The sequence below is a fragment of the Xanthomonas sp. LMC-A-07 genome (genome assembly GCF_030208825.1).
GTDB lineage: Bacteria > Pseudomonadota > Gammaproteobacteria > Xanthomonadales > Xanthomonadaceae > Xanthomonas > Xanthomonas campestris.
Genome location: NZ_JARVTF010000008.1, coordinates 115,344 through 346,029, shown reverse-complemented (window position 1 = coordinate 346,029; position 230,686 = coordinate 115,344). Strand labels below are relative to the sequence as shown.

The window sequence follows — 230,686 nt, the reverse complement described above, 5'->3', positions numbered from 1 at the left end:
TGGCCGAATCCTATGCCTTCGTGCTGGACCAGCTGGGCGTCAAGTAGTTGAGGGGCCGGGATTTGGGAGTCGGGATTTGGGATTCGTAAAAGCAGACCGCGAGGGCTTTTAGCGATTAGCTATTTGCCTGGATGTCAGGGGGCGGTGGATGCGGGAGGCTGGTGTTGCCTCCGCCTCCACTTCCCACTTCCCACTTCCCACTTCCCATTTCCCATTTCCCATTTCCCATTTCCCGTCTTCCGTCTCCTTCTTCCCCCTTTTCACCTCTGCTCCGGCTTCCGCTTCCTGCTTCGCTTCCTGCTTCGCTTCCCGCCGTACCACCTAGCGTTTTTCCTCACCGTTTTTCGTTTTTGTCTCCTGCTCCTGCTTTTGCTGACGCTCTCGCTCCACCAGCGTCGCCTTAAAGCGAGCCGAGCACCGCAGCTGCGCGGGGCCGAAGAGGCGCCCTTGTCTGAGCGTAGCGAGTTTGGGCGCCGTGCCACGCGTGGCGAGGAGCGCAGGGCACCGGTGCGGCTTCACCGCACCGGATCGCGTCGGCGACAGCGGTTTTGGTTCCTTTTGCCAAGACAAAAGGAACTCGCGCCGCAGGCGCGAAAGCTCTGCACTTGCTCATGGCTTCGCGCCACCCTGATCAACCATCAGAAGCAAGTCCAAACATCAACCGCCAGTGCGATCAACCCACCCCTTCGTGCGCTCTCCGGGCAAAGCATCCGGCTGAAAGAACGCCGCCGCACAAGCGAAGCGAGCCTGAGCGCACACACATGGCACGCACCCCAACACAAAGCTGCTCCCAATCGCACCCGACGCCCACCTCCAACAAAAACCGTCCACCCACCAACCCCCACCACTGGCCGTATCATTCCCCCATGACGCGACCGAACCGATTCCGCTGGGCGTGGTGGCTGCTGGCCTATGCCAGCTTGGCCACCGGCATTGTCGGCATCTTCGTCCCAGGCCTGCCCACCACCGTATTCGTGCTGATCTCCGCCTGGGCCGCCTCGCGCGGCTCCGAACGCCTGCACCGCTGGCTGCTGGCGCACCCGCGCTTTGGCCCGGCCATCGTCGAATGGCAGACCTATCGCGCGGTGAGCCGCAAGGCCAAATGGATGGCGACCCTGACCATGACCATCTGCGCGGCCATCATGCTGTGGTGCGTGCCGGTGCTGTGGGTCAAATGCCTGTCCATCGGCAGCATGGCGGTGGTGGCCATCTGGCTGTGGCTGCGCCCGGAGCCGCCGCCGCGCGCACTGCAAACGCCCGCCCCGCACTGAGCGCACGGCAGTCAGGGTGTTCTGGCTATACTTCGGTGCATGAGCATTATGTCCCGACCGTCTGTTCGTCTCGCACTGGTGGGTGCGACCCTCGTCCTGCTCGCCGCCTGCGGCAACAAGGGCCCACTGGTGATGCCGCAGAAGCCAGTGCCGGTGGAAGCCCAGCCCGTGCTGCAGCCGCCGGATGCACCGCAACTGCTGGACGAATCGCAGACGCCTGCGCCCGCGCCGACCGACGGCACCACCCAGCCCGCGCCGGCCACGGATCAGCCCGCCAGCAGCGGCAATGAGCGCTGACGTCCACACCGGGCGCTTGCGTTTCACCAAGATGCACGGCGCCGGCAACGATTTCGTGGTGCTGGATCTGCGCGATGGCACACCGCCGCCCGACGCCAGCCTGGCCGCGCGGTTGGCGGATCGTCATTTCGGTGTGGGCTGCGACCAGATCCTGACCATCGAAGCGCCACGCAGCGCCGAGGCGGTGGCCGCCTACCGCATCTGGAATTCCGACGGATCACACTCGCAGCAGTGCGGCAATGGCGCGCGCTGTGTGGCCGCGTGGCTGGTGCGCGAGGGCACCGCGCAGAGCGATGTCTTCACCATCGACAGCCCCTTCACCGCGCACCGCGTCGAGCGATTGGATGCGGGCACATATTCGGTGGCGATGGGCGTACCGCAGTTCGAGCCTACGCAGATTCCGCTGGCCGGCTTTGCCCATGCGCGCGACGAATACGCGCTGCCCGTGCACGGAGAAACCGTGCGCTTTGGCGCGGTGTCGATGGGTAACCCGCACGCGGTGGTGGAAGTTGGCCGGGTCGATGCGGCGCCGGTGGAGCGGGTGGGTGCGTTGCTGCAACAGAACGCGGCGTTTCCCGAATCGGTCAATGTCGGGTTTGCACAAGTGGTGGACCCGGCGCATGTGCGGTTGCGCGTGTACGAGCGCGGCGTTGGCGAAACGCTCGCCTGCGGCAGCGGTGCGTGCGCGGCCGCGGTGGTGCTGATGCATCGGGGCCGTGTCGAGCGCGATGTGCGCGTGTCCTTGCCGGGTGGCGAATTGCGGATCCGCTGGGCCGGCGAGCAGGCGCAGGTGGTGATGTCCGGGCCAGCCGTGTTCGTCTTCGATGGAGAGTGGAACCAATGAGCGAGATCGACAAACTCGGCGCGCATGACGTCGCCAACTGGCTGCGCCGCCATCCGACCTTCCTCAAGCAGTTCCCGGATCTGGCGCTGAGCCTGCTGGTGCCGCGCGATGACGGCCCCACTGCCTCCCTGGCCACGTACCAGCTGGAAGTGCTGCGCGACAAGAACCGCGAGTTGTCGCGGCGCCTGCACGAACTGGGCAGCAATGCGCAGGTCAACGAACGGCTGGCGGTGCGCACGCATCAACTGACGTTGGCGCTGATGCGCCAGGCCACCCCGGCCGACACGCTCAAGGCGATGGCCGCGTCGTTGGCGGAAGATTTCAATGGCGAACTGGTCCGGCTGGTGTTGCTGCAACCGGTCGCCGGGCTGGAGGCAGACTGGTTGCAGGTGATGGCGGCCGATGACGCGCGCCTGGCGCCATTTCGCGATTGCCTCACCGATGGCGAGCCGATCTGCGGCCGCCTGCAAGCCGAAAAACATGCGCTGTTGTACGGCGCGCATGCCGGCGAGATGCAATCCACCGCGTTGCTGCCATTGCCGGGTATCGGCCTGATTGCAGTGGGCAGCAGCGATGCCAATCGGTTCTACCCGGGCATGGGCACGTTGTTCTTGCGCATGATGGGCGAGTCGCTGGTGGTGGCACTGCAGCGCTTCGATGCCTGAGACAGCGCCGCCTGTTGCGGATGCGCGGGGTTCCTCGCCGACAGCGACGACCGGCCCCGGCGCAGATGCAACGTTGTCTGCGGTAGAGCCCTTCCTGGCGCATCTGCAGATCGAACGGCAAGTCTCGGCACATACGCTGGATGCCTACCGGCGCGATCTTGCTGCGTTGATCGGTTGGGCAAGTGCGCAAGGCAGCGACGATGTCGCGCAGCTCGACAGCGCGCAGCTGCGGCAATTCGTCACCGCTGAACACCGGCGCGGGTTGTCGCCGAAGAGCCTGCAGCGTCGCCTGTCGGCTTGCCGCAGTTATTACGCGTGGTTGCTCAAGCATGGCCGCATCGCGACCAGCCCTGCGGCGGCGTTGCGTGCGCCCAAGGCGCCGCGCAAATTGCCGCAGGTGCTGGATGCCGATGAAGCTGTGCGGCTTGTAGAAGTTCCGACCGACGCGCCGCTGGGCCTGCGCGACCGCGCCTTGCTGGAGCTGTTCTATTCCTCCGGGCTGCGTCTGAGCGAGCTGTGCGCCTTGCGCTGGCGTGATCTGGATCTGGACAGCGGCCTGGTCACGGTGCTTGGCAAAGGCGGCAAGCAACGCATGGTGCCGGTGGGGTCGCATGCGGTGACGGCCTTGCGCGCCTGGCAGCGCGACAGCGGCGGCAGCGCGCAAACGCATGTATTCCCTGGGCGTGCGGGCGGTGCGATCTCGCAGCGCGCGGTGCAGATCCGCATCAAGCAACTGGCGGTACGCCAGGGCATGTTCAAGCACGTGCATCCGCACATGCTGCGCCACAGTTTTGCCAGCCACATCCTGGAATCCTCCGGCGACCTGCGCGGTGTGCAGGAGTTGCTGGGACATTCGGATATCGCCACCACACAGATCTATACCCATCTGGATTTCCAGCATCTGGCCAAGGTCTACGACGCCGCGCATCCGCGTGCCAAGCGCAAGAAGGCGACGGAATGAGTGCGCGCCTCTGCGCGTGAGTGTGAGAGATGTCATCAGCCTGCCGGCCAGCTATTATGATCGAGACACTGGTGCTGGCCCGGTCCAGCATAGGTGCCGTTGATAGAGCCGATGCAGCTGTTAAAGCCAGTAGTTGGCAAAATAAGTGCCGCTGGTAAAGCCACCACCGTTGATAACGCAGTCCAGCTAGCGGCCCAGTCCAGCTGATTGGGCCATCACAGCGGTAAAGCCGTCACAGCGGTAAAGCAGTGCTTGGATAGCTGGCAGCTCATGAAGTGTGCTCCGCTCTAGCCCCTCTCCCCTCGGGAGAGGGGTTGGGGTGAGGGTCCCTGTGCAGACGCTGCTTGGCGTCTTGGGAAAGTTGGAGAACCTCAGAGTTCTCTGTGTCCCATTGAAGTTCAAATGCCGCGCGCAAGGCAACCGCTGTTAAACAGCGCGACGTTTCAATGATGGGTGCGAGAAGCGCAGCTGTTTTCCAGACATCTCTGCAAGTCGCCAATAGAGCGTGTTGACTCACTGGGCATGCAATCAATTGAAGCGGCCGTACCCTCACCCCAACCCCTCTCCCGACGGGAGAGGGGCTATACGGATGGCATGCGGTCACCTGCTTGGGTGGCGGTCGGTGCGCTCCGCCAGCGTGTGCGCACTTCGCGCCTGTCCATTCTCCAACTCCAACTCTATTCGCCCAATGGCCCAATGGCCACCCGCTACTTGTTACCTGCACCACCGGCATCACTCTCTTCCTTCGTTGCATCCCGCTTGAACCCGGCAGGGGCGTCCCCACCTCTTTGGAAACCCCCGGAGGACCCATGGATCCCAGCCAGAACCCCAACGTCGTTCACGCCACCACCATCATTTCGGTCCGACGTGGCGGGCATGTCGCCGTCGCCGGCGATGGTCAGGTCACCCTCGGCCATACGGTCATGAAAGGCAATGCGCGCAAGGTGCGCCGGCTAGGCCGCGACGGCCAGGTACTGGCCGGTTTTGCCGGTGCAGCCGCCGATGCGTTCACCCTGTTTGAACTGTTCGAAGCCAAGCTGGACAAGCACGGCCAACTGACCCGCGCCGCCGTGGAGCTGGCCAAGGATTGGCGCACCGAGCGCCGCCTGGGCAAGCTCGAAGCATTGCTGGCCGTGGCCGACAAGGAAACCTCGCTGATCATCAGCGGTACCGGCGATGTGATCGAGCCGGAAGACGGCATCATCGCGATCGGCTCCGGCGGCTCGTACGCCCTGTCTGCCGCACGCGCGTTGCTGGCGCACACCGAACTGGACGCCAAGACCATTGCCACCGAGGCGATCAACATCGCCGGCGATATCTGCATCTATACCAATCGCAATGTGGTGGTTGAAGAGCTATGAATCGGGAGTGGGGAATCGTGAATCGCAACAGCGGTTCCTTCCCTATTTCACCGGTGCCGCCTTCTGCGTTTCCCCTTTTCCCATTCCCGATTCCCGACCATGACCGATACCCATAGCACCATGACTCCGCGCGAAATCGTGCAGGAGCTCGACCGCCATATCGTCGGCCAGCACGATGCCAAGCGTGCGGTGGCCATTGCGCTGCGTAACCGCTGGCGGCGCATGCAGTTGCCGGAAGAATTGCGCAACGAAGTGATGCCCAAGAACATCCTGATGATCGGCCCCACCGGCGTGGGCAAGACCGAGATCGCGCGGCGTCTGGCGACGCTGGCCAATGCGCCGTTCGTCAAGGTGGAAGCCACGCGTTTCACCGAAGTGGGCTACGTCGGCAAGGATGTGGAGCAGATCATTCGTGACCTGGCCGATACCTCGGTCAAGTTGTACCGCGAGCAGGCCAAGGTGCGCGTGCGCAACCAGGCCGAAGAACGCGCCGAAGATCGCATCCTGGATGCCTTGTTGCCGCGGCGCTCGGCCGGCATCGGCTTCGACCCGGAGGCGGCGCGTCATGAGCCGTCGGCGCAGGACAACGAAACCCGCATCAAGTTCCGCCGCATGTTGCGCAACGGCGAGCTGGACGAGCGCGAGATCGAACTGGAAGTGGCGGTCAACGCCAGCATGGACATCATGACCCCGCCGGGCATGGAGGAAATGGGCCAGCAGCTGCGGCAGATGTTCTCCAACCTGGGTGGCGGCAAGTCGCAGAAGCGCAAGCTCACCATCAAGGCCGCGCGCCCGCTGTTGATCGAGGAAGAAGCCGGCAAGCTGGTCAACGAAGACGACATTCGCACCGCTGCGATCGAGGCCTGCGAGCAGCACGGCATCGTGTTCATCGACGAGATCGACAAGGTGGCCAAGCGTGGTGAAGCCGGTTCGTCCGGTGGCGATGTCAGCCGCGAGGGCGTGCAGCGCGATCTGCTGCCGTTGGTGGAAGGCTCCAACGTCTCAACCAAGTACGGCACGGTCAAGACCGACCACATCCTGTTCATTGCCTCGGGCGCGTTCCATCTGGCCAAGCCCAGCGATCTGATTCCGGAATTGCAGGGCCGCTTCCCGATCCGCGTGGAACTTACCGCGCTGACCAAGGCCGATTTCGTGCGCATCCTCACCGAGCCCAAGGCGGCGTTGATCAAGCAGTACGAAGCCTTGCTGCAGACCGAAGGTGTGGCCTTGACCTTCGGCGCCGATGCGGTGGACCGCCTGGCCGAGATTGCCGCGCAGGTGAACGAGCGGCAGGAAAACATCGGTGCGCGGCGTCTGCATACGGTGCTGGAGCGTTTGCTCGATGTGCTGAGCTACGAGGCACCCGACCGCGATGGCCAGAGCGTCACTGTGGATGCGGCCTACGTGGATGCGCAGTTGGGCGAGCTGGTCCAGGATCCGGATCTGAGCCGTTACATCCTGTGACTCTGTGCGGCCTGCTTGCGGTAACGCATGCAGACCGGCAGTTGTAAGAAGACCCGCCGATGGCGGGTCTTTTTTGTAGATGCGATCAGGTTTTTAGCGCAGCGAAAATTTGTAGGAATCGCCCAGACGCGATCGCTGTGTCAGCGGCATCGCTCGCGCATTTCACTGCGGCTCACCGCGCTCGCACATTGATCTGCTCACGGCCGGCTTCATCAGCGCCGTTCGCTGCCGTCAGTCGGCTCCCGCGGTGAAACACTCAGCGCAGGCTGTCTCTGTAGCGCTGGATCAGCAGTGCGCCCAGCTGCACACGCGCGTGCAGTGCGCGATCGCCAACTGCGTGCGGCAGCGTGTTCTCAACCCCGCGCGCGGTCTGCGCGGCAGCGTCGTCCTCTGTCAGGTCAGCTGCTTCCAGTGCCGGCAAGGCGTCTTTCGCCAGCGGCACGTCGTGCGCCCGCCCGCCGTCCACTGCGGCCAGATGCCGCATTGCCGGCGCCCGCTCCAACGCAAACGGCTGCGCCGCAGCGCCATTCGCCACCACCACATCCACTGCTGCCATCGACGCCTTCCCCCTGTGTGAAGCGCGAGCGTAGCGCTGGGCATGTCAACGCGCGTTGACATGCCGGGGCAGGGCATTGGCGAGCTTCACCTGCTGCGAAGATCCTGACCGGCCAGACGTTTTTACACAGGAGTTGCTGGCCGCCTGGCACATCCAGTTACGGCGCAAACGCACCATGGCGCTGCAACGACAACCGCCAGCGCCACTACAGCACGTACTCAGTCTTCGCCAATATCCTCGTTCCACACATCCGGATTGGCGGCGATATAACAACCGAGCAGGTCCATGCACTCCTGGCTTTGCATGTCGATGACGGTGACACCATGCTCGCGCAGCCAGTCGATGCCGCCCTGGAAGGTGACCGATTCGCCCACCACCACAGTGCCGATATTGAACTGCCGCACCAGCCCGCTGCAGTACCAGCACGGCGCCAGCGTGGTGACCATGATGGTGTCCTGATAGCGGCGTTGGCGGCCAGCCTTGCGGAACGCATCGGTCTCGCCGTGCACGGAAGGGTCGTTTTCCTGCACGCGGCGGTTATGGCCGCAGCCAAGCAAACGTCCGTCGCTGTGGTACAGCGCGGCCCCGATCGGGATGCCGCCTTCGGCCAGACCCTGGCGGGCTTCGGCGATGGCGGTGTCGAGCAGCGCGCGGTAGTCGGGTGTGGTGATCATGCAAGCTCCTGAGTGGCCGCGTCGGCGCGACGCAGCATGTCGATATGCGGAATGCCGTCTTCGAGATACGGCGCAGAGATGGGCGCAAAGCCATGCGCGGCGTAGACGTGTTGCAGGTGCGTTTGCGCACCCAGTTGCACGGCACGGCCGGGCCACTGTGCCTGCACCAAGCGCAGGCCTTCGCGCAGCAAGACGTGGGCCAGCCCATGGCCGCGGTGTGCGGCAGCGATGACGACGCGGCCGATGCTGGGTTCGGGATAGCTCAGCCCGGGCGGCAGCACGCGCAGGTATGCGGCCAGCGCGCCGTCATCCGTGGTGCCGAGCAGGTGCAGCACCTCGGCGTGGGTGTCCTTGCCGTCCAGCTCCGGGTACGCGCAGTGCTGCTCGACCACGAACACATCGGTGCGTAGCCGCAGCACTGCGTAGAGCTGGGGCGTGTCCAGCTCGGCAAAGCGCAGTGCGCGCCAGTGCACAGGAAAGGGGGCCAAAACAGTCATCGCCGCATCATAACGGCTGCGTTGCTTACTCGGCGCGCTGGGCGGTGTCGATGGCCACCACCACCGACATGCCCGGACGCAGCCGCGCGGCCTGCGGCTGGCCCGGATCGACGCTGATACGCAGCGGAATGCGCTGGGCAATCTTGACGAAGTTGCCGGTGGCGTTATCTGCGGGTAATACGCTGAATTCGGAGCCGGCCGCTGGCGAGATCTCCTGCACGCGGCCCTGCAGGCGCGCATTGGCCAGCGCATCCACAGTGAAGCTGGCCCGCTGGCCCACACGCACGTTGGCCATTTGGGTTTCCTTGAAGTTGGCCACTACCCACAAGGTGTCCGGCACCAAGGCCATCAACTGCGTGCCGTTGGTGACGTAGGCGCCCTGGCGCACGCCGAGCTGACCCAGCTGGCCGTCGCGCGGCGCCAGGATGCGCGTGTTGTCCAGGTTGATCTGAGCCAGCTGCACGGCTGCCTGCGCATTGGCCACCGCCGCTTCCAGCGCTGCACGATTGACGGTGACGCTGCGCGCGTTCTCTTCGGCGGCCTGCACTGCGGCGCGCGCCTGGGCCACGCCGGCGTCGGCCTGTGCGCGCGCGGCAAATGCGGTGTCGCGGTCCTGCTCGGACACCAGTTTCTGGTTGGCCAGTTGCTGCGCGCGTGCATACGCTGAGCGCGTGCGATCGCGTTGGGCCTGGTTGCTGCTCAGGGTGGCGCGTTGCTCGGCGATAGTGGCCTCGGCGCTGTGGCGCTGCTGTTCCCAGTTGGCCAGGTTGGCCTGCGCGGTCTGCAGTTGCGCCTTGGCCTGTTCCAGCTGCTGCGTATAGATACGGTCGTCGATCTTTGCCAGCAGCTGGCCGCGCCGCACATGCGCGAAATCCTGCACCGGTACCTGCGTGACATAGCCGCTGACCTGTGGCGCGATCACCGTGACCTGGCCATGCACCATCGCGTTTTCGGTGCGCTCCACCGCGCTGGTGAACGGCGGCAGCCGCCATGCATACAGCACCAACGCCACGCCGATCAGCGCAAGCCCGCCGAAACCGAGCACGCCATACAGGCGGCGGCGACGGCGGCGCCGTCTCTGTTCGGCGGTTGGAGCGGTGTCGGCAGGTGTATTCATGGGCGCGCAGTCGGAACAGAAGGAGAGGGGGCAATCGGCGGCCGCAGATAACGGCGCCACACCAGCACCGAGAGAATCCACAACCCGGTGGCAATGGCAATGCAGCCGATCAGCAGGAACACATCGTTATAGGCCAGTACGTTGGCCTCGCGGGTGGCCACCGTGCCCAGTGCACGCACGCCTTGCGCCTGGCGCAGGGCCGGGTCGCCGATCGCACGCCCGTACACGCTGGCATAGGCCTGCACGCGCGCGGCCACCTGTGGGTCGGTGAGTACCAGGTGCTCGACCAATTGGCTGGAGTGATATTTCTCGCGCACCACCTGCAGCGTGCCCAGCAGCGCGCTGCCGAGCAGGCCGCCCATGTTCTGCGCCATCCCGAACAACACGATGAAACTGATCAGGTTGCGTGGCTGGGTGACCACGCGGCCGATGCCGGCCACCATCGCCGGGCCCACGAAGAACGTGCTGCCGAATGCGAGCAGAAACTGGCTGACATACATCTGTTCCGGCCGGGTCAGGCTGGTGGCGCGCGCATCCATGAAGCAGCCGATGTAGATCGCCGCCACCGCGATGATCAGGTGTTCGGCAATGCGCGCCGGATTGATCAGCAAGGCACTGGCCACCACGCCCACCACCGCGCCCAGCAACATCAGCGCGAACAAGGTCTGCAATTGCGTGTTCGCCAACCCCAGCGTCTGGAAGAAGCCAATCGCGCCGGTGCTCTGTTCGGACAGCACCAGGCGGATCAACAGGATTGCCAGGCCCAGGCGCAGCATGTCGGCACTGGCCAGCCAGCGCGTGTTGATCATCGGATTGCGGCGGTTGTGTTCGATCCACGCAGCTGCACACAGCAGCACGATGGAGGCCGCCAGCACCACGCCCAGCCACGGCGTGCTAGTCCACCACAGCAGCCGGCCCAGCGAGAGCACCGCGGCCAACCCCGCCGCGCCGGCAGCGAACAGGCTGAAGGTGAGGAAGTCCAACGGCTCGAACACGCGGTACCGGTCGCTCGGCGGCAGCTTGAGCGCCAGCACGCAAGCCAGCGCAAACACCGCCAGGCCGAATTCGAACAGATACAGCCCCTGCCATTCGCCAAATTCCAGCAGGTCGGTGGAAAACACCCGCGCCAGCGGCAGTGCCAGCTGGGTGAGCCCCAGCCCGGTCACCACCGCCTTGAGCCGGTATTTGGCCGGGAACGCCTGGATCACGTAGTACAGCCCCAGCGAGCTGAGCGCCGCGCCCACCAGCCCGTGGGCAGCGCGCACGGTGATGGCCGAACTCAGGCTGTGCACGAACAGGTGCGCGAAGGCGATCACCGCATACAGCGCCAGGAAGATCTCGGTGAACCGCCGCAGCCCGAACTGCTGGCGGAACTTCACCAGCAGCAGATTGGCCGACATGTTGGTCATGACGTAGGCGGCCGGCAGCCAGGCCATTTCGGTGGCGTACGCCCCCAGCGTGCCTTGCAGATAGGGCAGGTTGGCGGTGACCAGCGCATTGCTCAGCCCACCGGTCAGCGCCACCACTACGCCGACCAGGCCGTACTGGATGCGTCGCCGGGTCGGGTGCAGCGGCGTGGAGGCCGACCCGGGCAGGGTGGGCTTCTCATGGGGCTGCCAGTCGCGCTGGACGTACTTGTCGCGCACCAAGTGCTCGCTGGGGCCGTCGCAGGAAGAGCCGCGATTGTGGTCCCGTTGCGGTCATGGTGGCGTCAGCAGTGCGATAATCCGCCCATGAGCGAATCTCCCTACACCTCCGGTACCACCCATTTCGGCTTCCGCGACGTCGCAGCAAAGGACAAGCAGAAGCTGGTCGGCGAAGTGTTTACCTCGGTCGCGCGCAACTACGACCTGATGAACGATCTGATGAGCCTGGGCATCCACCGTGCGTGGAAGCGCTACTTCGTGGCCACCGCGCAGGTGAAGCCGGGCGACCGCGTGCTGGATCTTGCCGGCGGTACCGGCGATATCGCCGTGCTGCTCAAGGAGCGCGTGGGCAACGAAGGCGCGGTGGTGCTGGGCGACATCAACGCCGGCATGCTCTCGGTGGGCCGCGACCGTCTGACCAACCGCGGCCTGGTGGCCGGTTTCGATTACGTGCAATGCAATGCCGAAGCACTGCCGTTCCCGGATCAGAGCTTCGACCTGGTGACCATCTCCTTTGGCCTGCGCAACGTCACCGACAAGGACGCCGCGCTGCGCGAGATGTACCGCGTGTTGAAGGTGGGTGGGCAGGCACGCGTGCTCGAATTTTCCGAAGTCACCGCCGACTGGTTCAAGCCGATCTACGACTTCCATTCGTTCAAGATCCTGCCCAAGCTGGGCCAGCTGTTCGCGCGCGATGCCGACAGTTACCAGTACCTGGCCGAGAGCATCCGCAAGCACCCGCCGCAGGATTCGCTCAAGGGCATGATGGGCGAAGCCGGCTTCGCGCGGTGCCACTACAAGAATCTCACCGGTGGCATCGTGGCCATCCACTCCGGCTACAAGATCTGATGCACCGACCGGCGCGTGCCAGCGCGCCGGTGTCGCTCCACTGCACTCCTCGCTGCATGCACGCTTGGGTTCGCTTGCGCGCGTGAATCGACGCAGTTGCGCGCGCTCACCGACGGAATTTTGAGACACCCGTCGCGTTGGCTCCACAAACCGTCGGCGACACTAGGCGTTCTTTTTGCCGGAGACATGGATGCGCTTGTACGCCGGGCTGTCGCGCCTGTTTCCCCGCTCCTTCAGCGCCAAGCTGTTGGCGGTGACGTTCGTCGGCATCCATCTGCCTCTGTTGTTGCTGATCGCTTGGCTCGCCGCGCAAAGCGAGCTGGACGGGCGGCCGCTATGGTCGGTGGTGATCGTGGCCTTGCTGGCCACGCTGGCCGGCACTGCATTGACGCTCTCGGCGCTGTATCGCCTGCTGGCGCCGTTGCGCATCGCCGCCGATGCGCTGGATGCGTACTACGCTGACCAACGCCTGCCCACGCTGCCCGAGCATGGCGATGACGAACTGGGCCGCCTGTTGCGCGGCATCAACCGCAGCCTGCGCGGCATCGACGCGGGCATGCGCGATCTCAAACGGCACGCGCTGTTCGACCCGCTTACCGAAGCCTTGAACCGCCGCGGCTGCGAGCAGGCCATGCGCGATTCGGTGACCGCCGCGCAACGCGAAGGCTGGCCGTTCGTGCTGTTCGTGCTGGACATGGACAACCTCAAGCCGATCAACGACCGCTTCGGCCACCTGGCCGGCGACCGCGTGCTGGTGCGCCTGGTCGAATCGGCCTACGGCTGGCTGGGCGCGCAGGACTGGATCGGCCGCTGGGGCGGCGATGAATTCCTGATCGGCGTGCATGCCTCCGAAGACGAGGCCACGCTCAAGCTCAATCAGTGGCTGTCGATGCTGGAGCGCGAAGATGCCGAAGAGGCGCCGCTGCACGTGAGCGCCGGCAGTGCGGTGTGCGAGGTGGGGATCGACGCCACCGAGCTGTATCGGCGTGCGGATGCGGCGATGTACCGCGCCAAGTTCTCCGGTGGCCGGCGGCTGGTGCGCGATGGTCACGACGCCCCGCGCAGCCATCCGGTGGCGTGATCGGCCCACGGCAGCACGGGCAGCGGCCGTGCGAGGGCGCTAAAATGACCAATTCCTTTGCTGCGGTGCCGTCGATGCGCTTCCCGTTCCTGTCGCTGTCCCTGGCCGTGTCCATTGCATTGGCCGGCTGTTCCAACGAATCCACGCCGCCGGCGTCCACTACTGCCGCCCCGGCCGCTACTGCCAAGGCTCCCGTGAAAGCAGACGCCCGCAACCACGACGAAAGCTCCTACGCCCAGCCGCAGCTGGTGGTCATCAAGGACCTGGCGCTGGACCTGAAGCTGGATTTCGACGCCAAGCAGATCGGCGGCACCGCCACCTACACGCTGGACTGGAAGGACAAGGCCGCCAAGCAGCTGGTGCTGGATACGCGCGAGCTCAGCATCGCCCAGGTGCAGGCCGACGATGGCAAGGGCACGCTGTCGCCACTGCAGTTCGTGCTGGCGCCGGCCGACAAGACCTTCGGCAGCAAGCTCACCATCGAAACCCCCAACCAGCCGGCCAAGGTCGTCATCACCTACCACACCGCGCCCACCGCATCGGGCCTGCAGTGGTTGGAGCCGGCGATGACCGAAGGCAAGCAACTGCCTTTCATGTTCAGCCAGTCGCAGGCGATCCATGCGCGCAGTTGGGTGCCGCTGCAGGACACCCCGAGCGTGCGCTTCACCTATAGCGCGCATGTGACCTCGCGCCCGGACGTGATGGTGCTGATGAGCGCCGACAATGACCCCAAGGCCGCGCGCGACGGCGATTACAGCTTCAAGATGCCCGAGCCGATTCCGTCGTATCTGCTGGCGATCGCTGCCGGTGATGTGGTGTTCAAGCCGATCTCCGCGCGCTCGGGCGTGTGGGCCGAGCCGAGCATGGCCGACAAGGCTGCGAAGGAATTCGAAGACACCGAGAAGATGATCGGTGCCGCCGAAAAACTCTACGGCCCGTATCGCTGGGGCCGTTACGACATGCTGGTGCTGCCACCGTCGTTCCCGTTCGGTGGCATGGAGAACCCGCGCCTGACCTTCGCCACGCCGACGGTGATCGTGGGCGACAAGTCGCTGGTGTCGCTGGTGGCCCACGAGTTGGCGCATAGCTGGTCGGGCAACCTGGTGACCAATGCGAGCTGGAAGGACATCTGGCTCAACGAAGGGTTCACCACCTACGTGCAGGGCCGCATCACCGAAGCGCTGTACGGCAACGAGATGGCCGAGATGGAGCGCGAGATCGACCAGGGCGACCTGCTGGCCGAAGTGAAGGGCATGGCGCCTGCCGACCAGGCCCTGGCGCTGCCGCCGCTGGCCGAGCGCGACCCGGATGAAGCGCTGAGCCAGGTGGCCTACGTCAAGGGCGCGTGGTTCCTGCAGTTCCTGGAACAGCGCTTCGGGCGCGAGGTGTTCGACCCGTTCCTGCGTGGCTGGTTCGATGACCATGCGTTCCAGAGCGCGACCACCGACCAGTTCGTCGACTATCTCAACAAGAACCTGCTGGCCAAGCATCCCAACACGGTGAGCGCCGCCGAAGTGGACGCCTGGTTGAAGCAGCCGGGCATCCCGGCGTTTGCGGCCAAGGCGCGCTCGCGCAGTTTCTCGATCGTGGATACCGCGCGCATCGCCTGGAGCGGCAGCGGCACCTTGCCCAGCAAGCAGGTCACCGGCGAGTGGGGCACGCAGGAATGGGTGCATTTCCTCAGCGGCATGGGCGCCACCTTGAAGCCGGAACAGCTCAAGCAGCTGGACGATGCCTACCACTTCACCGGCACGCCCAACGGCGAGATCGCAATGCGCTGGTATCCGCTGGCGATCCGCAGCGGCTACACCGATGCACGTCCGGCCGCGGGTGAGTTCATCGAACGCGTGGGCCGTCGCAAGCTGGTGCTGCCGATCTACACCGAATTGCTGAAGACCCCGGACGGCATCGCCTTCGCCGAGCAGGCCTTCGAAAAGGCCAAGCCGAGCTACCACCCGATCACCACCGCGTCGGTGGCCGAGATGATCGCCAAGGCCAAGGCTGCGCCGCCAGCGCAGCCGTAATGGCCGGGGAGGGCGTTGCCTACGCCCTCCCGTTGTTTCATCGGTCTCGCGCGTGCGCAATCGCCATCGTAGGAGCGCGCTCGCGCGCGATGAGGCATTCCCGGTAAAGCCCATCGCGCAGAAGTGCGCTCCTACGAGAGCGTTGGCCGTCTGTGGAGGCAATACCGCCCCCTCAAACGCTCCACGCCCCGTAGGAGCGCGCTCGCGCGCGATGAGGCTTTCCCAGTAAAGCCCATCGCGCACAAGTGCGCTCCTACCGTGCTTGGTCGCCCCGTGTGATCGCGGGTGCTGCGGTCACCGCGATACGCCCATGCCCTTGATCAATTCCATCGGGGCAGGCTGGTATCGTTGCCATTGAATTTGCCCTGGAGTCGACGATGAAATATCTGTTGAGTGCGGCCCTGTGCGTCGCGGCGCTGAGTGGCTGCACCGATCGCGAGGCGCAACGCCAGGCGCAGGCGGCCGCGCAGGCGCAGGCCAAGGCACACGAGGCCGATGCATTGGCCAAGCAGTACGACGCAGCGGTGCAGGCACAGAACTGGGACATGGCGCGCGCGCATGGCGCGGCCCTGCTGGAAGGCTACGCCGGCACGCCGGCCGCCACCCGCGTGGAAGCTGGCTATGCCGAGATCAAGGCCAAGGGCGAGCAGGCGTGCGAGCTGCGCCGCATGCAGGCGCTGTGGCAGTACTCGCAGGTGCCGGCCAAGGGCGGCACGCAGCGCTCGGCGATGATCGATGCCAAGGAGCGCGTGGACGTGGATGGCAGCGGCCCCAAGCCGGTGAGCCTGGTGTTCCGCGACCATCCGCAGTGGAAGCGCCACAGTTATCTCGTGCTCAAGGCCGGGGATTTCAATTGCTACCGCGGTTGCAAGGTGCAGGTGTCGGTGGACGGTGGCGCGGCGCGCCCGATGGCCGCACATCGCCCTGACACCGACGAGGCGATCGCCATGTTTATCGACGACGACAAGGCGCTATGGAAACTGGTGCGCGGCGCCAAGCGCATCAGCATCGCGTTCCCGGTCAAGGCCGGCGGCACACGCACTGCCGAGTTCGAGGTGGGCGGGCTGGATACCACCCAACTGCCGGGCTGGAAATAGCGCATGGATGGCACCGTTCCGGCAGGGGCTGCACCGGCCTTGCGCAACTGCCGGCATTGGGTGTTCGACATGGACGGCACGCTGACCGAGGCCGTGCACGATTTCGCGTTGATCCGCAAAGAACTGCAGATCCCGCCCGAGGCGGACATCCTGCATCACCTGGCCGCGTTGCCTGCGGCGCAGTCGCAGGCCAAGCACGCCTGGCTGCTGGAGCACGAGCGCGCGCTGGCCGAAGGCGCGCGTGCTGCGCCGGGCGCGGTGGCGCTGGTGCGTGCGCTGCAGGCAAGCGGCTGCCGGCTGGGCCTGCTGACGCGCAATGCCCGCACGCTGGCGCAGGTGACCTTGCAGGCGATCGGGCTGGGTGATGCCTTTGCCTGGGACGACATCGTGGGCCGCGACGAGGCCACACCCAAGCCCGCACCGGACGGTCTGCAGTACTTCGCATGCCGCTGGGCGGTGGAAGGCAGCGCGCTGGTGATGGTGGGCGACCACTGCAATGACCTGGCCTGCGGCCGCGCGGTGGGTGCCTGCACCGTCCTGGTCAACACGCCGGGCGACCCGTGGCCAGGCCTGGCCGATTGGCGCCTGCGCGACTGCGCGCAGCTGCTGGCGCAGTGGCAGGGTTAGCCTCCCGTCTTGCGGATCAGGCGTGGCAGTTGATGCTCATTCAACGCCTGGACGTCCCGGGCTTCGCTGACTAATTCCTAGGGCGACTTTCGGCAAAGAGCTCGTTAGAGATAGATCGTTGCAGTGTCTTCGCCGGCCGGGTCCGGCAGGCGCATGCCCAGGCGATGGCGCAGGAACTGCCGGCCGGGTCGGCGAACAGGCCGCGAAAGTCGTCGATCGATACACTGGCCGGCAATGCGCAGGCGTCGGTTGGCAACGCACCGGCCACCCACATCGCCAGCGGCTGGCGTTGCCCGGCCAGGCTGTCCGTGATGCACCTAAGGCGAAGCCCGCCTCGCCGCCGCACCGCTGGCATCGATGCAGCTGTACGGCGAGAAGGCGCACCTGGCCGACGTTTGGGCGATTGGCTGCAGGATGTCGGCGATGCGCCTGGATGTGATCCCGCGCCCGAATGGCAGGCCCACACCGTGGAGTGCTTCCAATCCTGCTACGGGCGAGCTCAGTGATCGCAGGAGATGGCAGAAATGGCCGGCACCATGCCCCGCCATAACAGCCGTCGGGAAGCCTCCTATAACCAACTGCTCCATCCGTGTCACAGCACGCACGGCGCAAACTGTGCCATATCCGTGACACCTGCCATGGACCAGCCCGCGTCACCAACGTGAAAGCCGCGTCAGCGCGACGTGGTGCAGCGCACCAGTGCGCTGGCATGGGCTTTGCTCTATCTCCCTCGACGTTTCCGACGTCTGCGATGCGATCGGCCGCTGTCACGCCGGCGCCTCGGGATGCTTCAACCAACGGGTTGTTCAATCGAGAGGGGTAGACGCAATGCACCAATCTTCCTGTCGCAGCGCGCGTGGCGGCGTGTTGCTCATGCTTGCACTGAGCGCTGTGCTGGCCGGCTGCAAGAAAGACACGCCGGCCGAACCTGCCGCTCCTGCGCAAACGGCGGCACCTGCCGCAGCGGCGCCGGCGGCCGCAGTGGTCGATACCGATGGCGAATTCACCACCAACGCCAGCAACCCGGATAACTGGGGCGGCGTCGGTCGCGATTTCGCCTTGACCCGCCACAGCCCGTTGGCGGAGATCAATCGCGACAACGTCAAGAACCTCAAGATGTCGTGGGAAATGAAGACCGACGCTACGCGCGGCCACGAAGGCCAACCGCTGGTGATCGGCAGCATCATGTACATGGTCAGCGCGTATCCGAACAACGTGTACGCGATCGATCTGGCATCGCAGGACGACGGCGGCAAGGTGTTGTGGAAATACACCCCGCAGCAGGACGAACGCTCGGTGGCAGTGGCCTGCTGCGACACGGTCAACCGCGGCGCGTCGTATGCCGATGGCAAACTGGTGTTCGGCAGCCTGAGTGGCGATGTGATCGCGCTTGATGCCAAGACCGGCAAGGAAGTGTGGAAGCAGAAACTCGGCCACCCCGACAAGGGCGAAACCATCACCATGGCGCCGATCATTGCCGACGGCAAAGTGATCGCCGGCATCAGCGGCAACGAGTTCGGCGTGCTCGGGCGCGTGGCCGCCTACAACCTAGCCGATGGTAAGCAGGCGTGGTCCTGCGATGCGGCCGGCACCGACAAATCCATCTGCCTGGGCGCTGACTTCAACAAGGCCAACCCGCAACATGGGCAGCTCGGCGATCTGGGCGTCAAGACCTTTCCCAACGACGAATGGAAGCGCGGCGGCGGTGCGGCCTGGGGCTGGTACAGCTACGACCCGAAGCTGAAGTTGCTCTACTACGGCACCGGCAACCCGGGGCTGTGGAGCCCGTCGTACCGCTGCGGCAAGACCTCGCACGAGGAATGCAACAACGGCGAGCATGACAACAAGTGGTCGATGACCTTGTTCGCACGCAAGATCGACACCGGCGAAGCAGTGTGGGGCTACCAGAAAACCCCGTTCGACCAGTGGGATTACGACGGTATCAACGAGCCGATCCTGGTCGACCTGACCATCGACGGCAAGGAAGTTCCCTCGGTGGTGCAGTTCGATCGCAACGGCTTTGCCTACGTGCTCGATCGCCGCGACGGCACGCTGCTGCGCGCGCACAAGTTCGTGCCGGCCAATTGGGCCGAACGCATCGACATGAAGACCGGCCGCCCGGTGAAGGTGGCTGCGCATTCGCCACTGGAACGCGGCAAGAAAGTGCAGGCGTTCCCGTCGGCAATGGGCGGCAAGGACCAGCAGCCGTGCTCGGTGGATCCGGCCAATTCGGCGGTGTTCTTCTGCGGCACCAACAACTGGCACATGGAGCTTGAGCCGCAGGAACGCGGCAACACCATGATGGGCCTGCCGTATGTGTTCGCCAACGTGATGATGAAGCCCAACGAGCCCGGCGCACTGGGCATTGTCAAGGCGTTCGACGTGGTGGAAGGCAAGTCCAAGTGGGAGATCAAGGAGAAGTTCCCGGTGTGGAGCGGCACCCTGGTCACCGATGGCGGGCTGGTGTTCTACGGCACGCTGGATGGCTGGTTCCGCGCAGTGGACAAGGACACCGGCAAGAAGCTGTGGGAGATGAAGTTGCCCTCCGGCATCATCGGCAACCCGATCGCCTACAAGGCCAATGGCCACCAGTACGTGGCGGTGTTCTCCGGCATCGGCGGCTGGATTGGTTTGCCGGTGGCGGCAGGTCTGGATCCGGCTGATCCGTACGGCGCGCTGGGTGCTGCCGGGCTGGCGTTTGGCGCCGGCTTCGACAAGATCCCGCTTGGCGGCATGGTGCATACCTTCCGCATTGATGGTGCAGGCAAGACCGTGACCGCCACTGCGACCGCCACGGCGGCCGCAGGTGGCGGCACCGCCAACGCAGCAGCGAAGACCGCACGATGATGCATCTGCAAGGCGTTCGGCACGCACACCGGCAGGTCACTGCCGGCGTGCGTGGCCTCACCCGGCACCTGTGCATGGTGCTGGTGGGGTGCAGCCTCGGACTCGTCGCCGCAGGTTGCACACGCGAGCCGTCCTCACCGACGGCTCGCGCTTCTCATTCCGATGCTGCGCCGGCCACGCCCACTGCGTCGCCGGCGCCAGCGTCCACGCCGCCGCCGCCCGCCGCCGATCCGTCGGTGCTGCGCGTATGCGCGGACCCGGGCAACATGCCGTTGTCCAATAAGGCTGGCGAAGGCTTCCAGAACAAGATTGCGCAAGTCGTAGCCGAGGCCATGGGCCGCCGGCTGGAATACGAATGGCGCACCTATTACCAGCGCGGTCTGGCACGCAGCACCATCAATGCCGGCCGCTGCGATGTGTTGATGGACCTCAACAGCGATTTCGAAATGGGCCTGACCACACGGCCGCTGTATCGCTCGCCCTATGTGTTGGTCACGCGCAAGGGCCTGGACCTGGTGCCCACCTCGCTCGACGACCCGGCCCTGAAAAAACTGCGGCTGGGCGTGTTCCAGAGTTCGCCCGCACGTCAGGCCTTGTACGAACACGGCGTGTCGGGCGAGGTGCAATACCTGTTCTATGACTCGGCGACCGCGCCGGAAGAACATCCCGGCAAGCTGGTCGAGCGCGTTGCCGCCGGTGAGCTGGATGCGGCTGAATCCTGGGGCCCGGTGGCCGGGTACTACGCCGCACGCAACAACCTTGGCGTGGTGCCGCTCAACACCATCGACGATGCGGTGCTGGAGTATTCGATGGCCTGGGCAGTGGCGCGCAAGAACGCGGCACTGCGCGATGCGCTGAACACCGCCCTGCAGCAGAGCGCCGGAAAGATCGATGAAATTCTGCGCAGTTATCACGTGCCGCTGGTGCGGTGTGCGGACTGCATTGTGGCCGGCGATCTGGCGTCGCATGGGCCGTATGTCACACCCACGTCCGCACCGAAGAGCACCAATGCCGCGACGTCCTCGCAGGAGCTGGCCCAACTGCAGCTGCGCATCGCCGATGGCGCAGACCCGAACCAGGAACTGGCCCACGCGCTGGATGCCGGTGATGCGCTGCGTGCAGCGTGGTTGCTACGCCATGGCGCCGATGCCAACCAGCCCAACCTGCTGGGCGAGCCACCGTTGCACCAGGCCATCCGCAATCAGGAACCGGACCTGGTTGGCCTGCTGATCGACGCCGGCGCACGCCTGGACGCGCGTGATGGCAACGGCTGGACCGCCTTGATGAAGGCCGCCTGGGGCAACGATGCGGACAGCGTGCAACGGCTAGTCGCCCGCCGCGCGCCACTGGACACCGTGTCCAGCGATGGCTGGAACGCGCTGGAGCTGGCGGTGTCGTACGCCGACGTCGGAGTGGTGGAGGCCTTGCTGAAAGCCGGCGCCAAGGCACGTGGCGCCAACCGCACCGGATTTACGCCGGTGATGTTTGCAGTACCGCGCGAGGACCCGGCCATTCTGGATGCATTGCTGAAGCACGGCGCCGATGCACGTGGCGCCAACCAGGCCGGCGTCACCGCCTTGATGCTGGCGGCTGCCTCCGGCCGCGAAGCGACGGCCAAGCGCTTGCTGGCCGCCGGTGCCGACCCGGCTGCGCGCAATCGCGACGGTAAGACCGCTGCGACCTTGGCGCAGGAGCGCGGCGATGCGGCATTGGCCGCGCTGCTGGCACCTGGCAAGCGCAGCACCACCCAATAAGTGCGTCATCCACCGCGTGCAAGGGGTGCGCGGTGTTCCCTCCGATTGTCAGAAAGGTTCGTTCATGCGCAAGGTTACTGCCCGTCGTTTCGATCGTTCCCTGCGCGCACCGCTGTGCGCGTTGTTGGTCAGTGTGCTGCTGGCCGCCTGCGGCAAGGACGCACCGCCAGCACCTGCCGCCGACGCACCGCCTGCGGCCGGCACATCCGCACCGGCTGCCGATGCCGCAGCGCCCGCACCGGGCACGCCGGCCGCTGCACCAGCCGCCGGGCCTGCGCCGGACCCGGCTACGCCGCCCGCGCCGCCTGCCGCAGTGGTGCCGATCCCGAAGGGGCCCGAGGTCAAGGTCACGCCCGAGCTCATCGCCGAAGGCAAGAAGATCTATTTCTCCGCCGGCTGCAACGCCTGCCATGGCGGCACCGGTGGCGGTGGCATGTGTCCGCCGCTGACCAACGACATCTGGGTGTACGGCAGCGATGACGACACCTTGCGTGCACTGATCAGCGAAGGCACCGCGGCGATGATCACCCACGGCAAGACCCGCATCGGCCATGAAAAGGTGGTGGGGCAGATGCCGCCGTTCGCACCGGTGCTCAAGCCGGGTGATACCGAAAAACTGCTGGCCTTCATCCACTCCATCAACAAGACCGCGGGCAAGGCGCAATGACGGCAGCGGCCGCGCGGCAACGTTGGAGAATCACCGCAGGCGTGTTGTGCGCGCTGCTGGCGTTGGCAGGTTGCCAACGTGACAGCGCAGCGCCCGCTGCCACGCCTGCCGCTGCCGCCAGCACCAGCGCGCCGCCCAAGACGACTGCGCCGGTGCTGGCCTTCGTGCCCAACCAGCGCAGCGGCACGGTGTCGGTGATCGACACCGCCAGCGATACGGTGGTGCGCACGCTCAGTGCGCAGGGCGCGCTCGGCAAACGGCTGCAGCAGGTATTGCCTGGCCCGCAAGGGCAGCTGTATCTGATCGATGCCGAGCATCACCGCCTGATCGAACTGGACACCACGCAGGACCGCGTGCTGCGCAGCGTGGAGATCGGCGAGAACGCCGAGGGCATCGCGCTGTCGCCGGACGGCACGCAATTCGCCATCTGCGTGGAAGGCCAGAACCAGGTGATGCTGATCGATGTCGGCCAGTTCAAGGTGCAGCAGGTGATCGCCACGCGCGGCCAGGCACCGGAGCACTGCGCCTACACACCGGACGGGAAGTGGGTGCTCACCAGCAATGAGGGCTCCAACGACATGGACATGATCGACCTCGCCACGCACAGTTCGCGCGGCGTGGTTGCCACCAGTGGCCATCCGCGTGGCATGGCCTTCGCGCCCGATGGCCATAGCGTGTACATCGCGCAGGAAACCGCCAACGTGGTGGATGTGATCGACCTGCAGACACGCACGCGCCGGGCCAGCATTCCGGCCGGCGTGCGCACCGCCGGGGTGACCTTGTCGGCCGATGGCACGCGCCTGTATGCCTCCAATGGCGGCGCTGGCAGCGTGAGTGTGCTCGACACCCGCACCGGTGCCGGCATTGCCGAAATCCCGGTCGGCCTGCGCCCGTGGAATCCGGCGCTGACCCCGGCCGGTGACAAGCTGTACGTGGCCAACGGGCGCTCCAACTCGGTGAGCGTGATCGACACCGCCACGTTGCGTGAGATCAAACAGATCCCCGTCGGCGAATTGCCGTGGGGCGTGGTGATCGCGCGCTGAGCGGCAGCATGCCGATGCGCGCCCGGGAGGCTGGATGAAGACACGCGCCGCGGTGGCCTGGGGCCCGCACCAGCCGCTGAGCATCGAAGAAGTGGACCTGCAGCCGCCACGTCCGGGCGAGGTGCTGGTGCGCCTGGTGGCCACCGGCATCTGCCACGGCGATGCGCATGCGTTGGCGCATGCCCCGGCCAGTAGTTTTCCGGCGATCCTGGGCCAGGAAGGCAGCGGGGTTGTCGAGGAAGTGGGTATCGGCGTGACCAGCGTGCGCGTGGGCGACAACGTGATTCCGCTGTACATGCCCGAATGCGGCGTCTGCAAGTTCTGCCGCTCCGGCCGCACCAATCTGTGCCAGGCGATTCGCAGCAGCCAGGAGCGTGGGCTGATGCCCGATGGCAGCAGCCGCTTCTCGCTGGATGGCCGGCCGATCCTGCATCACATGGGCACCAGCACGTTTTCCGAATACACGGTGCTGCCGGAAATCGCGGTGGCGCGGATCCATCCGGATGCGCCGCTGGATCAGGTCTGCCTGCTCGGCTGCACGGTCACCACCGGCGTGGGCGCGGTGCTCAACAGCATCCACGTGCGCCCTGGCGATTGCGTGGCGGTATTCGGCCTGGGCGGCATCGGTTTGTCGGTGATCCAGGGCGCGGTGCTGGCGCAGGCCGGGCGCATCATCGTGGTGGATATCGACCCAGGGAAATTCGCCTTGGCACGCGCGCTGGGCGCCACCGACTGCCTGGACCCACGCGACTACGGCGCGCCGATCCAGCAGGTGATCGTAGACCTCACCGACGGCGGCGCCGACCACAGTTTCGAATGCATTGGCGATGTCGGTGCAATGCGCGCGGCGCTGGAGTGCTGCCACAAGGGCTGGGGCGAGAGCGTCATCCTCGGCGTCGCCGATGGCGCGCAGGAAATCAGCACGCGGCCGTTTCAGCTGGTCACCGGGCGGGTGTGGCGCGGCAGCGCCTTTGGCGGGGTCAAGGGCCGCAGCGAACTGCCCGGTTATGTGGAGCGGTATCTGCGTGGCGATCTGCAGCTTGCACCGCTGATCACGCGCACGCTGGCATTGGACGATATCAATCAGGCGCTGGCGGATCTGCGTGCGGCGCGCGGCATCAAATCGATCGTGCTTTATTGAGGAGACCAGCATGGCAGCAGGCAAGCGCAGGGCAGCGGGAGTGCAGCGGAAGAGGTTGGCGGGTGCATGCGCGATGGCGCTGCTGGCGGGGCCGGCGATGGGCATCGCGGCCGAGGCGCCGCAGGTGACCTGGCTGGATCGCATCGAAGTGACCGCCACACCGATCCCCGGCACCACCATCGATGCCGCGCAGCTGCCCTACATGGTGCAATCGGCCAACCGCGCCGAGCTCGCGCGCGGGCGCAGCAACAACCTGGGCGATCTGCTGCAGCGGCGTTTCGTCGGCGTGGATGGCAATGACGTGCAGGGCAGTGCGTTCCAGAACGATCTCACCTTCCACGGCTTCCGCGCTTCCGCGTTGCCGGGTGCCTCGCAGGGCGTGTCGGTGTATCTGGATGGCGTGCGCTTCAATGAACCCTTCGCGGACATCGTCAGCTGGGACATGCTGCCTGAAGCGGCGATCAATGCGGTCACGCTGATGCCCGGTTCCAATCCGTTGTTTGGCCCCAACACGCTTGGTGGTGCGGTGGTGCTCACTACCGCCTCGGGGCTGACCGCGCCCGGCGCACAAGGGGAGCTCAGCATCGGCAGCGGCGCGCGCAAGCGCCTGGATGCCAGCTACGGCATTGCCGGCAACGACGGCTGGCATGGGTTTGTTGCGGTCACCGGCTTCGATGAAAACGGCTGGCGCGATGCGTCCGAAGGCCGGCTGGGAACGGTGTTCGGCAAGGTCGGCAAGCAGGGCGAGCAGACCGACTGGAGCCTGTCGGTGCTGCAGGGGCGCAGCCGCCTGATCGGCAACGGCTTGCTGCCGGACACAAGCTACACCGACGACGGCCGCAGGCCGGGCCTGTACCGTGCCGACCGCCGTGCGGTCTACACCTCGCCCGACCTCACCCGCAACCGCAATACCTTGTTCACCGCGCAGCTGGATCACCGCTTCGATGCGGACACCGCGCTGCATGCATTGGCCTACTCGCGGGTGGGCCGGCGTGACACCGTCAATGGCGACATCGGCGAAGACTACGAGGAGTTCGTCGAAGAGTGCGCCTCCGGCTATGCCGCCGACGGCACTGCGCTGGATGCCGATTGCGACGTCGCGCGCGCCGATGCCGATACCTTGCCCACCGGCGCGCTCAACACCACCCAGATGCGCCAGGAAGCGCAGGGCGTGGCGGTGAATGTGAGCAAGCAATGGGGCGCCCATGCGCTCAGCACCGGCGCCACCTTCGATCGCGGCCATGTGCGTTACCAGCAATTCGCCCGCGAGGGCTGGGTGCAGCCAGACCGCTCGGTCGCCGCCGATCCGGATGCCGAACGCGCGTTCTTCTCCGGCGTGCGCGGCAGCACCAAGACGCTGGGCGTGTTCGTCGCCGACACCTGGGCGCTGGATGCGGCCACCCATCTCACTGCCGCGGTGCGCTGGAACCACGTCACCGTGGACAACATTCTTTCCACCGCCGAAGACGGCGACCGCCCGCGCGAGCGCTTCGTGTACGCCAAGGCCAATCCATCGCTGGGCGTGACCCACCGCCTGCATGAGGGGCTCACCGTGTATGGCTCGGTCGCGCAGAACAGCCGCGCACCCACTGCCATCGAGCTGGGTTGCGCGGACCCCACCCAACCGTGCCGTCTGCCAACCGGGCTGCAGGCCGACCCGCGGCTGGAGCAGATCATCTCGCGCACCTACGAGTTGGGCGCGCGCTGGGCGCCTTCGCAAGACAGCAATGTCACCTTGTCGGTGTACCGTGCCGACAACCGCGACGACATCCTGTTTCTGCGCGCACCGGACACCCAACTGGGCTATTTCGACAATGTGGGGCGCACCCGCTACCAGGGCGCCGATGCGGCAATGCGGTTTCAGGCCGGCGCCTGGCAGTGGTCGGCCGGCTACAGCTATCTGGATGCGACCTACCGCAGCGACGGTGAGCTGCTCTCCGGCGAACGCGTGATCACCTTGCGCCCGGGGCTGCGCATTGCCGCACTGCCGCGGCACAACCTCAAGCTCGGGGTCGAATGGCAGGGCGATGCACTGACGCTGGGTGCGGGGTTGCGCGCGGTGTCGGGGCGTGTGGCCAGCGGCAACGAAGACGGCCAGGTCGATAACACTGAAGACGGCGAGCCCGCACCCGAACGTATCGACATCGGCACCGCCGGTTATGCCTTGGTGGATCTGCAGGCGCGCTGGCAACTCAGCGAACGGCTCTCGCTGTTCGCGCGGATCGACAATGTATTTGACCGGCATTACGCCACGTATGCCGCCGTGGCTGAAGACGTGTTCCCCGATGGCGAACTGGCGCGCCCGCAGGACGCGCCAGTAGAAACCGGCCCGGCCCGGTTTCTCGCACCCGGTGTGCCGCGGCAGTATCTGATCGGGGTGCGTTGGGCGTTGTGAGTTTGGGGCGGGGATTCGGGATTGGAGATTAGGGATTCATCAGGCGTCAGCACCAGCCGCGCCCGGCGGTCTCTGGAGGGCCGCGTGTCGCGCTGGTCGGGGGTGCGGTGCCCTCGCCGCTCGCGGGACACGCCGTGAACCCGTCCCTGGGGGCTCGGTGGTGGCATCCATGCCGCCACACGGTCCCGCAAGCGGCGAGGACACAGCACCAGCGAGTTGGTCGGTTGTTTTCTTGAAATCTTGTCCGTTGCTCGGCTTTCATTGAGAAGACGATCGGACGCGCCGTTATCTAAGCAACCCATGTCAAGCATTGCTTGCACCATGCACACCGACCATTTCGACTGGTCCTTGCCCGCTCACCGTCGCGGGACCTTACGCGGCATGGATGCCGCGTAAGCGCTTACAAGGACGTACTTGCAGCGTGTCCCGCGATGGTGGGCGGGCAAGGGCCCTGCAGTTGAGCCCAGATCATCCGCTCCGCAATCGCGACATGCGCGTGTGACACACGCCGCACCAGGCAACAGCACCCTCAGTCTGATGGCCAAGAAATAATTGTGTTGATCGCTCTAAATGTCAGCGCAAAGCCAATGCCTTGGCTTTGACGAATCCCCAATCACCAATCACCAATCCCCGCCCCTCAATCACCCCGTATCCAACCCATGCTTGCGCAGCTTGCGGTATAGCGTATTGCGGCTGATGCCCAGCGCGTCGGCGGTGCGGCTCACATTCCAACGGTGTCGTTCGAGTTGCTGCTGCAGGACCAGGCGCTCGGCTTGGTCCAGCGCCACCCGCCCGGGCATGTCGTCGGCGGCCACGGCGCGGCCATCGACCAGGCACGGCGCACTGCCGGCATCGACGATTTCCTGCGGCAGGTTGGGCAGGCGGATCACCGCGTCGCTGCAGAGCACCGCGGCGGTGCGCAGTACGTTGCGCAGCTGGCGCAGATTGCCCGGCCACGCGTAGCTGAGCAGTTTATGCATGGCCTCTTCGCTGATGCGCACACCGCGCTCGTTGTTCTCTTCGCGCAGCAGGGTGCGGATCAACTCGGCCTTGTCGCTGCGCTCGCGCAAGGGCGGCAGATGCAGCACCACGCCGTTGAGCCGGTAATACAGGTCTTCGCGAAACTCGCCCGCGGAGACGCGCTGGGCCAGGTCACGGTGGCTGGCGCTGATCACGTGCAACTCCAGCGGCACCGCACGCTCGCTGCCGAGCGGGGTGACGCATTGTTCTTCCAGCACACGCAGCAGGCGGCTTTGCAACGGCAGCGGCATGTCGCCGATTTCATCCAGAAACAAGGTGCCGCCGCTGGCCTGCAGCAACTTGCCGTGGCGGCCTTCGCGCGCGGCGTCGGTAAACGCGCCGCGCGCATAGCCGAACAATTCGCTTTCGATCAGCGCCTCGGGAATGGCCGCGCAGTTGATCGCCACAAACGCGCCGCTTGCCCAGGGCGAACCGCGATGCACGGCCTTGGCGAACTCCTCCTTGCCGGTACCGGTGTCGCCGCGCAGCAGGATGGAGACGCGGTGCGCCGCCAGCTTCAGCGCATTGGCCAGGTTGTGGCGCATGCGCGGGTCCGAGCCGACATGCTCGCCAGGGTTCAATTCTGTTTCCGGTGCCGGCTGTGCCGGCCCGCCCACCGCCGGCAGCGCCGGGCGCGCACGCGGCGGCCGCACCAGCGCATAGAAGCGGCGGCCGTGGCAGGCGCAGCGGATCGACCACAAGGTGCCGGCATCGCTGCCGGCGCGGTGCTCGATGGTGTCGAAGTCCAGCTGCATCACCTGCGAGATGTCGCGGCCCACCAGCTGGCTGCGGTCCAGCTTGCCCAGCTGCTCCAGCACCGCCTCGTTGACGGCCAGCACGCGGCCATCGGCACCGATGGCGATCAGTGCTTCATGCAGCAGGCCGGCGAACTCCGGGCGGCTGTGGAAGCGCAGGATGAAGGCGTGACCGAACTGGTTGAGGAAGTGCGAGCGCGAGATCTGCGCCGCCGACATGCTCACCAGCGCCACAGTATGGCGCTGGATCTGCTTGCCGTCCTGGGCATTGGGGGTGGAGGCATCCAGCACCGCCAGCAGCCCGCCGTGCGCGTCCAGGATCGGCGCGCTGCAGCACGACAGCGGCAGGTGCCGGGTCAGGTAATGCTCGCCGCGGTGCACGCTCACCGCTGTGCGCTCGGCCGCGCAGGTGCCCAGCCCGTTGGTGCCCTGATGGCGCTCGGCCCAGCTGGCGCCGGCAAACAGGCCGACCTGGCGGAATTCGCGCAGCAGGGTGGGGTCGTGCACGCTGTGCAGCACGGTGGCATCGGCGTCGGCAAAGATCACCGCATAGCCGCTGCCGGCGATCTGCTCGTAGAGATTTTCCATCTCCACCCGGGCGATCCGTAACACATCGCCCAGCCGTTGCTGGCGCTCGCGCACATGCAGGGCGTCATGCACCATCGGGTCCGGCAGCGCCTCCGGCAACAAGGCGTAGTCCTCCAGGCAGCGACGCCAGGAGCGCGACAGCGGCGCCGCCAACGGAGCGATATCGCGCAGCCGGCGGATCTGCTGGAGCAGTTCCGGCTCGATCTCCGGCAGGACGATGGAGGTGCTGGCCACAACGCTCGGCTCGGACATGGGCCAGCGTTCCTCGAAGGGCGCGAGGCGCCAGTAGAGACACAAACCGGGCCCATGCTCAAACCGCATCGCAGCAAAGCGCGACGGCGGTGACGCAATGCCTGCTGCGGTATGGCGGGCCGGACCACGCTGGCGCGCTGTGACGACGCGCGCAGCGGCGGTTTGCGCAGATAGGGCGACCACGGCAGGCGGTTATCACTCGGCGAAGTCGGCACTCAGTTATTGCTGAGTTCGCTGCATTGCACTGCAAGCTTGCGCGGGCTTTACGCAGGACGGCGGCGTTTTCGCCGAACTGCTGTTTCGCGGCCTTGGACACCTGGTGCGCATGACTTGATGCCGGCGCTGTGCCATTGCCACTGCCCGCCGTAGCAGATCGGCAGCCGCAGGCAGCGGCTCGCCGCCGCGCTGAGTTTTTACACAACTGTCCAGATCGCTTCGGATGGGAAGAAGAGGACGAGGCGAGCGGGGGAGATGCACACCCGCGCCATCGCCACGGGCGAACCCGCTATCGGCCAAACGTATTTGACCGGGACATCGGTGCATGAGCTACCAGTGCGCCTGGCAGCAACCATCACACCCACTGCCGGCTCCGGCACCACGGCGCGCGGCGCCAGGTCATTCGCTTACAGCATCAGCACCCTGCGGCGCCGCTGCCGTGCTTACAGCGCGTAACCGAACTGTTGCTTGAACTGGTCGTTGAACTCGGTGAAGTCGAAGCGCTGGTTCTGGGTGCCCGGGTGCTCCACCTTCAGCGCGCCCATCAGGTTGCCCATGCGGCCGATGGTCAGCCAGTCGTAGTTGTGCTGGATGCCGTAGATCAGCCCGGCGCGGAAGGCGTCGCCGCAGCCGGTGGGGTCCACCACGCGGCGCTCGTGCGCCGGCGGGATGTCGTAGGTCTTTTCCGGCGTGTGCACCAGCGCGCCCTTCGGGCCCTGCGTGGTGATGTAGGCCTGCACGCGCGACACGATGTCCTGCTCGTTCCAGCCGGTGCGTTCCTGCAGCAGGTTGGACTCGTAGTCGTTGACCACCACGTAGTCGGCCTGCTCGATGAACTCGCGCAGCTCCGGGCCGTTGAACAACGGCATGGCCTGGCCGGGATCGAAGATAAAGGGGATGCCGCCGGCAGCGAACTCTTCCGCGTTCTGGATCATGCCTTCGCGCCCGTCCGGGCCCACCAGGCCCAGGGTCACGCCCGGCACGTCGCGCACGTGGTTCTCGTAGCTGCGCATCATCGCGCCCGGATGGAAGGCGGTGATCTGGTTGTTGTCGTGGTCGGTGGTGATGAACGCCTGCGGGGTGAACAGGTCATCGATGATCTTCACGCGCGACAGATCGATGCCCAGCGTCTCGAAATGCTCGCGGTAGGGGCCGAAATCCTGGCCCACCGTGCCCATCGGGATCGGCGCGCCGCCCAGCAGATGCAGGTTGTAGGCGATGTTGCCGGCGCAACCGCCGAACTCACGGCGCATGCGCGGCACCAGGAACGACACATTCAGGATGTGCACCTTGTCCGGCAGGATGTGGTTCTTGAACTGGTCCGGGAACACCATGATGGTGTCGTAGGCGAGGGAACCACAGATCAGTGCGGACATCGAGTCAGGCCTTTGCGTAGGGAAATAGCCGCCAATTGCCGGGCATGGCAGCGGGACGGCGCGGGCGCCGCGGCGCAAAGGTTAACGGCTGCGGCCGGCCAGGGCCAGACGCGCTTGCCATGTTCAGGGTGACCGCCGCATGAAAATGCGCGCGTGACGGCGCATTTTTCCTTGCTCGCACCTAGGCGGATTGCTAGGCTAGTTGACTTCGTTTTCTGCCCATTTTTGCGCCAATCGGCCGCCGGGCACGCGACTCCTTCAGGAACGACTCCCTCGATGTTCAAGAAACTCCGCGGCATGTTCTCCAACGACCTGTCCATCGACCTGGGCACGGCCAATACGCTGATCTACGTGCGCGGACAAGGCATCGTACTGAACGAACCCTCGGTGGTGGCGGTGCGTCAGGACCGTGCCATCGGCGGAACGCGTTCGGTGGCTGCGGTCGGTGCGGAGGCCAAGCAGATGCTGGGCCGCACCCCCGGCCACATCACCACGATCCGCCCGATGAAGGACGGCGTCATCGCCGACTTCACCTACACCGAGGCAATGCTGAAGCACTTCATCAAGAAGGTGCACAAGTCGCGCTTCCTGCGTCCCAGCCCGCGCGTGCTGGTGTGCGTGCCGGCCGGTTCCACCCAGGTGGAGCGCCGCGCGATCAAGGAATCGGCGGAAGAGGCCGGTGCGCGCGATGTCTACCTGATCGAAGAACCGATGGCCGCGGCGATCGGCGCCGGCATGCCGGTGACCGAAGCGCGTGGCTCGATGGTCATCGACATCGGTGGCGGCACCACCGAAGTGGCGGTGATCTCGCTCAACGGCATCGTCTACTCGCAGTCGGTACGCGTGGGCGGCGACCGCTTCGACGAGTCGATCACCAACTACGTACGCCGCAACCACGGCATGCTGATCGGTGAAGCCACCGCCGAGCGTATCAAGCTGCAGATCGGCTGCGCCTACCCGCAGGACGAGGTGCAGGAGATGGAAATCTCCGGCCGCAACCTCGCCGAGGGCGTGCCGAAGATGATCAAGATCAACTCCAACGAAGTGCTCGAAGCGCTGCACGAGCCGCTGTCGGGCATCGTGTCGGCGGTGAAGCTGGCGCTGGAGCAGACCCCGCCGGAACTGTGCGCCGACGTCGCCGAGCGCGGCATCGTGCTCACCGGTGGCGGCGCGCTGTTGCGCGACCTGGACCGCCTGATCTCCGAAGAAACCGGCCTGCACGTGCAGGTAGCCGACGACCCGCTCACCTGCGTGGCCCGCGGCGGTGGCCGCGCGCTGGAGCTGGTGGACATGCATGGCAACGAGTTCTTCGCGCCGGAGTGAAGCGTTCGGGATTGGGGAGTCGGCATTCGGGATTCGCAACGCGTGTCCCGGCCTTCGGCCTTGACCGATTGCGGTACAGCCCTGTTTGTCTAACGCTTAGTCGTATCGGGGGCAGCCGACCGCTCCTCGAATCCCCAATCCCGACTCTCAAATCCCGGCCCTGAAAGTGCCCTCCTACGCCGGTCCTCCTGTCGCCTCCCGTCCGGGCGAAGTCACCTCCACGCTGCGGCTGCTGGTCTATCTGGTGCTGGCGGTCGTGCTGATTGCGCTCGACAGCCGCGGTGGCTGGCTGAGCCAGCTGCGCCTGCAGGCCAACCTGCTGATCCAGCCGGTGTGGGCGGTGGCGGGGCTGCCGGGCCGGATCGGCTCGCAGGTGCGCGACAACGCCGCGACCCACGCCCAACTGGTGGAAGAGACCCGCGCGCTGCGCAACCAGTTGCTGGTGGCCAATGCGCGCCTCACCCGCCTGCAGACCGCTGCGCTGGACAACGCCCAGCTGCGGGAACTGCTCAACGTGGCCGAGCGCCGCGGCCTGGACGTGCAGCTGGCGCCCATCCTGGATATCGACCTGGACCCCACCCGACAACGCCTGCTGCTGGATGCCGGCAGCCGCGACGGCGTGCTGATGGGCCAGGCGGTGATCGACGCCGGTGGGCTGATGGGGCAGGTGATCGAAGTGACGCCGCTGCATTCCACCGTGCTGCTACTCACCGACCCGGACCATGCGGTGCCGGTCAGCGTGGCGCGCAACGGCGTGCGCCTGATCGTCTACGGCCGCGGCGACCGCCTCGAACTGCGCGACATCCCGCTCAGCGCCGGCGTGCAGGTGGGCGATGAGATCGTCACCTCCGGCCTGGGCGGGCGGTTCCCGGCCGGCTTCCCGGTCGGCAAGGTGTCCGAACTGCATCCGGACGACACCCACGCCTTCCTGGTCGGCGAACTCACCCCCGCCGCCAAGCTCGACCGCGGCCGCGATGTGCTGTTGCTGCGTGCCGGCAAGCCGCTGCGGGTGGCGGTGGGGGCTGGGAATGGGGAGTCGGGAATTGGGAATGGCAACGGCAACGGCAGTGTCGCGCCAGACACCACTGCGCCAGCGAACATGCCGGTGACTGCAGCCCCGCGCACGCCGGCGGCTGGCGGTTCCAGTGCGGCGGCCGATCCGGCACGCCCGACGGCGGGCGCGGCATCTGGTGCCACAACCGCCACCGCCACCAATACCGGCGCCGCGCGGCGCGCCCAGTCCGCGCCGACACCAGCCACGCCTGGCGCACAGCCGGCCAGCGCGCCGACGCCCAGCCGCCCGACAAGTCTGCCTGCCCGTCCTCCTGCATCGAACGAATCCAGCATCCAGAATCCCGATTCCCGCCCGGCGTCACCGCAGGGCTCACGGGCATCAGGGAATGCAGCATCGGGAACGGGCAACCGCAGCGCCTCACCGCCGCAGAGCACTGCTCCTATCGATTCCCGACTCCCGACTCCCAATTCCCGTCCGGCTCCGCAGGAGACGGACCAATGAGCCGCATGCGCAACAGCTGGATCCTGCCGGTCAGCATCGTGGTCGCGCTGGTGCTGGGGCTGCTGCCGCTGCCGGCCGTGGTGCAGCCGCTGCGCCCGTACTGGTTGGCGTTGGTGCTGGCCTATTGGGTGATCGAGGAGCCGGACCGGGTCGGGCTTGGCGCGGCATTCGTGGCCGGGGTGCTGGCCGACCTGCTGTACGGCGGGCTGCTTGGCGAACAGGCGCTGCGGCTGGTGATCATGACCTTCATCCTGCAGCGCTTCCGCGCGCGGATGCGCTTCTTCCCGATCTCGCAGCAGGCGCTGGCGATCGGCGGGCTATTGCTCAACGACCGCATCGTCTCCTCGGCGGTGCATCTGGCGGTGGGTGAGCCCACCCTGCCATGGAGCTACTGGTGGGCGCCGCTGCTCGGCATGGCGCTGTGGCCGCCGGTGTTCGTGTTGCTGGATGCAGTGCGGCTGGGCAAGCGGAGCAAGAAGTAACCCATGCACGGGCGTCGCCACCCCAAGAATCCGCACGCCGAGGCCGAGCAGTTCCGCCGCCGCGCGGTGCTGGGCTTTGTGATGGTGGTGCTGTGCCTGGTCGGGCTGGGCGGCTGGTACTTCAAGCTGCAGGTGCTCGACCACGAGGTCTATGCCACCCGATCGGAGGCCAACCGTATCAAGCCGCGTCCGGTGGTCCCTGGGCGCGGCATGATCTACGACCGCAGCGGCCGGCTGCTGGCCGAGAACGTGCCGGCGTTCCGCCTGGACGTGACCCCGGACAAGGTCGAGGACATGGAGACCATGCTGGCCGCGCTCGGCAAGGTGATCCCGATCGCGCCCGAAGACCTGGAGCGCTTCAACCGCGAGCGCAAGGCCCGCCGCAGCTTCTTGCCGGTGACCCTGAAGCTGCGCATGAGCGATGAGGAGATGGCGCGCTTCGCGGTGGAGCGCTGGCGCTTCCCCGGCGTGGAGCTGGAGCCGTACCTGACCCGGCGCTACCCGTACGGTCCGCTGTTTGCGCACATCATTGGCTACGTCGGGCGTATCGACGAAAAAGACCTGGCGGTGCTGGGCGAGGGCAATGCCGCGCTCACCCACATGGGCAAGTCCGGGCTGGAGCGCTATTACGAACAGGACCTGCGCGGCCAGGTGGGCTACGAGCAGGTGGAAACCAACGTGCAGGGCCGGGCGATCCGCACGGTGGGCAGGGTGGCGCCGCAATCGGGCGCAGACCTGCGCCTGTCGGTCGATGCCGACCTGCAGCGCGCCATGGTGGCCGCGTTCGGCGAACACGAAGGTGCGGCGATCGCGATGGACCCGCGCACCGGCGAGATCCTGGGCATGGTCAGCCTGCCCAGCTACGACCCCAACCTGTTCGTCAACGGCATCTCGCATACCGACTTCAAGGCGCTCAACGACAACCCCTCGCGGCCGCAGTTCAACCGGCTGGTGCTCGGTGGTGTGGCGCCGGGCTCCACGCTCAAGCCGTTGATCGCCCTGGCCGGCCTGGACAGCGGGCTGCGCCGCCCGGAAGACCGCGTGCTCTCCACCGGCATGTTCTACCTGCCGGGCGTCAGCCGTGGCTGGGGCGATTCGCACCGTGGCGGGCATGGCTGGACCGATCTGCGCAAGTCGATCGCCCAGTCGGTCAATACCTATTACTACCGCCTGGCGGTGGACATGGGCATCGACCGCTTCGACCACTACATGGGCGAATACGGCTTCGGCCAGCCCACCGGGGTGGATCTGCTGGGCGAAATCGGCGGCATCCTGCCGTCGCCCGCCTACAAGTACAAGACCCGCAAGGAGCGCTGGTACCCGGGCGATACGGTCAACATCGCCATCGGCCAGGGCGACTGGAAAGTGACGCCGCTGCAGCTGGTGCGCGGGGTCTCGGCCATTGCTGGCGGCCTGCTGCTGCGCCCGCACCTGGTGCTGGAAGAACGCACCGGGTTCGACCACCCCTGGCAGCCGATGATCCAGCCGCCGGGCAAGCCGATCAGCGCCAACGCCGCCCATCTGCAGGTGGTGCGCGAGGGCATGATGGACACCATGCGCCCGGGCGGCACCGGCTATGCGATCACCCCCGGCGCGCCGTACCAGATGGCCGGCAAGACCGGCACCGCGCAGGTGGTCAGCCGCCGCGGCGTGGCCGCCGTGGACCCGCGCAGCCTGCCCTTGCATCTGCGCCACCGCGGCCTGTTTGTGGGCTTCGCCCCTGCCGACAACCCGGTCATCGCCGTTGCGGTGGCGGTGGAAGGTGGCGGTTTCGGCACCAGTTCGGCCGCGCCGATCGCGCGCAAGATCTTCGATGCCTGGCTGCTCGGCAAGTTGCCCGACGGCCTGGAGCCGCTGGATAGCGAGCTGGGCATGACCGCGGTCGGCGTGAACCAGTTCGAGGCCGGCGCCACCGATGCGCGCCAACAAGGCGATACCGCCGCTGCGGCGCTGGACGAATTGCCGGTGGTGATCGGCCAGGTGGCCGTGGCCCTGGATCCCAACCGCCCCGCGCAACCGGTGATTCCGGACGTGCCGGACACTGTCTCGGAGACCGACCGGTGAGCGACATCCTGCGCTGGCTGGTGGACCTGGCCGCACGCTTCGCCCGCAGCCTGGACTGGGTGCTGTGCCTGGCGCTGGCCGCGCTGATGGTCATCGGCCTGTCGGTGCTCAAAAGCGCTGGCGGCACCGCAAACGGCGATCACCTGGTGATGGCGCAGGGCGTGCGCTTTGCCATCGGCGCGGCGGCAATGTGGGGCATCTCGCGCATGTCGGTGCTGCGCCTGCGCGCCTGGACACCGTGGGTGTATGGCTTGTCGATGCTGCCGCTGCTGGCGGTGTTCGCGCTGGGTACCGGCAAATACGGCCGCCAGTGGCTGGATCTCAAGCTGTTCTACCTGCAGCCGGCCGAGCTGCTCAAGATCAGCCTGCCGATGATGGCGGCCTGGTATCTGCACCGCATGCCCTTGCCGCCGCGCATTTCCACCGTGCTGGTCACCTGCGTGATCATCGGCGTGCCCACCGCCTTGATCATGTTGCAGCCGGACTTCGGCACCGGCGTGCTGATCGCCGCCAGCGGCGTGTTCGTGCTGCTGCTGGCCGGCCTGCCGTGGTGGTGGGTGGCGGTGGGCGTCGGCGGCGTGTCGGCGGCGGCGCCGGTGGCCTGGTTCTGGCTGCTGCGGCCATACCAGAAGGACCGCATCATGATGTTCCTCAACCCGGAAAACGATGCGCTCGGCGCCGGCTGGAACATCATCCAGTCCAAGATCGCGATTGGCTCTGGTGGATTGAACGGCAAGGGCTGGGGCCTGGGCTCGCAGTCGCACCTGAATTTCATCCCCGAACAGACCACCGACTTTGCGTTTTCGGTGCTCAGCGAGGAATTCGGCTGGATCGGCGTGGCCACGGTGCTGACGCTCTACCTGGTGGTGATCGGCCGCTGCCTGTGGATCGCCTCGCAGGCACGCGACACCTATTCGCGCTTGATCGCCGGCGCCACCGGCCTGGCGTTCTTCGTCTACGTGCTGGTCAACGGCGGCATGATCTCCGGCCTGCTGCCGGTGGTCGGCGTGCCGATGCCGCTGATGAGCTACGGCGGCACCTCGGCCGTCTCGCTGCTGGCAGGGCTGGGCCTGGTGATGGCGGTGAAGGCGCACCGACCGGTGCACGGGTACTGAGGCTGTCGGCAGCTGTGCCCGGATAGCCAATTTTCGCAAGGCCGGCCTTTGCAAATGAGCGCTGTGGACTCGTCAAGAGAGGCGGGTCAGTACAGTAACTGGCACCTTAATCCTCATGCCTTCAAAGGCAGACCGGGCAGAAAGTCTTGTATGGCTGGTAGAGCTTCCTGACAGTCAGCGGGTGCCGATCCTGTAATCTGGAAGACGGCTTACGGGGGTAGACGAGTCAAGGACCGATGAAAGGAATCGCACGGTGAGCAGTAATCTCAGAATAGTCGCTGCATTCGGCCTGTTGCTGCTCGCAGCAACAGCGGGAATTTTCTTCTCCGGTCAGTTGATCTTGATGCTGTTGAAGGTGGCTGCGCCGCTCAGCGTCGACACCTACTGGTCTTACGTCAAAGCGCTCGACCTCCCGCAGTTCGCTCCCTATGCCACCAAGATCAAGCTGGCCGGCGCCCTCGGCTTTGGCGTGCCGCTGCTGGCCTGGATCGCGCTGCTGATCCCGCTGTTCAAGCCAAAGGCGACCGCATTGCATGGCGACGCGCGCTTTGCCTCCGGCAGTGATCTGGCCAAGAAGGACATGCTCAAACCGTCGCCAACCGGCATTGTGGTTGGCAAGCACGGCGGCAAGTTGGTGCGCTTGCCTGGTCAGCAGTTTGTGATCCTGGCCGCGCCCACGCGTTCGGGCAAGGGGGTGGGCATCGTCATTCCCAATTTGCTCGACTACCAAGGATCGGTGGTCGTTCTGGACATCAAGCAGGAGAATTTTGACCTGACCTCGGGTTGGCGCAAGAGCCAAGGCCAGGAAGTCTTTTTGTTTAACCCGTTCGCGGAAGACGGGCGCACCCACCGTTGGAACCCGCTCAGCTATATCTCACCGGATCCGGCGTTTCGCGTGTCGGATCTGATGAGTGTCGCGGCGATGCTCTACCCGGATGGCTCGGACGCCCAGAAGTTCTGGGTGAGCCAAGCCCGCAACGCCTTCATGGCGTTTACGCTCTATCTGTTCGATAGCCTCGATGATCAGATCAAGCGCAAGCACCCCAAAGACACCTGGATGTTTCCAACCCTTGGAATGCTCTATCGCGTGTCGTCGGGAGATGGCAGCGACTTGAAGGGCTACATCAAAAAGCTCTCGCAGCGCGACTTCCTGGGCCGTGACGCCAAGACAGCCTTCGACAACTTGCTCTCGCAAGCCGAAGAGACCTTCGCCTCGATCATGGGCACGTTCAAAGAGCCGCTCAACCAGTTCATCAATCCGATCCTGGATGCATCAACCAGCGATAACGACTTTTTGCTAACCGATGTGCGCAAGAAGAAGATGAGCATCTACATCGGCATCCAGCCGAACAAGCTGGCCGAAAGCCGCTTGTTGATCAACTTGCTGTTTAGTCAGCTTATCAATCTCAACACCAAAGAGCTGCCGCAGAACAACCCAGCGCTCAAACACCAGTGTTTGTTGCTGATGGACGAGTTCACGTCCATCGGCCGGGTCGACATCATCGCAAGCGCGGTGAGCTACATGGCCGGCTACAACATTCGCTTGCTACCGATCATCCAGAGCATGGCGCAGCTGGACGCGACCTATGGCAAGGATGTCTCGCGCACCATCATCACCAACCACGCCTTGCAAATCGTCTACGCCCCACGCGAGCAGCAAGACGCCAACGACTACTCGGACATGCTCGGCTACACCACGGTGCGCAAGAAGAACAAGTCGCACACCAGTGGCAAGCAAAGCAGCGTGTCCTACTCCGAGACCGAGCAACGCCGCGCATTGATGCTGCCGCAGGAGTTGAAGGCGATGGGCTTTGACAAGGAGGTCTTTCTCTATGAAGGCATCCCAAGCCCGGTGCTTTGCGAGAAAATCAAGTATTACGAAGATGCCTACTTCACCAAGCGGCTATTAGCAAAAGTAGAAGTTAAGGGGTTGAGGTCGCTAGTTGAATGAGCAAAGGTGTGTGTCAGAACGATTGCAATGATGACGTGCGTTGGTAGTTAATTTTTTATTCCAAATCACTGATGTGAGGAGGTGGGATGTCAGTGCATGAAAATGAAAATCGGCAGTATGAATTGAAATGTCCAATTCCACAGGAGTTGGACAATATTTTAAAAAGTCATCCTGCGTATCTATCGCGACTGCAGAATGCGCTTGATCAATTCTCGGAAAATTTGCCGGGCGGTGAGTTCTCGACGGAAAAATACGGTCCCGCCTACAAAAGGATGATGGATATGGTGTGCGCCACGCTGAATGAATTTCATCGTGAGGCATCCCAAGATCTTGACGCTGCAATTGTAAGCGTGAGGCTTGCTGAATCAGTCTGTGGCAAAACGAAAAATGATTTTTTTCGAGAAGTCGCCGAAAAAAGATACAGGGATTTTTCGGCATTCCCCGTGTATCGCGACTACTTTTCCGATCTTTCGCCTGTAGTTGAATACCTTGCGTCGCGCGGAAAATGATTTCTCGGTAGCCTAGCTGATTCTTGATTTGTTTTTTCTTAAAACGGTGTCGGTATGCATTTTTCAAGCCTGTTCATGAAATCATTGAAGGTTGGGATATCAGCATGGCATTCGTGAGCGAGTTTATTTCCCCTGGCGATATTGCTAGATATGATATTTTGTCGATTGACAGTAAATTTTTGGTTGGAGGGACCGGGGCAAGGGATTGGGTCATCGATCGCGATCGTGAAATCTATTTGCGAAACGTGGCACATGGCGGTGGCGGTGAATATGAAGTTCGCAATCGAACACAATGTAATTTTTATTGGCTTGGTGAATTGTTGACGTTGCGAATTGATATGCTTGAAAGCGGTGGAGAAAGAAATGGGACCGATTGGTCTCGTTGGATGCTAATTTGGATCAATGGCGGGAAAGGCCTGCCGGCTCATCTGAAGTCAGATACGCCACAATTTATCGAAGACTTAGGTTTGGCATTGACTGCGCACAAGGGATTTGGAGGAGTTCACTCAAAATATACCCGTTACGACGCCCAGATTGAGATAGCGAAAGGCTGTGATATGAAAAGCATTGAGTTCGGAAGAAGCCATTACCTCACCGAGGGGGCGGCCGGATGCATATCGCTTAGGCGAAGATCTGAGCGCACTCGTAGCACAGGGCCGACTCAAGTTCCAATTGCAACATACTTTTAGAAAGTGTGGTGTGGCCATAACTTGGCGGAGCTGTGGCACCAATCAAGCGCAAGCTCAATGTTCCAGGTCCAATTCAACACCTCGATCAGGATGCTGTCATGACCCAAAATAACGATTCTTCTCCTGATTTGATCGGCGCATGGCCGCCAGTTCCACAGGGGTTGCAGGAGATTTTCAAGGATTATCCGGATTACCTCGCTCGTTTGCAGGAGGCTCTCAAAAAAGCCGTCGATAACCCGTCACTTATTACTCCTCCCCTGGAATTTTCGATATGGGCTCTGGAGGACTGTTTAGATGCATTATTAGACGAGGTCGATCGCGAGATCGATCTGGCCCAGGAAAGCGGCGATCAGGAAGAAATTATGAGAGCGGAGGAAAAGCGAAAAAAGGTTGGCCCATCTAATTTTAAGCACAACTGGAAATCTGGAAACCTACTTTCTTATTTCAATCCGACTAAGGAATAAGCGGAATGAGCAGTGATCAGGATGAGTTAAATAAAAATGTTCACGATAGGATATTTAGGGGTCGGATACTGCTCGAGAATGGTTTCAATTCACTATCAAGCCAGGAACATCCCAAGGCTGTAATTTTGGCCGGACAGCCTGGGGCTGGTAAGGGTGGTTTGGCGAAAGCTTCCCTGGATGAACTAAACGATGACGCCGTAACGATTGATCCTGACGATCTACGTCGTTATCACCCTGGCGCAAAGGATTTTCGTCGTGAAGATCCCTACTCGTGGTCCAGTCGAACCCATTCCGATGCAAGTCAATGGGCTGATGAGCTGTTGTCAAAAGCTACCTTGTCAAAGAAAAATGTAATCTTCGATACGACGCTGGGAAATGGGGAATGGGCATCGAGGACACTCATTAAAGGTCTTCAGGAAAATGGTTATGAAGTTGAGGTGCGTGCGGTTGCTTCACCTAAGCTAGAAAGCGAGCATGGTGTTGACAGTCGATTTACAGTGAGTATCGATAGGAAGGGCTACGGTCGTTATGTCCCCGAAGAAGCCCGCGATGGGATCTACAGCAAACTTCCCAGAAGTTTAGACACGATCCATGCCGTCAATAATGTGCCTATCCGCATCTTTAATCGCGAGGGTGTCGAGCTTTACGACAGTCGCACTGATGCACGTATGCCTGGCCAAGCGATGGAAGAAGCGCGTAATGCGCGGCTTAAAGATCCTGCTTTCACCCAACATCTTCGAGAGGCTTGGCAAAAACAAGTCGATTGGCACCGTGACTTGCCGAACCATGTTCAAGAGATCCCGAAATCCGATCCTGCTGTCCGAGCAAAACTGCTTGAGGAGCATGCCAAGCTCCGGGTGAGCGACGTGGTTGCTAGTCGCATGGAAGGCATTGCCACCATCGACGAACTCGTGCGACCAGGGGCTCCACCTGCACGCGTGCCTGTGCCGGAACCTGAAATCCCAGGCCTGCGTCGCGCGGGGATGACAGCGGGTCTCGCGGGTTTGGGCGTTGCCGCCACTGCCTACGATGCGTCGCAAACCGGAGAGCGTGTTGGCACGCTGTTGGCGCAAGACAACCTTACCGCTGCGCGGTCAGAAGCGCTGCACTTTAGTGCCCGAGGCATAGGCGGCTGGGCGGGAGGCACCGCCGCCGCTGCCGTGGTTGGCACAACCGGCGCCGGGCCCGTCGCGCTGGTGGTGGCCGATGGTTATCTGTTCAGTGCTGCCGCCGACAAGGCCGTGACGCTCTGGGACAACCGCCAGATCTATACACAAACTGACAAGCAGGGCGTGAGCTGGGAGTTCAACGACAGCCAGTGGCTGCGCCAAGAAAAGGCCGATCTGCCCAACGATGGCGTCGATGCACCGCAGAAGCAGGCCATGTTCGCACTGCCCGAGAAAGCGCGCGAGCTGAACTATCACGCCAGTAGCGAAGCGACCGAGCAGGCGCTTGGCAAAGTGCAACCCAGTAACCCCTATGTGCAGCCATCCAGTGAGGCAGATGCTGCGCATCTTTACGCACGTGATTGGCGACACGATCCGGCGAGTGGCCAGTGGTCACGGATGATCGCCGACGACGTCGACCGGAACGATCGGCCCATCTGGACGGTGGATCCAGCAAGCCCTGAGCGCAATGCCGCGTTGGACCAACAAGCAGCTCAGGTAGTGGACGCCAACATCGCCCGAGGTCCGGCCGCGATTGCAGCGACTTATCAAGCCGCTTATCAGCGCAATGGCTGGGAGGACTTCGGCCCTGTGCCAGCGGCCGTGCAAGCCGCCTTAAACCCAGACTCACTGCAAGCATCGGACGGCAAGCAGTATCAGCGCGATACGCAAGGCCAGTGGCGGCATGACGGCGTTGCGGCCGAAGGCAATGTCCCGTTAGAACTCAATGCCACGCGCGAACGCTTGCAACCGGCCTTGGAGCAGCACGCGCAGGCGTTGGCACAGATGCCGGCAAGGCAAACGCCAACGCCACAGCAACAAGATCAGGCCAACACCGAGGCGACCTATGCCGCCTATGGGGTTGCGCCCAATGCCCAGACTGCAGGCGCGATCCAGCTTGCGGTGCAAAAGACACGTGAGGCAAACGGGATTGATGCCGCGACCAGCTCTTTGGCATTGGAGCGTGATGCAACCGGCCAATACTCGGTAGACAGCCCAATCCAGCATTTGAGCCGGGACGCCGATGGTGTGGTGCGCGTTGCGGCAACCACCAGCACTGATGAGATCCATCAGGCACTTGGGCAGGTGCAATCACTTCGACAGGAGCAACCACCTTCAGCCGGTGCACCCGAGCTGCGCATTGACGCGCAGTCGCCCCAAGAACGCGATGCCTACGAGCAAGCGTTGCGGGAGGCCAATCGGCAGGGTGTTTCCACGCAAGAGGCGCAACAGGTCGCAAGCTTCGCAGCAACGAGCGTTACCGCCCCGCATGTGGATGAAACCCAAGCGCCTCAGGCAGCCATTGATGCGCAGCGAGATCGAGACGTTGCACGTACACCCGATGCGCCTGCTGCTGCGGAGGCGGCAACGCCTGCTCCTGTCGCGGTGGCTACATCCGTCAACGCGCCTCTGCAGGAAGACGTGCGCCCGGTCGCCAAGCCTGCCGAACCGAAGCCCGAACCTGTCCCGCAACGAGAACCCCAAGAGACCCAAGCACCTGAGGTTGGGGCACCCCCGACAGCCGGCGCAGTCCAGCCGAGGGCAGAGGCAGTGGGCCCAGCCTTGGCGGGCGCATCTGCGCCGAACCTTGGATCAACATCATCCGCTTTGAACGTCCCCAATCAAGCGCCTACTCAGGCAGCTGCCGCAACACCGCGCTCATCGCATGACGTGGAGGGGCTGCGCCTCGGCGACCGGGGGCAAGAAGTCGAGTTCTTGCAATATCGCTTGCAGCAAGTAGATGCGCGTGGTCCAAACGGGCAGGCCGTGCCGCAAGACGGGCACTACGGTCCGGAGACCGAACATGCTGTGAGGCAGTTCCAGCAAGACCAAGGTTTGCCGGCAACGGGCGTTGCCGGACAAGAGCTGGATGAAGCGTTGTCCCAGGCACAACACGCGCGGCGAGAAGCTTTGAAACCCATAGCGCCGGCATCGGCAAATGGGCCGGTGGAGCAGGGCAGCGAGCAGCAAGCCCGAGTAGGCACGCCACAGAACGATGCGCCATCGGCTGTTCCATTGCAGGCAGAGCAGCAAGAGGCGATGCAGGCAACATTGCCGCCAACGCCAACGCCAACGCCAACGCCAACGCCAACGCAGGGCGAAGTGCCGGCACAGATCGTCTTGCCTGAGCGCACGTCTTCCTCCTACGCGTCATCGCCTAGCTTTGGTGGGACTGGCGGGCGTTCAAACGCAGGCGTGAACGATGAGGATCGGGTTGAGCAAATCATGCCATCCCAAGATGTCGCTCAGCAGGCGTTTCCCTCTGATCATCGGGATTACGCATTGTTCTCCGCCATCCAGGCACAGCTCCCCAGGGGCACATCTGATGAGAAAACGGCCGAAGTGCTTCAAGCCGTCAAAGAATCGGGGATTGAGCGCGCGGATGAACTCCGGAAAGTGACCATCCAAGATGATGTGGCTTTTGTCTTTGGCAAAACGCCTGGGTTTCACTCGGAAACCTCGCTCAATACGCCATCGCCTGGCATCAATGAAACCTTGCAGAAGACAGAAGCATTGGATCAGCAACGGGCGCAGGAGATGGTGCAGTTCCAGCGCGAGCGCGAGGAGATCGACAAGGAGCCTACGGGCCCGGTGATGACGCTTGCTGCGCGCTCTCAGCAGCAGACGATGTCAGAAGCGCCTGCCAGTGATGGCAGTGGTTGACCTTACTTTGAAGCGACGCGCCGCCTGTGTTGGATGGCCCTCTGCGAGGCAGGGTAATGTCGGCGGCATGCCTTGCGGAAGTTCCGCTCAGCCGGGCATGCGCCGCAACTAGCCGCAGTGGATCGTTTCATTGCCAAGTAACGCCACGCACTAACTTGCTGACCACGCGGATCTGCGCACTTGGTAGCAACAAGGAAGCGCGGTGGCATGCTGCTTCGTTTGCACGGCAGCCGGTTCGCGCGCTGTCATCGCCCCCGGTCGACGCGCCGTAGAGTGCACCATTAACCGTGTTGGTTCCCTGGGTGCTGCGTCGCCCCCGAACGGCACGCGTCTCTTCTTCTTCGGGTGACTACGTCATGAAACTGCTCGCTGCCGCCATCGGCGGTCTTTGTCTTTCGCTTGCCTCACAGGCGAGCGCCATCACCCAGGCAACCGGCGATAGCCGTGCGGTCTCCGAGCCTGGTATTCCGGCGACCTGCCAGGCGGTAAAGGCTGAGCACACGGCTAGCACGCGCCAGTTCGCGGCGGCATTGGAAAGTGCGCCGCCCGATACCAAAAATATCCAGGCCGCACTGACCGCGTGTGCGGGAAAGAACGTCAGCGTGCTGCTGACGGCGGGCGCGGGCAACGCGTTCCTGACCGGGCCCCTGTCGATTCCCACTGGCGTGACGTTGGTGGTCGATCAGGGCGTCACCGTGTACGGCTCGCGTAACCCCGCCGATTACGGCAGTGGCTGCGGCACGGCCGGTTCCAAGAGTGGCGGATGCCTGCCGTTGATCAGCGTCAAGGGCGCCAGGTCTGGTGTGATGGGTGTGCGCATCGGCGGGCGTCAGGGCACCATCGATGGCCGTGGTGATCTGACCATGCTCGGCAAGAGCACCACCTGGTGGGAGTTCGGCGAGAACGCCAAGAAGGCCAACCAGGTGCAGAACAGCCCGGACCTGATCAAGGTGCAGAATTCCAGCGCATTTACGCTCTACAACGTCAATCTGATCAATGCGGCGTACTTCCATTTCTTCGCGCATATCGTCGATGGCCTGACCATCTGGGGCACGCGGGTGAAGTCGCCGGCGACCAGCCCCAACACCGATGGCCTTGACCTGGATAGCGTGGTCAACGCCACTGTGTTCGATAACGATGTGATGGGCGGCGACGATTGCGTGGCGATCAAGACCATCGCCTCCAAGTCCGGCAACATCACCTTGCGCAACAATCGTTGCTACGGCACGCACGGCATCTCGATCGGCAGCGAGGTGATGTCGGGCGTCAGCAATGTGTTGGTCGATTCCACTGCCATCACCGCCAGCGACGATGCCGGCAACCGCAGCACTGACAACAACGGTCTGCGCATCAAGACCAGCATCGCCAAGGGCGGCCCGGTCAGTCTGATTACCTATCGCAATACCTGCCTCTACGGCGTCACCAGCCCACTGGTGATCAACCCGTTCTATTCCAGCGGCGGCAGCGGCACCGCGCCCACCTTCAACCAGATCGTCGTCAATGGCTTGCGGACCACCGGCGATGCGGGCCTCAAGGGCAAGGGCTGGATCCTGGAAGGCTATAACGCGCAGACACCGCTGGACCTGGTGCTTGCCAATGTGGCGACAGGCAACAAGGCCGTTACCGCCAGCAATGCGCGCATCGGGCTGAGCAGCAGCGAGCTCGTGCCGACCGGCACCAATGTCACCACCAGCGCCGTGCAGCTTGCCGGCAGCATCCCGACCTGCTCGAGCGCACCGCACTTTCCTGCGTTGTAATCGGACAAGCTGCGGCCGGGTCACGCAGATTGTGCAACCGGCCGGCAGCACGCCGACCTGCCTGGACGTCCTGCTTTCAGACGACGTAGCCCAGCCAGGTACGGCCGGAAGCTGGCCGCACCTGGTGATGTACGGGGAGGGGTGATGCCAGAGGCGGCACGCGGCAGCCGCGACCGGCAGTCGCAGCAACCAGGCCCAGCTGTTCGCTTTCGCAGTTCTTCCATGCCCATGGCCGCTCGCCGGCATTCTCAGCGAGGGCCGGCCAGTGCTGCGCCCTGCCTTGACAAGACCTAAAGTTCTTGCGTTTCATGGCCTTATTGCCAGAAGTTCATCTGGTCTCTGTTACCCTCGGCCGATGATTCGACGCACACTGACCTGCCTGCTCACCCTCGGCCTAGTCGCTTGCGCGACCCAGCCCAGCCCTCCACCTGCGCCTCCGGCCACCAGTGCGCCGCCGGCCAAGCCGCCGCTTGCTCCCGCTGCGCCCGCTGCGCCCGCCAGTGCGGCGGCCGAAGCGCCGGCCTTGCCGCCGGTGGACCTGACCCCGGTGCCGTTCGAGATCGCACGCGCCAACTTCGTGCGTGACACCGCGGCCAAGTACGGCATCGACGCGGCGCAGATCGAAGCGGTGCTGGCACAAGCCCAGTTCAAGGATGCGATCGTCACCGCGATGTCGCGCCCGGCCGAGCGGGTCAAGCCGTGGAACGAATACCGGCCGATGTTCATCACCCAGGCGCGCATCGACGGTGGTCGCAAGTTCCTGGCCGAGCACCGCGCCGAGCTGAGCAAGGTGGAAGCCGCCACCGGTGTTCCGGCGCAGGTGATCGTGGCCATCATCGGGGTGGAAACCAGCTACGGCAGCAACGCCGGCAAATACCGTGTGCTGGACGCGCTGTACACGCTGGCCTTCCGCTACCCGCGCAGCGGCGACCCGGCCAAGCTCGAACGTGAAGTGCGCCGCGAGCTATTCTTCCGCGATGAACTCGGTCAGCTGTTCGCACTGGGCAAGGAAGAGCAACTCGACGTCACCAGCCTGATCGGCAGCTATGCCGGCGCCATGGGCATGGGCCAGTTCATGCCGTCCAGCTACCGCCAGTTCGCGGTCGACGGCGATGCTGACGGCAAGCGCAATCTGTTCACCGATCACAACGACGTCTTCGCCTCGATCGCCAATTACTTCGTCAAGAAGGGCGGCTGGGTGCGCGATGGTCAGGTCGCCGTGCCAGCTACGCTGGCTGCAGGGCGCGAGGAGTTCAACCCCACCGACTGGTCGCCGGTGTACACGCTGGCCGATCTGTCTGCACGCGGCTACCAGCCCAACGCGCCGGTGGTTGCCGGCAGCACCGCCACGCCGATCACGCTGGATGATGCCAACGGCAAGCAGTACTGGTTGGGCTTCCAGAACTTCTACGCGATCACCCGATACAACATTTCCAAGATGTATGCGATGGCCGTGTTCCAGCTGTCCGAGGCCATCGCCGGTAAGGAGTTACCCCCGGCATGAACAGCAGCACAGGTCCCAAGTGGCTGATCCCGATGGCATTGATGCTCGGGCTGGCGGCCTGTAGCAGTGCACCGAAGAAAACCGCCGGCAACGGCGGCAAGGGCGCGATCAATGGCGTCAAGGTAGAGGGCAAGGGGCCGGCGCATGTCGCCACCGGCTGCCCGTCCACCTCGCCGTACGCCGCCGCCAAGGAAGACCCCTCCACGCGCGGCGACTACACCGCCGGCGGCCTGTACAAACCCGGCGTCAAGGACTCCACCCCGGACCACGTGCCCAACGTGGCCTGCATTCCCGAGCCGCTGGTCAGCAACGAGCCGCGCTCGGCGGTGGGAAATCGCTCGCCGTATGAAGTGCTGGGCAAGCGCTACGTGGTGATGGACAACCCCGGCGACTATGTCGAACGCGGCACCGCCTCGTACTACGGCAGCAAGTTCCACGGCCGGCTGACCTCCAACAAGGAGGTGTACGACATGTACGCCTTCACCGCTGCGCACAAGACCTTGCCGCTGCCCAGCTTCGCGCTGGTGACCAATACCGACAACGGGCAATCGGTGGTGGTGCGCGTCAATGACCGCGGCCCGTTCCACGATGGCCGGGTCATCGACCTGAGCTACGCCGCCGCGGTGAAGCTGGGCATCACCGGCAAGGGCACCGGTAATGTCGAGGTACGCGGCCTGACCGAGGCCGATAACGCCAATCTGCTGGCCAAGCGCCGCAGCGGCATCGCGCCGGTCGCCACCGTGGCCGCGGCCAAACCGGCTGCCAGCAGCCAGATCGACAGCCTGGTGCAACAGCTGCCCGCCCGCGGCACCACTGCCCGCCCGCCAGCCACCGGCACGGCCGCAGCGCCAGTGCCGATGGGCGAGCGCTGGCGTTACCGGGTGGCCGATTCGCGGCAGCCGGGCAATGCCGACAATTTCGATGCGTGGATGAAGTCGCAGGGCGTGCGCGTGGCTACGGGCAAACCGACAGCGGCCACGCCGCGCCTGGCCGCTGCCGCCGCCGTGGCAACCACGGTGGCGGTGGCCAGGACGCCGGATGCTCCGCCAGCGCCGCGCCCCGCCGCTCCGGTCGTCGTTGCCAAGCCGCCGACCGCCGCCGAAGCCACGCTGGGCGACATCCTGTTGCAGGTCGCCAGCTTCGCCAGCCGCGAGAACGCCAACCGCGCGCTGTCGCAGCTGGCCTCGGCCGGCATTGCCGGTGCCAGCGTCAGCGACATCGTCAGCGGCGGGCGCACCCTGTGGCGCCTGCGCGTGAATGCACGCGACCACGCCAATGCCTCGGAAATCGCGCAGCGCATTGCCGGGCTGGGCTTCGGCCGCCCGCAGATCGTGGCCAACTGAGCGCCCTGCGCGCCTGATCGGGGCTGAACTTCGGTCAGGCGCGGCGCCGGTGCGCATCGCCCTGATCGCTGTGGCGCCTTACAATTTCGTATTACCCAGCCTTCGGGCCCGTCAGGAGTCGTTCTTCAATGAAATTCCGCTTCGCCGCCGCTGCCGTGGCCACGTTCGCGTTCGGCCTGGTCTGCGCACAGACCCCTGCGCCGCAGCCGACCCCCGCCGCTGCCGCGCCGACCGCTCCGGCGGCATTGCCGGTTCCGCCGGCACCGGCACCGGCCGTGTCCAAGTCCTGGATCCTGATGGACTACGCCACCGGGCAGGTGCTCGCCGGTGAGAACATCCACCAGGAACTGGCGCCGGCCAGCATCACCAAGGTGATGACCTCCTACGTGGTGGCGGCCGAGATCAAGAACGGCAAGATCAGCCGCGACGACCAGGTCATGATGAGCGAGCGCGCCTGGCGCGAGGGCGGTGCCGGCACCGACGGCAGCTACAGCGGCTTCCCGGTCAACCAGACTGCGCGTCTGGAAGACATGGAAAAGGGCATGGCGATCCAGTCCGGCAACGATGCCGCGATTGCGCTGGCCGAGCATGTCGCCGGCAGCGAAGAAGCCTTCGCCTCGCTGATGAACAGCTACGCCGCCAAGATCGGCATGAAGAACTCCTACTTCGTCAACGCGCATGGGTTGAGCGCCGAGGGCCATCACTCCAGCGCCTACGATTTGGCCATGCTCGGCCGTGCGATGGTGCGCGATTACCCCGAGACCTACGCCTACAACAAGATCAAGGAGTTCCAGGTCGGCACCATCAAGCAGAACAACCGCAATCTGCTGTTGTGGCGCGACCCGGCCGTGGACGGCATCAAGACCGGCCACACCTCCGAAGCCGGCTACTGCCTGCTCAGCTCGGCCAAGCGTGGCGACCAGCGGCTGGTGGCCGTGGTCATGGGCGACACCTCCGAGCGCCAACGCGCCGATGACAGCCTAGCGCTGCTCAACTGGGGCTTCCGCTTCTTCGAGACCCACAGCCTATACGCACCGGGCAAGGTCGTGACCAAGCAGAAGGTCTGGAAGGGCGAGCAGGACGAAGTGCAACTGGGCGTGGCCCAGCCGCTGCTGGTCAGCCTGCAGCGCGGCCGCTACAACGACCTCAAGCCCAGCATGGAAGTGGCCAAGAACCTGCAAGCGCCGATCAAGAAGGGCCAGCAGGTCGGCACCGTCAAGGTCAGCCTGGAAGGCAAGGTCATCGCGCAGGCACCGCTGGTGGCGATCAACGCGGTGGAAGAGGGCGGGTTCTTCAAGCGCCTCTGGGATGCCTTCTGGATGTGGTGGGAATCTGAGTGAGCAAAGAAAAAGCCGGCTTTCGCCGGCTTTTTCTTTGCGGGGATTGGGGATTGGAGATTCGGGATTGGCAAAGGCGAGAGCAGGAGCGAAGCACCAGCAGCCCGCTCTTGCGAATCCCTCATCCCGAATCCCCAATCCCAGCCCTCAAAGCATCCGGCTGATCGTGAAACTTCCATACACCGGGGTCTCGCGCTGGGTCTCGAACTCGCGGGTGCGGTGGTAGCGGGCGATGGCGAATTTCCAGCGGCCGTACATCACCGCCAGGCCATAGCCGACATCGCCAACGAACGGGCGCTTGTCCACGCTGTGGCTGTTGCGGAAGGTGTTGCCGTCCAGGGTGATGTCGCGGATCACCCAGCGCGCGTCGGTGGTCAGGAACAGATGTCCGGACCAGCCACTTGCGCGGCCCAGGCGGCTGGGTGCGGTGTTCTCGCCGGCCGGGCGGGTCGGCGTGCTGCCGAAGTCATCCGGCAGCTTCCAGCCGAAGCGCACTTCGCCGCCGGCATTGAGATGGGTCGACATGTTGCCCAGCGACCCGCCCCAATGCGAAATCGCGTCCCATCCCCAACCATCGGCGTTGACCGTGGCGTCGCCCGGCCAGCGGCGCATGCGTTCGTGCACGATGTTGATCAGCGGCTCGTTGTGCAGCTGGTTGTCCCAGCCCTGGAATTTCTCGTCGCCCAGCGCGTCGTGGATGGCGTCCTGCGCTTCCTGCGCGAAGGCCCACGGGCCAACCACGCCGATCTGCAGCTGCGTGGTACGCAGGTGCGCGTCGTTACGCGCGTTGTAGCCGAAGCTGGCGAGCAGGATGCCCGCGTACGGGCGGTCGTCCGGAATCACGTCGCGGCGGGTGTAGTCGGTCGGGGTAAAGATCGCCTGGCCGATCGAGAACACCATGTTCTGCTGGTCGAACTCGCCCGGGTGCAGGCGCTCCAGATAGCTGTTGACCCAACGCGCAGTGCGCGGCAGGCACGGGTCATCGGTGTAGTCGACCAGGTTCGGCGAGACCAGCGTCAGCAACGCGCCATTGGAATAGCCCTGGTCCTGGTCTTCGCCACCGAACAGGTCGTTGTCGACCCGGAAATTCACCGCCGGCGGCGTACGACCCAGCCGGCTGGAATCGCACTGGTCGGCCGCCAGCGCGGGCAGCGCCAGGCCGGTGAGGGAAAGCAACAAGGCAGCGGACAGCGCGCGCGGTCGGAGCATGGAGGACCCGGAGCAAGAGGGACAGGATGTGGCAAAGGTGCCTGCGGCCACTGCTGCGCCGCGTGAACATGGGCTGCATGATGCCGCGCCTGCCGTGGCGGGCATGACTGCATGTGCGGACCAGTTCGTTCTATCGCGCTCAGGAGGCCCGTCGGCGCGAATTGCACGGCGGGCATGAGTCCGCTGCCATGAATTTCGCGCGCGAATAGCATATGATCCGCCCCCGGGGGAACTAGCCCCAAGGAACGGCGGCCTGCAGCAGGCCATTTCATTACCAACGGATCGCGTTCGCCCACGGCGGCGCAGGTGTTAGGGGAACAACATGAGCAAGACGATTTCTGTGAGCGCGGCGGTACTGTCCAGCGTGCTGGGTATTGCATTGGCCAGCGTGAGCGCACCGGCATCGGCCGGCTTCAAGGATGCCTTCAAGGGCTCCGCGCAGGACCAACGCAAACAAGCCGCCGCGCAGATCCCGGTGTGCACCAAGCCACTGGGCAGCCTGTCGGTCATTGAGCCGGAGGATGCAGTCAACTGGTGGACGGGGCAGCAGCTGCCGGCGCCATCCAAGTTGATCAAGGTGTTCGTCAACAAGTCACGCTGCTTCACATTGGTGGATCGTGGTGCGGGAATGGCCGCATCGCAGCGCGAGCGCGATATGGCCGCCAATGGCGACCTGCGTGCGCGTTCCAATGTCGGCAAGGGCCAGATCCGTGCAGCCGACTACGTGATGACGCCAGACCTCATTTCGCAGAACAGCAATGCTGGCGGTAGCGCGATCGCCGGCATGTTGGGCGGGTTGGTCGGTGGCAATGCGGGCAATCTGGTTGGAGGATTGAACTTCAGCAAGAAGACTGCCGATGTAGCGCTGACCATCACCGACGTACGCTCGTCCGAACAGGTCGCCATGGCCGAAGGCAACGCCAAGAAGACGGACGTGGGTTGGGGCGGGAGTGGCGGCCTGTTCACTGGCAGCGCGTTAGGCGGAGCTGGCGTAGGCGGTTATGCCAATACCGAGATCGGCCAGGTGATCACCCTGGCGTATCTGCAGGCTTACACCGATATCGTCAGCCAGTTGGGTGGTCTGTCCGGCAATGCGGCCGCGTCCAACACCCAGCAGGCGGTCACCGTGACCCGCGCAGGGCGTCTGCTGGCCAATGCCAAGGGCTCCGGCGCAGCAGTGCGTACGCTAGAGCCGGGCATGATGCTGTACCCCACCGGCACCAAGGAAGGCGTCATGTGGGAAGTCGAAGACGAAATGGGCAACCGCGGCTGGGTGTCGTCGGCCATGCTGGAACTGTCCAAGTAAGTCGTCCGCAAGACGCACATTTAGTGTGAAACGACGGGGCCCACTGGGCCCCGTTTCGCTATCCGCGACAGGTGGTGCGACAGGGCGGGGTTGGGTTTGCCGCCAGGCGGCCCGATAATGGGCGGATGGAAATCAGCTCCGACAACCCCGATCACGGCTTCCAGTTTCCCGGCACCTTCGAGCTCAGCGCCATGGGCACGGCCGAGCGCGGGCTGGAAACCGAACTCCCGCGCCTGCTTGCCGCCACCGGCGTTGAACTGCTGGAAGAAAGCATCAGCTGGAAGCACTCCTCCAGTGGCAAATACGTCTCGGTCCGGATCGGCTTTCGGGCCGACACCCGCGAGCAGTTCGACGCCGCGCATCAAGCGCTGCGCGAGCATCCGGAAGTGAAGTGGACGCTGTAGCGGCCGAGCCTGTCGTGGCCCCGGTGTTGCCCTTGCCGGCGCAGGTCCGCGACCTGGGCATGCAGGACTACGCCCCGGTCTGGCGTGCAATGCAGCGTTTCACCGATACACGTGACGAGCACACCGGCGACGAGCTGTGGGTGGTCGAGCATGCGCCGGTGTTTACCCTGGGGCAGGCGGGCAAGCCCGAGCATGTCCTGGCTCCGGGCGAGATTCCGGTGCTGCAAGTGGATCGCGGCGGGCAGGTGACCTACCACGGCCCTGGCCAGCTGGTGGTGTATCCGCTGCTGGATCTGCGCCGGCTCAAGATCGGTGTACGCGACTATGTGTGCAAGATCGAGCAGGCGCTGATCGATACGCTGGACGAGTGGAACATTGTGGCCGAGCGCCGCGATGGCGCGCCTGGCGTGTATGTGGGCGGGGCGAAGATCGCCGCGCTTGGCATCCGCGTGCGCCGCGGCTGTACCTTCCATGGGCTGTCGTTCAACGTGGCGATGGACCTGGAACCGTTCCACCGCATCAACCCGTGTGGCTACCAGGGTCTGCAGGTGACCTCGGTGCTAGACTTGGGCGGCCCCTCCGGGATGGACGCCGTCAAGGCGGTGCTGCTCGACCAGCTGGCGCGCCAGTTCGGCCTCGTGTTGCAGCCCACCTCCGCATTGCCCGACCTTTCGCTTCCGGCCTGAGCGCCCGTACCGTCATGACCCAGCCTATCGCCCGTTCCATTCCCTTGCAGGTCGTCTCCGGCGACACCGCCGCACCTGCGTCGCTGCAGACCGGCGTCAAGCAGATCGGTGGCGACAAGATCAACCGCTCGCCGGTGCAGTTCGTCGACACGCCGGTGCTACGCAAGCCGTCGTGGATCCGGGTACGGATTCCGTCCGGCAACGCGGTGCAGAACCTCAAGGCCAAGCTGCGCGAAAACCGCCTGGTCACGGTCTGCGAAGAAGCCAGCTGCCCGAACATCCACGAGTGCTTCAGCCACGGCACCGCCACCTTCATGATCCTGGGTGAGGTGTGCACGCGGCGCTGCTCGTTCTGCGACGTGGCGCATGGCCGGCCCAAGCCGCCGGACGCGAGCGAGCCGGCCAGCCTGGCCACCACCGTGGCCGACATGGGCCTGAAGTACGTGGTGGTGACCAGCGTGGACCGCGACGACCTGCGCGACGGCGGTGCCCAGCACTTCGTCGACTGCATCTCGGCGATCCGCGCCAGCGCGCCCAAGACCCGGATCGAGATCCTGACCCCTGACTTCCGTGGCAAGGGCCGCATGGACCGCGCGCTGGAGATCCTGGCCACCAGCCCGCCGGACGTGTTCAACCACAACATCGAAACCGTGCCGGACCTGTATCCGAACGTGCGCCCCGGTGCCGATTACCAGTGGTCGCTGACGCTGCTGCGGCGCTTCAAGGCGCAGCACCCGTCCATCGCCACCAAGTCCGGCATCATGCTTGGCCTGGGCGAAACGATGGAGCAGGTGCAGGCCACCCTGCGCGATCTGCGTGCGCACGATGTGGACATGATCACGATCGGCCAGTACCTGCAGCCCACGCCGCACCACCACCCGGTGATGCGCTACTGGACGCCGGAGGAATACAAGGCGCTGGAGGAGTACGGCAATGCGCTGGGCTTCAGCCATGTGGCGTCCGGCCCGATGGTGCGTTCTTCGTACCACGCCGACCGCCAGGCTGCCGATGCCGGCGTCGCCGCCTGAGCCCAACTGCATCGGTGTGTGCATCACGGCCCTGCGCAATGCGCGGGGCCGTGTCGTATCCGGGCCAGCGTGCCGAGGGTACGGGCGCGTTCACAATCTGCTACATGCCCGGAGCTAGGCTGATTCAGCCAGCGGATGACAACGCCAGCAACTTTCGGCACTGTCATGCTGTCACATCCGATCACCGCCCTTCTTTCATCGGCCCCGTGCCGAGAGCCATTCGATGACCTACAACGTTTCTGCGTCCCTGAAGGCCGGCCTGCTGGCACTGGTGCTCACCACTCCGATGGCATTGCTGGCGCGTGCGGACACGGCGCTGCCTGCCGCGGCCACGCCCGAACAGGCGACGGCGACCAAACTGGTCTACGGGCTGCTCTCGGACAGCCGGTATGCGTATCGCCCGCGTACCCTCGACGAGGCGATGTCCAAGGACGTCTTCAAGCGCTATCTGGAGACGCTGGACGGCGGAAAGCAATTCTTCACCCAGGCCGACGTGGATGCGTTCGCGCCGTTGCAGGCGGGCGTGGGTGATGCGCTGCGCGGCGGCAATCTGGAGCCGGCGTTCCAGGTGTTTTCGGTCTACAAGAAGCGTGTCGATCAGCGCGTGAAATACGCGCGCGAGCTGCTCAAGCAGGACTTCGATTTCACTGGCAGCGAGAAGTTCGAGTACGACCGCAAGGACGTGCCGTGGGCGGCAGACGACAAGCAGCTGGACGTCCTGTGGCGGCAGTCGGTGATGAACGACTGGCTGCGCCTGAAGCTGGCCGGCAAGAAGTCCGAGGACATCCGCAAGACGCTGGACAAGCGCTATGCCACGTTGGCCGATTCGGTCAATGAACTGAAGGGAGAAGACGCGTTCCAGTTCTTCCTCAACGCTTATACCAATGCAGTTGACCCACACACCGATTACTTCACGCCGCGCACCGCCGAGACCTTCAATCAGCAGATGTCGCTGTCGCTGGAAGGTATCGGCGCGCAGTTGCAGAAGCAGGACGACATGGTGGTGATCCGCGAGGTGATCCCGGGTGGTCCGGCCGCGGTGGACGGCACGCTCAAGCCGGGCGACCGCATCGTTGGCGTTGGCCAGGCCAAGAGCGGCGCCATCGAAGATGTGATCGGCTGGCGCATCGATGACGTGGTGGCCAAGATCCGCGGCAGCAAGGACACCCAGGTGCGCCTGGAGTACATCCCGGCCGAGCTGGGCATCGACGGCACGCACCGCACCGTAACCCTGACGCGGCAGAAGGTGCGCCTGGCCGAACAGGCCGCCAAGGGCGAGACCATCACGCTGCCGGCCAGTGGCGACGTGCCGCAGCGCCGGATCGGCATCATCAAACTGCCGGGCTTCTACCAGGATTTCGAAGGCCGTCGCCGTAACGCGGCCGACTATGCCTCGGCCACCCGCGATGTCGCCAAGCTGCTGGCGGGTTTCAAGTCCGACAAGGTCGACGGCGTGGTGCTGGATCTGCGCAACAACGGTGGCGGTTCGCTGGACGAAGCGATCGAGCTCACCGGGCTGTTTATCGAGCAGGGCCCGGTGGTGCAGGTGCGCGAATCCGGTGGCCGGGTCACCGTCAATGGCGACAGCAACCCGAAGGTGGCCTGGGATGGTCCGCTGGGCGTGCTGATCAACCGCGGCTCGGCCTCGGCGTCGGAAATTTTTGCTGGTGCCATCCAGGACTACGGCCGCGGCCTGGTCATTGGTGAAACCACCTTCGGCAAGGGCACGGTGCAGAACATCGTTGACCTGGACCGCTGGCCGGCCGCCGAAGGGCAGCGTTATGGGCAGGTCAAGCTGACCATTGCGCAGTTCTTCCGCGTCAGCGGCTCCAGCACCCAGCACAAGGGCGTGGTGCCGGACATCGCATTCCCGGCCAGCGTGGATGCCACCGAATTCGGCGAAAGCACCTACGACAACGCGCTGCCGTGGACGCGCATTGCCGCCGTGCCACACACCCAGTACGGCAACTTCGCCCCGCTGCTGCCAAAGCTGCAGACCTTGCACGCCACGCGCATCGCCAGCGACAAGGAATTCCAGTGGTGGGAAGAGGACGTCAAGCAGTTCCGTGACGAGAAGGCCAAGAAGTACATTTCGTTGAACGAAGCCGAGCGCGTGGCCGAACGGCAGAAGCAGGATCAGCAGCGCAAGGACCGCCAGCAGGTGCGCAAGCAGCTGGGTCTGCCGCTGGACCCGCTGGCCGACGACAGCGACGACGGCCTGACCGGCAACGAGCGCGATATCGTCAAGGACACCGCACGCGAGAAGGCCGCTGAAAAGCGTCCGGATCCCCTGCTGCACGAATCGGCGGCCATCCTGGCCGATGCGCTGGGGTTGTTGTCCAAGGACCAGCCGCTGTCGGCGCAGGTGCTGCCGCAATCGACGGCACCGGGTCGCTGGGCTGACTGATTGCCTGCGTCATTGATGGGTGAGCAACGCCACCGCTTGTCGGTGGCGTTTGTTTTTGAGGCGGCGCATCGGTTGGCGATACATGCACGCACCGACTGTTCGCAGCAGATCAGGTCAGCGCCTGCCAGCAGGCCTGCAGGCCGAGCAGCAGCAAAGTGCCGAAGAACACGCGCCGGAACATCTCGGCGGAGATGCGTCGCCGCACCCGGGTGCCGGCCCACACGCCCAGCGCTGTTGGCAGCAGCGCCAGTAGCGACGGCACGCCCGCCGATAGCGGCACGCCGCCCTGCCAGACCAGCGCGATGGCCAGGGCAAGCGTTGCGGTACCAAAACAGGTGGCCAGTGCGCGGATCAACAGTTCGCGTGGCAACCCCAGCGCGGCGAAATACGGCGCTATCGGCAGCACCACCACGCCAATGGCGCCGTTGAGCAGGCCGCTGATCAGGCCGGTCAATGGGCTGGCCCAGCGTTCATGGCGTGGTGGCAACGTCCACTGCCAGCGGGAAAGCCCCAGCAACGCATAAGCCACCAACAACACGCCGAGCGCGGCACGCAGGGTGCGCGGGTCGCCACCGATGATCAACCCGGCAGTTAGCCAGGTGCCCACGCTCATCAGTGCCAGCAGGGGCCATAGTCGCCGCAACAGTGCACCCGGTGCCGGCCCCCAGGCCTGCTGCAGATTCGTCACCAGCGAAGGCAGCACCAACAACGCGGCTGCCTGGCTGGGTGGCAGCCACAGCCCGAGCAGGCCCATGGCCACGGTCGGCAGGCCCATGCCGGCCACACCCTTGACCCCGCCAGCCAGCAGGAACACGCCCGCGATCAAGAGCCAGTGCAATGCATCGTCATTCATGCCGGGCAGGATCCTGCCGCCGGGGCGAGGCGGCAAGCTGTCTTTGTTTGAGGCAGACTTCGTCCACACCGAAGGCTGGGGCTGCGCGATGCAAGTGGAGTTCGTCGATCTGCGGATTTTCGTGGCAGTGGCCGACACCGGCAGCATCACCGCCGGTGCCGAGCGCGTGGCGCTGTCGCTGGCCGCCGCCAGCGCCCGCATTCGCGCGCTGGAGCTGCAGGTGGGCGCTGCGCTGTTCGAGCGTGGCCGACGTGGCGTGACGCTCACCGCCGCCGGGCAGGTGCTGCTGCGACACGCGCGGGTGCTGGCCCGACAGGAGCAGGCGATGCGTACCGAGCTGGGCGACTACGGTGCGGGCGGGCAGGTCACCCTGCGGCTGGCTGCCAACACGGCCGCGCTGTCGGAATGGCTGCCCGAGTGCGTGGCCGACTTTCTGTTGGCGCATCCCCGCGTGGACCTGACCCTGGCCGAGTGGGGCAGTGAGGAGGCTGCCGATGCAGTGCGCGAGGAGCGCGCCGATCTGGCGGTGGTCGCTGGGCATGCGGATTTCACTGGCCTGCAGCGGCGCCCGTTCCGCCACGATCGCCTGGTGGTTGCGGTGGCGGCCCGCCATCCGCTTGCCGGCGCGGGCACGCTGCGCCTGGCCGATATCCAGGACATGCAGTTGTTGGCGTTATCGGCCGACAACGCCTTGCAGCGTCATCTGCGTACGCACCTGGCGCGGGCTGGCGTGCACCTGCGCATTCGCGCGCGCGTACCGGGGATCGAAACGCTGTGCCGCATGTTGGCGCGCGGCGTCGGCGTGGCGATCGTGCCGCACGCGGCGCTGGCGTGTTCCAGCGTCCGCCAGCAACTGGTGGCCGTGCCGCTGGACGAATTCTGGGCACGGCGTGAGTTGTCCATCGTCTGGCGCGATACGCCATCGGCTGCCTTGCAGGCGTTGCTGGAATGGCTGCAGGCAAGCGCGGCGCAGGCGGGCATCCGGCCGCCGTGATTGCCGGCTGGTTTCGCAGGCATCGGTACGCTCACTCCGTGCGCGCCGATGCCTGCGAAGCATTTGATTGAAGCGCGTGCTTTCAGCGCGGCCAGGCAAACTCGGCGAGCACCGGATAATGATCCGACGGCAACACGCCGCCGGGCCGGTCATCCAGCGTGGTGAACTGCGTTGGGGTCAGCCCGCGGAACAGGATCCAGTCGATCCGCCGGGTGGGGTGGGTGCTGAAATCCTGGAAGGTATTCTCCGGCCCGCTGCGCTTGGGCGCCTTCGCGCGTGCGTCGCCTAGCACGGCGGTGAGCGTGGGGTAGGTGATCTTGTCAGGGTCGCTGTTGAAGTCGCCGGTCAGCACCACCGGAATATCGGCCGGCAATTGCGCGATGCGCGACAGGATCAGCCGCGCGCTGCGTTCGCGTGCCGGTTCGTCTTCGTCGCGGTACGGGAAATGCGTGTTGAACAGATAGAAGCGGCGCTTGTCGCTACGGCGCTCGAACAAGGCCCAGGTGACCATGCGCGGCAACACGTTGCCCCAGGTGATGCTGCCGGCCACCTCGGGCGTATCGGACAGCCAGAAGTTGCCCGATTCCACCACGTTGAGCGCGCGCGTGTCGTAGAACACGCCCATGTGTTCGTCGCTGTCATCGCCGCGCCGTCCCTGGCCGAACCAGCGGTAGTTAGGCAACTGCGCGGTGAGATAGCCGGCTTGCTCGCTGACCAGTTCCTGGGTGCCGAACACATTCGGATGCGTCTGCTTGATCACGCTGACCATCGCACCGCGACGCGCCTGCCAGCGTTTGTCGCCATCGGTATCGACGGGCACGCGCACATTGAATGACATCACACGCAACGGCGTGATTGGCGCTGCGGCAAGTGCCGGCAAGGCGATGCACAGCAGTGCAAGGGTGGCAAGCAAGCAGCGCGTCAGCGCGCGCGTGGTCAGGCGTGGCATGCAGGCGAATTCCTGAAGAACAGAGCCGCCAAGTCTAGTCAGCAATGATGACCGCTGTGTCATGGCAACGCCGGTGTTCGCCGATGCAATCACGCGCTTGACGTCGCTGCGCATCGGCGTAGCATTTGTCACAAGCCAGCGGACAGACCACTGGCTGACCACACAACCGTGAGGGATTCTCATGGCAACACCGTACGACTATCTCGTCTTTATCGGGCGTTTCGAGCCCTTTCATAACGGCCACGCCGCCGTCGCCCGCCACGCGCTGGGCAAGGCCCGCAAGCTGATCGTGCTGATCGGTTCTGCCGATACCCCCCGCACCATTCGCAATCCGTGGACCGTCGCCGAACGCGCGGTCATGATCCAGGCGGCATTGCCCGACGATGCCGAACGCCTGATCCTGCGCCCGCTGCGCGACCATCTGTACAACGAAAGCCTGTGGATTGCCGAAGTGCAAAGGCAGGTGGCCGAAGCCGTGCAGGCCGATAGCGGCAGTGCCGATGCACGTGTAGGCCTGATCGGCATGGACAAGGACGCCAGCAGCTATTACCTGCGGGAATTTCCGCAATGGCCGCTGGAGGATGTGCAGCACACCGCCACGTTGTCGGCCACCGAACTGCGCCGCTATCTGTTCGAAGCCGGCGATATCGGCTTCCATGGTGGGCTGTTGATGTTGCGCGGCAATGTGCCGGCGCCGGTGTACGACATGCTCGAAGCATTCCGTCGCAGCTCACCGAGCTACGCGCAGCTGGTGGCCGAATTCCGCTTCATCGAACAGTACCGCGCTGCCTGGAAGGACGCGCCGTATGCGCCCACATTCGTCACCACCGATGCGGTGGTGGTGCAGGCTGGCCACGTGTTGCTGGTGCGTCGTCGCGCCGAGCCGGGCAAGGGCTTGTGGGCGCTGCCGGGCGGGTTTGTCGGGCAGGACGAAGGCCTGCTGGACAGCTGCCTGCGCGAGTTGCGCGAGGAAACCCGGCTCAAGGTGCCGCTACCGGTCATCAAGGGTTCGTTGCGCGCGCGGCAGGTGTTCGATCACCCCGAGCGCAGCTTGCGCGGGCGCACCATCACCCATGCGTTCCACTTCGAATTTGCCGCGGGCGAATTGCCGGCGGTGCGTGGCGGCGACGATGCCGACAAGGCGCGCTGGATCCCGATCGCCGAGGTGATGGCGATGGGGCCGCGGCTCTACGAAGACCATCTGCATATCCTTGAATTCTTTCTGGGCCATGGCTGAGCCATGACCTCCCGCTGGCGGACAGACCGCCGGCCTCCCGACGCGAAGGAGCTTCCGTCATGCATTATCTCGACAACCTGCTGCTCAACACCGACAGCTACAAGGCCAGCCACTGGCTGCAATATCCGCCTGGCACCGATGCCTCGTTTTTCTACGTGGAATCGCGCGGTGGCGTGTACGACCAGACCGTGTTCTTCGGCCTGCAGTCGATCCTGAAAGAAGCGATCAACCGTCCGGTGACGCATGCCGACATCGACGATGCCAAGGCGTTGCTGGCGGCGCATGGCGAACCGTTCAACGAGGCCGGCTGGCGCGATATCGTCGACCGTTTGGGTGGGCAGTTGCCGATCCGCATCCGTGCGGTGCCCGAAGGCTGCGTGGTGCCCACGCACAACGTGCTGATGACGATCGAATCCACCGACGCCAAGGCGTTCTGGGTGCCGTCGTATCTGGAAACCCTGCTGCTGCGCGTGTGGTATCCGGTGACCGTGGCCACGGTGAGCTGGCAGGTGAAGCAGATCGTGCGCGATTTCCTGCAACGCACCAGCGACGATCCCGAAGGCCAGTTGCCGTTCAAGCTGCATGACTTCGGTGCGCGTGGCGTGTCCAGCCTGGGCTCGGCCGCGCTGGGTGGCGCGGCGCACCTGGTGAACTTCCTCGGCACCGATACCTTGTCGGCGTTGTTGCTGGCACGCGCGCATTACCACACGCCGGTGGCTGGTTATTCGATCCCCGCAGCCGAGCACAGCACCATCACCAGCTGGGGGCGCGAGCGCGAAGTCGATGCATACCGCAACATGCTCAAGCAGTTTGCGCGGCCGGGCGCGATCGTGGCGGTGGTGTCGGACAGCTACGACATCTACCGCGCCATTCGCGAGCATTGGGGCACCACGCTCCGCGAGGAGATCATCGCCTCGGGTGCGACCGTGGTGATCCGCCCGGATTCGGGCGACCCGGTGGATGTGGTCGAGCAGTGTCTGCTGTTGCTGGACGAGGCGTTCGGCCATCAGGTCAACGGCAAGGGCTACAAGGTGCTCAATCACGTGCGCGTGATCCAGGGCGATGGCATCAATCCGCAGTCGCTGCGCGCCATCCTCGAACGCATCACCGCTGCCGGATATGCGGCCGACAATGTCGCCTTCGGCATGGGTGGTGCGCTGCTGCAGAAGGTGGACCGCGACACGCAGAAGTTCGCACTGAAGTGCTCGGCGGTGCGCGTGGATGGCGCATGGATCGATGTCTACAAGGACCCGATCACCGATCAGGGCAAGCAGAGCAAGCGCGGCCGGCTGACGCTGCTGCGCGACCGTGCAACGGGCCAATACCGCAGCGCCTTACTCGACGAGGTCGCCACGCACGCGGGCGACAGCGACGATGCCTTGGTCACGGTGTGGGAGAACGGGCAGATGCTGCAGGAATGGACGCTGGAGCAGGTGCGTGCACATGCAGACGCTGCCCGGTTGTGAGGTAGGTGCGCAGGCCAGCGCGGCGCTGACACCGGAGCAGCCCAGCACGCAGGTGACAGCGGCGTCGGTGCTCGCCACCTTGCGGGCTGCCGCGCCGGCGATCGAGCAGCGGGTGCCGGCTGCCCACGATGTCGACCGTTGGCATGCACTGGAGATCGGCGGGCGCCGGTATCGCGCGGCGCTACCGATCACGTTGACGCCCTACGCCTCGGTGCGGCCGTGTTCGGCGCGCTGCGGCTTTTGCTCGGAGAATCTGCGCTCGCAGTCCGGCGGTGTGGCGGCCGCGCAGCTGCGGCCAGGGCCGGCGTACTTCGACCACTTGCAGCAGGTGCTGCAGCTGCTGGCTGGGGTGCCGTTGTCGTATTCGTTGTCGGGTCTGGAAATGACCGACGATGCGGCGTGGCTGCAGACCCTGCTGCAGACGCTGGCGCACACGCGCAACGGGCCGCAGGTCGCGCAGCGGGTGCTCTACAGCAATGGCGCCGGATTGGCGCGCAGCCACGGGCAGGCGTTGATCGATGCATTGGTGGACTTTGATCTGTCGTGGATCGAGCTGTCGCGCCATCATCCGTTGCAGGCCGGCAACGACGCGATCATGCGCTTCCGCTCGGACGAGCCGATCGCACAGGTGGACACGTTCGTGCACACCGCCAATCGGTTGGCACTGCGCGTGCCGGTGCGCCTGGTGTGCATCGTGCAACAGGGCGGTGTGGATACCGCGCAGGAAATCGCCCGTTATCTGGAATTCGCGCGACGCTGCGGCGCCAGTCAGGTGATCTTCCGTGAGCTGTCGCGGCTGGATGCCGGCTACCGCACCAACGGTACCGTGCGTTACATCGAGCAACGGCGCATCGGCGTGGAGACCTTGCTGGCCGAGTGCATGCAACAGCCGTGGTGGCCGGGCTGGACGCTCGACGGCATGACCCAGGGCTACTACTTCTGGAACGTGCGGCTGCGCGATGCGCACAGCATGCATGTCGTGTTCGAAAGCGCGGACTACGCCGCCATGCATGCCCGCCACGCCAGCGGCGATCTGTACAAGCTGGTGTTCTTCGCCAATGGCCGGCTGTGCGCAGGCTGGGACCCGGATGCGGACATCCTGTGGGAGCCAGGCCATGGATGAATTCGATCAGCGCAGCTGGTGGACGCCAGCGCCGGACGATCCGGCCTGGGCGCTGCCGGACGACCTGCGCGCCACCGATCCCTTGCACGGGCGCGACTGCGGCTGGGTCAATCAGATGCGCCCGTTCGTGCGCCATTTCAGTGCGCCGGGGCAGCAGGTGTTCGACCCGTTCTGCGGGTTCGGCAGCACCTTGCTCGCCGCCGCGTTGGAAGGCCGCCAGGCGCATGGCATGGAGATCGACCCGGCGCGTGCCGCAGTGGCACGCGAGCGCTTGCGGCGGCACGCGGTGCAGGCGCCGATCGTGGTGGGCGGGCTGGCGCAGGTGCCGCCCGCCGCGCCGGTGGACCTATGCCTGACCAACGTGCCGTATTTCGGCTGCCACTGGTCCGGGCAGGTAGCGCCCGGCCAGCTGTATGCCAGCACCGATTACGCCAGTTATCTGGCCGGCTTGCGTGCGGTGTTCCATGCGCTGCGTCGCCAGCTGCGGCCAGGCGGCTTCGGCGTGGCGATGGTGGAGAACGTGGTGCTGGACGGGCAGCTGGTGCCGCAGGCCTGGGACCTGGGGCGCATCCTGTCCAGCCTGTTTACGCTGCGCGAGGAGCGGGTGCTGTGCTATCCACGCGCCGGCGGGGTGCTGGCGCAGGGCGACACCGCCAGCAACCGCAGCCACGAATATGCGCTGATCTTCCAGCACTGCCGCAGCCGCCTGGATCTGCAGGCCGCCGCGCAGCTGCTGCAGGCGCTGCGCGACCAATGCATGTCCGTCACCCCGCATGGCAGCTACGCACGTTGGCTGCAGGCGCCCGAACAGGTGCCCGATGGCCCGGCCGATCTGGACCTGATCGTGCCCGGCGAGCAGGCGGTCTGGGACCGGCTGACCCACTGGCTGCACGCGCAGGGCTTCGCGCTGAGCCTGTGGGGCGCGCCGTGTCTGCCCGCCGTGCCGTTGGCGATGGTCGCGGCGCACCACTATCTGCGCGCCGAACGCCTGGACGCCGATGGCCGCCGCCTGCAGGTAGACCTGCAACTGCCGATGGATGAACCGGCGCAGCCCTGAGCGGCGGACGCGACACCGCGCGCACATGGGTTGCGGCTATGCTCTGTGCCGGTTTTGGATGCCGGAATTTACCCATGTCTTGTTCTTCCCTGATTGCGCGCGGCGCGTTGCTTGGCGCATTGGCGGCCCTGGCCGGCTGCGGTGGCAGCAAAGGCGACACCATGCTGATGCGCGAGTCGTTCAATTCCGACGACACCTATTCGCGCAACGTCAGCGCGACCTCGCCGCAGGCGTGCGAGGCGGCGCGGCGGGTGCTGTTGAGCCAGGGCTATGCGGTCACGCGCGCCGATGCCGCCGCCGTGGAGGGCAGCAAGAACTTCCAGCTCAAGGAAGCCGACCAGAGCGAGCAGCTCAATCTGCGCATTTCCTGCGCCGGGCAGGACGGTGGCACCGCGCAGGTGTTTGTCAGCGCGCTGCAGGACCGCTATGCACTGAAGAAGAGCTCCACCTCCGCCAGCGTGGGCGTGGGCGTGCTGGGCTCGTTGTCGGTGCCGGTCGGCAGCAGCGGCGATTCGCTGGTGCGTGTGTCCAGCACCACCGTGCAGGACGCGGCCTTCTACAAGCGCTTCTTCGAGCGGTTGAATTCGTACCTGCCGAAGGTGGCCGAATCCACGCCTGCCGCTGCGGCACCGGCACCAGCGCATACAGCTGTGTCTCCGGCGCCAGCGCCAGTGCCAGCAACGCAGCCAGTGCCCACCGCGGCAGCGCCGGCAACCACTGCGCCGCCGCCGGCAGCAATGCCGACCAGCGTTGCGCAGCCGCCTGTCGCGCCGCTGCCGGTTGAAGCGCAGGACCCGCCGCCCGCACCAGCCCCGGTGCCGCAGAGCGAGCCCGCAACGCAGCCGTGACGGTGCATTTCACGCTCCGCGCTGAAGCCTGAATAGCGGGGTGTTCGCTTCACGTACTGTTCTCGACGTAGCGACCAGAGTGCAGCCATGGCTCGCCGAATGGGCGAGAACGATGGAGACGTACGATGAAAATGCACACTTCCCTGATGGGTATGTCCCTGATCGCTCTGATGGCGACGAGCACCTTCGCGCAGGCGCAAAACTACTCGCAGCACCGGTACACGACGGCAGACGAAGGCCGCAGGTTCAATGACGGTACCCGTGTGCGCTGCAAGAACGTTGAAGTGCAAAAGAATTCCCGTGACCCGAACCGCATCGCCGGCACCGCGACTGGCGCCATCGTCGGTGGTCTGCTCGGCAACCAGGTGGGCGGCGGTAACGGCAAGAAGGCCGCAACCGTGCTGGGTGCGGTGGCAGGCGGTGCGGCAGGCCGCACGATCCAGGGCAACAGCCAGCAAAATAATGGCGATCGCCGGGTCGAACGCGTCTGCGAGCGTCGTTGAGGCTGAGCGACTGAACGCCACGAGCCCCGGCCCTGCCGGGGCTTTCTTTTGCCCGCGCCGCAGTGCGGATCTACGCTTGCTCAATGCCGCCTCGCATGACGTTCGCCCCCCATCAATACCCCGCAGCGACCACACCCGTTGAGCGACGCCTGCACGCACGGCGCAGCGCGCGCGTTGTCTGTGCGGCGGTCTTGTTGGGTGCGCAGCTGCTGCAAAGCGTGTTGGCGGCACCCAGTGCAACGGCAGCCGCGGCCGATGCCGATTGCGTGGAGGCGTTGTTGCGGCGGATGGGCTGGCGGATCGAGCAGGCATCCATCACGGCACCGGTGATCGCACGTGGCCTGCCGTGTACGCGCGCTACCTTGGTGCAGGCGCAGCAGGCAGGCGATTTGCACGCCGTGCTGCCGGCGCAGTGGAATGCGCAGCAACGCGGCGATGCCTTGCGGGCGCTGCTGGACGATCCCGCCACGCAGTGCGCGTACGCGTTCGAGCTGGGTGCGGCCACGAAACGTGCAGTGCGCAAACTGCAGGACAACCCTCGTTATCGCTTTTCGGCAGTGCAACTGGGCTGGATCGGTTTTGGCTGGCGTGGCGCTGCCGCGCAGGGATGGAGTGGATTCAAGAGCTTCGGTCGCGGCTATCAGCCAAGCGGGAGCAACGCGCAGGCGCTGGATGCGTTCTATCGCGGCCAGGTGCGCTCCGAATGCGGGGTGGGCCGGCAGGTGGCGCAGCTGGCCACGCAACGCGAACTCTACGGCGATGCAGGCTTCGATACGGTCTTTAGCGCGGGCGAGCTGTCGATCGGCACATTTTTGACCTTGCACGACACCGACAGCATTTTGCTGGGGGCGCACGCCGGCGAGTTTTTCGCCGATGGCAAGGCGGTCAAGACTGCGCAGCTGGGGCGCCAGGCGTTCGTCGGTGCGCCGGGCTTCATCGCGCATGTGTTCGACAAGGCGTATCTGGACGACATCCACAATCAGGCCGAAAACTTCGTGGTGGTGGATGTCAGCGATGCAGCCGCGCAGGCGCTGGCACGCCGCGGTGGCTTTGCGTACTACGACGCGCGTAACCGTCAGATCTGGGAGTTGGCCAAAGAGTTGCGCGGGCCCGGCCGGCGGCGTTTCGAGCGGCTGTTGTACGAACGCGATGCCGCGCTGCGCGCCAGCCTGGATGCGCATCAGCGGGCCCGTCTGCAGGAACTGCTTGCGCTGCTGGACGACCCGTTCTACCAGGGGTTTCAGGTGTACGTGCACCCCAAGGGCGTCAAGCCGATCGGCTACCACGTGGCGCGCCTGCTCGACCGTAACCCGCGCACGCCGTATGCCATCGACCTGACCTTGCACAACCTGCGCAGCACCCTGTACTGGCGCTGGATCGATTGGCAGCTGCAGCAGTGCGCGGCCGGTCACGCGCTGGAACAATCCATTGAGAAATCCGCCACGCCGTTCTACGCGCCGCGTGGCACCCTGCACTGATCAGATGACACGAGGAGTGACTATGGAACTGGGTATGGTGGGACTGGGCCGCATGGGCGCCAACATGGCCGAGCGGCTGGTGCGCGGCGGGCATCGCGTGCATGGGTTCGATCTGGGCGCTGCCGCGCGCACCAGTGCGCAATCCAAGGGCATCCAGACAACCGACGCGCTGGCCACGCTGGTCACCGCACTGCCGAGTCCGCGTGTGGTGTGGCTGATGGTGCCGGCCGGCAAGATCGTCGACGACACGCTGGCGCAGCTGCTGCCGTTGCTGCAGGCCGGCGACATCGTCATCGACGGCGGTAATTCGTATTACAAGGATTCGCAGCGCCGCGCCGCGCAGCTGCAGTCCAGCGGCATTGCGTTTGTCGATTGCGGCACCAGCGGTGGCGTGTGGGGCCTGCAGGAAGGCTACAGCCTGATGGTGGGCGGCGACGAAGCGGCCGTGACCACGTTGCATCCGGTGCTGGCCACGCTGGCACCGGCGCCGGACAAGGGCTGGGGACGGGTGGGCCCGAGCGGTGCCGGCCACTTCACCAAGATGGTCCACAACGGCATCGAGTACGGAATGATGCAGGCCTATGCCGAAGGCTTCGCGCTGCTGCAGCACAAGACCGATTTCGCGCTGGACCTGCACCAGGTTGCCGAGATCTGGCGCGATGGCAGCGTGGTGCGTTCGTGGCTGCTGGACCTCACCGCCGATGCGCTGGCGCACAACCCGACCATGGGCGGCATTGCGCCGTATGTGGCCGATTCTGGCGAAGGCCGTTGGACGGTGGCAGAGGCCATCGACCTGGAAGTCTCCGCGCCGGTGATCACCTTGTCGCTGATGGAGCGGTTGCGGTCGCGCGACAAGGATTCGTTTACCGATAAATTGCTGGCCGCGATGCGCAATCAGTTCGGTGGACATGCGGTGCTGACCACCACGCCAACCCCGCCGCCGATCGGCAGCAAGGACGCCTGATCCGGCCAGGGCCGTGCGCGCCACGCTTGGCGTGGCATGCATGTCTGCTTCAACAACAGCGTGTGCGCGTGGCAGTGGCCGCGCGCGGTGAGCGCGGCACCGCCGCTGCCAAGCCTTGGCGTTTAGTCGCTGCTGTTGCCTTCCAGCCAGAGCACCTGGCCCAGCGCGGCACTGCGTTGCGCCAGCTCCAGCAGCTCCATCAGCCGCACCGCGTCGGCAGCACTGACCGGTGGCGGTGCGGTGCCGGCCATTGCGTCGCGGAAGGCCGCATAGCAATGGCGGTAGTCGCCGGGTACGCCATCGGGCTGATGCGTGTGCACACGGCCTTCGTCGTCCACGCGGGTGAGCGTGCCGGGCAATGGGTCCATGCCCCAGCCGGCGGTGCCGGGGCGGCGGCCGGCACGTAGCTGGTCTTCCTGCGTATCGGCGCCATGCTTGAGATAGCTGCCACGGGTGCCATGCACGGCAAAGCGCAGGCTGCCGTCGGCCACCAGCGATCCGGCGTGCAGGATCACCCGCAAGCGGGGATAGCGCAGCACCACGTTGAAGTAATCGTCGCTGCGCGCCTGCGTGCGCTGGCGCTGCAGGTCTGCGCTGATCGCCTGCGGCATGCCGAACAACTGCAACGCCTGGTCCAGCAGATGCGGCCCCAGGTCGTACCACAGCCCGGCGCCGGGGATATCGCTTTCGCGCCAGCGGTCGCGCACCTGCGGGCGATACCGGTCGAAGTGCGAATGGAACTCCACCACCTCGCCCAGTTGGCCGTCTTCGATCAAGCGCCGCACGGTGAGGAAGTCCGCATCCCAACGGCGGTTCTGGAACACGCTGACGATCTTGCCGGCCTCTGCGGCGGCGTCCACCACGGTGCGGGCCTGCGCGGCATCCAGTGCGAAGGGTTTATCCACCAGCACGTGCTTGCCGGCCGCCAGCGCCTGCAGCGCCATCGGCGCATGGGTCTGGTTGGGCGTGGCGATGACCACCGCATCCAGCGCGGGGTCGGCCAGTGCGGCCTCCAGGTCGGGCAGCACGCGCACCTCGGGGAAGTCCGCATGTGGTTGCTGCGGCTTGGACGACACTACGCTGTGCAACTGCAGGCCGGGCGTGCTGGCGATCAGCGGTGCGTGGAAGGTGCGGCCGACATAGCCATAGCCGACGACGGCCAGATTGAATGGTTTAGGCATTGAAAACGATTCACCGCAACGCTGGGGAAGACCTGCATGGTATTGCACCCACCCGTGTGCGCCGGGTTCACGAACTCTGCATCCAGCGGTCACATCCGCGCGACGGCTGGGCCCGCAGACTCGCCCCACACCCAACGGAGGGTAATCGGATGAACACCATGACGCATGCACGCAAGTTGTTGGCTCTGTCGCTGTCGCTCGGTCTGACGCTTGGCGCGTCGCAGGCATTTGCCGCACCGCAGGAACACGCAGACCACAAGGACCATGCCGCCGGCATGAACGAGTCCAAGAAGCCGGTCACCGACACCTGGATCACCACCAAGGTGAAGGCCGATCTGCTGGCCACCGACAATGTGTCCGGCACCGACGTCAAGGTCGAGACCAAGAACGGCATCGTGACCCTGACCGGTAGCGTTGCCACCAAGGCCGAGCATGACAAGGCCGTGGCCGTTGCCAAGGGCATCGAGGGCGTCAAGAGCGTCAAGTCGACCGGCCTAAAGGTCACTGCTGCAAAGATGTAAGCAGCAGGCACGCATGCCGGGCCGGCCGAGGCGAGGCGGCTGCCCGACACGAGGCGCACTCTTACGGGAGTGCGCCTTTTTTGTGCGTGGAGATGTTGAAGGCGGAGGGCGGGCCATGCCTGCTGACAGGCAGCGCAGGCATCGACATTGCGTGACCGCCTTCGCGCTGCCCGATGTGAAGTTGCCAACGTCCGATGGCCGCCTGTGCTCGGTGAGGGCGGGGCGCTGGGGCCGCCACGCACACGGGTGCCCTGAAGGCAATCTGCACGCGCAACCGTGGAGCAGCGCCACGGGTGCTGGCGCCTGATCGCTCGTCAGGGCAGGTCTGGGGCGGTTGGTAGCAGGGCGTAGAGCACCTCGAATACCGCCGGTCGGCTGGGCCAGTTCTCGCGCCGTTTTCACGCGCGCTGCACTTATGATATGCCCATTCAGCTATGTCATGGACCGGCGCAGCTGAGCCTGAAGCATTCATTCCAATGCGGGTCTGATCGGGGACAATACGCCCTACTTAGCCCACTGCCGCGAGCGGACACAGACCCCGTAATGCAAACACCGGTCCGAGAAGACGTTTGGGATCGCTGGCGCCTGCCGTTACTGGCGGTTGCCGTGTTCCTGATCGTGGTGGTGCCGTCGCTGCTGTTGCAGCAGATGGCCGCCAACGCCAATCAGGCGGCGGAGTGGGTGTCGCATAGCCAGGACGTGCAGGAGACCGCGCAGCGGTTGGAAGCGTCGATGCGCGATACCGAGTCGGCGGCGATGATGCGCTCGCACGGGGTGGATCGCCCGGTGCTGGTTGAGCGCATGCGCCAGGGCCGCACCGAGGCCATGAAGGCCATCACGCACCTGATCGCGCTGACCAAGGACAACCCTGGCCAGCAGGTGCGCATGGGGCGTATCCAGAGCACCATCGAGCGCCGCCTGTTGCTGGCCGAGCGTATCGCGGTGACACGCGCGCCGGAGCAGATCCGTGCACTGATCGAGGAGATGACGGTCAGCAACCCGATCCGCGAATTGATCGGCGATCTGCAGACCGCCGAAGGCCGGTTGCTGAGCGTGCGCAATGCGCGCGCCGAACGCGAGCGCCTGCATTACAAGGTGCTGAGCTGGGCCACGCTGGCGGTGCAGTTGTTGTTGCTGGGCACGGTGATCTGGTTGCTGCAGCGGCAGATCCGGCGCCGCCTGGCGGCCGAACAGGAATACCTGCGCGCCAGCGGCCGTGCCGGCTCGGTGCTGCAGACCGTGCGCGAGCCGATCGTGTTGCTCGACGCACGCCAGCGCATCGTGCTGCACAACCCGGCGTTTGCCGAGCTGTATGGCCTGGAAGAGCGCGGCAATGAGTTGATGCTGCTGGACGATGTGGGTGATGGCGCCTGGCGCGATCCGCAGATCCACCAGCGCCTGGCCGACGTGTTGCTGCGCGACCGCGAGCTGTGGGATTTCGAGCATGAGCAGCGTGGCGCCGACGGCGTGCTGCGCACCATGCTGATCAACGCGCGCCGCATGCCGCTGCCCGATGATGCCGAGGAAGAAGTGGTGCTGATGACGGTCAGCGACATCAGCCTGCAGAAGGTCTCGCAGCAGCGCATCCAGGAGCTCAATCGACAGCTGGAAGGCAAGGTGGAGCAGGTCTCGGAGGTCAACCGCGAACTGGAGGCCTTCAGTTATTCGGTCTCGCACGATCTGCGCGCGCCGCTGCGGCACGTGGCCGGCTTCTCCGACAAGCTGGCCCGTCATCTAGGCGATGCGGCCGACGAGAAATCGCGCCATTACATGGAAGTGATCAGCAGCTCGGCGCGGCGGATGGCCTCGCTGATCGACGACCTGCTGGTGTATTCACGCCTGGGCCGCAGCGCCTTGCGTCTGCAGGCCGTGGACATGCAATCGCTGGTGGCCGAGACGCGCGCGATCCTGGATGCCAACGTGCAGAGCGAAAACACCGGCCACCGCGTGGACTGGCACATCGCGCCGCTGCCGGTGCTGATTGCCGACGAAAACATGATGCGCCAGCTGTGGATGAACCTGATGGGCAATGCCGTCAAGTACAGCGCCAAGCGCGAGGTGGCGAAGATCGAGATCGGCTACGAGCCCATGCCCGACGGTGGCCACTATTTCACCGTGCGCGACAACGGCGCCGGCTTCGACATGGACTACAGCGGCAAGCTGTTCGGCGTGTTCCAGCGGCTGCACAAGGTCAGCGAATATCCCGGCACCGGCATTGGCCTGGCCAGCGTGCGCCGCGTCCTCGCGCGCCATGGCGGCCGCGTCTGGGCCGAAGGCGTCGTGGACGAGGGCGCCACCTTCCATTTTGTCCTTCCCCCTGCGCTTGAAGCGCCCAACCAAGAGTCCACCGTATGACCGCCATCCGTACCATTCTTCTGGCAGAAGACAGCCCGGCCGACGCGGAGATGGCCGTCGACGCGCTGCGCGATGCCCGTCTGGCCAATCCCATCGTGCATGTGGAGGACGGTGTGGAAACCATGGATTACCTGTTGCGGCGCGGCGCCTTCGCCAACCGCGAGGAAGGCCTGCCGGCCGTGTTGCTGCTGGACATCAAGATGCCGCGCCTGGATGGGCTGGAAGTGCTCAAGCAGATTCGCAACGAAGAATCGCTCAAGCGCCTGCCGGTGGTGATCCTGTCGTCCTCGCGCGAAGAGAGCGACCTGGCGCGCAGCTGGGACCTGGGCGTGAATGCCTATGTGGTCAAGCCGGTGGACGTTGACCAGTTCTTCAACGCGGTCAAGACGCTGGGCACCTTCTGGGCGGTGATCAATCAGGCACCGGAGCTGGACTGACCGATGCCGCATGAGGGTGGCCAGCACGAACAGTTGAAGATTCTTCTGGTGGAAGATTCACCGGAAGACGCCGAGCTGTTGTCCGATCAGTTGCTGGACGCGGGCATCGATGCCGCGTTCGAGCGCGTGGACAGCGAGCCGTCGCTGCGCGCGGCGATGGAGCGGTTTCAGCCGGATATTGTGCTGTCTGACCTGAGCATGCCTGGGTTCTCCGGCCACCAGGCCTTGCGCCTGGTGCGCCAGAGCGGCGCCACGCCCTTCATCTTCGTCTCCGGCACCATGGGTGAGGAGACCGCGGTCAAGGCGCTGCAGGACGGCGCCAACGACTACATCATCAAGCACAACCCCACCCGCTTGCCGAGCGCGGTATTGCGCGCCATCCGCGAGGCGCGTGCGGAGATCGAGCGCCAGCGCGTGGAAAGCGAATTGATGCGTGCGCAGCGCCTGGAAAGCCTGGCGATGCTGGCGGCCGGGCTGAGTCACGACTTGCGCAATATCCTGCAGCCACTGCTGATCGTGCCCGACCTGTTGGCCGGGCGCACCGACGACCCGCAGCTGCGCCAGCTGGCCAACGTGGTGGCCGAATGCGGCCGCCGTGGCCATGAGATGGCCGAGTCGATGCTGTCGTTCGTGCGCGGCTCCAACAAGCCGCGCGAGCAGGTGTCGGTGGCCAACCTGTTCCAGGCGGTGCAGATGCTGCTCAAGAGCAGCCTGCCCGATGGTGTGCGCCTGAAGATGGACATGGTGGTCTCCGACCTCACCATCGAAGCCAACTACACCGAGCTGCAGCAGTGCCTGCTCAACCTGGGCTTGAACGCGATCCAGGCGATGCCCGGCGGCGGCACGCTCACCTTGTCGGCCGAGCAGCACGACGGCACCCGCGTGCGCATGAGCGTGGCCGATACCGGCGTGGGCATGAGCGATGACACCCGCGCGCGCTTGTTCAGCCCGTTCTTCACCACCAAGACCGATGGCACCGGGCTGGGGCTGATTTCGTGCAAGCGCATCATCGAAAGCTACGGCGGCACGATCCTGGTCGACAGCCGCCTGGGCGAGGGCACGCGCTTTGACATGATCGTGCCGATGCGCGCGGCAGTGACGCCCACCACCGAGAGCGAGCCGCCGCTGGCGCTTGGGCACGGCCAGCGCATCCTGTTGGTGGACGGCGAAGCCACGCGGCTGTCGCTGCTGGGCAATGCGCTCTCCAGCCAGGGTTACCAGCCGCAGCTGGCCACCGATGGCGCTGCGGCGCTGCAACTGGTACAGCAGCACGCCATGCCGGATCTGGTGATCATCGACAGCGACATCATTCTGCTGTCGGCGGTGAGCGTGCTGTTGAGCATGCAGGAACTGGGCTACCAGGGCCCGGCGATCGTGCTGGAAGATGTTGGCGCGCCGCTGCAGCGTGCGCATCTTCCCCACGATATCCCGGTGCACGTGCTGCGCAAACCGCTCGAGATGCGGCGGGTGTTCCGCGCCGTGGCGCACGCACTCGAAGTGGCCTGAGCCGCGTTGCGCACGGCGGCGTGCGCGCAGCGAATAGCTGGCATGCGCGCAAGACAGTTGACGCTGACGCCGCCCGCATGCGCGAATATCGCATGACCACCGTGCTCCTCAGCCTGGGCAGCAACGTCCAGCCAACCCATTACCTGCGCCTGGCCGTCGAGGCTTTGCGCGCGCGTTTTGGCCCGATCGACGTCTCGCCGGCGTATCGCACCGCGGCGGTTGGTTTCGATGGCCCGGACTTCGTCAACAACGGCGTGCAGCTGCAGACCGATTGGGAGCTGCAGGCGCTGGACGACTGGTTGCATGCGCTGGAAGACCGCCATGGCCGCGATCGCAGCGGGCCGCGTTTCAGCGACCGCACGCTGGATGTGGACGTGGTGTTTTTCGGCGACCGCATTGTGGAAGGGCCGGGCCACCTGCGCGTGCCACGGCCCGAGCTCAAGCATGCGTTCGTGCTCAAGCCGTTGGCCGATATTGCGCCGGCATTCGTCGACCCGCTGAGCGGCAGGACCCTGGCGGCGTTGTGGCAGGCGCATCCGCAGTACGGCAGTGCGTTCACCACGGTGGAACTGGACACTGCGGTGGCGTTGCCGCAATAGCGGCGCTCAGCTAAGGCGGCGGCCGCCGTCCACGCGCAAGGTGTGGCCGGTGATGAAGCTGGCATCGTCCAGCAACCAGCGCACGGCCTCGGCCACTTCTTCGGGCGTGCCGATGCGCGCCAGCGGCGTGCGCGCGAGCAGCGCCTGCTTGGCGGCGTCGGCCTTGCCGTCTTCCGGCCACAGGATTGCGCCCGGTGCGACGGCATTGACGCGGACCTGCGGCGCCAGCTCCAGCGCCAGCGAGCGGGTCAGCATTTCCAGCGCGCTCTTGGAGGCGCCATACAGCGGGTGCTGGCGCATGGGTTGTTCGGCATGCAGATCGGTGAGGTTGACGATGGCGCCGTGGTGCGCGCGCAACTGCGCCGCAGCGGCCTGTGCAATGAAGAACGGCGCGCGTGCGTTCACCGCAAACAACTCGTCCCATTGCGCCGGCGTGGCCTCGCCCAGCACGGTGGGATAAAACGCGCTGGCATTGTTGACCACCGCATCCAGGCGGCCGAATGCAGCCACACAGGCGTCCACCAGCTGGGCCGGCGCCTCGGGCGTGCGCAGGTCGGCCTGCAGTGCACAGGCGCTGCCTGCGCGCTGGGCGCATAGCGCTTCCACGCGCGCGGCCAATGCATCGCCGGAGCGGTGCGCATGCAGGGCCACGCGGTAGCCGGCGCCGTGCAGGGTGGTGGCAATCTGCGCGCCGATGCGGCGGGCGGCACCGGTGATCAGGACCACCTTGGAACTGTCTGTCATGGCGTACTCGCTCGGCGTTGCGAAAGGCTCGGCTATCCTGTGCATTGTCTCCGCAACCGGTGCCCGCATGCACGCCGACCTTCCCGTTCCCGATCAGGACGCACTGGCCCACAGCGATCAACTGGCCGCGCATTTGCGCGCCGAAATCACCGCCGCCGGTGGCGCGATTCCGTTCTCGCGTTTCATGGAGCTGGCGTTGTACGCGCCGGGCCTGGGCTACTACAGCGCCGGCGCGAGCAAGTTCGGTGAGAGCGGCGACTTCGTCACCGCGCCGGAGTTGGGCCCGTTGTTTGCCGCCACCGTGTCCGGTGCGCTGGCGCCGGTGCTGCAGCAGCTCGGGCCGCAGGCGCGTGTGCTGGAGGTCGGTGGCGGCAGCGGCGCGTTTGCCGAGGTCACGCTCAAGCGCCTGCTCGAACTGGATGCCTTGCCGGAGCGCTACGCGATCCTGGAGCCCAGCGCCGATCTACGCGAGCGCCAGCGCGAACGGTTGGGACGCAGCCTGATCCCGCCGGTGTTCGACCTGGTGGAGTGGCTGGATGGCCCGTTTCCGGACGATTGGGACGGTGTGCTGTTCGCCAACGAAGTCATCGACGCATTGCCCACGCCGCGTTTCACCCTGCGCGATGGCGAGGTGTATGAAGAAACCGTGGTGCTGGATGCACAGCAGCACTTCGCGCGTGGCGAGCAGCCGGCCGATGCGCTGCTGGGCGCGGCGGTGCGGCATCTGGAGCGTTACCTGGAACAACCGTTTGCCGATGGTTACCGCTCGGAGTTGCTGCCGCAGTTGCCGTACTGGATCCAGGCCGTGGCCGGTGGCTTGAAGCGTGGCGCGATGCTGTTTGTCGACTACGGTTATCCGCGTGGCGAGTTCTACCGTGCGCAGCGCGAAGACGGCACCTTGCGCGCGTTCTATCGCCATCGCATGCACACCGATCTGTACCGCTGGCCGGGCCTGCAGGACCTCACCGCATCGGTGGATTTCACCGCGCTGGCCGAAGCCGGCACCGGCGCCGGTTTCGAATTGGCGGGCTACTGCACGCAGGCCAACTTCCTGCTCGGCAACGGGCTGGATGCGTTGCTGACGCAGGCCGATGCGCGCACCGACGAGGTCGGCCGCATGCGCCTGCGTCAGCAGGTCAAGCAGCTCACCTTGCCCAGCGAGATGGGCGAGCGTTTCCAGGTGATGGGCTTTGCACGGGACGTGGATTTTGCGCCGGCGTTTCTGGCGGGCGACCTGACGTGGCGGCTATGACGCAGGCGTTGCGGCCGTTTCGGCGGCCAGCGCTGTGGGTGGGGCTGTGGATTCTGGCAATCCTGGTGGTGATCGGCGTGTGCCTGGGACCGCCGCCGGAGTTCCCGGAGCTGCCGTCCAACAGCGACAAGGCCGAGCATTTTTTGACCTTCGCGTTGCTGTGCTGGGGCGCAGTGCAGTTGTTCGCCACACGGCGTGCGCTGGTGTTCGCCGCACTGGGCCTGGTGTTGCTCGGGATCGGGATCGAGATTGCACAGGGCGCGCTCACCACCAATCGCAGCGCCGATCCGTACGACGCGTTGGCCGACACCTTGGGCATCCTGGCCGGCCTGTGCCTGGCGTGGACGCCGCTGCGCCTGGTGATGCTGCGCATCGACCAGCGCGTGTTCGGCAGCCGCTAACGAAAGCCCACGCATGCCGGCACGCTGCAGCACCGATCAGTTCGGTGCGTGCAGCGGGCGTTCGCGCAGCCATTTGGTGGCCACCCATTTTTCGCCGGCCAGCACCGGTGCGCCGGCGTGCAGGGTGCGTGTCATCGGATGTGGGCGGTCGTAGCTGAAGAACACCGCATTGCCTTTCACCGCGGCCACGTCCAGATGCACATCGGGAAAGCGCGTGGCGCCGCCGCGTTCGGGCGTGTTGAGGTACATCACCAGCGAGGCGACGCGTTGCCCGCCGTGCTGCAACAGCACTGGCGTGCCGGGGGCATCCGGTTCGAAGTAATCGTAATGCGGCGCGTACTGCGCACCGGTGGCATAGCGCAGTACCTGCAGCCCTTCGCCGTGCTCCACCGGCCATTCCAGCAGCCGCGCGATGCGCGCTTCGATGCGTTGACATAACGCATCCTGGCCGGGTTGCAGGGCCATGCTGTGGCTGGTGCGCGCGGCATGCACGATCTCGCTGCCGTCGCGGTTGTCCACGGTGCGCGAGCGCGCCAGTTGCGGGCGTGCCAGTGCGATCAATGCATCGCATTCGTCATCGGCGAGCAGGCCGCCCAGCACCACCACGCGCGGCAGCATCAGGCTGACCAGTACCTGCACCTGACGATCGCCCAGATCCAGCAGCGACGACGCGTCGGCCTGCAGCGGTGCGGGCACGCGCACCGGCACCGGCAGGCCGTGCGCCTGCGCGTGTGCCTGCACATGCGCGCGTACCAGCGCTTCCACCGCATCGATGGCGTCCTGCTCGCTCCAGCCCGCTTCCAGCAGCGGTTGCAGCGTGTGCTCGGGCGGGTGTCCGGCGATGGCCTGGGCAATGATCCAGTCGCCCAAATCGGCGGGAATGGAGGTGTTTGTCATCCCGCTACAGTGCATGCCGACATGTGGCAGCTGTGTGTCAGCGTGTGTCGCGTAAGACAAATGCAACACACGCCCTCTATAAAAGTGACGGGGATCTTGAACGTGCTCGCCACTGCAGTGAGCGGAACGCAACCATTCTTGACGACTCCTCTTCATACCGGACCCTTTGACCTGGAGATCAGCCGCATGTCCGTTCGCAATAGCAGTAAAACCCTTCTCATGACCTTCGGCACCGCGCTGGCGTTGTCCGCCTGCGGTGGCGGCGCCGACCGTGTTGCTTCGCCGGGCGAAGGCGCATTTCCGCCCGCACCGGCACCGACCCCGGCGCCCACGCCCGCACCAACGCCGGCTCCGACACCAACGCCGGCGCCGACCGGCCCGGCTGCAGATTGCCCGACCGGTTTTTCCAACGTCGGCACCATCGCCAACAACACGCTGCGCGCCTGCCAGTTGCCGGAAACCGTCAGCGGCAACCTGGTGGTGCCTGCGCGCGCCGGCACGGCGTATTCGATCAGCGGCCGCGTCAATGTCGGTACCGACCGTGGCGGTAACGCCACCGCGCCGGCCGCCGGCAGCGTGCAGGGCGTGCTGACCATCGAGCCGGGCGTGACCTTGTACGGTTCGTCGGGCAGCGACTACATCGTGGTCAACCGCGGCTCGCAGATCTTTGCCGAAGGCAGCGCCACCGCACCGATCGTGTTCACCGCACGCCAGGCGCTGGAAGGCCAGGTCAGTGCCAACACCATCGGTCTGTGGGGCGGCATCGTGGTGCTGGGTCGCGCAGCGATCAACAACTGCCCGGCCGCCACGGTGTCCGGTACGCCGGAATGCCAGGCGCAGGTGGAAGGCACCAACGCGTTCTACGGCGGCAATAACGCCACCGACAACAGCGGCACGTTGCGCTATCTGCGCGTGATGTATTCGGGCTTTGAAATCTCGCCGAACAACGAGCTGCAGGGCATCACCATGGCCGGCGTGGGCAGCGGCACGCGGATGGATTACGTGCAGATCCACAACAGCTCCGACGACGGCATCGAATGGTTCGGTGGCACGGTCAACGGTAGCCACGTGGTGATCACCGGCGCCGACGACGATTCGCTGGATACCGATGCCGGCTGGAGCGGTGCATTGCAGTTCGGCATCGTGGTGCAGCGCGCTGGCGGTGGCGACCGCATGAACGAGTGGAGCAGCCTGCGTCGGCAGCCGTATTCGCGCCCGAAGGTGGCCAACTTCACCTACGTGGGCAATGCGCGTGCCGGTGCGGCGATCATGCTCAACCAGGGCACCCAGGCGGCGTTCTACAACTCGGTGTTCACCCGTCCTGCAGGCGGCACCGGCGATGGCCTGGTGTGCTTGAACATGGCCGATGCCGATACCGCCGGCGTGTTCCAGTCGGTGTTCTTTGCCTGCCCGACCGCCTTCGGCAGCGACCCGCGTGCAGCGACCTCGTTCGCGGCCGGCACCAACAACGTGGCCAACGGTGTGTCCACCTTGCAGAACACCTTCATCAACGGCGCCAACGAGTCTGCAGTGCCCGCGTTCCAGGGCCTGACCGGGGTGAGCAGCTTCTTCCAGCAGGTCAATTACATCGGTGGCGTGCGTGATGCCAACGACACCTGGTGGCAGGGCTGGACCTGCGGCCTGACCGCCGACCGCCCCTGCTGAGGCCGGGCAGCGCGGAGCGGCATCTGGCCGCTCCGCGCTGCATCCACGCCTTCATTCTTCTGTTGCCAGGGCTCCCACGATGCGAACCTTCGCTGTTGCCCGTCTTTCGCGGACGGGCTTGTCTCTTTCCATTTCCGCTTTGCTCGCCTCCGGTGCAGCAATGGCGCAGTCCACCACCACCGATGCCGGCGGCGGCACCAGCAGCTCCAGTGCTGCCGCCATTGCGCCCAAGCAACTCGACCAGGTCGTGGTGCGCGGTGAATACATTCCCGAACCGATGCTGCAGACCTCCGAAGTGGCGTCGTTCGTCACCCGGGAGGACATGGAGCGTACCGGCGACAGCAGTGCCGCGGTCGCGCTGACGCGTGTCACCGGCCTGAGCCTGTCGCGCGGTAAATATGTCTACGTACGCGGCCTGGGCGAGCGCTATTCCTCGGCGCTGTTCAACGGTTCGCCATTGCCCAGCCCCGAGCCGATGCAGCGCGTGGTGCCGCTGGATCTGTTCCCCAGCGACGTGCTGCAAAGCGTGACCGTGCAGAAGACCTATTCGGCCGATTATCCCGGCGAATTCGGCGGCGGCGTGATCGATCTGCAATCGATGGCGGTGCCGGAAAAACCGTTCTTTTCGCTCACCGTCGGTGGCGGCGCCAACAGTGTCAGTACCGGCGAGAAGGGCCTGACCTACTACGGTTCCGGCGATGACGAGTGGGGCTTCGACGATGGCGCGCGCAAGCAACCGGGCGCGCTGCGTGATGCCATCGCCACCGGCCGGCGTGTGGACCTGGGCAGCTTTTCGCGCGAGGACATCCGCCGCATTGGCCGCAGCATGAATAACGCCAACCTGTATGTGCTGCAGGAGAAGGACAGCATCGACCCGGACGTCAATGTCGGCGCCAGCGCCGGCTACAGCATGGACATTGGCGAGGCCAAGCTGGGCATTTTGGCCGTGGCCAGTTACGACAACGAATGGCGCACGCGCACCGGCAAACAGCAGGACGGCATCTTCACCGGCGACACGGTGGAGTTCAATTCCAACTACGACTTCGCCACCACCCGCAACAACGTGCGCAGTAACGGCATGCTGGGCCTGGGCTGGGAATACGGCCGCCACACCATCGGCTGGACCACCTTGTACGTGCACGACACCTTGAAGGTGGCGCGCAGCCGTGCCGGCCGCGATGAACTGGCCGGCTTCGATGTGCGCGACGACAACACCGAGTGGTACGAGCGCCAGCTGATCAACAACCAACTGCGCGGCACGCATGCGTTTGGCGAGTACGACGATCTGAAGATCGAATGGCGTGCAGCGCTGGCCAACGCCAGCCGCGATGTGCCGTACGAGACTGGCATCCGCTACGAACTGCTGGACGGCTACTGGGCGCACGATGCCTCGCGCGTGCAGAACTACACGCGTTTCAGCAAGGTCGACGACAAGGTGGCCAGCGGCGGCGTGGACGTGACCTGGCGCCTGCCGATCGAGCACGACCTCACCGTCAAGGGTGGCCTGGCGTATCTGGACAACGACCGCACCGCATGGAATCGCGAGTTCCGCTTCCTGGCGCTGGACGGCCCGCTGCCGTTCTACAACCAGTACCAGCGCGTGGACTACCTGATCTCCGACTACAACCTCAGCAACGATTTCCTGCGCCTGCGTGAGACCACCGGCAGCTTCGGTGCGGCCGCCTACGACGCCACGCTCAAGGTCAAGGCCGCCTACCTGCAGATGGAAGGCGAGATCGTGCCGACCCTGCGTGCCACGGTGGGCCTGCGCTATGAAGACGCCACCCAGGCGGTGCATCCGTACGACATCTTCAGCGGCACGCGCCAGGACAGTGTGGCACCGTTGGAGAACAGCTACGCGCTGCCCTCGGCCACGGTGACCTGGAATTTTGCCGAGAACCAGCAGCTGCGCTTCGGTGCGTCCAAGACCATCGCGCGGCCGCAGTTCCGCGAGATGGCGCCGCAGCAGTATCTGGACCCGGACATCGACCGCCAGTTCTTCGGCAACCCGTTCCTGGTCGACAGCAAACTGGTCAATCTGGATGCGCGCTACGAGTGGTTCTTCGAACCGGGCGAGTACGTCACCGCCGGCCTGTTCTACAAGCAGATCGACAAGCCGATCGAAGCCATCGTCAATGACGCACCCGGCGGCGGCATCGTGCAGAGCTTCATCAATGCACCGGAAGCCACCTTGTACGGCATCGAGCTGGAAGCCAAGAAGTATCTGGACCTGCCGATCGCCGCCAACTGGTGGGGCGACAACCGCATGTTTGTCTCGGGCAACTACACGCGTACCAAGTCCGAGGTCAGCGCCAGCGACGGTGACACGGTGCAGCCGTTCGGGTTTGCCGCACCGGTGCAGGCGACGTTGTTCGTGCGCGATGGCAGCACGCTGCAGGGGCAATCCGACGACATCGCCAACCTGCAGATCGGTGTGGAAAGCGAAAGCACCAACAGCCAGGCCACGTTGATTGCCAACTACGTGGGCGAGCGGATTTCCGCACGCGGCCGCCCGGGCCAGCCCGACTACATCGACAAGCCGGGCACGCAGCTGGATCTGGTGATCAAGAAGGGGCTGGTGTGGTCGGGCAACAAGCTCTCGCTGAACTTTGCCGCGCGCAATCTGCTCAAGACCAAGTACCAGGAATATCAATCGCGCGGCGGCAACCGCGTGGACCTGTACGAGTACCAGCCGGGCATTACCTATGACATCAGTGTGACAGCGCGCTTCTGATCTGCGCCAAGTGCCGATGAACGCAAACGCCCGCCCTGCCTCGCACGGCGGGCGTTTTGCATTGGCGTGTTGCAATGCGTGTCATCACTTTCTTCGAACTGACACAATTCCGCCGCATTCTGTCATCCGACCGCAATCCTGAGACGGATGTCCGCTTTGCAGCGCGTTTCGCCCTCGTTGAATGACCTGATGTCGGCGCGCGCCGTGCGCACTGCCGCTGTCTGTGTGTTGCTCGTGCTGCTTGCCGTGCAGGGCGTGCGCCTGGTGTGGCTGCTGGTGACGCCGCTGGGCCCGCTGGGCACCGCACAAGGCGCAATCACCGCTGCACCCTTGCCTGCATTGCAGCGCGACGTGTTTTTTCGCGCGCCCGCCGACAGCGGCGACCTCGGCCTGGTGCTGCATGGCGTGCGTGTGGGCCGTGCGGACTCAGCGGCGTACCTGAGTACCGGCGATGGCCGGCAGGGCGCGTATCGCATTGGCGATGCGGTGGCCCCAGGGCTGACGCTGCAGGCGATCGCAGCCGGCCACGTGATGGTGCGTGCTGGCAGTGCACTGCGCCGGCTGCCGTTGGTCGAACAGGCTGCGGCGAACGCAGCAATAACGGCACCATTGCCGGCGAGTGGCGCTCCCGCAGCAGCCGCGGCGGTGGCGTCCAATGTCGGCGCGCGCACGGCAGCGGCCGGCACCACGGCGGTCGATCCGCAGCAGCTGCTGCGCACCACCGGCTTGCGTGCCAATGCCGATGGCGGTGGCTTCACGGTGATGCCGCGCGGCGATGATGCGCTGTTGCGCCAGGCCGGCCTGGCGCCCGGCGATGTGCTTACCCAACTCAATGGCCGCACGCTCGACGCCGAACACCTGCGCGAGCTGCAGGACGAACTGCGCGATGGCCAGACCGCCACGCTGACCTACCGCCGTGACGGCCAGACCCACACCATGACCTTGAAGCGCCCGCAATGATCGTCGTCCGTCGTCCCTGGCTGTTGTCCGCCACCTTGTTGCTCGCGCTGCCGTCGTTGACGATGCTGCCACTGCACGCCGCCGATGCACCGGCGGTGCGCATGCAGGACGTGGACCTGCGCGCCTTCATCCAGGATGTCTCGCGCGCCACCGGCATCACCTTCATCGTCGACACGCGCGTGCAGGGCTCGGTCAATGTGGCGCGTGCGCAGGCCATGTCCGAAGCCGACCTGCTGGGCATGCTGCTGGCGGTGCTGCGTGCGAATGGCTTGATTGCTGTGTCCAGCGGGCCATCGACCTACCGCATCATCCCCGACGACACCGCCGCGCAGCAGCCCGGCAGCGCGGCCAGCGGCAATCTCGGCTTCGCCACCCAGGTGTTCACGCTGCAGCGCGTGGATGCGCGCAGTGCGGCAGAGATCCTCAAGCCGCTGGTGGGACGCGGCGGGGTGATCATGGCGATGCCGCAGGGCAATAGCCTGTTGATCGCCGACTACGCAGACAACCTGCGCCGTATCCGTGGCCTGGTGGCGCAGATCGACACCGACCGCGCCGCCATCGACACGGTGACGCTGCGCAACAGCTCGGCACAGGAACTGGCACGCACGCTCACCACGCTGTTTGGCCAGGCTGGTGAGCGCAGCGCGGTGTTGTCGGTGTTGCCGGTGGAGAGCAGCAATTCGTTGATCGTGCGCGGCGACCCGGCGTTGGTGCAGCGCGTGGTACGCACCGCGCTGGATCTGGATGGGCGGGCCGAGCGCCGGGGCGATGTCAGCGTGGTGCGCCTGCAGCACGCCAGCGCCGAACAACTGCTGCCGGTGTTGCAGCAACTGGTTGGGCAAACCCCAGGTAACGAGGCGCAGCCCGGGCAAGAGACGCGCCCCACCGCCGTGGATGTGGCCGCGAGTGCAGGCGCTGCGCAGACGCAGGTGATTGCACCGGCCGCCGGCAAGCGCCCGGTGATCGTGCGCTACCCCGGTTCCAATGCCCTGATCATCAATGCCGACCCGGAAACCCAGCGCGCCTTGATGGACGTGATCCGCCAGCTCGATGTGCACCGCGAGCAGGTGCTGGTGGAAGCGATCGTGGTGGAGATCTCCGACACCGCCGCCAAGCGTCTGGGCGTGCAGCTGCTGCTGGCCGGGCGCAACGGCACCGTGCCGTTGCTGGCCACGCAGTACAGCGGCGCAGCGCCGGGCATCGTGCCGCTGGCTGCCGCGGCCGCCGGCACGCGCAGCAACAACGGGGAAGACGATTCGGTACTGGAGCAGGCGCGCAACGTGGCCGCGCAATCGCTGCTCGGATTGAGCGGCGGGCTGATCGGCCTGGCCGGGCAAAGCAACGATGCGGTGTTCGGCATGATCATCGATGCGGTCAAGAGCGACACCGGCTCCAACCTGTTGTCCACGCCGTCGATCATGACCCTGGACAACGAGCAGGCACGCATCCTGGTGGGCCAGGAAGTGCCGATCACCACCGGCGAAGTACTGGGCGCGGCCAACGACAATCCGTTCCGCACCATCCAGCGCCAGGATGTGGGCGTGGAGCTGGAGGTCCGCCCGCAGATCAATACCGCCGGTGGCATCACGTTGGCGATCAAGCAGGAAGTCTCGGCCATTGCCGGGCCGGTGAGCACGCAGTCCTCCGAGCTGGTGTTCAACAAGCGCCAGATCGAAACCCGCGTGGTGGTGGAAAACGGTGCCATCGTCGCGCTGGGCGGCTTGCTGGATCAGAACGACCGGCAGACCGTGGAGAAAGTGCCGCTGCTGGGCGATGTGCCCGGGCTGGGTGCGTTGTTCCGGCACAAGTCGCGCAACCGCGACAAGACCAACCTGATGGTGTTCATCCGCCCCACCATCATCCGCGACGCCGCCGATGCGCAGCGCATGACCGCGCCACGCTACAACTACCTGCGCGACCGGCAGCTGGCCGATGGCGACCCGGAAGCGGCCCTGGATGCGTTGGTGCGCGACTACCTGCGTGCACAGCCGCCACAGCTGCCGGCGTCCGCGCCCGCCACGCCTGCGCCGCAGCCGCCGGCACCCACCGCCGCGCCGCGCACACGCTGACAGCATGTCGACCACCACACCCACGGCCACGCTGTCGTACGCGTTTGCCAAGCGTCACGGCGTGGTGCTGCTCGGCGGCGAGAGCGCCGCGCAGGCACAGGTCGGCCTGCGCGCAGGTGGCGACGTGCAGGCCTTGATCGAAGTGCGCCGCGTGCTCGGCGTGCCGTTGCAGGTGCGCACGTTGGCACCGGCGGTGTTCGATCGGCATGTGTCGGAAATCTATGCCGATGCCGGGCTGGAGCAGGGCATGCCGGTGGAAGCGCTGGACCTGCACGGCAGTCTGGATTCGCTGATCGAAGACATCCCCACCGCCGATCTGCTCGACAGCCAGGACGATGCGCCGATCATCCGCCTGATCAACGGCATCATCGCCGAGGCCGCACGCCTGGGCGCGTCCGACGTGCATCTGGAATCGTACGAGTCGCGCCTGCGCGTGCGCTTGCGCGTGGACGGCGTGATGCGCGAAGCGGCCACCTTGCCGGGGCGGATCGCGCCGTTGCTGGTCTCGCGCGTCAAGGTGATGGCGCGCCTGGATATCGCAGAGAAACGCATCCCGCAAGATGGCCGGGTGTCATTGGCCATGGGCGCCAAGGCGCTGGATGTGCGCGTTTCCACTTTGCCCACCCGTGGCAGCGAACGCGTGGTGCTGCGTATCCTGGACAAGGAGCAGGGCACTTTATCGCTGACCCAGCTGGGCATGCCCGCCGGTGTGATGGGTGCGGTGCAACGTGCGCTGCAGGTGCCCAACGGCATCGTGCTGGTGACCGGGCCCACCGGCTCGGGCAAGACCACCACACTGTATGCCGGGCTGAGCCTGCTCAACGACGGTTCGCGCAACATCCTCACTGTCGAAGACCCGGTGGAATACGCCATCGACGGGGTTGGCCAGACCCAGGTCAATGCGCGCGTGGGCATGACCTTTGCCGCCGGCCTGCGCGCAATCCTGCGTCAGGACCCGGACGTGGTGATGATCGGCGAGATCCGCGATACCGAAACCGCGCAGATCGCCGTGCAGGCCAGCCTCACCGGCCACCTGGTGCTGTCCACCGTGCACACCAACGATGCGGTGGGTGCGGTCACGCGCCTGCGCGACATGGGCATCGAACCATTCCTGCTGGCCTCCAGCCTGCGCCTGATCCTGGCACAGCGGCTGGTGCGCCGGCTGTGCACGCAGTGCCGCACGCCACGGCCGCTGGATGCGGCCACCACGCAGATGCTGGGCGCGTCTACCGATGCGGTGATCTACAGCGCCGCCGGCTGCCCGGCCTGTCACCACAGTGGCTATGTCGGGCGCGTGGGGATCTACGAAGCCATCACCGTCGACGACACCGTGCGCCGGCTGATCGGCGACAACGCCGACGAAGACGCATTGGCCGCCGCGGCCTTCGTACGTGCGCCGCGCCTGGGCGACGCCGCGCGCGCGGCCGTGCTGCAAGGCGTGACCACGCTGGAAGAAGCCTTGCGCGTCACCCGTCAGCAGGACGAGGCGCATGGCGAAGTTTGATTACACCGTGCTGGACCTGCACGGCCGCAATCGCCACGGCGTGATCAGCGCCGACAGCGTGCGCAGTGCGCGCAGCTTGCTGGAGCAGCGCCAATGGGTGCCGTTACGGGTGGAGCCGGCAGCGGCTACCACGCCGATGCGCGCGGCGCGCTTCAGCGGCAAGGATCTGGTGTTGTTCACCCGCCAGCTCGCCACGTTGGTGGACACCGCCCCGCTGGAAGAAGCGCTGCGCACCATCGGCACCCAGTCCGAGCGCCGCGGCGTGCGCGCAGTCACCGGGCAGACGCATGCCTTGGTGGTCGAAGGTTTCCACCTGTCCGATGCGATGGCGCGCCAGGGCACTGCCTTCCCGCCGCTGTACCGCGCGATGGTGGCGGCCGGCGAAAGCGCCGGGGCCTTGCCGCAGGTGCTCGAGCGCCTGGCCGACCTGCTCGAGCGCCAGGCGCAGGTGCGCAGCAAGCTGCAATCCGCACTGGTGTACCCGGCAGCGTTGGCAATGACTGCCGGCGTGGTGGTCATCGTGCTGATGACCTTTGTGGTGCCCAAGGTGGTGGACCAGTTCGATTCGATGGGCCGCGCACTGCCGTGGCTCACCCGCGCGGTCATCGCGCTCTCGCAGTTTCTGCTGCATGCCGGCATTCCATTGCTGGTGGCTGGCGTGATCGCTGCGGTGGTGGCCGTGCAGGTGCGCAAGCGCCCGCCGGTGCGGCTGGCGCTCGACCGGGCAATCCTGCGCGCGCCGCTGCTGGGGCGCCTTCTGCGCGACCTGCATGCCGCACGCATGGCGCGCACCCTGGCGATCATGGTCAACAGCGGCTTGCCGTTGATGGAAGGGCTGATGATCGCCGCGCGCACCGTGGACAACCATGCGCTGCGCCTGGCCACCGACAGCATGGTCACCGCCATCCGCGAAGGCGGCAGCCTGGGCGCGGCGATGAAGCGCGCGGGCGTGTTTCCACCCACCTTGTTGTACATGGCCTCCAGCGGCGAAAACAGCGGGCGCCTGGCGCCGATGCTGGAACGTGCCGCCGACTATCTGGAGCGCGAATTCGAGTCGTTCACCACTGCGGCGATGAGCCTGCTGGAGCCGCTGATCATCGTGCTGCTGGGCGGCGTGGTGGCAGTGATCGTGTTGTCCATCCTGCTGCCCATTTTGCAATTCAACACCTTGGCACTCGGCTGATGGCAGCCGCGTATTCGGAGAGTCTTATGTCGCGTATGTCGTTTCGCCGCGTTTCCCCGTGCACTGCCTCACGCCGTGCGGCACGCGGGTTCACCCTGGTCGAGTTGATGGTGGTCATCGTCATCATCGGCTTGCTGGCCACGGTGGTGATGATCAACGTGATGCCCAGCCAGGACCGCGCCATGGTGGAAAAGGCGCGCGCCGATGTCGCCGTGCTGGAGCAGGCGCTGGAAACCTATCGCCTGGACAACCTCACCTATCCCAGCACCGAGCAGGGCCTGCAGGCCTTGTTGAGCGCGCCCGGCGGCCTGAGCCGGCCGGAACGCTACCGCCAGGGCGGCTACATCCGCCGGCTGCCGGAAGACCCGTGGGGACATGCCTACCAATACCGCCGTCCCGGGCGCAGCGGCGGCTTCGATGTGTATTCGTTCGGCGCCGATGGTGCCGAAGGCGGCGATGCCGACAACGCCGATATCGGCAACTGGCGCTGAGTCGCAGGGATGGCCGCGCGCGCGCTGGCATCGAGTGGCTCCCGTGCGCCGCAAACACGCATGCGCGCCGCGCTCCCGTGCGCGTGCAATGCACGGGGTTTCACCCTGCTCGAAGTGCTCGCCGTGCTGGTGATCACCGCGCTGGCCAGCACCGTGGTGCTGCTGACCCTGCCCGACACGCAGCGCACGCTGCCCGACCAGGCCGATGTGCTGGCCACCGCGCTGTCGCATGCGCGCGATGAGGCCATCCTGAGCCTGCGCATGACCGAGGTGGTGCTCAGCGCCGGGGGCTATGCCTTCCGCCGCCAGGCACGTGAGCGCTGGGTGGCGCTGGACCAGGTGCCGTTTACGCCCGTGCAATGGCCGGAAGGGGTACGCACGCAGCTGCCGGAGGGTGCGACGCAGGTGAGCGTGCGTTTCGACCCGACTGGCGCCGCCACGCCGCAGCGCCTGGCGTTGGGGCAGGGCCAGCAACGCGTGCAGGTGGTAGTGGATGCAGTGGGCACGGTGCGGGTCGATGCAGCGGCGCGCTGACACCCAAGCAGGGTTCTCGCTGCTGGAATTGCTGGTCGCCTTGGCGATCTTCGGCATGGCGGTGGTGGGGTTGTTGAACCTGTCCGGCGAAAGCACGCGCACCGCGGTGATTCTGGAAGAGCGCGCGCTTGCCGCAGTGGTGGCGGAAAACCAGGCGATTGAAGCACTGCTTGTGCCGGCGGCCATTGCCGCGGTACCTGCCGCAGGGCAGGAATCAGCCGGTGCGCGCGGCTGGGACTGGAAGCGCACGGCAACACCCGCCGGGCAGGGCATGCTGCGCATCGCTGTCAGCGTGCACGCGGCCGGGCAGGCGCAGGAACTGGCCAGCCTGCAGGTCGTGCGGAGTACCGAGTGATGCGCCTGCGCCGCGCCGCTGGTTTCACCTTGATTGAACTGCTGGTGGCGTTGGCGGTGTTTGCGTTGGTGGCTGCCGCGGCAGTGGGGGTGTTGCGGCAAAGCATCGAGCAGCGCGCTGCGGTGCAGGCGCGGCTGCAGCAGCTGCGCGATTTCCAGATTGCGCACGGGTTGCTACGCAGTGATCTGCAACAGGCCGCGGTGCGGCGCACGCGTGGCAGTGATGGCGTGCCTGCGCGGACTGCCTTTGTGGCCACACCACCCGGCGCACAAGGCCCGCTGCTGGCGTTCGTGCGACGCGGTTGGAGCAATCCGGATCAGGCGCCGCGTGCATCGCTGCAGTACGTGGAATACCGGCTGGTGGAGGACCGGCTCGAGCGCAGCGCACGTCCAGCGCTGGATGGTGCAGTGACCGGCGCACCACAGGTACTGCTGCGTGGCGTGCGTGCGGCCACCGTGGGGTTTCATTACCGCGCGCAATGGAGCGATGGCTGGAGCGGTGGTGTGGCGGCGCTGCCGGATGCGGTGGCACTGGAGCTGGAAATGCAGGACTGGGGCCGCGTGCGGCAATTGTTCCTGGTGCCGGAGGGGCGCGAATGAGCAGGTTTGGGGGGGCTCACCGGCAGCGCGGCGTGGCCTTGCTCACCGTGTTGCTGTTGGTGGCAGTGATGACCGTGCTGATGGTTGCGGTGCTGGATGACTTGCGCTTTGGCTTGCGCCGCAGCGGGAACGGCGAGGCCATGACGCAGGCGCAGTGGTACGCACTGGGTAGCGAAGCATTTGCGCGCCAGCGACTGCAGACCCTGTCCAGGCGCGACCCGCTGCGCACCACGCTGGACGGCGGGTGGGATGACCAACCGCTCAGCTTTCCGCTGGAGGGCGGCAGCGTGCAATTGCGCCTGCGCGACCGCGGCAGTTGCTTCAACCTCAACAGCGTGGTGTTCGGTGCGGCCGAGCAATGGCAACGCAGCGAAGAAGGCGTGCGCCAGTACGTGGCCTTGTTGCGCACGCTCGGCATCGCGCCGGCGCAGGCCGATGCGCTGGCCGATGCCCTGGTGGACTGGATCGACAGTGACCAGCAACCCGGCGCACAGGGCGCAGAGGACGCCGCATATCTGCAGTCTGCGCTGCCGCTGCGCACCGGCGACACCTTGCTGGCGGGTGTGAGCGAACTACGCGCCATCGCCGGCTACACACCTGCGTTGCTGACGCGCCTGCAGCCGCATGTGTGTGCGCTGCCGAGCGGGCGCCTGTCGCAGGTGAACATCAACACGCTGCGCGCCACCGATGCGGCCGTGCTGGTGGCCATCGCCGAAGGCACGCTGGACCTGGGCGCGGCGCGCCGCCTCATTGCCGCGCGCCCGGCCGGCGGCTGGCGCGACGTGCAGGCGTTCTTCCGCCAGCCGGCATTGCTGCAGGTCACCGTGCCCGATGCGATGTACGAACAGATCGTGCTGCGCACCGAATATTTTGCGCTCTACAGCCAGGTCGACTACGCGGGTGCCGAGGTCATGCTGGAAGCGTTGCTGCAACAAGCGCCAGCCGGGCGGATCCGCCTGGTGGCGCGCCAATGGAGTTCCGATCAATGAGTACCACCTTGCTGTTGCTGCCGGCCGATGCAGGCGCAGCCGCCACCGCCGTGCATGTGGATGGGCAGGGGCATGTGCGCGTCCATGGCACAGCTGCGTCGACCCCAGCCGCGGCGCGCACGGTGCTGGTGGTGCCGGGCACGCAGGTGCACTTGCGCTGGCTGGCCCTGCCCGGACGCAGCCCGGCGCAATCGTTGGCAGCTGCGCGCCTGCAGCTGGCCGAGCATCTGGCCAGCGATGTCAGCACGCTGCATGTGGTGATTGCCGCCAACGCGCAGGCCGATGGCACGCGCCTGGTGGCCGCAGTGGAGCAGGCAACCCTGCACCAGTGGCTGGAACGTGCCGCGCAGCACGGCATCGTGCCCGACAGCGTGGTGCCGGAGTGTCTGCTGCTGCCCACGGTGGACGCTGATGCGCCACCGACGGTTGTGCAGTGGGACGGGCGTTGGCTGGTGCGCGGCGCACGCCTGGCCTGCAGCCTGGAGCCGGAGACCGCACAGCTGGTGCTCGATGCACAGGGCCATCCGTCGCCTGACCCGCCTCTGGAGGATCCAACGCAAGTCATTGCCATCTTCGCCCGCCATGTCGCGCACGCCCCGATCGAATTGCGTCAGCACGCCTTCGCACGCGCCACGCCGCAGCGGCGCGGGCTGACGCCGCGCAGGCTCGCATGGCTTGGCGTGTTGCTGCTGATCTCGCCGCTGCTGTTGCTGGGTGCACAGGCACTGCGTTATGAGATCGGCGCGCAGCTGTTGCAGCGCCGCGCTGTGGCGGTGCAGGGCGTGCAAGCCACCGGCGCACCGCCGGTGTCGGCCGATGCATTCGCAGCGCAGCTCGCCGCGGTGATCGCCGCGGTCGATAGCGTGCCCGGTGCCGAGCTCGACACCCTTGCGTATCAGCAAGCGCAGCCAGTGCGCGCAACGCTGGTGCATGACGATGACGCGCAATTGCAGCAACTGCTGGCACGCTTGCGCAGCGCCGGCTGGCAGGTGCGCCCGGGCAGCAGCCAGGCGGTCGAGACCAGGCTGCAGACCCCCTTGGAATTGGAGCCACCCCGATGACCGCCTTGCGACACCGCAGCCATCGTTGGTGGCAACAGCGCGCACCGCGCGAGCGCGTGATGCTGGCCGTGATGGGCGCGGCAATCGCTGCCTTCATGGCGTGGTACGCCATCCTCGTGCCGCTGCGGCAATGGCGCAGCACAGCGCAGGCGCGCTATGACACCGCCGCACAAGCCCTGCTCGACGCACAGGGCCGGCAACGCAGCGCGGTGGTGACCTTGGCGGACATCCTGCAGGCCGCACGCGATGCTGGTGTTGCCATTGGCCCTGCGCCGCGTGCGGTCGCCGGCGCAGTCGAACTGCAGATCGATGCCGTCAACAGCCCGGCGTTATTCGCTTGGCTGGAACGCCTGCGCACTGCGCATGGCTTAGCCCCCACGCAACTGCAGATCACCCGCCACGCGCAGCAGTTGCAGGTGCGCTGTCGCTTCGAGGGCATCACGCCATGAGGCTGCTGCGCTGGTCGTTGCTGGTGCTCGGTGTGCTGATCGCCATTGTCATTGCCACCTTGCCGTTGCGGTGGGTGCTGCCTGCACAGTCGCTGCCGATCGCGGTGCTGGAGGCACAAGGCTCGATCTGGAACGGCAGCTTGCGCGGCGTCACCTGGAAGGCGCAGCCCATCGGCGATGTGCAGGTGGCCCTGCAGCCGTGGCCGCTGGTGCGCGGCGAGCAGCGCGTGCGGCTCGCCACGTCCACGGCAGCGCTCATCGCCCTGCAGGGTGCGCGCCACGGCATCGACCAAGGCAATGGGCGCGTGCTGCTGCGCCAACCCGGTGGCATCACCTTGCTGGATCTGGCAGTGGACCTGCGGCAGGTGCAGGCCGTGTTCGACGCCACCCGCTGCGTACAGGCCGCAGGAGAGGTGACGGTGCAGATCGTGCCAACCAGCGCTGGCGAAGCGGTCGGCCTGCTGCCGCTGCGCCTGCGCGGCAGCCCGCGCTGCAATGACGCTGCGGTGGAACTTGCACTGCAGCCAGATGGCGGGATGCCCGATGGCATGCAGCTCAGCGCGGAGTTGCGCCTGCAACACGACGGCCACTGGCAATGGCGCACCCAGGTCGACCCCGGCAGCGACACCGCCCTGCACCTCGGTCTGCAATTGCTGGGGTTTGTGCCAACGCAGGAGCGCCGCCTGCTTCGTGTTGATCAGGGCACGCTGTAACGGCGCGCCATCCACGTAGCCGGCTGCACGTTTTCTACCGATGGGATGGAGGACGGACGCGCCCTGCCAGACAGCGCGCTGGTCTGTGCAGCGGCTGAATTGGTCTGCTTCCACTCACCTTGAGTGGCCGCGAAACGCCAGCCAACGCCATAGCTCGAAGGGCTAACCGTCCCGTCTCCTCACTGATCTTCCGTGGCTACCCATCGCTTTCTTTGGGCGCGGCGCCATGACAGATGACAGGCCTACCCGTCGCGTCCGGGCACAGGGCTGGTATGCCGACGCCGATTGGTACTATATTGGACCTAACGAATCCTGCCAGGTGAGAACACCCATGGCCAAGGCCAACGCGGAGGGGGACAAGCGACTGGACGACCTGCGTCTTGACGCCTCCGCGCCCACACCGCTGTACCTGCAGCTGGCCGCCAAGCTCGGCGAGGCGATCCGCGGTGGTCACTGGAAGGCCGGCGAAGCGCTGCCCGCCGAGCGCCAGCTGTGCGAGCGGCTGCAGATTTCGCGGGTCACCTTGCGCCAGGCGGTGGATGCGCTGGTCGAGCAGGGCCTGGTCTCGCGCCGCCAGGGCGCCGGCACGTTTGTCACCTCGCACATCCAGCACCAGCTCAGCGGCTTGACCAGTTTCAGCGAGACGCTGCGCATCAAAGGCTACGAGCCCGGCACCAAGTGGCTGGAACGGCGCCTGCGGCCCGCGCATGGCGAGGAAATCCTGCGCCTGGGGTTGTCGCCGGATGCGGCGGTCGCCTCGCTCACCCGCCTGCGCAGCGCCGATGACCGCGTCATGGCCTACGAGCACGCCGTATTGCCGCAGCGCGTGGTCGCCGACCCGGAGCAGGTGGGCGATTCGCTCTACAGCTTTCTCGATGCGCAAGGCACCCCGGTGGTGCGTGCGCTGCAGTACTTCCGCGCGATCAATCTGCCGGCACGGCTGGCCGAACACCTGCGCATGAAGACCGGCGAGGCGATCCTGCATGTGGTGCGCGTGGGCTACACCCGCGACGGCAGCGCGATCGAACTCACCGACACCTATTGCCACAACGACTTCTACGACTTCGTCGCCGAACTGCGCCGCTGACGCCCACGGCATCCCCCCGCACGACAACCTAGAGCCAGCCGATCCATGACTACCGCCAGGCCCGCAAATCCCGTTGTCTCGATCGCCATCGTCGGCGTGCTGTTTTTCATCATCGGCTTTTTCACCTGGATCAACGGGCCGCTGATCACCTTCGTGCGGCTGGCATTCGATCTCAACGAGGTCAATGCGTTCCTGGTGCTGATGGTGTTCTACCTGTCGTACTTTTTCCTGGCGCTGCCCTCGTCGTGGATCCTCAAGCGCACCGGCATGAAAAAAGGCCTGGCGCTGAGCCTGGTGGTGATGGCGCTGGGCGCGGCAGCGTTCGGGCAATTCGCCACGCAACGCTGGTATCCGGGCGCACTGGCCGGCCTGTTCGTGATCGGTAGTGGTCTGGCGCTGTTGCAGACCGCGATCAACCCATACATCAGCATTCTCGGGCCGATCGAAAGTGCGGCGCGGCGCATCGCGCTGATGGGCATCTGCAACAAGATTGCCGGCATCCTGGCACCGATCCTGATCGGCTCGCTGGTGCTGCACGGCATCGGCGATCTCTCCACCCAGGTGGCCGCAGCCGATGCGGCGACCAAGCAGCAACTGCTCAACGCGTTTGCCGCCAAGATCCATGCACCGTATCTGGTGATGTCCGGCGTGTTGCTGGTGCTGGCGGTGGGCGTGTTGTTCTCGCCGCTGCCCGAACTCAAGGCCTCCGAAGCCAATGCCACGCCGGGCAGCGCTGGCGCGGCGCAGAAGTCCAGCATCTTCCAGTTCCCGCATCTGTGGCTGGGCGTGTTGTGCCTGTTCGTGTATGTCGGTGTGGAAGTGATGGCCGGCGATGCCATCGGCACCTACGGCCACGGCTTCAATCTGCCGCTGGACAGCACCAAGCTGTTTACCTCCTACACGCTGGGCGCAATGTTGCTGGGCTATATCGCCGGCCTGGTGCTGATTCCGCGGGTGATTTCGCAGGCGCGCTACCTGAGCGTGTCTGCGCTGCTGGGCGTGCTGTTTTCGCTGGGGGCGCTGTTCACCCACGGCTATGTGTCGGTGGGGTTCGTGGCCGCGCTCGGTTTTGCCAACGCCATGATGTGGCCGGCGATCTTTCCGCTGGCCATCCGCGGCCTGGGCCGGTTCACCGAGATCGGTTCGGCGTTGCTGGTGATGGGCATTGCCGGCGGCGCGATCATTCCGCAGCTGTTCGCCATTCTCAAACAGCATTACGACTTCCAGGTGGTGTTCGCCGCACTGATGGTGCCGTGCTACCTGTACATCCTGTTCTATTCGCTGCGCGGCCACCGTGTGGGGCTGCCGGCTCAACCGAAATGAGTGACGCGGCATGATGCGTTCAGACGAACAAGGCACGAGTATGCGCAGGCCCACCATCAAAGATGTCGCCGAGCGCGCCAAGGTCTCCTTGAAGACCGTGTCGCGCGTGATCAACAACGAACCGTCAGTGATGCAGGCCACGCGTGCGCGCGTGCTGCGTGCCATCGCCGATCTCGATTACGAACCCGATCCGTCCGCGCGCAACCTGCGCAGCGGCACGCCGTTCGTGATCGGCCTGGTCTACGACAACCCCAACCCGTACCACATCATCGGCATCCAGAACGGCGTGTTGGCCGCCTGCCGCGAAACCGGGTTCGGGTTGCAGATCCATCCCTGCGATTCCACTTCGCCGCTGCTGGCCGAAGAACTGGCCGAATGGGTGCAGCGCTCGCGCCTGGCCGGCGTGGTGCTGACCGCGCCGATGTCCGAGCGCCCCGAATTGCTGGCCGGCCTGGCCGCGCGCGGCATCAAGAGCGTGCGCATCATCGCCTCCACCACCGACCCGGGCGATGGGCCGTGCGTGTACATCGACGACCGCGATGCCGCCTATGAAATCACCGAGCATCTGATCCAGCTTGGGCACCAGCGCATCGGCTTTTTGTGGGGCGGCCCGCAGCACCGCTCCAGCGGCGAGCGCTACGCCGGTTATGAAGCTGCGTTGAAGGATTACGGCATCAGCCTGGACAAGCACCTGGTGATACCGGGCGACTACACCTTCGACGATGGGTTTCGTGGTGCGCGCCGGTTGTTGTCGCTGCGCGAGCCGCCCACGGCCATCTTCGGCAGCAATGACGAGATCGCCGCCGGCGTGCTGGCCGCGGCCAAGTCCACCGGCATGAACGTGCCGTACCAGTTGTCGATCGCTGGATTCGAAGACAGCCCGTTCTCACGGCAGTCGTGGCCGGCGTTGACCACCGCCAAGCAGGCCACCGAAGACATCGCGCGGCACGCCGCACGCCTGCTGATCAGCCAGTTGCGCAGCGACGCCTACGACGACCAGCCCGCGCAACTGCAGAACCGCGGCTTCGTGCCGCAGTTGGTGGTGCGCGGCTCCACCGCACCGGCGCAACCGCCGGCCGCCAAGTCCCCCTCCCCCGAATCCGCCTGAGCTCCGATGAATCTCCCCCAGGAAACCGACACCTTGATGTTCCGCGAGGCGGCCGAAACCGCCGACGTGGTCGCTGCACAGTTCGCGCGTAATGCCGACACCATCGCCACGTTGGCGCAGTCGCTGCGCGAGAACCCGCCGCCGTTCGTGGTGACCTGCGCGCGCGGCAGTTCCGATCACGCCGCCACCTACGCCAAGTACCTGTTCGAAACCCAGCTTGGCATCGTCACCGCGTCGGCTTCGCCCTCGGTGGGCTCGGTCTATGTGGCGCCGTTGCAGCTGCGCGGCGCGCTGTACATCGTGATTTCGCAATCGGGCAAGAGCCCGGACCTGCTGCGCAATGCCGAAGCCGCCAAGGCCGCCGGTGCGCGCGTGGTGGCGCTGGTCAACGTGGAAGATTCGCCGTTGGCGCAGCTGGCCGAGGTGGTGATTCCGCTCGGTGCCGGCCCGGAAAAGAGCGTGGCCGCGACCAAGAGCTATCTCGCCTCGCTCGCCGCTGTGCTGCACCTGGGCGCGGTGTGGAAGAACGACCCCGCATTGCTCGCCGCCGTGCAGCAGCTGCCGCAGCAGCTGCGCAGCGCCTGGCAGGCGGATTGGTCCGCACTCACCAGCGGCTTGAAGCCGGCGCACAACCTGTTCGTACTCGGCCGTGGCCTGGGCCTGGGCGCGGCGCAGGAAGCCGCGCTGAAGTTCAAGGAAACCTGCGGCCTGCACGCCGAGGCCTACAGCTCGGCCGAGGTCAAGCATGGCCCGATGGCCTTGGTGGGCCCGGGCTTCCCGGTGCTGGTGTTCGCGCAGCCGGATGAAACCGGCGCAGGCACGCGCGCCCTGGCGGAAGAATTTCGTGCACGTGGCGCGCAGGTGTGGCTGGCCGCGCCCGATGGCGACCTGCCGCTGGCCGATGCCGCACACCCGGCGTGCGCACCGTTGCTCACCGTGCAGAGCTTCTACCGCGCCATCAACGCGCTGGCTCTGCAGCGCGGGCATAACCCCGATCTGCCGCCGCATTTGAACAAGGTCACGGAAACGGTTTGAACATGGATGCTTCCCCGATTCAAGCGCTCTGGAATGCACGCGTGCTCACCGATGACGGCCTGCAGGACGGCCTGGCCGTGTTGCTGGACGGCGCGCAGATCCAGGCCGTTGTCGCGGCCGACGATGCGCGCGTGGCGCAGGCCGGCACGCGCGTGGATCTGGGTGGCGCCACCCTGCTGCCCGGCTTCATCGACATCCAGGTCAATGGCGGCGGCGGGGTGTTGTTCAACAACGCCTGCACGCCGCAGGCGCTGGCGACGATCGCCGCAGCGCATCGCCGCTACGGCACCACCGGCATGTTGCCCACGCTGATCAGCGACACCGCCGAGGTGATGGCCGAGGCCATCGCCGCCACGCGTCAGGCGATCGCACAGGGCGTGCCAGGCGTGCTCGGGATTCATCTGGAAGGCCCGTACCTGAGCCCGGCGCGCAAGGGCACCCACGACGCACAGAAGTTCCGCGTGCCCGACGCGCACGAGATCGCGGTGGACACCTCGCTGGACAACGGCGTCACCCTGATCACGCTCGCGCCCGAGCGCGTGCCGCTGGACGACATCCGCGCCTTTGTCGCCGGTGGTGCAGTTGTGTTTGCCGGCCATACCGCCGCCACCTACGAACAGGCGCGCGACGGCATTGCCGCCGGTGTCCGCGGCTTCACCCATCTGTACAACGCGATGTCGCCACTGGCCGGGCGCGAGCCCAACGCCGTGGGCGCCGCGCTGGAAGATCCCGCGGTGTGGTGCGGCGTCATCGTGGACGGCGTGCATGTGCATCCTGCCAGCCTGCGCGTGGCGCTTGCCGCCAAGCCGCACGGCAAGCTGCTGCTGGTCACCGACGCCATGCCGATGGTCGGCGCCGACAGCCCCAGCTTCGATCTGTACGGCGAAACCATCACCGCCATCGACGGCGTGGTACGCAATGCCGCCGGTGCGCTTGCCGGCTCCGCGCTGGACATGGCCACCGCGGTGCGCAACAGCGTGCAATGGCTGGGCGTGGATCTGGCCGAAGCCGCGCGCATGGCGTCCACTTATCCGGCGCAGTGCATCGGCCTGGGCGAGCGCCTGGGCCGCATCGCACCGGGTTACCAGGCCGACCTGGTGCTGGTGGATGCGGATGTGCAGGTGTTGGCGACCTGGGTGGCCGGGCAGCGCGAGTAAGCGTGCGTGCCGGTGCGTGGATCCATGCTGCGCGGCGAGTTGCCGCAGCCGCATGGATTCGCAGCACTTCTGCAGCAGAAGTCGAGCGCTTTCTGGTGAGAGCGTTGCGTACGAGTACGCGCCACATCAAAGCGTGCAAACACTTTGCATCGCAACATCTGCGTGCGCAGCCTTATGGCATCACGGTTCCATGCGCAGTGGTCTGCCTGCACACCAAAAAGAATGCGATGGTGATCACGTCGTCATTCCGTTATCTGCGTTGAATTCGACGAATTACACATAAATCAGGCTGTTTTTGTCGTTGAGTTGACAGCACGGCTTGCGGGAGGCACCTTCGCTGATAACGTTGTCAGCGAACAGGAGCACGCTCCGAATTCATGCAGACGTTGCCGCCGATCATGCATCGGTCTGGCGCCTTGACCCGCACGCCACGAGGCAGTGCGGGACGCTGCTCGCATCCGGCACAGGGGACGGATTGCGGGCATGGCACGCGCATCGCGCGTTCTTGCGCAACTCACCGGTTGCGACGTATCAGCCTAGAGGTCCACGCAATGGTGTATCCCCGTGTGTTCGAGTTGTCCGGTCATGGCCTGTGTCATGCGCGTGCACCGCATCGTTCGCCACTGAGCGCAGCGGTCCGTGGTTTGCTGTTGGGTGGCGCGGCTTTTGCCAGCACTGCGGCACTTCCCGCATTCGCACAGGAACAGCCTGCACCCGCCCAGCAACAGGCACCCGCGCAAACCAATCCATCGGTCTCCACCTTGGATGAGATCAAGGTGGTGGGCTATCAGGCCAGTCTCGGCAAGGCGCTCAATGTCAAGCGCAATGCCGATGCCATCGTCGATGCGATCAGCGCCGAAGACATCGGCAAATTCCCCGACACCAACGTCGCCGAGTCGCTGTCGCGGCTATCCGGCATCACCGTGGACCGCCAGTTCGGCGAAGGCGAAAAAGTCAGCATCCTCGGTACCGACCCGGCACTCAACCGCGTGTTGCTCAATGGTCAGACCATCGCCTCCACCAGCTGGGGTGGCGACCCCAACGACCCGGACAGCCGCTCGTTCAACTACAGCACGCTGGCACCGGAAGTGGTGGGCCTGATGGAGGTCTACAAGACTCCTGAGGCGCGCATCGATGAGGGCTCGATCGGTGGCACCGTGATCGTGCACACGCGCAAGCCGCTGGAGCTGGAGCGCAACACGCTCACCGGCACCGTGAGCTACGGGTACAACGATCGTTCCGAAGAAGGCAAGCCCAATGCCTCCGCGTTGTATAGCTGGAAAAACCAGGATGAAACGCTCGGCGTGCTCACCTCGGTGATGCATTCGCAACGCGTGCTGCGCCGCGACGGTGTGGAGATCTTCGGCTATGACGATGTGGCAGGCGCGGGCTTTCCCGCTGCCGTGGTCGGTAACAACACCGGGGTGTTTCCCACCTCGATCAACACCGCCTTGTTTCAGCAGACGCGTAAGCGCGATGGCGTCAGCGCCGCACTGCAGTGGAAGCCGGATGCAGACTTCGAGCTCAACCTGACCGGCCTGTACGTCAAGGAAAGCTTCGACAACTACAACCAGAGCCGCTACGGCTATTGGGGCTCCACGCCTGGTGATGCGCAAGCGCTGGGGTTCGAAAACGGCATCGCCACCTCCGGCACCTTCGGCGACCAATCCAACACCTATCTCGACGGCTACCTGCGCAACAGCGAGGTCAGTACCGGCAGCATCCACCTGCGCGCCGACTGGCATGGCGATGGCTGGAATGCCTCCAGCCAGGTGGGCTACACCAGCTCGCAAGGCGGCGCCGAACGCATCTACGGCATCCAGTTCCGCAACCTGGCCGGCTATAGCTACAACATCGACGGGCGCCGCACCGCGATGGACTACAGCACCGACCCCACCAACGCGGCAGCGATGCAACTCAACAATGCCTCGGCCAGCCATAGCCCGCAGTACGACAAGGAACGCTACCTGCAGCTGGACTTCGACCATGCGGTGGAGTGGGGCCCGTTTACGCAGATTCTCACCGGCATCAAGCTCACCAATCACGCCACCGGGCAGTCCTCGTACAGCCGCACCTGGAACCCGAACGATGGCAGCACGCTGGCCGCGTTCTCGCCGGGCACCACGCCCTCCGGCTATCTGGACGGGCTATCGACCAGTGCCGACATGCAGCGCTGGTCGACGATCAACAGTGGCGCCATCAGCCAGTACATCGGCGGGCTCGAAGGCGATGAAGGCTTGCCGATCAGCTATGCGGGCAACTACAGCATCGAAGAACAGAACCGCGCCTGGTTCCTGCAGGGCAATTTCTCCGGCGAGCGTTATCGCGGCAACATCGGTGTGCGCTATGTGCATACGCGCGACTCCACCGATGGCTATAGCTACGCACCGGGCGGTGGCTATACGCCGGTGAATTTCCTGAGCAGTTATGGCAAGTGGCTGCCGGCGTTCAACATTGCCTACGACCTGCGCGACGATCTGATCATGCGCTTCGCCGCCTCCAAGGTCATCGCGCGGCCGCGCTACACCAACATGACCCCGTACGTGGCCACCGACGACACCACGCTGACCGCCTCCACCGGCAACCCCGGCTTGAGCCCGTACGAGTCGACCAACCTCGGCGCATCGCTGGAGTGGTACTTCACCGACAGCAGCGTGCTCAGCGGCGAATTCTTCTCGCGCGATATCTCCAACTACATCCTCACCACCGTGCAGGACCGGGTGTTCTTCAACAATGCCACCGGCGGCTCCAGCACCTACCAGACCTCGGTACCGACCAATGCCGGCGATGCCAAGGTGCGCGGTGTGGCGGTCAATCTGCAGCACAACTTCGGCAATGGCTTCGGCGTGGTGGCCAACTACACCTATTCCGATTCCAACACCGATGGCGACTACAGCCTGCCGTACAACTCGCGCAATGCGTACAACATCAGCCCGTACTACGAGCAGGGCAAGTGGAGTGCACGCGTCAACCTGGGCTGGCGTTCGGAATACTTCACCCAGATCGGGCGGCTCAACGGGCAGCAGATGACCGATGCGTTTACCCAGGTGGATGCGTCGGTGGGCTATCAGGCCACCGAGCGGCTGCGCGTGGCGCTGGAAGCCACCAATTTGCTGGATGAGACCTACTTCAGCTACATCGGCAACAAGAACCAGCCGTACTACCTGTACAAGAATGGCCGCTCCTTCATGCTGAGCCTCAACTTCAAGCTGTAGCTGTACCACCTGGCAAACGCCGGCTGCAGGCGGGCATTTGCCAGGTGAGTGTCACCGAGTGGGTGTCACCGATACGGGTTGGCCTGCAGTGTGGCCGCGCGGCGCCCAAACCGCGCGTCGATCCCGCGCTCACTGACGCAAGCTGCGCGCCTGTGCAATGGCGGTGATGCGCGCACTAGCCAATGCCTCGCCAATCTGGGGGCCCTGCAGGCCTTCTGCCGCAAGATCACGCGCATTGATCGCCAGCGCCGCGGCGTGCACACGCTGCAGTTCCGGCCCTTGCGGGTATGCGGCTTCTTCGCTGCCCAGCCGGCCGCGCTTGTCCGCCTCACAGACCAGCGCCAGTTGGGCGATGCGCTCCGGCCGACGGAAGCCGTCGCAGCGCACCAGCAGCTCATGCACGGTGCGGTCGCGCAGTTCTGGCAAGCGATGCACGTTGAGATGTTCGCGGCAGGCGGTCACCGCAAGCTGTCGATAGTCCTGCGGCACTTTCAGCCGCTCGCACAGCGCCTGCAACGGTGCTACGCCGCGCTGCTCATGCATCACATGGCGCGGCCATTGCTCCGGCGGGGTCAGCGCCTTGCCCAGGTCATGGGTGAGCGCTGCAAATCCCACCAGCGCATCGCCGGGCGCAAGTCGCGCAGCCATGTCGCTGACCATCTCCTGGTGCACGCCGGTATCCACTTCCGGATGGAACTCGGCACGCTGCGGTACGCCGTACAACGCATCGAGCTCGGGCAGGATGGCGCGCAGCGCGCCGGTGTCGTGCAAGGTGCGCAGGAACGCGGAAGGCTGCGCACTGGCCAACACGCGGCGCAGCTCCTGCCACACGCGTTCGGGCACCAGGCTGTCCAGTTCGCCGCTGTCGGCCATCTCGCGCATCAGCGCGGCGGTTTCCGGCGCAATGCTAAACCCCAGCGGCGCCAACCGTGCCATGAAGCGCGCCGCACGCAGCACGCGCACCGGGTCTTCCACAAAGGCCGGGCCCACATGCCGCAACACGCGTTGCTGCAGATCGCGTACGCCGCCATACGGGTCGAACACCTCGCCGCTGGCTTCGTCGCGTGCAATTGCATTGATGGTGAAGTCGCGGCGCAGCAGGTCCTCTTCCAGCGTCACCGACGGGTCGGCGTCCACGACAAAGCCACGGTAGCCACGCCCGGATTTGCGCTCGGTGCGTGCCAGCGCGTATTCCTCGCCGCTGCGCGGGTGCAGGAACACGGGGAAATCCTTGCCCACCGGCTTGTAGCCCAGCGCCTGCATCTGGGCCTGGTCGGCGCCGACCACCACCCAGTCGCGGTCGCCGGCTGGCTGGCCGAGCAAGGCATCGCGGACTGCGCCGCCCACAAGATAGATCTTCATGCGCACATGATGCCCGATGCCCTGCGCAGTGCCACGCACGGCAAGCGCGCGCGGCACTGCGCGGGCTGCGTCAGTCCTGTGCGGCGTTGGCCGCCGGGCCCGGCGAACACACCGGGCGCGTGCGCTTGTCCACCAGCCGGCCCATCAGCCGATCGCTCAGCGGCAATGCATCGCCGTTGAGGCGCCAGTCGTAGATCACGCTGAAGGCCAACACGCGCGCAACGTACTCGCGTGTTTCCTTGTAGCTGATGGTCTCGATCCAGAAATCCGGATCAAAGCCTGGCCGCTGGGCCTGCCAGCGCCCGGTCGGGCCGGGGCCGGCGTTGTAGGCGGCGATGGTGACGTAGGGCAGGCCGTAGGTGTTGAGCAGCTGGCGCAGGTAAGCCGTGCCGATCGCGATGTTGGTGTCTGGCTCGTACAGGCTGGCGGCGCCGCCGTAGTTGGGCAGGGCAATGCCCTTGGCCACCGCCGCGCCGGTGCCAGGCAACACCTGCATCAGGCCCATTGCATTGGCTGGCGAGCGCGCGCGTGGGTTGAAGATGCTTTCTGCGCGAATCTCCGCGGCCACCCACGCCGGATCGATCGCATTCTTGGCCGCTTCGCGGCGGATGCTGTCGTCGTGGTGCAGCGGAAAGCGCAGCGCGTACAGGCGCTGTTCGTCGGGCTGCTTGCCGAGTGCGAACACCGCGCGGTCGAACCACCCGTTGTCGCTGGCGACCTCCACCGCGAGGCGGCGTTGGGTGTCGTCGAAGCGGCTGGCGGCATCGTTCCATTCGGCCACGGCCCAGCCGGGGCGGTCGATCTGGAACAGCGCGATGGCGCGCACCAATGCCGGGTCGCGTGCCACCGCGGCCTTGGCCTGCGGGCTGTCCTTGGGCTCCCACGGGCACAGCCGGTAGGGCTGCTGCAGGCGATCGGCAGCCAGGAAGCCGTGGAAGGTGGGCGACTGCGCAGCCGCGCGATACAGCGGCTGTGCCGCCGCGGCGGCGCCGGTCTTTTCGGCCAGCCGCGCTTCGAAATACTGCCAGCGCGAATCACTGCGCTGGGTAGCCGGCATCTTGCGGATGGCGGCCAGCGCCGCCGGCCAATCGCCACGCGACATCGCCTCACGCGCGCGCCATTCGTGCAGGCGTTCGTCGTAGGACGCATCGGGCACCGCATTGAGCCGGCGCGCCGAATCGGGCAGATACGAGGCCACGGTCCACAACGCAATCTGGTACAGCACCTGCCCACGCTGCGCCTCGCTGAAGCCCAACGCGGCGGCGAGTGCAGGCAGTTGTTGTTCGGCCGCGTCCGGGTCGCTCTTGGCCAGCTTGGCCAGGCCGTCCACGGCGATGTTGCGGCTGCGCTCGGTCCTGGGCCAGCTCGCCGCACGCGGATGTACCTTGTCCAGGAATGCGGCGTAGTCGGTGGCCAGGGCCAGATCGGCCGCCGGCAGCCCGCGTGCGGCCGTGCGCATCACCGCAGGCTGCTGCGCGTCGGCGGCGGCTTCCACGCGCTCCCAGCGCAAGGCGGGGGTGAGCTCGCCGCGCGACTCCAGCCCGGCAACCACCGCGTCGCAGGCATCGGGCAGGCCCTTGCCGGTGCGCCACAGCGTCAAGGCATCGCGGCTCCACTGCGCATCCGCCTTGCCGGTGGCCTGGCGGGCGCTCAGCTGCGCACAGCGCAGGCCCAGGTTGTCGGTGGGCTTCCAGTTGGCGAGCAGCGTGGTCCAGTCCTGACGCCGCGCCACGGCCGGCAACCAGGCGCCGCGGAAGCTCTCAGCCACCGGCTGCCCTGCATACCGCTGCAGAAAGCCCTGCGCCTGCGCGGCGGAGACGCTGTCGATGTTGCGCTTGAGCGCGGCGTATTCCAGCCAGCCGTACAGCGGATGCCGGCGCAGGGCGGTGAGCTGGCCGGCGTCGGCCTGGCCACGCTCGGCGGCGGCGATGGCATCGCGCATGGCGGTCAATTGCGGATCGAGCGATTGGGCATGCAGCGCAGTGCTGCCAAGGCAAAGCAGGCCGGCGAAAACAGCGGCGAAACGTGGGGAATAAGTCATCGCGCGACTATACCGAAGCGTGGCTGAGCACTTGAGTGAATGTGGCGCGGTGGCGCTGCGCATGTGCGCCTGTCGCGCGCTGCATAGGTGGGGCTGGCACTCGCCTCTTAAGGAGCACGAAGCAAGCGTGCCGATGCGATGACGGAGGCAGTGCTGCATCGCCAGGTTGCGGTGCGTTAAGGTTTCGTTTAAAAGTCGGCATGGACCGCAGGGCACGGGGGCGTGCGGTGACATTTCCTGAAATCCTTCTGGAGAGAGAAAGGATGAAGCGTCTGAGTGGCTCCCGTCGGTCGTACCTGGCCGTGCAATTGTCGTTGTGTCTGATCCCTTCGCTGGCCTGGGCGCAGCAGCCCGAACCCGCCCCGAGTACGCGCACGCTCGACAGCGTGCAAGTCACCGGCACCCGCATCAAGACGGCCGAATTGCAGGGCCAGGTGCCGATCCAGACGCTCAACCGCGCCGATATCGAGCGCACCGGGCTCACCTCGATCGGCGAGGTGTTGCAGGAGCTCACTGCCTCCGGCTCGGCGCTCAATGCCAAGTTCAATTCGTCCGGCAACTTCGGCTTTCCGCCCGACGGCAGCGGCGTGGGTGCCGGCTCGGCGCAGGTGGATTTACGCCATCTCGGTTCCAAGCGCGTGCTGGTGCTGGTGGACGGCATCCGCTGGGTCAATGAATCCTCCGCCTCGGGCGTGGGCTCGTCGACGGACCTCAATACCATTCCGCTGGCGATCGTGGAGCGCATCGAAGTGCTCGAAGACGGCGCCTCGTCGCTGTACGGCTCGGATGCGATTGCCGGTGTGGTCAACATCATCACGCGGCGCACGTTCGATGGCGCGCAGGTCACGCTCAATTACGGGCAATACGGCAAGGGCGATGGCACCAACCAGGGCATGGACCTGGCCTGGGGCACCAGTGGCGAGGATTTCAGCCTGTTTCTGGGCGCCAGCTACGTCAAGCAGGATCCGATCTATGCGCGCGACCGTGCGCAGGCACGCTTCCCCATTCCCGGCACCGGGCTGACCTTTGCCAGTTCGGCCACGCCCGATGGGCGCTTCCAGTTCGTTGACCAGAACACCGGCGTGCGCCAGAACCTCACCCCCAACGCGGGCGTGGGCACGCCGCAATACGACGGCAGTGGTGGCTGCACGCGCAGCGATGATTACCACTGCTTCGGCACCGCCGACCGCTACAACTTCGCCGAGCAGAACCTGCTGCTGACGCCGTCCGAGCGCAAGGGCGTGTTCGCGCAGTTCCGCTATTACTTCAACGACGACGTGCAGTGGTATGTCAAGGCGTTGGGCAACCGGCGCGAGTCCACCAACCAGGCCGCGCCCGAGCCGATCTTCCTCGGCCCCGATGCCGGCACCGGCAATTCGCTGGCCGACAACATCGTGATTTCCGCGCTCAACCCGTTCAACCCGTTTGGCTTCGATCTGAACTCGGCCACCAACCTGATCCAGATCGGGCGGCGCCCGGTGGAAGGCGGCCCGCGGCGGTATGAGCAACAGGTGGACACGCAGTATTTCGGCACGGGCCTGGTCGGCACCTTCGAAGGCGCGTCGCGAACCTGGTTCTGGGACGTCAACGGCATGTACAGCAAGAACAAGGCCGAGCAGACCAACTACGGCAGCTACAACCTGTTCAACATCAACCTGGGGCTCGGCGACCCGGCCGCCTGCGCGGCGGTGGCCGGCTGCGTGCCACTGGATATCTTCAGCGGCGCCGGCAGCATCACGCCGGAGATGCTGCGCTGGATCCAGCCCGTGGTGCGCGACCGCAGCCAGAACGAACTGAGCCTGTTCACCGCCAACCTGAGCAGCGAGCTGTTCCAGTTGCCCGGCGGTGCGGTGAGCTTTGCCACCGGCTACGAGTACCGCAAATACGAAGGCTCGTATCAGCCGGACCCGCTCACCGTGGCCGGCCGCTACAACGGTGTGCCATCGTTGCCTACCTCCGGCAGCTACGACGTCAATGAGGCGTATCTCGAACTCAACATCCCGATCTTTGCCAACTCCACGTTGGGCGACAAACTCGATCTGAACATTGCGGGCCGGTATTCGGATTACTCCACGTTCGGCGGCGAGTTCACGCCCAAGTACGGCCTGCGTTGGCAGGTGAGCGACGAGTTCGTACTGCGCACCAGTTATGCGGAAGGCTTCCGCGCGCCGACCATCGGCGAGTTGTTCGGCTCGGCGGCGCGTGCGGATCTGCAGTTGTCCGACCCGTGTTCCATCGGCCTTGGCGGGACCGCGCCGCGTGGCAGCGCCGCCAACTGCGCAACGCTGGGGGTGCCGCTGAACTACCAGCAGGCCAACCAGCAGATTTCGGTGACCACCGGCGGCAACGAGCAGCTGGAGCCGGAGCGCTCGCGCAGTTTCAGCGCCGGCTTCGTGTTCAGCCCGGGCTTTGGCAGCAACGCAAGTTGGTCCGACCGCCTGGATCTCGAAGTGACCTTCTACCGTCACCATGTGGATGGCGCGATCCAGGCGATCAACGCGCAGACCCAGCTCGATCTGTGCGTGGATACGCTGGACGCGCTGTACTGCGACGGCATCGGCCGCGCGTCCACCGGCGGCATCAATGCGTTCAACAACCGCCTGACCAACCTGGGTTCGATCAAGACCGACGGCTGGGACGTGGATCTGTTCTGGACCTTGCCGGAAAGCGCGTTGGGCCGCTTCAAGCTGTCCTTGCAGAACACCTTCGTGGGCCGTTACGAGGCGCTGGGCGCCGCCGGGCAGCGGCAGCCGCAGGGGCCGGGCATCGAAGTGGTGGATAGTGCGATTCCCGAGTGGACCAGCAATGCGGTGCTGGACTGGTCGCTGGGCAACTGGACTGCATCGTGGACCGCGCGCCACATTTCCAAGCTCACCGAACAGTGCGGCGACGCAGTGGAATTTGCGGTGTGCTCGACGCCGGCCGAGGGCACCAATCAACTGGATGCCATCACCTACCACGATGCGCAGGTGGGCTACCGCTTCGACTGGTTGAAGGGCCTGCAACTGACTGCCGGCTTGAACAACGTGTTCGACAAGGATCCACCGATCTGCCTGTCGTGCTCACTCAATGGCTATGACGCGTCCACCTATGACATCCCCGGCGGCCGCTTCTGGTACGTGCGCGCGGACCTGAAGTTCTAGTTGGCACGATGGCTGCCTGCCGCGCGTGATGCATGCGGCGGGCAGCACTCTGCTTGCAATGCAGATGTGCGTTGACGCATCGCGCATCGGCGTTGCTCCTGCATCAGTCAGCGACCAGGACGGATGGCGCGGTGCCCTCACCGCGTCCGGGACCCTTGGCGGCATGGATGCCGCCAAGGAGCCTCCATGGACGGATTCACGGCGTGTCCCGGGGGCGGTGAGGGCATCGCGCACTCAAGCTGCTGGCGTTTGCGCGTCAGGCTGGCATCGCTGGTGTTTTCCCACTGCGAGTCGGTGCCTGAGATCCAATTGCTGGTCGCTCAGCGCTATCTGCCAGGCATCAATGCGGCGATCAACGGCGTTGTGCAGTAAGGCCACAGGCACGTGTAGCGCATGCAGGGCCCTTGCGCGCCCGCCATCGCGGGACACGCCGCAAGTACGTCCCTGTAGGCTCTTTGGCGGCATCCATGCCGCCAAAGGTCCCGCGATGGCGGGCACGCAAGGACCAGGCGAGTTGGCTGGTTTGCGTGGGTTTCAAAAAACACCTCACGTGCTACATGCGATGTCTTCGCCGCCTGCCGAACCGCGGCGGGACAGATGCCGCACAAAGCCTTTATGAAAGGACGTCCCGCGTGTCCCGCGAGCGGTGAGGGCGCTGCGCTTGGCTATCTAGATCAAACGCAAGTCGGCCGACAGCTCGCTTGGCAAGCGGTTTCAAGCCATGTACTTGGTCGATCACACATCACCGGCGCACAGGTGCATCACCCGCCACGTAATAGTCGGCGGTGCTGCGCGGCAGCGGTGCACGCCCACGCATCCGGTCGGCGATCTTCTCGGCGATCATGATGGTGGTCGCGTTGAGGTTGCCGGTGATGATGCGCGGCATGATTGAGGCATCGATCACGCGCAACCCCTCCATGCCGTGGACGCGGCCTTGCCCATCCACCACCGCCATGTCGTCGGTGCCCATCGCGCATGAGCACGAGGGGTGATACGCGGTTTCGGCGCGTGCGCGCACGAATGCATCCAGCTCGGCGTCGGTCTTGCAGTCTGCGCTGGGGCTGATCTCGCGCCCCCGGTAAGGGTCGAGTGCGGGCTGGGCGATGATCTCGCGGGTGATGCGGATTGCATCGCGAAATTCCTGCCAGTCCTGGTCGGTGGATTGGTAGTTGAACAGGATCGACGGATGCTGGCGCGGGTCGCGCGACCTGGCATGCACGCGGCCGCGGCTGGGCGTACGCATGGAGCCCACATGGGCCTGGAAGCCATGCTCTTTTACTGCGTTGCTGCCGTTGTAATTAATCGCCACCGGCAGGAAGTGGTACTGGATATTGGGCCAGTCGAACTCTTCGCGGGTGCGAATGAAACCGCCGGCCTCGAACTGATTGCTGGCCCCGGTGCCGGTGCCGGCAAACAACCACTCGGCGCCAATGGCCGGCTGATTCCACCACTGTAGCGCCGGGTACAACGACACCGGCTTGGTGCATGCATATTGCATGTACACCTCCAGGTGGTCCTGCAGGTTCTGCCCCACGCCGGGCAGGTCGTGCACCAGTTGCACGTCGAGTGCGCGCAACAGGTCCGGCGCACCCACGCCGGAGCGTTGCAGCAACTGTGGCGAGGCAATCGCACCCGCACAGACCAGTACTTCGCGGCGCGCGTGCGCGTCGATGCCCTCGCTGCTGTTACCCACCAGGTAATGCACCCCGACCGCGCGCTTGCCGGCAAATAAAATGCGGTCGGTGGTGGCGTGGGTGACGATGTGCAGGCTGTCGCGCGGCTTGGCCATGTCCAGATAGCCGCGTGCGGTGCTGGCACGCCGCCCTTGCGGCGTCACGGTGCGGTCCATCGGCCCGAAGCCTTCCTGCTGATAGCCGTTGAGGTCGTCGGTGCGTGGGTAACCCGCCTGCACGCCAGCATCGACCATCGCCTGGAACAGCACGTTGTTGTCGTTCTTCGGCGTGGCCACGCTCACCGGGCCTTCGCCGCCGTGGTAATCGTTGGCGCCGATGTCGCGTGTTTCTGCCTTGCGGAAATACGGCAACACATCGCGGTAGCTCCAGTCTTCCAGCCCCGGGCGCTTGGCCCAATGATCGAAATCCAGTGCGTTGCCGCGGATGTAGCACATGCCGTTGATCAGCGATGAACCACCCAGCCCCTTGCCGCGCCCGCACTCCATGCGCCGGTTGTCCATGTGCGGTTCCGGCTCTGTTTCATAGGCCCAGTTGTAGCGGCGGCCCTGCAACGGAAACGCCAATGCGGCGGGCATCTGGGTGCGGAAATCCAGCCGGTAATCCGGCCCGCCGGCTTCCAGCAGCAGCACGCTGACACCCGGGTCTTCGGTGAGGCGCGCGGCCAGTACGTTTCCGGCCGAGCCTGCGCCAATGATGATGTAGTCGTATTCGCGTTGCATGGTGATCTCCTGATGCGTGGTCGGTAAGGCGTGCGGATCGGCACGCGTCTGCGCTCGTTTGAACAGCAGTACGCGCGCTATGAGCCGCGCCTAGAACACCGACGCGTAGCGTTCCAGTTCGACCTGGACAGACTTGGTGCGTGTGTAGGCCTGCAGCGTGGCCAGGCCGTTCTCGCGGCCCACACCCGATTGCTTGTAGCCGCCCACCGGCATCGGCGCCGGCGATTCGCCCCAAGTGTTGATCCAGCAGATGCCGGCCTCCAGGCGATGGATCAGCCGATGCGCGCGTGACAGATCCGGTGTCACCACACCCGCCGCCAGCCCATAGCTGGTGGCATTGGCGCGTGTGATTGCCTCGTCTTCGTCGTCGTAGGTGAGCAGGCTCAGCACCGGCCCGAAGATCTCTTCGCGCACGATGGTCATCACGTCGGTGCAATCGCTGAAGATGGTCGGCGCCACGTAGCAGCCCTGCGCCAGTGCACCATCGCGCAGCCGCTCGCCACCGCACAGCAGGCGCGCCCCTTCGGCCTTGCCTTGCTCGATGTGTTCCAGCACGCGCTGCATGTGCGCGGCACTGACCATCGGCCCGAACGTGGTGCGCTCATCGAGCGGGTCGCCGATATGGATGCGTTGCACGCGTGCCAGCAGACGCGCTTCGAATGCAGTGCGCAGTGCACGCGGCACGAAGACGCGCGTGCCGTTGGTGCACACCTGTCCGGAGCTGTAGAAGTTGGCCATCATTGCGATGTCGGCCGCCAGGTCCAGGTCGGCATCTGCGCAGACAATCAGTGGCGACTTGCCGCCCAGTTCCATGGTCACGTCCTTCAACGACGAGCTGGAGGCGCTGGCCATCACCTTGCGGCCGGTTGCGGTGCCACCGGTGAAGCTGATCTTTTCGATCTCCGGATGCTCGGTGAGTGCATGGCCCACGCTGGCGCCGTCGCCGGGCAGCACGTTGAACACGCCATCCGGCAGGCCGGCTTCGGTGAAAATTTCAGCGAGCTTGAGCGCGGTGAGCGGCGTCACCTCGCTGGGCTTGAAGATCATCGCGTTGCCGGCGGCCAGGGCCGGTGCGGCTTTCCAGAGCGCGATCTGGATCGGGTAATTCCACGCACCGATCGCGCCCACCACGCCAAGCGGTTCGTGCCGCGTGTAGAAGAAACTGCCTTCGCGCAATGGCACCTGCACGCCCTGCAGCGCCTGCGCCACGCCGGCGTAATACTCCAGCACGTCGGCGCCGGTGACGATGTCCACGCTACGCGTTTCGCTCAGCGGCTTGCCAGTGTTGAGCGTTTCCAGCTCCGCCAGGGCGTCGTTGCGCTCGCGCAGTAGCGCGACGGCACGCAGCAGGATGCGTGAGCGCTCCACCACCGTGAGTGCGGCCCAGTGCCGTTGGCCGGCCTTGGCGCTGTCCACGGCTGCATCCAGATCGTCGGCGCCGGCGTTGTGGACGTTGGCAAGGACTTCACCGGTGGCCGGGTTCACCACCTCGAACGTGTGGCCGCCGCGGGCGGGAACATAGCGGCCGCCGATGTACAGCAGCTGGTCGGGGAAACGTGGCATGACAAACCTCCTGTGGGACGCTCGCCGCAGCGACGACACCTCAGCGGGTGAGATGCAGGAACTGCAGGTGACGCTCGTATTGATCGATGATGTCGTTGATGATCTGTTCGCGGCTGTAGCCGACCAGGTCGTAGTCCTGGCTGCCTTCGAACAGATACACCTCGGCGCGGTAATAGCGCTGGTTGCGCAGGCGCTGCGCGGCGAACGACGGGGTGAGGTAGCCGCGCATCACCACCTGGTAACGGAAGCCTTGTTGTTCGCCATGGTCCACGCTGATCTCCATGTCGGCGTCGTCGAGCCGGCTGCTGACCTGCCAGCCTTCGTCCTGCAGCTGCGCGGCCACCGCTTCGATCGCCGGGCGAACCTGTTCGTGCATGAAGCGATAGACCTCATCGCGCGCGGCAAAATGCATCGCCTGGCCCAAGCGTTGACGCCAGCCGCGGTGATCGCGCGATTGCCCGATCAACGGGCTGGGACTGTAGAGCTGCGCACGCTTGCGCTGCGATTCCTCGCTGAGCGCGCGCGACAATCCCCACGCCATCAGCAGCAACACGGCCGAGAAGGGCAGCGACGCCAGCACCACTGCGGATTTCAGCGCGTCCATGCTGCCGGCCAGCAGCAAGCCCGCGGTAACCACGGCCGTGAGCACGCCCCAGAACACACGTAGCCAGCGTGGGCCGTCGTCATGCGGCTCGCCACCATGCGAGGACAATGTGGACAACACCACCGTGCCCGAATCGGCCGAGGTGACGAAGAACACGAAGCTGATCGCCACCGTGATCGTGATGACCACGCGGCTCCACGGGTAATCCTGCAGCAGCGAGTACAGCACCGTTTGCGGCGCATCGATGGCCTGCTGCGCCCAGGCGGCCTGCCCGTGGTGCAGCAATTGATCGAGCGCGCTGTTGCCGAAGATCGACAGCCAGGCCAGCGTGAATCCCAACGGGATCAACAACACGCCCAGCACGAATTCGCGGATGGTGCGGCCACGCGAGATGCGCGCAATGAACAGCCCCACGAAGGGCGCCCAGCCAATCCACCACGCCCAATAGAACACCGTCCAGTTGCCGAGCCAGTCGGGACGGCCGCCATAGGCGTACACGTCGAAACTCTTGCCCACCACGCTGCCCAGGTAGTCGCCCAGGTTCTGCATCAAGGCATTGAGCAGATATTGCGTAGGGCCTGCGAACAGCATGAACAACAGCAGCGCGATCGCCAGCAGCATGTTGATGTCCGACATCCAGCGCACGCCTTTTTCGACGCCGGACACCGCCACCAGGATGGCTGCACCCATCATGGCGACGATCAACGCCACCTGCACCCAATGCGTGTGCGGCACGTTGAACAAGGTGGCCAGGCCGGCGTTGAGATGCAGCACGCCAAAGCCCATATCCGCGCCCAGGCCGAACACCGTGGCGACGATGCCCAGCGCATCGACGGTATAGCCGATTGGCCCGTTGATGCGTTTGCCGATCAACGGATACAACGCCGAGCGCAAGGCCAGCGGCAGATTGTGGCGAAATGCGAAATACGCCAGCGCCATCGCCGCCAACGCGAACACACCCCAGCCGTGCAGGCCCCAGTGCAGGAACAGCAGCTGCATGGCCTGGCGTGCGGACGCCTCGCCATTGCCGGTGCCGCCTTGCGGTGGCTGCAGATAGTGCGTGAGCGGTTCGGAAACACAGAAGAAGAACAGCGTGATGCTGATGCCGGCGGCGAACAACATGCCGGCCCAGGAGAGATAGCTGAATTCCGGTTCGTCGTGATCGGCGCCAAGTTTGATGTTGCCGTAGCTGGACAGCGCCACACCCAGCACGAATACCAGATACAGCGTCATTGCCAGCAGGTAGTACCAGCCCACATTGCGTGAGGCCCAGGTCTGCGCATCCAGCAAGATGCGCCCGGCATCGAGGGGGAACAGCGCCACCAGCAGCGCGAACGTACACACCACCGTCGCCGCCAACACGAACACCGGCCGAAGGGTGCGTACCGGTGCGAGCTGCGGCTCGGACACATTCATGCGCGGTGCGTCACGTGGCGTGCTCCAACGAAAAAACCGCCTGTGTTATGCCACAAGCGGTGTCTAGAGCACGTCATCGGTTGAGGTCGCCAGCGCAACCGGGCGCTGGCGTTCTACTGCGGGTTTAACGCAGCAATTGCAACGGAACGCGCAGATCCATGCCCACTGCAAGGTGGTCGGAGAACGCTGCAGGAATCGCTTCGGTGTGTTCGATCACCAGGCTGTCGCTGACCAGAATGTGATCGATCGCACGGTCGGGGCGCCAGCTCGGGAACGTGTGTACCACGCAGCTTGGCGGTTGCAGCCGGGTGTGCCGATACAAGGCCTGCATTTCCGGCCGATCGGCAACGCAATTGAAGTCGCCCATCAGCATCACATTGGGATGGTCGGACAATAATTCGGCAATGAAGGCCAGCTGCGCCATGCGCGAATTGGCGCCCAACGACAGATGCGCGACGGCCACCGCCAGGCCTTCGCGGCCTTGCCCGAACTTGGCCAGCAGGATGCCGCGCCCGCCGATGCGGCCGGGCAGGGCATGGTCCTGGACTTCCAGCGGTTCCAGCTTGCTGAGCAGGCCGTTGGCGCTGGACGCCACCCCGCCCATGCGGCGGTTGGGCTGGTGGCTCCAGTAATTGAAGCCGGCGCGCTCGGCCAGGTAGTGGGTCTGGTTGGTGAAGCCCGAGCGCAGGCTGCCGGGGTCGCTTTCCTGCAGACCCACGATGTCGCGCTCGCCGGCCAGCTTGGCGATGCTGTCCAGGCTGGTGCGCTTGCTGCCCAGCGGCAGCGCATGCGACCAGCTGCGGGTCACGTAGTCACTGTAGCGGCGGGTGCTGGAGCCGGCCTGGATATTGGCGGTCAGCACCCGCAGGGTGCGCGAGTCCGAAGCGTTCACGACGTGGCGATCGCTCGGGTCACTTGGCCAGCGTGGCGCGTTCGCGCGCGATCAGGTGATCGGCGATGCGCAGCATGTCCGGGAAGCTCTGGCCCTTGACCAGGTACTTGCCGTTGACGATCAGCGACGGGGTGCCGGTGATCTTGCTGCGGGTGGCGAACTGCTTGGCGCGGTTGGTCTTGGCCGACACGCCGAAGCTGCTCATGGTGTCGATGAAGGTCTTCGAATCCACACCGTACTTGGCATAGAAACCCGCGATGTCCTGCACCGAATCCTTGCCGCGCTCGCCCTTCAGGCTCTGGTCGACGTGGATCGCCTTGTACAGCGCGTCGTGGGTCTTTTCCTGCACGCCCAGCGTTTCTGCGGCGTAGAAGGCGCGCGCGTAGTCATCCCACGGGCCGCCGAACATCGCCGGCACGTAGACGAAATGCACATCCGACGGCAGGCCGGCTTTCCATGGCCCGATCAGTGGCTGGAACGCGTTGCAGGCCGGGCAGACGTAGCCGAACACTTCCGCCACCTCGATCTTGCCGGCGGCCTGCTGGTACGGCTGGCCACCTTCGATATCCAGGTAATCGGTGCCGGCGACCGGCTCGGGGCCGTTCGGCGCGCGCGGTGCCGGCGCTGGCGGCGCAGCGGCGGTGTCGGTGGCGGTGGCGGTGGCCGGCGCGTTGGCGCTCTCGCCCACGGCAGGCGGGGCAGCGGCATCAGTGGCCGGGGTGGCCGCAGGCGCGGTGGCGGTCTCGGCAGCCGGAGCAGGCGCCGGGGCGGTGTCGGACGAACCGTCCTGGGCCTTGCAGGCGACCAGGATCGGCAGCAGCGCCATCAGCGTCAGGGCGAAGCGGGTCTTCATCGGATTGGATCTCCAGCGTGGGGCGGAAGGGGAGGCCGCAGCGGCCGCGGGGCGCATGATGCCACGGGCCGTGCGTGATGGCGGTTATGCGGCTCAGCGCGCGGCCGGCGCGGCGTGCTCGCGGGCAATCAGATAATCGGCCACGCGCAGCATGTCGGTGTAGTCACGCGCGGTGATTAGATAGCGGCCGTTGACCACCAGGGCCGGCGTGCCGGGGATCTTGGCGCGCGTTGCAAATTCGCGCGCGGCCTTGACCTTGTCTTCCACCGCCGCGCTCTTGAGCGTGTCGATGAAACGTTGCTGCGGCACGCCGTAGGCGACGTAGAAGGCCGCCAGCTCTTCCGGGGCCACGTTCTGGGTGGGCACGGTGTGCTTTTCGTGGATGGCGTCGAACATGGCGCGGTGGCTGCGCTTGGCCACGCCCAGCGTGTCGGCGGCGAAGTAGGCACGCGCGAACGCATCCCAGAAGCCGCCAAAGGCCGCCGGTACCGGCGTGACCCGCACATAGGCCGGCTGCTTGGCGGTCCACGCTTCCAGCGTCGGCTCGAAGTGGGCGCAGTGCGGGCAGGTGTAGCCGAACACTTCCGCCACTTCGACCTTGCCCGCCAGGGGCGCATACGGCTGGCCGCCGTCGATCAGCACATAGTCCTCGCCTTCCACCGGCGGGGCCTTCTTGTCCGCGGCACAGGCGGCCAGCGGCAGCAGGATCAACAACAGCAGCGACAGACGGGAAAACAGGTTCATGCGGGCTCCGAGGGGGATGGATTGCGGTGATACGACGCGGTGAAACGACAACGCCGGCCCGAAGACCGGCGTTGCGAAGCGGGTGGACCGCCGCGGCACTCACCTCATGAGCGTGCGGGCGTCCCGGCGGGCAGTTGCGCGGCCGCGGCATCGTCGGCGCGGTCGTGCAGGCCTTGCAGATAGCTGGCCAGTGCCTGGATCTCCTGCTCGCTCAGCGGCTTGGCCACCTGCGCCATGATATTGAACAGCGCCGGATTGCGCTCCTGGGTGGTGCCGGCCTGGTATTCCTTGAGGCGGCGCGCCACGTACTCGGCGTGCTGGCCGCCCAGGCGTGGGTAGGCCGGCCCCGGGTTGCCGCTGCCGGAGGGTCCATGGCAGGCCATGCAGGCCGGCACGCCGCGGGCGATGTCGCCGCCGCGGTAGAGCTTTTCGCCGGCCTCGTAGAACTTCATGCCCTGGTAGGGGCCCTCGCTGATCACCGCATCGTCGGCGACGCCGGCGGCGGATTTCTGCGTGGCGAAGTAGGCGCCCAGATCGCGCATGTCCTGCGCGGTGAGGTCCTTGACGAAGGGCACCATCACCGCCGACATGCCGGTATTTCGCTCGCCGCTGGCAATCAGAGCCACCTGGTGCGCCACGTAGCGCTCGGTCTGGCCGGCGATGCGCGGATACATCGGCACCGCCGGGTTGCCGTCCGGCCCATGGCAGGCCGCGCAGGCAGCGGCCTTGGCCTGGCCGGCCTTGGCATCGCCCCAGGTGGTCTTGGACAGGTCGACCTCCAGCGGCGCAACGCGGATGGGCGGCGGATCGGGGATCGGCGTGACCGCCGACTGGGCAAACGCCACCGCGGCAACGACCGGCACGGCAATGGCGGCAAGGACAAGCACACGAGCATGGCGCATCAGCTAAAGCTCCGTATGGACCCGGCCCGCGCGCGTGAAGGTGCTGGCTGTGGCAGGCGTCCCCGATTATCGACACGCCTTCGCGCCAGGGTCAACGAACAGTGCAGCAAAATCGCCTGGGGCGCCGAACGTGCGATCCTAGGGGGATGTCGCTCCTTATCGAACAAGCCCGCTACCACCTGTCCGCCCATAACGCCCGGCAATTGCCGGACGATGGCGGCTACGAGGTCGCCTTCGCCGGCCGCTCCAACGCCGGAAAATCCAGCGCACTCAATGCGTTGACCCGTCAAAATTCCCTGGCCCGCGTGTCCAAGACGCCCGGCCGCACCCAGCAGCTGGTGTTCTTCCAGATCCAGCCCGAGCGCTATCTGGTGGATCTGCCCGGCTACGGCTACGCCAAGGTGCCGCAGGACCTGCAGGCGCACTGGCAGGCCTTCATCGACCGCTATTTCCGCACCCGCGAAGCGCTGCGCGGCCTGGTGGTGGTGATGGACATCCGCCACCCGCTCAAGGATTACGACCTGCAGATGCTGGGCTACGCCGCCGAACGCGGGCTGCCGGCGCACGGTCTGCTGACCAAGGCGGACAAGCTCGGCCGTGGCCAGCAGATGCAAACCCTGCAGAAGGTCAAGAAGGAAGTGACCTCGCGCTTCGGCGACAGCGTGACCGTGCAGACCTACTCGGGCGAATCGCGCCAGGGCGTGGACGAACTGCGCGGCATCGTCGGCGGCTGGCTGGGCCTGGATGGGGCGCCGCCCGCAGCGGAGTAAGCCGGGCCGGGCGCCATGACGCCTGGCCCTGCGGGCGTTTTCATTTGCGGCACCGATATTGGGGCCAGGCGACGCCGGGCTGCGCTGCGGGACAGGGACTTTGTTTGGACGCCCCATCACTCAAGGTGTCGCCGGCACGGCGCCGAATTCGGTCGGCACCCAGGCGAACGCATTGCCCTCGCGGCGCACATGACCCAGGCCCGGGAAGGGCAGATGCGCGCCGGCCACCCACCAGCGGCCGTCGGCGGCCTGCGCCAGCATGCTGCGGCGTGAGACAATGGCCTTGCTGCGGTTGCTGTCGGCTTCGAACGAGGCATCCGGCTGGGCAAACTGCACGGCGTGGTAGTGCAACACATCGCCCCACACCAGCAGCGTGTTGCCGGCGCCGCCGTCAAAGCGATACGACACGTGGCCGGGCGTGTGGCCCTGGCTGTCCAGGGCAATGATGCCGGCCGGCAATGCGGTCGTGCCCGGCTGGAAACGGCGCAGCCGACCCTGGGCCTGATAGGGCGCTGCCGCCGCGCGCGCCAGCGGAAAGGCGAACTGCAGCATTGGCGCGGTAACGGCCTCCGAAGCGGGATCCAGCCAGTACGCGGCATCGGCGTCGGATAGCCACACCGTGGCGTTGGGAAATGCCGGGGTGCCCTGCGCATCGAGCAGGCCGCACAGGTGGTCCGGATGCGCGTGGGTGAGCAGCACATCGTCGACCTGGGCCGGGTCGTAGCCGGCGGCGCGCAGGTTGGCCAGCACTTGGCCCAGGCCGGGGCCCAGGCACCGAGCAGTGCCGGTATCGACCAGGCTGAGGTGGCTGCCGTCCTGGATCAGATAGGCGTTGACTGCAGTCTGCAGGCCCTTGTCGTCTTCGGGCACGTAGCCCTGCGCTAGCAGGCGGTCGCGCTCTGTCGGGTCCACATTGGACAGTTGTTGACGCGTCAACGCGACGCTGCCGTCGAACAACGCAGTGACGCGCAGCGTGCCGATGCGCTGCAGGTAAAAGCCGGGAACCTGTGCGTGGGTGGACGCGGGCGCAGCGGCGTGCGCCAGCGTGGCGCTTGCGGCGAGCAATAGCGGCGCAAGCGAACGCAGTACGGAAACAGACATGAGCAACTCCAGGGCAGGCGGCAACGGCCGCGATGTCGCCATGCTGGCGGCAGCGACTTGCGCGATTCGCTCATTGCGCTGCGCGAAGCGCTCGCTGCAGCGATCTAGCGGCTGTTGCCGATGCTGGCCGGATCCAGCCCGTAACGCTGCTGGAAGCGCTGACTGAAGCTGCGGGTGGAACGATAGCCTGCACGTGCGGCCACGGTCTTGAGCGGCCAGCGTGTGGTGTAGAGCAGAGCCATCGCATGCGCGAGCCGCGCGTCGGTGATCAGCTCGCGCAGCGAGCAGTGTTCTGCGGCCAGATGCCGGCGCAAGGTAGCGCCACTGATGCCCAGGCTGTCTTCGACATCGCGTGAGCGCCAAGCCCGCTGTGGCTGCGCGGTGATCAACGTGCGCACCTGCGAGGCGAGACTTGGTGCGGGCGGCAATAGCAGGCCGCCATGACCACGGCGGCTCAAGCTGATCACCAGCGAGGCCAGCGCCAGGCGTGCTTCGGTATACAGGCCGTGTTGCAGCGCATCGCGCCATTGCCGCAGCGTCGGGCCGAAATCGATCGCCGGCAGCCGCGCGATGTCGTCGCCGGCCTTGGGCAGCGGCTCGTTCCACAACGCGCGCGCAGCAGCAAGCGCTTCCTCGCAGAGGGGCACCACTGCGCTCAGGTAGAGTCCGGTTAATGGGTCGGGCGTGTTGATCACATCGATCCGGCAACGGCGCGTCACTAGGAACAGGTCGCCCGGCACGAACTCCAGCGATTGGGTCGCGGTACGCACGTGTTTGCGGCCCTGCAGCAGAATCGAAAATTGCGCCTGGGTCAGGTCCACCGAGCGCGCGCCGTGAGCGCGCCGCGCGCTCACGCAGGCAAAGCCTTCGGCGCGCTCGCAGTGCATCAGGCTGGTCATCTGCGCAAGCAGGGTGTCGGCGGGTGTGGGCGCAGCAGTCATGGCGGGGCGATGCTACAGGATCGTGTGCGCATGTCTTTAGCTGGAACAGCGTCGCGGTTGCCGCGCTATTGCACGCATGGATGCTGGCCTCGTACGGCCATCTGGCATCTGCAGGGCTGCGGCGCTGCCCGACCTTGACCAGCCCCGGCCATGCCTGCGCTTGTCGCTGTGTGTGTGAAGTCCCGGCACGCGTTGCCAGCACGACGGTGGGCGTTCGCCTACATCTGCATGCAGTAAGCATGGATGGAAATCTAAGACCCGGCCGATGGCGGCAATTCTTCCATGTTGGGCGGTTATAGTGCGGGCCTTGCGGTGGCTGGGGAGGATCCCCACATCGTCCCACCCCCCTTTCGCCTGCGAGCGTGCCCTTGTCGAGTCCCAGCCACGTTGCCGAAACGCCGATCACCGAACGCGCAGAGCTGATCCAGGTGCTCGCCTCCGGCGAGAAGCCCGGTGCGGACTGGCGGATCGGCACTGAACACGAGAAGTTCGGCTTCCGGCTGGATGACCTGCGCCCGCCCACCTTCGATGGCGAGCGCGGCATCGAGGCGTTGCTGGTCGGCATGACCCGCTTCGGCTGGGAGCCGGTGCAGGAAAACGGCCGCACCATTGCGCTGCTGCGCGACGGCGCCTCGGTCACGCTGGAACCGGCCGGGCAGTTCGAGTTGTCCGGCGCGGCGGTGGAAACGCTGCACCACACCTGCGTGGAAACCGGCACCCACCTGAGCGAGGTGGCCGAAGTGGCCGGCGAGCTGCAGCTGGGCTTCCTGGGCATGGGCTTCCAGCCCAAGTGGCGGCGCGACGAGATGCCGTGGATGCCCAAGGGCCGCTACCAGATCATGAAAAGCTACATGCCCAAGGTCGGCTCGCTCGGCCTGGACATGATGACGCGCACCTGCACGGTGCAGGTCAACCTCGATTACGCCACCGAAGCGGACATGGTGAAAAAGTTCCGCGTCTCGCTGGCGCTGCAGCCGATTGCCACCGCGTTGTTCGCCGATTCGCCGTTCACCGAAGGCAAGCCGAACGGCTACCTCAGCTACCGCTCGCACATCTGGACCGACACCGATGCCGATCGCACCGGCATGCTGGATTTCGTGTTCGACGACGGGTTCGGCTACGAGCGTTACGTGGATTACCTGCTCGATGTGCCGATGTATTTCTCCTACCGCGATGGCGTCTACCACGATGCCAGCGGGCAGAGCTTCCGCGATTTCATGCAGGGCAAGCTGCCGGTGCTGCCGGGCGCACTGCCGACGCTGCGCGATTGGTCCGACCACATGACCACCGCGTTTCCCGAAGTGCGCTTGAAGAAGTACCTGGAAATGCGCGGCGCCGACGCCGGGCCGTGGAATCGCCTGTGCGCGCTGCCGGCGTTCTGGGTGGGGCTGCTGTACGACCAGACCGCGCTGGATGCGGCCTGGGACCTGGTCAAGGACTTCACACTGGCCGAGCGCCATGCATTGCGCGACGGCGTCCCCAAGCAGGCGTTGGGCCTGCCGTTCCGCAATGGCGTTGTGCGCGATCTGGCGCTCGAAGCGGTCAACATCGCCCGCGAAGGCCTGCGCCGGCGTGCGCGCCTGAACCGCGATGGCCAGGACGAGACCGGCTTTCTCGATGTGATCGCCGAGATTGCCGAAACCGGCGTCACTGCTGCAGAGCGCAAGCTGGCGCTGTATCACGGTGCCTGGAAAGGCGATATCGACCCGGTGTTCCGCGAGTTCGCGTACTGAGTCAGTGAGCAGTGCGGCGCAGGCCTGCCTGCGTCGCTGTCAGCGCCGTTCCGGCATGCACGGCAGGCGCACGGTTACCCGCAGGCCGCCCCCGTCGCGATTGTCCAGCCGCAGTGCGCCGCCATGCGCCAGCACGATGCTGTGCGCCACCGACAGCCCCAGCCCGATTCCGCCGGTGTCGCGGTTGCGCGAGGATTCGCCGCGCACGAACGGCAGCAGCAGTTGTTCACGCTGGCTGGGGTCGATGCCCGGGCCGTCGTCGTCGATCCACAGCACGCCGTCCTCGCCTTCGCGATGCAGCCGCAGGCGCGCGCGCCGGCCGTATTTCAGCGCGTTTTCCAGCAGATTCATCACTGCGCGGCGCAACGCCAGCGGGTCGCCGTCCAGGGTGATCGCCGGGCCTGGCAGCAGTTCGGCATCGGCGCCGGTGTCCACCGCGTTGTCGACCACGCTCTCCACCAGCAGGCGCAGGTCCAGCGGGGCGCGCTCGCCGCGATGGCGGTCGTTCTGGATGAAATCCAGCGCCGCGGAAATCATCGCCTTCATCTCGTCGATGTCGGCCAGCGCCTTGTCGCGCAGCGGCGCTTGCAGGTCGTCCAGCCGGAACGACAGCCGTGCCAGCGGGGTGCGCAGGTCGTGCGCGATCGCCGCCACCATGTGGGTGCGCTCGTTGATCAGCCGGTTCAGGCGTGCCTGCATGGCGTTGAACGAATCGGCCGCGCGCACGATTTCCGGCGGGCCGCTGCGTTGCAGGGCCGCCGCGTCGGGATTGCGGCCCAGGCGGTCGGCGGCTTCGGCAAAGCGCTTGATCGGCGCCGACAGCGCACGCGAGAACCACCACGCCAGCGGCACGTTGGCCAGCAGGCCGGCCAGGAACAACAGCACCACGTGGGTCTTGAACTCGGCCGACAGGCGGCGGCGCGGCGATTCCACCGTGCGCCAGCGGCCGTCGGGCTGTTGCAGCGCGGCGGTGAAACCGTCCAGCAGCGGCACGCCCGGGGTGAGGCGTTCGCTTTCCCAATCACCGCGCGGGTCGTCAGGCCGCAGCCCGTTGCCGAAGGGCGCGCCCTCGGGGCTGGGGCGCGGCCAGTCCTTGCCGAAGGGCGGTGCCCCGGCTGGGAGTTGCTCGTTGCCCGTGCCAGCCGCGCTGGTCTGGGCCGATGTCCGGTTCGATGTGCTCTGGCGCGGCAGGAGCCGTGGCGCCTCGCCGTCATCGGCACTGCGATAGAAGCGCACGCGCGCGCTGTCCACATCCAGCCAATGCGCCAGCAGCATTTCGGCGAAGCCGTCGCGGACCTGGCCGGCCGGTGGCGTGGGCGCCTGGCGGGCTTCGTGCACCTTGAGCGTCTGGGTGCCGGCCGGCATGCGGGTGGACAGCAGGGCCACGACCTCCGGCGGATGCACTGGCGGCTCGTAGACGGGGGTGCGCATCACCAGCAGGGCGATGCCGACCGCCTGTGCGGTGACCAGAGCCACCGCCAGCAGGACAAAGGTGCGGGCAAAGATCGACAGCCCGCGGCGCGCCGGTTCACTCACAGACGCGCGACGCTCGGCAGCAGCATGTAGCCCTCGTTGCGCACGGTGCGAATCAGCTCGGTGTGCACGCGTTCGTTGATCTTGCGGCGCAGCCGGCTGATCTGGCTGTCGATGGCGCGGTCATAGACGTCGGTATCGCGGCCGCGCGCGAAATCGAGCAGTTGGTCGCGGCTCAGCACGCGTTGCGGATGCTCCACGAAGGTGCGCAGCAGGGCGAATTCGCCGTCGGAGAGGTTGATGAAGATACCGGTGGGGTCGCGCAGGTCGCGCCGCACCACGTCCAGCCGCCAACCGGCGAACTCGTAGACATTGCCGCGCGGCTCGGCCTGGTCGCTGGTGACCTGGCTGCGGCGCAGCAGGGCACGCACCCGGGCCAGCAGCTCGCGCGGGTTGCAGGGTTTGGCCAGATAGTCGTCGGCACCGACCTCCAGCCCGATGATGCGGTCTGTATCATTGCCCAGCGCGCTCAGCATGATCACCGCAGGCGAGCCGCGCTCGCTGGCCAGCGAGCGCGCCGCACTCAGCCCGTCTTCTCCCGGCATCATCACGTCGAGTACGATGAGGTCCGGACGCCGTTGTGTGATGCGCTTGCGCATTTCGGCGACATTCTCGGCCACATCCACCTGGTAGCCGTGGGCGCTCAGGAACTCGCCGATCAGCTTGCGCAGGTCGGGGTCGTCGTCGACCACAAGAACGCAGGGTTGTTGCATGTCCATGGAGGTCATCGTCGGAGGCGCAACGGTCGGGCTGCGCGGGGTGGCTACCGGAAACATGGTGCTCGCAAGGTGCAGGACGGGAGCACGCATCATAATGATCGAATTTGTCAACCATTGGCACACGTGTGACGCAGCATGACAGACCGGGACATCCCACCAAAATCCGTTGCACCGACACTGCCCGCCGACAAGGTCGAGCAGGTGCATGACGTGGTGTTGCCGATGATGCGGGTGATCAGCCGTGACAATGGCGTGGGCCTGACCCGCGACATGGTGTTGATGGCACAGACGCTGCGTGCCGGCGGGGCGCAGGTGCAGGAAGTGGGGTTCACCAGCCAGCGCTTGCACGACACCGGGCGTGAGCTGCGCCTGTGGGGACGGCGCGCGCTGTTGGGCAAGGTGCCGGTACAGATCTTTTCCGAGCGCGTGTATGCGCGCTGCCTGCCGTTGGGGCACGCCAATCTGCTGGTTCCCAACCCGGAATGGCTGCTGCCCAAGTGGTTGCCATTGCTGCCGCGGTTCACCGCGGTGTTGTGCAAGACCCACCATGCCGAGCGGATCTTCCGCGAGTTGGGCTGCCGCACGCAGTACATCGGCTTCACCAGCCCCGATCGCCACGATCCGGAGGTGTTCCGTCAGCGTGCGTTCTTCCACCTGGCCGGGCGTAGCACCGCCAAGGGCACCCGCGTGCTGCTGGAAACCTGGCAGCAGCATCCCGAATGGCCGCTGCTGACGGTGGTGCAGAACCCGCGCACTGCGGGCAAGCAGGTGGTGGCGGCCAACATCGATCACCGCGTCGGGTATCTCGACGATGCCGCGCTGCGCCGCCTGCAGAACGCCCACCAGTTCCATATCTGTCCATCGGAGGCGGAAGGCTTCGGGCATTACCTGATGGAGGCCTTGAGCGTGGGTGCGATCACCCTGGCCACCGATGGCGAGCCGATGAACGAATTGGTCCGCCCCGAGCACGGCCTTCTGATTCCGGTGGCCACAGTGCGCCAGCGTCGGCTGGCGAGCTATCACTATGTGGATGCGGCAGGCATTGCGCAGGCAGTGCAAGCCGCGCTGGCGTTGCCGCCCGCAGAGCTGGAGCGCCTCTCGGCCGCCGCGCGGGCGTGCTATCTGGCCAACGACGCGGTTTTTGCGGGGCGCTTCCGCGCTGCGGTCATGGCCGCGGTGGCGATGCCGACCGAGGCAGTGGCTGACGTGGTGCCGGTGGCCGCGAAGAGCTGATTGGTGATGCGCTGATCGTACGGTTTGTCGCGCGGTGCTGATATACGGTGCGTGATCGCGCGCGCGGGCCTGCTCTAGTCAGCCGTTGGATCACGCTGGCGCAATGCTGATGCACGAAGCCTGTTTGTCGTCGTTTCGCTTGTTTCCTCACGTTTGTACGCGTCCGGCACGGCATGCCATACGGCGCCAGCGAACAACACGCCTGTGCAAAACGTGCCTGCAAGGATCTCCTGATAACGGAGAGCGCATCGCTCCGCCACACGCCGCGCGCTGTGTTTGCCGCACACCAGGGAGATCAAAATATGGGGCAGATGCGCCCGACCATTGCTACCGTGAGCGCCATGCTTGCGCTGCTGAGCCTTGGAGGCTGTGCAAGCCTGTGCGGTGCGCCACCTGGCCCATCTCCGCCTCCGCCGGTGTATGTGAATCGCGGGCCGCCGCCGTCTGCAATGGAGCGAGGGATCCTGCGCAAGTGCCTGCAGTCACCGGACCAGCCACCCGTGTTGCACGATGGCGCTGAAGACATCTCCGTAGATCCGGCAGCGCTCGCGCGCTGCCTGGCGGATCACGACATGGATGTCCCGTTAGCACCACCGGATGCATTGGATGTGCCTGATGCCGATTGGTTCGATGACCCATCAGATCCACTACCACCGGATCTGGACGCCGCGGAGTAGCCGAAGGCGCATGCGTGCTCATCCGGTAGCGCGAAGCGCACCTGTCAGACATGCAACCTGTACTTCAGTGTGCAGGTGCATTCCCGCTGGATTCGACAAGGCAGGGCGCAGCGAACAGCGTGCCGCGATAGGCGCCTGCCGCAGTGCGTGCCGCCACGATCGTCCAGGTCACGCATAGCAGCAGGACCAATGCGCTGCCGAGTACATCGAAGACCTGCATTTGCAGCGCGGCGCCGAGCTTCAGTGTCGCCAATGCATAAACCCCAAGTGGGAACGTGAATCCCCACCAGCCCAGATTGAACGGCACGTTGTCTGCGAAATAGCGGGCCGTGATGAGGATGGCCAGCGCCAGCCACCACAGCCCCAGCCCCCACAGCAACAGGCCGGCGATCAGGCCACATCCCGCCGCAGCCTGGCCGACGGTACCCATGCCATGTGCGGCGAACAGTGCAGGCGCGTCGCCAGCAAACACCAGCATGCCCAATGCGCCAGTGCCGATCGGCCCCAGTGCCAGCCAGCTCGAAGCGGCCATGCTGGCCTGCGGCAACTGGTGTAGCGCCATGCGCAGCCAGAGGATCACCAGGATGCCCATCGCCACCGGCACCGAGTACGCCCACAGCACGTATCCGGCAACCAGCATGCCGAAGCGGCTGCCGGCATCGGCCAGATGCGGGGCGAGCGCGCCAGCACTGGCCGCGGCGACTTCCGCAGCCACCACTGGCAGCAGCCATAGTGCGGTCATCTGTTCCATGCGGTGCTGCTGGCGGGTAAACATCAGGTAGGGCACCAGCACGCCGCAGGCCAGCGCCATGGCCGCGTCCATCCACCACAACGCAGTCGCCACGGGAATGACGGCGGCGCCCCAGCGCGGCAGGCCATAGAGGAGCAGGCCGTTGATGAGCGTCGCCAATCCCATCGGGATAGTGCCCAGAAACATCGAGGCGGTCGGGTGGGCCAGGATGCGTCGGGCTTCGTGCGGATACAGCGCCCAGCGAGCGAGATACAACGCGCTGAACACCACAAACAACCCGATGTTGCAGAGCCACAGGCCAGCGCCGAGCCGCGCGGCGCCAGGCACGTGCCAGGGGAGTTGGCCCAGCAGCAGCGACAGGATGCCGGTGCCCATGGTCACCGCGAACCAGTTCGGCGTGAACTGGCGGATGGCTTCGCGCGGGGCGGGCAGCGCGTACAGGGGCCCGGCGATTGCAGGGCCGGGCGGGGAGGTGGGCATCGGCATTTGGGTCACAGCGGTGTCGGCTGAAGAAGTGAGTGAGTCTAGGCAGCTAGATCTAGCGGTAAAGCGCGTAATATCGGTTGATGTAACCCAATAAATCGCTAACGATGAAACTCAGCCTGCGGCAGCTCCAGATCTTTTGTGCGGTTGCCGAGTGTGGCTCCACCACCGCAGCGGCGGCGCAGGTGGCGTTGTCGCAGTCGGCCACCAGTGCCTCGCTCAATGAACTGGAGAGTGGCTTAAGTACCCGGTTGTTCGATCGGGTCGGCAAACGCTTGCTGTTGAATGACAGCGGTCGCGCATTGCTGCCGCACGCACGCAGGATGCTCGACAACGCGCAGCAGATCGAAGCCGGCTTCCATCCCGGCAGCGCCAGTTTGTCGACACGTCTGAAGGTGGGCTGCAGCACCACGATCGGCAACTATGTGCTGCCGCTGGTGCTGCGCGAGCTGCATACAACCGCTGCGCATCTGCGCGTGGAAATGGAAGCCGGCAACAGCACGGCCATCGCTGCGAAGGTTGCCAATTTCGAGCTGGAGATGGGGCTGATCGAAGGCCCGTGCCACGTGCCCGAGTTGCACGTCGAGCCATGGTTGTCCGACGAATTGCTCATCGTGGTTGGCAGCCAGCACCCGCTGGCAAAGCAGGCAAACGTCACCCGCAAGGATCTGCGCGCCGCTGCGTGGCTGTTGCGCGAACCGGGTTCTGGCACGCGTGAGGAGGTGGAGCAACGACTGCTGCGGCATCTGCATCAGTTGGCCGATGCACGCCAGATCGGCAGCTCCGAAGCGATTAAGCACATGGTGATGCACGGCCTGGGCGTGAGTTGTCTGTCGCGTTGGGTGGTGGAGGCGTCCTTGGCTGCCGGGACGTTGAAGGCCATCACCGGCGTGCTCCCGCCGATGTCACGTCGCTTCTTTCTGATCACGCATCGCGACAAGTTTCTCTCGCCGAGTCTTGCGCGTTTTCGCAGCAGCTGCCGGCAGTTTGCACAGACGCAGAGAGCGCCTGTTACACCATAACGTGTTGCTGCAGCGCAGCTTGCCGAATGTTTGCAGCCCACTGCATATGCCATCGCAGGGGAGTTGTGGTGCTGGGGCGCGACGTGTGCCCACGCTGCGAAGAAAGAAGCTAGAAGTCGGCGCACTGCATCGTCTGTCATGCGGCGGTCATGGCTTTTTTGTCTTCGATCCATATACTACCCCCCAGTATCCGGAACGGGACCATGCATGCCGCATTCGCCACAGGAGAAAAAGCGAGCGCTAGCGCGTGTGCGTCGGCTGCGTGGGCAGTGCGATGCACTTGAGCGCGCGCTGGAAATAGGCGCAGACTGCGCGCCAGTCCTGCAGCAGATTGCCGCGATCCGGGGGGCCGTCAACGGGCTGATGTCGCAGGTACTGGAGGCGCATATCCGTGAAGACTTCGGGCATGCCGCCGCGTCCGATGCGCAACGCGCCGAACGGGTGCAGGAATTGCTTGGCCTGGTCCGGTCCTATCTCAAATGAACTCCCACCGGGTCGGCATGCGCCGCGCCCGTCCTCGAACATCCTCGTCAGGAGCACTCATCCATGAAATCCCGTGCAGCAGTTGCATTCGGACCCGGCAAGCCGCTGGAAATCGTCGAGATCGACGTGGCACCGCCGCAGGCCGGCGAAGTGCTGGTCCGCATCACCCACACCGGCGTCTGCCACACCGACGCGTTCACGCTGTCAGGGGATGACCCGGAAGGCATTTTTCCGTCGGTGCTCGGGCACGAAGGTGGCGGCATCGTTGAGCAGATCGGCGAAGGTGTGACCAGCGTCAAAGTCGGTGATCACGTGATCCCGCTGTACACGGCCGAATGTCGCAAGTGCAAGTTCTGTCTGTCCGGCAAGACCAACCTGTGCCAGGCCGTGCGCGCAACCCAAGGCAAGGGCTTGATGCCCGATGGCACAACGCGCTTCTCCTACAACGGCGAGCCGATTTTCCACTACATGGGCTGCAGCACCTTCAGCGAATACACCGTGGTGCCGGAGATCTCGCTGGCCGTGGTGAACCCGGAAGCGCCGCTGGAAAAAGTCTGCCTGCTGGGCTGCGGTGTCACCACCGGCATCGGTGCCGTGCACAACACCGCCAAGGTCAAGCCGGGTGAAAGCGTGGCCGTGTTCGGGCTGGGCGGTATTGGTCTTGCGGTGATCCAGGGCGCGGTGCAGGCCAAGGCCGGACGCATCCTGGCCATCGACACCAACCCGGGCAAGTTCGACCTGGCGCGCAGCATGGGCGCCACCGATTGCATCAACCCGAAGGATTACGACAAGCCGATCCAGGAAGTGATCGTCGAATTGACCGAAGGCGGCGTGGATTTCAGCTTCGAATGCATCGGCAACGTCAACGTGATGCGTTCGGCGCTGGAGTGCTGCCACAAGGGCTGGGGCGAGAGCGTCATCATCGGCGTGGCCGGTGCCGGCCAGGAAATCAGCACCCGCCCGTTCCAGCTGGTGACCGGCCGCGTGTGGCGCGGCTCGGCCTTCGGCGGCGTCAAGGGACGTACCCAATTGCCGGGCATGGTGGAGCAGTCGATGAAGGGCGAGATCGATCTGGATCCGTTCATCACCCACACCATGCCGCTGGAACAGATCAACGAAGCCTTCGACCTGATGCATGAAGGCAAGTCGATCCGCACCGTGATTCATTTCTGACCGGACGGCCAGGAGCGGCGCGCGGCCGCTTCCGCGCACGTGGGACCCGTAACCGGGAGGGGCATGATGGCTAACGTGTCGATTCACCCTGCAGTAGATGGTGGTGTTGTGCATGGCAGTACCGAAGGTTTTGCAGGGGGCACCCTGCAATGCCTGTGTGCCAGCGACAAGGTGACCGTGGACGTGGCATCGCAGAGCGCGCACAACCACGCCTGCGGCTGCAGCAAATGCTGGAAGCCGGAAGGCGCCAAGTTCTCGGTGGTGGCGGTTGCGCCACGCGACAAGGTCACCGTGACCGCGCATCCGGAGAAGCTCAAGATCGTCGATGAAAGCGCGACGATCCAGCGCCATGCCTGCACCGGTTGCGGCGTGCATCTGTATGGCCGGATCGAGAACAAGGACCATGCGTTCTATGGTCTGGACTTCATCCATACCGAGCTGTCGCAGCAATCGGGATGGTCGCCGCCGGGCTTTGCCGCGTTCGTCTCGTCCATCATCGAAACCGGCACGCCGCCGGACCAGATGGATGGCGTGCGTGCGCGTCTCACCGAACTGGGCCTGACGCCGTACGACTGCCTGTCGCCGGCGCTGATGGATGCGCTGTCGACCAACGTGGCGCGTCACAAGGGCTTGTTGCACTGATGGTCCGATCCTGCGGCCGGTGATCCCGGCCGCAGGATTTTCTCTTCGCAAGGAATCCCATGGAACGCATCGAACACCGTGCCTGCTTCGGCGGCTGGCAAGACGTTTACCGGCACCACTCCACGAGCCTGGGCTGCGCCATGCAGGTGGGCGTGTATCTGCCGCCGCAGGCAGCCGACGGCCCCTTGCCAGTGCTTTACTGGCTGAGCGGGTTGACCTGCACCGAGCAGAACTTCATCAGCAAGGCCGGCGCTCAGCGCTATGCGGCCGAACACGGCGTGATCCTGGTGGCCCCGGATACCAGCCCGCGCGGTGACGATGTCGCCGATGCCGAGGGCTACGACATCGGCAAGGGCGCGGGCTTCTACGTGGATGCCACCGAGCAGCCATGGGCCGCGCATTACCGCATGTACGATTACGTGGTGAACGAACTGCCGGCATTGATCGAGGCCAGCTTCGCCACCACCGGCGTACGCGCCATCAGTGGTCACTCGATGGGCGGGCACGGCGCGCTGACCATCGCCTTGAAGAATCCAGGCCGCTATCGCAGCGTGTCGGCGTTTTCGCCGATCGTCGCACCGAGCCAGGTGCCGTGGGGCGAGAAGGCCTTCGGTCAGTACCTGGGCGACGATCGCGCGGCATGGAAGGCCTACGACGCCACAGCACTGATCGCACACGCAGCCGAGCGCCTGCCGCTGCTGATCGACCAGGGCGATGCCGATGAATTCCTGGAAAACCAGCTGAAAACAAAGCTATTTGAAGACGCCGCCAAGACGGCGGGCTATCCGGTCACGGTGCGGCTGCAGCCCGGCTACGACCACAGCTATTACTTCATCGCCAGCTTCATCGGCGAGCATATTGCCCATCATGCGCGCGCGCTGAAAAGCTAAAAGCGGCTAACAGACGCAGCGAGCAATCGTCAGGTGGGTGCGGAGGAATCGGAAGGTACGATGGCCATGCCGATTCCGAGCACCAGTCGCCGCACGCCTGGCGGTTGCGTCGTTGTTTTGATCGCTGCTCTCAGTGAGGCGATGCTGGCGTGCGTGGTTGTTGCAATGTCGCTCGCGCCGATGCGGTGAAGCGCCATTGCTAAATGCGGTGGCAATGCCGCAGTGTTGTCGCCCTGTGAGCCCTTGCTTTTGGTTCCCGCCGCGCATCGCCTCGCGACTGCGGACGACGTTGATCACCTCCCAACCATCGACGCGCAGTACCTGCGAACAGGTCAGGCGCTTGCCGGATTTCTGGCAACAACGCGTACGCCCGCCATTCAACGCGGGCGTTGCGCAGCCAGCCGCCCCAGCTGCCGCATGGCCCGGTCCAGTGTTTCGTTCCACGGCTGGCCGCAGGTCAGGCGCAGATGGTCGGCGTAGTCGCCGCGGCTGGAATACACCTGCCCGGGTGAGGTGCCGATGCCCTTGGCCAGCGCGGCTTCGAACAGCGTCTGGCCGCTGCCGCCATCGGGCAACTGCAGCCACAGCGACAATCCACCTGCTGGCTCGCCGATGCGCGTGCCGGATGGCCAATGCCGCACGATTGCATCGCGCAGGCGTTGACCGTTGTCGGCCAGCGTGCGGCGCAGCTTGCGCAGATGCCGCTCTAGATCGTGTTGCGCCAGGTAATCGGCCAGGGCCAACTGCGGCAGGCTCGCGTTGCCGACGGTGGAGAAATACTTGGCGCGCACCAGCGCGTCTGTCCACGGCCCACCGAGCAGCCAGCCCACCCGCAGGCCAGGTGACAACACTTTGGAAAACGAGCCGCAGGTGATGACGTTGGCGTGCGTGTCGAACTGCCGCAGCGGGCGTGGGCGCTGACCAGACCAGGCCAGCTCGCCGTAGATATCGTCTTCGATCACCACCGTGCCATGCCGTGCGCAACTGTCCACTACTGCGCGCTTGGCGTGATCGGGGGTGAGGCTGCCCAGCGGATTGTTGAAGTTGGGCACCAGGATCGCGGCGCGTGCCGGCGTGCGTTGCAGCAGTGCATCCAGATGCGCGGCGTCGATGCCCAGACCTGCACGGTTGGGAACTTCCAGTACCTTCAGGCGCAGCGCGGCAACCGCTTGCAGGATGCCGTGGTAGGTCGGTGTCTCCACCACCACCACATCGCCTGGCGTGGTGATGGTGCGTAACGCCAGGCTGATTGCCTCCATCGCGCCAGCGGTGATCACCACTTCGTCTGCGTCCACGTTGGTGCCGCATTGCGCATACCGCAGCGCGATCTGCCGCCGCAGCGCGGCGTGGCCCTGTGGAGGTGCATAGTCCAGTGCCGCAGTGCGCTGGCGGCGTAGCTGGCGCGACATCGCTGCGGCCAGGTGTGCGCCGGGCAGTAGCGCGGGCGCAGGCGTCGCCAGGTGCAGCGGCACCAGGTCGGTACTTGCGAGCAGGTCGAACACGCCTTGCAGTGCTGGGTTGGCGATGACACCCGGCGCGCGCCGGCGCGGCGTGGGCGTGGCGGCCGGTAGCGGCGCGGCACCGGCGCGCACAAAATAGCCGGAACGTGGCCGCGCCTGGACGCGGCCCTCGCGTTCCAGTTGCAGGCAGGCCTGCACGGCGGTGGCGGGGCTGATGCCATGGCTGGCGGCCAGCTGGCGGATGGAAGGCAGGCGTTCGCCGGCGCGCAGGGTGCCGCGCTCGATCTGTTGCCGCAGCTGTGTGGCCAGCGATTCGTAAAGCAGCATGGGTGCGGCGCCCGCATCTGTATTGGTCTGTTTGTAGCGTATCTGAATCTGTCCTGGTCGCGCATCGCGCCGCAGACTGGCCGTGCCGGGCGACCCGCGCGGCATGGTCTTCTGGCGAGGTTGCAACGTGCTGCTTTCCCTGTTCGTGGTCGATGCGTTTACGTGTGTGCGTTTCAAAGGCAACCCTGCGGCGGTGGTGCCGTTGCAGGCATGGTTACCGGTGCCGGTGATGCAGGCGATTGCTGCCGAAAACAATCTGTCGGAAACCGCGTTCTTTGTGCGTGATCACGCCGGCTTCTTCGACATCCGTTGGTTCTCGCCGTTGAAGGAAGTCGGGTTCTGCGGCCATGCCACGCTGGCAAGTGCGTACGTCATTGCGCGCCAGCAGCTGGCACCGTTTCCGTTGCGCTTGCGCGCCCCGGCGGTCGGTGAGATCGGTGTGGAGCAGGTGGACGAAGCGACCTTTGAGATGTGCTTTCCCAATCAGCTGCCGACCCTGGTCGCGCAGGTCCCGGCGCCACTGCTGGCCGCGTTGTCGATCGCACCGCAGGCGGTGTATGCCAACGCACAGGCCTACATCGCGGTGTACGCGGACGAGCAGCAGGTGCGTGCCGTGGTGCCCGACCTGGCGCACATGCTGGCATTGGCACCACGCGATGTGGCAATCACCGCCCCGGGAACCACGCATGACCTGGTGTCGCGCTATTTCTGGCCGGCCAATGGCGGAGCGGAGGACCCTGTCACCGGTTCGATCCATGCAGCGCTGGCACCATTGTGGGCGCGCACGCTTGGAAAGACCGATCTGCGCGCGCTGCAGGCCTCGGCACGCGGCGGTGAGCTTGCGTGCCGTGTCACGCCGGCGCATGTCTACGTGCGTGGCGGCGCCGTGCAGTATCTGCGTGGGGAGATCACGCTATGAGCGTTGCAGCTGCACCACCGGTGGCGGCGTCGCGCCGCGCAATCTGGCAACTGCTGTTGGCCGAGGTGTTGATCGGTTCGGTTGGCGTCTTCGTGTATGAAAGCGGCCAGGACCCGGTGACGGCGGTGTTCTACCGCTGCCTGTTTGGCGCACTGTTTCTCACTGTGTGCGGTGTGCTTGGTGGGCACCTGCGCGGGCTATGGCGCGAGCGCCGCCTGTTACGCGATGCGACCATCAGCGGCGTGCTGCTGGTGTTGAACTGGGTAGCGCTGTTTGCCGGCATGGCGCGCTCGTCGATCGGCGTGGCCACCATGGTGTATCACGTGTTTCCGTTCGTGATGCTGATCCTGGCGGCGGTGGTGCAGGGCGAACGCACGCGTCGCGCCGATCTGGGCTGGACGCTGCTCGCCTTCATCGGGGTGGCGTGTTCGGCAGACCCATTGCGGTTGTGGCAGTCCGCCGACCGCAGCTATCTGCTGGGCATCGGGCTGACGCTGCTGGCGGCGCTGCTCTGTGGCGCCTCATTGCTGATGTCCCGACGCATCGGCCGTGAGCGGCCGTTGGCGGTGGTCACCGTGCAATGCTGGGTCGGGACGGTGCTGCTTGTGGGGTTTTCCAGCAGCGATGCGCTGCATCCGGGCCTGCATTGGGTCTGGCTGGTGGGCCTGGGCGTGATTCACAGCGGCATTGTCTACGTGCTGTTCTATTCGTCGTACCGCCATCTGCACGTGGCCACCATTGCGGTGCTGGCTTTCGTGTATCCACTGGTGACGCTGCTGCTGGATTACCTGCTGTACGGCCACGCGCTGGCGCCGGTGCAATGGCTGGGCCTGGGCCTGATCGTCTGCGGCACGCTGGCGGTGAATCTCAAATGGCGCTGGCCGCGGTGGGCAACTGGCAAGGCAGTGCTGCAGCGGTAACGCGCGCTGGCGATGACGAGTAGTCAGTCATCCCGCTCGCATGCTTGAGAGGAGTCAGCGCGGCAGTGTCTTGAAGCCGCACCGGTTTGCGCAACACGATCGTTCGCGCAACCCGGCACGTCATCTGCGCGTCAACGCACGTCGCGCAGTTCCCAGTGATGGCCGGCCAACGCCTGCATACGCTGCTTGAGCAGGTCGCCGGGGATGCTGGTGGTGGCCACCAGGTCGATGCGCAGGTCGCCCTGCTTGCCGGTCACGGTGGCCGCCGGGTCGGTGACGCCCAGGCTGGGGTCCACCTCGTCCGGGTCGGCCTGCAGCTGGCGCCAGCGGTCGAACCAGGCCGGGTCGCGCAGGGCAGCCTGCAACTGTTCGGCAAACGCCTCCGCACCATTGGCGCTGAAGCTCACCGCCGGCGCGCTGCCGCGGGCGAGCTTGGGGTCGGGCAGGCTGATCGAATAGCTGACAGGCATGGGCACACACTCGGATGACAGGTGCCGGGCACCTTATGCCAGCAGCGGTGAGTGCGTCGTCGAGGCCTGCTGCCGTGTGCTGGCGTGCAGGCGCACGTCTATGCCGAGAAGCTGTGCGGCTCCGCGGCGAAGGCCACCGCCAACGCGCCCTTGCCGACGTTGACCATGCCGGTCAGGCTCATCACGCTCTCGAACAGCTCCACACCCTGCGTCTGGCAAGCGGCCTGCAACGCGGCATAGCCCGGCAACGCGTGCAGTTCGGCAAGTTCGCCGCCATAGCCCACGCACACGGTGGGCGTCATCAGCCCCTCGCGGAGCTTGCGCACGGTGAAGGCGAACAGCTTTTCGGCCGAGGGCTCGAAGCCCTTGAGCTTGGCCACCGGTTCGGTGACGCCACGGTAGGCGCGCAGCACCGGCTTGATGTCCAGCGCGCTGCCCAGCGCGGCGCCGATCAGGCCCACGCTGCGATCGCCCTTGGTGCGTGCACGCGCACGCAGGTAGTAGAGATCGCGTGGAATCATGTAGCCATAGGTGTGCTCGGCCAATTGCTCGAGCCGGGCGCGGATCGGCGCCACGCCCAGGCCTTGCGCACGCAGGCGTACCGCTTCCACCGCGGTGATGCCCTGGCCTGCGAACAGGTTCAGCGTGTCGATCACCCGCAGCGCGAACGGCGAGGTGTGCCCGGCCGCCTGCCGCACCGGCTTGTAGTCGTTGAGAATCGCAAAGCTCGCCTGGGTGGCGTTGTCGAAGATCTGGCTGCGCAGCTTGGAGATGGTCAGGCAGAACACGTGGTCGTAATCGATGACCAGCCGCTGCAGGAACAGGTCGCGGATCTGGTTGACCGAAAACGGCGTCGTCTCCGCCTCATGGCCGCGCTCGGCCACGTGCGCATGCAGGAAGCTCAAGGTGGCTTCCTCATCGCGATGGTCGGCCAGCACGGCTTCGCCGATACGCACGCTGATCGGCAGCACGATGACGTTGTTGCGTTGGATGAAGTCCTGCGGCAAGTCGCACGCACTATCCACCACGATTCCGATGCGCATCGTCGCCCCCTCCGGCTGTTGCGTCGTCTCTGGATGTGAACGCTATCGCAAATCGGGCGCGAGGCGAAGGGCATTGGTCGGAAGGCGTGCGCGGACGGGCTTGGCGGCAGCGTCGCCGGGGTCTGCCCGATGGCCCGGGCACGCTGCGCGCAGCCTGTCCAAGCAGGTCACTGCGCGGCGCCAGTGCGCCGTCGCGCGATGTGGCAACGCAGCAATCGCGCTCACCAAGGCCGCCGCCACCTGACCGGGATGCAGTGGCGTGGCAGTACGCCGACGACGAACTGAGGACGGGCGCACGCCCCGATTGCCGGGTAGCGCCCGCTATCGTGCGGGCACCTGCAGGCCCCCAGGTTTCGCTATAGCTCCTGGCGACGCGGCGCTGCTAGGGTCCCGCTGCGATCGCTGCCAAGCAGCGGTCCCGACGCCGCAACGGTGGCGTCGCGCGCTGAATCCAAGGGAGACACCACATGCAGCAGACTCAACATCGCATCCTCGACCAGGCCACTGCGCAGGCGCCCACCACACGGCGGCGTGCCTCGCGCTGGTGGAAGGCCGCCCTGACCCTCGGGCTGGTGGCACTGGCGCCGGTCGCGCTGGCCGGGCCGTACAAGATCTTCGGCAACCACTACGCGTGGGTGAACAACTTCAACGACCCCAACAACATCATCCAGGGCACGTTCGGCACCGGCAGCACGCCGGAGCTCACCGTCACCTTCAACTTCGCCGACTACAACCTCTACGGGTATCCGGCGATCGTGCGCGGCTGGCATTACGACTGGAACCCCACCAGCGACACGTTGTTTCCGAAGCAGATCTCCTCGATCAGCTCGATCCCGATGAAGTTCAGCTACAGCGCCGGCGGCACCAACCTTGCGGGCGATTTTGCCTACGACATCTTCTTCCGCTGGGATACGGCCAAAGGCAATCCGCAGCTGGAAGTGATGATCTGGGGCGAGCACAACTCCTGGCCGATCGGCACGCTGACCGCCAGCAAGGTGATCACCGCTGGCGGGCGCACCTTTGATCTGTGGGAAGGCTTCAACTCCGGTGCGGGCTATTACGTCTACACCTTCATCCCGACCGGAACCGCGGGGCAGGCCACGCTGAAGACCAGCGGCAGCCTCAACGTGGATGCCAAACCATTCCTCAACTGGTTGCAGACCAACCGCTCGAAGGATGGCCGCTACAACAACAGCATGTATCTGCATGCGGCCGAAGCAGGTTTCGAAGTGGTGCGCGGCAATGGCTGGGCCAAGGTCAGCGCCACGATGGACGCCAAGTAACCGCGGCGATCAGCGCGGCTGCATAGTTGCGGCTGGCGCGGGCGGTGCTGGCCCGGGCGGTGTTGATCACTGCTAGGTAGACGCAGTAATCCAAGGCGCGGTACACCCCATGGGTGTGCCGCGCTTTTTGCTGCGCTCTAGCGTGGCGCAACTCGCACAGTCATGCCGTGCGCGTGAAGCCGCATGTGGATGCTCACCTTGATGAGGGCTTACTGGATAGATTGATCGGCGTATCGCCTGCCAGTACGTGTGCAGCAGTAAGCACGTCGTCCATAACTCATTGGAGGACACGTGCAAACATACGCAGGCGCAGGTCGTTCGTTCCGCATGGCCTGCAGGCGGCGCACATCAAGACCTTTCCGGACAGAGTGCAGGCCGTGCGCAATGGTGATGGCAGCTACAGCAACGCCTTGTACCTGCAGGTGGTGGACGATGAGTTCGAAGTCCCCGCAGCGCTAGCACGTCGCTTGGCGGTGGCATCACCGCCAACTGACGCACGCACCGCACACCACGCGTTCTTGCGTGCGCTGTGCGGGCACCCGGACGTGGCGTGATTACGGTGCAACCAGCTGCACGCTGTCGTAGACGATGGCCGGGCTGAGGAAGCCATTATCCGGCGACCCCGAGGCCAGGCTGATGGCGATCCGGTTGCTGCCGGCCTGCAGCGCCGTCGCCGGGATATCCACCTCGTACAGCGTGTTGTTGCCGCGTGTGGTGCCACGGGTGATGCCGCGCGTCTTGGGTTGATTTGGTGCAGCGGGGACGGGGCCGTTCCAGCGTGCGTTGACGGCGATCTGCGGGCGCGCGCTGACCTGCGCCAACGGCACGAAGATGCGCAGGCGATAGCTGCGCACTTCGCTGCTGCTCAAGCTAAACACGATCTGTGTGGGCGTGTTGATCCCGCGCCACTGCACCGCCGGAAAGCTGCCCACGCTGCTTGATCCCACTGTGTAGGTGACCGGTGCCCAGCGCATGCGCGCATCGGACGGATGCGCGCGCGGCAGCAGGTCCGCGTACTGGAAGCCGCCTGGCGTGCCATCGGGAACGCCAATCTGCCACTTCACCGCGCCGGGCAAGCTCACCGCCTGCAGCGTGGCCTGTGCGGTGGCGCCGGCAAACACCTCGACATCGCGTTGCGCCACCTCCAGCTCGTGTTGATAGAGCGTCATGCGGTAGCGGCCCGGGCGTACACCGCTGATCTGGTAGTCGCCGCTGCCAGTGGCCGTGGCCCAGTATTGCGCCTGAGCGTTGCGCAAGCCGACCACCGCCGGCTGCCCCGCCAGCACGCCGCTTACGCGCCCGGCAAGCGTGCCGCGCCCGTCCGCTGCCAGGTAGCCGCTCAAGCCCAGGCTGGCATCGATGAAGTCGGTGCTGGTCTGTGCGGAGGAAGGCGCACCGCCGTCGGTGAACAACAGGCCGTACACGCCGTGCAATCCGCTGCGGAAGGCTTCGGTCTGGGTGTGGTCCGAATACATGTAGTTGTACAACTCATGGGTAACGCGGGTTTTCTGTGAGGCGATGTCCTTGAAGAACGGCCCGCCCGCACTGCGCTCGCGATTGCCCATCAGCATGAACACCGCCACGCCGTTGCCGCTCACGCCGTGCAGCGGGTCTTCGAACATGCGCCGGGCCGAGTAGAACTTGGAGCTGGTCCGCCCGTCCGGCAGCAGGAACACGTCTTCGCCTTCAATCGCAGTGCCGACGCTGGAATCCGGCTCCTGCAACGCGTTCGGCAGCTTGGCCACGTTCAAGCGGGCGATGAAGCGCAGCTCGCCCACCGGCAGCAAGCTGGGCGCCGAGGTGGCCATGTAGATCGCATTACGGCCCTTGCGCGCGATGTAGTACTGGGTGAGGTCGCCGGCTTTTGCGGTCACCACGATGGCGCCGCCCACCACGCGCGCCTCCACGCTGGCGGTGCCTAGCCCAGAGGCGATATGCGAGCCCTTGGATTCGGTGGTCTGCAGTTCGTTGCCGCGGTAGCGCATCGACACGAGATCGCCGTTGCTGGCGTTGACCGAAAACAGCAGCTCGGCGCCGGTATCCACCACGATGCGATCGCCACTGCGGGTGATGCCAAAGGCGGCGAATGCGGGCGCGACGACGCCAGCGTAGAGCACAAGCGCACAGGCCAGCGTGCGCAGCGGGATGCGATGCATGTCGATCTCCGTAACCAGCAAGGCGCGGTGCGCCGATGCGCGATGCTAGGCGGGCGCGGCTGCAGCGGCGATAACCGCAGCCCAGGAGCGTGCGCTGGGTTCACGCCCGGTACGCGAAGCGCAGTGCAGGTCACGCTCGCGGTGCGACCGGCATGCATTGCCGCTTGGCGCGCAGGCCGCCGGTTGCGCAGGACCGGCGGGGACGGCTATGGCAATGGTGGTGGTGTGGCGGCCTGGCGTTTGACATCGCAGGCCGCCTGGATGGCGCGCATCCACTGGTCGCGTTTGCCAAGCACGAAGCGGTGCTCGCTGCCATCGGCCAGCTGCACCGCCAACGAATTGGGTGCCAGCGGCAGCAAGCCGAGCAGGCGCGTCCAGCAAAACTGCAGCGATGCGATCTGCAGCAGCATGATGGTCAGCGACTGGGTCTGGATATTGAAGGCATGCGGTTGGAAGTGCAGCGCATCGGCGGTCAGGATCAGCCGCCCGCCCACCGTTTCCAGGCCGCGTTGCAGATTGGCGGGCGCCTGTTGCAGGACACGCTGTTGAATCGACCCCGTCGTGCTGCCCTGGAACATGTCATTGCTCCGTGGGCGCGCTCGCGCAGTCGCGACGTGGCTGCCATTGCCAGCGGCCGGCCTGCTCGACCAGGCGCACCTGCCACTGCTGCGTCTCATCGCTCAGGCAGGTGGCAGTGGCCCGCAGCTGCTGCGCGGTGCTCCACTGCGGTGCGTCCAGCGTGGCGATGATGCCGGGCTCGGCAGCGTCGTCGCTGAGCAAGGCATTGGTCGTGGACGCAAGCTGCTTTCCGCCGATGCTCAGCACCTGCCACTCCTCGCCATCCATGCCATCGGGCTGCGCGGTGGCCAGATAGCGGCTGTGGTCTGGCGCGATCACCACGCGCAGGCCGCCCGGCGTCTGCGTGCCGGTGCGTGCGTCGATCAAGGTGCCGGCGAAGGTGCCGCCGTCGCGATGCTGCAGCAGCAGGTAGTCATCGCGCCGATCACAAAAGCGGTAGTCCTCGCCCTCCAGCGGTTCGTCGAAGGGCGCGGTGTCGGCAAAGACCTGCACGCCGGCCGGCGTGGTGACCTGCAGGCGATGCGCGGACACCCGTTGCACCATGCCGCCACCGCGTGCGGCGATGGCGCTGGCTTCCTGCGCGGGGTTGTCGCCTTCCGCGCAGCCCAGCGCGAGCGATGCGCCTTCGACTGGCGTTGCTGCTGCGGCGGGTGTTGCCGGCGCGCTGGTCGCCGATGTGGTCGGCGTCGCTGCCGACGGCGATGGTGCGGGAGCAGGCGCGGGCGCACGCTCACAGCCGGCCAGCGCAAGCAGCGTGCAGAGGGCGGTGATGCGTGTCAGCGCCGTGGTCATCGAACCGGCCATTCGTGTCTCCAGAAAAAGTGACTCACTGCTGCGCTACATGCTGCGATGCACGCATGACACGGCGACGCAGCAATACGTCGCATCCGTAGGCAAGCAGCCCGCCGATCAGATACATCACCAGGTCGTGCAGCGTGGCGGTGTTGCCAAGCGCGATGTAGGCGGCGCTGCCGGGGCGCAGACCGAGCCGGTCGGCCAGGTGCACGGCCTGCAGCCCTTCGATCAGCAGGCCGATGGCAATCGCCAGCACGCAGGCCCACCGCGGCGGGCAGGCGAACACACCGCGCAGGCCGCAATACACCAACGCCACCGCCAACACGTCGCCCAGGCTGCCGCGCACCCATGGCCCGCCGATCCAGCCGGCGGCGATGGCCACTTCAGTCAAGAAGATGGCCGCCGCGATGAGCAGGTAGGCGGCGCGGGTCCGTCGCGGCATGCTGCTCATCGGGCAGTCGCTGCGGCGCGTTTGCGGCCCATGGTGAAGCTGGTGCTGAGCGGAATGCTGACCCCGCGCTGGCGGTCATTGACGGTGACCTGCACCTGCCAGCGGCCCGGCGGGTCGTCGGCTTCGGCTTCCACATGCAGGCTAGCCTGAGCCATGTACACATTGCGTGGGTCGCCGCTGAGTTCGCCCTGCAGGCAGGGCGTATCGGTGGTGTCCTGCACGAGGTGCCCGGTCGGGTCGATGATGCGGATATTGCACACCACGTCGGTATGCCGCTGCGCATCCAGGCCCGGGTTGGAGAGCAGGATCAGCATGAACAACACCTCGCCGGTAGCGAGGTGGTCCACTTCGTTGAAGTGCGGCGTGGTGTCGCTGGGCGTATTCCATTTCTGTTGCCAGTCCGCGTCGGGGGTCAGTAACAGGCTGGCGCCCAGGTCCTGCACCGCCTTGCGGCTGGAGGAGTTGGGGATCGGTTGGCCTTGCGTATCGATCCAGCCGGATTGGGCGCTGGCTAGCAGCGGCAGCATCAACAACGACAACAGCAGTGTGCGCATCAGGCGCATGGGCAATCCTTTGCGATGAGGTATCGCAGGCGTGCTGCCTGCGACGGTGGAGTGCATTGCGATGCTTGCAGTGCAGTGCAGTGCAGTGCGCGGCGCTGCAATGCAATGCAATGCGGCGCTTACAGCGTGCTGCGACCACTGTCAGCGACGCAGCCGTCTGCGCCGCGCAGCTCAGCGTTGGTAGGCGCGTGGCAACGGGCCGGCCTGCTGCAGATAGCGGTCGCGCAGATCGGTCTGGCGCGAGCGCATCGGCATGTCGCGCCCGCCCATCCAGACCTGTTCGGCGTAGTGCGCCACATCCAGCGGGTCGCCGTCCCACAGCACCAGGTCGGCCTGCTTGCCCACCGCAATGCTGCCGATGCGATCGCCCACGCCAAAGATCTCCGCCGGCACGCGGGTTAGCCCGGCCAGGCCGGATTCCCATGGCAGGCCATTGGCCACGGCATTACCGGCCAGCTGACGCAGCTTGCGTGCGTTGTGCGAGGCATCGCCGCTCTGGGTGAAGCTCACCTCCACGCCGGCTGCGCGCAGGCGTGCGGCGTTTTCCAGCGTGGCGCCGATCTGGTCGAAGGTGGAAGGCAGATCCGCCAACGCATCCACCAACACCGGCACCTTGGCCTGCGCCAGCTGCGGGGCGAGCTTCCACGCTTCGGTGCCGCCGGCAATGGCAATGCGCACCTTCTCGCGCTGCGCCCAACGCAGCAGCTGGCGAATGTCCGCAGCCCGTTCCACCTGCACCACAATGCGGCCCCGGCCGGCCAGATAGTTGGCCAGCACGCTGCGGCCAACGGGGGTGAGCAAGGCATGCGGCGAGTCTGCCGGCACGCGCCCGCGTGCTTCGGCCACCAGTTGATCGAGCAGCATCCACTGCGCGGCGCGTGAGCTGCCGGTCAGGTCCGACGCGGCCGCACCCAGACGAATGAACAAGGCATGCGGGCCGACCGGATCAGGTCCGCCGTCCAGGCGCACGATGCCGCCTTGGCCGGCGATGAACGCGCCGCTGGTGGTCGCCCCGAGCGCGGTGAAGCCGATGCCTTCCACGCGTGCTACCGGGATCAGCACCGAGTCCGGGTTGTAGGCCAGGGTGACGTCGAATTCCGGGCGCATCGGCTGCTCGGTCAGTTTGACGCCGCTGTCCACGGTGGCGGCTTCGCCAGACACTTCTTCGATACCGATCTCGGTGATGCCGCCAAACAGGGCCGGCGTCAGCGGGCGGCCCTTGGCCTCGACCACGCGGCCGTCGGTGGGCACGGCCAGGCCAGTGCCGATGGCGCGAATCACGCCGCCCTGCACCAGTACATCGGTATTGCGCAACGTGCCCTGGCTGGTGGCGGTGTGCACGGTGGCGCCGCGGATCAGCACCTGCTGCGCAACTGCCGGCAATGCCAGCGCAGCCAGCAAAACGGCAGACAACGCACGCAGGCGCGGGCGGCGGAACATGGCGCGGCTCATCGTGCCACCTCCTGGCCCAGCATGAAGTCGGAGACCGGTTGCAACCTGCGGTCGTGGCGGTCGTACACCTGCGCGCCGTCGATATACACCTGCTCGGCCAGTGCATAGGAACTGAAGGGGTTGCCGTTCCACACCACCATATCGCCCATCTTGCCCGGCTCCAGCGCACCGGTCTGTTGCTCGATGCCCAGCGCCTTGGCGGCGTTGCTGGTGAGCCAGCGGATGGCGCGTTCGGGCGGAATCTCCATGCCGGCGCGGCGCGCGTTGGCAATCACCTTCGCCGCTTCCTGATTGAGCCGCTGAATGCCTTCTTCCGAATCCGAATGCACGATGGCGCAGCTGTTGGCCGGGCGATCGACGATGGCGATGTTTTCCTGGATGCCGTCGAAGGCTTCCATCTTGAAGCCCCACCAATCGGCCCACAGCGCGCCGCAGACGTTTTCCTGCGCCAACCGGTCGGCCAGCTTGTAGGCCTCGACGCCGTGATGGAACGCGGCGATGTGGAAGCCGAACTCCTTGGCCAGGTCCAGCATGGTGGCCATTTCATCGGCGCGGTAGCAGTGGATGTGCACGCGGATGTCGCCGTTGATGGCACCGGCCAGCGTGTCCAGCTTGAGATCGCGCTTGCCACCGGCATCGCCGCTGCTGTCGTTGTCGCCGCCGCCGCTCCACCAGTGGCGCTTCTTCTCGCTCTTCTTGGGCGCGTTCTTGTTCGAGTATTCGGCCGCGTCGATGAAGGCCGCGCGGTAGCCGGCGACGTTGCCCATGCGCGTGGCCGGGCCGCCTTTCTCGCCATACACGCGCTTGGGGTTTTCGCCGCAGGCCATCTTCAGGCCCCACGGCGCACCGGGGAATTTCATGCCCTGGTAGGTGGTGGCCGCCACGTTCTTGAGCGTGACGCCACGGCCACCAATCAGATTGGCCGAACCGGGCAGCACCTGCAGCGAGGTGATGCCGCCAGCCAGTGCCGTGCCGAAGCCCGGGTCCTGCGGCCACACCGAATGCTCGGCCCACACGTTGGGGGTGACCGGGGCGGTCATTTCGTTGCCGTCGCTGTGCGCGCTGACGCCCGGGCTGGGGTACACGCCCAGGTGCGAGTGCACGTCGATGATGCCCGGCGTCACCCACTTGCCGCTGCCGTCGATGCGGCGCGCGTCGGCGGGCACCTCCAGGCCACGGCCGACCGCGGCCACCTTGCCGTCGCGGAGCAGCACGTCGGCATCGTCCAGACGCTGGCCGGTGCCGGTGAGCACGGTGGCATGCTGGATCAGCACCGGGCCAGAGGCGAGTGCGTGGTAGGTGCTGGGGTACGGGTCTTCGACAAAGCGCGACGCGGCCGCGGCGGGCCCGCACAGCACAGCCGCGCCCAGCGCGGCGAACAGGATGGAACGCATGGATTTCCCCGGTGGAACGAAAGACGTCTGCGCAAACCTAGCGGCCGGCGGCGCGCTTGCCAAGTGCTGATGGTCGCGGCGCAGCGGGCTCATCACGCCTGCAGGCGCATGCTGTGCCGTATTCATTGGGGAGAATGTCGATGATTGCCAAAACCGAACGCAACAAACAGGCCGATGTGGTGCTGGCTTTCTGGGAACTGGCCGGCGAGGCGCGCTGGTTCACCCGCAACGACGCCTTCGACGCCAACGTGCGCCAGCATTTCAGCGAACAGCATTTTGCCGCGGCACGGGGCGAGTACGCTGATTGGATGACCCGCGCCGAAGATGCGTTGGCGTTGTTGTTGCTGCTCGACCAGATTCCGCGCAACGCGTTCCGGGGCAGTGCGCACGCCTATGCCACCGACGGCCTGGCGCTGTTCTACGCCAAGCAGGCCATTGCACGCGGCTTCGACCAGCAGGTATCAGCGCAATTGCGCCTGTTCTTCTATCTGCCATTCGAGCATGCGGAGGAGTTGCAAGAGCAGGCACGCTCGGTGACATTGATCACCACGCTCGGCGAGGCCGAGACCACGCGCTATGCGCTGGAGCACCAGCAGATCATTCAGCGCTTCGGTCGTTTCCCGCATCGCAATGCCGTGCTGGGGCGCGAGACCACCGTCGAAGAGCAGCAGTTTCTCGACGAAGGTGGGTTTGCCGGTTAGGCGGTTGATGAGTGCGGCGCGGGCTGCCCCCATTGGGTATGACGGCGAGCCTGGCATCTGCGCGCAGGCGCTGAAGCAGGCACTGAAGACAGTGTTGACTGCCCGGGTGGCGTGCGTCTGGATCTGCGAGCAGCCAAATGCGTGGGCGCACGCAGTGTTGAAGCGTGCGCGCCCAGCCGATTTTGGGAGATGTTGATGACTGAGCAGATCGCGTTGTCTGCACCTCAACGCAATCGCGTGGATGGACGCATGCAGGGCTGATCTGCGCGCGTCCAAGCCAATCACGCGTTTTCATGCATCGACAGGCGGCTCCCTGCACGCGTTCGATGCCTCAGCAGCCGCCCATCAAGGTCTCGCTCTGCCAGCGGTCGCCTTCGCCCAGCAGTAGATAGAAACCGTAGGTTTCATAGCCGCTGTCAGACAGCACGAAGTCCAGCGTGGCGTTGCCGTCGATGTCGCCGAACTGCAGCAAGTGCGTGCTGCGTGGCAGGCCTTCGCAGTCGTCGCAGCCATTCTCGGCGTTGCCCTGGCGCAGCTGCCAGCGTTGGCCGGTGTGCTCCAGCAGGGCGAACACCGTGAGCACGCCGGTAGGGCTTTCGGTGTTGCCGGTCTGGGTGGGGTGGCTCTGGGTGAGCACGGCCACGCGGCGTTGCGGTGCGCGCGCATCGGTGAAGATCTGCAGCGACGCGGCATCGTTGGCACGGTCTGCCGCAAATGCCGCCAACGCCTTGTTCAATGCCGCCGGCTTGACCTTCTGCCGCAGCTGCGCGCTCTCACCAAGCAGGCGGAGCAGCTCGGTCTGCTCGGTGGGCGTGGCCGTGCGCGTTGCAAAGCGCTGGCCCGGGTTGAGGTCTGCCGACGACAGCAAGACCGGCCTGGTCGGCGATGTCGCGCCCTTGAAGCGCAGGCGCGCGGTGCCGCCGCACATGCTGTTGTCGTCCACGCTCAATGCGGTCAGGCGCACTGCGCCGGTGGAGGCGCCTGCATCGAACAGCTGCAGCGGCTGGCCGATCAGCGAGCGCGGCATGGTGGCTTCCTGCACCACGCCACGGCCCAACCACACCGGCACGTATTCGAACGGCTCATCCGCCGGCTGGGTGTCGTAGGTCTGCACCAGCAGCACCGCGCGCGGCGGTGCGGCGGCGTGGGCGGCCAGCGGCAGCAGGGCGGTGAGGGCGAGGGAAAGCAATCGGCAGTGCATGCGCATCGGTGTCCTTGTGATGGGAGGCATGAAAAAACGGACGCTCCATGGGAGCGCCCGTTTGGGTGTTACGGCGGCCGTGCGTGGCCACCCGGCGTGCTCAGTACTTGGGCACGCCGTTGTCCACCGCGTCCGACCAGGCATCGATGCCGCCGGTGACGTTGTAGACGTTGGTAAAGCCCAGGCCGCGGAAATGCTCGGCCGCCTGCAGGCTGCGCCCGCCGCGGTGGCACAGGAACGCCAGCGGGGTGTCCTTGGGCAGTTGCTCGATCTCCAGGCGCTCGTGTGCGTCCAGGGTGCGGAACGGCGCTGCCACCGTGGCCAGCGCACGCTCATCGGCCGGGCGCACGTCCACCAGAGTCAGCGTACCGGCCTTGAGACGGTCGTCGGCATCGCGCACCGCCAGCTCCTGCACCGGCTTGGGCGCGTTGGGGTTGTCGATGGCCAGGCCGCGGCCACGGATGTCGTCCACCCAGTCGATGGTGATGCCGTCGGCGCGGCGCGCGCTGGCCAGGTCGAACTGCACGCGCAGCCCGTTGGACTCGGCGGCGATAGCGTTCGGGTTGGTCGGCGCCAGCTGGAAGTTCGGCTGGAAATTGGCATCGATGGCCAGCGTCAGCGAGGCATCCGGTGCATCGGCCAACGCACCCTTGAGCATCTCGACCGCAGCCGGGGTGATGGTGATCTTGGGCGGGCTGCGGTCCGGTGCCTGCAGGCCGAGCATGCTGCTCAGCTCGCCGCTGTCGGCCATCTGCACGATGATGTCGCTGCCGCCGATCAGCTCGCCATCCACATACAGCTGCGGAATGGTCGGCCAGTCGCCGTAGGCCTTGATGCCTTCGCGGATCTCCTGGTCGGCCAGCACGTTGACGTGGGCATAGTCGATGCCCAGGCCGTCCAGCACGCCGATGGCCTTGGCCGAGAAGCCGCACTGCGGCATGCCGGGCTGGCCTTTCATGAAGAGGACCACGCGGTTGGATTGCAGCAGCGTATCGATGCGGGAACGCAGGGCGGGATCGAGGGACATGGCAGCACTTCGGTCAGATCGTGGAGGCCGACCATTCTACGCCCCGTGGCATCATGAGGCATGACCACGCTGGAAACGCTGTATCGCATCCCCTCGCACCCGTATCGCTGGGTCGGCTGGCTGGCCGTCTCGCAGCTGGCCGTGGCGCTGCTGTGGTGGCGGCTGGGCTGGGCCTGGGGCCTGCCGGCGTTGCTGCTCTCGCATGCCTTGTTCGTTGCCCCGGTGTTCCTGCCGCGTGCACGCCTGTATGCACCGGTGGTGTCGCGCTTGCCCGGGCACGGGCCGCAGGTGTGGCTGACCATCGACGATGGCCCTTCCGACGACACCGTGGCCATGCTCGATCTGCTCGATGCGCACCGCGTCAGCGCCACCTTCTTTGTGGTGGGCGAACGCGCCGCACAGCGGCCTGAACTGGTGCGCGAAATCGTGCGCCGCGGCCATGGCATCGGCAATCACAGCCACAGCCATCCGCAGGCCTGGTTCTGGGCGCTCGGCCCGCGCCGCATGGCGCGCGAGATCGGCGACGCGCAACAGGCGCTGACGGCCATTACTGGCCAGCCACCGCGGCTGTACCGCTCGGTGGTGGGCATGACCAATCCCTTCGTTGCCGCCGCGCTGCGTAAGCACGGCCTGACCCGCGTGGCCTGGAGCGCACGTGGCTTCGACGGCGTGCGCTGCGAACCCGACACCACGGTGGCGCGCATCGTGCGCGACCTCTCACCGGGCGCCATCGTGCTGCTGCACGAGGGCGCCGCGCACGGCCACAACGTCACCATCCTGCGCGGTGTGCTGGAGGCGATGCAGGCGCGTGGATTGGTCGCGCGGCGCCCGGATTGACGGCGCGGCTGCGTTGTAAATCCGCTCTCGCGGAACACGGCGACGCATGCACAAGGCGTGCGCAGTGCCATTCATGACATCGCTGTTCGGCCGACGTCTGATGAGCTGAGTTTTGCAGATCACGCCATAGGAGGAGGCGATCGCATGCTTCGGCAATGCATTTTCGGTAGTCAAGGTCCGATGCCTAGCCGATGGCATTTGAAAATGCATCGTCCTTACGGACGCCGCCGCAGGCCGACATCCGTCGCTACGCACTGCGTCAGCACGAAAGATGCGACGAAACCGGATACGCACAAGAGTTCACCATTTTTTTTTGACAACGTGCAGCTCACCGTTCCCCGCAACGCAGCGGGGGGACCGGCAGCACCGCTCAGCGCGGCTCGGCCACGATCAGCCAGTTGTTGAATGGCGTGTTGCCGTAGAGCGGCGTAAACGTCGCACGCAGCCCGGCGGCATCCAGCTGCGCCTGCAGGCTGTCGCGGGTGGGATAGCTGCGCGGCATGCGCTGCATCCAGCCGCTCAGGTGCGCCAGCACGTCGGTGACGCGGCTGGTGCGGCCACGGCCGCTGGCATCGCCCAGCGCGCTGCGGATGACCAGTTTGGCGCCGGGGGTCAGCATCTGCGCCACGCTATGCAGCAGGCTGGCCTGCATGTCGGCCTGCAGATACTGCAACACGTCCAGGATGGTGACGCTGCCACTGTGTTGCGGCCACGCTACGCTCAGATCGACCACGGCGAATTGCGTATTGCCCAGCGCCGAGCGCTGTGCGATGTGCTGCGCGCGGCGGATTTTGGACGCATCCACATCCACGCCGTGATACCCCAGCGTCTGGCCATCGGCGCGCAATGCATGGGCCAGCAGCCCAAGCCCGCAGCCCAGGTCCAGCACCGGCGCGGTGGTGCTGCGCAACTCTGCCAGCACGCCGGGATACAGCGGGTCGGTGCGCAGCTTGGCCTGCGTGTAGTAATAATCGTAGCGATTGCCCAACGGATGCGGCGGCAGAAACGCGCGTGCGATCGCCAGCGCCTGCGGGCGGCTCATGGGTTGGGTGGCGGTGGTGTGCAATGTCGGTCCTTGGCAGTGAGGCGTCTAACGCGGCTAGCTGAGTGCGTCGCGCGCGGCGGGCAGCGCCAGCGCAGTCCAGCGCGCATACATCGCACCGGACGGATGCAGGCCATCATCGACGAGCATGTCCGGCGCATCGCCGCCGTCGCGGCTGGTGGCGGTGATGTCGACAAAGCGCACCGCGCGTGCCGCGCAGCGTTCGGCGGCCACCGTGTTGAATGCATCGATCTGTGCGGCGATCAGGGCCGCATCGCGTCCTTGTGCGCGCGCGAATGGGGTCAGCCCCCAATCGGGAATCGACAGCACCACCACGCGTTCGGGCCGCGTATCGGCAAAGCCAATCGCGCGCAGCAATAAGTCGTCGAACTCGGTGCGGTAGGCGTCCAGCGTGCGCTCGCGGTATTGATTGTTCACCCCAATCAACAGGCTCACCAGATCGAACGGACCCTGCGGCGCGGCCGCGTCGATCCCGGCCTGCAGCTCGTCGATGGTCCAGCCGGTGGTGGCGATGATTTGCGGTGCTGCCACCGGCCAGCCGTAGGCCCGCAGGCCTTCGGCCAGTTGCTCCGGCCAGCGCTGCTCGGCGGCGACGCCCTCGCCGATGGTGTAGGAGTCGCCCAGCGCCAGATAGCGCCGCGGCAGGCCGGCCGCCGCCATCACGCCACGCTGCGCGACTTGAGCGGCACGACCTTGGTCACCGCCTCTGCACGCCGCGTCAGGGCGCGATCGATGCGCGCAAATACATCGCGCATCACCGCAGCTTCGGGCATCAGCGTTACGCGGAAATGGTGGCGATACGGCACGTTGAAGCTGGAGCCCGGCACCACCAGCACGCCCTCGTCGTTCATCAGATCCAGCGCGAAGGTGTGGTCGTCGAAATTACGCGCCGCCGGCCCCACCACTGCCGGGAACGCATACAGCGCGCCGGCCGGTGCAACCAACGACAGATGCGTGCTAGCCGCGCATGCTTCGATCACCGCGCGGCGGGTCTCGTACAAGCGTCCACCCGGCGCGCACAGCGCCGAGATGGTGTCCGGCCCGTTGACTGCGGCATCGATCGCGTACTGGCCCGGCACATTCGCGCATAGGCGCAGCGCGCCGAGTAGGTCCATGGCGTTGCGCAGATCGTTGATGCGCGATTGCTCGCCGGACAACAGCGCCCAGCCCACCCGCCAGCCGCAGGCGCGGTGCACCTTGCTCAGCCCGCTGAAGGTGATGCACGGGTGCTCGCCGGCCAGCGGTGCCACCGGCACAAACGCCGCGCCGTCGTACAGCACCTGGTCGTAGATCTCGTCCACCATCAACAGCAGGTTGTGCTTGACCGCGATGGCGACGATGCGCTCCAGCAACTCGCGCGAATAACTGGCGCCGCTGGGGTTGTTCGGATTGATCAGCACGATGGCGCGGGTGCGCGACGACACCAACGTTTCAATTTCCACCGGGTCCGGCTGGAAGCCATTCTCCGGCGCGCAGCGGTAATACACCGGGCGGCCGTCGTTGAGGATGGTGGCCGCCGACCATAGCGGGTAGTCGGGCGAGGGCACCAGCACTTCATCGCCGGGGTTGAGCAGGGCGCGCAGGGACAGGTCGATCAGCTCGCTGACGCCGTTGCCGATAAAGATCCGGTCCGGATGCGCATCCGGATGCTGGCGACGCGCATACGCGGCCGCGATCGCCTCGCGTGCTTCCGGCAGGCCCTGCTGATGCGTATAGGGGTCGGTGCGGCCCATGTCGTCGGCAATCGCACGCTGCAGATGCTCCGGCGCACGGAACCCGAATGCACCGGGGTTGCCGATGTTGAGCTTGATCAGCTTGCGGCCCTGCGCCTCCAACTCCCGCGCTCGCCGCGCCAGTTCGCCCCGGATCTCGTAGCGGACTTCGGACAGGCGCTCGCGGATGGCGAGCGGCTTTTGCGGGGCGGTGGACATACGGCAGGCCGGTTGTAGGCGTGAGGCTTGGCATGGTAGCGGAAATATGACAAGCGGACATGCTTGCATTGGCAACAATGTCAAGTGCACGACAAGCGCTCCGATCACGCTTGAATGCACAAGCGGCCCAGGTTGGACCGCTAGAATCCGCACATGAGCGACACATCCCCCAACTACCACACCCTTCAATCTATCGGCTGGCCCTGGCCTGGCCCTCCCGAGGACCCGGCCTGGCAGGCGATCTTTGCGGCGCATCCACAAGCGTTGCCGGCGCGGGTGGTGGAGCAGCACCGCACCGGTTATGTGGTGGCCGATACGCCGGAGGCCAGTCTCAAGGCCGAGTCGTTGCCGGAATGGCAGCGGCCGCGCTTTCCCAGCCATGAGCGGGCGTCGGTGGGGGATTGGGTGCTGATGGAGGGCAAGCGCATCGTGGCGTTATTGCCGCGTCGCACCTCGATCAAGCGCGGCGCGGCAGGCGAGCATTACCACCAGCAGGTGATCGCGGCCAATATCGATACGGTGTTCATCGTGTGCGGGCTGGATGCGGACTTCAATCCACGGCGGATCGAGCGCTACCTGCTGCTGGTTGGCGGGGGCGGTGCCGAACCGGTGGTGGTGCTGACCAAGGCCGACCAGACCGAGTATGCCGACGACGCATTGGCGGTGCTGGAAGAATTGGCCGCGCAAGACATTCCGCTGCTCACGGTCAATGCGAAGGACCCGGCCAGCGTGACGGCGCTGCGGCCGTGGCTGGGCGATGGCCGCACCGCGGTGCTGGTGGGCTCGTCCGGCGCGGGCAAGTCGACGCTGACCAACACCTTGCTCGGCACGCAGAAGATGAAGACCAACGCGGTGCGCGAGAACGATTCGCGCGGCCGCCACACCACCACGCACCGCGCGTTGATTCCGTTGCCGTCCGGTGCCTGCCTGATCGATACGCCCGGCATGCGCGAGCTCAAGCCCACCGGCGAGGAAGACCTGGCCGAGGGCGGTTTCTCCGATGTGGAGGCATTGGCTGCGCAATGCCGTTTCAACGATTGCGCGCATATCGCCGAACCCGGTTGTGCGGTGCGTGCGGCGATCGAGGCCGATACGCTGGATCCGGAGCGCGTGGCCAACTACATGAAGCTGCGCGTGGAAGTGGCCAGCGCGGCCGAAAAACTCGCCACCCGTGTTGCGCAGAACAATCGCGGCAAGGGCTCGGGCAAGCGGCCTGCCAGCGTCGATCGTCCCGGACGGCGCTGATGCCATCGCGCAAGGGGCCGCCGGACATCGTCCATCACGCGGCGCTGGATGCGCGTCTGGTCAAGGCGGTGCGCGGGGTCAAATTGCTCGCCTTGGCGAGCTGGCCTCGGGCCTTGCAGGAGCCCTTCCTGCAAAGCGTGGCGCGCGGGCAGCCAGAACTGCCGCAGGTGGAGTACCCGGTACTGGATTTTGGCGACACCCGGCGCGAACTGGCCGTCATTGCGAAGGCCGCCGACCCGCAGCATCCGCTCGGCGCGTATTTGATCGATTCGGCGCATAGCTGGGGGCTGGCGGCCGGGTTGCTGGAATCGCTGGGCACCGCAGCGGTCAGTGATTACTCGGCACAGCTGTTTGGCGTGCCGGACGACCCGATGCCGGGCAACGGGCCGAGCACGCGCGAGGCTGCGCGGCACTTCATCCAGATCGCGCAGGAGCTGGACCGCGAATTGCTGGCGCCGGAAGAACAGGTGCCGGTGTCGGCCACCGCGTTGCGGATGCAGTTGCAGAACGATCTGGATGCGTTTTTCGAAGGCCGCGTGATTACGGTGACGCTGGACCCGGACCTGCTGGCCAAGGCCGCGGCCGGTGCGCACCGCATCCGGCTGCGCAGCGGCGCGACCTTCAGCGATTACGACCGCGCGCAGTTGTTCCATCACGAAGCATTGGTGCACTCGCTCACGGCGCTCAACGGGCGTGCGCAGCTGCACCTGCCCAGCCTGGGGATTTCTTCGCCACGCACCACCGCCACGCAGGAAGGCCTGGCGACCTTTGCCGAGCAGATCACCGGCAGCATCGACATCGAACGCATGAAGCGCATCAGCCTGCGCATCGAAGCGATTGCGATGGCGCGCTCCGGCGCGGATTTCATCGAGATCTTTCGCTATTTCACCGAGAGCGGGCAAAGCCCGCCGGAAAGTTTTTCCTCCGCGCAGCGCGTGTTCCGCGGCGTGCCGACCAGCGGTGGCGGTGCGTTTACCAAGGACACGGTGTACCTGCGCGGGCTGGTGGCGGTGCATACGTTCTTCCGGCATGCCTTGCAGCGCGATCAGTTGCAGCGCTGCCGGTATTTGTTCGCCGGCAAGATGGCACTGGGTGATGTGGCGCGCTTTGCCCCGTTATTCGAGAGCGGTGTGCTGGTGGCGCCACGCTGGCTGCCGCCGTGGGTGAGCCGTGTCAGCGGGCTGGCCGGCATGCTGGCGTTCTCGCTATTTGCGAACCGCATCCGCATGGATCAGCTGCAGCCGCCAGCGATGAATGTCTGAACCGTGCGCGCGGCGCCCACGCACTCTACACGGCGCTGCAACGGGCTGAACCGCAGACTGGCCGCCTTGCCCGAGTCCGGGGCGATAACCCAAGGCAATCCAATGAATGTTCTGATGGTGCTCACCTCCCACGACCAGCTGGGCGACACCGGCAAGAAGACCGGCTTCTGGCTGGAAGAATTCGCCGCGCCGTACTACGTGTTCAAGGACGCAGGCGCGCAGATCACCCTGGTCTCGCCGAAGGGCGGCCAGCCGCCGCTGGACCCGAAGAGTGACGAGCCCGACGCGCAGACCGAGGCGACCAAGCGCTTCAAGCAGGATCCAGAAGCCCAGCAGGCGCTGGCAAGCACGCACCGCCTGGCCGACATCAAGGCAGACGCGTTCGATGTGCTGTTTTACCCGGGTGGTCATGGCCCGCTGTGGGATCTGGCCGAAGACGCGCACTCGATCGCCTTGATCGAAGCGTTCGCCACTGCCAACAAGCCACATGGTCTGGTCTGCCACGCACCGGGCGCGCTGCGTCGGGTCAAGGGCGCCGACGGCAAGCCGCTGGTCAATGGTCGCCGCGTCACTGGCTTCACCAACGGCGAAGAGGAAGGCGTGGGTCTGACTAAGATCGTGCCGTTCCTGGTGGAAGACGTGCTGATCGAGCTCGGTGGCCAGTATGAAAAGGGTGCCGACTGGGGCGTGCATGTGGTTACCGACGGCATGCTGGTGACTGGCCAGAATCCGGCTTCGTCCGAGAAGACTGCGGAAACGCTGTTGAGCCTGGGCAAGCGCTGAGATGCAGCTGCTGGCGCGGAAACGCGCTAGTGCAGCAACTCATCTGTGCGGCGGCGCGGCCTTCGTGGTCGTCGGGTCGAGCAAATGCGATGAGAAAAAGCACGCCCTGACCGGCGTGCTTTTTTATTGCCGATGTACACGCTGCAATGCAGTGTTGGCTGAGTGCGGAACCTCATCGTACTGATGAAGCGCTGGCGTCGAGTCGGCAAGGCACTCCAGTGCCTCGCGCATCAAGCATCGACACGCGACGCGCACCACGGCCGCTACTCAGGGCGGGGGGACGTCGGCTTTGCCGAGTGCGGTCTAGATCAACCCATGATTCAACGACGCTGCAACCAGCGCACGCCATAGGCAGGAAGCAACAGCTCCGTACGCGGTTCGGGCGCATCGCCAGTGCCGTCGGTGTCCAGCACAGCCCATTGCGCATGCCCGGTTTGGGTCAGATCCACCGGCAGCGGCACCTCGCTGAAATTGTGCACCGCCAGGAAGCTGTCGCCACGCGTCAGCGCGAATAGCCGTGCATCAGCTAGGGAAATGCTTCCCAGCGATTGAGTGGCAGCCAGCGCAGGCAAGCCCGCACGCAGCCGGATCAACGCACGCAAACGCGTGTACACGGTACCTGCCAACGTGGAGAGGTCATGCCGTTGCGCGGCCAGCTCCCATGCCATCGCCGGGCGATGCAGCCAGCGTCCTTCGTGGCGCCGCTGCGCATCGTCCAGGTAGGCGTTGTCGTTGGGTAGCGCGAGTTCATCGCCCATGTAGATCAGCGGAACACCCGGCATCGCCAGCGACACGGCGTAGAGCAACACCAGGCGGTCCACCGCACGGGCGGCCGCCGCCGCATCGGCGTGTTCGTGCGCAGCCTGCACGCCCACCAATGCCGCGCTCATGCCATTGGTGCCGTGCACGCCATCGCCGCTGCTCTGGAAACTTTCGCCGCGCGCGTAACTGCCGGGCACGGCGTTGGCGTAGAACTGCGCCACCTCGCGCAGCGAGAACGGCGGTTGCGCGGCAGTGCCGGCGGCCTCGTGCTGCAACACGTTCCAGCCGATGTCGTCATGGCAGCGCACGTAGCTGAGCCAGGCGCAGTTGGGCGGCAGCGGTGGGCTGTGGGCGATCACGTCCTGCAGGATGTCGCCGCGTTGCAGGGCCAGTGCCGACCAGCCAGCCGCCATCAGCGTGCTGTGATAGGCCAGGTGACACTCGTGCCCGCGCTGCACGCCGCTGCCGAAGTAGGGCGGCAGTTCTGCCATCGGCACGATGGCTTCGGCCTTCATCACCACCGAGGGCGCCACGATGTCGGCCACGGCACGCAATGCCACCAAGATGGTGTGTGCCTCGGGCTGGTTCATGCAGTTGGTGCCCGGGCGTTTCCACAGGTACGCCGTGGAATCGAGCCGGAACGCTTCCACGCCTAGATTGGCCAGCTCCAGCATCGCCAATGCCATCTCGCCGAACACCGCCGGGTTGCTCCAGTTCAAATCCCACTGATAGGGATAGAACGTGGTCCACATCCACTGCCGGGTCTCGTCCACCCAGGTGAAGTTGCCGGGCGCGGTCTGCGGGAATACCTGCACCAGGGTGGTGTCGTACTGGTCCGGTGCGCTGCGGTCGGCGAAGTGATGGTAGTAGTCGAGATAACGCGTATCGCCAGCGCGTGCGGCCTGTGCCCAGGCGTGGTCGTCGGCGGTGTGGTTGAGCACGAAATCCGCGCACAGGCTGATGTTGGCCGCGCGCAGGCGTGCGGTGAGTGCGACCAGATCGTCGTTGCTGCCCAGGGCCGGTTCCACCTGGCCGTAATCGCTGACCGCAAAGCCGCCGTCGTTGTCGCCGGCGCGTGCGCGCAGGAATGGCAGCAGGTGCAGATACCGTACGCCCAGTTCCTGCAGATACGGAACGCGCTCGGCAACACCGCGCAGCGTGCCGGCAAAACGGTCCACGTAGGCGCTGTAGCCCAGCATGTCCTGCTGGCCGAACCAGCCCGGTGCGCGGCTGTCGTCGAGGTGCCGCAAGGCCGCTGGCCGCGCCTGCGCGACCACGCCCAGTGCGCTCAGCCACTGTGGCAACCAGCTGGCGTAGTCGGCACGGTTGCCGTAGAGCGTGGACAGCGCGTCGAACAGGCGCGGGGCATGCGTATCGAAACGCGCCAGTGTTGCTGCGGCAGTGGACGGATCCAGTGCGGCGGCAACGCTGGCGCGCAGTGCAGCGGCATCGATGGGGGAGGAAGCGATCATGGGGAAAGCCGGGCAGGGCCCGGCGCGGGTCCTTTAAAAGTCGTAGCGCAGGCTGAGGCTGGTGGTGCGGCCGGCGATCGAACGTGCGCGGATGATGCCGTTGGCCGGAATGGTGGCTTCCTCGGCTTCGGTCAGCCCGAACGTGTTGAACAGGTTGTTGACGTTCAACGCGACGGTGAACGCATCGGTGATGCGGTAGTCACCGAACAGGTTCACCTGCGTGTAGCCCGGCATCTTCAGCTGGTTGGAATCCTGCGTGTAGGCCTCGGTGGTGCCGATCAGGTTCACGCCGAACTGGTAGCCGTCGCCGCGGTAGCTCGGGGTGAGCTGCCACACGAAGTCGGCCTGGCGACGCGGCACGTTGCCGGTGTTCTCCGGAGTGATCTGGTCCCTGGCGATTTCTGCATCGGTCCAGGTCACGCCGCCGTTGACGGTGAAGCCCTCGTAGCGGTAGCTGGCTTCCAGCTCGATGCCGTGCGCCTTGTAGCTACGGTTGAAGAAGCGCTGGCTGGTGACTTCGAAGTTCTGCTCCTGGGTGCGCGCTGCAAATGCAGTGGCAAACAGGCTCAGGCCGTCGCGGCGCCACTTCAGGCCGGCTTCGGTCTGCCGTACCACGTTGACCGCTTCATCGGAGGTCACCGAGCCATCGTCGCGGATCACGCCGAACAGCAGGCGGTCGGCATTGGCGCGTGCGCCACGGCTGACGCGTGCGAATGCGCCGAGGTCGTCGTTGATCAGGTAATTGCCGCCCAATGAGTACGACAGGTAATTCCAGTCGTAGTCCACTGGGCGCGCATTGGCGGTGTCCACCGTGGCCACGCGCTGCTCTACCGGCTGGATTACGCCATCGCCATTGACGTCCAGGTTTTGCGCGATGGCGGTGCCGGAATAGTTGCCGCGTGCATCGCCCATGTCGTAGCGCAGGCTGCCGTCGATGCTGAGCTTGCCGCTGTCGAAGGTGAGCGCCACGTACGGTGCGTTGACGTCGTAGCGCACGTCGTAGCTGCGGGTGATGCAGCAATCGCCCCAGAACGGTGTGCCGTAGGCGTACAGGCCGTTCTGCGAGCGCGACACGCCTGCGGCGTCGACCACGTTGAGCAGGCGCGAGTCGCGGCCCAGGCTCTGCACGTAGGAGTTCCAGGTCCAGTCCATGTCGATGGTCTGGCGCGAGGTGTAGTAGCCCATGCGCAGGTTGAGGGTGCGGCCGTCACCGCCGAACTCACGCGAGAGGCTGAGGTCGTTGGTGACATTGCCCAGATCGTTGATGGCGACATTGAACAGATGCGTGCGGATGGCCGTGCCGGTGTAGGCCTGGCCGGCATTGGCGCCACTGGCTTCCACCAGCTGCGCGCCAGCGCCGCCGATGGACGATGCCAGCGCGGCGGCATCGGTGACTTCGGCCGGGAACGGGCTGACGAAGCGGCCGCTGTTGTCGGCGATACGGAATTTATCGCTCAGGTTCCAGCCATTGCCCAGGTCGAACCAGGCTTCGGCGCCGATGGTGCGGGAGATCGGGTGCATGCCGTCGCCCAGGTCGGTGCGGCGCGGCTGGTTGTTGCCATCCAGGCCAACATCGGTGCGGAAATTACGGCTGTACAAGGTGTCGTTGCCGGGATCGAACCCGGGGAAGCCGCCCAGGTCCGGCGAGCCGTCGCGGCCACGCACCGAGGTGGGCACCGGCAAATAGCCGGCGGCACGGTCGTTGAGGTATTTGCCGTACACACGCACGTAGCCGTTCTCGAACAGGCGGGTGAGGTTGGCCTTGAGTTGGCCGCCCTTGTCGGTGGTGTAGCCGGCATCGCGCACACCGTCGCCCTGGCGGAAGAAGCCGCCGATGTTGAACTGCCAGTGCTCGGCAAACGGCGCGCCGTAATTGAAGTCGATACGGGTGTTGTCGTAGTCCAGGCCGCGACTGACGCCGACGCTGCCGCCTTCGGTGTCGCCGGTCTTGCTGATGAAGTTGATGATGCCGCCGGGCGCATTGCTGGTAAACGTCGAGGCCGAACCGCCGCGGATCGCTTCGATGCGATCCATCGTGAAATCCGAGCGCAGGAAGATATCGGAATTGCCGAAGGCGATATCGCCGAACTCCATCACCGGCAGGCCGTCTTCCTGCAGCTGCAGGAACTTGGCGCCACCCGAAGCGACGGGGAGGCCGCGCACGGCGATATTGGCATTGCCTTCGCCGCCGCTGGACTCGGAGCGGATGCCGGGAATGTTGCGGAAGATTTCCGCGGTGCTGCGCGGGGCCGATTGCTCGATCGCCTCGGCACCGACGGTGCTCACCGACACGCTGGACTTGAGCTTGGTGGTGGCGGTGGAGGTGCCGGTGACGAACACCGAATCCAGGTTGACCGCGGCGCTGTCGGCGGCCGGCGGGGTGGCGGGCGCGGGCGGGGTGGCGTCCTGGGCCAGCGCGAGCGGCGCGCACAGGCAGGTGGTGACCGCGCAGGCCAAAGCGTGCAGGCGCAGGGTGTGCAAGGTGGACATCGCGATTCTCTCTCTCACGGATGGTGGTGTGTCGACGCCCTGCGTCGTCCCCTCCCAGGGATGGCCGGGTGGCCTGCAGTGCGAGCGGAGTGATACGCCCTAATGCAATCGATTGCAATCCTGCGTCGCAACATTTGTTGCAATAATGAAAGAGGGCAAAGCGGTGTTAGCTTCTGTGCTGCGGCGCAGCGTTACAATCGATTGCAAAGCGACCAGGGTAGAGTGCGCTGCGGCCACTGGGAGCCGCACCGATGCCTGGACCCTGCATGTCGTCGACCGCTCCTCCGCTTTCCTTCGCACGCATCCTGGCCCTCAATGCCGGGTTCTTCGGTGTGCAATACAGCTTCGGGCTGCAACAGAGCAACATGAGCCCGATCTACAACTACCTGGGTGCCGACCACGCCAGCCTGCCGTACCTGTGGCTGGCCGGGCCGATCACCGGCCTGGTGCTGCAGCCGTTCGTCGGCGCCTTGAGCGATCGCTCGGTGACGCGCTGGGGCCGGCGCATGCCCTACATGGTGCTCGGCGCGTTGGTGTGCAGCCTGTGCCTGCTGGCGATGCCTTTCAGTACCGCATTGTGGATGGCGGTCTGCCTGCTGTGGGTGCTGGACGCCGCCAATAACGTCGCGATGGAGCCGTACCGCGCCCTGGTCAGCGACGTGCTGGCGCCACCGCAGCGGCCGTTGGGGTATCTCACCCAGAGCGCCTTCACCGGGCTGGCGCAGACGCTGGCCTATCTCACCCCGCCGTTGCTGGTGTGGTTCGGCATGAGCCAGGACGCGGCCAATGCGCACCACATCCCGTACGTGACCATTGCTGCGTTCGTGATCGGTGCCGGCTTTTCGGCCGCCTCGATCCTGCTCACTGCGCGCAGCGTGCGCGAGCCGGTGGTGCCTGCGGCGGAGATCGCGCGTATGCGCAAGGCCGGTACCGGGCTGGGCGCCACGCTGCGCGAAATCGGCAGCGCGCTGCGCGACATGCCACCGACCATGCGCCAGCTGGCGCCGGTGATGCTGTTTCAGTGGTATGCGATCTTCAGCTACTGGCAGTACATCGTGCTGTCGCTGTCGACCACCTTGTTCGGCACCACCGAGGCGAACTCGCACGGCTTCCGCGAGGCCGGGCTGGTCAACGGGCAGATCGGCGGTTTCTATAATTTCATCGCGTTTCTGGCGGCTTTTGCGATGGTGCCGGTGGTGCGGCGCGTCGGCCCCAAGTACACGCACGCGGCCTGCCTGCTGGCGGCTGGCGTGGGCATGTGGGTGTTGCCGGGCATCGAGAACCGTTGGTTGTTGCTGCTGCCGATGATCGGTATTGGCCTGGCCTGGGCCAGCATGATGGGCAACCCCTACCTGATGCTGGCCGACAGCATTCCGCCCGAGCGCACCGGCGTGTACATGGGCCTGTTCAACCTGTTCATCGTGCTGCCGATGCTGATCCAGATCGTGACCTTGCCGCTGTATTACGAACCGCTGCTACACGGTGACCCACGCAACGTGATCCGCCTGGCCGGCGCACTGATGCTAGCGGCTGCGGTGGCCATGCTGTGCGTACGCATCCGCAAACCCAAGGCCGTGGCGGCCTAGTAGCCAGCAAGGTATCGCAACGTTTTGCCGCTAAAAAAAGCGGATTGCGGCACCAAGACCTTGCGCGCACTCCGTCCAGGACGCACGCTCTTACGATTCCCGATTCCCGATTCCCGATTCCCGATTCCCGATTCCCGAATCAAGCCGACTCGCGCACCACCAGCTTCACCGGCATCTCCACCGAGTCCACTGCTTCGCCGGCGATCAATGCCAGCAGCCGGTCCACCAGCAAGCGTGCGGCCAGGCCCAGGTCCTGCTGCACGGTGGTCAGTGGCGGCTGGCTGTAGGCGGCCAGCGGAATATCGTCGAAGCCCACCAGCGAAATGTCCTGCGGCACGCGGTGGCCGGCTTCGACCAGGGCGCGGATCGCACCGACCGCAATCACGTCGGACGCGGCAAACAGTCCATCCGGCGCGTCGGTCTTCTTGAGCATGGCGCGGGTGAGCCGGTAGGCGTCCTCGCTGAGGAAGTGGCTGCGCGCGTGCAGGCGCGTATCGAACTCCAGGCCATGTTGCTCCAGCGCCTGCCGGTAGCCGGCAAAGCGCGGCGCCACCTCGGGAAGCTGGTCGTCGCCCAGGAAGGCGATGCGCCGACGGCCGCTGGCGATCAGGTGCTCGGTGGCCAGTGCGCCGCCCTGGAAATTGTCGCTGCCCACGCTGATGTAGGACTGCCCGTCGATTCGGCTACCCCACACCGCCATCGGCAGGCCATCGCGTGCGGCCGCATCCAGCGCAGCATGTTCGGAGCTTTGCCCCAATACGATCACGCCATCGGAGCGGCTGCCGCGTGCGAGTTGTTCCACCCAGCCGTCCTGATGCCGATTGAGCTTGGACAACAGCATGCTGTAACCACGGCCGGTGAGTTCTTCGGCCAGCAGCGCGAGCATGGTCATCAGGAACGGGTCCGACAGCGGCTGGTCCAGCGCATGCATCATCGGCACCGCCACGCTCACCGTGTTGGAGCGCTTGGCGCGCAGGCTGCGTGCCACCGGATCGACCTGATACCCCGCATCGGCGGCAATCTGCTTGATGTAGGCGCGGGTGCGCTCGGCCACCACCGGGCTGCCGGCCAGCGCACGCGACACGGTGGACTCGGACACGCCCGCCATGCGCGCGATGTCGGCCATCTGCGGGCGTGCAGCAGGAGTGGCGCGTTCGGGATGTTTGGCCATGGCACCGCACTGCGGAAAAGCCAGAGTGTAATCAGTTCGTGCACGCCACGTGTCGCGCAGGCCTTGCGGTGGCGGTCGCTTGCAGGGCATTTGCCGGTGCCACGCGGGCGCACAACGCTCGGCAAACAGCGGCTTGCTCAGGCATTGCAGCGTGTTGGCGCGGCGCCTGTGGGGGGTGATGCAGGGCATGAAACGGAGCGCGTCGGGCTGCGGTATGCAGTGGGATGGGATGCCAAACGTTGCTGCGTGCGCGGGAGGCGGCCGCGGCACGGGCGGCTTTACGCACTGCTGCGTTGCCAGTGCAGCGCTGCGCTGCGCGTGATGGATGCCAGCCTCCACGCAGCAGCGCCGCACGTGCATGGCGCTTTAGCCCATGTACAAACCGCCGTTGACCGCGTAGTCCGCGCCGGTCACATACGCGGCGTCGTCGGAGGCCAGCCATGCGCACAGACCGGCCACTTCGGCCGGTTTGCCGAGCCGGCGCACCGGCACCGAGGTGGCCAGGCGGTCCAGCACATCCGGTGGGAAATTGCTGATGGAAGCGCTGGCGATATAGCCGGGCGAAATGGTGTTGACGGTGACACCGCGCGAAGCCACTTCCTGCGCCAGCGCACGGCTGAACCCATGCATGGCCGCCTTGGCGGTGGCGAAGTTGATCTGCCCGATCTGGCCCTTGTGCGCGCTGACCGAGCCGATGTTGACGATGCGCCCCCAGCCGCGCGAGGTCATGCCATCCACCACCTGCTTGGTGATGTTGAACAGCGAATGCAGGTTGCTGGCAATCACCGCGTTCCAGTCGTCGCGGCTCATCTGGCGGAACAGCGTGTCGCGGCTGCCCCCGGCGTTGTTGACCAACACATCGATCTCGCCGACCTCCGCCTTGACCTTGGCAAACGCAGCCACGGTGGACTCCCAATCGGCGGCGTTGCCTTCGGAGGCAACGAAGTCGAACCCGAGCTCGCGTTGCTCACGCAGCCACGCTGATTTGCGCGGCGAATTGGGGCCGCACCCGGCCACCACCGTGTGCCCGGTGCGCGCCAGTTTCTGGCAGATCGCAGTACCCACACTGCCCATGCCACTGGTGACGTATGCGATGCGAAGCGTCATTGCTTGAACTCCTTCGGAGTTGGGATTCGGGATTGGGGATGACGGGATTCGTAACAGCAGGCGTTGGCGTTCGCTCTGGTTTTAGCGAATCCCCAATCCCGAATGCCGAATCCCTGCGGGCCTCAGCGCGCCAACGGAAACAAGCCAAACAGCAGCCCGCCGGCAAGCATCAGCATCGAAATCAGCACCGCCCATTTCAGGGTGAAGCGCTGGTGGTCGGCGAAATCGACCTTGGCCAGGCCGACCAGGAGATAGGTCGAGGGCACCAGGGGGCTGAGCAGATGCACGGGCTGGCCGGCCAGCGAGGCGCGCGCCATTTCCACGGGCGTGATGCCGTAATGGCCGGCGGCTTCGGACAGGATTGGCAGCACGCCGAAGTAGAACGCGTCGTTGGACATGAAGAACGTAAACGGCATGCTGACGATGGCGGTGATTACCGCCAGGTACGGACCCCAGCTGTCGGGAATCACCGCCAGGAAGCTGCGCGACATCGCTTCGACCATGCCGGTATTGGACAGGATGCCGGTGAAGATGCCGGCAGCGAAGATCAGCGACACCACCGACAACACATTGCCGGCGTGGTTGACCAGGCGGCGGCGCTGCTCGGCCAGGTTGGGGTAGTTGATCATCAGCGCCAGCGCGAAGCCGATCATGAACAACACCGGCATCGGCAGGATGCCCACCACTAGCGCGGCCATCAGCGCGAGGGTGAGCACCAGGTTCACCCACAGCAGCTTGGGCCGCTTCATGTCTTCGGTGTCTTCCACGCGCGGCAGGGCGTCGTTGTCGTCGGGCAGGCTGGTTTCCAGCCAGTTGCCATCGGCCGGCAGGCGCACCACGCCCAGGCGGCGACGCTCGCGCATGCCCAGCAGCCAGGCGAGTGCAATGATGCCGGCGATCGCCATCGCCATGGCCGGTACCAGCGGCACGAACACATCGGCCGGATCCACGTGCAATGCAGTGGCGGCGCGCGCGGTGGGGCCGCCCCACGGGGTGAGATTCATCACGCCGCTGGCCAGGATGGTGACGCAGGTGAGGTTAAGCGCGTTCATGCCCAGGCGCTGGTACAGCGGCAGCATCGCCGAGACGGTGATCATGTAGGTGGTGGAGCCGTCGCCATCGAGCGAGATCAGCATCGCCAGGATCGCCGTGCCCATGACGATCTTCAGCGGGTCGCCCTTGACCAGGCGCAGGATGCGGCCGACCAGTGGGTCGAACAGACCGGCATCGATCATCACCCCGAAATAGAGGATGGCGAACATCAGCATCACGCCGGTAGGCGCGATCTTCTTGATGCCGTCGAGCATCATCTCGTTGATGCCGGTGCCGAAGCCGCCGAGCAATGCGAACACGATCGGCACCGTGATCAGAGCCACCAGCGGCGACAACCGCTTGCTCATGATCAGGTACATGAAGGTGATCACCATTCCGAAACCGAGCGCGGTCAGCATGCGGGCAAATCCTTTGAGGCGTGCAGCGGGGGATAAGTGGAGCGCGCCATTGCGCCGGGCGCGCAGCAGCGAAGGTGGTGCACGCCATCGCTGGTGGCGGCTGACGTAACGGCGCTGTGGCTGTCATGCGGCAAAGTGCAGGCCACCGCATTGGCGGACGGCAGCGCACCGCTGCAGTGGCGGAGCGCAGACGCGGGATGACGCAGGGTAAAGATGCAGGCCACTCAGAAGTCGTACTGGAAGCGGCCGGTAACGGCCAACGTGTGATCGACCACCGCGTCCACCATGCGGTCACGGTTGCGGCTGTCGATCACATTGAGCATCACGCGCAGATTGGGCTTGAAGTACCAGTTGCCGCCCAGCGTCCACGACTGCGTGTTGGCGTCGATGAAGTTGGGTTGCCCATCCAGATGCTGGTCGCCGCGCATGTAGTCGTAACGCAGCGCCAGCTCGAATGCGCCGGACGGGCGGTTGGGCGTCTTGATGCGGCTGAAGCGGCCGGTCTTGCGGTCGTAGCCGCGCGACTCGCCGGTCACGAACCAGCTGACCAGGCCATAGCTGGCCAGCACCTTTGCATGCTGCGCGCCATCGTCGAGCAGGCCGCCGCTGAACTCGGTCTGCCACGACCATGGGCCGACCACTTCTGCATATTCCAGCGACCATTTGTCGAAGTCGGTATCGCGGCCATCGGCGAAGCGTGCCAGCGTGATGCGGCTGTTGTTGGCGAGATCGTTTTCCGGGCGCGGGCGGATCAGCAGCGGTGAGGCGCCGCCACTGCCGGGATGCGAATAGCGCTCATGCGCCAGCGACACGCCCAGATGGCGTAGCCGCGCGTCGCCCATTTCCGGTGCGAAGGTCAGACGCGTGCCCAGCGCACCGCCCTTGGTGGCCGAATTGTCGATGCTTTCCAGGCTGTAGGCGGCCGTGGACCAGGTGGCATCCGGGCGGCTGGTCTGCCAGGAAATCGCCTTGCGGTAGATCGGTGCCAGCGTGGTCGAGGCGTAGCCGCGTTCCAGGAACGGGCCATAGTTGGAGCCGGTCCGGTCGTCCAGCGAGAAGTACTGCTTGAACTGGCCCACGGTCAGCGTGCCGGCGGAGAACTTCTTGGCGATGTAGACATCGCGCGCCAGGATGCCGCGGCTGCCGGGTTCGTACTGCAGGCCGGCGAACTCCGCCTCGGCCTTGTAGTTGAACCCATAGAACTTGCCGGCCACGTCCAGCCAGACACGGCGGAACTGGGTGTCGTTGCGCTCGGGCGTGCCGCGTTCATCGTTGTCGAAGACGGTGAAATCCCAATGCACGCGCCCGCCCACTTCGGCGGTCACCGGGCCTTGGTCATCGGCCGCGTGTGCCGCCGGCGCCAGACAGATGGCCGCACAGGCGGTAATGGCGCGCAAGCGTAAGGTGTCGTTGATCACAGACCCTCCCAGGTACATGTGTGCAGCACAGGCAATCAATCGGCCGCAACCGCGTCACGGCGAGCTGGCTGCAGCCTAGTCCCGCGAAGCTGTCATGGACCTGTCGCGAGACGGGATTGGGGAATCGGGATTGGAGATTGGCAACGGCAAAGAAGCTTTTGTCCGCCTGGCCTGTTACCTTCCGGCCGCGGTCAACGCACTTGCGAATCCCTAATCCCGATTGCCGAATCCCCGCTCATGCGCCTGTTGCTCGTCGAAGACAACGCCGACCTTGCCGATGCCATCGTGCGGCGCATGCGCCGTAGCGGGCATGCGGTGGATTGGCAGCAGGACGGGTTGGCCGCGGCCAGCGTGTTGCGCTACCAGAGCTTTGATCTGGTGGTGCTGGATATCGGCTTGCCCAAGCTGGATGGATTGCGCGTGCTCGCCGGGATGCGTGAGCGTGGCGACACCACGCCGGTGCTGATGCTGACTGCGCGTGATGGCATCGAAGACCGCGTGCAGGCGCTGGATGTGGGGGCCGACGATTACCTGGGCAAGCCGTTCGACTTTCGTGAGTTCGAAGCGCGGTGCCGGGTGCTGCTGCGGCGCAATCGCGGCCAGGCCAGTGAGGTAGTGCAACTGGGCGCGTTCGTGTTCGACAACGCTGCGCACACCGTGAGCCTGGACGGGGTGGCGATCGAGTTGCCGAATCGCGAGTACCGGCTGCTGGAAATCCTGATCGGGCGGCTGGGCCAGGTGGTGGGCAAGGACGAGATCGGCAACGGGTTGTTCGGATTCGATGACGATGCCGGCCCCAATGCGATCGAGCTGTATGTGGGCCGGCTGCGCCGCAAGTTGATCGGTGCGCCGCTGCGCATCGTCACCGTGCGTGGCGCCGGCTACAAGCTGGAAGAAGCCGACCCGCAGGCGGTCGCCGAGGCCGGCAGCGATGGCTGAAGCCCAAGCGGTGGCGCCGTCGATCCGGCGCACGCTGCTGCTGTATCTGAGCAGCCTGTCGTTGCTGGGCGCGGTGGTGCTGTTCTTTGCCGCGCGCGATTACGGCGAGCGTGCGGCCAATCGCTCCTACGACCACCTGCTGGTGTCGTCGGCGTTGTCGATCATCGACAGCGTGGCGTTGGTGGGCGGCGATTGGCAGGTGGATCTGCCGTATGCCTCGCTCGACCTGCTGGGCATGGCGCCGGAAGACCGCGTGTTCTACCGCGTGTTCGATGCGCAGGGCCGCACCATCACCGGCGAAGACACCTTGCCGCTGCCGCCGCGCGCGCCCGATGGCGAGCGGCCGTTGTTGTTCGACGCAAACTACAGCGGTGAGCCGGTGCGCTTTGCGGTGGTGATGCACCGGGTGGCTTCGGACTCCGGGCAGGGCGAGGTGCGCGTGCAGGTGGGACAGACCCGCCGCGCGCGCGACGCGGTGGCGCGCGATGTGGTGCTCAACGCATTGGTGGCGATTGCAGTGCTGTCGCTGCTGGCGCTGGCGCTGGTGTGGATTGGCGTGTATCGCGCCTTGCGCCCGCTGCAACGCATCGAGCGCGATCTCTCGCGACGCGAGCCCTCCGATCTGAAACCGCTCACCGTGCCCGCACCGCAGGAAATGCAGTTGATGGTTGCCGCGCTCAACCGCTTCATGGCGCGGTTGTCGTCCAGCAACGAAACCCTGCGCGCGTTCATGGCCGAGGCCGCGCACCAGATGCGCACGCCGCTGGCCGCGTTGCGTGCGCAGGCGCAGCTGGCGATGGACGACGATGACCCGCGCGACATGCAGCGCAGCCTGGTGGCGATCGAGCGCAATGCCAGCCATATGAGCCGCCTGCTCAACCAGTTGCTCAGCGACGCCAGCGTGATCCATCGCGCCAATCTGCAGCGGTTTGCCACGGTCGACCTGGTGGAACTGCTGCACCAGGCGCTGCATGACGCGCTGCCACGTGGCGAGGAGGCGCCGCGCGTGCATCTGGCGATCGACCCGCAACCGGCGCTGCTGCGCGGCGATGCCTTGCTGCTGCGCGAAGCCTTGAAGAATCTCATCGATAACGCCTGCAAATACGGCGCCGGCGCGCCATTGCAGGTTGCGCTGACCAGCGACGGCCACCAGCATGTGCTGACCATCGCCGATCACGGCCCGGGCATTCCGCCGGCCGAAGCAGAGCGGGTGTTCGAGCGTTTTGTGCGCGGCCCGGATGCGCCGGCCGGTGGGGCGGGCCTGGGCCTGGCGATCGTCAAGCGCGTGGTCGAGGCGCACGGTGGGCGCATCGATCTGTCCAATCGCATTGGCGGCGGGTTGATTGCGTCATTGCATTTTCCCGGAGGCACGGCGTGATGCGCGTGGTGTGTGGTGTGGTGTTGCTGCTGCTGTGCGGCCTGGCCTGGGCAGCGCCCGGCGATGTACGGCGATTTCCGGCACAGGGCGCGGTGCAGGCGCAGCTGCGCGTGCAGGGCTCGACTGATCTGGAAGTGTTCGGCGCAGTGATCCAGGACTACCAGCGCTTGCATCCCGGCACCGAGGTGATCTACGAAGATGTGATTGCCTGGGACATCTACGAGCAGTATCTGCATCCGGCCGCCAATGCGCCGCAGGCGGATCTGCTGATCAGCGCCAGCATGGATCTGCAGACCAAGCTGGTGAACGATGGTCACGCGTTGACGCATCGCTCGGCGCAGACCGAAGCGCTGCCGGCCTGGGCGCAGTGGCGGCACGAAGTCTTCGGCATCAGCTACGAGCCGGTGGCCATCGTCTACAACACCAGCAAGCTCGTCGCCGCGCGGGTGCCGCGTACGCGCCGGCAGCTGCTCGCGTTGCTGCGTGCGCCCGATGCGCCGTTGCGCGGCAAGGTGGGCACCTACGATGCCGAGCGCAGCGGCGTGGGCTATCTGTTCGCCACCCAGGACGGGCAGGTGGGCAGCATTGCCGGCGCGTTGCTGGCCGCGCTGGGGGCAAACCAGGTGCGTCTGGAAGAACGTACCGGCACCTTGCTGGACCGCGTCAGCCGCGGCGAGTTGTTGCTGGCCTATAACGTGCTCGGCTCCTACGCACAGGCGCGTATCGATGCCGGTGCGCCGCTGGGCATCGTGCAGCCGCAGGACTACACGTTGGTGGCGCTGCGCACCGCGGTGATCCCCAAGACCGCGCCGCACGCGCCCGAGGCGCGCCGGTTCCTGGATTACCTGCTCTCGCCGCGCGGCCAGCAGGTGCTCTCGCGCGAGGCGCGGCTGATGCCGATCCTGCCGTCGGCCGGTGGTCGCGGTGGCTCGGCGCAGCCGCCGTTTCGACCGATTCCGCTCGGCCCGGGCCTGCTGGTCTATCTGGACAAGCTCAAGCGCCGGCAGTTTCTGGAAGCCTGGCGCGCGAGCACCCAGCCGCCGCGCTGAGGGTTGGCGGGGCGGGCCGACCTGTGTTTCATGGTGAAAACACGCATTGAACGGGCCGCTTGATCCCGGCGAGCCGGCCACATCACCACGATCCGCCCAATGATTGAGCAGCGCATGCGCGCCATGCAGGCGTTCGATGGATGCATTGTCTGCGCGTCTGCCATCTGAGAGGCGTGCGCGGAATCCAATGCACCGAGCGCATCGGCAGCGCGCCTGTCGCATGCCCGGGCCGTCCAGCTCCACGCACCAACCACCTACCGCGCAGCGCGGCGGGAAAGCGACGCAGCCATGTGCCAGACTTGGCGCATGGCCGATCTCACCATCCTCGTCGCCGACGACCACCCGTTGTTCCGTGCTGCCGTGATCCACGTGCTGCACCAGACCCTGCCCACTGCCGAAGTGGTGGAGGCCTCCAGCGCCACCACCTTGAGCGCGATGCTGCGCTCGCATCCGCAGGCCGAGCTGGTGCTGCTGGACCTGGCCATGCCGGGCGCGCGCGGCTTCTCCGCGCTGCTGCACGTGCGTGGCGAGCATCCGGACATTCCGGTGGTGGTGATTTCCTCCAACGACCACCCGCGGGTAATCCGGCGCGCGCAGCAGTTCGGCGCGGCCGGCTTCATTCCCAAATCCACCCCGGCCGAATCGATCGGCACCGCGGTGGCCAGCGTGCTCGATGGTGGCACCTGGTTCCCGCCGATGACCGCCGAGCGCTCCGAAGCCGACGCGCAACTGGCGGCCAAGCTCGCCCAGCTCACCCCGCAGCAATTTCGCGTGTTGCTGTGCCTGGCCGATGGCTTGTTGAACAAGCAGATTGCGCACGAACTGGGCCTGGCCGAGAACACCGTCAAGGTGCACGTCACCGCCATCCTGAAAAAGCTGGACTGCTACAGCCGCACCCAGGCGGCGGTGCTGGTCAAGGCGTTGGAGCCGGAAGGCGAGGGCTGAGCGCACTGCGCGTGTTGCAGGGCAGGTGGGCGCTCCGGATACAAGGCCTAAGCGGCTGCGTAGCTAGCTAGTCGCAAGGTGGCGCATGCACTGCTGCAACCGGCTATTACGCGGCAGCCAAGCTCATGCAGCCTGCGGATGCCACATCCTCTGCAGGTGCAAAACCCGCATCACTATTTGGCCCTGTAGACGATGATCCCCGGCGTTCTTGCCACATAGTCCAGGAACGGCGAATCCACCACCTTCTGGTTCTCCGCGCGCGAGGAGGCATTGCGCAGCATCGGGCCACGATCGGTCATGATGAAAAAGCCGACGTGGGTGACGTCCAGCCCGGCCAGCGGCGTGTAGATGCCGACGAAATCGCCGGTACGCAGTTGGCGGATCAGCGCCGCGTCGATGTGTGCGGTGGGGATGTAGGTGATGGCCCGTTCCACCACCGGCAGCCCGGGCAGGTAGTTGCTGCCATCGGCCTTGAGGTTGAGTTGTTTCACCACGGTGACACTGTCGGGGCTGACCGCTGCGGTGATGTCGGTGGCCAGCTCATAGGTGCGGTTGGCCCAGTCGCTGAAGAAGTGCTTGCGGTGGGTGAAGCTGACGATGCCGTCGACATAGCGGGTCAGCACCAGCTGATTGACGAAGTCCTGCTGCGAATAGGAGCGACGCGCGGCCTCGACATAGTCCAGGTAGGTGAAGCAGTCCAACCCGGTGAAGTCGATGATCAACTTTTCCGGCATGCTGGCCGAGCCCTGCAGGACGTGGTCGCGATACGGCGTTGCCAGAAATTGCGCGGACACCACATCGATCATGTGGCCGGTGCTGAGATGGCGGTGGCGTGCGACCTGATCCAGCACGGTGATCAGTTTGCCTGCCGTGTAGGGATCCATCTGCACGCGTGCTGATGACCCGGGCTGCGCAGCGGCCGGAGCGTCCTGCGCGTGCGCCGTGAATCCGCCTGCGCAGCTGACAATCAACAAGGACGTCAACAGAAGCAGCGTCGTCTTCATCATCGGGCGTCCACCTTGCAGGTGCGGAAGCACGATGATTCAGGCTAACGGCCAGTGCCTGACGTTGAAACGCGAAGTGGTGGTGCACGATCCGACCCGGCCAGGCAGCGGTGCCTGCACCTGTGCGTTGCCGCACAGACTCACCCGCGCCGCAACAGCATCTGCGTGACCAATGCGCGCAGCGCCGGCGGCCGGACCGGTTTGGACAGGAAGCCCCAGCCCGCTTCCAGCGCATGCTCGCGCAGGGCGGGGCTGGGTTCGGCGGTGACCAGGATGACGCGCGGTTCGCGCTGCCATTGCGCCACTAGTTGCGGCAGCAGCATCGGGCCGTAATGGTTGCCCATGCGTACGTCCAGCAGCAGCAGTTCCGGTGCATCGTCGGGGCTGGCCGCGGCCAGTGCGTCGTCGGGGCCGCCGGCAAAATCCACCCGGCATTCCCAGCGCTCCAGCAGTGCACGCGTGGCCTCGCACACGCGCGGGTCATCGTCCACGCACCACACCCGGCAGCCGTGCAGGATGGGGTCGTTGCCGTGTTCGTGCTGCAGCTGCGGCGTGCGCAGCGGCTGCACGATGGCCGCACGTTCGCCCAGCGGCACGCTGACCGAAAACACGCTGCCGCCGCCTAGGGTGGAGCGCAGGCCGATGCGATGCCCGAGCAGGCGGCCGATGCGCTCGACAATCGCCAGGCCCAGGCCCGCGCCACGGTCGTTGGCCACGCCGTCGTCGAGGCGGCGGAATTCTTCGAAGATTTCGTGCTGCAGCGCTTCGGGAATGCCCGGGCCCTGGTCGTGCACCTCGATGCGCAACCAGCCGCCACGCCGGCGGCACCCCAGCAGCACGCGGCCGCGCGGGGTGTAGCGGATCGCATTGGACAGGAAGTTCTGCAGGATGCGGCGCAACAGGGTTTCGTCGCTCAACACCACCGCCGAGGTGGGCACCCAGTCGAGCACCAGGCCGCGATCTTCGGCCAGGATGCCGAACTCGCGCGCCAGGGTGTCCAGCAGCGGACCGATCGCAAAATCGCGGACCTGGGTTTTCAGGCTGCCGGCTTCCAGGCGCGAGATGTCGAGCAGGCTGTTGAGGATGGCGTCCTGCGCCGCCAGTGCGCCGTCGATGTTGTCCACCAGTTGCGCACTGCCGGTGGCCTGCACCTGCCCACGCAACACCGAGACGAACATGCGCGCGGCATTGAGCGGCTGCAGCAGGTCGTGCACTGCCGATGCGACGAAGCGGGTCTTGTAGCGGTTTGCGCTTTCGGCCTCGCGCTTGGCCGCGGCCAGATCGCGCGTGCGCTCGGCCACGCGGTGCTCCAGCGCATCGGCCAGCGAGCGCAGTTCGCGCGCGGCGTTCTTGTAGGTGGTGATGTCGGCGTAGCTGGTGACAAAACCGCCATCGGGCAGCGGGTTGCCGCGGATTTCCAGCACCGTGCCGTCTTCTTTCTCACTCTCGCGCATATGCGGTTTGCCGCTGCGCAGATGGTTGAGGCGGCGTTCGATGGCGGCCTCGATCGGGCCGGGCCCGAGCAGGCCACGGCGCGCGTTGAAGCGGAACAGGTCTTCGATCGGCCGGCCGACCTGCAACAGCTCGGCGGGAAAGCGGAACAGTTCCACATAGCGCGAATTCCACGCCACCAGGTTCAGCGCCGCGTCGATGACCACAACGCCTTGCGGCAGATGTTCCAGGCTGCGACTCAGGCCAGTGTTGGCCTGTTGCGCCGCTGCCACCACGCCATCCTGAGCGGTGCGCAGTTCTTCAGCGTGCTGTTGCAACAGTGTTTCCAGCTCATGCCGGCTGCGCTGGCGCAAGGCCGACAGCCGGCTACGCTGCTGCACGAACAACCACAGCAACGCCAGCGCCAGCCACGCACCGGCCGCCGCGATGGCCGCCGCGCGGCCGGCGGCCGCACTGGCGCGGGTGTCGTGCAGCAGGTGCAGGCGCCAGCCGCTCTCGGGCACCTGCAGGGTCTGCCACAGCACCTGGCCGCTCAGTGGCGGCATCTGCACCTCCGCCAGCACACCGCCACTGCCGGTGGGTTCGATCACGCGGCGCTGCAACGGCAGCAGGCGTTGGCTGGCGTACTGGCGGGTGGCCTGCAGTTCGCGCCGGTCACGTTCGCTGAGCGGGGCGAGCATGCGGTAGCGCCACTGCGGGCGGCTGGCCAGGAACACCACATCGTGCGCGTCGGAGGCCAGCACGATGTCCGGGGTCTGCAGCCATTCGCGCTCCAGTGCCGCCAGCGCGATCTTGATCACCACCACGCCCTGCACCTGCCCGGCAGGGTCGCGGATGGCTTGTGACAGGAAGTAGCCCGGCTCGCCGGTGGTCAGGCCGATGCCGTAGAAGCTGCCGCTGCCACTGGCCAAGGCCTGTTGGTAATACGGGCGGAACGCATAATCCACGCCCACGTTGCTGCGCGCGCCGCGCCAGTTGCTGGCGGCCAGCGCGATGCCGTCGCGGTTGATCAGGGTCAGCGTGGAAGACTGGGTGACGTTGTTGGCGCGTTCGAGTTTGCGGTTGAGGCGTTCGACCTGGTCGGCCGACAACGGCGCGTCGACGGCCGCGCGCAGGTCCGGGTCCAGCGTCAGGATCTGCGGCAGGGTGCGGTAACGGTCGATGCGCTGCTGCAGGGCCTGCGCATACAGGCGCAACTGACGTTGCACCGTGGCACTTTCTTCGCGCAATGCGTTCTGTTCGACGAAGTAGCCAGCCGCGAACATGGCCACCAACATGCCGCCCAGCACGATGGACAAGGTGAACAGCAGGCGGCGGCGTTGCGAGGGATACATCGCACAAGTATGGCGGCGGTGGGCGCTGGGCGCAGCCACCGCACACACGACTGCGGCCGCGTCCCGAAGGAGGCGGCCGCAGGGTGACACGGGATGAGGCGTTAGCCGTGGGCGCTTAGAACATCACCTGCGCGCGCAGTTCCATCACGTGCGGGGTTTCATGCACGCCGTTGCGCGTGGCATCCACCCAGCTGTAGTTGGCCTGCACCTTGAAGTGGCTGGTGAGGTACCAGTTGGCGCCGATGGTGGTGTCGTGCTGGCGGCCGCCGCTGACGCGGTTGTCTTCCAGGTCCAGGCGGCTGTAGCGGGCGGTCAGCTCGACCGCGCCGTAGTCGTGGGCGGGCTTGATGTTGCCCGGCACACCGCCGGCATAGCTGCGCGATTCGCCGGTCAGCGACCAGGTGCCGTAGACGTACTGGCCCTGGGCGATGTAGTGCGGCTGGTTGGCGTTGCGCGCCACTTCGGCACGCAGCGCTTCGCTCTGCAGCGAGAACGGGCCGTGGATCCAGACCGCTTCCACGCCGGCGCGGATCACGTGGTCCACATCGAGGATGGTGCCGGTATCGATCAGGCGCACATCGGTCAAGCCGGCTTCCGGGCGGGCGCGCAGCCGCACGCGCGGGCTGAACGACACGCCGCGGCCGTCACTGAAACCACGCGGGTTTTCCACCGAGCCGGCCAGGCCCAGGTGCAGCACGTTGCCTTCGGCCTTGAACGGGGTCCACGCCGCATGCACGGCCTGGGTGGTGCCGGGGTTGTCGCCCTGCAGGTCCTGGCCGCCGTACGCGCCGGCCTGCAGCAGGTACTGCGGGCGCTCCAGGGTCCACTCCACGCCGGTCCGACGGCCCTGGAACACCGCCTGGATCGGCAGGCCCAGTTCCATGAAGCTGCCCGCACGCGAGCTCTGCACCGCTTCCAGGCCCACCGGCACCTTCATGTAGCCCAGGCGCACGCGGCCGTAGTCCTGGCCCAGCAGCGCCTTGGTTTCGAAGCGGAAGAACACGTCCAGCCACAGCTTGGTTTCGAAGTCGAAATACACCATGGCGTCGTAGACGCCCTTCTTCTTCAAGGTGGCGCCAAATTCCTTGCGGCGGAAATCGGTGCGGTCTTCCAGGCGGTCGTCGCCGGAGAAATTGTTGTCGTCGTAGGCGTAGTTGCCGGTCAGGCCGATTTCTGTGCCGTCACCGAAGGTGTACTTGGTGGGCCAGTTCTCGATCGAGGTGGCGGCATGGGCGGCGGGCGCGGCGGCGATAGCCAGCGCAAGAACGAGCGGATTGAGGCGCATAGGAATGATCTTCGGCGAGGAAAAGTAGGGGCCGGGCGTCCTGCCATGGCGAGCGCAATGAACAGCTTCATGAAACGCGCAGGGTCCGGGACGGCCAACAGCACAGAAAGTCGGTGTCTGCGTTAAACGGAATTAACGGCCGAGGGGCGCGTGGCTGAAGTGTAAGACCAGGTTCAGGCAACGCCCAGTGCGTAGTACCAATGGGTTATCGGCCCGGGCTGTGACGTGCGGCCAGAATGCCTGCACCGGGTGCCTGGCTCAGGCGCCCTCCAAGTTCCCTCGGAGTGGTGTCATGCACATCAGCAAGCCTGCCGGCCCCTTGCCGGCGCCTGTCCCCTTCTACCGCCAGTTGTATTTCCAGGTGGTGGTGGCGATCGTTCTTGGCGCCCTGCTGGGCCATTTCGAGCCGGCCTTCGCCGAAAGCCTCAAGCCACTCGGCGATGCCTTCATCAAGCTGGTGAAGATGATCATCGCGCCGGTGATCTTCCTGACCATCGTCACCGGCATCGCCGGCATGACCCACCTCAAGACGGTGGGCCGGGTCTTCGCCAAGTCGATGACCTACTTCCTGTTCTTCTCCACGCTGGCGCTGATCGTCGGCATGGTGGTGGCGCACGTGGTGCAGCCGGGCGCCGGCATGAACATCAACCCGGCCGAGCTGGACCAGAGCGCGGTCAACACCTACGTGCAGAAATCGCACGAGCTGAGCCTGGTCGGCTTTTTGATGGACATCATCCCGGCCACGCTGATCAGTGCGTTCGTCGATGGCAACATCCTGCAGGTGCTGTTCGTGGCGGTGCTGTTCGGCATCGCGCTGGCGCTGGTGGGCGAGCGTGGCCGCCCGGTGCTGAGCTTCCTGGAAGCGCTCACCGCCCCGGTGTTCCGTCTGGTGCACATGCTGATGAAGGCCGCGCCGATCGGTGCATTCGGTGCAATCGCCTTCACCATCGGCAAATACGGCGTGGAATCGCTGGTCAATCTGGCCTGGCTGGTGGGCTCGTTTTACCTGACCTCGCTGTTCTTCGTGCTGGTGATCCTGGGCATCGTCTGCCGTCTGTGCGGCTTTTCGGTGCTCAAGCTGATCCGCTACCTCAAGGCCGAGCTGCTGCTGGTGCTGGGCACCTCTTCGTCGGAGTCGGCATTGCCGTCGCTGATGGAGAAGATGGAAAAGGCCGGCTGCGAGAAGTCGGTGGTGGGCCTGGTCGTGCCGACCGGCTACTCGTTCAACCTGGACGGCACCAACATCTACATGACCCTGGCGGCGCTGTTCATCGCCCAGGCCACCAATGTCGATCTCACCCTGGGCCAGCAGATCACCTTGCTGGCGGTGGCGATGCTCAGCTCCAAGGGCGCGGCCGGCGTGACCGGCGCAGGCTTCATTACGCTTGCGGCCACGCTGTCGGTGGTGCCGGATGTGCCGGTGGCCGGCATGGCGCTGATCCTGGGCGTGGATCGTTTCATGAGCGAGTGCCGCTCGCTGACCAACTTCATCGGCAATGCAGTGGCCACGGTGGTGGTCTCGCGTTGGGAAAATGCGCTGGACCGCGACCAGTTGAGCCTGGCACTGGATGGCCGTGCGCCGCCGCTGCAGGCACCGGTGCCGCCGCCGGACGCAGTTGCGCCGGTCAGCGCACGCTGATGCTTCCTACGGCCCTGTATTCCGCTGGTATCCCGGCGGGATGCAGGGCCGTTTTTGCATTGCAGCAACCGATCTTCCTGCCGCGCTGACAGCTGCGCGACAGGCCCTTGTTCAGGCAGGAGGGTAGAATTCAGCCCTTCTGCGCCCTTGAGACCTACACAGCCGATGTCCAACGACGACTTCAAACAGGCCGCCCTCGACTATCACCGCCAGCAGCCGGCCGGCAAGATCAAGGTCACCGCGACCAAGCCGATGCTGACCCAGCGCGATCTGTCGCTGGCGTACTCGCCTGGCGTGGCCTTCGCCTGCGAGGCCATCGTCGAGGACGCCACCCAGGCCAGCGAGCTCACCGCGCGCGGCAATCTGGTGGCGGTGATCACCAACGGCACCGCGGTGCTGGGCCTGGGCAACATCGGCCCGCTGGCCTCCAAGCCGGTGATGGAAGGCAAGGGCGTGCTGTTCCAGAAGTTCGCCGGCATCGACGTGTTCGACATCGAGATCAACGAGAACGATCCCGACAAGCTGGTGGACATCATCGCCAGCCTGGAGCCGACCTTCGGCGGCATCAATCTGGAAGACATCAAGGCGCCGGAGTGCTTCATCGTCGAGCGCAAGCTACGCGAGCGCATGAATATCCCGGTGTTCCATGACGACCAGCACGGCACTGCCATCATCGTCGGCGCGGCGGTGCTCAATGCGCTGGTGGTCACCGGCAAGAAGATCGAAGACGTCAAGCTGGCCACCACCGGCATGGGCGCGGCAGGCATCTCCTGCGTCAACATGCTGGTCTCGCTGGGCCTGAAGCCGGAGAACATCCTGGCGCTGGACCGCGATGGCGTGATCCATACCGGCCGCACCGACCTGGACCCGGACAAGCAGCGCTACGCGCGCGACACCGACAAGCGCACCCTGGCCGAAATCGTCGAAGGTGCCGACATCTTCCTGGGCCTGTCGGCGGCCGGCATCCTCAAGCCGGAAATGGTCGCCACCATGGCGCGCCAGCCGGTGATCTTCGCCCTGGCCAACCCCAACCCGGAAATCACCCCGGAAGCGGCCAAGGCGGTGCGGCCGGATTGCATCATCGGCACCGGCCGTTCGGACTACCCGAACCAGATCAACAACGTGCTGTGCTTCCCCTACCTGTTCCGCGGCGCGCTGGACGTGGGCGCCACCGGCATCAACGAAGAGATGAAGATCGCCTGCGTCAAGGCGATTGCGGCGATGGCGCGGCGCGAGGCCTCCGACCTGGGCGCGGCCTATGGCGGCGAGACCCCGAGCTTCGGCCCGGAATACCTGATTCCGCGTCCGCTGGACCCGCGCCTGCTGGTGGAGCTTTCTTCGGCGGTGGCGCAGGCGGCGATGGATTCGGGCGTGGCCACGCGCCCGATCGCCGACATGGCGGCCTACCGCGACCGGCTCAGCCAGTTCGTCTACCGCACCAGCCTGATGATGAAGCCGGTCTACGACCGCGCGCGCGCCGACAAGCAGCGCGTGGTGTATGCCGAAGGCGAGGAAGAAGTGGTGCTGCGTGCGGTGCAGAACGTCATCGACGAAGGTCTGGCGCTGCCGATCCTGATCGGCCGCCCGGACGTCATCGAGGCGCGTATCCAGCGCATGGGGCTGCGCATCCGTGCCGGTGAAGATTTCGAGATCACCAACATCCACGACGACCCGCGCTTCAACGATTACTGGCAGTACTACTACGCGCTCACCGAGCGCCGTGGCGTGACCGTGACCGCGGCCAAGGAACTGATGCGTTCGCGTCCGACCCTGATTGCCGCAGTGATGGTGGCGCGCGGCGAAGCCGACGCGATGCTGTCGGGCGTGGTGGGGCGCTTCCACAAGAAGCTGGGCTACGCGCGCAGCGTGATTCCGCTGGAACCGCGCGTGAGCTCCACCTCGGCCATGACCGGCGTGATCAACCAGCAGGGCGTGTTCTTCTTCCTGGATACGCACGTGCAGGAAGACCCCACCGTGGAGCAGGTGGTCGAAGCCACCTTGCAGGCCGCGTATCGCCTGAAATTGTTCGGCATCGAGCCCAATATCGCGCTGTTGTCGCATTCCAACTTCGGTAGCCACGATTCGCGTGACGCCCTGAAGATGCGCGAAGTGCGAGAAGCCCTGCTCAAGCGCAAGCCCGAGCTCAACATCGACGGCGAAATGCAGGGCGACACCGCCTGGGATGAAGCGCTGCGCAAGCAGATCATGCCCAACAGCACGCTCAAGGGCCGCGCCAACCTGTTCGTGCTGCCCAACCTGGAAGCGGCCAACATCGCCTACAACCTGGTGCGCGTGTTCACCGACGGCGTGGCGATCGGCCCGATCCTGATGGGCATCTCCAAGCCGGTGCACATCCTCACCACCAGCGCCACTTCGCGCCGCGTGATGAACATGACCGCGATTGCTGCGGTGGATGCGCAGATCCGCAAGCAGCGTGATGCCGAGAAGCACAACGCCGAGAAGAACGGCGGCTGATGTTGCAGCGTTGATGGCCGAGGTGTTGAGTGACGCCTCGGTTATCGATAACGCCAATTGCGGCTGCAGGTTCGAACGTTTTGGATGCAAGGGCGTCTACAGGCGAAGGTGCTGAGAACAACGCGGTTGAGGCAAGTCTCTACAGCAAGCAGCTATGCAAACCGTCTAACGAATAGATCGGGCAATACGCTAGAACAACTAGCTGGAGTATCTGTTCGAGAAACATTTGAGTGTGATCGGTAGAGCCCTATCGCGCGCGAGCGCGCTCCTACGGATATCGCGCTGAAGCGATTGCCGATGCGAACAGCTGGCGCAACTGTTGCTTGAGTGCGGAGATCACGAACAACGGCCTTTGATGCGCTATCGCTGCGTATCAGTGGTGGGCCAGTCACTCGCTACCGTACGCCTGCCAATGTGGCTGAAAGCCCTCTCCCGGCGAGAGAAGGGTTCGGGTGAGGGCACGCCCGCCGGCCAATGAGCGAGCATTCGGACGAGTTGCAGAGCGGCTGCGGTCTGCCCGCACGTGCGCAAGCCCAAACAGTCAGCGCAACATTTCAAGCACGCTATAACGCTGCACCCGCCCGGTACGCCTGGTGGTCGCTACCAGGCCAGCATGTCAGCATTCACTGCGCCACCCGCACGCGCGCTTCTCCAAACCCTCATGGCGAGGCCGGCGCCACACGCAGCAATTCGATCTCCGCCAACTGCACCGGCTTAGGTGTGCTCACGCGCAGCCGGTAGTCCGTGTACGCGCCCGGCGTGGCAATCCGGAAGGGCCGCGTCTGCAGGGGCCAGCGGAACACCTCATCGCGACGTTGATCAATCACCGTCCAGTGACCACTCCCAGCACGCGCCTCCAGGGTCCACCCGCCGTTGGCAATCGCCGCGTTGCCGCTGGTGAGGGTATATAGCGTCGGCGTGCCGGCGTCGATGCCGCTCACCGTGACGGCAGACGTGGACGACAGCGTGGCCATCGTTACCGCATCGTCGTCGTGCAACGCGTCCACCGCGCCGCCATCGTCCCGCGTGATGCGCGCGCGCGTGCCCAGCAGATCCTGCAACGGCGCAGGGCGCTGGCCCGGCGGCGTCAGCGATGGCGGCACCGCATCCGCATCCGTGCCCCAGCGTGACGGGCGTGGGCCCATGACGAAGTCCAGCGTTGCGCCCTTGGCGATGTCGGCATGCGGCAACCAGGTCTTGCGCCACGGCTTGCCGTTGACCTTGAGCGATTGCACATACACATTGCGCGGCGAATTCTGCGGCGCGTTGACCGTGAGCGTGCGGCCATTGGGCAGCTGCACGCTGACATGCGTGAACAGCGGCGAGCCGATCACATATTCCGGCGCGCCCATGCGCAACGGATACAGCCCGAGCGCGGCGAACAGGTACCACGCCGACATCTCGCCGTTGTCTTCGTCGCCGGCATAGCCCTGGCCGATCTCGCTGCCCAGATACAGCCGCGCCAGGATATCGCGCGTCAGCTGCTGGGTCTTCCACGGCTGGCCAGCGTACAGATACATCCATGGGATGTGGTGCGCGGTCTGATTGCTATGCGCGTACATGCCCATGCGCACATCGCGCGCTTCGGTCATCTCATGGATCACGCCGCGATACGAGCCGGAAAGCGCGGCCTGTGCCGTTTCCGGCGTCGCAAAGAACGTATCCAGCTTGGCCGCCAGCGCGTCGCGTCCGCCATACAGCGCGGCCAGGCCTTCGCCATCGTGTGGTGCGGTGAAGGCAAAGGTCCAGCCGCTGGATTCGGTGTAATCGTTGCCCCATTCGCGTGGATCGTAGTGCGCGGCATCCAGGCGCCGGCCGCCATCGGGCGTACGGCCCTGGAAGAAGCCGATTGCCGGGTCGAACAGCGCCGCGTAGCCAGCGGCGCGGTGGCGGAAATACAGCGCCTCGGTGGCATAGCGCTCGCGCGCTGCGGCGTCGGGTGCTTGCTGAGCGAGCGCATCGGCCATGCCCGCAATCCCGAAGTCGTTGAGCGCACCTTCCATCGACCACGACATGCCCTCATGCGTGTCGGTATCGGCATAGCCGCGGAAGGTGGAACGGGCCATGCCCTTGCGCCCTACATGCCGGTCGGGCGGCACCACGGTGGCGTTCTTCAACGCGGCGGCGTACGCCTCGGCCGGATCGAACCCTTGCACGCCCTTGCGCCAGGCATCGGCAAAGGCCACATCCGAACTGGTGCCCACCATCAGGTCGGCGTAGCCCGGCGAGGACCAGCGCGCCACCCAGCCGCCGGCACGCGCCTGCTCCAGAAATCCTTGCACCAGCGCGCCGGCCTCGGGTGCAAACAGCGCGTAGGCAGGCCACGCGGTGCGGAACGTATCCCACAGCCCGTTGTTGACGTAGACACGGCCGTCGCGGATCGGCGCAAAGCTGCGCACGGCGCTGCCATCGGTGGCTTCGTCGGACCAGCTGTTCTGGCTGGCATAGCGCCACTCCGGCGCGCTGGCGCTGCCGGCATTCTCGTGCGCGGAGTTCGGATACAGATGCAGCCGGTACAGATTGGAATACAGCGTGGTGCGCTGATCGTCGCTGGCGCCCGCCACCTCGACGCGCCCAAGCAGCGCATCCCACGCGTCCTGCGCACGCGCAGCCACGCGCTCCAGCGAGTCCTGTGGTGCGATCTCCAGATCCAGGTTGTGCTTGGCCTGTTCCAGCGAGATCAGCGACGTGGCGATGCGCATCTGCACTTCGCGCGTGCTGCCTGCAGCGAACTTGATCCAGCCCGTCGGCCGGCCGGTGTCACTGCGGCCGCTCGCCTTCCATGGCGTATCGAAGCGGGCGTACACGTACATGCGCGTGGCGCCGGTGGACAGGCCGCTGCGCACATCGGTATAGCCCGAGAGCGTTTGCGTGGCCGCATCCAGGGTCAGTCCACCGCGCGCATCCACGTTGTCGAACAGCAGATTGGCATCGCCTCCGGGTGGGAAGCGGAAGCGGAACAGCGCTGCGTGATCGGTGGGGGCGATCTCGGCCTGGATGCCGTTGTCCAGCTGCACTGCGTAGCGATACGGCCTGGCCACTTCGTTGGCGTGGGAGAACGCCAGCGCGCGTTTGACGCGGTCCGCTTCCGGCGCGCCGCTGTGTGTGGAGGGCATCACCTGGAAGGTCTGGCGGTCGCCCATCCACGGGCTGGGCTGGTGACTGAGCGACAACGCCTGCAGCCGCGGGCGGTTGTCGGCACCGTTGTGTTCGTTCCAGCGATACAGCCAACCCAACGTGCCGGCGTCGGTCACCGGGGTCCAGAAGTTGAACCCATGTGGCACCGCCGTGGCGGGGAAATTATTGCCGCGCGAAAACGTGCCATTAGACTGCGTGCCGCGGGTGGTCAGCACCCAGTCCGACGGCCGTGCAGGCGCCACGCGCGGGACTTCGGCAATGGCGATATCGTCGAGCCAGCCACTCACCGGCGCGCCGCCCTGTGGCGCCACTTCCAGCGCGATGGCGGTGATGCGCCGCCCGCGCAACCCGGCAACATCGCCCAGCCTTACCGCCTTGCGTGCCCACTGCTGCGGGTACAAGGTCTTGGAAGCGCCCTGCGCGGCCGCGCCGATCGCCACACCGTGCTGGTCCAGCGCGTTGCTGGCCGACAGCCGGCTCCCGTCGTCCATCAGCAGATCCAGCGACACAAACGTGGAGCTGACATGGTCATCGCCCACGCTTTCGGGCAAGACCATCCACGACAGCGTGGTGTCGGCATCGATCAAGTGATCGGTCGTAAACAACGTCCGCCGACCCGCGTCACCCTGGCTGCTGTAATGCAGTGCGTGCGCGCCGCTGTAGCCGGCGTAGTGTTTTGCCGCATACGGCGCGTCCGGGCCGCTGCCGATCGCGACCTGCAGCGCATTGGCACGATCAGCGACAAGGTCGCGCTCGTGCGTATCGAAGGAGGCGAAGAACCCTTCGGCGGCAGCAGCCGGGAGCGCGGTCGCGACCGCCAGGGCAAGCGCAACAGGGCGCAACAGGTGCAGCGGGCGCGGCACAACAGCAGAGGAACGCACGTGATGATGTCTCCCGGAAGGCGGATGCAGCAGAGCGCCGGGGCGAGTGTGCTGACGCATGGGCAGCCATGCGGCGTTCGCGCACGTGCACCCCAGGCAACGTGTCAGCCGATGATACGGCGCATGCGTCGCCGCTCGCGTCACACCGACCGGCACCAGATTCGGGACCGTGCCGCAACAAGGCCAGGGACGCCGATAGCGCAGGCAATGGTCATGGTGAACACGCTTGGCAGCCCGCTGGCCAACGTCGGCACCGCGCGCTGGGCGCGTCACTGGGCCGTGCCGGGCGCCAGGCTGCTAGAATCCGCGCTCTGTCTTCGCCTTCCGATCGTGCCGCCATGAGCCAGACCGCCACCGCGCCCGCCAATGCCGAAAAGCGCTACACCGTGCACCGCGGTGACCTGCCGCTGAGCTGCCCGACGCCTGCGATGGCGCTGTGGAATTCGCATCCGCGGGTGTACCTGCCGATCGAAGACGAGCCCAACTGCGAAGCCAAGTGCCCGTACTGCGGTGCACTGTTCGTGCTCGCCGACTGATCCTGGCGGCATGCACCGCCTGACCGTGGTGCAACTGCTGCCGGCGCTGCAGTCCGGCGGCGTCGAGCGCTCCACCCTGGAAATCGCCGCTGCGCTGGTGCGCGCCGGCCATCGCGCTGTGGTCGTCTCCGCGGGCGGGCGCCTGGTCCAGCCGTTGCTGGAGGTCGGCGCCGAACACCTCACGCTGGATATCGGGCGCAAGTCGTTGCTGACCTTGCGCCACGTGGTGGGGCTGCGCCGGCTGTTCACAGAGCTGGGCGCCGATATCGTGCACGCGCGTTCGCGCCTGCCGGCCTGGCTGGGCTGGTACGCCTTGCGCGGGATGCCGCAGGCCACGCGGCCACGCTTCGTCACCACCGTGCACGGGCTCAATTCGCCCAGCCGCTACAGCGCGGTGATGACCTACGGCGAGCGCGTCATCTGCGTCTCGCAGACGGTGCGCGACTACGTGTGCACGCATTACCCGCACACCGATACCGCGCGCCTGCGGGTGATCCCGCGCGGCGTGGAGATCGCGCAGTTCCCACGCCGTCCGCAGCCAGACCGGCGCGCACGCACGTGGGCGCAGACGCTGGTGCCCGGCCTGCCGGCCGATGCGCCGTTGCTGTTGCTGCCGGGCCGCGGCACGCGCCTGAAAGGGCATGCCGATGGCCTGCAGCTGCTCGCCGCTCTGCGCGCCGCCGGTCTGCCGGCCTGGTTGTGGCTGCCCGGTGCGCGCGAGCCGGGGCGCGAGGCCTACATCCGTGAACTGGAAGCCGAGGCAGCCAGGCTGGGTGTGGCCGATGCCGTGGCGTTCACCGAACCCACTGCCCGCATCGCCGAGGCCTACGCCGCCAGCGACCTGGTGCTGCAACTCTCGCGCAAGCCCGAAGCCTTCGGCCGCACCGTGATCGAAGCGCTGGCCGTGGGCCGGCCGGTGCTGGGTTGGGCGCACGGCGGCGCTGGTGAACTGCTCGCCGAACTGCAGCCCGCCGGCGCGGTGCCGCCATTCGATGCCCGGGCACTGGCGCAGCAGGCGCTTGCGTTACTGCACCACCGCCCGGCACCGCCGGCGCGGCTTCCCTACACGCTGCAGGCCATGCAAACGGCCACCTTGAAGGTCTATGACGAACTCCGCCGCTGAGGCCGCGCCGCGCGCGCCCGTGCTGACGCCCGATGCCGGCCGCTGGGCGCCGGTGTGGGTGCTGCTGTTTGTGGCCTTGTGGCCCACCCCGGGCCTGGCCGAAACGGTGCTGTCGCTGGGCGCCGTGTTTGCGGCTTACCGGCTGCTGCATACGCGCTTCCGTGGCGGCACCAGGCTCTTGAGCGGCGCTGCCTGGGCGCTGACCAGTGTGTTGTTCTTCGCCTACTGGCTCCCGCAGATGCTTTCGGCCGTGGATGCGGTGGACGTGGGCCGCGCGCTGCGCAAGTCCGCTACCGATCTGCGCTACCTGCCTTTCATGTGGCTGTGCGCCATCGCGGTGGCCAACGCGCAACGGCGGCGGCGCACCTTTATCGGCCTGGCGGTGATCGCCGGGGTGTGGACGCTGGACGCCTTGCTGCAGGTCGCGCTGGGCAGTAGTCCGCTGTTCTTCGCGCTGGATCAGGTCAAACAGCTGATCAGCGGGCACGGCCTGTGCACCGCGCAGGAGCTGGCCGTGGTCGACCGGCTCAGTGGCGTGCTGGGGCCTTGCAATCTCAAGTTCGGCCAGACCCTGGCCAGCCTGTCACCGTTCCTGCTGCTGGCGCTGGGCCGGCGCAGCGCCTGGGCGTGGGCCGGCGCGGCGGCGGCGGTAGGCGTGGTGCTGGTCCTGGCCGGCTCGCGCGCCTCGTGGATCACCTACGGCGTGATCGTGCTGTTGTCCGGTTGGCAGTTGCTGGGCGGCCGCAAGGTGATCGCAGTGGCGGCGCTGGGCGCGGTCTTGGCCGCAGGCGTGGTTGCCGTGGCACCGCAGGCCCGAGAGCGCCTGCAGCGCACCACTTTGGCTTTTACCGATGGCGAGCAGGGCGTGGATCAGGCCTTGTCCGGGCGCGCGCAGATCTGGGGCGCGGCACTGTGCATGATTCGCGAGCATCCGCTCAATGGCGTGGGCGCGCGCGGCTTCCGCCAGGCGTACCCGGCCTGTAACCCCGCACCCGATCAGGCGCCGGCCTGGGGCGATGGCCCGGCCTTCCACGCGCATCAGATTCTGCTGGAAATCCTGGCTGAAACCGGTGTGATCGGCCTGCTGCTGTGGCTGGCCGGCGCGGCGCAGGCGTGGCGCGCTTGGCGCTATTCGAGCCCGGCAGCCCGCGCGCAGGCACGCCCGGCGATGATCGCCCTGGTGGCCACGGTGTTCCCGCTCAATACGCATCTGGCGTTCTATTCGAGCTTCTGGGGCGGTCTCAGCCTGATGCTGGCCGGCCTGTATGCCGGTGCGTTGCTCAATGACGATGGGGATCGTTCGCCGCCTGCCTGAGCGGATGTTTGGTTCTGGGAGGTGTGTGTGGTTCGCGTCGGGGTTCAGCCGGCTGAGTAACGCGGCAGCATTTTGTGCGGAACTTATTGGGTGGCGCGGATGCCTGGCAAGAGCGCCGTCTCTCTACGCGGCAGCATCAGTGCCTGCAATGCGCGTTCGACTACTTACATCAGCTGCCCCAGGCTGGACGCTCGTTGCACTCAAGCACTCAAGCACTCAAGCACTCAAGCACTGAAGCACTGAAGCACGTAGTGCCAGCGCCAGCGCCCTCAGCGATAGAAGTCGCTCCGCCCACCGGGCTGCCGCTTGAAGCGGCGATGGATCCACAGGTATTGATCGGGCGCTTCGCGCACCATGTCCTCGATCGCCGCATTGACCTGCGTGGTATCGGCAATCACATCGTCGGAGGGGATATCCGCCAGCGGCGGTGCGATCTTCAGCACGTAGCTGCCGCCTTCGCGACGATGGAAGTACGGCACCACCGCGCAGCCGGTGAGCCGCGCCAGCTGATGAGTCGCGGTGATGGTGGAAGCCGGATGTCCGAAGAACGGCACAAAGACCGTGTCCTTGCCGCGCATGTCCTGGTCCGGCGCGTACCACAGCAAGCCGCCACGCTTGAGATGCTTGATGGTGGCGCGCAGGTCTTCGTTGGCGAACATGTGCGTGGCGTAGCGCAGCCGGCCGCGCTTGACCGCCCATTCGAACACCGGATTGCGGTGTCTGCGGTACATGCCGGCCAGCGGCACGTGGTCGCACAACAGGCGCCCGCACATTTCCAGGGTCATGAAGTGCCCGGACACCAACAGCACACCGCGCTTTTGTTCCTGCAGCCGCTGCAGATGTTCCAGGCCTTCGATTTTCACACGTGGACGGATGGTGGCGATGCTGCCCCACCAGGCGCGTGCGAATTCGAACAGGCCCACGCCCAGTGCGTCGAAGCTGTCGCGCAACAGCCGTGCCCGCCACGCATCATCCTGCTCGGGGAAGCACAGTTTCAGGTTGACCTCGGCCGCGCGGCGGCGCGTGCCGGCCAGGCGCATCGCTACCCAGCCAACCCCGCGGCCCAGCGCGCGTTGCAGCAGCCACGGCAGGCGCCCGGCGAGCACCATCACCGCCAGGCCCAGGTACATCGGCCAGTGCTTGGGGTTGCGCAGGGAAGGGCGGACGGCGACGTTGGCGGACTCGGACATGGCGTAATTCTAGAGCGTGCTCCGGGCTTTGAGGTGAGTGGGCGGGGGGCGGTACAGCCAACGTGTCGCGCGTACCGTGGTGTGAGCACTATTGACAGGGATTGTTCGCGCTCATGGTCTTTGTGCATGCGGCGGCGCCACGTCACGCGCAGCCTTCGCCGCACACCTGCCTCATGCGGGTAGGACTGGACCTTTGTGTGCAACGCGTCGGCGGAATACTGCGCACCCGCGGCGTGTCTGAAGCGGGTGGACTACAGGTCGCAATGCAGGGGTAGCACAGCGATCGCGCGCACAGCCGCACTTGTGGCTGCACTGCGAACGACCGCACCAGTGTCTGTGTCCAAGCCGGGCCAGGCAGGCCTGGCCAATCAGCAAGCAGGCAGGACGGCCACACATGCGCGCGCGCAACGCCTCCCGTATCCTGCACGCATGCGGAAAGACCCGATCGAATGGCTGTTGCGCGGGCTGTACTCGGCGCTGCTCTACCTGTTGCTGCCGGTGACGGTGTACCACCTGGTGTGGCGCGGCTTCCGCGTGCGCGAATATTTCAACCGCTGGAACGAGCGCTACGCCTCCTACACGCATGCCTGCGGGCGCCCGCGCGTATGGGTGCACGCGGTGTCGGTCGGCGAGGTCAATGCGGCGGCGCCACTGGTGAACGCCTTGCGTGCGCAACGGCCGGACATTCGCTGGGTTATCACCACCATCACCCCGACCGGCTCCGAGCGCGTGCGTGCGCTGTGGGGCGATGCGGTGGATCACGTCTATCTGCCCTACGACGTGCCCGGTAGTGTCGGGCGCTTCCTCGAACATTTCCGCCCGCGGCTGGCACTGATCCTGGAAACCGAGCTGTGGCCGAACATGCTGTTCGGCTGCCGCGACCGCCAGATTCCGGTGTACATCCTCAATGCACGGCTGTCGGCGCGCTCGCTGCGTGGCTACCGCGTGCTGGCACCGCTGATCAGCCGCGCCTTGCGCACCGTGACCTGCGTGGCAGCACAGTCGCAGGACGATGCCGGGCGCTTCATCACCCTGGGCGCGCGGCCGGATCAAGTGGTTGCGCTGGGCAATCTTAAGTTCGATATCGCCGCACCGGCGCAGCTGCAGGACTTGGTGGCGCAGTTTCGCAGGCAGGTGCCGACAACCCGGCCGGTGTGGATTGCAGCCAGCACGCACGAAGGCGAAGAAGCGGCGGTGGCCGACATCCATGCGCAGCTGCTGAAACAGTTCCCGGAGCTGTTGCTGCTGTGGGCGCCACGGCATCCCGAGCGCTTTCCGAAGGTGGAAGCGCTGGCGCGTGATCGCGGCTGGACCGTGACCACACGCAAGGCGCAGCAGTGGCCGCAGGCGCGCGACCAGGTGTTCGTGGTCGATACCCTGGGCGAGTTGATGAGTTTCTACGCCTGCGCGCAGGTCGCGTTTGTTGGCGGCAGCCTGCAGCCGATCGGTGGCCACAATCTGCTCGAGCCGGCGGCGGTGGGTACACCGGCCGTCACCGGCCCGCACCTGCACAATTTCTCTGAAATTTCGCGGCGCATGCGCGAGGCCGATGCAGTGACCATTTGCGAGGATGCCGCGTGCGTGCAACGCGATCTGGCTCGCCTGCTCGGCGATCCCGCACAGCGCGAGGCCATGGCCGCGGCCGGGCTGGCCTTGGTGGCTAACGGCAAGGGCGCGGTGGCACGCACCCTGGTACAGATTGCGCCGGATCTGCCATCAGTGGTTGGCGAGATCGCTTCGTCGCAGTGAGTTGCGACGGCAGCGCGCAGCGCAGGTCGGCTGGCGCCCAGGTTGCGTGCAAGTCGCCTGTCGATGTGCCAAGGCACGCATGCGAGGCATGCGCTCCGCACGTTGTGCCTCTCAGTTTCCTGCAGTTGAGTCAGGCACAACGTAGCGTGCTCAACAGGGTGGCGAGGTCGGCGCGACCTGCTTGCAAGCGCATCGTCAGTGAGGCGAAATCCGGATTGCTGCTGATGATTACGGACATCGCGGCATTGCCGCTGCGTCAGCCCTCACTCGGCAGCGTAGCGCACTGCCCAAGCGCACATCTGCACAAGCTCGTTGCCGTGATTCGAGAATGACGACACCGGGTTTGACAGTGCAGACATGAAAAAGGCGGGCCATGCCCGCCTCTTCATTCGCTGCGCGAGGTGCTTACTGCAACGAACCGCTGCCCTGCAGCTTGGCTTCTGCATCCTGCGATAGCAGGCGGTTCACGTCCTGCAGATCGGTGATGTCGAGCTTGCCGATGGCCTGGCCCAGCAACAGGCGGTTCTGCAGGAACGTGTAGCGCGACTGCGCGTAGTTCAACTGCGCCTGGAAGAGCGTGCGCTGGTTCTGCACCACGTCCAGCACGGTGCGCGTACCCACTTCCAGGCCCACCTGTGAAGCATCGTAAGCGGCTTGTGCAGACACGACGGCCAGGCGACGTGCTTCCACCTCGCTGATGCCGGCCACTACGGTCTGATAAGCATTGCGCGTATTGCGATCCAGCGCGCGCTTCTGCTGTTCGTAGGTGTCCTGCTGGATATCGCGACGCGACAACGCCTGACGCACGGCCGACTGGGTTGCGCCGCCAGCGAAGATCGGGATCGACAAGGTCACACCGATCGAATCGGTATCGATGTCGCGGCCGTTGGTGGTGAAATTACCGGCGGCCTGGTCGACGGTGCTGGCACCGCCCCAGCTGTTGCTGCGGCCAACGTTGGCACCCAGGCTCAGCGTCGGATAATGACCTGCACGTGCCGCATTGACCTGCGCCTCGGCTGCGCTGACCTGCAACTCCTGCGCCTTCAACGCCGGGTTATCGGTGATGGCGCTGGCCACCAATTGGTCGACATTGCTGTAGGCCGAAGGCACTTCTGGGCGGAAGTCTTCCGGTAGCGCACGCAGGCCCACGACCGGCTGGCCGGTGAGTTCGGTCAAGGCCTGGTAGTAATCCTTCAAGGTGTTGCGTGCATTGATGGTGTCGGCGCGCGCCTGGTCGTACTGGGCGCGTGCTTCGTGCACGTCGGTGATCGGCGCCAGGCCCACTTCGAGGCGCTTGTCGGCGTAGTCGAACTGCTTCTTGGCCGCTGCCTCGTTGGTCTCGGCCGCTGCCAGTGACTCGATGCCCACCAGTACCTGGAAGTAAGCCGCCGAGGTGCGCGTGATCAGGTCGTTGTTGGCCGACGCCAGGGTGAAATCAGCCGCCTTGGCCACCTCACGCTGCGCGCGCACGTTGGCGAACTGCGCCCAGTTGAAGATGGTCTGGCTGCCCTGGATCGAGTACTGGCGCTGCTTGGTGGTGGATCGGCCGTCTACGCCTTCGAGTTCGCGATGCGACTGGGTATAGCCCGCCGTACCATCCAGCTGCGGCAGCAGCGCCGCACGTGCCTGCACCACTCCTTCCCGATTCACCAACCGCGTGGACTCGGCAACAGCCAGCTGCGGATCGCCGTTGCGGGCCATTTCATAGACCTGCAGCAGGTCGGTGGCGTGCGCGGCCATCGGAGACAGGGCGGCGGCCAGCGCCAGGACGAGGGATCGGCGGATCATCGGGGAAGCTTCCTTGGGAATCAGAATTGGAATCGGGGCGTCGGTGCGGCGCCCTGGAGATAGGCGAGGTCGGTTTCGAACAACGATTCGATGCGCGGCGCGTTGACGTCACCACGGACCAGGACGGCTTCCATCACCGGATCGTGACCGCGCACCACAAACAAGCGGCCGTTCGGGCGCAACCACTGCAGCCACTGGGTCGGCAGCGTATCGACCGCGCCGGTCACGCAGATGGCGTCGAAGCGACGCTCGCTCTGCCAGGCGAACACGTCGGCGGTTTCGATGCGGACATTGCTGCCCAGACCGGTGGCGTCCAGGTTGGCACGCGCGGCGGCGGCCAGCGCGGGGTCGATCTCCAGGCTCACCACTTCACGGGCCAGCGCGGCCAGGCAGGCGGTGGAGAAGCCGCTGCCGGTGCCCACTTCCAGCACGTCTTCGCCGGGCTGCAGATCCAGGGCCTGCAACATGCGGCCTTCGACCACCGGCTTCATCATCTTGTGGCCGGCCGACAGCGGAATTTCCACATCGACGTAGGCCAGGGTCTTGTAGGCCTCCGGCACGAAGGCTTCGCGCGGCATGCGCGCCAGCACGTCGAGCACGCGCAGGTCCAGCACATCCCACGGCCGGATCTGCTGTTCGACCATCTTTTCGCGGGCCTGGGTGAAATCGATCGTCATGGTGCGGTTATCCAACGCGGCGGGGCAGGCATTTTAGCGGGGCTTGGGGCAACTGGCGCATCTAGCATCGCCGGGCGCGGCCAAACCACGCAGTGCCGGAAGTCACCGCGACCAAAGGGCAGGCCAGATCAGCGCGGCACATAGGCTCTCAGGAAGAAATCCACGCTGGCGTGGATGTGCTCGTCCACCTGCGCGCGATCGGGCTGGCCGTGCAGGCCGCACATCATCAGGGCGTACAGCTCGCCCTTGAGCAGGCAGAAGAATTGCGCGGCGGCGCGGGCCACGTCGGGAATCTCCAGCTGCCCGTCGGCCACGCGCGCGCTGAGGAAATCAGCCAGTGCCTGTTGGGTCCGCTTGGGGCCGGCGTCCCAGAACATCTCGCGCACGTGCACGTCGCCGGTACCCGGCGCCATCATCATGCGGTGGGTGGCGATGGCCGAGTCGGAGCTGACCATGGCGAAGAAGGCGTCGGCGATCTCGATGAGCTGCTCGCGCAACGCGCCTTCGGGCGCATGGTCAAACAGGTCGTCGGGCATCATGTGCTGGCATTGTGCGCGGATCGCCTCGCCAAACAGGCTTTCCTTGTCACCAAAGTGGCTGTAGACGGTCAGCTTGGAGACGCCCGCCAGGGCGGCGATGCCGTCCATGCTGACGCCCGCAAAACCTTGCTCCATGAACAGCGAGCGGGCGGCGCCCAGGATGGCGGCGCGTTTCCCAAGATCCTTGGGACGCCCAGGGCCGTTGCTCTTGGCCTTGGACTTGAGGGGGGGCGAGCTGGACATGCGCCAATACTAGACCATCGGGTTCTATATTTATATGGCGGCACCGCGCGGTCCATTAACCGTTGCGGTGAGTCGCTTGCGCTGTCGTGGTCTGCCCCGGCGCTGTGGGGAATCCACCTAACGCGTCGCTGCTACCCCGGTGATAGATTGCCGAACGGCCTGCAACACCCTGTTGACGGGCAGCCGAAGGGGCGAAGCAGGACGCGTGGACGGGGTCGGGACGCATGCGCACACAGGCGAGCTCCGCAGTGCGCAGGCGCTGTGGAACGCACCGCTGTGGCTGTGGCCGCTACTGTGCTGGACGCTGCTGGCCGGCTGGCCGCTCGGCGCGCATCCGCTCAAGCACACCGCCTACCACACGGTCACCCGCTGGGACATGGATGACGGCCTGCCGCACAACCTGGTGCATGCGGTCGCCCAGGGCAGCGATGGGGTGATCTGGCTCGGCACCTGGGAAGGCGTGGCGCGCTTCAATGGGCGCGATTTCACCGTGTTCGACCGTCAGAACACCCCGGGCGTGGAGCTGGGCGGAGTGTTCGTGGTGGTACGCGATGGCGACGGCATGCTGTTCGGCACCGCCTTCGACGGGGTGTACCGTTATCAGGACGGCCGCTGGCAACAGCTGGGCGATGCCTCCGCTAGGCATCTGGCCGTCAGCGCGCTGCTACGCCGCGCCGATGGTGCGTTGTGGGTGGGCACGCCGCAGACGCTGTACCGGATCGAGCTGGATGGGCGGCTGGTGGATGTCGGGCGTCAGGCCGGCCTGCCACGCGCACGCATCACCGCCTTGTCGACAGACGCGCGTGGCGACCTGTGGATCGGGACCGACGTCGGTCTGTATCAGCTGCCGCTAGGCGCCAGCGCTGCAACTGCCTGGGGGCAGGTGCATGGCATGGCCGACACTCCCGTGCGCCGGCTCGCCAGCGATCGCCAGGGTGGCTTGCTGGTGGCTGGCGACGATGGGGTGTGGTGGTGGAGCCGGGGCGGGGGCCTGCAGCGCTTCCGCCAGGGCCAGCGGGTCGACTCGCTGGTGATGGACCGCAGCGGTCACCTGTGGATGAGCCTCTCCGCCGGCACCTTGGTGATGCACAGCGGGCCGGATGATCCAGACGAACAGATCGCCATTTCCGGCGTGGCCAGCCCGGCCTTGCTGGAGGATGCCGAGGGCCTGATCTGGGTGGGCAGCACGCATGGCCTGTTCCGGGTCGCCGAAGGCGCCGCGCATGGCGTCACCATTGACGACGGCCTTTCCTCGGACTACGTGCGAAGCGTGTTGCAGACCGCCGACGGCACCGTGTGGGTGGGCAGCGCGGTGGGCCTGGACCGCTGGCGCGACGGGCAGATCGCGCGCGTGCCGTTCTCGCTGGGCAGTGCCGGGCGGGTGCTGGAGCAGTCGGTGCTGGCGTTGGCCGATGCGGGCGATGGCGGGGTCTGGGCCGGCACCTATAGTCAGGGTGTGCTGCGTCTGGATGCGCAAGGGGCGGTGGTCCAGCGCATCGGTGCGGCCGAGGGCCTGTCCTCGTTGTCGGTGCGTGCGGTGTTGCCGGACGGCGATGCGCTGTGGATCGGCACCACTGCCGGGTTGGTGCGCTGGCACAACGGCCGCGCGCGTCGTTACACCGCCGCCGACGGGGTGCCGGATGGCTCGGTGCAGGTGCTCTATCGCGATGCCCAGGGCACCATCTGGAGCGGCACCGACCGTGGCATGACCGCGCTGTCGCCCGATGGCGGCACCCGCGCCTGGCTGGGCGAGCAGGATTTTCCGGGCCAGAACGCCTTCGATTTCCTGCGCGATCCCAATGGCGACTTATGGATTGCCAGCGACCGCGGGCTGTTGCGGCTGCGCGGCGAGCGCTTCCAGGTGTATGACCATCGCGTGGGCCTGCCGCGCGACAAGGTGTTCCGCGTCATCGACGACGGCCGCGGCTACCTGTGGCTGTCGAGCAACCACGGCGTGTTCCGGATTGCGCGGCGCGACTTCGACCAGATCGACGCCGGCACCCGCGAGCAGCTCAGTGTGGAAGTGGTCGACCGCAGCGACGGCATGCCCGGCAACCAGGGCAACGGCAGCAGCGCGCCGGCCGGCTGGCTGACGCAAACCGGCCAGTTGCTGTTTCCCACCGCGGCCGGCCTGGGCGTGATCGACCCCACCCGGGTCGGCACCCTGCAGGGCCACCGCGTGCCGATCGTGTTCGAGCGCCTGGTGGTGGACGGCATGGTGCAGCCGCTGGCCGGCCCGCATCGTCTGAGTGCAGATACCCGACGCATCGCCATTGGCTATGCCGGGCTCAATTTCCGCGGGCCGGACAAGGTGCGCTACCGCTACCGGCTCGACGGCTTCGACCCGGATTGGGTGGACGCCGACAGCGCCACCGAAGCGGTCTATACCAATCTGCCGCCGGGGCGGTTCCGTTTCCGCGTGCAGGCGATGTCGCTGCCGGTGGATTGGCGCCAGGCGGCGTTGCTCGGTGAAACCAGCCTGGTGCTGGAACTGGCGCCGCCGTGGTGGCGGCGTGGCGAAGTCATCGGCCTGGGCGTGTTGTGCCTGGCCAGTGTGATCTACGGGTTCTATCTGTGGCGCACCGCCAGTTATCGCCGCCGCCAGCGCGAGCTCAACGTGGTGATCGACAAGCGCACGCGCGAATTGAGCGACAAGAACCTGGCTTTGCAGCAGGCCAGCCAGGAGCGTGAAGCACTGATGCGCCAGCTCGAATACCGCGCCAGCCACGATGTGCTCACCGCATTGCCAAACCGGCGCGAAGCCGAGCGCGTGCTGCAGCAATGGCTGGACGAGGCGCAGGCGGGCGGCGCGCCGCTGGCATTGGCGCTGGCCGATATCGACCACTTCAAGCGCATCAACGATGCGCACGGCCACGAAGTCGGCGATGCGGTGTTGCGTGCAGTGGGCGAGGTATTGGCCGACCAGGAACACGCGCACTGCTTTGCCGCGCGCCACGGCGGCGAAGAATTCCTGCTGGCCGTGACCGGCCTGGAGGCTGCGCAAGCGCGTGCCTTGTTCGAACAACTGCGCCAACGCCTGGGCACCATTGCGATCGCCGCAGACGAGGTCACCGTGCAGTGCACCGCGAGCATGGGCATGGCGATGAGCGACGAAGCGCCCAGCCGGCGCGAGTTGCTGGCGCTGGCCGACCGCAGGCTGTATCACGCCAAGCGGCAGGGACGCGACCGATTGATCGATCAGTAGCGTGCGGTCTTGCGCAGCATCAGCGTGGCGACACCTGCAGCCCTGCCGCCTGATCCGCCTGCGCATGCAACAGCGCCACGAACGCCTGCGCCGCGCGCGACAAGGTGCGCCCGCCGTGGGTGACGCATCCCAACGCACGCGATAGCGCCACATCGGCCAACGGCAGCGCCACGATCTGGTGATCGATCATGCGCTCGGGCAGCACGCTCCAGGCCAGGCCAACCGACACCAGCATCTTGATCGTCTCCAGATAATTGGTGGTCATGCGCAGGCTGGGTGCCAGGCCGCGTTCGGCAAACAACCCGGCCACGATGCGATGGGTGAAGGTGCCCGGATCTGGCAGCACCGCAGGGTGAGCGACCACATCATCGAGCGTGACCGTCTCCAACGCGGCCAACGGGTGATCCGGCGCCACCACGAACTGCAGGCGGTCATGCCAGATCGGCTGCGCGCGCAACGGGGCGCGGGTGTCCGGTGCCAGTGTGGTCACCGCCAGTTCCACCTCGCCGCGCAACACCGCCGCGTAGGCCAGTTCCGAATCCAGGAACTGGATGTCCAGGGCCGCCTCCGGATGCTCGGCGGTGAAGCGTCGCAACAATGCCGGCAACCGGTGCAGCCCCACGTGGTGACTGGTGGCCAGGCTCAGCCGCCCGCCGACCGCCGCGCCCAGGTGCTCCAGCACGCGGCGCGTGTCGTCCAGCTCGGCCAGGATGCGCTGCGCACGTGGCAGCAGCGCCAGCCCGGCCTCGGTCAACACCACCTGGCGGCCCAGGCGGTCGAACAAGCGCGCCGACAATTGCGCTTCCAGCAAGGCGATGCGCTTGCTCACTGCGGGTTGGGTCAGGTGCAACGCTTCGGCCGCTGACGAAAAGCTGCCGTGGTCGGCAATCGCCACGAACGCGCTTAGATTGGCGAGGTCCATGCCATTCCTAAAATTCATTTGTTGAATAAACAATATGAATTTGCGTTATCCATGGCAAGCTCCTAGCATCGGTCTCAGCCAGGCGGTGCATCCGCCGTTCGCCACCGCATCGGAATCTCAAGCGATGACCGGAAAGACCCTGTACGACAAGTTGTGGGAGATGCACGAGGTCACGCGCCGTGACGATGGCTCGTCGCTGATCTACATCGATCGCCACATCCTGCATGAAGTGACCTCGCCGCAAGCCTTCGAAGGCCTGCGTCTTGCCGGGCGCAAGCCGTGGCGTATCGATGCCAATATCGCCACGCCCGACCACAACGTGCCCACCACCCGCGCCGAGCGCCAGGGCGGGCTGGAGTCCATCTCCGATGAAGTCTCGCGCCTGCAGGTGCAGACGCTGGACGAGAACTGCGACGACTTCGGGATCCTCGAGTTCAAGATGAACGACACGCGCCAGGGCATCGTGCACGTGGTCGGCCCCGAGCAGGGCGCCACGCTGCCGGGCATGACGGTGGTCTGCGGCGATTCGCACACCTCCACGCATGGCGCCTTCGGCGCGCTGGCGCATGGCATCGGCACCTCTGAAGTGGAGCACGTGTTGGCCACGCAATGTCTGATCGCCAAAAAGATGAAAAACCTGCAGGTGCGGGTGGAAGGCACGCTGCCGTTCGGGGTGACTGCCAAGGACATCGTGCTGGCGGTGATCGGCAAGATCGGCACGGCCGGCGGCAACGGGCATGCGCTGGAATTTGCCGGCAGCGCGATCCGCGCGCTGTCGATGGAAGGCCGCATGACCATCTGCAACATGTCCATCGAAGCAGGGGCGCGCGTGGGCATGGTGGCGGTGGACGAAAAGACCATCGCCTACGTCAAGGATCGCCCGTTCGCGCCGAAGGGCGCGGACTGGGACGCAGCGGTGGCGTTGTGGCGCACACTGGTGTCCGATGCCGATGCGTCCTTCGACACCGTGGTGGAACTGCGTGCCGAAGACATCAAACCGCAGGTCAGCTGGGGCACCTCGCCGGAGATGGTGCTGGCGGTCGATCAGCAGGTGCCGGATCCGGCCGCCGAACAGGATCCGACCAAGCGCGACTCGATCGAGCGCGCGCTGAAGTACATGGGCTTGCGGGCAAATCAGCCGATCACCGAGATCCATCTGGATCGCGTGTTCATTGGCTCATGCACCAACTCGCGCATCGAAGACCTGCGCGCTGCCGCGGCGGTTGCCAAAGGCCGCAAGGTGGCGTCCACCATCAAGCAGGCCCTGGTGGTGCCGGGCTCAGGACTGGTCAAGGCACAGGCCGAGGCCGAAGGGTTGGACAAGATTTTTCTGGACGCCGGTTTCGAATGGCGTGAGCCCGGGTGCTCGATGTGCCTGGCGATGAACCCGGACAAGTTGGGCAGCGGTGAACATTGCGCCTCCACGTCCAATCGCAACTTCGAAGGGCGCCAGGGCGCCGGTGGGCGCACGCATCTGGTCAGCCCGGCGATGGCCGCGGCTGCGGCGGTGAGCGGCCACTTTGTCGATGTGCGGGAACTGCAGGGAATCGAGAATCGGGAATAGGGAATCGCCACCTCCCGCCTCCGCTCTGCCAACCCATCCTCTAGTCCAATTCCCGGTATTCCCATGACCCCTTTTACCGAACACACCGGACTGGTCGCGCCGCTGGATCGTGCCAACGTCGATACCGACCAGATCATTCCGAAGCAATTTCTCAAGTCGATCAAGCGCACCGGTTTCGGCCCCAATCTGTTCGATGAGTGGCGCTATCTGGACATCGGCGAGCCGGGTCGCGACAACAGCACGCGCCCGCTCAACCCGGAGTTCGTGCTCAATTTCCCGCGCTATCAGGGCGCCAGCGTGCTGCTGGCACGCGAGAACTTCGGCTGCGGTTCTTCGCGCGAACATGCGCCGTGGGCACTGGACGAATACGGCTTCCGCGCGGTGATTGCGCCGAGTTTTGCCGACATCTTCTACAACAACAGTTTCAAGAACGGCCTGCTGCCGATCGTGTTGGCAGAGGCGGAAGTGGATGCCTTGTTCGAACAGTGCCTGGGGAACGAAGGCTACCAACTCACCGTCGATCTGGCCGCGCAGCGCGTGCGCCGTCCCGATGGCGTGGAGTACGCGTTCGAGATCGATGCATTCCGCAAGCACTGCCTGCTCAATGGGCTCGACGATATCGGCTTGACCTTGCAGGAGGCCGACGCGATTGGCCGCTTCGAGCAAGGGCATCGCGCGCAACAGCCGTGGTTGTTTGGCGCGCTGCAGTGAGCGCTGCGTCGCCATCCAGCGGGATTGACGCGTTGAGCACGCACGTTGCGGCGCAGTTCGGGCCGCAGGCGCAGGCGTATCTGCACAGCGAGGTGCATGCACAGGGCGCCGAATTCGCCGAGCTTCGCGCCGGCCTGGCAGGTCATCGCAACGGACGCTTGCTCGACCTGGGATGTGGCGCGGGGCATGTGAGTTTTCAGCTGGCGCCGTTGATGGATGAGGTGGTCGCCTACGATCTATCCGCCGACATGCTTGAAGTCGTGGCGGCCACCGCCGCCGAGCGTGGCCTGACCCAGGTGCGTACCTTGCAGGGCGTCGCCGAGCGGCTGCCGTTCGAGTCCGGCAGCATGGACGTGGTGGTCAGCCGGTATTCGGCGCACCACTGGAGCGACCTGAGCCAGGCACTGCGTGAGGTGCGGCGGGTGCTGCGTCCCGGCGGAATCGCCGCACTGATCGACGTGGTGGCGCCGGGGCTGCCGCTGCTCGATACGCATCTGCAGGCGATCGAGTTACTGCGCGACACCAGCCATGTGCGCGACTACAGCGTGGCGCAGTGGCTGCAGGTGGTTGGCGATGCTGGCCTGCACGTACAGCGCCATCATTGCCAACGCCTGCAGCTGGATTACCTGAGCTGGGTCGATCGCATGCGCACGCCGGAGGTGCTGCGCGCAGCCATTCGGGCGCTGCAGGACACGGCGGTGGATGACGTGCGCGATTACTTCCAGATTGGCGCCGATGGTTCTTTCAGCACCGATGTGCTGGTGCTGTGGGCGACACGTTGATTTTCATGGCGCTGCGGCGCCAACTCACGAGGATTGCATGAGCAAGCAGATTTTGATTCTTCCCGGCGACGGCATCGGCCCGGAAATCATGGCCGAGGCGGTCAAGGTGCTGACGCGTATCGATACCCAGCACACTCTTGGCGTCACCCTGGTGTACGACGAGCTGGGCGGCGCGGCGTACGACAAATACGGCAGCCCGCTGGCCGACGAAACGCTGGAGCGCGCACGCGCCGCCGATGCCGTGCTGTTGGGCGCGGTCGGTGGCCCGCAGTGGGACACCATCGATCCGGCACTGCGTCCGGAACGCGGCCTGCTGAAGATCCGTTCGCAACTCGGCCTGTTTGCCAACCTGCGCCCCGCGTTGCTGTATCCGCAGCTGGCCGATGCGTCCACGCTCAAGCCCGAGGTGGTTTCCGGATTGGATCTGCTGATCCTGCGCGAGCTTACTGGCGGCATTTACTTCGGCCAGCCGCGTGGCACGCGCATGCTGGACAATGGCGAGCGCCAGGCCTACGACACGTTGCCTTACAGCGAAAGCGAGATCCGCCGCATCGCCAAGGCCGGTTTCGAGATGGCCCGCCTGCGCGGCAAGAAGTTGTGCTCGGTCGACAAGGCCAATGTGCTGGCGTCCAGTCAGCTGTGGCGCGCCGTGGTCGAAGAAGTGGCTAAGGACTATCCAGATATCGCGTTGTCGCATATGTACGTGGACAACGCGGCGATGCAGCTGGTGCGCGCGCCCAAGCAGTTCGACGTGATCGTCACCGACAACATGTTCGGCGACATCCTCTCCGACCAGGCCTCGATGCTTACCGGGTCCATCGGCATGCTGCCCTCGGCTTCGCTCGATGCCAACAGCAAGGGCATGTACGAGCCGTGCCATGGCTCGGCACCGGACATTGCCGGGCAGGGCATTGCCAACCCGTTGGCCACGATCCTGTCGGTCGCCATGATGTTGCGCTACACATTTGCCCAGGCGGCAGCGGCCGATGCGATCGAGGCAGCTGTGGGCAAGGTGCTCGATCAGGGACTGCGCACGGCCGACATCTGGTCGGAAGGCACCACCAAGGTGGGCACGGCTGCGATGGGTGATGCGGTGGTGGCTGCGCTGTAACGGCTTGCCGACCAATCCGGCTTGGTCTTCAGTGTCCACGGCGAGCCGCCCTTGTCGGCTTTGCTGAGGGCTTTTGATTAGAGAGGCGGCCATCGTTCGTTGGGGCGGTGGTCGCTTTCTTGTCTGCGTCTCACGATACGAGTGCAAGTGCAAGTGCAAGTGCAAGTGCAAGTGCAAGTGCAAGTGCAAGCGTAAGTGCTTGCATGCGTAGTTGTGTACGTAATGGTGCAGTTGCACTGCACGTTGGCCGTGTGCGCGGCAGTAGGTCCGGCCCCGGGACACGCCGTAAATCCGTCCATGGAGGCTCAGTGGCGGCATCCATGCCGCCACATGGTCCCGCCGCCAGACCCACCGCCGCTCTGTGGCTATCGCGCTGTCTGAGCGAAGAAAGAAGAGCGAAGAAAGAAGGGCTGCTTGCGTAGCTTCTGCTCACGCTATTTCGAGGCAAAGAAGGAAATGCGCCGCGTGCAGAGATGCACCTTTGCCGCTCGGCTGCGCACAACAATGACGAAGCCATGGCTACGTAGGAGCGCACTTGTGCGCGATGGAGCGTTCCGGTAAAGCCCATCGCGCACAAGTGCGCTCCTACAAAATGCTAGGTCCAGGTGTCCCATCCCGCATACGTGGATGGCCCAGAGTGGCCCGTTCGCCTCTCCAGCAATCGTGGCAGGTCAGCACGTCGCGCTGCAGGCACGCCTTGATGATCAGCAACATTTCTCCGCCACGCTGACCGCGAAATGCACCACGTGCTGCGATGCGCCTCTGCTAATCGACTGTGCACAACCGTACCGAAGCCATGGCCTCGTAGGAGCGCACTTGTGCGCGATGAAGCTTTCCCATCAATCCCGTCGGGCACAAGTGCGCTCCTACGAAACGCGAGGAAATGGCCCGTGATGGCACTCTCCCACTGCGAGCAGTGCGCCGAAGCACAGCACATGTTGCCCGCAGGCGCTGTGCGCGAACATGCTGGTTGTTGTGGCAAAGAATCCACTCGCCGCTGCGAGCTAGCGTCATCACCATACTTGAGCACCCAAAACTAGCGGAAGCACAAACGCAAAACGGCCAGCGTATGACTCGCTGGCCGTTTTGCTGACGTCATCGTGTCGCCGACGCCGTACCCAAACCGCGCGTTACGCTACCGCCGCCGTCTTCCCCGCCACCACGCCGCGCTCGCGCTGACGCAGCAGGCGGTTGGCAACATCCAGCCAGGCCAGGGCGCTGGCCTCGATGATGTCCTTGCTGGTGCCGGTGCCTTCGTATTCCACGCCGTCGTGGCGCACGCTCAGGCTGGCTTCGCCGCGGGCATCGGCGCCGATGCCTACGCTGTGGACCTGGTAGCTGTCCAATTCCAACTTTACCCCTGTGGCCGATGCCAGCGCACCGAATAGCGCGTCCACCGGGCCATTGCCTTGCGCTGTTTCCGCGACGCGGTTGCCGTCCGGGTCGGAGAGTTCGACCAGTGCATTGGCGCGGCTGCCGACATCGCTGATGGTCATCGAGGCCAGGCGGTAGCCTTCCTGCACGGTGGCGTCCTGCATCAAGGCCTGCAGGTCGGCGTCGGTGACGACGCGCTGCTTTTCGCACAATGCCTTGAACTGCTCGAACACCAGCTTGACCTCATCTTCCTCCAGCAAGTAACCCAGGGCACGCAGGCGCTGTTCCACTGCAGCGCGGCCGCTGTGGCGGCCCAGCACCATCTGCGACGACTCCCAGCCCACATCTTCCGGGCGCATGATTTCGTAGGTGCCGCGGTGGCGCAGCATGCCGTGCTGGTGGATGCCCGACTCATGCGCGAACGCGTTGCCGCCCACCACCGCCTTGTTGCGCTGTACCGGCATGCCGACCAAACGCTGCAACAGCTGCGAGGTGGAGACGATGCGCGGCGTATTGATTGCGGTGTCCAGGTTGTAGAACGCACCACGCACCTTCAGGGCCATGGTGATTTCTTCCAGCGCGCAATTGCCGGCGCGTTCGCCGATGCCGTTGATGGTGCATTCCACCTGGCGTGCGCCGCCTTCGATTGCGGCCAGCGAGTTGGCAACCGCCAGGCCCAGGTCGTTGTGGCAGTGCGCGCTGAAGATGACCTTCTCGGCACCTTCGACGCTGGCGATCAGCCGCGAGAACATGCCGCGGATTTCTTCCGGCGTGGTGAAACCCACCGTGTCCGGCAGGTTGATCGTGGTTGCACCGGCGGCGATGGCCACGCGTGTCACTTCGGCCAGGAAATCTTCTTCGGTGCGCGTGGCATCTTCAGCCGAGAACTCGATGTCGTCGATGTAGCCGCGCGCCAGCGTCACGTGCTTGTGCACTGATTCCAGCACCTGCTCGCGGCTCATGCGCAGCTTGTGCTCGCGGTGCAGCGGGCTGGTGGACAGGAATACATGCAGGCGCGGGTTGGCGGCCGCTTCCAGTGCACGGGCAGAGATCTCGATATCGGCCTGCAGGCAGCGCGACAGCACCGCCAGGGTGGGGCGGCGCAATTCGCGGCCCATCATCGCTACCGCTTCGCGGTCGGAATGCGAGCTGGCCGGGAAACCGGTTTCGATGATGTCCACGCCAAGCGCGTCCAGCGCGCGCGCCATGACCAGCTTTTGCTGGGGCGTCATGCTGCAGCCGGGGGATTGCTCGCCGTCGCGCAGGGTGGTGTCGAAAATTCGGATATGCGGGGTCTGGTTGGATACGGTCGTGTTCACCAGGAAGACTCCTCTACTGCGATGGCGGTGACAGGCGTTGATGCGACTGCGGATGGGCGGGGAATGGCAATGGATGGCGGTGATGCTTTGGTGCTGCGTTCGTTGCGGAGCCGCTCGGTATTGCGACGGCGCGGCTTGCGTGGTGGACGCGGCCGCACCTCAGACAACAGGGTGGCCAGGACAGTTGCGTCGATATTACCGCCAGAGACCACCGCACATTTACGTTTGCCGGAAACACGGCGACCGGCGGCCAGCGCGAGTGCGCCGGCGCCTTCGGCAATGACGTGCTCTTCCAGCGCCAGACGCACCAGCGTCTCGCGCAATTCGGCCTCGCGCACGATCACCACGTCGTCGAGCAGGCTCGAGCACAGACGACGGGTCAGGAAGCCGGGAATCTTGACCTTCACGCCATCGGCCAGGGTGGCGACCGGGGTGATTTCGCGTAGGTCGCCGCGCACGGCGCGGGCCATGGAGTCCACGCCTTCCACCTGCGCGCCGACGATGCGTACGCCCTGTGACTTCAGCGCCAACGCCACGCCGGAGGCCAGGCCGCCGCCGCCGATCGGCACGATCACCACATCCGGTGCATGTGCGGCCAGTTCGATACCCACCGTGCCTTGTCCGGCGATCACATCCGGGTCGTCGAACGCAGACAGAAAGCGATAGCCGTTCTGGTCGGCCAGCTCGCGCGCAAAGGCGAAGGCTTCGTCGTAACTGTTGCCGTGCTGGCGCACCGTGGCGCCCCAGTGGGCCACGCCGGCGATCTTGGTCTGCGGCGCACCGTGCGGCATCACCGTGATGGCCTGCACGCCCAACCGATACGCTGACCACGCCACGCCCTGGGCATGGTTGCCGGCCGAGGCGCAGATCACCGGGCGCTCATCCCCGCGCTCCAGCCCGGCCAGCAGCGCATTCAACGCGCCACGTACTTTGTAGGAACCGGTGCGCTGCAGGTTTTCCAGCTTCAGCCACACGCCGAAGCGTTCGGCGTAATGCAGTGGTGTAGGCGAGAGGTACTTGCGCAGGCGTGCCTGCGCGGCCAGCACGTCGGCGACGCTGACGGCGACCTCGCCTACGTCTGGCTCCTGCGTGGTCGGGCGGCCGGAATCAGGCATTGCGGCACGCGCGCGGCCGATCCGGAAGAAGACACCTCCGAACAGCCATCTGGTCATCCCGCGAGGTCTGCAGGCTCATGCGGCCGCCTCCACCGAGTCCAATGCCGTGATCGCCACCGACTCGCAGTCGTACACTTTTTCCAACTGCAGGCGCAGCGTTTCCGGCGGGCGCGTGCTGTCCACGTCCAGTTGCAGATGCCAGCGGCCGGCATCGTCCGGCGCGGCGGCGCCCTGGATGGCGCACGGGCGGAAGCCACGCCGTTCGGTCATGCCGATCACGCGCACCAGCGCGCCTTCGGCCGGCTTCAGCACCAGATCAAGCCGGTAACGCATGAGGGGTCTCCTTGGCCGCATGTGCGGGATTGCTGTCCAGCATGGTGCTGTTGGCGTTGTTGGGCGGCACCAGCGGCCACACGTTGGCGCGTGCATCGATGGCCACATGCAGCAGGCCCGGGCCGGGCTGCGCCAGCAACTCGGCCAGCGCGGCGTCCACATCGCCGCGCGCAATGATGCGCTTGGCCGGGATGCCGAATACCTGCGCCAACGCGGCGAAATCCGGGTTGTCGGAGAGGTCGATCTCGCTGTAGCGCTCGGCGAAGAACAGCTCCTGCCACTGCCGCACCATGCCCAGCGAGCTGTTATCCAGCAGCACGATCTTCACCGGCAACTTGCAACGCGCAATCGTCACCAGCTCCTGCACATTCATCATGAAGCTGCCGTCGCCAGAGACCAGCACCACGGTGCGGTCCGGGCAGGCGAATTGCGCGCCCATCGCCGCCGGCAGGCCGAAGCCCATGGTGCCGAGCGCGCCGCTGGTGAGATGGTTGCGTGGGTCGTTGAAGCGGCAATGCTGCGCAACCCACATCTGATGCTGGCCGACATCGCAGGCAATGATGGTGTCGGCCGGAGCCACTTCGCTCAGGCGCTTCAGCAGTGCCGGTGCGTAGATATCGGTGCCCGGTGCGTCATAGCGCGCGCCGAACTTTTCACGGTTGGCAAAACAGCGCGTGCGCCAGGCCTGGCAATTGGCACGTGCCGCGCTCAATGCCTTCAGGCTGGTGGCTACATCGCCGGGCACCGCCACATCGGCGGTGCGCAGCTTGGAAATTTCATACGCGTCGGCATCCAGGTGGATGACGCGCGCAAATGGTGCAAATTCGCTCAGTTTGCCGGTGGCGCGGTCATCGAACCGGGCGCCGACCACCACCAGCAGATCGCATTCCTGGATGGCCATGTTCGCCGCGCGCGTGCCGTGCATGCCCAACATGCCCAGGTAGTCCGGGTGGGCATGCGGTAATGCGCCCAGGCCGCGCAAGGTCAGCGCGGTCGGGATGCCGGTGGCTTCCACGAAGCGACGGAAGGCCTCCACCGCACCTGCCAGCGCAATGCCGCCACCGCCGTAGACCACCGGGCGTTCGGCGCTGGCGATCGCCGCCAACGCTTCGGCCAACTTGGCGTCCTGCGGTGCCGGCGGAGGCAGCACCTGCGCCGGCACGTGGTCGGGCAGATGCGAGGCATCGGCAATCTGCACGTCCTTGGGCAGGTCGATCAGCACCGGCCCAGGACGCCCCTCGCGTGCAATTCGAAACGCCTCGCGCACCATCTCCGGCAACTCATCCACGCTGCGCACCAGAAAGCTGTGCTTGACGATCGGCATGGTCATACCGAACACGTCCAGTTCCTGGAACGCATCGGTGCCCAGCAAGGGCGTGGCGACCTGGCCGGTCAGGCACACCATCGGCACCGAGTCGAGCATGGCGTCGGCGATGCCGGTGACCAGGTTGGACGCGCCTGGGCCTGAGGTGGCCACGCACACGCCGACACGGCCACTGGCACGGGCGAACCCGTTGGCCGCCAATGCGGCACCTTGTTCATGACGCACCAGGATGTGCTTGAGCTTGGAATCCACCAGGGCGTCGTAGAACGGCATGATGGTGCCGCCCGGATAGCCGAACAGCGTTTCCACGCCCTCGGCTTCCAGGGCCTGCGTCAGCCAGCGCGCGCCATTGCGGGGCTTGCTGTGTGCGGAGGTGTTCATGCGTTGTGCGGACCTTTCGGTTAAACGGTGGGGGAGGCGGCGGCGTTACGCCGCCTGTTGCTTGGCAGGTGTAGCGGCGGCCTGCTGCTCACCATTGAGCCATACCATCTTGGCGCGCAATTTCTTGCCCACTTCTTCGATCGGGTGCTCCAGATCGGCCTGCTTGAACTTGGTGTAGTTCGGCAGGCCGGCTTCGTATTCGGCCACCCAGTTCTTGGTGAAGGTGCCGTTCTGGATGTCGGTCAGCACATCTTTCATGCGTGCCTTGGTGCTGGCATCGATGACGCGGGGGCCGCTGACGTAGTCGCCGTATTGCGCGGTTTCGGAGACGAATTCCAGCATGCGGGTGATGCCACCTTCGTAGAACAGGTCCACGATCAGCTTCAGTTCGTGCAGCACCTCGTAATAGGCAATTTCCGGCTGATAACCAGCTTCCACCAGCACTTCGAAGCCCGCCTGCACCAGCGAGGACGCACCACCGCACAGCACCGCCTGCTCACCGAACAGATCGGTTTCGGTCTCTTCCTTGAAGGTGGTCTTGATGATGTTGGCGCGCGCGCCGCCCAGGCCGCCGGCGTAGGTGAGCGCGAACTGCTCGGCCTTGCCACTGGTGTCCTGGTAGACCGCATAGATGCACGGCACGCCGCGGCCAATTTCATATTCGCGACGCACCAGTGCGCCCGGGCCCTTCGGCGCGACCAGCACCACGTCCAGATCTGCACGCGGCTTGATCATGTCGAAATGCACGTTCAGGCCGTGCGCAAACAGCAGGCAGGCGCCTTGCTTCATGTTCGGCGCAATGACCTCTTCATAGAGCTTCTTCTGCACCATGTCCGGGGTCAGCACCGCGACCAGATCAGCGGTCTTTACCGCTTCGGCCGGCGCAACGACGGTGAAGCCATCGGCCTGGGCCTTGGCTTCGGTGGGGCCACCGGGGCGCAGGCCAACGGTGACGTCGAAGCCGGAATCGCGCAGGTTCAGCGCATGCGCGCGGCCCTGGCTGCCGTAGCCGATGATCGCGATGGTCGGTTGGGTGTCGTTGCTCATTGAAAATCCTTGCGGTGTGGGCAGTGGGAAAGGAATCAGCCGGCAGTGGAGATACGTACTGGCCGAAAGTGGGGAATCACAACGGCGTCGTCCATGCAGGGATGCACCTCGCCGCGTGTTGCGGCGTTGCTGAAGCACTCTGCGGTGGTGGAGATGGCGTTGTTCATGTCATTCGAAACTTTTGGTGGTCCCTGAAACGCGAAACCCCGCGCCGTTGCCGGTGCGGGGTCTGATCGAAGCCTTGTGTGTCTGTTGCCTACACGAAGCCGCGTCCCGCACCGGTTGGCGAGGTAATAAGTACGAGCGCGAGAAGCGAAGCTGCCGACGCGCCGAAGGGCGCGGTCAGGAGGGCGTTCGTGGTGGCGGTGTGTTGCGGCATGGTGGAGAGATAAACATCGCCCTATCGGCATGTCAACTCTTGCGTTTGAAACTTCCTGGGGCGGGCATGAAGGCGCCTGCCTCGCCTGCCTGCGCATTCACAATCCGAATGGCCTGGAGCGGAGCGACTGGCCGGATCCAGGTGCGGCACCGGCTGCCTGCACTACCGGCTCGGGCCGGGGGGCTACTGTACTGGTTTGCGACCCGTATCTCGGTCAGCCTGATTTGCAAAGCGTCGGGCAGTCGGCTCCCGTCTGTGCGTTGTGGGTGGGGGATCTTGAACGCTGGGTTATAGTCAAATCGGATACACGGCCCGGTCCAGCCAATCGTGCGCAATGTTCAGTGCTTATGGTCTTGCAGCATGTTGCTTGCTGCTGTCCTTTCGTTCACCGATGTCTGTGCAGCTGTTGCAATCAGTCCTCTGCAACAGCAGGACATGGCTGCCAACGCGACGGCCTTCTTCCCGTCTGTGGCGGACGAGCAGATTGAACGCGCTGCGTTGTCGCGTTCATTAGAGGATGCCAGGCAACATCAGAATGGTGGTTCCTTCGAAAGGTTCTCCGTGTTTGAGGAACTGTTTGGGCGATGTTTGAAGCATCACGGCTATTTCCAGTTGCTGAGCTCGCAGAATACCGGCGATGCGGCTGCCAGCGAATCGCTTGATCGAGTGGACGAGATCTGCGAGGCGGCGTCGAATGATGCCAGGAGCGTTTTGCTTGCGACGCCCGACAGTGAGCCGTGGACCAGGCGCTACTTATCGTTGCGTGAACGCGCTGAGCGCGCACGCGCGCATGCAGTCAAGGAAGATGCCAAAGCGCTTGCGGACACCGCGTCCGATAATATCGACCGTCTTTCCCGGTTGCATGGCCTGATACTTCAAACACCACCGTTTGAACGGATTGCCGCGGGCCGGCGGCATCTGGACGCGTATTTCGATTACATCACGCTGATGCGCGATCCAGAGCCCGCGGTCAGACGGCAGGCCTGGTTCGCCTACTGGAAAGGCATCCGTGCGCGGAGCCAGCCTTTCGCGGAAATTCTGCTCGGCATCGTTCAGAACGAACAGGCCATTGCACATGCAAAGGGATATGCCGATGCGCCGGCATCGCGGTACGCAGCGATGGGTCTCGACAGGGAGGCGGTTGAGGCTTCCCTGCACGCCATGGCGCGTCATGCCTCGTCCTGGCAAGCGTATTCGGTCTTGCAGGGCAGTGTGCCCTGGGACAGGGTCGCACCGCCAAATCGTTTCACGCATCACCTCACTCTTCACGAGCTAGCTCAGGTTGGGGTGCGCGCCGTTGCTCCGCTCGGCGACAATCACGCGGGTCAATTGTTGCGTCTACTCGACTCAGACAACGGTCGTATGGATATCTCTCAACAACGACGTGCACGGGCCATGGACGCGTTCTCGATCACGGCGCCGGGAGCGCCGTCGGTCCTGTTCGTAGGATACCGTCGTGACGATCTTGAAAGCGATGTGGAGGTGATTCATGAAGCCGCCCATGCAGTCCACGGCGAGCTGATGAATGAAGCGGGCACTTCGCCGCTGACGCGCAACGGCCCTTCCTGGATGATGGAATCCTTTGCCATCCTGGACGAACTGCTTTTCAGACAGCAACTGGCCCAGGAGGCCAGAACCCCGCAAGCGCGCGACTATTATCTTCGCTCGTTGATCGATGATCTGGCACTGCAGCTGTTTACTTCGGCAGAAGAAGCGCAGCTTGAGCTGGCCATTTACGATGGTGTTGCAAGTGGTTCGCTAAACAGCGCTGACGATTTGAATGCAGTGACCGATCAAGTCCTGTCACATTACGAGCGTAGCTCATCGTCCGATGCCGAGTTGGGTATGACGTGGGCCACAAAGCGTTTGTTTTATCAGGATCCAATGTATCTCACCAACTATCTGTATGCGGGGTTGGTCGCAGTCAAATTATTGTCGTTGACTCACGCGGAGGATGCTACGTTTCAAGCGCGCTATCGGGCGTTGGAGGAGCAGGGCTTCGGCAGAGATCCCGTGCGCGCACTCGAGGAGACGCTTGGCGGGCAGATTGACTGGAATCGACTGATCGATGAGGACATCGTTTTTTTCGATCACCAGGTAGATGCGCTTCGGGCGCTGCGCAGTGGACAGGCACATTGAGCGTGGCTCATCACACGGGGCAACCGGTGGCTTGCTGGTTGAATGCGGTGCCCTAATTCTGGTGGGTGCGCGTGCGGCAGGTCGCCTGGAGCGTGAGCCGCGCTTGCCGGAGTGTTTCGCGATTGGATTTTTAACTTGTCGTCACGCACGCATCGCGATTCGCGCACTCGTTAGGGTAAGACCAGCGGCAATCACGGCATGCTCAGGCGAAGCTGCAAGCTGCAAGCTGCAAAGCCTGATCGGCTAAGCTTGGGGAAACTCGGGAGATGGCTGTTTATGGCTTTTCAACGCGCTTCATCGCTCGCACTGCTGGGTGCATTGCTTACGACGTCCTTGTCCGTCGGCGCCGCCGACCGGATTACCGGGCAGGGCTTTGCCACCCGCTCGGAAGTGATCGCCCCGCATGCTATGGCGGCGACCTCGCAGCCGCTTGCAACGCAGATCGCATTGGATGTGATGAAGGACGGCGGCTCGGCGGTGGATGCGGCGATCGCTGCCAATGCCGCACTGGGCCTGATGGAGCCGACCGGCAACGGGGTGGGCGGGGATCTGTTCGCGATCGTGTGGGACCCCAAGACCAACAAGCTCTACGGCTACAACGGATCGGGCCGCTCGCCGAAGTCGCTCACCTTGGCCGAGTTTCAGCGCCGGGGGTTGAAGGACATTCCGCCGACCGGGCCGCTGCCGGTGTCGGTGCCGGGCGCGGTGGACGGCTGGTTCGCGTTGCACGGGCGTTTCGGTCACAAGCCGATGGCGCAGGACCTGGCGCCGGCGATCCGCTACGCGCGTGAGGGGCACCCGGTTGCCGAAACGATCGCCTATTACTGGGACCGCTCCGTGCCGCGGTTGTCGCAGTACCCCGGCTTCAAGGAGCAGTTCACCATCGACGGGCATGCCCCGCGCAAGGGCGAACTGTGGAAGAACCCGAACCTGGCCAATACCTTGCAGCAGATCGCCGATGGCGGGCGCGACGCGTTCTATAAGGGCGAGATCGCGCGCACCATCGGTGCCTACTTCAAGGCCAATGGCGGCTTTCTGAGCTATGAGGATCTGGCCAGCCACCAGGGCGAATGGGTCGAGCCGGTCAGCACCAATTACCGCGGCTATGACGTCTGGGAACTGCCGCCCAACAGCCAGGGCATCGCCGCGTTGCAGATGCTCAATATCCTGGAAGGCTACGACTTCTCCAAGATCGGCTTTGGCTCGACCGAGCATGTGCACCTGTTCACCGAGGCCAAGAAGCTGGCCTTTGCCGACCGCGCACGCTTCTATGCCGATCCGGCCTTTCAGCCGGCGCCGCTGGCCAAGCTGATTTCCAAAGACTATGCCGCGCAGCGCCGCGCGCTGATCTCGATGGACAAGGCCTTGAAGGAAGCGCAGCCGGGCACGCCCAAGCAGCTGGAGGAGGGCGATACCATCTACATGACCGTGGCCGATGCCGACGGAATGATGGTTTCGCTGATCCAGTCCAACTACCGTGGCATGGGCAGCGGCATGGCGCCGCCGGGACTGGGCTTCATCCTGCAGGATCGCGGCGAGATGTTCGTGCTGAAGAAGGGCCACCCCAACGGCTACGCTCCGGGCAAGCGCCCGTTCCAGACCATCATCCCGGCGTTCGTCACCAAAGACGGTAAGCCGTGGCTGAGCTTTGGGGTGATGGGCGGGGCGATGCAGCCGCAGGGCCATGTGCAGATCGTCATGAACCTGGTGGACTTCCATATGAATCTGCAGGAAGCCGGCGATGCACCGCGCATCCAGCATGAAGGCTCCACCGAGCCCACCGGCCAGGCCACGGCGATGAGCGATGGCGGCGAAGTCAATCTGGAGACCGGGTTCTCCTACGACACCATTCGCGCACTGATGCGCAAAGGCCATCGGGTGATCTTTGCGGACGGCCCGTATGGCGGCTATCAGGCGATCGCCCGCGACCCGGGCAATGGCGTGTATTACGGCGCGTCGGAAAGCCGCAAGGACGGGCAGGCCGCCGGTTACTGAGCCAACCGCCACGGATGAGTGCGCCTCAACTCTGCCTTACGCGCGCCGCTAACCATACCGATGGACTAGGAATCCCCATGAGCTCGATGCACTCGCCTGACCTGCCGTCACACACGCGTGCGGCCCTGCTCCCCGACGCGCCGGTCGCCTTGCTGCGGCTGTCGGCCGAGGCATGTGTGGTGGCCTGCAATCGCGCCGGCCTGGACGTGCTGGGCAAGACCGCCAACGAACTGGAAGGCTTGCCGGCATCGGTGCTGTGGGGATTGAGCGCCTCCGACCTGGTTGGCGACGAAGGGGTGTGGGCGGCACCGGGCGACGACCCGGCCCGGCGCGTGCGTTACATCCGCGACCGCGAGCATGGCGGCTGGATGCTGTCGTTGCCGCACGTCGAAACCGCAATCTTGTTGCGCGAAGCCACGCGGCTGGCCGACGGTAGCCGCCCGGTGCCGATCTCGCCGCTGCTGCAGCCGCTGGTGGCACGCCTGCAGGCCGAGCACGAAGACCGCACGGTGCTGGAGCGCACTGCGCAGGCGCTGGCCGGCTGCGAGCTGGAACTGCTGCTCCCGCCGGGCCTGGCAGACACTGACATGGGCCGCCGGCTGCAGGCCGGCTTCGGCAATCTGGCCGAAGCGATCCGCCAGGCGGTCGCGCTGTCGGTGCAGATCGCCGCTGAAGTGCCGCCGTTGGTGGCCGAAAACGACGAGATGGTGCGCCAATCGCAGGCGCAGACCGAGGCGCTGGACGGCGCCCGCACGGCCGTGGAGCGTCTGTCGTCGAGTCTGCAGGACGTCAATGCCGAACTGGCCCAGGTGATCGCGCTGGCCGCCAGCGCCGATGACAGCGCGCGCCAGGGCGTGGCCGCGGCACACGCGCTGGGCCAGGCCATGCACGAGGTGGAGCGTCGCGCCGCACGTGCCGGCGAGGTCATCGAGGTCATCGACTCGGTGGCGTTCCAGACCAATATCCTGTCGATCAACGCCAGCATCGAAGCGGCGCACGCCGGCGATGCCGGGCGCGGCTTTGCGGTGGTCGCCACCGAGATCCGCCGTCTGGCCGAACGTGCCGCTGCAGCGGCGCGCGATGTGCGCGCGATCCTGGCCGAAACCAGCGCTGCGGTGGGCGAGGGCGCGGCCTCCGCGCGTGGCACCGAGGCGGTGCTCGATGGCATCACCCGCGTGCTTGGGCAGGCCAGTAGCGCAATGACCACGGTAGCCGGGCGCATCCAGGCGCAGGATGGCGAAATCCGCGGGATCGAGCGTGCGGTGGATGGCGTGGTGGCGCTGGGGCGCAGCAATCTGCAGCACGCCGCGCATGTGGCCGAACGCAGCGAAGCGCTGGAGCGCGGCACCGAAACGCTGCGCGACTGCGTGGGCCTATTCCGGCTGCCGGCCGATCCGTTGCAGGTGCCACGGCATGCGCGGGTCAAGGAACTGGCGGTGGCCACCGCCGGGCGCATCGGCACCGCGTTGGCGCAGGCCATTGCGCGCGGTCAGATCGACGAAGCAGCGTTATTTGCGCGTACCTACACGCCGATTCCGGGTGTGGAGCCGGCCAAGTTCAGCACGGCGTTCGATGGCGTCTGTGATCAGATTCTGCCTGCCTTGCAGGAACCGTTACTGGATGCGCACGCGTGGATCGTCTTTGCGATCTGCGCCAATCCCGACGGCTATGTGCCCACCCACAACCTGCGCTTCACCCAGCCGCTAACCGGCGATGCCAAGCGTGACCTGGTCGGCAACCGCACCAAGCGCAAGTTCACCGACCGTGTCGGCCGCAGCGTCGGCGCGCATACCGACCCGTACCGCCTGCAGGTCTATCGCCGCGACACCGGGCAGATCATGTTCGATCTGTCCGCGCCGATCTTCGTCGGCCGCAAGCACTGGGGCGGCCTGCGGGTGGGCTATACGCTGGAGTAACCGCCACCGCGCTTACTGCGGCGCGGTAGAGGCCGTGCGGGCGGGCGATGCAGGCACGGGGTTGCCCAACTGCTCGGCAAGGAAACGTTCCAGCGTGCGATAGAACGCAATCTGATTGGCGTCCTTGTAGAAACCGTGCCCTTCTTTTGGGACGGCCATCCACTGCGGTGCATTGCCACTGCGCGTCAATGCCGCACGCAAGCTCTTGGCCTGCGCGAATGGCGCACGCTCGTCTTCTTCGCCGTGTACCAGCAACACCGGGACCTTGATCCGGTCGGCCAGGCTCACCGGCGAATGCGCCGCAAGATCGGCGGCGTCACGGCCGATGGCGCGTTCCAGATAATTCATGCCGTAGTCGCTGCGGTTGATGTCGCCCTTGCTGTACATCATCTGCAAATCGTAGATGCCGGCCAGGCCAACTGCGCAGCGGAACAACTCTGGAGCCTTGACCTGCACCATCATCGCTGCATACGCACCAAAGCTGGCGCCATAGCTGCAGATGCGTGACTGATCGGCCAGCCCTTGCGCAACCGCCCAGCGCACGCCGTCGACCAGATCGTCCTGGATGCGTTCGCCCCACTGCCGGTAGCCGGCGCGCTCGAAGTTGTGGCCGCGGCCGTGGCCGCCACGGTAGTTGACCTGCAACACCAGATAGCCGCGGCTGGCCAGGAACTGCGCGTCGGTATCGAACGCCCAGCCATCGCCGTCGGCATGCGGGCCGCCGTGCGGCAGCAGGATCATCGGCAACGGCGTGCCCTTGGCGGCAGTGTTCGGCACGGTCAGCACACCGTCCAGGGTCAATCCATCGCGTGCCTGGAAGGTCACCATGCGCCGTTCGCTCATCTGCGCCGGCTGCAACGCGTTGCGCGCCTTGACGACCAATTTGAGGGTATTGCTCGTGCGGTTGAAGATGTACCAGTCTCCGGCGTTGCGATCGCTGTAGGCGTGCAGCAAGAGACCGTTGCCGTCTTCGGTGAAATTGATGAAATCCACGTACTGGCCGGCCAGCGTTTCACTCAGGCTGCGGTGCAGTCGCGCTTCGGCGCTGTCGTCGAGGTACTGCAGTTTCGGCTTTCCCGGCCCGAGCCTGGCCGCAAACGGCGGTTGCGGCATTGGCCCCCACTGCAAGTCGTCCACGGTGTAGAACGGGTCCGCTGCAAGCACGCTGCGTTGCTGGCCATCGAGCGTGCTGGACACCAGCGCTGCAGGCCCACCGGCGTCGTTGTACCAGCCGTACACGCGGCCCGGCTGGCTGGCAAATGCGAATGGGCGCCAGTTTGCTTGCACCTGTTGCAGGGCTGCCCAACCGTTGCCGTTACGGCGATACAACAGTGAATTGTCGTTGTCATCGGTGCCGTAGGCGTACTGCGCGACACCGGCGTTGTCGAGCACGAAGCGCAGGTCGGGCACGTCGATGTCGGCCATCAGCCGATGCGTGGTGGTCGTGGTGTCGACGTCGTAGAGCATCGAGTGGCGCGAATCCAGCGACAGGCGACGCATGTAGAAGTGGCCGTTGGGATGGGCCGGCAACCCTTCAATATAGCCGAAGCCGCGCTCCAGGCCGGCATTGCGGGTGCTCTGCAGGTAGCCGTAGACATAGCGCTGGTTGCTGCCATCCAGATCGGTGGCAATGATTTCGCCCATCGGCAGCGGTTCTTCCAGCGAGCCGAGCTTGCGGCCCTTGCCGATGACCAGCCGCCTGTCACTGACCCAGGCAATCCGCACCGGCAGCTCGTAACGCGGCAGGCGCAGCATGGTGGTGGATTGCATGTCCGCAATCCGGTAGACCACCAAGGCGTAGCTGCCTTCGCCGAGATCGGCGCTCACCGCCAGATGTTTTCCATCCGGCGACATCGATGGCGAGGAAATCGGGCCGGATTCGACGAAGGCCTCCGCCGGCGGCGCGGGCTGGGCGCACGCCTGACCGCCGAACCACATCAACAGCATTGCTGCCGCCCAGGCACACTTCTGCGTTCCCTGCATTTGCGTCATCCATCCCCTGTTTGCTGAACGATAGCTAAGCGAGTCGGGTGGTGACAAGTGGGGGATACAAAAAAAAGCCACCGAAGATCGGCGGCAGGGAGAGAGAGCTGGTTTCTTGTTGTAATGCGGGCAGGCTAGCGCTGTGGCGTGCCGTGCAAATGCCGGTGGATGCCGACGATTGCGTGTTGCATTGCAGGATGTGCGTCGCTCGTCGGCCGTGGCATGAACGCGGCGGCTTTGCGAGAGACACGCAGCGTTCCAGCTGCGTCATGCGCCCCGTCCGATCAGAAGCGCTGGGTGTAGTGCGGGCAGCGTTAACGGCCGGGAAGACGGACGCTGAGTCGAGCGAGTTGGTAACGGCGCTGAGCACCGCCGGCGAGTCGCGATCGAACAGGTTGTTGACGTCCACGCCCGCGGTGGTGTTCCACGGCACTGGCAGGACCTGCATGGCATTGAAGGTGACGGTGACGGTGACGGTGGCGACGTGGTGATAGTTGCCGGTGTCATCCAGCAGCAGGGCCGCGCGTGATGATCGCCGCAGACACATGTCGCCCGCGCGGCGATGTGGTTTAATCGCCGCCGAAGTGGGGGTACCACAGCACTGCTGCGGTTGAGATAGTCCCTTCGAACCTGATCCGGCTCATACCGGCGTAGGGAAGCTTCGTTAGATGCGCTGCTCCGTGCCTGCACGGGCCTGCGCCATTGAGCGCCGCCGCTTCGTCCGCACTGCGACCCCTCGCAGCGCCAGCATCCTTGGTGCTGGCTTCTCAGCACACAGGACGAACGCCAATGAATGCCGCGCCCACCGTTTTGCTGCAACAGACCCAGACGCTCTCGGCAGCTGTGACCCAGCCGATTCCCGGTTCCCGCAAGATCTTCGTGCAAGGCTCGCGTGCAGACCTGCAGGTGCCGATGCGCGAGATCGTGCTGACCCGCACGCCGACGCTGTTCGGTGGGCAGGACAACCCGCCGCTGAGTGTCTACGACACCTCCGGCCCCTACACCGATCCGCAGGCGGCGATCGATCTTGCTGCCGGCCTTGCGCCGTTGCGTGCCGACTGGATCGCCGAACGTGGCGACACGCTGCCATTGGATGCACTGAGTTCCAGCTTCGGCCGTGGCCGCGAGCATGATGCGCGGCTGGATGCAGTGCGCTTCCCGTCGCGACGGTTGCCACGCGTGGCGCGCAGCGGTGCCAATGTGACGCAGATGCATTACGCGCGCCGCGGCATCATCACCCCGGAGATGGAGTTCGTTGCCATCCGCGAAAACCAGCGGCTGGAAGCGGTCACCGATGCGGTGTTGCGCAAGCAGCATGCCGGCGAAGCCTTCGGTGCCGCGATCCAGCAACGCATCACCCCGGAGTTCGTGCGCGAGGAGATCGCGCGCGGCCGCGCAATTTTGCCCAATAACATCAACCATCCGGAAAGCGAGCCGATGATCATCGGCCGCAACTTCCTTACCAAGATCAACGCCAACATTGGCAACAGTGCGGTGTCGTCGGGCATTGCCGAAGAGGTCGAGAAACTGGTGTGGTCGATCCGTTGGGGTGGCGACACGGTGATGGACCTGTCGACCGGCAAGCACATCCATGAGACGCGCGAGTGGATCATTCGCAATTCGCCGGTACCGATTGGCACCGTGCCGATCTACCAGGCACTGGAAAAGGTCGACGGCCGTGCGGAAGAGCTCACCTGGGAGATCTTCCGCGACACCTTGATCGAGCAGGCCGAGCAGGGCGTGGACTACTTCACCATCCACGCGGGCGTGCTGCTGCGTTATGTCCCGCTCACGGCCCGGCGTGTCACCGGCATCGTGTCGCGTGGCGGTTCGATCCTGGCGAAGTGGTGTCTGGCACATCACAAGGAAAACTTTCTCTACACGCACTTCGAAGACATCTGCGAAATCATGAAGGCTTACGACGTGGCGTTTTCGCTGGGCGATGGCTTGCGCCCCGGCTGCATTGCCGATGCTAACGACGCGGCCCAGTTCAGTGAACTGGAGACGCTTGGCGAGTTGACCAAGCTCGCCTGGAAGCACGACGTGCAGACCATGATCGAAGGGCCAGGCCATGTGCCGATGCAACTGATCAAGGAGAACATGGACAAGCAGTTGCGCGAGTGCGGCGAGGCGCCGTTCTACACGCTGGGCCCGCTCACCACCGATATCGCACCTGGCTACGATCACATCACCAGCGCCATCGGTGCGGCGATGATCGGCTGGTTCGGCACCGCCATGCTTTGCTATGTCACCCCCAAGGAACACTTGGGCCTGCCCAACCGCCAGGATGTGCGCGACGGGATCATGGCCTACAAGATCGCCGCGCATGCGGCCGACCTTGCCAAGGGCCATCCCGGTGCGCAGGTGCGCGACAACGCCTTGAGCAAGGCGCGCTTCGAGTTCCGCTGGGATGACCAATTCCATCTCGGTCTGGATCCGGAGAAAGCCAAGGAGTTCCACGACGAGACCCTGCCCAAGGACGCGCACAAACTGGCGCATTTCTGCTCGATGTGCGGCCCGCACTTCTGTTCGATGAAGATCACCCAGGATGTGCGCGACTACGCGGCTGAGCACGGCATCAGCGAGGACCATGCGCTGGAGGCGGGCATGCAGGAGAAGTCTGGAGAATTTGTGGCGCAGGGCGCACAGGTGTATCGGGCGTCGTAACAGCGGGGGGGCGGGCACGCGGCTGCAGTCGATCGCTGTGGCCGCTTAAGAAAAGTTCAGTTTTGAATGGTGCAGATTGGCGCTCGCATCGCAAGTGCCGTCGGAAAAATTTTCGCGTCGAGGCACGAAATCCAAGCAAATTCGGCGCGTCTAGCTGAATCGCAGATAAAAAAATCGCGCCAGAGGCGCGAAGGGTACGTCGTAATTGTTTGAATTCTTCGGCGAGAGAGAGAGAGCCTGACGTCGCCGCCTGTCATAGGAAGCAACGGTGCATAGCGTAAAATTTGCACCAATTAGATGCATGACACAGTTGGTTGTCGTGCTTTGCTGAATTTGGCGTCTCGCGCATTGTGCGTGATTGGTCTTGTTGTCCTTGCCGGCGTGTGTGTCTTTGTTGCCCATGAGTTCTTCCTCCATCCCTTCATCGTCCATGGGCCGGCTGCGCGTCGGTGTCTGCACGGTCGATGTGGCCTCGCGCGAAGTGCATGTTCCCGGTGCAAAGCGCACCCCGCGACTGGCGCCCAAGGCGTTGGCAGTGTTGCTGGCGCTTGCCCGGCAGCCGGGGCAGGTGGTGACGCGCGAGCAGCTGCTGGCCGAGGTCTGGCCGGACACGCTGCCGACCAACGATGTGGTGACGCAGGCCATTACCCAGGTGCGCAAGGCGCTTGCCAGCGATGGCAGCGAACGCTCCGCGCATATCGAGACCATCGCAAAGACCGGGTACCGCTTGCTGGCACCGGTGACGTGGGAGACGCCGGAGACCGTTGACCGTGCTGGTGCAAACGCGGCGCTCCCGGACCCTGCGCAGTCACAGGCAGATGCGAACGGCAACGCGCAGGGGGAAGACAGCGCCAGCGCGCACGTGCTGATCGGTAGCGCTATTGATGCGAGCCCTGCACAGCCCGCTGCGAGCGCTCAGTTGCCACGTGCCCGGCGCCGTGGCGTGGCGCTGGCATTGGCCTGCGTCGCCCTGCTGATAGTGTTGGGGTTGGCGGCAAAAGCCTTGTGGGAGCATGGATCCAGCACCGGCGCAGTGTCGGTCGGCACGGTAGTGGGCAGCCCCAAGCGCCCGTACCAGGTGATCACCGCTGGCGGCGGTTTCGACCTGACGCCCAGCCTGTCGCCGGATGGCGCCATGGTGGCGTACGCGTCTCTGGTCAATGACCGCCCAGGGACTTCGATCCTGGTCAAGACCACCAATAACGCGTATCCGCGCGTGCTCGACACTCCGGGCCCCGGGGCGGCCGACCGGCTTCCGGCGTGGTCGCCGGATGGCCGTGCGATCGCATTCGAGCGCGATGGCGCAGATGGCAGCTGCCGCATCATGATTGCTGCCGCCAACGGCCAGGCCGCGGCCCACGAGGTCGTGCGGTGCGATGGCGCGGACATGCTGAGTTTCAGCTGGTCGCCAGACGGGAGCGCCTTGTTGTTTGGCACCATGACCGGTGCCAATGGCGCGCGGCGCATCCGTCGCCTGGAGCTTGAAACCGGGCAATGGCAGACGCTGGCGTACAGCGCGCACCCGGACGACTTCGATTACATGCCGCGGTATTCGCCCGACGGGGCGTGGATCGTGTTCATGCGTAACCCGCAGATGGGCGACCTGTGGCGCATGCCTGCGCAGGGTGGCACCCCGGAACGGTTGACCGACGACATTGCGGAGATTCGCGGCTGGAGCTGGCTGCCGGACAGCAGTGGGGTGATCTTCGGGCGGCGCGTGGACAGCGAGGCGCGGCTGTACCGGCTGGAGTTGCACGACCGCAGCCTGCACGATCTTGGGGTGGACGACGCACAGGCACCGGATGTGGCCGGCACGCATGCGGTGTTCGTGCAGCGCAAGCCACAGTTTGGCCTGTATCAGGTGATCCGCGACCCCATGAACGGCGGTTACCTGCGACGTCGTCTGTTTCCGTCCAATGGGCGTGATGATCAACCGATGATTGCGCCGGATGGCCAGCAACTGCTGTTCACCTCGAATCGTTCCGGCGCCTATGGCCTGTGGTGGGGCGATGTCACCAGGCCCGGCTCGGTACGCTTGCTCGAAGGATTGCGCCCGGACAGCCGGCAGGCCGCGGACTGGTCGGCCGATTCGCAGCACGCGCTGGTGACCGGTACCGACGCGACCGGCCACCGTGGCATCTACGAAGTCACGCCTGGTAGCGGCAAGGTCACGCGGCTGGCGGTGCCGCAGACGCGTCCTTTGCAGGCGATCTACCTGCCAGACCCTAATCAATTGCTGGTGGTGGCGGCTTCGGACGACGGGCGAACCTCCGCCACCGTCTATGACCGCCGTACGCAACCGTGGCGCGCGCTGAGCGTCTTGCCTGATGTCTCGCAGCTGCGTCTGGACCGCGCCTCAGGCGAGGTGTTGTTCACGCATTTGTCCACCGGCGGACTGTGGCGCATCGCGCCGTCGCTGGCCGCCGACACCTTGCAGCCGATCGATCGCATGCAACCCTCGCGCTGGCGTTACCGCAGTTGGGCGCCGGGTGCGCATGCGCAGGTGCATTACCTGTCATCCACGGACGCGTGCTCCACGCATGACAGTGAACTGCGCAGTGGGCAGCAGGGCCAGTGCATGGATGTTGCCAAGTACACCGCCATCAACGGCTTCAGCATCGATCAGCGCAGCGGCGCGATGTATGTGTCGCTGGCTGAGGAAGATGGCAGCGCCATTGCCTTCATGCCGCTGCCCCCAACACCCGCCACCTCGCTCGGCATCGTCTCCAACCTGTTGTTCAAATTGAAGAAATAGGCTTCGTAAGTTCTTCGGAATCTCTTCGTGGCGATTTCGGGACACCTTCGGCAAAACATCCTGACTGCCGCCAGATTCGGCAAAACACTGTGCGCTCTTTTGTACAGCGGGCTGCCAGCATGCAACAGGTCATCACTGCCGATCGTGGCGTTGCACTCTCCATCGACGGTGCTGGCGAGCACACGCCGACCACCTGTCTGGCAGTTGCGCGGCTCGGCAGCCTGCGCACGGTAGCGGCGACCTTTACGTTGTGGGTGCAACTGCGCGGCCGTTCCTGGGTGGAAGCCAAGGAGGGCCGTTTCCGCCTGCATGCAGGTGACTGGATCGCCTTCGACAAGGATTCCCATCCCACGGTGCAGGCGGACCGCAGTGCCGTCTGCGTCGGCGTCAGCCTGGATGGCGACAGCCTGCAGTCGTTGGCCGAGCTGACCGACGCCACGTTGTATCCCGGCCGCAGCCACCTTGCGCGCAGCGACCTGCGTATCGCATCGCGGCTGTGGCGCAATGCCGCCGCACAGAGCGGTAGCGCTTCGGCCCGGCCGCTGCTGCTGCATCTGGCCGGCATGCAGCGCGAATTCGTCGAACAGGAACAGCGCTGCCCGGGCCGCTCGCGTAGCCGTCGCCGTCAGGTGTTCGGGCGGATGCAGCGGGCGCGTCTGTATCTGGAAGGCAACAGCGACCGCGTGGTGCGCATCAGCGAGCTGGCGCAACTGACCAACTTCTCCAGTTGGTATGTCTCCAAGACCTTCCAGAGCCTGTATGAGGAAAGTCCGCAGGCGCTGTCGGCACGCTTGCGTCTGGAACGCGCGTCGGACCTGCTGCGCGATACCTCGATGATGATCGGTGAGGTTGCGGCCGCCAGCGGCTTCGACAACTGCTGCAGCTTCGCGCGTGCATTTCGTGCGCGATTCGGCGTTTCCGCTTCGCATTACCGCGACCAAGCAGCAAATCCGCCAGATTCGGCAAAGCCACGGAACGTGACGCGCAAAGCGACGGCGTTCACGCAAACGTAATTTGCACAGGGGCGCTTAACGCGCCACTAACGAACCCTGGAGAGATTGATGAACCTTCGCACCTCCGCAGTGCGGCTGGGCCTGTTGCCCGCCGGTATTGCGATCGCGTTGACGCCGGCATTTGCCGCCAATGCACAAGAGCAGTCCGCCCCGTCGACCACGACGCTGGACCGCATCGAAATTACCGGCTCGCGCATCCGCTCGGTCGATGTGGAAACCGCACAGCCGGTTTTCACCGTGACGCAGCAAGACATTCAGAAGTCGGGCCTGGTCAGCGTTGGTGACATCCTCCAGAACCTGTCGATCGCTGGTACGCAGACCTACAGCAAGGCTGCGGTGCTGACCTCCGATCCGGAGCAGGGTGGCCAGTACGTCAACCTGTACAACCTGGGTGAGAACCGTACCCTGGTGCTCGTGAACGGCAAGCGTTGGACCAGCAGCTTGTCTGGTCTGACCGACATGTCCACGATCCCGAGCTCGCTGATCGAGCGCATCGAAGTCCTGAAGGACGGCGCCTCGGCAATCTACGGCTCCGACGCCGTGGCCGGTGTGGTGAACATCATCCTGCGCCAGAACTACGACGGTGCAGAAGCCTCGGCGTACTTCGGCCAGAATGGTCGTGGCGACGGTTCCAAGGAGCAGTATTCCTTCACCGCCGGCACCACCACCGACCGCTCCTCGCTGGTGTTTGGCGCCAACTACACCAACGAAGATCCGGTGTGGGCGAAGGATCGCGCGCTGACCCGTTATTCGGCCGGCCCGAACCACATCGAAGACAGTCTGAGCGCGACCGGCCCTTGGGGCCGCTTCACTTCTAACGACCAGACCTACATCCTCAACCATACCGGTTCGTTCGACGGCCGTGGCGTGGGCGCCGATTCGCGCAACATCGCCAACTACCACAACGACATCACCACCGACGACTACTACAACTCCGTCGATCAGATGATGTTGCAGCAGTCCAGCCGTAACAAGTCGATCTTCACCACCGGCAGCTACAACCTGACCGACAGCCTGACCTTCAAGTCGACCGCGATGTACTCCGAGCGCGACTCGAACCGTCAGATCGCCGGTTACCCGCTGCAGGCCTCGTCGCAGCCGCAGTTCCCGGTGGCGATTAGCGGTACCAGCTACTACAACCCGGTCGGCCAGGACATCAACAGCTGGTTCCGTCGCACAGTTGAATTGCCGCGCACCACCGAAAGCAACGTCAAGACCCTGCATTTCGATGCAGCGCTGGAAGGCGTGTTCGACGTCGGCAGCCACGGCTGGAACTGGGACGTGGGCTTCAACTACAACAAGTACGATGTGACGCAGGTGTCGCGCGGCAACATCAACTTGCTGGCGCTGCAGAAGGCGCTGGGCCCGTCGTTCCTCAATGCACAGGGTCAGGTCCAGTGCGGCACCGCAGCCAGCCCGCTGCCGCTGGGCACCAGCAATGCGTTGGGCCAGTGCACCCCGTTCAACATCCTGGGTGGCCCGTCGGCTTCCACGCCGAACGCGCTGCAATACATCAATGCGCTGGGTCAGGCCACGCAGCAGAGCCTGAGCAAGCAGTGGACTGCCAACATCACCGGTGGCCTGTTCGATTTGCCGGCCGGTGAGCTGGGCTTGGCCGCAGGCGTCGAACACCGCGAAATCAGCGGTTACGACTATCCAGACCAGCTGTCCAGCGCCGGTTACACCACCGACCTGGCCGCCCAGGCCACCGAAGGTCGCTACCAGACCAACGAAGCCTATCTGGAGCTGTTGATTCCGGTGCTGAAGGACCTGCCGGGCGCCAAGGAACTGTCGTTCGACGTGGCCGCGCGTTACAGCAACTACAGCCGCTTCGGCGACACCACCAACAGCAAGTTCAGCTTCACTTGGAAGCCGATCGACGACCTGCTGGTGCGTGGTACCTACGGCACCGGTTTCCGTGCGCCGACGCTGTCGGACACCTTCGGTGGCGGCTCGCAGACGTTCGATACCTTCACCGATCCCTGCGATGCGACCTTCGGTTCGCTGGGCAATGCGGGTGTGGCAGCACGCTGCGCTGGCGAAGGCCTGCCGGCTGGTTTCCGTCAGACCGATACTGCAGGCAACGCGGTAACGCGTCGCGACGTGCAGGGCAATGCACCGTTTAATTCGGGCGTGGGTAATGCCGAACTTGAGCCGGAATACAGCATCACCCGCACCGTGGGCATGGTGTACAGCCCGCATTGGGTGCAGGGCCTGGACTTCTCGCTGGATTGGTACCGCATTTCGATCTCCAACATCATCACGTCACTGACGGCCAATGATGTGCTGAACAACTGCTACCTCAACAGCCTGGCCAGCTACTGCGCCGACTACGGTCGCGACGCGGTCACCGGGCAGGTCACCACGCTGAGCCGCGGCAACGTCAACCTGGGTCGCCTGGAAACCGAAGGCTACAACTTCGGTGTGCGTTATCGCATGCCGGAAACTGCGTACGGCAAGTTCGCTGTCAACCTGGACACCAACTACCTGGCGACCTATAAGTCGCAGGCAGAAGCTGGTGCCGAGTGGGCAAATGCTGCCGGCTACTGGAACTTCCCGCGCGTGCGTGCCACCTTGGGTCTGGACTGGTCGCTGGGCGCGTTGTCGGCCAACTGGAACCTGCGTTACTACGGCGGTTTCCGCGATTACTGCTGGGATGCAGCGGCAGGCATCGAGTGCAACAACCCGAACTACCAGACCCCGAATCCGGGCTGGGGTGGCGGCACCGGTTCCAATAAGAAGGGCTCGATCTCCTATCAGGACGTCTCTGTCACTTGGCAGGCTCCGTGGGATGGCAGCGTGACCGTGGGTGCCCGCAACATCTGGAACAAGCAGCCGCCGGTCACCTACTCGATCACCAACAGCAGCACCGCGGCGATCGACCCGATGCTCGACTACGACCGCTTCCTGTTCGTGCAGTACAACCAGCGCTTCTGATCACCGAAACGTTGTAGAACGTGTTACGAAAAAGCGGGCCGAAAGGCCCGCTTTTTTTGTTTGCATTAGCACGTAGATTGGTATGTCTAGGCGTTATCTGTGTGGTTAGCGCTTTTTGCCGGCAAAGTGCGGCCCCCGAAATGGCAGGCATGGCGTTTGGTTTACAGACTTGCTGCCGGAGCGTGATTCAACCTCGCTGTGGCGCTCCATTGGCGTCGTCTTACGCGGAGACGCATGTGTTGCTAACGCTGCGTTTCACTGGTCCAAATGGCTGAATATCGTTGGCAACGCAATGCCTTGTGAGCCGCGAATGCATCTTCTGAAGCAATGATCCAAGCGTGTTTCTACTCGGTATGCATACTCTGACGGCTTGCAAAGCGGTCAAGCCAAGCCTCCAGGCTGCATCGCTATCTGCTACCAATAAGCAGCAATCGCTGCAATCCAATGCGACAAATGCGTCGGTCCATGCCGTCTGATATGGCAAGTGGAAGAGTGCGTGACGTCGCTTGCTGGGCCGCGACGGGCCAGCGCAATGGCGTAGCTTTTGAAACGAGATCTGTGCGCGCATCGTATGCAAGAAAAAGGGCGCAACTTACGTCGCGCCCTTCAGCCTGCATCACTGCACGTGCAGAGACTTACGCCTCAGCAAGCCCCATCAACGTATCGGCCTGCTCGCGCCAATTTGGCAGGCGGTTGATGACGCCGACCTTGGTCAGGTATTCCTCGTCCACGGTCTCGCCGCTGGCCAATGCAGTCGCCACGTGCACGGCGCCGGTCACCCAGAAGCTGCGCAGGCTGGAGCGTTGCGGGTGGCGATGGAAGGCGACCGCTTCGATGATCGGCATCGGCAGGCCCCACAGGCCCAGCAGGTAGGCGCCCGCTTCGGTATGGCCCAGACGCTCATCGCCTTCTACGGGCGGTTCGCGTTCATCACGCACGCCGGGCAGCAACAGGCCGATGTCGGCCAGTAGCGCGGCGGTGGAGCCCAGTTCGGCGCTGGTCGGTGGCAGCACCTTGGCCGCCAGGCGCGATGACAGCAGCGCGCGGCGCTGCATCGCGGCGCGCTCTGCCGGGGTCAGGGTCTGCACCGAGAACACTTCGCTGGCCAGCACCAGGTCACGCAGCGTGGCCACGCCCAGGCGGGTTACCGCAGTGCGCAGGTCGGTGATGCTGCGTCCGCCGGAGAAGAACGCCGAGTTGCATAGCTGCAGCACCTTGGCCGCGATCGCCGGGTCGCCGGCGATCAGCTTGGCGATGTCGGCCGCATCGGCGCCATCGTCCTCTTCCAACGCGTGCATCAGGCTCAAATACAGGTGGGGCGGGGAGGGCAGCTTCTCGATCCGCCCAATGGCTGCGCGCAGGCGCGGATTGCTGAGCAGGTCGCGCAACTCTTCCAGGCTGGTGACCGCTTCCAGCAGCACTTCCGGTGCCAGCGGCATCGGCAGGAAGCGGTGCGCCACCCCGATGATGCGCGCAGGTGGCGTGCGCTGCCCGTCCTGGGCATCGATCAGGGCAATGCGAATGGTGTCGGGCCGCAAGGTGCGGATTTGCCCGAGTAAGGTCGCGGCGGTCAGGTCCGGCAGGACCGGGGCAACGATGACGGCATCGAAGGGCGACAGCGCGGCGGCTTCGATGGCAGAGTTCCCGTCCGGGACCTGCTGCGCCTGCCAGTTGTCGCCGAGTTCGGCAATGTAGTCGACAAGGTCGGACGGAAGACTGGCTTCGTCCCCAACAAACAAAATACGCAAGGCACTTCCCCAAGAGTCACCGGCGATAGGCGCCGGCCAAACGCTGTCGGCAATGTACCCAATCTGCCGACAGCGGTCACCGGCATCACGCCGAAAGCGTGATGCCGATCGCCCCGCGCGTGCGGGGCAGCGTCACGGTCGACGGCTCAGGGCGCGTCGGAATTATAGCGTTCCACCGACTCCACCAGGATGCGCTTGGCTTCCGCCGCGCCGCCCCAGCCATCCAGCTTGACCCACTTGCCCTTCTCCAAGTCCTTGTAATGCTCGAAGAAATGGCCG

182 protein-coding genes, 1 pseudogene and 1 riboswitch (2 of these 184 only partly in view) are annotated in these 230,686 nt (G+C 65.6%); of the genes and pseudogenes, 116 read left to right on the top strand and 67 right to left on the bottom strand.

From position 1 onward, the window contains the following. The 8 genes from QRM89_RS08925 to hslU all read left to right on the top strand — a co-directional run. Positions 1–47 carry the final stretch of a S9 family peptidase gene (locus tag QRM89_RS08925; protein ID WP_285447817.1) on the top strand. 2,068 nt of this gene lie to the left of the window's left edge, so 47 of the gene's 2,115 nt are visible here — the last part of the coding sequence; the start codon falls outside the window, past its left edge; it ends in the stop codon at positions 45–47. Positions 48–866: 819 nt separating this feature from the next. Then, positions 867–1,271: a YbaN family protein gene (locus tag QRM89_RS08920; protein WP_040940617.1), complete on the top strand. Its 405-nt coding sequence runs from the start codon at positions 867–869 to the stop codon at positions 1,269–1,271. Between the two features lie 39 nt (positions 1,272–1,310). Continuing rightward, positions 1,311–1,568: a lipoprotein gene (locus QRM89_RS08915; RefSeq protein WP_285447816.1), complete on the top strand. Its 258-nt coding sequence runs from the start codon at positions 1,311–1,313 to the stop codon at positions 1,566–1,568. Then, positions 1,558–2,412: a diaminopimelate epimerase gene (dapF, locus tag QRM89_RS08910; protein ID WP_259175213.1), complete on the top strand. Its 855-nt coding sequence runs from the start codon at positions 1,558–1,560 to the stop codon at positions 2,410–2,412. The genes QRM89_RS08915 and dapF overlap by 11 nt, the downstream gene beginning before the upstream one ends. Then, entirely contained in the window at positions 2,409–3,077 is a 669-nt protein-coding gene (locus QRM89_RS08905; RefSeq protein ID WP_285447815.1) for a DUF484 family protein, read from the top strand. Before dapF ends, QRM89_RS08905 begins: the two co-directional genes overlap by 4 nt. A 73-nt stretch (positions 3,078–3,150) precedes the next feature. After that, positions 3,151–4,038: a tyrosine recombinase XerC gene (gene xerC, locus QRM89_RS08900; RefSeq protein ID WP_285447814.1), complete on the top strand. Its 888-nt coding sequence runs from the start codon at positions 3,151–3,153 to the stop codon at positions 4,036–4,038. Between the two features lie 809 nt (positions 4,039–4,847). Next, positions 4,848–5,399 carry an ATP-dependent protease subunit HslV gene (gene hslV / locus QRM89_RS08895; protein WP_011038588.1) on the top strand — a complete coding sequence of 184 codons (552 nt, stop codon included), beginning with the start codon at positions 4,848–4,850 and terminating at the stop codon, positions 5,397–5,399. A 99-nt stretch (positions 5,400–5,498) separates the two neighbouring features. Beyond that, a complete protein-coding gene (hslU, locus tag QRM89_RS08890; RefSeq protein WP_014509032.1) occupies positions 5,499–6,863 on the top strand; it encodes an ATP-dependent protease ATPase subunit HslU in 1,365 nt (454 codons plus the stop codon). Positions 6,864–7,119: 256 nt separating this feature from the next. Here hslU and QRM89_RS08885 read toward each other — a convergent pair whose 3' ends face one another. From QRM89_RS08885 to QRM89_RS08865, 5 genes are all read right to left on the bottom strand, one after another. Beyond that, entirely contained in the window at positions 7,120–7,419 is a 300-nt protein-coding gene (locus tag QRM89_RS08885) for a hypothetical protein (RefSeq protein ID WP_115541057.1), read from the bottom strand. 218 nt (positions 7,420–7,637) lie between these two features. Next, positions 7,638–8,093 (bottom strand): nucleoside deaminase, encoded by a 456-nt coding sequence (locus QRM89_RS08880; protein WP_285447813.1) that lies wholly within the window; start codon positions 8,091–8,093, stop codon positions 7,638–7,640. After that, the gene (locus QRM89_RS08875; RefSeq protein WP_285447812.1) at positions 8,090–8,590 is read right to left on the bottom strand and encodes a GNAT family N-acetyltransferase; all 501 of its coding nucleotides are present in this window, start codon (positions 8,588–8,590) and stop codon (positions 8,090–8,092) included. The genes QRM89_RS08880 and QRM89_RS08875 overlap by 4 nt, the downstream gene beginning before the upstream one ends. A 25-nt stretch (positions 8,591–8,615) precedes the next feature. Further along, positions 8,616–9,707, bottom strand: coding sequence for an HlyD family secretion protein (locus tag QRM89_RS08870; RefSeq protein ID WP_285447811.1), 1,092 nt, complete (start codon positions 9,705–9,707; stop codon positions 8,616–8,618). Beyond that, positions 9,704–11,353 (bottom strand): MFS transporter, encoded by a 1,650-nt coding sequence (locus QRM89_RS08865; protein ID WP_285447810.1) that lies wholly within the window; start codon positions 11,351–11,353, stop codon positions 9,704–9,706. Before QRM89_RS08865 ends, QRM89_RS08870 begins: the two co-directional genes overlap by 4 nt. An 87-nt stretch (positions 11,354–11,440) precedes the next feature. Here QRM89_RS08865 and ubiE point away from each other — a divergent pair, with 87 nt between their 5' ends. The 5 genes from ubiE to QRM89_RS08840 all read left to right on the top strand — a co-directional run bounded on the left by ubiE (position 11,441) and on the right by QRM89_RS08840 (position 17,031). Beyond that, a complete protein-coding gene (gene ubiE / locus QRM89_RS08860; protein ID WP_014509029.1) occupies positions 11,441–12,202 on the top strand; it encodes a bifunctional demethylmenaquinone methyltransferase/2-methoxy-6-polyprenyl-1,4-benzoquinol methylase UbiE in 762 nt (253 codons plus the stop codon). 190 nt (positions 12,203–12,392) lie between these two features. Continuing rightward, positions 12,393–13,283 (top strand): GGDEF domain-containing protein, encoded by an 891-nt coding sequence (locus QRM89_RS08855; protein ID WP_012437339.1) that lies wholly within the window; start codon positions 12,393–12,395, stop codon positions 13,281–13,283. Positions 13,284–13,357: 74 nt separating this feature from the next. Further along, the gene (locus QRM89_RS08850) at positions 13,358–15,307 is read left to right on the top strand and encodes a M1 family metallopeptidase (RefSeq protein WP_285447964.1); all 1,950 of its coding nucleotides are present in this window, start codon (positions 13,358–13,360) and stop codon (positions 15,305–15,307) included. A 377-nt stretch (positions 15,308–15,684) separates the two neighbouring features. Continuing rightward, complete coding sequence (locus QRM89_RS08845) at positions 15,685–16,404, top strand: hypothetical protein (protein ID WP_285447809.1); 720 nt, start codon at positions 15,685–15,687, stop codon at positions 16,402–16,404. A gap of 3 nt (positions 16,405–16,407) precedes the next feature. Then, a complete protein-coding gene (locus tag QRM89_RS08840; RefSeq protein ID WP_285447808.1) occupies positions 16,408–17,031 on the top strand; it encodes an HAD family hydrolase in 624 nt (207 codons plus the stop codon). Between the two features lie 122 nt (positions 17,032–17,153). Here the strand turns inward: QRM89_RS08840 and QRM89_RS08835 are convergent. Next, positions 17,154–17,338 (bottom strand): annotated as a pseudogene (locus QRM89_RS08835) (hypothetical protein); the annotation flags it as partial. A gap of 521 nt (positions 17,339–17,859) precedes the next feature. Here QRM89_RS08835 and QRM89_RS08830 point away from each other — a divergent pair. From QRM89_RS08830 to QRM89_RS08805, 6 genes are read left to right on the top strand one after another with little or no spacing between them, the layout of a single operon-like run. After that, positions 17,860–19,878 carry a methanol/ethanol family PQQ-dependent dehydrogenase gene (locus QRM89_RS08830; protein ID WP_323529264.1) on the top strand — a complete coding sequence of 673 codons (2,019 nt, stop codon included), beginning with the start codon at positions 17,860–17,862 and terminating at the stop codon, positions 19,876–19,878. Continuing rightward, entirely contained in the window at positions 19,875–21,632 is a 1,758-nt protein-coding gene (locus QRM89_RS08825; protein WP_343237676.1) for a quinoprotein dehydrogenase-associated putative ABC transporter substrate-binding protein, read from the top strand. The genes QRM89_RS08830 and QRM89_RS08825 overlap by 4 nt, the downstream gene beginning before the upstream one ends. A 25-nt stretch (positions 21,633–21,657) precedes the next feature. After that, on the top strand, positions 21,658–22,299 hold the full coding sequence (locus QRM89_RS08820; protein WP_042597427.1) for a c-type cytochrome: 642 nt from the start codon (positions 21,658–21,660) through the stop codon (positions 22,297–22,299). Further along, positions 22,296–23,342: a beta-propeller fold lactonase family protein gene (locus QRM89_RS08815; RefSeq protein WP_103700271.1), complete on the top strand. Its 1,047-nt coding sequence runs from the start codon at positions 22,296–22,298 to the stop codon at positions 23,340–23,342. Before QRM89_RS08820 ends, QRM89_RS08815 begins: the two co-directional genes overlap by 4 nt. Positions 23,343–23,376: 34 nt before the next feature. Next, a complete protein-coding gene (locus QRM89_RS08810; RefSeq protein WP_285447806.1) occupies positions 23,377–24,483 on the top strand; it encodes an S-(hydroxymethyl)glutathione dehydrogenase/class III alcohol dehydrogenase in 1,107 nt (368 codons plus the stop codon). Between the two features lie 10 nt (positions 24,484–24,493). After that, a complete protein-coding gene (locus QRM89_RS08805) occupies positions 24,494–26,878 on the top strand; it encodes a TonB-dependent receptor (RefSeq protein ID WP_285447805.1) in 2,385 nt (794 codons plus the stop codon). A 641-nt stretch (positions 26,879–27,519) separates the two neighbouring features. Here the strand turns inward: QRM89_RS08805 and QRM89_RS08800 are convergent. Together QRM89_RS08800 and QRM89_RS08795 are read right to left on the bottom strand one after the other, a co-directional pair. Then, the gene (locus tag QRM89_RS08800; RefSeq protein ID WP_016945071.1) at positions 27,520–29,493 is read right to left on the bottom strand and encodes a sigma-54-dependent Fis family transcriptional regulator; all 1,974 of its coding nucleotides are present in this window, start codon (positions 29,491–29,493) and stop codon (positions 27,520–27,522) included. A gap of 659 nt (positions 29,494–30,152) precedes the next feature. Continuing rightward, positions 30,153–31,085 (bottom strand): carbohydrate kinase family protein, encoded by a 933-nt coding sequence (locus QRM89_RS08795; protein WP_228418503.1) that lies wholly within the window; start codon positions 31,083–31,085, stop codon positions 30,153–30,155. Between the two features lie 276 nt (positions 31,086–31,361). Here QRM89_RS08795 and QRM89_RS08790 point away from each other — a divergent pair, with 276 nt between their 5' ends. The 14 genes from QRM89_RS08790 (at position 31,362) to QRM89_RS08725 (ending at position 50,972) form a co-directional block, all read left to right on the top strand. Continuing rightward, on the top strand, positions 31,362–32,408 hold the full coding sequence (locus QRM89_RS08790; protein WP_003482734.1) for a rod shape-determining protein: 1,047 nt from the start codon (positions 31,362–31,364) through the stop codon (positions 32,406–32,408). A gap of 166 nt (positions 32,409–32,574) precedes the next feature. Beyond that, complete coding sequence (gene mreC / locus QRM89_RS08785) at positions 32,575–33,924, top strand: rod shape-determining protein MreC (protein ID WP_285447804.1); 1,350 nt, start codon at positions 32,575–32,577, stop codon at positions 33,922–33,924. Then, positions 33,921–34,406, top strand: a complete 486-nt coding sequence (gene mreD, locus QRM89_RS08780) for a rod shape-determining protein MreD (RefSeq protein ID WP_285447803.1) — start codon at positions 33,921–33,923, stop codon at positions 34,404–34,406. Before mreC ends, mreD begins: the two co-directional genes overlap by 4 nt. Before the next feature lie 3 nt (positions 34,407–34,409). After that, a complete protein-coding gene (gene mrdA / locus QRM89_RS08775; RefSeq protein ID WP_119960287.1) occupies positions 34,410–36,470 on the top strand; it encodes a penicillin-binding protein 2 in 2,061 nt (686 codons plus the stop codon). Beyond that, complete coding sequence (rodA, locus tag QRM89_RS08770; protein ID WP_040940630.1) at positions 36,467–37,585, top strand: rod shape-determining protein RodA; 1,119 nt, start codon at positions 36,467–36,469, stop codon at positions 37,583–37,585. The genes mrdA and rodA overlap by 4 nt, the downstream gene beginning before the upstream one ends. 253 nt (positions 37,586–37,838) lie before the next feature. Further along, a complete protein-coding gene (locus QRM89_RS08765; RefSeq protein ID WP_285447802.1) occupies positions 37,839–39,536 on the top strand; it encodes a type IV secretory system conjugative DNA transfer family protein in 1,698 nt (565 codons plus the stop codon). An 86-nt stretch (positions 39,537–39,622) separates the two neighbouring features. Then, positions 39,623–40,045 carry a hypothetical protein gene (locus tag QRM89_RS08760; RefSeq protein WP_285447801.1) on the top strand — a complete coding sequence of 141 codons (423 nt, stop codon included), beginning with the start codon at positions 39,623–39,625 and terminating at the stop codon, positions 40,043–40,045. Positions 40,046–40,158: 113 nt separating this feature from the next. Continuing rightward, positions 40,159–40,734: a hypothetical protein gene (locus tag QRM89_RS08755; RefSeq protein ID WP_285447800.1), complete on the top strand. Its 576-nt coding sequence runs from the start codon at positions 40,159–40,161 to the stop codon at positions 40,732–40,734. Positions 40,735–40,832: 98 nt separating this feature from the next. After that, positions 40,833–41,198 carry a hypothetical protein gene (locus QRM89_RS08750; RefSeq protein ID WP_285447799.1) on the top strand — a complete coding sequence of 122 codons (366 nt, stop codon included), beginning with the start codon at positions 40,833–40,835 and terminating at the stop codon, positions 41,196–41,198. 5 nt (positions 41,199–41,203) lie between these two features. Beyond that, complete coding sequence (locus QRM89_RS08745) at positions 41,204–45,028, top strand: zeta toxin family protein (RefSeq protein ID WP_285447798.1); 3,825 nt, start codon at positions 41,204–41,206, stop codon at positions 45,026–45,028. A gap of 356 nt (positions 45,029–45,384) precedes the next feature. Continuing rightward, complete coding sequence (locus QRM89_RS08740; protein ID WP_285447797.1) at positions 45,385–46,785, top strand: glycosyl hydrolase family 28 protein; 1,401 nt, start codon at positions 45,385–45,387, stop codon at positions 46,783–46,785. Positions 46,786–47,140: 355 nt separating this feature from the next. Beyond that, positions 47,141–48,289: a lytic murein transglycosylase B gene (mltB, locus tag QRM89_RS08735; RefSeq protein ID WP_285447796.1), complete on the top strand. Its 1,149-nt coding sequence runs from the start codon at positions 47,141–47,143 to the stop codon at positions 48,287–48,289. Then, complete coding sequence (locus QRM89_RS08730; protein WP_285447795.1) at positions 48,286–49,632, top strand: septal ring lytic transglycosylase RlpA family protein; 1,347 nt, start codon at positions 48,286–48,288, stop codon at positions 49,630–49,632. The genes mltB and QRM89_RS08730 overlap by 4 nt, the downstream gene beginning before the upstream one ends. 128 nt (positions 49,633–49,760) lie before the next feature. Continuing rightward, positions 49,761–50,972, top strand: a complete 1,212-nt coding sequence (locus tag QRM89_RS08725; RefSeq protein ID WP_014509007.1) for a D-alanyl-D-alanine carboxypeptidase family protein — start codon at positions 49,761–49,763, stop codon at positions 50,970–50,972. Between the two features lie 144 nt (positions 50,973–51,116). Here the strand turns inward: QRM89_RS08725 and QRM89_RS08720 are convergent, their stop codons facing one another. Then, positions 51,117–52,178: a lipid A deacylase LpxR family protein gene (locus QRM89_RS08720; RefSeq protein ID WP_070689634.1), complete on the bottom strand. Its 1,062-nt coding sequence runs from the start codon at positions 52,176–52,178 to the stop codon at positions 51,117–51,119. A 322-nt stretch (positions 52,179–52,500) separates the two neighbouring features. On the opposite strand from QRM89_RS08720, the gene QRM89_RS08715 reads away from it, so the two are divergent. The 5 genes from QRM89_RS08715 to QRM89_RS08695 all read left to right on the top strand — a co-directional run bounded on the left by QRM89_RS08715 (position 52,501) and on the right by QRM89_RS08695 (position 58,009). Continuing rightward, a complete protein-coding gene (locus QRM89_RS08715; protein ID WP_259175183.1) occupies positions 52,501–53,484 on the top strand; it encodes a CsgG/HfaB family protein in 984 nt (327 codons plus the stop codon). A 125-nt stretch (positions 53,485–53,609) separates the two neighbouring features. Further along, a complete protein-coding gene (locus QRM89_RS08710) occupies positions 53,610–53,888 on the top strand; it encodes a YbeD family protein (RefSeq protein ID WP_016944387.1) in 279 nt (92 codons plus the stop codon). After that, entirely contained in the window at positions 53,876–54,574 is a 699-nt protein-coding gene (lipB, locus tag QRM89_RS08705; protein WP_042597082.1) for a lipoyl(octanoyl) transferase LipB, read from the top strand. The genes QRM89_RS08710 and lipB overlap by 13 nt, the downstream gene beginning before the upstream one ends. A 14-nt stretch (positions 54,575–54,588) precedes the next feature. Beyond that, positions 54,589–55,602 (top strand): lipoyl synthase, encoded by a 1,014-nt coding sequence (lipA, locus tag QRM89_RS08700; RefSeq protein WP_285447794.1) that lies wholly within the window; start codon positions 54,589–54,591, stop codon positions 55,600–55,602. 223 nt (positions 55,603–55,825) lie between these two features. Continuing rightward, complete coding sequence (locus QRM89_RS08695; protein ID WP_285447793.1) at positions 55,826–58,009, top strand: carboxy terminal-processing peptidase; 2,184 nt, start codon at positions 55,826–55,828, stop codon at positions 58,007–58,009. A gap of 109 nt (positions 58,010–58,118) precedes the next feature. Here QRM89_RS08695 and QRM89_RS08690 read toward each other — a convergent pair whose 3' ends face one another. After that, on the bottom strand, positions 58,119–58,862 hold the full coding sequence (locus QRM89_RS08690; protein WP_285447792.1) for a sulfite exporter TauE/SafE family protein: 744 nt from the start codon (positions 58,860–58,862) through the stop codon (positions 58,119–58,121). An 88-nt stretch (positions 58,863–58,950) separates the two neighbouring features. Between QRM89_RS08690 and QRM89_RS08685 the strand changes: the two genes are divergently transcribed. Continuing rightward, positions 58,951–59,856, top strand: coding sequence for a LysR family transcriptional regulator (locus tag QRM89_RS08685; protein ID WP_285447962.1), 906 nt, complete (start codon positions 58,951–58,953; stop codon positions 59,854–59,856). A gap of 82 nt (positions 59,857–59,938) precedes the next feature. Here QRM89_RS08685 and QRM89_RS08680 read toward each other — a convergent pair whose 3' ends face one another. After that, on the bottom strand, positions 59,939–60,805 hold the full coding sequence (locus QRM89_RS08680) for an endonuclease/exonuclease/phosphatase family protein (protein WP_285447791.1): 867 nt from the start codon (positions 60,803–60,805) through the stop codon (positions 59,939–59,941). A gap of 181 nt (positions 60,806–60,986) precedes the next feature. On the opposite strand from QRM89_RS08680, the gene QRM89_RS08675 reads away from it, so the two are divergent. From QRM89_RS08675 to gnd, 8 genes are all read left to right on the top strand, one after another. Further along, positions 60,987–62,042 (top strand): bifunctional nicotinamide-nucleotide adenylyltransferase/Nudix hydroxylase, encoded by a 1,056-nt coding sequence (locus QRM89_RS08675; RefSeq protein ID WP_285447790.1) that lies wholly within the window; start codon positions 60,987–60,989, stop codon positions 62,040–62,042. A 59-nt stretch (positions 62,043–62,101) separates the two neighbouring features. Further along, positions 62,102–63,508, top strand: coding sequence for a nicotinate phosphoribosyltransferase (locus QRM89_RS08670; RefSeq protein ID WP_285447789.1), 1,407 nt, complete (start codon positions 62,102–62,104; stop codon positions 63,506–63,508). After that, positions 63,486–64,631, top strand: a complete 1,146-nt coding sequence (locus QRM89_RS08665) for a hypothetical protein (protein ID WP_285447788.1) — start codon at positions 63,486–63,488, stop codon at positions 64,629–64,631. The genes QRM89_RS08670 and QRM89_RS08665 overlap by 23 nt, the downstream gene beginning before the upstream one ends. Next, a complete protein-coding gene (locus QRM89_RS08660; RefSeq protein ID WP_285447787.1) occupies positions 64,624–65,688 on the top strand; it encodes a DNA methyltransferase in 1,065 nt (354 codons plus the stop codon). Before QRM89_RS08665 ends, QRM89_RS08660 begins: the two co-directional genes overlap by 8 nt. Positions 65,689–65,762: 74 nt before the next feature. Next, positions 65,763–66,536: a DUF2242 domain-containing protein gene (locus QRM89_RS08655; RefSeq protein ID WP_186829828.1), complete on the top strand. Its 774-nt coding sequence runs from the start codon at positions 65,763–65,765 to the stop codon at positions 66,534–66,536. Positions 66,537–66,661: 125 nt separating this feature from the next. Then, positions 66,662–67,039, top strand: a complete 378-nt coding sequence (locus QRM89_RS08650; protein WP_011038539.1) for a glycine zipper 2TM domain-containing protein — start codon at positions 66,662–66,664, stop codon at positions 67,037–67,039. Positions 67,040–67,122: 83 nt separating this feature from the next. Continuing rightward, the gene (locus QRM89_RS08645) at positions 67,123–68,517 is read left to right on the top strand and encodes a hypothetical protein (protein WP_343237675.1); all 1,395 of its coding nucleotides are present in this window, start codon (positions 67,123–67,125) and stop codon (positions 68,515–68,517) included. A 22-nt stretch (positions 68,518–68,539) separates the two neighbouring features. After that, complete coding sequence (gene gnd, locus QRM89_RS08640; protein ID WP_040940645.1) at positions 68,540–69,481, top strand: phosphogluconate dehydrogenase (NAD(+)-dependent, decarboxylating); 942 nt, start codon at positions 68,540–68,542, stop codon at positions 69,479–69,481. Positions 69,482–69,603: 122 nt separating this feature from the next. Here the strand turns inward: gnd and QRM89_RS08635 are convergent, their stop codons facing one another. Continuing rightward, on the bottom strand, positions 69,604–70,662 hold the full coding sequence (locus QRM89_RS08635) for an oxidoreductase (RefSeq protein ID WP_103700251.1): 1,059 nt from the start codon (positions 70,660–70,662) through the stop codon (positions 69,604–69,606). Positions 70,663–70,811: 149 nt separating this feature from the next. Here QRM89_RS08635 and QRM89_RS08630 point away from each other — a divergent pair, with 149 nt between their 5' ends. From QRM89_RS08630 to folK, 5 genes are all read left to right on the top strand, one after another. Next, the gene (locus QRM89_RS08630; RefSeq protein ID WP_014508988.1) at positions 70,812–71,183 is read left to right on the top strand and encodes a BON domain-containing protein; all 372 of its coding nucleotides are present in this window, start codon (positions 70,812–70,814) and stop codon (positions 71,181–71,183) included. A 543-nt stretch (positions 71,184–71,726) separates the two neighbouring features. Beyond that, positions 71,727–73,538 (top strand): ATP-binding protein, encoded by a 1,812-nt coding sequence (locus tag QRM89_RS08625; protein WP_115006987.1) that lies wholly within the window; start codon positions 71,727–71,729, stop codon positions 73,536–73,538. Then, entirely contained in the window at positions 73,535–73,975 is a 441-nt protein-coding gene (locus tag QRM89_RS08620) for a response regulator (RefSeq protein ID WP_011038533.1), read from the top strand. The genes QRM89_RS08625 and QRM89_RS08620 overlap by 4 nt, the downstream gene beginning before the upstream one ends. Positions 73,976–73,978: 3 nt before the next feature. Continuing rightward, complete coding sequence (locus QRM89_RS08615) at positions 73,979–75,481, top strand: hybrid sensor histidine kinase/response regulator (RefSeq protein ID WP_011038532.1); 1,503 nt, start codon at positions 73,979–73,981, stop codon at positions 75,479–75,481. 92 nt (positions 75,482–75,573) lie between these two features. Continuing rightward, positions 75,574–76,080: a 2-amino-4-hydroxy-6-hydroxymethyldihydropteridine diphosphokinase gene (gene folK, locus QRM89_RS08610; protein ID WP_115007431.1), complete on the top strand. Its 507-nt coding sequence runs from the start codon at positions 75,574–75,576 to the stop codon at positions 76,078–76,080. Between the two features lie 6 nt (positions 76,081–76,086). On the opposite strand, the gene QRM89_RS08605 is transcribed toward folK, so the two are convergent. Next, positions 76,087–76,824 (bottom strand): pteridine reductase, encoded by a 738-nt coding sequence (locus tag QRM89_RS08605; RefSeq protein ID WP_115001958.1) that lies wholly within the window; start codon positions 76,822–76,824, stop codon positions 76,087–76,089. On the opposite strand from QRM89_RS08605, the gene QRM89_RS08600 reads away from it, so the two are divergent. Both QRM89_RS08600 and QRM89_RS08595 read left to right on the top strand, forming a co-directional pair. Then, entirely contained in the window at positions 76,823–78,076 is a 1,254-nt protein-coding gene (locus QRM89_RS08600; protein WP_014508984.1) for an SAM-dependent methyltransferase, read from the top strand. The two genes, QRM89_RS08605 and QRM89_RS08600, sit on opposite strands and share 2 nt — an antisense overlap. Continuing rightward, positions 78,064–78,477: a hypothetical protein gene (locus tag QRM89_RS08595; RefSeq protein WP_103700248.1), complete on the top strand. Its 414-nt coding sequence runs from the start codon at positions 78,064–78,066 to the stop codon at positions 78,475–78,477. The genes QRM89_RS08600 and QRM89_RS08595 overlap by 13 nt, the downstream gene beginning before the upstream one ends. A gap of 36 nt (positions 78,478–78,513) precedes the next feature. Here QRM89_RS08595 and QRM89_RS08590 read toward each other — a convergent pair whose 3' ends face one another. Next, positions 78,514–79,374 (bottom strand): 2OG-Fe(II) oxygenase, encoded by an 861-nt coding sequence (locus tag QRM89_RS08590; protein ID WP_115006985.1) that lies wholly within the window; start codon positions 79,372–79,374, stop codon positions 78,514–78,516. Between the two features lie 186 nt (positions 79,375–79,560). Between QRM89_RS08590 and QRM89_RS08585 the strand changes: the two genes are divergently transcribed. From QRM89_RS08585 to QRM89_RS08490, 20 genes are all read left to right on the top strand, one after another. Next, positions 79,561–81,039: a hypothetical protein gene (locus tag QRM89_RS08585; protein ID WP_161960584.1), complete on the top strand. Its 1,479-nt coding sequence runs from the start codon at positions 79,561–79,563 to the stop codon at positions 81,037–81,039. Between the two features lie 79 nt (positions 81,040–81,118). Next, entirely contained in the window at positions 81,119–83,773 is a 2,655-nt protein-coding gene (locus QRM89_RS08580; RefSeq protein ID WP_228439152.1) for a TonB-dependent receptor, read from the top strand. 147 nt (positions 83,774–83,920) lie between these two features. Next, positions 83,921–84,733: a type II secretion system protein N gene (locus QRM89_RS08575; RefSeq protein ID WP_285447786.1), complete on the top strand. Its 813-nt coding sequence runs from the start codon at positions 83,921–83,923 to the stop codon at positions 84,731–84,733. Next, positions 84,730–86,802 carry a type II secretion system secretin GspD gene (gspD, locus tag QRM89_RS08570; RefSeq protein ID WP_285447785.1) on the top strand — a complete coding sequence of 691 codons (2,073 nt, stop codon included), beginning with the start codon at positions 84,730–84,732 and terminating at the stop codon, positions 86,800–86,802. Before QRM89_RS08575 ends, gspD begins: the two co-directional genes overlap by 4 nt. A 4-nt stretch (positions 86,803–86,806) precedes the next feature. After that, on the top strand, positions 86,807–88,306 hold the full coding sequence (gene gspE / locus QRM89_RS08565; RefSeq protein WP_285447784.1) for a type II secretion system ATPase GspE: 1,500 nt from the start codon (positions 86,807–86,809) through the stop codon (positions 88,304–88,306). Further along, positions 88,293–89,489: a type II secretion system inner membrane protein GspF gene (gene gspF, locus QRM89_RS08560; RefSeq protein ID WP_285447783.1), complete on the top strand. Its 1,197-nt coding sequence runs from the start codon at positions 88,293–88,295 to the stop codon at positions 89,487–89,489. Before gspE ends, gspF begins: the two co-directional genes overlap by 14 nt. Before the next feature lie 26 nt (positions 89,490–89,515). Further along, a complete protein-coding gene (gene gspG, locus QRM89_RS08555) occupies positions 89,516–89,980 on the top strand; it encodes a type II secretion system major pseudopilin GspG (RefSeq protein ID WP_011038520.1) in 465 nt (154 codons plus the stop codon). Positions 89,981–90,040: 60 nt separating this feature from the next. Continuing rightward, positions 90,041–90,514: a GspH/FimT family pseudopilin gene (locus QRM89_RS08550; protein WP_274341612.1), complete on the top strand. Its 474-nt coding sequence runs from the start codon at positions 90,041–90,043 to the stop codon at positions 90,512–90,514. Next, positions 90,498–90,869 (top strand): type II secretion system minor pseudopilin GspI, encoded by a 372-nt coding sequence (gspI, locus tag QRM89_RS08545; protein WP_274341613.1) that lies wholly within the window; start codon positions 90,498–90,500, stop codon positions 90,867–90,869. The genes QRM89_RS08550 and gspI overlap by 17 nt, the downstream gene beginning before the upstream one ends. Beyond that, positions 90,866–91,468: a type II secretion system minor pseudopilin GspJ gene (gene gspJ / locus QRM89_RS08540; RefSeq protein WP_011269514.1), complete on the top strand. Its 603-nt coding sequence runs from the start codon at positions 90,866–90,868 to the stop codon at positions 91,466–91,468. Before gspI ends, gspJ begins: the two co-directional genes overlap by 4 nt. Then, positions 91,465–92,457, top strand: a complete 993-nt coding sequence (gene gspK / locus QRM89_RS08535) for a type II secretion system minor pseudopilin GspK (RefSeq protein WP_103700242.1) — start codon at positions 91,465–91,467, stop codon at positions 92,455–92,457. The genes gspJ and gspK overlap by 4 nt, the downstream gene beginning before the upstream one ends. Next, positions 92,454–93,518, top strand: a complete 1,065-nt coding sequence (gene gspL / locus QRM89_RS08530) for a type II secretion system protein GspL (protein WP_285447782.1) — start codon at positions 92,454–92,456, stop codon at positions 93,516–93,518. The genes gspK and gspL overlap by 4 nt, the downstream gene beginning before the upstream one ends. After that, entirely contained in the window at positions 93,515–93,967 is a 453-nt protein-coding gene (gene gspM / locus QRM89_RS08525; protein WP_285447781.1) for a type II secretion system protein GspM, read from the top strand. The genes gspL and gspM overlap by 4 nt, the downstream gene beginning before the upstream one ends. After that, a complete protein-coding gene (gene gspN, locus QRM89_RS08520; protein ID WP_285447780.1) occupies positions 93,964–94,680 on the top strand; it encodes a type II secretion system protein N in 717 nt (238 codons plus the stop codon). The genes gspM and gspN overlap by 4 nt, the downstream gene beginning before the upstream one ends. Before the next feature lie 364 nt (positions 94,681–95,044). Then, a complete protein-coding gene (locus QRM89_RS08515; RefSeq protein ID WP_029216943.1) occupies positions 95,045–95,767 on the top strand; it encodes a GntR family transcriptional regulator in 723 nt (240 codons plus the stop codon). Positions 95,768–95,812: 45 nt separating this feature from the next. Continuing rightward, positions 95,813–97,090 carry a sugar MFS transporter gene (locus QRM89_RS08510; protein WP_225042647.1) on the top strand — a complete coding sequence of 426 codons (1,278 nt, stop codon included), beginning with the start codon at positions 95,813–95,815 and terminating at the stop codon, positions 97,088–97,090. Between the two features lie 40 nt (positions 97,091–97,130). Then, positions 97,131–98,198 (top strand): LacI family DNA-binding transcriptional regulator, encoded by a 1,068-nt coding sequence (locus QRM89_RS08505; RefSeq protein ID WP_011038510.1) that lies wholly within the window; start codon positions 97,131–97,133, stop codon positions 98,196–98,198. 6 nt (positions 98,199–98,204) lie between these two features. Beyond that, on the top strand, positions 98,205–99,233 hold the full coding sequence (locus QRM89_RS08500) for an SIS domain-containing protein (protein ID WP_011038509.1): 1,029 nt from the start codon (positions 98,205–98,207) through the stop codon (positions 99,231–99,233). Between the two features lie 2 nt (positions 99,234–99,235). Then, positions 99,236–100,390, top strand: a complete 1,155-nt coding sequence (nagA, locus tag QRM89_RS08495; protein ID WP_285447779.1) for an N-acetylglucosamine-6-phosphate deacetylase — start codon at positions 99,236–99,238, stop codon at positions 100,388–100,390. Positions 100,391–100,941: 551 nt separating this feature from the next. After that, the gene (locus tag QRM89_RS08490) at positions 100,942–103,605 is read left to right on the top strand and encodes a TonB-dependent receptor (protein WP_285447778.1); all 2,664 of its coding nucleotides are present in this window, start codon (positions 100,942–100,944) and stop codon (positions 103,603–103,605) included. Between the two features lie 129 nt (positions 103,606–103,734). On the opposite strand, the gene QRM89_RS08485 is transcribed toward QRM89_RS08490, so the two are convergent. Both QRM89_RS08485 and QRM89_RS08480 read right to left on the bottom strand, forming a co-directional pair. Beyond that, positions 103,735–104,967, bottom strand: a complete 1,233-nt coding sequence (locus QRM89_RS08485) for a multifunctional CCA addition/repair protein (protein ID WP_115002375.1) — start codon at positions 104,965–104,967, stop codon at positions 103,735–103,737. Positions 104,968–105,037: 70 nt separating this feature from the next. Then, positions 105,038–107,008, bottom strand: coding sequence for a transglycosylase SLT domain-containing protein (locus QRM89_RS08480; RefSeq protein WP_193725515.1), 1,971 nt, complete (start codon positions 107,006–107,008; stop codon positions 105,038–105,040). Between the two features lie 263 nt (positions 107,009–107,271). Here QRM89_RS08480 and QRM89_RS08475 point away from each other — a divergent pair, with 263 nt between their 5' ends. Then, on the top strand, positions 107,272–110,151 hold the full coding sequence (locus tag QRM89_RS08475; RefSeq protein ID WP_285447777.1) for a TonB-dependent receptor: 2,880 nt from the start codon (positions 107,272–107,274) through the stop codon (positions 110,149–110,151). Between the two features lie 186 nt (positions 110,152–110,337). Further along, on the top strand, positions 110,338–110,523 hold the full coding sequence (locus QRM89_RS08470; RefSeq protein ID WP_158069308.1) for a hypothetical protein: 186 nt from the start codon (positions 110,338–110,340) through the stop codon (positions 110,521–110,523). A gap of 370 nt (positions 110,524–110,893) precedes the next feature. On the opposite strand, the gene betA is transcribed toward QRM89_RS08470, so the two are convergent. The 7 genes from betA to QRM89_RS08435 form a co-directional block, all read right to left on the bottom strand. Continuing rightward, positions 110,894–112,564 carry a choline dehydrogenase gene (gene betA, locus QRM89_RS08465; protein ID WP_076038354.1) on the bottom strand — a complete coding sequence of 557 codons (1,671 nt, stop codon included), beginning with the start codon at positions 112,562–112,564 and terminating at the stop codon, positions 110,894–110,896. A 90-nt stretch (positions 112,565–112,654) separates the two neighbouring features. After that, a complete protein-coding gene (gene betB, locus QRM89_RS08460) occupies positions 112,655–114,127 on the bottom strand; it encodes a betaine-aldehyde dehydrogenase (RefSeq protein ID WP_040940669.1) in 1,473 nt (490 codons plus the stop codon). 40 nt (positions 114,128–114,167) lie between these two features. Beyond that, the gene (gene betT / locus QRM89_RS08455; RefSeq protein WP_014508954.1) at positions 114,168–116,147 is read right to left on the bottom strand and encodes a choline BCCT transporter BetT; all 1,980 of its coding nucleotides are present in this window, start codon (positions 116,145–116,147) and stop codon (positions 114,168–114,170) included. A gap of 124 nt (positions 116,148–116,271) precedes the next feature. Beyond that, on the bottom strand, positions 116,272–117,009 hold the full coding sequence (locus QRM89_RS08450; protein ID WP_011038499.1) for an endonuclease/exonuclease/phosphatase family protein: 738 nt from the start codon (positions 117,007–117,009) through the stop codon (positions 116,272–116,274). Between the two features lie 49 nt (positions 117,010–117,058). After that, positions 117,059–117,892, bottom strand: a complete 834-nt coding sequence (locus tag QRM89_RS08445) for a thiol:disulfide interchange protein DsbA/DsbL (protein WP_285447776.1) — start codon at positions 117,890–117,892, stop codon at positions 117,059–117,061. Positions 117,893–117,985: 93 nt separating this feature from the next. Beyond that, the gene (locus QRM89_RS08440) at positions 117,986–118,636 is read right to left on the bottom strand and encodes a thiol:disulfide interchange protein DsbA/DsbL (protein ID WP_011038497.1); all 651 of its coding nucleotides are present in this window, start codon (positions 118,634–118,636) and stop codon (positions 117,986–117,988) included. Between the two features lie 104 nt (positions 118,637–118,740). Then, entirely contained in the window at positions 118,741–119,538 is a 798-nt protein-coding gene (locus tag QRM89_RS08435) for a c-type cytochrome (RefSeq protein WP_012437398.1), read from the bottom strand. Positions 119,539–119,684: 146 nt separating this feature from the next. Between QRM89_RS08435 and yihA the strand changes: the two genes are divergently transcribed. Next, the gene (yihA, locus tag QRM89_RS08430) at positions 119,685–120,308 is read left to right on the top strand and encodes a ribosome biogenesis GTP-binding protein YihA/YsxC (RefSeq protein ID WP_115001917.1); all 624 of its coding nucleotides are present in this window, start codon (positions 119,685–119,687) and stop codon (positions 120,306–120,308) included. A 120-nt stretch (positions 120,309–120,428) separates the two neighbouring features. Here yihA and QRM89_RS08425 read toward each other — a convergent pair whose 3' ends face one another. Continuing rightward, on the bottom strand, positions 120,429–121,409 hold the full coding sequence (locus QRM89_RS08425) for an MBL fold metallo-hydrolase (protein WP_285447775.1): 981 nt from the start codon (positions 121,407–121,409) through the stop codon (positions 120,429–120,431). A gap of 104 nt (positions 121,410–121,513) precedes the next feature. Next, positions 121,514–122,350: a helix-turn-helix transcriptional regulator gene (locus QRM89_RS08420; RefSeq protein WP_115001913.1), complete on the bottom strand. Its 837-nt coding sequence runs from the start codon at positions 122,348–122,350 to the stop codon at positions 121,514–121,516. A gap of 368 nt (positions 122,351–122,718) precedes the next feature. Here QRM89_RS08420 and QRM89_RS08415 point away from each other — a divergent pair, with 368 nt between their 5' ends. Beyond that, the gene (locus tag QRM89_RS08415; RefSeq protein ID WP_050911271.1) at positions 122,719–124,083 is read left to right on the top strand and encodes a glutamate--cysteine ligase; all 1,365 of its coding nucleotides are present in this window, start codon (positions 122,719–122,721) and stop codon (positions 124,081–124,083) included. Between the two features lie 39 nt (positions 124,084–124,122). On the opposite strand, the gene QRM89_RS08410 is transcribed toward QRM89_RS08415, so the two are convergent. Then, on the bottom strand, positions 124,123–125,619 hold the full coding sequence (locus tag QRM89_RS08410) for an ATP-binding protein (RefSeq protein ID WP_285447774.1): 1,497 nt from the start codon (positions 125,617–125,619) through the stop codon (positions 124,123–124,125). Further along, complete coding sequence (locus QRM89_RS08405; RefSeq protein ID WP_285447960.1) at positions 125,616–126,335, bottom strand: response regulator transcription factor; 720 nt, start codon at positions 126,333–126,335, stop codon at positions 125,616–125,618. The genes QRM89_RS08410 and QRM89_RS08405 overlap by 4 nt, the downstream gene beginning before the upstream one ends. A 135-nt stretch (positions 126,336–126,470) precedes the next feature. Here QRM89_RS08405 and QRM89_RS08400 point away from each other — a divergent pair, with 135 nt between their 5' ends. Next, a complete protein-coding gene (locus tag QRM89_RS08400) occupies positions 126,471–127,568 on the top strand; it encodes a glycosyltransferase (protein ID WP_115571865.1) in 1,098 nt (365 codons plus the stop codon). A 741-nt stretch (positions 127,569–128,309) separates the two neighbouring features. Here QRM89_RS08400 and QRM89_RS08395 read toward each other — a convergent pair. Then, positions 128,310–129,482 carry a TDT family transporter gene (locus tag QRM89_RS08395; RefSeq protein WP_202863356.1) on the bottom strand — a complete coding sequence of 391 codons (1,173 nt, stop codon included), beginning with the start codon at positions 129,480–129,482 and terminating at the stop codon, positions 128,310–128,312. Positions 129,483–129,586: 104 nt separating this feature from the next. On the opposite strand from QRM89_RS08395, the gene QRM89_RS08390 reads away from it, so the two are divergent. The 5 genes from QRM89_RS08390 to fghA all read left to right on the top strand — a co-directional run bounded on the left by QRM89_RS08390 (position 129,587) and on the right by fghA (position 133,689). Continuing rightward, on the top strand, positions 129,587–130,501 hold the full coding sequence (locus tag QRM89_RS08390) for a LysR family transcriptional regulator (protein WP_115571862.1): 915 nt from the start codon (positions 129,587–129,589) through the stop codon (positions 130,499–130,501). Between the two features lie 207 nt (positions 130,502–130,708). Next, entirely contained in the window at positions 130,709–130,984 is a 276-nt protein-coding gene (locus QRM89_RS08385; protein ID WP_014508942.1) for a metal/formaldehyde-sensitive transcriptional repressor, read from the top strand. Between the two features lie 63 nt (positions 130,985–131,047). Continuing rightward, positions 131,048–132,157 (top strand): S-(hydroxymethyl)glutathione dehydrogenase/class III alcohol dehydrogenase, encoded by a 1,110-nt coding sequence (locus QRM89_RS08380; protein WP_014508941.1) that lies wholly within the window; start codon positions 131,048–131,050, stop codon positions 132,155–132,157. Between the two features lie 66 nt (positions 132,158–132,223). Then, the gene (gene gfa, locus QRM89_RS08375) at positions 132,224–132,799 is read left to right on the top strand and encodes an S-(hydroxymethyl)glutathione synthase (protein ID WP_012437406.1); all 576 of its coding nucleotides are present in this window, start codon (positions 132,224–132,226) and stop codon (positions 132,797–132,799) included. A 59-nt stretch (positions 132,800–132,858) separates the two neighbouring features. Next, positions 132,859–133,689, top strand: coding sequence for an S-formylglutathione hydrolase (fghA, locus tag QRM89_RS08370; RefSeq protein ID WP_115556745.1), 831 nt, complete (start codon positions 132,859–132,861; stop codon positions 133,687–133,689). Between the two features lie 377 nt (positions 133,690–134,066). On the opposite strand, the gene QRM89_RS08365 is transcribed toward fghA, so the two are convergent. Beyond that, the gene (locus QRM89_RS08365; RefSeq protein WP_285447773.1) at positions 134,067–135,476 is read right to left on the bottom strand and encodes a PLP-dependent aminotransferase family protein; all 1,410 of its coding nucleotides are present in this window, start codon (positions 135,474–135,476) and stop codon (positions 134,067–134,069) included. A 127-nt stretch (positions 135,477–135,603) separates the two neighbouring features. On the opposite strand from QRM89_RS08365, the gene QRM89_RS08360 reads away from it, so the two are divergent. Together QRM89_RS08360 and QRM89_RS08355 are read left to right on the top strand one after the other, a co-directional pair. Then, a complete protein-coding gene (locus QRM89_RS08360; protein WP_285447772.1) occupies positions 135,604–136,395 on the top strand; it encodes a PhzF family phenazine biosynthesis protein in 792 nt (263 codons plus the stop codon). Then, complete coding sequence (locus tag QRM89_RS08355) at positions 136,392–137,315, top strand: DMT family transporter (protein WP_115571859.1); 924 nt, start codon at positions 136,392–136,394, stop codon at positions 137,313–137,315. Before QRM89_RS08360 ends, QRM89_RS08355 begins: the two co-directional genes overlap by 4 nt. A 131-nt stretch (positions 137,316–137,446) precedes the next feature. Here the strand turns inward: QRM89_RS08355 and QRM89_RS08350 are convergent, their stop codons facing one another. Together QRM89_RS08350 and QRM89_RS08345 are read right to left on the bottom strand one after the other, a co-directional pair. After that, complete coding sequence (locus tag QRM89_RS08350) at positions 137,447–137,785, bottom strand: hypothetical protein (RefSeq protein ID WP_016944410.1); 339 nt, start codon at positions 137,783–137,785, stop codon at positions 137,447–137,449. Positions 137,786–137,883: 98 nt separating this feature from the next. Then, positions 137,884–138,828: a DegV family protein gene (locus QRM89_RS08345; protein WP_011038480.1), complete on the bottom strand. Its 945-nt coding sequence runs from the start codon at positions 138,826–138,828 to the stop codon at positions 137,884–137,886. 467 nt (positions 138,829–139,295) lie between these two features. On the opposite strand from QRM89_RS08345, the gene QRM89_RS08340 reads away from it, so the two are divergent. Together QRM89_RS08340 and QRM89_RS08335 are read left to right on the top strand one after the other, a co-directional pair. Beyond that, positions 139,296–140,111 (top strand): cellulase, encoded by an 816-nt coding sequence (locus QRM89_RS08340; RefSeq protein WP_076053826.1) that lies wholly within the window; start codon positions 139,296–139,298, stop codon positions 140,109–140,111. Between the two features lie 377 nt (positions 140,112–140,488). Next, positions 140,489–140,665 carry a hypothetical protein gene (locus QRM89_RS08335; protein WP_285447771.1) on the top strand — a complete coding sequence of 59 codons (177 nt, stop codon included), beginning with the start codon at positions 140,489–140,491 and terminating at the stop codon, positions 140,663–140,665. Here QRM89_RS08335 and QRM89_RS08330 read toward each other — a convergent pair whose 3' ends face one another. The 7 genes from QRM89_RS08330 to QRM89_RS08300 all read right to left on the bottom strand — a co-directional run bounded on the left by QRM89_RS08330 (position 140,666) and on the right by QRM89_RS08300 (position 147,501). Next, positions 140,666–142,267 carry a rhamnogalacturonan lyase B N-terminal domain-containing protein gene (locus QRM89_RS08330; protein WP_285447770.1) on the bottom strand — a complete coding sequence of 534 codons (1,602 nt, stop codon included), beginning with the start codon at positions 142,265–142,267 and terminating at the stop codon, positions 140,666–140,668. 206 nt (positions 142,268–142,473) lie between these two features. Then, positions 142,474–142,845, bottom strand: a complete 372-nt coding sequence (locus QRM89_RS08325; RefSeq protein ID WP_285447769.1) for a hypothetical protein — start codon at positions 142,843–142,845, stop codon at positions 142,474–142,476. Position 142,846: 1 nt separating this feature from the next. Beyond that, the gene (locus QRM89_RS08320) at positions 142,847–143,650 is read right to left on the bottom strand and encodes a hypothetical protein (protein WP_285447768.1); all 804 of its coding nucleotides are present in this window, start codon (positions 143,648–143,650) and stop codon (positions 142,847–142,849) included. Between the two features lie 22 nt (positions 143,651–143,672). After that, positions 143,673–144,092 (bottom strand): DUF2809 domain-containing protein, encoded by a 420-nt coding sequence (locus QRM89_RS08315; RefSeq protein ID WP_285447767.1) that lies wholly within the window; start codon positions 144,090–144,092, stop codon positions 143,673–143,675. Further along, complete coding sequence (locus tag QRM89_RS08310; RefSeq protein WP_285447766.1) at positions 144,089–144,655, bottom strand: hypothetical protein; 567 nt, start codon at positions 144,653–144,655, stop codon at positions 144,089–144,091. The genes QRM89_RS08315 and QRM89_RS08310 overlap by 4 nt, the downstream gene beginning before the upstream one ends. 171 nt (positions 144,656–144,826) lie before the next feature. Then, complete coding sequence (locus tag QRM89_RS08305; protein ID WP_175611679.1) at positions 144,827–146,107, bottom strand: amidohydrolase family protein; 1,281 nt, start codon at positions 146,105–146,107, stop codon at positions 144,827–144,829. Next, on the bottom strand, positions 146,104–147,501 hold the full coding sequence (locus QRM89_RS08300) for an amidohydrolase (RefSeq protein ID WP_285447765.1): 1,398 nt from the start codon (positions 147,499–147,501) through the stop codon (positions 146,104–146,106). Before QRM89_RS08300 ends, QRM89_RS08305 begins: the two co-directional genes overlap by 4 nt. A gap of 134 nt (positions 147,502–147,635) precedes the next feature. On the opposite strand from QRM89_RS08300, the gene QRM89_RS08295 reads away from it, so the two are divergent. Beyond that, positions 147,636–148,202 (top strand): DUF924 family protein, encoded by a 567-nt coding sequence (locus QRM89_RS08295; protein ID WP_285447764.1) that lies wholly within the window; start codon positions 147,636–147,638, stop codon positions 148,200–148,202. Between the two features lie 331 nt (positions 148,203–148,533). Here the strand turns inward: QRM89_RS08295 and QRM89_RS08290 are convergent, their stop codons facing one another. Together QRM89_RS08290 and grxD are read right to left on the bottom strand one after the other, a co-directional pair. Then, positions 148,534–149,403, bottom strand: a complete 870-nt coding sequence (locus tag QRM89_RS08290; RefSeq protein ID WP_285447763.1) for a hypothetical protein — start codon at positions 149,401–149,403, stop codon at positions 148,534–148,536. Positions 149,404–149,503: 100 nt separating this feature from the next. Next, positions 149,504–150,430, bottom strand: coding sequence for a Grx4 family monothiol glutaredoxin (grxD, locus tag QRM89_RS08285; RefSeq protein WP_285447762.1), 927 nt, complete (start codon positions 150,428–150,430; stop codon positions 149,504–149,506). 60 nt (positions 150,431–150,490) lie between these two features. Here grxD and QRM89_RS08280 point away from each other — a divergent pair, with 60 nt between their 5' ends. Continuing rightward, a complete protein-coding gene (locus QRM89_RS08280) occupies positions 150,491–151,267 on the top strand; it encodes a polysaccharide deacetylase family protein (protein ID WP_285447761.1) in 777 nt (258 codons plus the stop codon). Positions 151,268–151,637: 370 nt separating this feature from the next. Here QRM89_RS08280 and QRM89_RS08275 read toward each other — a convergent pair whose 3' ends face one another. From QRM89_RS08275 to QRM89_RS08265, 3 genes are read right to left on the bottom strand one after another with little or no spacing between them, the layout of a single operon-like run. Next, positions 151,638–152,309: a methyltransferase gene (locus QRM89_RS08275; protein ID WP_285447760.1), complete on the bottom strand. Its 672-nt coding sequence runs from the start codon at positions 152,307–152,309 to the stop codon at positions 151,638–151,640. 57 nt (positions 152,310–152,366) lie between these two features. Further along, complete coding sequence (locus QRM89_RS08270) at positions 152,367–152,990, bottom strand: SGNH/GDSL hydrolase family protein (protein WP_285447759.1); 624 nt, start codon at positions 152,988–152,990, stop codon at positions 152,367–152,369. After that, the gene (locus QRM89_RS08265) at positions 152,990–154,261 is read right to left on the bottom strand and encodes a pyridoxal phosphate-dependent aminotransferase (RefSeq protein WP_076038368.1); all 1,272 of its coding nucleotides are present in this window, start codon (positions 154,259–154,261) and stop codon (positions 152,990–152,992) included. Before QRM89_RS08265 ends, QRM89_RS08270 begins: the two co-directional genes overlap by 1 nt. Positions 154,262–154,414: 153 nt before the next feature. On the opposite strand from QRM89_RS08265, the gene rsgA reads away from it, so the two are divergent. From rsgA to QRM89_RS08250, 3 genes are all read left to right on the top strand, one after another. Further along, complete coding sequence (rsgA, locus tag QRM89_RS08260) at positions 154,415–155,506, top strand: ribosome small subunit-dependent GTPase A (protein ID WP_285447757.1); 1,092 nt, start codon at positions 154,415–154,417, stop codon at positions 155,504–155,506. After that, positions 155,506–156,768 carry a flavohemoglobin expression-modulating QEGLA motif protein gene (locus QRM89_RS08255; protein WP_050912047.1) on the top strand — a complete coding sequence of 421 codons (1,263 nt, stop codon included), beginning with the start codon at positions 155,506–155,508 and terminating at the stop codon, positions 156,766–156,768. The genes rsgA and QRM89_RS08255 overlap by 1 nt, the downstream gene beginning before the upstream one ends. A gap of 102 nt (positions 156,769–156,870) precedes the next feature. Then, positions 156,871–157,551, top strand: a complete 681-nt coding sequence (locus tag QRM89_RS08250; protein WP_225042409.1) for a type 1 glutamine amidotransferase domain-containing protein — start codon at positions 156,871–156,873, stop codon at positions 157,549–157,551. A 320-nt stretch (positions 157,552–157,871) separates the two neighbouring features. On the opposite strand, the gene QRM89_RS08245 is transcribed toward QRM89_RS08250, so the two are convergent. Both QRM89_RS08245 and QRM89_RS08240 read right to left on the bottom strand, forming a co-directional pair. Then, complete coding sequence (locus tag QRM89_RS08245; protein ID WP_285447959.1) at positions 157,872–159,782, bottom strand: alpha-amylase family protein; 1,911 nt, start codon at positions 159,780–159,782, stop codon at positions 157,872–157,874. A gap of 36 nt (positions 159,783–159,818) precedes the next feature. Next, positions 159,819–162,275 carry a TonB-dependent receptor gene (locus tag QRM89_RS08240; RefSeq protein ID WP_285447755.1) on the bottom strand — a complete coding sequence of 819 codons (2,457 nt, stop codon included), beginning with the start codon at positions 162,273–162,275 and terminating at the stop codon, positions 159,819–159,821. Between the two features lie 266 nt (positions 162,276–162,541). On the opposite strand from QRM89_RS08240, the gene QRM89_RS08235 reads away from it, so the two are divergent. Beyond that, positions 162,542–163,861: an MFS transporter gene (locus QRM89_RS08235; RefSeq protein WP_011038455.1), complete on the top strand. Its 1,320-nt coding sequence runs from the start codon at positions 162,542–162,544 to the stop codon at positions 163,859–163,861. A 139-nt stretch (positions 163,862–164,000) separates the two neighbouring features. Here QRM89_RS08235 and QRM89_RS08230 read toward each other — a convergent pair whose 3' ends face one another. The 4 genes from QRM89_RS08230 to QRM89_RS08215 all read right to left on the bottom strand — a co-directional run bounded on the left by QRM89_RS08230 (position 164,001) and on the right by QRM89_RS08215 (position 169,008). Then, complete coding sequence (locus tag QRM89_RS08230; RefSeq protein WP_011038454.1) at positions 164,001–165,032, bottom strand: LacI family DNA-binding transcriptional regulator; 1,032 nt, start codon at positions 165,030–165,032, stop codon at positions 164,001–164,003. A 366-nt stretch (positions 165,033–165,398) separates the two neighbouring features. Then, positions 165,399–166,139: an acetoacetyl-CoA reductase gene (phbB, locus tag QRM89_RS08225; RefSeq protein ID WP_103700313.1), complete on the bottom strand. Its 741-nt coding sequence runs from the start codon at positions 166,137–166,139 to the stop codon at positions 165,399–165,401. A 122-nt stretch (positions 166,140–166,261) separates the two neighbouring features. Continuing rightward, the gene (locus QRM89_RS08220) at positions 166,262–167,590 is read right to left on the bottom strand and encodes a CitMHS family transporter (protein WP_011038452.1); all 1,329 of its coding nucleotides are present in this window, start codon (positions 167,588–167,590) and stop codon (positions 166,262–166,264) included. Between the two features lie 224 nt (positions 167,591–167,814). Next, on the bottom strand, positions 167,815–169,008 hold the full coding sequence (locus QRM89_RS08215) for an OprO/OprP family phosphate-selective porin (protein WP_012437421.1): 1,194 nt from the start codon (positions 169,006–169,008) through the stop codon (positions 167,815–167,817). Positions 169,009–169,245: 237 nt separating this feature from the next. On the opposite strand from QRM89_RS08215, the gene QRM89_RS08210 reads away from it, so the two are divergent. The 4 genes from QRM89_RS08210 (at position 169,246) to QRM89_RS08195 (ending at position 173,319) form a co-directional block, all read left to right on the top strand. Further along, the gene (locus tag QRM89_RS08210) at positions 169,246–169,947 is read left to right on the top strand and encodes a response regulator transcription factor (RefSeq protein WP_042596966.1); all 702 of its coding nucleotides are present in this window, start codon (positions 169,246–169,248) and stop codon (positions 169,945–169,947) included. Then, positions 169,940–171,325 (top strand): sensor histidine kinase, encoded by a 1,386-nt coding sequence (locus tag QRM89_RS08205; protein ID WP_228945258.1) that lies wholly within the window; start codon positions 169,940–169,942, stop codon positions 171,323–171,325. The genes QRM89_RS08210 and QRM89_RS08205 overlap by 8 nt, the downstream gene beginning before the upstream one ends. Then, entirely contained in the window at positions 171,325–172,374 is a 1,050-nt protein-coding gene (locus tag QRM89_RS08200) for an ABC transporter substrate-binding protein (protein WP_285447754.1), read from the top strand. Before QRM89_RS08205 ends, QRM89_RS08200 begins: the two co-directional genes overlap by 1 nt. A gap of 306 nt (positions 172,375–172,680) precedes the next feature. Next, complete coding sequence (locus QRM89_RS08195; RefSeq protein ID WP_011038447.1) at positions 172,681–173,319, top strand: response regulator transcription factor; 639 nt, start codon at positions 172,681–172,683, stop codon at positions 173,317–173,319. A gap of 173 nt (positions 173,320–173,492) precedes the next feature. On the opposite strand, the gene QRM89_RS08190 is transcribed toward QRM89_RS08195, so the two are convergent. The 3 genes from QRM89_RS08190 to QRM89_RS08180 all read right to left on the bottom strand — a co-directional run bounded on the left by QRM89_RS08190 (position 173,493) and on the right by QRM89_RS08180 (position 178,394). Continuing rightward, entirely contained in the window at positions 173,493–174,203 is a 711-nt protein-coding gene (locus QRM89_RS08190; RefSeq protein WP_285447753.1) for a DUF1460 domain-containing protein, read from the bottom strand. A 260-nt stretch (positions 174,204–174,463) separates the two neighbouring features. Beyond that, entirely contained in the window at positions 174,464–177,109 is a 2,646-nt protein-coding gene (locus tag QRM89_RS08185; RefSeq protein ID WP_285447752.1) for a PAS-domain containing protein, read from the bottom strand. 115 nt (positions 177,110–177,224) lie between these two features. Then, positions 177,225–178,394, bottom strand: a complete 1,170-nt coding sequence (locus QRM89_RS08180) for an OprO/OprP family phosphate-selective porin (protein ID WP_042596957.1) — start codon at positions 178,392–178,394, stop codon at positions 177,225–177,227. 292 nt (positions 178,395–178,686) lie between these two features. Between QRM89_RS08180 and QRM89_RS08175 the strand changes: the two genes are divergently transcribed. Then, positions 178,687–180,033 (top strand): dicarboxylate/amino acid:cation symporter, encoded by a 1,347-nt coding sequence (locus QRM89_RS08175; protein WP_011038444.1) that lies wholly within the window; start codon positions 178,687–178,689, stop codon positions 180,031–180,033. Between the two features lie 165 nt (positions 180,034–180,198). Further along, positions 180,199–182,508 (top strand): NADP-dependent malic enzyme, encoded by a 2,310-nt coding sequence (locus QRM89_RS08170; RefSeq protein ID WP_119960227.1) that lies wholly within the window; start codon positions 180,199–180,201, stop codon positions 182,506–182,508. A 659-nt stretch (positions 182,509–183,167) separates the two neighbouring features. On the opposite strand, the gene QRM89_RS08165 is transcribed toward QRM89_RS08170, so the two are convergent. Then, entirely contained in the window at positions 183,168–186,527 is a 3,360-nt protein-coding gene (locus QRM89_RS08165; RefSeq protein WP_285447751.1) for a GH92 family glycosyl hydrolase, read from the bottom strand. Positions 186,528–186,865: 338 nt separating this feature from the next. Between QRM89_RS08165 and QRM89_RS08160 the strand changes: the two genes are divergently transcribed. Genes QRM89_RS08160 through QRM89_RS08150 form a run of 3 tightly spaced genes read left to right on the top strand, consistent with a single transcriptional unit; the run spans position 186,866 to position 189,501 of the window. Next, positions 186,866–187,063: a zinc-finger domain-containing protein gene (locus tag QRM89_RS08160; RefSeq protein WP_011038440.1), complete on the top strand. Its 198-nt coding sequence runs from the start codon at positions 186,866–186,868 to the stop codon at positions 187,061–187,063. A gap of 10 nt (positions 187,064–187,073) precedes the next feature. Continuing rightward, positions 187,074–188,186: a glycosyltransferase gene (locus QRM89_RS08155; protein ID WP_285447750.1), complete on the top strand. Its 1,113-nt coding sequence runs from the start codon at positions 187,074–187,076 to the stop codon at positions 188,184–188,186. Then, a complete protein-coding gene (locus QRM89_RS08150) occupies positions 188,167–189,501 on the top strand; it encodes an O-antigen ligase family protein (protein WP_042596947.1) in 1,335 nt (444 codons plus the stop codon). The genes QRM89_RS08155 and QRM89_RS08150 overlap by 20 nt, the downstream gene beginning before the upstream one ends. A gap of 269 nt (positions 189,502–189,770) precedes the next feature. Here QRM89_RS08150 and QRM89_RS08145 read toward each other — a convergent pair whose 3' ends face one another. Then, complete coding sequence (locus tag QRM89_RS08145) at positions 189,771–190,691, bottom strand: LpxL/LpxP family Kdo(2)-lipid IV(A) lauroyl/palmitoleoyl acyltransferase (RefSeq protein ID WP_285447749.1); 921 nt, start codon at positions 190,689–190,691, stop codon at positions 189,771–189,773. Between the two features lie 429 nt (positions 190,692–191,120). Between QRM89_RS08145 and waaA the strand changes: the two genes are divergently transcribed. Continuing rightward, positions 191,121–192,440, top strand: coding sequence for a lipid IV(A) 3-deoxy-D-manno-octulosonic acid transferase (gene waaA, locus QRM89_RS08140; protein ID WP_285447748.1), 1,320 nt, complete (start codon positions 191,121–191,123; stop codon positions 192,438–192,440). 405 nt (positions 192,441–192,845) lie between these two features. Here waaA and QRM89_RS08135 read toward each other — a convergent pair whose 3' ends face one another. The 3 genes from QRM89_RS08135 to QRM89_RS08125 all read right to left on the bottom strand — a co-directional run bounded on the left by QRM89_RS08135 (position 192,846) and on the right by QRM89_RS08125 (position 195,687). Beyond that, positions 192,846–194,228 carry a TolC family outer membrane protein gene (locus QRM89_RS08135; RefSeq protein WP_285447747.1) on the bottom strand — a complete coding sequence of 461 codons (1,383 nt, stop codon included), beginning with the start codon at positions 194,226–194,228 and terminating at the stop codon, positions 192,846–192,848. Between the two features lie 20 nt (positions 194,229–194,248). Then, positions 194,249–194,905 (bottom strand): protein-L-isoaspartate O-methyltransferase, encoded by a 657-nt coding sequence (locus QRM89_RS08130; protein ID WP_011038434.1) that lies wholly within the window; start codon positions 194,903–194,905, stop codon positions 194,249–194,251. Positions 194,906–195,033: 128 nt separating this feature from the next. Next, positions 195,034–195,687, bottom strand: coding sequence for a TetR/AcrR family transcriptional regulator (locus tag QRM89_RS08125; RefSeq protein ID WP_011038433.1), 654 nt, complete (start codon positions 195,685–195,687; stop codon positions 195,034–195,036). 205 nt (positions 195,688–195,892) lie between these two features. Here QRM89_RS08125 and QRM89_RS08120 point away from each other — a divergent pair, with 205 nt between their 5' ends. Next, positions 195,893–198,892 carry a ligand-binding sensor domain-containing diguanylate cyclase gene (locus QRM89_RS08120; RefSeq protein ID WP_285447745.1) on the top strand — a complete coding sequence of 1,000 codons (3,000 nt, stop codon included), beginning with the start codon at positions 195,893–195,895 and terminating at the stop codon, positions 198,890–198,892. Positions 198,893–198,911: 19 nt separating this feature from the next. On the opposite strand, the gene QRM89_RS08115 is transcribed toward QRM89_RS08120, so the two are convergent. Beyond that, positions 198,912–199,814: a LysR family transcriptional regulator gene (locus QRM89_RS08115; protein WP_285447744.1), complete on the bottom strand. Its 903-nt coding sequence runs from the start codon at positions 199,812–199,814 to the stop codon at positions 198,912–198,914. A 124-nt stretch (positions 199,815–199,938) separates the two neighbouring features. Between QRM89_RS08115 and leuC the strand changes: the two genes are divergently transcribed. The 4 genes from leuC to leuB all read left to right on the top strand — a co-directional run bounded on the left by leuC (position 199,939) and on the right by leuB (position 203,982). Next, positions 199,939–201,378 carry a 3-isopropylmalate dehydratase large subunit gene (gene leuC / locus QRM89_RS08110; RefSeq protein ID WP_285447743.1) on the top strand — a complete coding sequence of 480 codons (1,440 nt, stop codon included), beginning with the start codon at positions 199,939–199,941 and terminating at the stop codon, positions 201,376–201,378. Between the two features lie 63 nt (positions 201,379–201,441). Then, positions 201,442–202,089 carry a 3-isopropylmalate dehydratase small subunit gene (gene leuD, locus QRM89_RS08105; RefSeq protein ID WP_119960219.1) on the top strand — a complete coding sequence of 216 codons (648 nt, stop codon included), beginning with the start codon at positions 201,442–201,444 and terminating at the stop codon, positions 202,087–202,089. Then, a complete protein-coding gene (locus tag QRM89_RS08100) occupies positions 202,086–202,871 on the top strand; it encodes a methyltransferase domain-containing protein (RefSeq protein WP_183111442.1) in 786 nt (261 codons plus the stop codon). Before leuD ends, QRM89_RS08100 begins: the two co-directional genes overlap by 4 nt. 37 nt (positions 202,872–202,908) lie before the next feature. Then, positions 202,909–203,982 carry a 3-isopropylmalate dehydrogenase gene (gene leuB, locus QRM89_RS08095; RefSeq protein ID WP_285447742.1) on the top strand — a complete coding sequence of 358 codons (1,074 nt, stop codon included), beginning with the start codon at positions 202,909–202,911 and terminating at the stop codon, positions 203,980–203,982. A gap of 1,130 nt (positions 203,983–205,112) precedes the next feature. Here the strand turns inward: leuB and QRM89_RS08090 are convergent. The 5 genes from QRM89_RS08090 to ilvC all read right to left on the bottom strand — a co-directional run bounded on the left by QRM89_RS08090 (position 205,113) and on the right by ilvC (position 210,875). Next, positions 205,113–206,675 carry a 2-isopropylmalate synthase gene (locus tag QRM89_RS08090; RefSeq protein ID WP_103700328.1) on the bottom strand — a complete coding sequence of 521 codons (1,563 nt, stop codon included), beginning with the start codon at positions 206,673–206,675 and terminating at the stop codon, positions 205,113–205,115. Next, positions 206,672–207,790, bottom strand: a complete 1,119-nt coding sequence (locus QRM89_RS08085) for a threonine dehydratase (RefSeq protein WP_011038425.1) — start codon at positions 207,788–207,790, stop codon at positions 206,672–206,674. Before QRM89_RS08085 ends, QRM89_RS08090 begins: the two co-directional genes overlap by 4 nt. Positions 207,791–207,865: 75 nt before the next feature. Further along, on the bottom strand, positions 207,866–208,123 hold the full coding sequence (locus QRM89_RS08080; protein WP_011038424.1) for an ACT domain-containing protein: 258 nt from the start codon (positions 208,121–208,123) through the stop codon (positions 207,866–207,868). Further along, a complete protein-coding gene (gene ilvG / locus QRM89_RS08075) occupies positions 208,107–209,828 on the bottom strand; it encodes an acetolactate synthase 2 catalytic subunit (RefSeq protein ID WP_042596939.1) in 1,722 nt (573 codons plus the stop codon). Before ilvG ends, QRM89_RS08080 begins: the two co-directional genes overlap by 17 nt. A 45-nt stretch (positions 209,829–209,873) precedes the next feature. Next, complete coding sequence (gene ilvC, locus QRM89_RS08070; RefSeq protein ID WP_011038422.1) at positions 209,874–210,875, bottom strand: ketol-acid reductoisomerase; 1,002 nt, start codon at positions 210,873–210,875, stop codon at positions 209,874–209,876. 739 nt (positions 210,876–211,614) lie between these two features. Here ilvC and QRM89_RS08065 point away from each other — a divergent pair. The 3 genes from QRM89_RS08065 to QRM89_RS08055 all read left to right on the top strand — a co-directional run bounded on the left by QRM89_RS08065 (position 211,615) and on the right by QRM89_RS08055 (position 217,304). Then, the gene (locus QRM89_RS08065) at positions 211,615–213,393 is read left to right on the top strand and encodes a peptidase (protein WP_225042425.1); all 1,779 of its coding nucleotides are present in this window, start codon (positions 211,615–211,617) and stop codon (positions 213,391–213,393) included. Between the two features lie 276 nt (positions 213,394–213,669). Beyond that, positions 213,670–215,388, top strand: coding sequence for a gamma-glutamyltransferase (ggt, locus tag QRM89_RS08060; protein WP_285447741.1), 1,719 nt, complete (start codon positions 213,670–213,672; stop codon positions 215,386–215,388). 77 nt (positions 215,389–215,465) lie between these two features. Further along, a complete protein-coding gene (locus tag QRM89_RS08055) occupies positions 215,466–217,304 on the top strand; it encodes a methyl-accepting chemotaxis protein (protein WP_285447740.1) in 1,839 nt (612 codons plus the stop codon). 12 nt (positions 217,305–217,316) lie between these two features. On the opposite strand, the gene QRM89_RS08050 is transcribed toward QRM89_RS08055, so the two are convergent. Together QRM89_RS08050 and QRM89_RS08045 are read right to left on the bottom strand one after the other, a co-directional pair. Beyond that, the gene (locus tag QRM89_RS08050; protein ID WP_285447739.1) at positions 217,317–219,287 is read right to left on the bottom strand and encodes a prolyl oligopeptidase family serine peptidase; all 1,971 of its coding nucleotides are present in this window, start codon (positions 219,285–219,287) and stop codon (positions 217,317–217,319) included. Positions 219,288–219,321: 34 nt separating this feature from the next. Next, the gene (locus QRM89_RS08045) at positions 219,322–219,834 is read right to left on the bottom strand and encodes a hypothetical protein (protein ID WP_285447738.1); all 513 of its coding nucleotides are present in this window, start codon (positions 219,832–219,834) and stop codon (positions 219,322–219,324) included. 29 nt (positions 219,835–219,863) lie between these two features. After that, a riboswitch (TPP riboswitch) is annotated at positions 219,864–219,962 on the top strand. Between the two features lie 114 nt (positions 219,963–220,076). Here QRM89_RS08045 and thiC point away from each other — a divergent pair. The 4 genes from thiC (at position 220,077) to QRM89_RS08025 (ending at position 228,659) form a co-directional block, all read left to right on the top strand. Beyond that, entirely contained in the window at positions 220,077–221,954 is a 1,878-nt protein-coding gene (thiC, locus tag QRM89_RS08040) for a phosphomethylpyrimidine synthase ThiC (protein ID WP_285447737.1), read from the top strand. A gap of 400 nt (positions 221,955–222,354) precedes the next feature. Continuing rightward, positions 222,355–224,709 carry a winged helix-turn-helix domain-containing protein gene (locus QRM89_RS08035; RefSeq protein ID WP_285447736.1) on the top strand — a complete coding sequence of 785 codons (2,355 nt, stop codon included), beginning with the start codon at positions 222,355–222,357 and terminating at the stop codon, positions 224,707–224,709. A 119-nt stretch (positions 224,710–224,828) separates the two neighbouring features. Then, on the top strand, positions 224,829–225,722 hold the full coding sequence (locus QRM89_RS08030; RefSeq protein ID WP_285447735.1) for a helix-turn-helix domain-containing protein: 894 nt from the start codon (positions 224,829–224,831) through the stop codon (positions 225,720–225,722). 48 nt (positions 225,723–225,770) lie between these two features. Beyond that, a complete protein-coding gene (locus tag QRM89_RS08025) occupies positions 225,771–228,659 on the top strand; it encodes a TonB-dependent receptor (RefSeq protein WP_225042431.1) in 2,889 nt (962 codons plus the stop codon). A gap of 635 nt (positions 228,660–229,294) precedes the next feature. Here the strand turns inward: QRM89_RS08025 and QRM89_RS08020 are convergent. Both QRM89_RS08020 and ppa read right to left on the bottom strand, forming a co-directional pair. Next, the gene (locus QRM89_RS08020) at positions 229,295–230,407 is read right to left on the bottom strand and encodes an HDOD domain-containing protein (RefSeq protein WP_042596931.1); all 1,113 of its coding nucleotides are present in this window, start codon (positions 230,405–230,407) and stop codon (positions 229,295–229,297) included. 146 nt (positions 230,408–230,553) lie between these two features. Continuing rightward, positions 230,554–230,686, bottom strand: partial view of an inorganic diphosphatase gene (ppa, locus tag QRM89_RS08015; protein WP_002804918.1) — the end only. It continues 404 nt past the right edge of the window; only the last 133 of its 537 coding nucleotides appear in the window; its start codon lies off the right edge, out of view — the gene reads right to left on this strand; it ends in the stop codon at positions 230,554–230,556.

Excerpts from the sequence above, each read along its gene's own strand:
- grxD (WP_285447762.1), bottom strand. The coding sequence starts at position 150,430 with ATGTCCCTCGATCCCGCCCTGCGTTCCCGCATCGATACGCTGCTGCAA.
- QRM89_RS08715 (WP_259175183.1), top strand. The coding sequence starts at position 52,501 with ATGAGCAAGACGATTTCTGTGAGCGCGGCGGTACTGTCCAGCGTGCTG.
- QRM89_RS08320 (WP_285447768.1), bottom strand. The coding sequence starts at position 143,650 with ATGGCCGGTTCGATGACCACGGCGCTGACACGCATCACCGCCCTCTGC.
- fghA (WP_115556745.1), top strand. The coding sequence starts at position 132,859 with ATGGAACGCATCGAACACCGTGCCTGCTTCGGCGGCTGGCAAGACGTT.
- QRM89_RS08190 (WP_285447753.1), bottom strand. The coding sequence starts at position 174,203 with ATGGATCCCTACACGGCAGGCAAACTGATCACCGTGCTGGATCAGGTC.
- QRM89_RS08050 (WP_285447739.1), bottom strand. The coding sequence starts at position 219,287 with ATGCAGGGAACGCAGAAGTGTGCCTGGGCGGCAGCAATGCTGTTGATG.
- QRM89_RS08660 (WP_285447787.1), top strand. The coding sequence starts at position 64,624 with ATGGATGAATTCGATCAGCGCAGCTGGTGGACGCCAGCGCCGGACGAT.
- QRM89_RS08085 (WP_011038425.1), bottom strand. The coding sequence starts at position 207,790 with ATGCCTGATTCCGGCCGCCCGACCACGCAGGAGCCAGACGTAGGCGAG.
- ubiE (WP_014509029.1), top strand. The coding sequence starts at position 11,441 with ATGAGCGAATCTCCCTACACCTCCGGTACCACCCATTTCGGCTTCCGC.
- QRM89_RS08310 (WP_285447766.1), bottom strand. The coding sequence starts at position 144,655 with ATGCGCCTGATGCGCACACTGCTGTTGTCGTTGTTGATGCTGCCGCTG.
- QRM89_RS08115 (WP_285447744.1), bottom strand. The coding sequence starts at position 199,814 with ATGGACCTCGCCAATCTAAGCGCGTTCGTGGCGATTGCCGACCACGGC.
- QRM89_RS08185 (WP_285447752.1), bottom strand. The coding sequence starts at position 177,109 with ATGTATCCCTCGCAACGCCGCCGCCTGCTGTTCACCTTGTCCATCGTG.
- QRM89_RS08395 (WP_202863356.1), bottom strand. The coding sequence starts at position 129,482 with ATGCCGATGCCCACCTCCCCGCCCGGCCCTGCAATCGCCGGGCCCCTG.
- QRM89_RS08125 (WP_011038433.1), bottom strand. The coding sequence starts at position 195,687 with ATGTCCAGCTCGCCCCCCCTCAAGTCCAAGGCCAAGAGCAACGGCCCT.
- betT (WP_014508954.1), bottom strand. The coding sequence starts at position 116,147 with ATGAATGTGTCCGAGCCGCAGCTCGCACCGGTACGCACCCTTCGGCCG.
- QRM89_RS08575 (WP_285447786.1), top strand. The coding sequence starts at position 83,921 with ATGTCCGCTTTGCAGCGCGTTTCGCCCTCGTTGAATGACCTGATGTCG.
- QRM89_RS08675 (WP_285447790.1), top strand. The coding sequence starts at position 60,987 with ATGGCAACACCGTACGACTATCTCGTCTTTATCGGGCGTTTCGAGCCC.
- QRM89_RS08590 (WP_115006985.1), bottom strand. The coding sequence starts at position 79,374 with ATGACAAACACCTCCATTCCCGCCGATTTGGGCGACTGGATCATTGCC.
- QRM89_RS08615 (WP_011038532.1), top strand. The coding sequence starts at position 73,979 with ATGCCGCATGAGGGTGGCCAGCACGAACAGTTGAAGATTCTTCTGGTG.
- QRM89_RS08345 (WP_011038480.1), bottom strand. The coding sequence starts at position 138,828 with ATGCGCATCGGAATCGTGGTGGATAGTGCGTGCGACTTGCCGCAGGAC.
- QRM89_RS08210 (WP_042596966.1), top strand. The coding sequence starts at position 169,246 with ATGCGCCTGTTGCTCGTCGAAGACAACGCCGACCTTGCCGATGCCATC.
- betA (WP_076038354.1), bottom strand. The coding sequence starts at position 112,564 with ATGCAACGCGAATACGACTACATCATCATTGGCGCAGGCTCGGCCGGA.
- QRM89_RS08315 (WP_285447767.1), bottom strand. The coding sequence starts at position 144,092 with ATGAGCAGCATGCCGCGACGGACCCGCGCCGCCTACCTGCTCATCGCG.
- QRM89_RS08155 (WP_285447750.1), top strand. The coding sequence starts at position 187,074 with ATGCACCGCCTGACCGTGGTGCAACTGCTGCCGGCGCTGCAGTCCGGC.
- QRM89_RS08365 (WP_285447773.1), bottom strand. The coding sequence starts at position 135,476 with ATGCTGCTTTACGAATCGCTGGCCACACAGCTGCGGCAACAGATCGAG.
- QRM89_RS08920 (WP_040940617.1), top strand. The coding sequence starts at position 867 with ATGACGCGACCGAACCGATTCCGCTGGGCGTGGTGGCTGCTGGCCTAT.
- leuD (WP_119960219.1), top strand. The coding sequence starts at position 201,442 with ATGACCCCTTTTACCGAACACACCGGACTGGTCGCGCCGCTGGATCGT.
- gspN (WP_285447780.1), top strand. The coding sequence starts at position 93,964 with ATGAGGCTGCTGCGCTGGTCGTTGCTGGTGCTCGGTGTGCTGATCGCC.
- QRM89_RS08170 (WP_119960227.1), top strand. The coding sequence starts at position 180,199 with ATGTCCAACGACGACTTCAAACAGGCCGCCCTCGACTATCACCGCCAG.
- folK (WP_115007431.1), top strand. The coding sequence starts at position 75,574 with ATGACCACCGTGCTCCTCAGCCTGGGCAGCAACGTCCAGCCAACCCAT.
- betB (WP_040940669.1), bottom strand. The coding sequence starts at position 114,127 with ATGCCACGTTTCCCCGACCAGCTGCTGTACATCGGCGGCCGCTATGTT.
- QRM89_RS08130 (WP_011038434.1), bottom strand. The coding sequence starts at position 194,905 with ATGACGATCGATTTCACCCAGGCCCGCGAAAAGATGGTCGAACAGCAG.
- QRM89_RS08915 (WP_285447816.1), top strand. The coding sequence starts at position 1,311 with ATGAGCATTATGTCCCGACCGTCTGTTCGTCTCGCACTGGTGGGTGCG.
- gspG (WP_011038520.1), top strand. The coding sequence starts at position 89,516 with ATGTCGCGTATGTCGTTTCGCCGCGTTTCCCCGTGCACTGCCTCACGC.
- QRM89_RS08795 (WP_228418503.1), bottom strand. The coding sequence starts at position 31,085 with ATGTCCGCACTGATCTGTGGTTCCCTCGCCTACGACACCATCATGGTG.
- QRM89_RS08685 (WP_285447962.1), top strand. The coding sequence starts at position 58,951 with ATGCAAGTGGAGTTCGTCGATCTGCGGATTTTCGTGGCAGTGGCCGAC.
- mltB (WP_285447796.1), top strand. The coding sequence starts at position 47,141 with ATGATTCGACGCACACTGACCTGCCTGCTCACCCTCGGCCTAGTCGCT.
- QRM89_RS08350 (WP_016944410.1), bottom strand. The coding sequence starts at position 137,785 with ATGCCTGTCAGCTATTCGATCAGCCTGCCCGACCCCAAGCTCGCCCGC.
- QRM89_RS08550 (WP_274341612.1), top strand. The coding sequence starts at position 90,041 with ATGCGCGCCGCGCTCCCGTGCGCGTGCAATGCACGGGGTTTCACCCTG.
- gspI (WP_274341613.1), top strand. The coding sequence starts at position 90,498 with ATGCAGCGGCGCGCTGACACCCAAGCAGGGTTCTCGCTGCTGGAATTG.
- QRM89_RS08150 (WP_042596947.1), top strand. The coding sequence starts at position 188,167 with ATGACGAACTCCGCCGCTGAGGCCGCGCCGCGCGCGCCCGTGCTGACG.
- waaA (WP_285447748.1), top strand. The coding sequence starts at position 191,121 with ATGCGGAAAGACCCGATCGAATGGCTGTTGCGCGGGCTGTACTCGGCG.
- hslV (WP_011038588.1), top strand. The coding sequence starts at position 4,848 with ATGGATCCCAGCCAGAACCCCAACGTCGTTCACGCCACCACCATCATT.
- QRM89_RS08650 (WP_011038539.1), top strand. The coding sequence starts at position 66,662 with ATGAAAATGCACACTTCCCTGATGGGTATGTCCCTGATCGCTCTGATG.
- yihA (WP_115001917.1), top strand. The coding sequence starts at position 119,685 with ATGTCGCTCCTTATCGAACAAGCCCGCTACCACCTGTCCGCCCATAAC.
- QRM89_RS08265 (WP_076038368.1), bottom strand. The coding sequence starts at position 154,261 with ATGTCCACCGCCCCGCAAAAGCCGCTCGCCATCCGCGAGCGCCTGTCC.
- QRM89_RS08880 (WP_285447813.1), bottom strand. The coding sequence starts at position 8,093 with ATGATCACCACACCCGACTACCGCGCGCTGCTCGACACCGCCATCGCC.
- QRM89_RS08655 (WP_186829828.1), top strand. The coding sequence starts at position 65,763 with ATGTCTTGTTCTTCCCTGATTGCGCGCGGCGCGTTGCTTGGCGCATTG.
- QRM89_RS08355 (WP_115571859.1), top strand. The coding sequence starts at position 136,392 with ATGAGCGTTGCAGCTGCACCACCGGTGGCGGCGTCGCGCCGCGCAATC.
- gspM (WP_285447781.1), top strand. The coding sequence starts at position 93,515 with ATGACCGCCTTGCGACACCGCAGCCATCGTTGGTGGCAACAGCGCGCA.
- QRM89_RS08730 (WP_285447795.1), top strand. The coding sequence starts at position 48,286 with ATGAACAGCAGCACAGGTCCCAAGTGGCTGATCCCGATGGCATTGATG.
- QRM89_RS08760 (WP_285447801.1), top strand. The coding sequence starts at position 39,623 with ATGTCAGTGCATGAAAATGAAAATCGGCAGTATGAATTGAAATGTCCA.
- QRM89_RS08425 (WP_285447775.1), bottom strand. The coding sequence starts at position 121,409 with ATGTCTGTTTCCGTACTGCGTTCGCTTGCGCCGCTATTGCTCGCCGCA.
- QRM89_RS08750 (WP_285447799.1), top strand. The coding sequence starts at position 40,833 with ATGACCCAAAATAACGATTCTTCTCCTGATTTGATCGGCGCATGGCCG.
- QRM89_RS08300 (WP_285447765.1), bottom strand. The coding sequence starts at position 147,501 with ATGCGTTCCATCCTGTTCGCCGCGCTGGGCGCGGCTGTGCTGTGCGGG.
- QRM89_RS08305 (WP_175611679.1), bottom strand. The coding sequence starts at position 146,107 with ATGAGCCGCGCCATGTTCCGCCGCCCGCGCCTGCGTGCGTTGTCTGCC.
- QRM89_RS08340 (WP_076053826.1), top strand. The coding sequence starts at position 139,296 with ATGCAGCAGACTCAACATCGCATCCTCGACCAGGCCACTGCGCAGGCG.
- QRM89_RS08850 (WP_285447964.1), top strand. The coding sequence starts at position 13,358 with ATGCGCTTCCCGTTCCTGTCGCTGTCCCTGGCCGTGTCCATTGCATTG.
- QRM89_RS08380 (WP_014508941.1), top strand. The coding sequence starts at position 131,048 with ATGAAATCCCGTGCAGCAGTTGCATTCGGACCCGGCAAGCCGCTGGAA.
- QRM89_RS08175 (WP_011038444.1), top strand. The coding sequence starts at position 178,687 with ATGCACATCAGCAAGCCTGCCGGCCCCTTGCCGGCGCCTGTCCCCTTC.
- QRM89_RS08600 (WP_014508984.1), top strand. The coding sequence starts at position 76,823 with ATGGCGTACTCGCTCGGCGTTGCGAAAGGCTCGGCTATCCTGTGCATT.
- QRM89_RS08270 (WP_285447759.1), bottom strand. The coding sequence starts at position 152,990 with ATGGCGGCGGCCGGCCTGCCGCGGCGCTATCTGGCGCTGGGCGACTCC.
- QRM89_RS08580 (WP_228439152.1), top strand. The coding sequence starts at position 81,119 with ATGCGAACCTTCGCTGTTGCCCGTCTTTCGCGGACGGGCTTGTCTCTT.
- gspD (WP_285447785.1), top strand. The coding sequence starts at position 84,730 with ATGATCGTCGTCCGTCGTCCCTGGCTGTTGTCCGCCACCTTGTTGCTC.
- nagA (WP_285447779.1), top strand. The coding sequence starts at position 99,236 with ATGGATGCTTCCCCGATTCAAGCGCTCTGGAATGCACGCGTGCTCACC.
- QRM89_RS08180 (WP_042596957.1), bottom strand. The coding sequence starts at position 178,394 with ATGCGCCTCAATCCGCTCGTTCTTGCGCTGGCTATCGCCGCCGCGCCC.
- QRM89_RS08250 (WP_225042409.1), top strand. The coding sequence starts at position 156,871 with ATGAATGTTCTGATGGTGCTCACCTCCCACGACCAGCTGGGCGACACC.
- QRM89_RS08480 (WP_193725515.1), bottom strand. The coding sequence starts at position 107,008 with ATGACTTATTCCCCACGTTTCGCCGCTGTTTTCGCCGGCCTGCTTTGC.
- QRM89_RS08255 (WP_050912047.1), top strand. The coding sequence starts at position 155,506 with ATGCCATCGCGCAAGGGGCCGCCGGACATCGTCCATCACGCGGCGCTG.
- QRM89_RS08420 (WP_115001913.1), bottom strand. The coding sequence starts at position 122,350 with ATGACTGCTGCGCCCACACCCGCCGACACCCTGCTTGCGCAGATGACC.
- QRM89_RS08630 (WP_014508988.1), top strand. The coding sequence starts at position 70,812 with ATGAACACCATGACGCATGCACGCAAGTTGTTGGCTCTGTCGCTGTCG.
- QRM89_RS08080 (WP_011038424.1), bottom strand. The coding sequence starts at position 208,123 with ATGCGTTACCGGCTTGATCTGGTGCTGAAGCCGGCCGAAGGCGCGCTG.
- QRM89_RS08445 (WP_285447776.1), bottom strand. The coding sequence starts at position 117,892 with ATGAAGACCCGCTTCGCCCTGACGCTGATGGCGCTGCTGCCGATCCTG.
- QRM89_RS08725 (WP_014509007.1), top strand. The coding sequence starts at position 49,761 with ATGAAATTCCGCTTCGCCGCCGCTGCCGTGGCCACGTTCGCGTTCGGC.
- QRM89_RS08625 (WP_115006987.1), top strand. The coding sequence starts at position 71,727 with ATGCAAACACCGGTCCGAGAAGACGTTTGGGATCGCTGGCGCCTGCCG.
- QRM89_RS08055 (WP_285447740.1), top strand. The coding sequence starts at position 215,466 with ATGAGCTCGATGCACTCGCCTGACCTGCCGTCACACACGCGTGCGGCC.
- QRM89_RS08830 (WP_323529264.1), top strand. The coding sequence starts at position 17,860 with ATGCACCAATCTTCCTGTCGCAGCGCGCGTGGCGGCGTGTTGCTCATG.
- QRM89_RS08475 (WP_285447777.1), top strand. The coding sequence starts at position 107,272 with ATGAAGCGTCTGAGTGGCTCCCGTCGGTCGTACCTGGCCGTGCAATTG.
- QRM89_RS08440 (WP_011038497.1), bottom strand. The coding sequence starts at position 118,636 with ATGAACCTGTTTTCCCGTCTGTCGCTGCTGTTGTTGATCCTGCTGCCG.
- leuB (WP_285447742.1), top strand. The coding sequence starts at position 202,909 with ATGAGCAAGCAGATTTTGATTCTTCCCGGCGACGGCATCGGCCCGGAA.
- QRM89_RS08295 (WP_285447764.1), top strand. The coding sequence starts at position 147,636 with ATGTCGATGATTGCCAAAACCGAACGCAACAAACAGGCCGATGTGGTG.
- QRM89_RS08025 (WP_225042431.1), top strand. The coding sequence starts at position 225,771 with ATGAACCTTCGCACCTCCGCAGTGCGGCTGGGCCTGTTGCCCGCCGGT.
- QRM89_RS08840 (WP_285447808.1), top strand. The coding sequence starts at position 16,408 with ATGGATGGCACCGTTCCGGCAGGGGCTGCACCGGCCTTGCGCAACTGC.
- leuC (WP_285447743.1), top strand. The coding sequence starts at position 199,939 with ATGACCGGAAAGACCCTGTACGACAAGTTGTGGGAGATGCACGAGGTC.
- QRM89_RS08740 (WP_285447797.1), top strand. The coding sequence starts at position 45,385 with ATGAAACTGCTCGCTGCCGCCATCGGCGGTCTTTGTCTTTCGCTTGCC.
- QRM89_RS08790 (WP_003482734.1), top strand. The coding sequence starts at position 31,362 with ATGTTCAAGAAACTCCGCGGCATGTTCTCCAACGACCTGTCCATCGAC.
- QRM89_RS08400 (WP_115571865.1), top strand. The coding sequence starts at position 126,471 with ATGACAGACCGGGACATCCCACCAAAATCCGTTGCACCGACACTGCCC.
- QRM89_RS08205 (WP_228945258.1), top strand. The coding sequence starts at position 169,940 with ATGGCTGAAGCCCAAGCGGTGGCGCCGTCGATCCGGCGCACGCTGCTG.
- QRM89_RS08030 (WP_285447735.1), top strand. The coding sequence starts at position 224,829 with ATGCAACAGGTCATCACTGCCGATCGTGGCGTTGCACTCTCCATCGAC.
- QRM89_RS08035 (WP_285447736.1), top strand. The coding sequence starts at position 222,355 with ATGAGTTCTTCCTCCATCCCTTCATCGTCCATGGGCCGGCTGCGCGTC.
- dapF (WP_259175213.1), top strand. The coding sequence starts at position 1,558 with ATGAGCGCTGACGTCCACACCGGGCGCTTGCGTTTCACCAAGATGCAC.
- QRM89_RS08805 (WP_285447805.1), top strand. The coding sequence starts at position 24,494 with ATGGCAGCAGGCAAGCGCAGGGCAGCGGGAGTGCAGCGGAAGAGGTTG.
- QRM89_RS08240 (WP_285447755.1), bottom strand. The coding sequence starts at position 162,275 with ATGTCCACCTTGCACACCCTGCGCCTGCACGCTTTGGCCTGCGCGGTC.
- gspL (WP_285447782.1), top strand. The coding sequence starts at position 92,454 with ATGAGTACCACCTTGCTGTTGCTGCCGGCCGATGCAGGCGCAGCCGCC.
- QRM89_RS08825 (WP_343237676.1), top strand. The coding sequence starts at position 19,875 with ATGATGCATCTGCAAGGCGTTCGGCACGCACACCGGCAGGTCACTGCC.
- QRM89_RS08635 (WP_103700251.1), bottom strand. The coding sequence starts at position 70,662 with ATGCCTAAACCATTCAATCTGGCCGTCGTCGGCTATGGCTATGTCGGC.
- mrdA (WP_119960287.1), top strand. The coding sequence starts at position 34,410 with ATGCACGGGCGTCGCCACCCCAAGAATCCGCACGCCGAGGCCGAGCAG.
- QRM89_RS08235 (WP_011038455.1), top strand. The coding sequence starts at position 162,542 with ATGTCGTCGACCGCTCCTCCGCTTTCCTTCGCACGCATCCTGGCCCTC.
- QRM89_RS08810 (WP_285447806.1), top strand. The coding sequence starts at position 23,377 with ATGAAGACACGCGCCGCGGTGGCCTGGGGCCCGCACCAGCCGCTGAGC.
- QRM89_RS08695 (WP_285447793.1), top strand. The coding sequence starts at position 55,826 with ATGACCTACAACGTTTCTGCGTCCCTGAAGGCCGGCCTGCTGGCACTG.
- QRM89_RS08690 (WP_285447792.1), bottom strand. The coding sequence starts at position 58,862 with ATGAATGACGATGCATTGCACTGGCTCTTGATCGCGGGCGTGTTCCTG.
- gnd (WP_040940645.1), top strand. The coding sequence starts at position 68,540 with ATGGAACTGGGTATGGTGGGACTGGGCCGCATGGGCGCCAACATGGCC.
- ilvG (WP_042596939.1), bottom strand. The coding sequence starts at position 209,828 with ATGAACACCTCCGCACACAGCAAGCCCCGCAATGGCGCGCGCTGGCTG.
- QRM89_RS08490 (WP_285447778.1), top strand. The coding sequence starts at position 100,942 with ATGGTGTATCCCCGTGTGTTCGAGTTGTCCGGTCATGGCCTGTGTCAT.
- QRM89_RS08230 (WP_011038454.1), bottom strand. The coding sequence starts at position 165,032 with ATGGCCAAACATCCCGAACGCGCCACTCCTGCTGCACGCCCGCAGATG.
- QRM89_RS08875 (WP_285447812.1), bottom strand. The coding sequence starts at position 8,590 with ATGACTGTTTTGGCCCCCTTTCCTGTGCACTGGCGCGCACTGCGCTTT.
- QRM89_RS08870 (WP_285447811.1), bottom strand. The coding sequence starts at position 9,707 with ATGAATACACCTGCCGACACCGCTCCAACCGCCGAACAGAGACGGCGC.
- QRM89_RS08045 (WP_285447738.1), bottom strand. The coding sequence starts at position 219,834 with ATGTGTCTGCGGCGATCATCACGCGCGGCCCTGCTGCTGGATGACACC.
- QRM89_RS08195 (WP_011038447.1), top strand. The coding sequence starts at position 172,681 with ATGGCCGATCTCACCATCCTCGTCGCCGACGACCACCCGTTGTTCCGT.
- QRM89_RS08585 (WP_161960584.1), top strand. The coding sequence starts at position 79,561 with ATGTCCGTTCGCAATAGCAGTAAAACCCTTCTCATGACCTTCGGCACC.
- QRM89_RS08720 (WP_070689634.1), bottom strand. The coding sequence starts at position 52,178 with ATGCTCCGACCGCGCGCGCTGTCCGCTGCCTTGTTGCTTTCCCTCACC.
- QRM89_RS08435 (WP_012437398.1), bottom strand. The coding sequence starts at position 119,538 with ATGCGCCATGCTCGTGTGCTTGTCCTTGCCGCCATTGCCGTGCCGGTC.
- QRM89_RS08505 (WP_011038510.1), top strand. The coding sequence starts at position 97,131 with ATGCGCAGGCCCACCATCAAAGATGTCGCCGAGCGCGCCAAGGTCTCC.
- QRM89_RS08485 (WP_115002375.1), bottom strand. The coding sequence starts at position 104,967 with ATGAAGATCTATCTTGTGGGCGGCGCAGTCCGCGATGCCTTGCTCGGC.
- QRM89_RS08885 (WP_115541057.1), bottom strand. The coding sequence starts at position 7,419 with ATGGCAGCAGTGGATGTGGTGGTGGCGAATGGCGCTGCGGCGCAGCCG.
- QRM89_RS08325 (WP_285447769.1), bottom strand. The coding sequence starts at position 142,845 with ATGTTCCAGGGCAGCACGACGGGGTCGATTCAACAGCGTGTCCTGCAA.
- QRM89_RS08290 (WP_285447763.1), bottom strand. The coding sequence starts at position 149,403 with ATGCACTGCCGATTGCTTTCCCTCGCCCTCACCGCCCTGCTGCCGCTG.
- gspE (WP_285447784.1), top strand. The coding sequence starts at position 86,807 with ATGTCGACCACCACACCCACGGCCACGCTGTCGTACGCGTTTGCCAAG.
- QRM89_RS08665 (WP_285447788.1), top strand. The coding sequence starts at position 63,486 with ATGCAGACGCTGCCCGGTTGTGAGGTAGGTGCGCAGGCCAGCGCGGCG.
- QRM89_RS08670 (WP_285447789.1), top strand. The coding sequence starts at position 62,102 with ATGCATTATCTCGACAACCTGCTGCTCAACACCGACAGCTACAAGGCC.
- QRM89_RS08160 (WP_011038440.1), top strand. The coding sequence starts at position 186,866 with ATGAGCCAGACCGCCACCGCGCCCGCCAATGCCGAAAAGCGCTACACC.
- gfa (WP_012437406.1), top strand. The coding sequence starts at position 132,224 with ATGGCTAACGTGTCGATTCACCCTGCAGTAGATGGTGGTGTTGTGCAT.
- QRM89_RS08645 (WP_343237675.1), top strand. The coding sequence starts at position 67,123 with ATGCCGCCTCGCATGACGTTCGCCCCCCATCAATACCCCGCAGCGACC.
- QRM89_RS08200 (WP_285447754.1), top strand. The coding sequence starts at position 171,325 with ATGCGCGTGGTGTGTGGTGTGGTGTTGCTGCTGCTGTGCGGCCTGGCC.
- QRM89_RS08280 (WP_285447761.1), top strand. The coding sequence starts at position 150,491 with ATGACCACGCTGGAAACGCTGTATCGCATCCCCTCGCACCCGTATCGC.
- thiC (WP_285447737.1), top strand. The coding sequence starts at position 220,077 with ATGAATGCCGCGCCCACCGTTTTGCTGCAACAGACCCAGACGCTCTCG.
- ggt (WP_285447741.1), top strand. The coding sequence starts at position 213,670 with ATGGCTTTTCAACGCGCTTCATCGCTCGCACTGCTGGGTGCATTGCTT.
- rsgA (WP_285447757.1), top strand. The coding sequence starts at position 154,415 with ATGAGCGACACATCCCCCAACTACCACACCCTTCAATCTATCGGCTGG.
- gspK (WP_103700242.1), top strand. The coding sequence starts at position 91,465 with ATGAGCAGGTTTGGGGGGGCTCACCGGCAGCGCGGCGTGGCCTTGCTC.
- QRM89_RS08800 (WP_016945071.1), bottom strand. The coding sequence starts at position 29,493 with ATGTCCGAGCCGAGCGTTGTGGCCAGCACCTCCATCGTCCTGCCGGAG.
- QRM89_RS08065 (WP_225042425.1), top strand. The coding sequence starts at position 211,615 with ATGTTGCTTGCTGCTGTCCTTTCGTTCACCGATGTCTGTGCAGCTGTT.
- QRM89_RS08405 (WP_285447960.1), bottom strand. The coding sequence starts at position 126,335 with ATGGACATGCAACAACCCTGCGTTCTTGTGGTCGACGACGACCCCGAC.
- mreD (WP_285447803.1), top strand. The coding sequence starts at position 33,921 with ATGAGCCGCATGCGCAACAGCTGGATCCTGCCGGTCAGCATCGTGGTC.
- QRM89_RS08145 (WP_285447749.1), bottom strand. The coding sequence starts at position 190,691 with ATGTCCGAGTCCGCCAACGTCGCCGTCCGCCCTTCCCTGCGCAACCCC.
- QRM89_RS08470 (WP_158069308.1), top strand. The coding sequence starts at position 110,338 with ATGGACGGATTCACGGCGTGTCCCGGGGGCGGTGAGGGCATCGCGCAC.
- QRM89_RS08710 (WP_016944387.1), top strand. The coding sequence starts at position 53,610 with ATGGAAATCAGCTCCGACAACCCCGATCACGGCTTCCAGTTTCCCGGC.
- phbB (WP_103700313.1), bottom strand. The coding sequence starts at position 166,139 with ATGACGCTTCGCATCGCATACGTCACCAGTGGCATGGGCAGTGTGGGT.
- QRM89_RS08275 (WP_285447760.1), bottom strand. The coding sequence starts at position 152,309 with ATGAGCCGCCCGCAGGCGCTGGCGATCGCACGCGCGTTTCTGCCGCCG.
- QRM89_RS08745 (WP_285447798.1), top strand. The coding sequence starts at position 41,204 with ATGAGCAGTGATCAGGATGAGTTAAATAAAAATGTTCACGATAGGATA.
- QRM89_RS08905 (WP_285447815.1), top strand. The coding sequence starts at position 2,409 with ATGAGCGAGATCGACAAACTCGGCGCGCATGACGTCGCCAACTGGCTG.
- QRM89_RS08385 (WP_014508942.1), top strand. The coding sequence starts at position 130,709 with ATGCCGCATTCGCCACAGGAGAAAAAGCGAGCGCTAGCGCGTGTGCGT.
- ilvC (WP_011038422.1), bottom strand. The coding sequence starts at position 210,875 with ATGAGCAACGACACCCAACCGACCATCGCGATCATCGGCTACGGCAGC.
- QRM89_RS08855 (WP_012437339.1), top strand. The coding sequence starts at position 12,393 with ATGCGCTTGTACGCCGGGCTGTCGCGCCTGTTTCCCCGCTCCTTCAGC.
- QRM89_RS08845 (WP_285447809.1), top strand. The coding sequence starts at position 15,685 with ATGAAATATCTGTTGAGTGCGGCCCTGTGCGTCGCGGCGCTGAGTGGC.
- QRM89_RS08620 (WP_011038533.1), top strand. The coding sequence starts at position 73,535 with ATGACCGCCATCCGTACCATTCTTCTGGCAGAAGACAGCCCGGCCGAC.
- QRM89_RS08500 (WP_011038509.1), top strand. The coding sequence starts at position 98,205 with ATGAATCTCCCCCAGGAAACCGACACCTTGATGTTCCGCGAGGCGGCC.
- QRM89_RS08815 (WP_103700271.1), top strand. The coding sequence starts at position 22,296 with ATGACGGCAGCGGCCGCGCGGCAACGTTGGAGAATCACCGCAGGCGTG.
- QRM89_RS08510 (WP_225042647.1), top strand. The coding sequence starts at position 95,813 with ATGACTACCGCCAGGCCCGCAAATCCCGTTGTCTCGATCGCCATCGTC.
- QRM89_RS08135 (WP_285447747.1), bottom strand. The coding sequence starts at position 194,228 with ATGATCCGCCGATCCCTCGTCCTGGCGCTGGCCGCCGCCCTGTCTCCG.
- lipA (WP_285447794.1), top strand. The coding sequence starts at position 54,589 with ATGACCCAGCCTATCGCCCGTTCCATTCCCTTGCAGGTCGTCTCCGGC.
- gspF (WP_285447783.1), top strand. The coding sequence starts at position 88,293 with ATGGCGAAGTTTGATTACACCGTGCTGGACCTGCACGGCCGCAATCGC.
- QRM89_RS08680 (WP_285447791.1), bottom strand. The coding sequence starts at position 60,805 with ATGCCACGCCTGACCACGCGCGCGCTGACGCGCTGCTTGCTTGCCACC.
- QRM89_RS08605 (WP_115001958.1), bottom strand. The coding sequence starts at position 76,824 with ATGACAGACAGTTCCAAGGTGGTCCTGATCACCGGTGCCGCCCGCCGC.
- QRM89_RS08390 (WP_115571862.1), top strand. The coding sequence starts at position 129,587 with ATGAAACTCAGCCTGCGGCAGCTCCAGATCTTTTGTGCGGTTGCCGAG.
- QRM89_RS08330 (WP_285447770.1), bottom strand. The coding sequence starts at position 142,267 with ATGCATCGCATCCCGCTGCGCACGCTGGCCTGTGCGCTTGTGCTCTAC.
- QRM89_RS08220 (WP_011038452.1), bottom strand. The coding sequence starts at position 167,590 with ATGCTGACCGCGCTCGGTTTCGGAATGGTGATCACCTTCATGTACCTG.
- hslU (WP_014509032.1), top strand. The coding sequence starts at position 5,499 with ATGACCGATACCCATAGCACCATGACTCCGCGCGAAATCGTGCAGGAG.